198 protein-coding genes, 3 tRNA genes and 5 pseudogenes (1 of these 206 cut by a window edge) are annotated in these 225,739 nt (G+C 71.0%); 102 read left to right on the forward strand and 104 right to left on the reverse strand.

The features are described 5' to 3' along the window. The coding region (locus ACZ69M_RS01660) for a HAMP domain-containing protein (protein ID WP_470046346.1) at positions 1-1,259 on the reverse strand (1,259 nt) is incomplete at its 3' end. A 205-nt stretch (positions 1,260-1,464) separates the two neighbouring features. On the opposite strand from ACZ69M_RS01660, the gene ACZ69M_RS01665 reads away from it, so the two are divergent. Beyond that, complete coding sequence (locus ACZ69M_RS01665) at positions 1,465-3,795, forward strand: SpoIIE family protein phosphatase (RefSeq protein ID WP_470045938.1); 2,331 nt, start codon at positions 1,465-1,467, stop codon at positions 3,793-3,795. Positions 3,796-3,821: 26 nt separating this feature from the next. Here the strand turns inward: ACZ69M_RS01665 and hemW are convergent, their stop codons facing one another. The 3 genes from hemW to ACZ69M_RS01680 form a co-directional block, all read right to left on the reverse strand. Further along, a complete protein-coding gene (gene hemW, locus ACZ69M_RS01670; RefSeq protein WP_470045939.1) occupies positions 3,822-5,054 on the reverse strand; it encodes a radical SAM family heme chaperone HemW in 1,233 nt (410 codons plus the stop codon). A 117-nt stretch (positions 5,055-5,171) separates the two neighbouring features. Beyond that, a complete protein-coding gene (locus tag ACZ69M_RS01675) occupies positions 5,172-5,975 on the reverse strand; it encodes a DUF3097 domain-containing protein (RefSeq protein ID WP_470045940.1) in 804 nt (267 codons plus the stop codon). 31 nt (positions 5,976-6,006) lie between these two features. After that, positions 6,007-6,807, reverse strand: a complete 801-nt coding sequence (locus tag ACZ69M_RS01680; RefSeq protein WP_470045941.1) for an MBL fold metallo-hydrolase — start codon at positions 6,805-6,807, stop codon at positions 6,007-6,009. Between the two features lie 226 nt (positions 6,808-7,033). Here ACZ69M_RS01680 and hrcA point away from each other — a divergent pair, with 226 nt between their 5' ends. From hrcA to ACZ69M_RS01730, 10 genes are all read left to right on the forward strand, one after another. Further along, complete coding sequence (gene hrcA / locus ACZ69M_RS01685; protein WP_075032705.1) at positions 7,034-8,056, forward strand: heat-inducible transcriptional repressor HrcA; 1,023 nt, start codon at positions 7,034-7,036, stop codon at positions 8,054-8,056. Beyond that, a complete protein-coding gene (gene dnaJ / locus ACZ69M_RS01690; RefSeq protein ID WP_101405225.1) occupies positions 8,057-9,193 on the forward strand; it encodes a molecular chaperone DnaJ in 1,137 nt (378 codons plus the stop codon). 111 nt (positions 9,194-9,304) lie between these two features. Beyond that, positions 9,305-10,393, forward strand: a complete 1,089-nt coding sequence (locus tag ACZ69M_RS01695; protein WP_470045942.1) for a nitronate monooxygenase — start codon at positions 9,305-9,307, stop codon at positions 10,391-10,393. Then, the gene (locus tag ACZ69M_RS01700; protein ID WP_470045943.1) at positions 10,390-11,139 is read left to right on the forward strand and encodes a 16S rRNA (uracil(1498)-N(3))-methyltransferase; all 750 of its coding nucleotides are present in this window, start codon (positions 10,390-10,392) and stop codon (positions 11,137-11,139) included. Before ACZ69M_RS01695 ends, ACZ69M_RS01700 begins: the two co-directional genes overlap by 4 nt. A 24-nt stretch (positions 11,140-11,163) precedes the next feature. Next, positions 11,164-11,556, forward strand: a complete 393-nt coding sequence (locus tag ACZ69M_RS01705; RefSeq protein ID WP_403688231.1) for a VOC family protein — start codon at positions 11,164-11,166, stop codon at positions 11,554-11,556. 111 nt (positions 11,557-11,667) lie between these two features. Next, positions 11,668-12,267, forward strand: coding sequence for a hypothetical protein (locus ACZ69M_RS01710; RefSeq protein ID WP_470045944.1), 600 nt, complete (start codon positions 11,668-11,670; stop codon positions 12,265-12,267). Positions 12,268-12,312: 45 nt separating this feature from the next. Next, positions 12,313-15,558, forward strand: a complete 3,246-nt coding sequence (locus tag ACZ69M_RS01715; RefSeq protein ID WP_470045945.1) for a S41 family peptidase — start codon at positions 12,313-12,315, stop codon at positions 15,556-15,558. A 77-nt stretch (positions 15,559-15,635) separates the two neighbouring features. Further along, complete coding sequence (locus tag ACZ69M_RS01720) at positions 15,636-16,001, forward strand: histidine triad nucleotide-binding protein (RefSeq protein ID WP_470045946.1); 366 nt, start codon at positions 15,636-15,638, stop codon at positions 15,999-16,001. Between the two features lie 6 nt (positions 16,002-16,007). After that, positions 16,008-16,916, forward strand: coding sequence for a ribonuclease Z (locus ACZ69M_RS01725; protein WP_470045947.1), 909 nt, complete (start codon positions 16,008-16,010; stop codon positions 16,914-16,916). A gap of 69 nt (positions 16,917-16,985) precedes the next feature. Then, positions 16,986-17,978 carry an adenosine deaminase gene (locus ACZ69M_RS01730; protein WP_470045948.1) on the forward strand — a complete coding sequence of 331 codons (993 nt, stop codon included), beginning with the start codon at positions 16,986-16,988 and terminating at the stop codon, positions 17,976-17,978. Positions 17,979-17,989: 11 nt separating this feature from the next. Here ACZ69M_RS01730 and ACZ69M_RS01735 read toward each other — a convergent pair whose 3' ends face one another. Continuing rightward, positions 17,990-19,270 (reverse strand): MFS transporter, encoded by a 1,281-nt coding sequence (locus tag ACZ69M_RS01735; RefSeq protein WP_470045949.1) that lies wholly within the window; start codon positions 19,268-19,270, stop codon positions 17,990-17,992. 277 nt (positions 19,271-19,547) lie between these two features. On the opposite strand from ACZ69M_RS01735, the gene ACZ69M_RS01740 reads away from it, so the two are divergent. The 5 genes from ACZ69M_RS01740 to ACZ69M_RS01760 all read left to right on the forward strand — a co-directional run bounded on the left by ACZ69M_RS01740 (position 19,548) and on the right by ACZ69M_RS01760 (position 24,046). Continuing rightward, positions 19,548-20,657, forward strand: a complete 1,110-nt coding sequence (locus ACZ69M_RS01740; protein ID WP_470045950.1) for a carbohydrate kinase family protein — start codon at positions 19,548-19,550, stop codon at positions 20,655-20,657. Between the two features lie 141 nt (positions 20,658-20,798). After that, positions 20,799-21,866, forward strand: coding sequence for a PhoH family protein (locus ACZ69M_RS01745; protein ID WP_060896461.1), 1,068 nt, complete (start codon positions 20,799-20,801; stop codon positions 21,864-21,866). Positions 21,867-21,879: 13 nt separating this feature from the next. Continuing rightward, a complete protein-coding gene (ybeY, locus tag ACZ69M_RS01750) occupies positions 21,880-22,377 on the forward strand; it encodes an rRNA maturation RNase YbeY (protein WP_054235448.1) in 498 nt (165 codons plus the stop codon). Next, on the forward strand, positions 22,374-23,690 hold the full coding sequence (locus ACZ69M_RS01755; RefSeq protein ID WP_470045951.1) for a hemolysin family protein: 1,317 nt from the start codon (positions 22,374-22,376) through the stop codon (positions 23,688-23,690). The genes ybeY and ACZ69M_RS01755 overlap by 4 nt, the downstream gene beginning before the upstream one ends. Then, entirely contained in the window at positions 23,687-24,046 is a 360-nt protein-coding gene (locus ACZ69M_RS01760; protein ID WP_352046165.1) for an MmcQ/YjbR family DNA-binding protein, read from the forward strand. The genes ACZ69M_RS01755 and ACZ69M_RS01760 overlap by 4 nt, the downstream gene beginning before the upstream one ends. Here ACZ69M_RS01760 and ACZ69M_RS01765 read toward each other — a convergent pair. Further along, entirely contained in the window at positions 24,008-25,459 is a 1,452-nt protein-coding gene (locus tag ACZ69M_RS01765) for an MFS transporter (RefSeq protein ID WP_470045952.1), read from the reverse strand. The genes ACZ69M_RS01760 and ACZ69M_RS01765 overlap by 39 nt on opposite strands. Positions 25,460-25,603: 144 nt before the next feature. Between ACZ69M_RS01765 and ACZ69M_RS01770 the strand changes: the two genes are divergently transcribed. Together ACZ69M_RS01770 and ACZ69M_RS01775 are read left to right on the forward strand one after the other, a co-directional pair. After that, entirely contained in the window at positions 25,604-26,425 is an 822-nt protein-coding gene (locus tag ACZ69M_RS01770) for a helix-turn-helix transcriptional regulator (RefSeq protein ID WP_470046348.1), read from the forward strand. Between the two features lie 101 nt (positions 26,426-26,526). Beyond that, positions 26,527-26,880: a cytidine deaminase gene (locus ACZ69M_RS01775; RefSeq protein WP_470045953.1), complete on the forward strand. Its 354-nt coding sequence runs from the start codon at positions 26,527-26,529 to the stop codon at positions 26,878-26,880. Positions 26,881-26,964: 84 nt separating this feature from the next. Here ACZ69M_RS01775 and era read toward each other — a convergent pair whose 3' ends face one another. Beyond that, on the reverse strand, positions 26,965-27,933 hold the full coding sequence (era, locus tag ACZ69M_RS01780; protein WP_470045954.1) for a GTPase Era: 969 nt from the start codon (positions 27,931-27,933) through the stop codon (positions 26,965-26,967). Then, positions 27,921-29,264 carry an IS200/IS605 family accessory protein TnpB-related protein gene (locus tag ACZ69M_RS01785; protein WP_470045955.1) on the reverse strand — a complete coding sequence of 448 codons (1,344 nt, stop codon included), beginning with the start codon at positions 29,262-29,264 and terminating at the stop codon, positions 27,921-27,923. Before ACZ69M_RS01785 ends, era begins: the two co-directional genes overlap by 13 nt. Here ACZ69M_RS01785 and ACZ69M_RS01790 point away from each other — a divergent pair. Next, entirely contained in the window at positions 29,263-29,928 is a 666-nt protein-coding gene (locus ACZ69M_RS01790) for a recombinase family protein (protein WP_470045956.1), read from the forward strand. The two genes, ACZ69M_RS01785 and ACZ69M_RS01790, sit on opposite strands and share 2 nt — an antisense overlap. A gap of 53 nt (positions 29,929-29,981) precedes the next feature. On the opposite strand, the gene ACZ69M_RS01795 is transcribed toward ACZ69M_RS01790, so the two are convergent. Together ACZ69M_RS01795 and ACZ69M_RS01800 are read right to left on the reverse strand one after the other, a co-directional pair. Beyond that, complete coding sequence (locus ACZ69M_RS01795) at positions 29,982-30,683, reverse strand: class I SAM-dependent methyltransferase (RefSeq protein ID WP_470045957.1); 702 nt, start codon at positions 30,681-30,683, stop codon at positions 29,982-29,984. A gap of 53 nt (positions 30,684-30,736) precedes the next feature. Beyond that, entirely contained in the window at positions 30,737-31,252 is a 516-nt protein-coding gene (locus ACZ69M_RS01800) for a hypothetical protein (protein ID WP_470045958.1), read from the reverse strand. A 135-nt stretch (positions 31,253-31,387) separates the two neighbouring features. Here ACZ69M_RS01800 and ACZ69M_RS01805 point away from each other — a divergent pair, with 135 nt between their 5' ends. Together ACZ69M_RS01805 and ACZ69M_RS01810 are read left to right on the forward strand one after the other, a co-directional pair. Beyond that, positions 31,388-32,659, forward strand: a complete 1,272-nt coding sequence (locus ACZ69M_RS01805) for a sensor histidine kinase (protein WP_470045959.1) — start codon at positions 31,388-31,390, stop codon at positions 32,657-32,659. After that, entirely contained in the window at positions 32,647-33,297 is a 651-nt protein-coding gene (locus tag ACZ69M_RS01810; protein WP_391745361.1) for a response regulator transcription factor, read from the forward strand. Before ACZ69M_RS01805 ends, ACZ69M_RS01810 begins: the two co-directional genes overlap by 13 nt. A gap of 636 nt (positions 33,298-33,933) precedes the next feature. Here ACZ69M_RS01810 and ACZ69M_RS01815 read toward each other — a convergent pair. Further along, positions 33,934-34,839, reverse strand: coding sequence for a LysR family transcriptional regulator (locus ACZ69M_RS01815; protein WP_470045960.1), 906 nt, complete (start codon positions 34,837-34,839; stop codon positions 33,934-33,936). A 134-nt stretch (positions 34,840-34,973) separates the two neighbouring features. Here ACZ69M_RS01815 and rarD point away from each other — a divergent pair, with 134 nt between their 5' ends. Continuing rightward, on the forward strand, positions 34,974-35,909 hold the full coding sequence (rarD, locus tag ACZ69M_RS01820; RefSeq protein ID WP_470045961.1) for an EamA family transporter RarD: 936 nt from the start codon (positions 34,974-34,976) through the stop codon (positions 35,907-35,909). A 10-nt stretch (positions 35,910-35,919) separates the two neighbouring features. On the opposite strand, the pseudogene ACZ69M_RS01825 reads toward rarD, so the two are convergent. Then, a pseudogene (locus tag ACZ69M_RS01825) lies at positions 35,920-37,095 on the reverse strand (DUF4158 domain-containing protein); the annotation flags it as partial. Positions 37,096-37,352: 257 nt separating this feature from the next. Here ACZ69M_RS01825 and ACZ69M_RS01830 point away from each other — a divergent pair. After that, positions 37,353-38,615: an ammonium transporter gene (locus tag ACZ69M_RS01830; RefSeq protein ID WP_470046350.1), complete on the forward strand. Its 1,263-nt coding sequence runs from the start codon at positions 37,353-37,355 to the stop codon at positions 38,613-38,615. After that, a complete protein-coding gene (locus ACZ69M_RS01835) occupies positions 38,612-38,950 on the forward strand; it encodes a P-II family nitrogen regulator (RefSeq protein WP_067369901.1) in 339 nt (112 codons plus the stop codon). The genes ACZ69M_RS01830 and ACZ69M_RS01835 overlap by 4 nt, the downstream gene beginning before the upstream one ends. On the opposite strand, the gene ACZ69M_RS01840 is transcribed toward ACZ69M_RS01835, so the two are convergent. The 8 genes from ACZ69M_RS01840 to ACZ69M_RS01875 all read right to left on the reverse strand — a co-directional run bounded on the left by ACZ69M_RS01840 (position 38,844) and on the right by ACZ69M_RS01875 (position 47,313). Then, positions 38,844-39,929 carry a DUF916 domain-containing protein gene (locus ACZ69M_RS01840; protein ID WP_470045962.1) on the reverse strand — a complete coding sequence of 362 codons (1,086 nt, stop codon included), beginning with the start codon at positions 39,927-39,929 and terminating at the stop codon, positions 38,844-38,846. The genes ACZ69M_RS01835 and ACZ69M_RS01840 overlap by 107 nt on opposite strands. 86 nt (positions 39,930-40,015) lie before the next feature. After that, positions 40,016-41,365, reverse strand: coding sequence for a beta-xylosidase (locus tag ACZ69M_RS01845; protein ID WP_470045963.1), 1,350 nt, complete (start codon positions 41,363-41,365; stop codon positions 40,016-40,018). A gap of 239 nt (positions 41,366-41,604) precedes the next feature. Beyond that, entirely contained in the window at positions 41,605-42,081 is a 477-nt protein-coding gene (locus ACZ69M_RS01850) for a hypothetical protein (protein ID WP_352046159.1), read from the reverse strand. Between the two features lie 308 nt (positions 42,082-42,389). Further along, positions 42,390-43,199 carry a GNAT family N-acetyltransferase gene (locus ACZ69M_RS01855; protein WP_470045964.1) on the reverse strand — a complete coding sequence of 270 codons (810 nt, stop codon included), beginning with the start codon at positions 43,197-43,199 and terminating at the stop codon, positions 42,390-42,392. A 42-nt stretch (positions 43,200-43,241) separates the two neighbouring features. Beyond that, positions 43,242-44,504, reverse strand: coding sequence for an MFS transporter (locus tag ACZ69M_RS01860; protein WP_470045965.1), 1,263 nt, complete (start codon positions 44,502-44,504; stop codon positions 43,242-43,244). Continuing rightward, positions 44,501-45,829: a GH1 family beta-glucosidase gene (locus ACZ69M_RS01865; protein ID WP_470045966.1), complete on the reverse strand. Its 1,329-nt coding sequence runs from the start codon at positions 45,827-45,829 to the stop codon at positions 44,501-44,503. Before ACZ69M_RS01865 ends, ACZ69M_RS01860 begins: the two co-directional genes overlap by 4 nt. A gap of 111 nt (positions 45,830-45,940) precedes the next feature. Then, entirely contained in the window at positions 45,941-46,207 is a 267-nt protein-coding gene (locus ACZ69M_RS01870; protein ID WP_470045967.1) for a protealysin inhibitor emfourin, read from the reverse strand. Between the two features lie 32 nt (positions 46,208-46,239). Continuing rightward, a complete protein-coding gene (locus ACZ69M_RS01875; protein WP_470045968.1) occupies positions 46,240-47,313 on the reverse strand; it encodes a M4 family metallopeptidase in 1,074 nt (357 codons plus the stop codon). 353 nt (positions 47,314-47,666) lie between these two features. Here ACZ69M_RS01875 and leuA point away from each other — a divergent pair, with 353 nt between their 5' ends. From leuA to ACZ69M_RS01890, 3 genes are all read left to right on the forward strand, one after another. After that, on the forward strand, positions 47,667-49,388 hold the full coding sequence (leuA, locus tag ACZ69M_RS01880; protein ID WP_470045969.1) for a 2-isopropylmalate synthase: 1,722 nt from the start codon (positions 47,667-47,669) through the stop codon (positions 49,386-49,388). Between the two features lie 186 nt (positions 49,389-49,574). Next, entirely contained in the window at positions 49,575-50,270 is a 696-nt protein-coding gene (locus ACZ69M_RS01885; protein WP_403688176.1) for a tellurite resistance TerB family protein, read from the forward strand. Positions 50,271-50,367: 97 nt separating this feature from the next. Next, entirely contained in the window at positions 50,368-51,555 is a 1,188-nt protein-coding gene (locus ACZ69M_RS01890; protein WP_470046352.1) for a sialidase family protein, read from the forward strand. Between the two features lie 83 nt (positions 51,556-51,638). On the opposite strand, the gene ACZ69M_RS01895 is transcribed toward ACZ69M_RS01890, so the two are convergent. From ACZ69M_RS01895 to ACZ69M_RS01915, 5 genes are read right to left on the reverse strand one after another with little or no spacing between them, the layout of a single operon-like run. Further along, complete coding sequence (locus ACZ69M_RS01895; protein WP_470045970.1) at positions 51,639-52,574, reverse strand: dihydrodipicolinate synthase family protein; 936 nt, start codon at positions 52,572-52,574, stop codon at positions 51,639-51,641. A 19-nt stretch (positions 52,575-52,593) separates the two neighbouring features. Then, positions 52,594-53,643, reverse strand: coding sequence for an oligopeptide/dipeptide ABC transporter ATP-binding protein (locus ACZ69M_RS01900; protein WP_470045971.1), 1,050 nt, complete (start codon positions 53,641-53,643; stop codon positions 52,594-52,596). After that, complete coding sequence (locus tag ACZ69M_RS01905; RefSeq protein WP_470045972.1) at positions 53,640-55,619, reverse strand: dipeptide/oligopeptide/nickel ABC transporter permease/ATP-binding protein; 1,980 nt, start codon at positions 55,617-55,619, stop codon at positions 53,640-53,642. Before ACZ69M_RS01905 ends, ACZ69M_RS01900 begins: the two co-directional genes overlap by 4 nt. Then, positions 55,616-56,575, reverse strand: coding sequence for an ABC transporter permease (locus tag ACZ69M_RS01910; RefSeq protein WP_470045973.1), 960 nt, complete (start codon positions 56,573-56,575; stop codon positions 55,616-55,618). Before ACZ69M_RS01910 ends, ACZ69M_RS01905 begins: the two co-directional genes overlap by 4 nt. 5 nt (positions 56,576-56,580) lie before the next feature. Further along, a complete protein-coding gene (locus ACZ69M_RS01915; protein WP_470045974.1) occupies positions 56,581-58,209 on the reverse strand; it encodes an ABC transporter substrate-binding protein in 1,629 nt (542 codons plus the stop codon). A 210-nt stretch (positions 58,210-58,419) separates the two neighbouring features. Here ACZ69M_RS01915 and ACZ69M_RS01920 point away from each other — a divergent pair, with 210 nt between their 5' ends. Next, positions 58,420-59,169, forward strand: coding sequence for a FadR/GntR family transcriptional regulator (locus ACZ69M_RS01920; protein WP_470045975.1), 750 nt, complete (start codon positions 58,420-58,422; stop codon positions 59,167-59,169). A gap of 26 nt (positions 59,170-59,195) precedes the next feature. Here ACZ69M_RS01920 and ACZ69M_RS01925 read toward each other — a convergent pair whose 3' ends face one another. The 3 genes from ACZ69M_RS01925 to ACZ69M_RS01935 form a co-directional block, all read right to left on the reverse strand. Beyond that, complete coding sequence (locus ACZ69M_RS01925) at positions 59,196-60,299, reverse strand: hypothetical protein (protein ID WP_470045976.1); 1,104 nt, start codon at positions 60,297-60,299, stop codon at positions 59,196-59,198. A 101-nt stretch (positions 60,300-60,400) separates the two neighbouring features. Further along, complete coding sequence (locus ACZ69M_RS01930; RefSeq protein WP_470045977.1) at positions 60,401-61,249, reverse strand: ABC transporter permease; 849 nt, start codon at positions 61,247-61,249, stop codon at positions 60,401-60,403. Next, a complete protein-coding gene (locus ACZ69M_RS01935; protein ID WP_470045978.1) occupies positions 61,246-62,160 on the reverse strand; it encodes an ABC transporter ATP-binding protein in 915 nt (304 codons plus the stop codon). Before ACZ69M_RS01935 ends, ACZ69M_RS01930 begins: the two co-directional genes overlap by 4 nt. A gap of 133 nt (positions 62,161-62,293) precedes the next feature. Here ACZ69M_RS01935 and ACZ69M_RS01940 point away from each other — a divergent pair, with 133 nt between their 5' ends. Both ACZ69M_RS01940 and ACZ69M_RS01945 read left to right on the forward strand, forming a co-directional pair. Continuing rightward, a complete protein-coding gene (locus ACZ69M_RS01940; protein ID WP_470045979.1) occupies positions 62,294-63,538 on the forward strand; it encodes a sensor histidine kinase in 1,245 nt (414 codons plus the stop codon). Then, the gene (locus tag ACZ69M_RS01945; RefSeq protein ID WP_470046354.1) at positions 63,538-64,200 is read left to right on the forward strand and encodes a response regulator; all 663 of its coding nucleotides are present in this window, start codon (positions 63,538-63,540) and stop codon (positions 64,198-64,200) included. Before ACZ69M_RS01940 ends, ACZ69M_RS01945 begins: the two co-directional genes overlap by 1 nt. 30 nt (positions 64,201-64,230) lie before the next feature. Here ACZ69M_RS01945 and ACZ69M_RS01950 read toward each other — a convergent pair whose 3' ends face one another. Further along, positions 64,231-64,722 (reverse strand): GNAT family N-acetyltransferase, encoded by a 492-nt coding sequence (locus ACZ69M_RS01950; RefSeq protein ID WP_470045980.1) that lies wholly within the window; start codon positions 64,720-64,722, stop codon positions 64,231-64,233. Positions 64,723-64,874: 152 nt separating this feature from the next. On the opposite strand from ACZ69M_RS01950, the gene ACZ69M_RS01955 reads away from it, so the two are divergent. From ACZ69M_RS01955 to ACZ69M_RS01980, 6 genes are all read left to right on the forward strand, one after another. Continuing rightward, positions 64,875-65,684: an SCO2525 family SAM-dependent methyltransferase gene (locus tag ACZ69M_RS01955; protein ID WP_470045981.1), complete on the forward strand. Its 810-nt coding sequence runs from the start codon at positions 64,875-64,877 to the stop codon at positions 65,682-65,684. Positions 65,685-65,696: 12 nt separating this feature from the next. Then, the gene (locus tag ACZ69M_RS01960; protein ID WP_470045982.1) at positions 65,697-67,538 is read left to right on the forward strand and encodes an SCO2524 family protein; all 1,842 of its coding nucleotides are present in this window, start codon (positions 65,697-65,699) and stop codon (positions 67,536-67,538) included. Between the two features lie 3 nt (positions 67,539-67,541). Beyond that, complete coding sequence (locus ACZ69M_RS01965; protein WP_054235472.1) at positions 67,542-68,459, forward strand: SCO2523 family variant P-loop protein; 918 nt, start codon at positions 67,542-67,544, stop codon at positions 68,457-68,459. Then, positions 68,456-69,421 carry an SCO2522 family protein gene (locus ACZ69M_RS01970; RefSeq protein WP_470045983.1) on the forward strand — a complete coding sequence of 322 codons (966 nt, stop codon included), beginning with the start codon at positions 68,456-68,458 and terminating at the stop codon, positions 69,419-69,421. The genes ACZ69M_RS01965 and ACZ69M_RS01970 overlap by 4 nt, the downstream gene beginning before the upstream one ends. Next, a complete protein-coding gene (locus ACZ69M_RS01975) occupies positions 69,421-70,389 on the forward strand; it encodes an SCO2521 family protein (protein WP_470045984.1) in 969 nt (322 codons plus the stop codon). Before ACZ69M_RS01970 ends, ACZ69M_RS01975 begins: the two co-directional genes overlap by 1 nt. 105 nt (positions 70,390-70,494) lie before the next feature. Next, positions 70,495-71,433, forward strand: coding sequence for a DUF6879 family protein (locus tag ACZ69M_RS01980; protein WP_470045985.1), 939 nt, complete (start codon positions 70,495-70,497; stop codon positions 71,431-71,433). Between the two features lie 9 nt (positions 71,434-71,442). Here ACZ69M_RS01980 and ACZ69M_RS01985 read toward each other — a convergent pair whose 3' ends face one another. From ACZ69M_RS01985 to ACZ69M_RS01995, 3 genes are all read right to left on the reverse strand, one after another. Then, the gene (locus ACZ69M_RS01985) at positions 71,443-73,680 is read right to left on the reverse strand and encodes a protein kinase domain-containing protein (protein WP_470045986.1); all 2,238 of its coding nucleotides are present in this window, start codon (positions 73,678-73,680) and stop codon (positions 71,443-71,445) included. 90 nt (positions 73,681-73,770) lie between these two features. Continuing rightward, positions 73,771-73,965: a DUF397 domain-containing protein gene (locus ACZ69M_RS01990; protein ID WP_470045987.1), complete on the reverse strand. Its 195-nt coding sequence runs from the start codon at positions 73,963-73,965 to the stop codon at positions 73,771-73,773. Beyond that, complete coding sequence (locus ACZ69M_RS01995) at positions 73,947-74,780, reverse strand: helix-turn-helix domain-containing protein (RefSeq protein ID WP_470045988.1); 834 nt, start codon at positions 74,778-74,780, stop codon at positions 73,947-73,949. Before ACZ69M_RS01995 ends, ACZ69M_RS01990 begins: the two co-directional genes overlap by 19 nt. 115 nt (positions 74,781-74,895) lie before the next feature. Here ACZ69M_RS01995 and ACZ69M_RS02000 point away from each other — a divergent pair, with 115 nt between their 5' ends. The 4 genes from ACZ69M_RS02000 to ACZ69M_RS02015 all read left to right on the forward strand — a co-directional run bounded on the left by ACZ69M_RS02000 (position 74,896) and on the right by ACZ69M_RS02015 (position 77,010). Further along, the gene (locus ACZ69M_RS02000) at positions 74,896-75,102 is read left to right on the forward strand and encodes a hypothetical protein (RefSeq protein ID WP_470045989.1); all 207 of its coding nucleotides are present in this window, start codon (positions 74,896-74,898) and stop codon (positions 75,100-75,102) included. An 8-nt stretch (positions 75,103-75,110) separates the two neighbouring features. Then, complete coding sequence (locus ACZ69M_RS02005) at positions 75,111-75,326, forward strand: hypothetical protein (protein ID WP_101405265.1); 216 nt, start codon at positions 75,111-75,113, stop codon at positions 75,324-75,326. Positions 75,327-75,394: 68 nt separating this feature from the next. Beyond that, positions 75,395-76,141 (forward strand): DNA repair protein RecO, encoded by a 747-nt coding sequence (gene recO, locus ACZ69M_RS02010; RefSeq protein ID WP_470045990.1) that lies wholly within the window; start codon positions 75,395-75,397, stop codon positions 76,139-76,141. 23 nt (positions 76,142-76,164) lie between these two features. Continuing rightward, the gene (locus tag ACZ69M_RS02015; protein WP_470045991.1) at positions 76,165-77,010 is read left to right on the forward strand and encodes an isoprenyl transferase; all 846 of its coding nucleotides are present in this window, start codon (positions 76,165-76,167) and stop codon (positions 77,008-77,010) included. Between the two features lie 105 nt (positions 77,011-77,115). On the opposite strand, the gene ACZ69M_RS02020 is transcribed toward ACZ69M_RS02015, so the two are convergent. The 4 genes from ACZ69M_RS02020 to ACZ69M_RS02035 are packed head-to-tail and all read right to left on the reverse strand — an operon-like array spanning position 77,116 to position 80,267. Further along, positions 77,116-77,532, reverse strand: a complete 417-nt coding sequence (locus tag ACZ69M_RS02020; protein ID WP_352046129.1) for a Fur family transcriptional regulator — start codon at positions 77,530-77,532, stop codon at positions 77,116-77,118. A gap of 58 nt (positions 77,533-77,590) precedes the next feature. After that, the gene (locus tag ACZ69M_RS02025; RefSeq protein ID WP_470045992.1) at positions 77,591-78,493 is read right to left on the reverse strand and encodes a metal ABC transporter permease; all 903 of its coding nucleotides are present in this window, start codon (positions 78,491-78,493) and stop codon (positions 77,591-77,593) included. Next, positions 78,493-79,260, reverse strand: coding sequence for a metal ABC transporter ATP-binding protein (locus ACZ69M_RS02030; protein ID WP_470045993.1), 768 nt, complete (start codon positions 79,258-79,260; stop codon positions 78,493-78,495). The genes ACZ69M_RS02025 and ACZ69M_RS02030 overlap by 1 nt, the downstream gene beginning before the upstream one ends. 26 nt (positions 79,261-79,286) lie before the next feature. Further along, positions 79,287-80,267, reverse strand: a complete 981-nt coding sequence (locus ACZ69M_RS02035; RefSeq protein ID WP_470045994.1) for a metal ABC transporter solute-binding protein, Zn/Mn family — start codon at positions 80,265-80,267, stop codon at positions 79,287-79,289. Positions 80,268-80,458: 191 nt separating this feature from the next. On the opposite strand from ACZ69M_RS02035, the gene ACZ69M_RS02040 reads away from it, so the two are divergent. Then, positions 80,459-81,841: a glycine--tRNA ligase gene (locus tag ACZ69M_RS02040; protein WP_470045995.1), complete on the forward strand. Its 1,383-nt coding sequence runs from the start codon at positions 80,459-80,461 to the stop codon at positions 81,839-81,841. Between the two features lie 287 nt (positions 81,842-82,128). Here the strand turns inward: ACZ69M_RS02040 and ACZ69M_RS02045 are convergent, their stop codons facing one another. Further along, the gene (locus ACZ69M_RS02045; RefSeq protein WP_470045996.1) at positions 82,129-83,181 is read right to left on the reverse strand and encodes a chitinase; all 1,053 of its coding nucleotides are present in this window, start codon (positions 83,179-83,181) and stop codon (positions 82,129-82,131) included. 226 nt (positions 83,182-83,407) lie between these two features. On the opposite strand from ACZ69M_RS02045, the gene ACZ69M_RS02050 reads away from it, so the two are divergent. Next, entirely contained in the window at positions 83,408-84,412 is a 1,005-nt protein-coding gene (locus ACZ69M_RS02050; protein WP_470045997.1) for an aldo/keto reductase, read from the forward strand. Between the two features lie 26 nt (positions 84,413-84,438). Next, complete coding sequence (locus ACZ69M_RS02055; protein ID WP_470045998.1) at positions 84,439-85,059, forward strand: TetR/AcrR family transcriptional regulator; 621 nt, start codon at positions 84,439-84,441, stop codon at positions 85,057-85,059. Here ACZ69M_RS02055 and ACZ69M_RS02060 read toward each other — a convergent pair. Together ACZ69M_RS02060 and ACZ69M_RS02065 are read right to left on the reverse strand one after the other, a co-directional pair. Continuing rightward, entirely contained in the window at positions 85,056-86,294 is a 1,239-nt protein-coding gene (locus ACZ69M_RS02060; protein WP_470045999.1) for an RNA-guided endonuclease InsQ/TnpB family protein, read from the reverse strand. The genes ACZ69M_RS02055 and ACZ69M_RS02060 overlap by 4 nt on opposite strands. Before the next feature lie 219 nt (positions 86,295-86,513). Next, positions 86,514-86,720: a hypothetical protein gene (locus ACZ69M_RS02065; RefSeq protein ID WP_054235491.1), complete on the reverse strand. Its 207-nt coding sequence runs from the start codon at positions 86,718-86,720 to the stop codon at positions 86,514-86,516. Positions 86,721-86,922: 202 nt separating this feature from the next. On the opposite strand from ACZ69M_RS02065, the gene ACZ69M_RS02070 reads away from it, so the two are divergent. The 3 genes from ACZ69M_RS02070 to ACZ69M_RS02080 are packed head-to-tail and all read left to right on the forward strand — an operon-like array spanning position 86,923 to position 88,314. Beyond that, positions 86,923-87,657: a transporter substrate-binding domain-containing protein gene (locus ACZ69M_RS02070; RefSeq protein ID WP_470046000.1), complete on the forward strand. Its 735-nt coding sequence runs from the start codon at positions 86,923-86,925 to the stop codon at positions 87,655-87,657. Between the two features lie 14 nt (positions 87,658-87,671). Next, complete coding sequence (locus tag ACZ69M_RS02075; RefSeq protein WP_470046001.1) at positions 87,672-88,052, forward strand: VOC family protein; 381 nt, start codon at positions 87,672-87,674, stop codon at positions 88,050-88,052. Positions 88,053-88,074: 22 nt separating this feature from the next. Further along, positions 88,075-88,314 (forward strand): hypothetical protein, encoded by a 240-nt coding sequence (locus ACZ69M_RS02080; RefSeq protein WP_470046002.1) that lies wholly within the window; start codon positions 88,075-88,077, stop codon positions 88,312-88,314. Here ACZ69M_RS02080 and ACZ69M_RS02085 read toward each other — a convergent pair. Further along, positions 88,307-89,737 (reverse strand): MFS transporter, encoded by a 1,431-nt coding sequence (locus tag ACZ69M_RS02085; RefSeq protein WP_470046003.1) that lies wholly within the window; start codon positions 89,735-89,737, stop codon positions 88,307-88,309. The two genes, ACZ69M_RS02080 and ACZ69M_RS02085, sit on opposite strands and share 8 nt — an antisense overlap. A gap of 101 nt (positions 89,738-89,838) precedes the next feature. On the opposite strand from ACZ69M_RS02085, the gene ACZ69M_RS02090 reads away from it, so the two are divergent. Further along, positions 89,839-90,822 (forward strand): helix-turn-helix transcriptional regulator, encoded by a 984-nt coding sequence (locus ACZ69M_RS02090; RefSeq protein ID WP_470046004.1) that lies wholly within the window; start codon positions 89,839-89,841, stop codon positions 90,820-90,822. A gap of 17 nt (positions 90,823-90,839) precedes the next feature. Here the strand turns inward: ACZ69M_RS02090 and ACZ69M_RS02095 are convergent, their stop codons facing one another. Continuing rightward, positions 90,840-92,285 (reverse strand): MFS transporter, encoded by a 1,446-nt coding sequence (locus ACZ69M_RS02095; protein WP_470046005.1) that lies wholly within the window; start codon positions 92,283-92,285, stop codon positions 90,840-90,842. 134 nt (positions 92,286-92,419) lie between these two features. Here ACZ69M_RS02095 and dusB point away from each other — a divergent pair, with 134 nt between their 5' ends. Further along, positions 92,420-93,586 carry a tRNA dihydrouridine synthase DusB gene (dusB, locus tag ACZ69M_RS02100; RefSeq protein ID WP_470046006.1) on the forward strand — a complete coding sequence of 389 codons (1,167 nt, stop codon included), beginning with the start codon at positions 92,420-92,422 and terminating at the stop codon, positions 93,584-93,586. Between the two features lie 58 nt (positions 93,587-93,644). Here the strand turns inward: dusB and ACZ69M_RS02105 are convergent, their stop codons facing one another. After that, the gene (locus ACZ69M_RS02105) at positions 93,645-95,582 is read right to left on the reverse strand and encodes an amylo-alpha-1,6-glucosidase (protein ID WP_470046007.1); all 1,938 of its coding nucleotides are present in this window, start codon (positions 95,580-95,582) and stop codon (positions 93,645-93,647) included. Further along, a complete protein-coding gene (locus ACZ69M_RS02110; protein ID WP_470046008.1) occupies positions 95,579-97,510 on the reverse strand; it encodes an MGH1-like glycoside hydrolase domain-containing protein in 1,932 nt (643 codons plus the stop codon). Before ACZ69M_RS02110 ends, ACZ69M_RS02105 begins: the two co-directional genes overlap by 4 nt. 128 nt (positions 97,511-97,638) lie before the next feature. On the opposite strand from ACZ69M_RS02110, the gene ACZ69M_RS02115 reads away from it, so the two are divergent. The 3 genes from ACZ69M_RS02115 (at position 97,639) to ACZ69M_RS02125 (ending at position 103,344) form a co-directional block, all read left to right on the forward strand. Further along, complete coding sequence (locus tag ACZ69M_RS02115) at positions 97,639-98,931, forward strand: ROK family transcriptional regulator (protein WP_470046356.1); 1,293 nt, start codon at positions 97,639-97,641, stop codon at positions 98,929-98,931. Positions 98,932-99,383: 452 nt separating this feature from the next. Next, positions 99,384-102,134: a pyruvate, phosphate dikinase gene (ppdK, locus tag ACZ69M_RS02120; protein WP_470046009.1), complete on the forward strand. Its 2,751-nt coding sequence runs from the start codon at positions 99,384-99,386 to the stop codon at positions 102,132-102,134. A 601-nt stretch (positions 102,135-102,735) separates the two neighbouring features. Further along, positions 102,736-103,344: a CAP domain-containing protein gene (locus tag ACZ69M_RS02125; protein WP_470046010.1), complete on the forward strand. Its 609-nt coding sequence runs from the start codon at positions 102,736-102,738 to the stop codon at positions 103,342-103,344. Positions 103,345-103,667: 323 nt separating this feature from the next. On the opposite strand, the gene ACZ69M_RS02130 is transcribed toward ACZ69M_RS02125, so the two are convergent. After that, positions 103,668-103,829, reverse strand: a complete 162-nt coding sequence (locus tag ACZ69M_RS02130; RefSeq protein WP_470046011.1) for a hypothetical protein — start codon at positions 103,827-103,829, stop codon at positions 103,668-103,670. Between the two features lie 502 nt (positions 103,830-104,331). On the opposite strand from ACZ69M_RS02130, the gene ACZ69M_RS02135 reads away from it, so the two are divergent. The 4 genes from ACZ69M_RS02135 to ACZ69M_RS02150 all read left to right on the forward strand — a co-directional run bounded on the left by ACZ69M_RS02135 (position 104,332) and on the right by ACZ69M_RS02150 (position 108,757). Beyond that, positions 104,332-104,742 carry a hypothetical protein gene (locus ACZ69M_RS02135; protein WP_470046012.1) on the forward strand — a complete coding sequence of 137 codons (411 nt, stop codon included), beginning with the start codon at positions 104,332-104,334 and terminating at the stop codon, positions 104,740-104,742. A gap of 104 nt (positions 104,743-104,846) precedes the next feature. After that, the gene (locus tag ACZ69M_RS02140; protein WP_470046358.1) at positions 104,847-105,497 is read left to right on the forward strand and encodes an ABC transporter ATP-binding protein; all 651 of its coding nucleotides are present in this window, start codon (positions 104,847-104,849) and stop codon (positions 105,495-105,497) included. Further along, complete coding sequence (locus tag ACZ69M_RS02145; RefSeq protein ID WP_470046013.1) at positions 105,494-107,779, forward strand: ABC transporter permease; 2,286 nt, start codon at positions 105,494-105,496, stop codon at positions 107,777-107,779. Before ACZ69M_RS02140 ends, ACZ69M_RS02145 begins: the two co-directional genes overlap by 4 nt. Positions 107,780-107,821: 42 nt before the next feature. Continuing rightward, positions 107,822-108,757 (forward strand): oxidoreductase, encoded by a 936-nt coding sequence (locus tag ACZ69M_RS02150; protein WP_470046014.1) that lies wholly within the window; start codon positions 107,822-107,824, stop codon positions 108,755-108,757. A gap of 27 nt (positions 108,758-108,784) precedes the next feature. Here ACZ69M_RS02150 and ACZ69M_RS02155 read toward each other — a convergent pair whose 3' ends face one another. The 4 genes from ACZ69M_RS02155 to nirB form a co-directional block, all read right to left on the reverse strand. Beyond that, the gene (locus tag ACZ69M_RS02155) at positions 108,785-109,555 is read right to left on the reverse strand and encodes an SDR family NAD(P)-dependent oxidoreductase (RefSeq protein ID WP_470046015.1); all 771 of its coding nucleotides are present in this window, start codon (positions 109,553-109,555) and stop codon (positions 108,785-108,787) included. 66 nt (positions 109,556-109,621) lie between these two features. After that, positions 109,622-110,206, reverse strand: coding sequence for a TetR/AcrR family transcriptional regulator (locus tag ACZ69M_RS02160; RefSeq protein ID WP_470046016.1), 585 nt, complete (start codon positions 110,204-110,206; stop codon positions 109,622-109,624). 87 nt (positions 110,207-110,293) lie between these two features. Further along, positions 110,294-110,644 (reverse strand): nitrite reductase small subunit NirD, encoded by a 351-nt coding sequence (nirD, locus tag ACZ69M_RS02165; protein ID WP_470046017.1) that lies wholly within the window; start codon positions 110,642-110,644, stop codon positions 110,294-110,296. After that, positions 110,641-113,274, reverse strand: a complete 2,634-nt coding sequence (gene nirB / locus ACZ69M_RS02170) for a nitrite reductase large subunit NirB (protein WP_470046018.1) — start codon at positions 113,272-113,274, stop codon at positions 110,641-110,643. The genes nirD and nirB overlap by 4 nt, the downstream gene beginning before the upstream one ends. 370 nt (positions 113,275-113,644) lie before the next feature. Between nirB and ACZ69M_RS02175 the strand changes: the two genes are divergently transcribed. From ACZ69M_RS02175 to ACZ69M_RS02190, 4 genes are read left to right on the forward strand one after another with little or no spacing between them, the layout of a single operon-like run. Beyond that, a complete protein-coding gene (locus ACZ69M_RS02175; protein WP_470046019.1) occupies positions 113,645-114,220 on the forward strand; it encodes a hypothetical protein in 576 nt (191 codons plus the stop codon). A 9-nt stretch (positions 114,221-114,229) separates the two neighbouring features. After that, positions 114,230-115,519, forward strand: coding sequence for a sensor histidine kinase (locus ACZ69M_RS02180; protein ID WP_470046020.1), 1,290 nt, complete (start codon positions 114,230-114,232; stop codon positions 115,517-115,519). A gap of 50 nt (positions 115,520-115,569) precedes the next feature. Then, positions 115,570-116,223: a response regulator transcription factor gene (locus tag ACZ69M_RS02185; protein WP_470046021.1), complete on the forward strand. Its 654-nt coding sequence runs from the start codon at positions 115,570-115,572 to the stop codon at positions 116,221-116,223. Positions 116,224-116,233: 10 nt separating this feature from the next. Continuing rightward, positions 116,234-117,016, forward strand: coding sequence for a sulfite exporter TauE/SafE family protein (locus ACZ69M_RS02190; RefSeq protein WP_470046022.1), 783 nt, complete (start codon positions 116,234-116,236; stop codon positions 117,014-117,016). Positions 117,017-117,039: 23 nt separating this feature from the next. On the opposite strand, the gene ACZ69M_RS02195 is transcribed toward ACZ69M_RS02190, so the two are convergent. The 3 genes from ACZ69M_RS02195 to ACZ69M_RS02205 all read right to left on the reverse strand — a co-directional run bounded on the left by ACZ69M_RS02195 (position 117,040) and on the right by ACZ69M_RS02205 (position 120,561). Next, entirely contained in the window at positions 117,040-117,657 is a 618-nt protein-coding gene (locus ACZ69M_RS02195; protein WP_190168765.1) for a class F sortase, read from the reverse strand. 138 nt (positions 117,658-117,795) lie between these two features. Further along, complete coding sequence (locus tag ACZ69M_RS02200; RefSeq protein ID WP_470046023.1) at positions 117,796-118,317, reverse strand: hypothetical protein; 522 nt, start codon at positions 118,315-118,317, stop codon at positions 117,796-117,798. Between the two features lie 573 nt (positions 118,318-118,890). Then, a complete protein-coding gene (locus ACZ69M_RS02205) occupies positions 118,891-120,561 on the reverse strand; it encodes a M4 family metallopeptidase (RefSeq protein ID WP_470046024.1) in 1,671 nt (556 codons plus the stop codon). A gap of 157 nt (positions 120,562-120,718) precedes the next feature. On the opposite strand from ACZ69M_RS02205, the gene cutA reads away from it, so the two are divergent. The 3 genes from cutA (at position 120,719) to ACZ69M_RS02220 (ending at position 121,834) form a co-directional block, all read left to right on the forward strand. Beyond that, positions 120,719-121,081: a divalent-cation tolerance protein CutA gene (gene cutA / locus ACZ69M_RS02210; RefSeq protein ID WP_470046360.1), complete on the forward strand. Its 363-nt coding sequence runs from the start codon at positions 120,719-120,721 to the stop codon at positions 121,079-121,081. Beyond that, a complete protein-coding gene (locus tag ACZ69M_RS02215) occupies positions 121,078-121,488 on the forward strand; it encodes a gamma-glutamylcyclotransferase family protein (RefSeq protein ID WP_470046025.1) in 411 nt (136 codons plus the stop codon). Before cutA ends, ACZ69M_RS02215 begins: the two co-directional genes overlap by 4 nt. Positions 121,489-121,681: 193 nt before the next feature. After that, a complete protein-coding gene (locus tag ACZ69M_RS02220) occupies positions 121,682-121,834 on the forward strand; it encodes a hypothetical protein (protein WP_470046026.1) in 153 nt (50 codons plus the stop codon). On the opposite strand, the gene ACZ69M_RS02225 is transcribed toward ACZ69M_RS02220, so the two are convergent. The 3 genes from ACZ69M_RS02225 to ACZ69M_RS02235 all read right to left on the reverse strand — a co-directional run bounded on the left by ACZ69M_RS02225 (position 121,824) and on the right by ACZ69M_RS02235 (position 126,334). Continuing rightward, entirely contained in the window at positions 121,824-123,938 is a 2,115-nt protein-coding gene (locus ACZ69M_RS02225) for a glycoside hydrolase family 36 protein (protein ID WP_470046027.1), read from the reverse strand. The two genes, ACZ69M_RS02220 and ACZ69M_RS02225, sit on opposite strands and share 11 nt — an antisense overlap. A 141-nt stretch (positions 123,939-124,079) precedes the next feature. Beyond that, positions 124,080-125,630 (reverse strand): membrane-associated oxidoreductase, encoded by a 1,551-nt coding sequence (locus ACZ69M_RS02230; RefSeq protein ID WP_470046028.1) that lies wholly within the window; start codon positions 125,628-125,630, stop codon positions 124,080-124,082. Further along, positions 125,627-126,334, reverse strand: a complete 708-nt coding sequence (locus ACZ69M_RS02235) for a SanA/YdcF family protein (protein ID WP_470046029.1) — start codon at positions 126,332-126,334, stop codon at positions 125,627-125,629. Before ACZ69M_RS02235 ends, ACZ69M_RS02230 begins: the two co-directional genes overlap by 4 nt. Before the next feature lie 355 nt (positions 126,335-126,689). Between ACZ69M_RS02235 and ACZ69M_RS02240 the strand changes: the two genes are divergently transcribed. The 5 genes from ACZ69M_RS02240 to ACZ69M_RS02260 all read left to right on the forward strand — a co-directional run bounded on the left by ACZ69M_RS02240 (position 126,690) and on the right by ACZ69M_RS02260 (position 133,754). Further along, a complete protein-coding gene (locus ACZ69M_RS02240; protein WP_470046030.1) occupies positions 126,690-127,514 on the forward strand; it encodes a sirohydrochlorin chelatase in 825 nt (274 codons plus the stop codon). Positions 127,515-127,576: 62 nt separating this feature from the next. Continuing rightward, positions 127,577-128,926: a deoxyguanosinetriphosphate triphosphohydrolase gene (locus tag ACZ69M_RS02245; protein ID WP_470046031.1), complete on the forward strand. Its 1,350-nt coding sequence runs from the start codon at positions 127,577-127,579 to the stop codon at positions 128,924-128,926. 91 nt (positions 128,927-129,017) lie between these two features. Next, a complete protein-coding gene (locus tag ACZ69M_RS02250) occupies positions 129,018-130,283 on the forward strand; it encodes an NAD(P)/FAD-dependent oxidoreductase (protein WP_470046032.1) in 1,266 nt (421 codons plus the stop codon). A 54-nt stretch (positions 130,284-130,337) separates the two neighbouring features. Then, positions 130,338-132,242 (forward strand): DNA primase, encoded by a 1,905-nt coding sequence (gene dnaG / locus ACZ69M_RS02255; RefSeq protein WP_470046033.1) that lies wholly within the window; start codon positions 130,338-130,340, stop codon positions 132,240-132,242. A gap of 201 nt (positions 132,243-132,443) precedes the next feature. Next, positions 132,444-133,754 (forward strand): RNA polymerase sigma factor, encoded by a 1,311-nt coding sequence (locus ACZ69M_RS02260; RefSeq protein WP_470046034.1) that lies wholly within the window; start codon positions 132,444-132,446, stop codon positions 133,752-133,754. A gap of 163 nt (positions 133,755-133,917) precedes the next feature. On the opposite strand, the gene ACZ69M_RS02265 is transcribed toward ACZ69M_RS02260, so the two are convergent. From ACZ69M_RS02265 to ACZ69M_RS02280, 4 genes are all read right to left on the reverse strand, one after another. Continuing rightward, a complete protein-coding gene (locus tag ACZ69M_RS02265) occupies positions 133,918-135,846 on the reverse strand; it encodes an ABC transporter ATP-binding protein (protein ID WP_099941217.1) in 1,929 nt (642 codons plus the stop codon). Beyond that, positions 135,846-137,579 carry an ABC transporter ATP-binding protein gene (locus ACZ69M_RS02270; protein ID WP_470046035.1) on the reverse strand — a complete coding sequence of 578 codons (1,734 nt, stop codon included), beginning with the start codon at positions 137,577-137,579 and terminating at the stop codon, positions 135,846-135,848. The genes ACZ69M_RS02265 and ACZ69M_RS02270 overlap by 1 nt, the downstream gene beginning before the upstream one ends. 204 nt (positions 137,580-137,783) lie before the next feature. Continuing rightward, a complete protein-coding gene (locus tag ACZ69M_RS02275) occupies positions 137,784-139,238 on the reverse strand; it encodes an FGGY family carbohydrate kinase (RefSeq protein ID WP_095854814.1) in 1,455 nt (484 codons plus the stop codon). A gap of 202 nt (positions 139,239-139,440) precedes the next feature. Beyond that, positions 139,441-139,746, reverse strand: coding sequence for a hypothetical protein (locus tag ACZ69M_RS02280; RefSeq protein WP_054233549.1), 306 nt, complete (start codon positions 139,744-139,746; stop codon positions 139,441-139,443). A 145-nt stretch (positions 139,747-139,891) separates the two neighbouring features. On the opposite strand from ACZ69M_RS02280, the gene ACZ69M_RS02285 reads away from it, so the two are divergent. The 3 genes from ACZ69M_RS02285 to ACZ69M_RS02295 all read left to right on the forward strand — a co-directional run bounded on the left by ACZ69M_RS02285 (position 139,892) and on the right by ACZ69M_RS02295 (position 140,281). After that, positions 139,892-139,964: transfer RNA gene (locus ACZ69M_RS02285), tRNA-Asn, on the forward strand. A gap of 5 nt (positions 139,965-139,969) precedes the next feature. After that, positions 139,970-140,042 (forward strand) — tRNA-Asn (locus ACZ69M_RS02290). 165 nt (positions 140,043-140,207) lie between these two features. Then, a tRNA-Ile gene (locus ACZ69M_RS02295) sits at positions 140,208-140,281 on the forward strand. Positions 140,282-140,506: 225 nt separating this feature from the next. Here the strand turns inward: ACZ69M_RS02295 and ACZ69M_RS02300 are convergent. Continuing rightward, on the reverse strand, positions 140,507-141,583 hold the full coding sequence (locus ACZ69M_RS02300; protein ID WP_470046036.1) for a glycoside hydrolase family 5 protein: 1,077 nt from the start codon (positions 141,581-141,583) through the stop codon (positions 140,507-140,509). A gap of 600 nt (positions 141,584-142,183) precedes the next feature. Beyond that, positions 142,184-143,032: an NAD(P)-dependent oxidoreductase gene (locus ACZ69M_RS02305; protein ID WP_470046037.1), complete on the reverse strand. Its 849-nt coding sequence runs from the start codon at positions 143,030-143,032 to the stop codon at positions 142,184-142,186. A gap of 413 nt (positions 143,033-143,445) precedes the next feature. On the opposite strand from ACZ69M_RS02305, the gene ACZ69M_RS02310 reads away from it, so the two are divergent. Both ACZ69M_RS02310 and ACZ69M_RS02315 read left to right on the forward strand, forming a co-directional pair. Next, positions 143,446-144,363, forward strand: coding sequence for a class I SAM-dependent methyltransferase (locus ACZ69M_RS02310; RefSeq protein ID WP_352046048.1), 918 nt, complete (start codon positions 143,446-143,448; stop codon positions 144,361-144,363). A 90-nt stretch (positions 144,364-144,453) separates the two neighbouring features. Further along, the gene (locus tag ACZ69M_RS02315; RefSeq protein WP_470046038.1) at positions 144,454-145,209 is read left to right on the forward strand and encodes an SDR family oxidoreductase; all 756 of its coding nucleotides are present in this window, start codon (positions 144,454-144,456) and stop codon (positions 145,207-145,209) included. A gap of 14 nt (positions 145,210-145,223) precedes the next feature. On the opposite strand, the gene ACZ69M_RS02320 is transcribed toward ACZ69M_RS02315, so the two are convergent. The 3 genes from ACZ69M_RS02320 to ACZ69M_RS02330 form a co-directional block, all read right to left on the reverse strand. Further along, positions 145,224-145,973 carry an SDR family NAD(P)-dependent oxidoreductase gene (locus tag ACZ69M_RS02320; RefSeq protein WP_470046039.1) on the reverse strand — a complete coding sequence of 250 codons (750 nt, stop codon included), beginning with the start codon at positions 145,971-145,973 and terminating at the stop codon, positions 145,224-145,226. A 99-nt stretch (positions 145,974-146,072) separates the two neighbouring features. Then, positions 146,073-147,503: a GAF domain-containing protein gene (locus ACZ69M_RS02325; protein WP_470046040.1), complete on the reverse strand. Its 1,431-nt coding sequence runs from the start codon at positions 147,501-147,503 to the stop codon at positions 146,073-146,075. Positions 147,504-147,531: 28 nt separating this feature from the next. Beyond that, a complete protein-coding gene (locus ACZ69M_RS02330; RefSeq protein ID WP_470046041.1) occupies positions 147,532-148,569 on the reverse strand; it encodes a rod shape-determining protein in 1,038 nt (345 codons plus the stop codon). A gap of 297 nt (positions 148,570-148,866) precedes the next feature. Here ACZ69M_RS02330 and ACZ69M_RS02335 point away from each other — a divergent pair. Beyond that, positions 148,867-152,486 (forward strand): annotated as a pseudogene (locus ACZ69M_RS02335) (S8 family serine peptidase). A gap of 88 nt (positions 152,487-152,574) precedes the next feature. On the opposite strand, the pseudogene ACZ69M_RS02340 reads toward ACZ69M_RS02335, so the two are convergent. The 4 genes and pseudogenes from ACZ69M_RS02340 to ACZ69M_RS02355 all read right to left on the reverse strand — a co-directional run. After that, positions 152,575-153,234 (reverse strand): annotated as a pseudogene (locus tag ACZ69M_RS02340) (carboxyl transferase domain-containing protein); the annotation flags it as partial. Between the two features lie 621 nt (positions 153,235-153,855). Then, positions 153,856-154,533, reverse strand: a pseudogene (locus tag ACZ69M_RS02345) (carboxyl transferase domain-containing protein); the annotation flags it as partial. Further along, positions 154,526-156,061 (reverse strand): acyl-CoA synthetase, encoded by a 1,536-nt coding sequence (locus tag ACZ69M_RS02350; RefSeq protein ID WP_470046042.1) that lies wholly within the window; start codon positions 156,059-156,061, stop codon positions 154,526-154,528. The pseudogene ACZ69M_RS02345 and the gene ACZ69M_RS02350, both read right to left, overlap by 8 nt. 98 nt (positions 156,062-156,159) lie before the next feature. Next, positions 156,160-156,408, reverse strand: coding sequence for a hypothetical protein (locus tag ACZ69M_RS02355; protein WP_470046043.1), 249 nt, complete (start codon positions 156,406-156,408; stop codon positions 156,160-156,162). 160 nt (positions 156,409-156,568) lie between these two features. Between ACZ69M_RS02355 and ACZ69M_RS02360 the strand changes: the two genes are divergently transcribed. From ACZ69M_RS02360 to ACZ69M_RS02375, 4 genes are all read left to right on the forward strand, one after another. Continuing rightward, positions 156,569-157,183: a transcriptional regulator gene (locus tag ACZ69M_RS02360; RefSeq protein WP_470046044.1), complete on the forward strand. Its 615-nt coding sequence runs from the start codon at positions 156,569-156,571 to the stop codon at positions 157,181-157,183. Positions 157,184-157,197: 14 nt separating this feature from the next. Further along, positions 157,198-157,803, forward strand: a complete 606-nt coding sequence (locus ACZ69M_RS02365) for a toxin-antitoxin system, toxin component family protein (RefSeq protein ID WP_470046362.1) — start codon at positions 157,198-157,200, stop codon at positions 157,801-157,803. 6 nt (positions 157,804-157,809) lie between these two features. Continuing rightward, complete coding sequence (locus ACZ69M_RS02370; RefSeq protein ID WP_470046045.1) at positions 157,810-159,051, forward strand: MAB_1171c family putative transporter; 1,242 nt, start codon at positions 157,810-157,812, stop codon at positions 159,049-159,051. A 100-nt stretch (positions 159,052-159,151) separates the two neighbouring features. Next, on the forward strand, positions 159,152-160,066 hold the full coding sequence (locus tag ACZ69M_RS02375) for an ATP-grasp domain-containing protein (RefSeq protein ID WP_470046364.1): 915 nt from the start codon (positions 159,152-159,154) through the stop codon (positions 160,064-160,066). Here ACZ69M_RS02375 and ACZ69M_RS02380 read toward each other — a convergent pair. The 10 genes from ACZ69M_RS02380 to pgfA form a co-directional block, all read right to left on the reverse strand. After that, on the reverse strand, positions 160,047-160,652 hold the full coding sequence (locus ACZ69M_RS02380) for a hypothetical protein (protein ID WP_470046046.1): 606 nt from the start codon (positions 160,650-160,652) through the stop codon (positions 160,047-160,049). The genes ACZ69M_RS02375 and ACZ69M_RS02380 overlap by 20 nt on opposite strands. Next, a complete protein-coding gene (locus ACZ69M_RS02385; protein ID WP_470046047.1) occupies positions 160,621-161,448 on the reverse strand; it encodes an FkbM family methyltransferase in 828 nt (275 codons plus the stop codon). The genes ACZ69M_RS02380 and ACZ69M_RS02385 overlap by 32 nt, the downstream gene beginning before the upstream one ends. Beyond that, positions 161,445-161,696, reverse strand: coding sequence for a Trm112 family protein (locus ACZ69M_RS02390; RefSeq protein WP_470046048.1), 252 nt, complete (start codon positions 161,694-161,696; stop codon positions 161,445-161,447). The genes ACZ69M_RS02385 and ACZ69M_RS02390 overlap by 4 nt, the downstream gene beginning before the upstream one ends. After that, positions 161,693-162,598 carry a hypothetical protein gene (locus ACZ69M_RS02395; protein ID WP_054233622.1) on the reverse strand — a complete coding sequence of 302 codons (906 nt, stop codon included), beginning with the start codon at positions 162,596-162,598 and terminating at the stop codon, positions 161,693-161,695. The genes ACZ69M_RS02390 and ACZ69M_RS02395 overlap by 4 nt, the downstream gene beginning before the upstream one ends. Before the next feature lie 15 nt (positions 162,599-162,613). Next, positions 162,614-163,384, reverse strand: coding sequence for a class I SAM-dependent methyltransferase (locus tag ACZ69M_RS02400; RefSeq protein ID WP_470046049.1), 771 nt, complete (start codon positions 163,382-163,384; stop codon positions 162,614-162,616). Beyond that, a complete protein-coding gene (locus tag ACZ69M_RS02405; RefSeq protein ID WP_470046050.1) occupies positions 163,381-164,784 on the reverse strand; it encodes a condensation protein in 1,404 nt (467 codons plus the stop codon). The genes ACZ69M_RS02400 and ACZ69M_RS02405 overlap by 4 nt, the downstream gene beginning before the upstream one ends. Then, complete coding sequence (locus ACZ69M_RS02410; protein WP_470046366.1) at positions 164,781-169,247, reverse strand: alpha-(1->3)-arabinofuranosyltransferase; 4,467 nt, start codon at positions 169,245-169,247, stop codon at positions 164,781-164,783. Before ACZ69M_RS02410 ends, ACZ69M_RS02405 begins: the two co-directional genes overlap by 4 nt. Continuing rightward, positions 169,244-170,023: a class I SAM-dependent methyltransferase gene (locus ACZ69M_RS02415; protein ID WP_403687953.1), complete on the reverse strand. Its 780-nt coding sequence runs from the start codon at positions 170,021-170,023 to the stop codon at positions 169,244-169,246. Before ACZ69M_RS02415 ends, ACZ69M_RS02410 begins: the two co-directional genes overlap by 4 nt. A gap of 5 nt (positions 170,024-170,028) precedes the next feature. Continuing rightward, complete coding sequence (locus ACZ69M_RS02420) at positions 170,029-171,180, reverse strand: glycosyltransferase family 4 protein (RefSeq protein ID WP_470046051.1); 1,152 nt, start codon at positions 171,178-171,180, stop codon at positions 170,029-170,031. A gap of 229 nt (positions 171,181-171,409) precedes the next feature. Beyond that, positions 171,410-172,387 carry a cell envelope lipid trafficking protein PgfA gene (gene pgfA, locus ACZ69M_RS02425; RefSeq protein WP_470046052.1) on the reverse strand — a complete coding sequence of 326 codons (978 nt, stop codon included), beginning with the start codon at positions 172,385-172,387 and terminating at the stop codon, positions 171,410-171,412. 296 nt (positions 172,388-172,683) lie between these two features. Between pgfA and ACZ69M_RS02430 the strand changes: the two genes are divergently transcribed. The 9 genes from ACZ69M_RS02430 to arfA all read left to right on the forward strand — a co-directional run bounded on the left by ACZ69M_RS02430 (position 172,684) and on the right by arfA (position 181,841). Further along, a complete protein-coding gene (locus ACZ69M_RS02430) occupies positions 172,684-172,836 on the forward strand; it encodes a hypothetical protein (protein ID WP_167552120.1) in 153 nt (50 codons plus the stop codon). Between the two features lie 35 nt (positions 172,837-172,871). Next, positions 172,872-174,116, forward strand: coding sequence for a PucR-like N-terminal domain-containing protein (locus ACZ69M_RS02435; RefSeq protein ID WP_067370541.1), 1,245 nt, complete (start codon positions 172,872-172,874; stop codon positions 174,114-174,116). Between the two features lie 161 nt (positions 174,117-174,277). Next, on the forward strand, positions 174,278-175,054 hold the full coding sequence (locus tag ACZ69M_RS02440) for an IclR family transcriptional regulator (protein WP_352045775.1): 777 nt from the start codon (positions 174,278-174,280) through the stop codon (positions 175,052-175,054). Next, on the forward strand, positions 175,051-175,944 hold the full coding sequence (locus ACZ69M_RS02445; RefSeq protein WP_470046053.1) for an SMP-30/gluconolactonase/LRE family protein: 894 nt from the start codon (positions 175,051-175,053) through the stop codon (positions 175,942-175,944). Before ACZ69M_RS02440 ends, ACZ69M_RS02445 begins: the two co-directional genes overlap by 4 nt. Before the next feature lie 173 nt (positions 175,945-176,117). Further along, positions 176,118-177,476, forward strand: a complete 1,359-nt coding sequence (locus tag ACZ69M_RS02450) for an extracellular solute-binding protein (RefSeq protein WP_470046054.1) — start codon at positions 176,118-176,120, stop codon at positions 177,474-177,476. Beyond that, positions 177,473-178,423 carry a carbohydrate ABC transporter permease gene (locus tag ACZ69M_RS02455; RefSeq protein WP_470046055.1) on the forward strand — a complete coding sequence of 317 codons (951 nt, stop codon included), beginning with the start codon at positions 177,473-177,475 and terminating at the stop codon, positions 178,421-178,423. Before ACZ69M_RS02450 ends, ACZ69M_RS02455 begins: the two co-directional genes overlap by 4 nt. Next, complete coding sequence (locus ACZ69M_RS02460) at positions 178,420-179,277, forward strand: carbohydrate ABC transporter permease (RefSeq protein ID WP_054233582.1); 858 nt, start codon at positions 178,420-178,422, stop codon at positions 179,275-179,277. Before ACZ69M_RS02455 ends, ACZ69M_RS02460 begins: the two co-directional genes overlap by 4 nt. 21 nt (positions 179,278-179,298) lie before the next feature. Next, positions 179,299-180,267 carry an arabinan endo-1,5-alpha-L-arabinosidase gene (locus ACZ69M_RS02465; protein ID WP_470046056.1) on the forward strand — a complete coding sequence of 323 codons (969 nt, stop codon included), beginning with the start codon at positions 179,299-179,301 and terminating at the stop codon, positions 180,265-180,267. Between the two features lie 68 nt (positions 180,268-180,335). Beyond that, positions 180,336-181,841 carry an arabinosylfuranosidase ArfA gene (arfA, locus tag ACZ69M_RS02470; RefSeq protein WP_470046057.1) on the forward strand — a complete coding sequence of 502 codons (1,506 nt, stop codon included), beginning with the start codon at positions 180,336-180,338 and terminating at the stop codon, positions 181,839-181,841. Here the strand turns inward: arfA and ACZ69M_RS02475 are convergent. Further along, a complete protein-coding gene (locus ACZ69M_RS02475) occupies positions 181,838-184,822 on the reverse strand; it encodes a beta-galactosidase (protein WP_470046369.1) in 2,985 nt (994 codons plus the stop codon). The two genes, arfA and ACZ69M_RS02475, sit on opposite strands and share 4 nt — an antisense overlap. Positions 184,823-185,069: 247 nt before the next feature. Between ACZ69M_RS02475 and ACZ69M_RS02480 the strand changes: the two genes are divergently transcribed. Then, on the forward strand, positions 185,070-185,978 hold the full coding sequence (locus ACZ69M_RS02480) for a sulfite exporter TauE/SafE family protein (RefSeq protein ID WP_470046058.1): 909 nt from the start codon (positions 185,070-185,072) through the stop codon (positions 185,976-185,978). A gap of 21 nt (positions 185,979-185,999) precedes the next feature. On the opposite strand, the gene ACZ69M_RS02485 is transcribed toward ACZ69M_RS02480, so the two are convergent. Continuing rightward, positions 186,000-186,680 (reverse strand): DUF4232 domain-containing protein, encoded by a 681-nt coding sequence (locus tag ACZ69M_RS02485; protein ID WP_470046059.1) that lies wholly within the window; start codon positions 186,678-186,680, stop codon positions 186,000-186,002. Between the two features lie 171 nt (positions 186,681-186,851). Then, positions 186,852-187,916, reverse strand: coding sequence for an alpha-hydroxy acid oxidase (locus ACZ69M_RS02490; RefSeq protein WP_470046060.1), 1,065 nt, complete (start codon positions 187,914-187,916; stop codon positions 186,852-186,854). A 109-nt stretch (positions 187,917-188,025) separates the two neighbouring features. Between ACZ69M_RS02490 and ACZ69M_RS02495 the strand changes: the two genes are divergently transcribed. Then, on the forward strand, positions 188,026-188,538 hold the full coding sequence (locus ACZ69M_RS02495; protein WP_470046061.1) for a DinB family protein: 513 nt from the start codon (positions 188,026-188,028) through the stop codon (positions 188,536-188,538). A 4-nt stretch (positions 188,539-188,542) separates the two neighbouring features. Continuing rightward, positions 188,543-188,935 (forward strand): VOC family protein, encoded by a 393-nt coding sequence (locus ACZ69M_RS02500; protein ID WP_470046062.1) that lies wholly within the window; start codon positions 188,543-188,545, stop codon positions 188,933-188,935. Between the two features lie 13 nt (positions 188,936-188,948). On the opposite strand, the gene ACZ69M_RS02505 is transcribed toward ACZ69M_RS02500, so the two are convergent. From ACZ69M_RS02505 to ACZ69M_RS02535, 7 genes are all read right to left on the reverse strand, one after another. Then, positions 188,949-189,365 (reverse strand): nuclear transport factor 2 family protein, encoded by a 417-nt coding sequence (locus ACZ69M_RS02505; RefSeq protein WP_470046063.1) that lies wholly within the window; start codon positions 189,363-189,365, stop codon positions 188,949-188,951. Between the two features lie 229 nt (positions 189,366-189,594). Beyond that, entirely contained in the window at positions 189,595-190,335 is a 741-nt protein-coding gene (locus ACZ69M_RS02510; RefSeq protein ID WP_470046064.1) for a DUF2637 domain-containing protein, read from the reverse strand. 27 nt (positions 190,336-190,362) lie between these two features. Next, entirely contained in the window at positions 190,363-190,575 is a 213-nt protein-coding gene (locus ACZ69M_RS02515; protein ID WP_470046065.1) for a hypothetical protein, read from the reverse strand. 116 nt (positions 190,576-190,691) lie between these two features. Beyond that, the gene (locus tag ACZ69M_RS02520; protein ID WP_470046066.1) at positions 190,692-191,468 is read right to left on the reverse strand and encodes an intradiol ring-cleavage dioxygenase; all 777 of its coding nucleotides are present in this window, start codon (positions 191,466-191,468) and stop codon (positions 190,692-190,694) included. Positions 191,469-191,566: 98 nt separating this feature from the next. Then, entirely contained in the window at positions 191,567-191,995 is a 429-nt protein-coding gene (locus ACZ69M_RS02525; protein WP_470046067.1) for an organic hydroperoxide resistance protein, read from the reverse strand. A gap of 122 nt (positions 191,996-192,117) precedes the next feature. After that, positions 192,118-193,035 carry a helix-turn-helix domain-containing protein gene (locus ACZ69M_RS02530; RefSeq protein ID WP_470046068.1) on the reverse strand — a complete coding sequence of 306 codons (918 nt, stop codon included), beginning with the start codon at positions 193,033-193,035 and terminating at the stop codon, positions 192,118-192,120. A gap of 63 nt (positions 193,036-193,098) precedes the next feature. Next, entirely contained in the window at positions 193,099-193,290 is a 192-nt protein-coding gene (locus tag ACZ69M_RS02535; protein WP_470046371.1) for a DUF397 domain-containing protein, read from the reverse strand. Between the two features lie 14 nt (positions 193,291-193,304). Here ACZ69M_RS02535 and ACZ69M_RS02540 point away from each other — a divergent pair. Then, positions 193,305-193,520 (forward strand): annotated as a pseudogene (locus ACZ69M_RS02540) (hypothetical protein); the annotation flags it as partial. Here ACZ69M_RS02540 and ACZ69M_RS02545 read toward each other — a convergent pair. Continuing rightward, complete coding sequence (locus ACZ69M_RS02545; RefSeq protein WP_470046069.1) at positions 193,429-194,697, reverse strand: extracellular solute-binding protein; 1,269 nt, start codon at positions 194,695-194,697, stop codon at positions 193,429-193,431. The pseudogene ACZ69M_RS02540 and the gene ACZ69M_RS02545 overlap by 92 nt on opposite strands. A 213-nt stretch (positions 194,698-194,910) precedes the next feature. Between ACZ69M_RS02545 and ACZ69M_RS02550 the strand changes: the two genes are divergently transcribed. Then, entirely contained in the window at positions 194,911-195,816 is a 906-nt protein-coding gene (locus ACZ69M_RS02550) for an NmrA family NAD(P)-binding protein (RefSeq protein ID WP_470046070.1), read from the forward strand. A gap of 30 nt (positions 195,817-195,846) precedes the next feature. Here the strand turns inward: ACZ69M_RS02550 and ACZ69M_RS02555 are convergent, their stop codons facing one another. The 8 genes from ACZ69M_RS02555 to ACZ69M_RS02590 form a co-directional block, all read right to left on the reverse strand. Continuing rightward, entirely contained in the window at positions 195,847-197,703 is a 1,857-nt protein-coding gene (locus ACZ69M_RS02555) for a pyridoxal phosphate-dependent aminotransferase (RefSeq protein WP_470046071.1), read from the reverse strand. A gap of 181 nt (positions 197,704-197,884) precedes the next feature. Further along, positions 197,885-199,033 (reverse strand): aldose epimerase family protein, encoded by a 1,149-nt coding sequence (locus ACZ69M_RS02560; protein WP_352045751.1) that lies wholly within the window; start codon positions 199,031-199,033, stop codon positions 197,885-197,887. Positions 199,034-199,090: 57 nt separating this feature from the next. Then, the gene (gene mmsB / locus ACZ69M_RS02565) at positions 199,091-200,335 is read right to left on the reverse strand and encodes a multiple monosaccharide ABC transporter permease (protein ID WP_470046072.1); all 1,245 of its coding nucleotides are present in this window, start codon (positions 200,333-200,335) and stop codon (positions 199,091-199,093) included. Continuing rightward, the gene (gene mmsA / locus ACZ69M_RS02570) at positions 200,332-201,882 is read right to left on the reverse strand and encodes a multiple monosaccharide ABC transporter ATP-binding protein (RefSeq protein WP_470046073.1); all 1,551 of its coding nucleotides are present in this window, start codon (positions 201,880-201,882) and stop codon (positions 200,332-200,334) included. The genes mmsB and mmsA overlap by 4 nt, the downstream gene beginning before the upstream one ends. A 32-nt stretch (positions 201,883-201,914) precedes the next feature. Further along, positions 201,915-203,033, reverse strand: coding sequence for a multiple monosaccharide ABC transporter substrate-binding protein (gene chvE / locus ACZ69M_RS02575; protein WP_403688608.1), 1,119 nt, complete (start codon positions 203,031-203,033; stop codon positions 201,915-201,917). 135 nt (positions 203,034-203,168) lie between these two features. Beyond that, on the reverse strand, positions 203,169-204,137 hold the full coding sequence (locus tag ACZ69M_RS02580; RefSeq protein WP_470046074.1) for a hypothetical protein: 969 nt from the start codon (positions 204,135-204,137) through the stop codon (positions 203,169-203,171). 144 nt (positions 204,138-204,281) lie between these two features. Further along, a complete protein-coding gene (locus ACZ69M_RS02585; protein WP_470046075.1) occupies positions 204,282-205,286 on the reverse strand; it encodes a zinc-dependent alcohol dehydrogenase in 1,005 nt (334 codons plus the stop codon). Next, a complete protein-coding gene (locus ACZ69M_RS02590) occupies positions 205,283-206,440 on the reverse strand; it encodes a mandelate racemase/muconate lactonizing enzyme family protein (RefSeq protein WP_470046076.1) in 1,158 nt (385 codons plus the stop codon). Before ACZ69M_RS02590 ends, ACZ69M_RS02585 begins: the two co-directional genes overlap by 4 nt. Positions 206,441-206,705: 265 nt before the next feature. Between ACZ69M_RS02590 and ACZ69M_RS02595 the strand changes: the two genes are divergently transcribed. Then, complete coding sequence (locus ACZ69M_RS02595) at positions 206,706-207,518, forward strand: SCO2400 family protein (protein ID WP_470046077.1); 813 nt, start codon at positions 206,706-206,708, stop codon at positions 207,516-207,518. A gap of 140 nt (positions 207,519-207,658) precedes the next feature. Here the strand turns inward: ACZ69M_RS02595 and ACZ69M_RS02600 are convergent, their stop codons facing one another. Then, complete coding sequence (locus tag ACZ69M_RS02600) at positions 207,659-208,093, reverse strand: MarR family winged helix-turn-helix transcriptional regulator (RefSeq protein WP_470046078.1); 435 nt, start codon at positions 208,091-208,093, stop codon at positions 207,659-207,661. Between the two features lie 124 nt (positions 208,094-208,217). Between ACZ69M_RS02600 and ACZ69M_RS02605 the strand changes: the two genes are divergently transcribed. Continuing rightward, the gene (locus tag ACZ69M_RS02605; RefSeq protein WP_352045743.1) at positions 208,218-209,237 is read left to right on the forward strand and encodes an NADP-dependent oxidoreductase; all 1,020 of its coding nucleotides are present in this window, start codon (positions 208,218-208,220) and stop codon (positions 209,235-209,237) included. 139 nt (positions 209,238-209,376) lie between these two features. Continuing rightward, positions 209,377-209,796, forward strand: coding sequence for an organic hydroperoxide resistance protein (locus tag ACZ69M_RS02610; protein WP_470046079.1), 420 nt, complete (start codon positions 209,377-209,379; stop codon positions 209,794-209,796). An 85-nt stretch (positions 209,797-209,881) separates the two neighbouring features. Here ACZ69M_RS02610 and ACZ69M_RS02615 read toward each other — a convergent pair whose 3' ends face one another. Then, on the reverse strand, positions 209,882-212,455 hold the full coding sequence (locus ACZ69M_RS02615; protein ID WP_470046080.1) for a M14 family zinc carboxypeptidase: 2,574 nt from the start codon (positions 212,453-212,455) through the stop codon (positions 209,882-209,884). 255 nt (positions 212,456-212,710) lie between these two features. Here ACZ69M_RS02615 and ACZ69M_RS02620 point away from each other — a divergent pair, with 255 nt between their 5' ends. Both ACZ69M_RS02620 and ACZ69M_RS02625 read left to right on the forward strand, forming a co-directional pair. Further along, a complete protein-coding gene (locus ACZ69M_RS02620) occupies positions 212,711-213,583 on the forward strand; it encodes a hypothetical protein (protein WP_470046081.1) in 873 nt (290 codons plus the stop codon). 158 nt (positions 213,584-213,741) lie between these two features. After that, positions 213,742-214,584 (forward strand): EI24 domain-containing protein, encoded by an 843-nt coding sequence (locus ACZ69M_RS02625; protein ID WP_470046082.1) that lies wholly within the window; start codon positions 213,742-213,744, stop codon positions 214,582-214,584. On the opposite strand, the gene ACZ69M_RS02630 is transcribed toward ACZ69M_RS02625, so the two are convergent. Continuing rightward, positions 214,529-215,782, reverse strand: coding sequence for a pyroglutamyl-peptidase I (locus ACZ69M_RS02630; RefSeq protein ID WP_470046083.1), 1,254 nt, complete (start codon positions 215,780-215,782; stop codon positions 214,529-214,531). The genes ACZ69M_RS02625 and ACZ69M_RS02630 overlap by 56 nt on opposite strands. A gap of 87 nt (positions 215,783-215,869) precedes the next feature. Continuing rightward, complete coding sequence (locus ACZ69M_RS02635; protein WP_470046084.1) at positions 215,870-216,802, reverse strand: LysR family transcriptional regulator; 933 nt, start codon at positions 216,800-216,802, stop codon at positions 215,870-215,872. Positions 216,803-216,851: 49 nt separating this feature from the next. Here ACZ69M_RS02635 and ACZ69M_RS02640 point away from each other — a divergent pair, with 49 nt between their 5' ends. Genes ACZ69M_RS02640 through ACZ69M_RS02650 form a run of 3 tightly spaced genes read left to right on the forward strand, consistent with a single transcriptional unit; the run spans position 216,852 to position 218,438 of the window. After that, positions 216,852-217,664, forward strand: coding sequence for an NAD(P)-dependent oxidoreductase (locus ACZ69M_RS02640; RefSeq protein WP_470046085.1), 813 nt, complete (start codon positions 216,852-216,854; stop codon positions 217,662-217,664). Between the two features lie 11 nt (positions 217,665-217,675). Further along, entirely contained in the window at positions 217,676-218,083 is a 408-nt protein-coding gene (locus ACZ69M_RS02645; RefSeq protein ID WP_470046086.1) for a RidA family protein, read from the forward strand. A gap of 25 nt (positions 218,084-218,108) precedes the next feature. Next, positions 218,109-218,438 carry a YrdB family protein gene (locus ACZ69M_RS02650; RefSeq protein ID WP_470046087.1) on the forward strand — a complete coding sequence of 110 codons (330 nt, stop codon included), beginning with the start codon at positions 218,109-218,111 and terminating at the stop codon, positions 218,436-218,438. Between the two features lie 45 nt (positions 218,439-218,483). Here ACZ69M_RS02650 and ACZ69M_RS02655 read toward each other — a convergent pair whose 3' ends face one another. Continuing rightward, a complete protein-coding gene (locus ACZ69M_RS02655; protein ID WP_095854879.1) occupies positions 218,484-219,059 on the reverse strand; it encodes a TetR/AcrR family transcriptional regulator in 576 nt (191 codons plus the stop codon). A 134-nt stretch (positions 219,060-219,193) separates the two neighbouring features. Between ACZ69M_RS02655 and ACZ69M_RS02660 the strand changes: the two genes are divergently transcribed. Together ACZ69M_RS02660 and ACZ69M_RS02665 are read left to right on the forward strand one after the other, a co-directional pair. Continuing rightward, positions 219,194-221,680, forward strand: a complete 2,487-nt coding sequence (locus tag ACZ69M_RS02660) for a glycoside hydrolase family 3 protein (RefSeq protein WP_470046088.1) — start codon at positions 219,194-219,196, stop codon at positions 221,678-221,680. A gap of 126 nt (positions 221,681-221,806) precedes the next feature. Next, the gene (locus ACZ69M_RS02665) at positions 221,807-222,643 is read left to right on the forward strand and encodes a hypothetical protein (protein WP_470046089.1); all 837 of its coding nucleotides are present in this window, start codon (positions 221,807-221,809) and stop codon (positions 222,641-222,643) included. 21 nt (positions 222,644-222,664) lie between these two features. Here the strand turns inward: ACZ69M_RS02665 and ACZ69M_RS02670 are convergent, their stop codons facing one another. Beyond that, positions 222,665-223,645 carry an aldose epimerase family protein gene (locus ACZ69M_RS02670; protein WP_470046090.1) on the reverse strand — a complete coding sequence of 327 codons (981 nt, stop codon included), beginning with the start codon at positions 223,643-223,645 and terminating at the stop codon, positions 222,665-222,667. Between the two features lie 37 nt (positions 223,646-223,682). After that, complete coding sequence (locus ACZ69M_RS02675; protein ID WP_470046091.1) at positions 223,683-224,585, reverse strand: SGNH/GDSL hydrolase family protein; 903 nt, start codon at positions 224,583-224,585, stop codon at positions 223,683-223,685. Positions 224,586-224,828: 243 nt separating this feature from the next. Here ACZ69M_RS02675 and ACZ69M_RS02680 point away from each other — a divergent pair, with 243 nt between their 5' ends. Then, on the forward strand, positions 224,829-225,323 hold the full coding sequence (locus tag ACZ69M_RS02680; protein ID WP_054231012.1) for a DUF3145 domain-containing protein: 495 nt from the start codon (positions 224,829-224,831) through the stop codon (positions 225,321-225,323). A 161-nt stretch (positions 225,324-225,484) separates the two neighbouring features. Here the strand turns inward: ACZ69M_RS02680 and fabF are convergent, their stop codons facing one another. Then, positions 225,485-225,739: the 3' portion of a beta-ketoacyl-ACP synthase II gene (gene fabF, locus ACZ69M_RS02685; protein WP_054231011.1), read on the reverse strand. The gene runs 1,017 nt beyond the window's last position; only the last 255 of its 1,272 coding nucleotides appear in the window; its start codon lies off the right edge, out of view — the gene reads right to left on this strand; its stop codon occupies positions 225,485-225,487.

A 225,739-nucleotide genomic window follows, 5' to 3' on the forward strand; every position in this document is an offset into this window, starting at 1 on the left:
TCGCGGGCGACGCGTGTGACCTCGTCGGCGAAGGCGGAGAGCTGGTCGACCATGGTGTTGATGGTCGACTTGAGTTCGAGGATCTCGCCCTTCGCCTCGACCGTGATCTTCTTGCCGAGGTCGCCCTGCGCGACGGCCGTGGACACGAGGGCGATGTTGCGGACCTGCGAGGTCAGGTTGTCCGCCATGAAGTTGACGTTGTCGGTGAGGTCCTTCCAGACGCCGGAGACGCCTCTGACCTGGGCCTGGCCGCCGAGGTTGCCTTCGGTGCCGACCTCGCGGGCGACGCGTGTGACCTCGTCGGCGAAGGCGGAGAGCTGGTCGACCATGGTGTTGATGGTCGACTTGAGTTCGAGGATCTCGCCCTTCGCGTCCACCGTGATCTTCTGGCTGAGGTCGCCGTTGGCCACGGCCGTGGTGACCTGGGCGATGTTGCGGACCTGGGAGGTCAGGTTCGAGGCCATGAAGTTGACGTTGTCGGTGAGGTCCTTCCAGACCCCCGAGACGCCTCTGACCTGGGCGCGGCCACCCAGTTGCCCTTCGGTGCCGACCTCGCGGGCCACCCGCGTGACCTCGTCGGCGAAGGCGGACAGCTGGTCGACCATCGTGTTGACGGTGAGCTTCAGTTCGAGCAGCTCACCGGTCGCCTCGACCGTCACCGTACGGGTCAGGTCGCCGCGTGCCACCGCCGTGGTCACCAGGGCGATGTCACGGACCTGGGCCGTCAGCCGGGACGCCATCGTGTTGACCGCCTCGGTCACATCGCGCCAACTGCCCGACAGACCCTGCACCTTGGCGCGCCCGCCGAGACGGCCCTCGGTGCCGACCTCGCGCGCGACCCGGGTCACCTCGCCCGTGAAGAGGGAGAGCTGATCGACCATCTTGTTGACGGCGCGCCCCAACCGTCGCAGATCTCCCCTGAGCTGACGGTTGCCGTCGTGCAGGTCGACCCGCTGGGTGAGGTCACCGCCGGCCACCGCGTCCAGGACGCGCGTCGCGTTCGCGGCGGGTGCCACCAGGGCGTCGAGCAACTGGTTCACGTCATTGACGCGGGTCGTCCAACTGCCCTGGCCCGGGCTCGCCGACAGCCGTTCGTCGAGCCGTCCGTGCCGGACCAGCTCCCTTCGTACCCGCTGCACTTCCGTGTTGAAGTGGGTGCTGCGGTCGATGATCTGGTTGAACGCCGCGCTCAGGTCGGCCACCAGGCCGTGCCCCGTCTCCGGCACCTTGGTGAAGTCACCGTCCCGTGCGGCGGTCATCGCGGCGAGCAGCGGACGCAGATCGGACGCCGGGATCCGGCCGTCGTCGATTGCCCGAATCTGTCCGTCTTCGAGCACACGCGTAGCACTGTTCTCACTCATGGCGGCCCACTTCGGTAACTCGGCGCTTATGGGCGTGGCCAGTCTGTCACTCTGTCCGTGTCGCCTGAGGCGTATTCGTCCGAACTGCTCAGGGAGCCGCACAGTGGGGGCCATTCCGACGCAACGGGAGTCGCAACCGGACTCCATGGCGCTCGCCCCTGGTACGCCCGCGCACTACCGCGTGGGTCAGGAAGCCATGGCGCGCGCCGCGCTGCCGGGCACTCCGCTCGCGCCCGGCGCCGCCCGCCGCATGGTGCGCGAGACGCTCGCCGACTGGGGGGAACTGGCCCTGCCCGGTGCCGAGATCGTCCGTGAGCGCCTTGCCGAGGACGCCGTCCTGGTCGTCAGCGAACTCGTCACCAACGCCGTCGTGCACGCGGGCACCGACGTCGAGCTGCTGTGCCGGCTGGAGATCACCGACGGCGGTGCGGTGGGCGCGGTGGTCGTCGAGGTCTCCGACCACCATCCCTCGCGGGCGGTACGCGAGGAGTCGGCCGAACGGGCTTACGGCACACCGGAGTACGGGCGGGGGCTGCGGTTGGTCGCCTCCCTGTCGGAGGCGTGGGGGATCACGTATCGGACCGGGGTCAAGACCGTGTGGGCGCGGCTGCCTGTGGACGGGGGGCTGAGCGTCGAGGAGGGGCTGGGTGTTCAGGGCGGGTTGGGTGTCGAGGGTGAGTTGGGTGTTGAAGGCGGACTGAGTGTTGACGATGGGCTGGGTGTTGGTGGTGGGTTGGGTGTTGAGCGTGGGCTGAGTGTGGGTGGTGGGTTCGGTGCCGATGGAGGGCTGGGTGCCGGGCCGGGGATGACGGACGCCCTGGGACTGTCCGCCGGTTCGGGGTCGGCCGACGGAATCGGACCGCCGGGCGGAGTCGGACTGCCGGGCGGCATCGGACTGGCGGGCGGGACGGGACTGGCTGGAGAAACGGGACCGGCTGGAGAGATGGGAGTGGTCGGGGAGACCGGGCCGGTCGGCGGGACGTTCGGTGCCGGGCAGCGGCAACGGCCGCGGCAGGACGGCGACTGGCTCAACCGCGGCGCTCTCTCCTTCCTCGCCGAGGCCTCCGACCTGCTCGCCGGGCAGCTCGACGAGGACCTCGTCGCCGCGCTCGCCGGGCAGCTCCTCGTGCCGCGGCTCGCCGACTGGTGTGCCGTATGGCTGGAGGACGAGGCCACCGACCGGGCAGGTGGGCTGGGGCTGGCCCTGGGACCCCGGCTCGCCCGCGTCTGGCACGGCAGTGAGAACCGGATCGAGGAGCTGCGGCGGGCCCTGGAGAAGGATCCGCCACGGTTGCCGGACTCGGTGCGGTCCCGGGCGGTCCCGGTGCCCTGGCCGGGGGAGGCGTTAGGGCCCGGGGAGACGTTGGCAACGGGGCAGGGGCACGGACACGGGCACGGGCACGGGCAAGGGAACGGGAACGGGAACGGGAACGGGAACGGGCAAGGTGGTGCGGGCGGGGTGAGCGGGGCGGCGCTCGCGTACCGGCTGATCGCCGGCGGCCGGCCGCTCGGCACCCTCGTCATCGGCCGGGCCGGACTGACCGCCTTCCCCGACGAGATCACCGGGCTCGTCGAGGACCTCAGCCGGCGGATCGCCCTCGCCATCGGCGCGGCCCGCCAGTACGCGCGCCAGGCCACCATCAGCCGGGTCCTCCAGCGCGGCCTGCTGCCCGGCGCGGTCGCCGAGATCCCCGGGGTGCGCAGCGCCCTCGTGTACGAGCCGCTCGACAAGGGCGGGCCCAGCGGCGACTTCTACGACCTGTTCCCCGCCGGCGACGGACGCTGGTGCTTCGTCCTCGGGGACGTCCAGGGCAAGGGGCCCGAGGCCGCCGTCGTGATCGGCCTCGCCCGGCCCTGGGTGCGACTGCTGGCCCGCGAGGGCTACCACGTCGCGGACGTCCTCGACCGCCTCAACCAGCTCCTCCTCGACGACGCGACGGAGGCGGCGGACGCGGCGGCCCGTGCGCTGGTGGCGGCGGGCGGGCCGGGTCTCGGCCCCGACGAGGGTCCGCAGACCCGTTTCCTCTCCATGCTGTACGGCGAGCTGGTGCCCTTCGAGGGCGGCGTACGTTGCACCCTCGCCTCCGCCGGGCACCCGCTGCCGCTGATCCTCGGCCCGGACGGGGACGTACGGGAAGTGGCCGAGCCGCAGACCCTGCTCGGGGTCTTCGAGGACGCGACCTACGTCTCCGAGACCTTCGACCTGTACCCCGGTGACACCGTCCTGTGCGTCACCGACGGGGTGACGGAGCGCCGCAGCGGGCCCCGCCAGTTCGATGACGACGAGGGCCTCGCGAAGGCCCTCGCGGGCTGTACGGGGCTGAGCGCCGAACTCGTCGCGGAACGGATCCGGCGGCTCGTGCACGAGTTCGGCAGCAAGCCGCCGGAGGACGACCTGGCGTTGCTGGTGCTGCAGGCGGAGTGGACGGAGTAGGTCGGGGGAGCAGGGGGCGCGCCCCCTCAGTCCACCAGGTCTCGTACGACCGCGTCCGCCAGCAACCGCCCCCGCAACGTAAGCACCGCCCGCCCCTCGCCGAACGGCCCGGATTCGAGCAACCCCTCCGACCGCGCGCGCCGCGCCGCGGCAAGCCCCTCCGCCCGTAGCAGCGACAACGGACACCCCTCCCGAAGCCGCAGCTCCAGCAGGATCCGCTCCACCCGCCGGTCCTCCTCCGAGAGCAGCTCACGCCCCGCCCCCGGAGACCGCCCCGCGGCCAACGCCCCCGCATACGCCCCGGGATGCTTCACGTTCCACCACCGCACCCCGCCCACATGGCTGTGGGCCCCGGGCCCGGCCCCCCACCAGTCGGCACCCCGCCAGTACAGCTCGTTGTGAAGGCACCGTCCGGCGGCGGAAGTGGCCCAGTTGGACACCTCGTACCAGTCGAACCCCGCCCCGGAGAGCACCTCGTCGGCGATCAGATACCGGTCGGCATGCACATCGTCGTCCGTCATCGGCACCTCGCCCCGCCGGATACGACGGGCGAGCTGCGTCCCCTCCTCGACGATCAGCGCGTACGCCGAGACATGGTCGGGCCCGGCACCGAGCGCGGCGTCGAGCGAGGCCCGCCAGTCGTCGTCGGACTCACCGGGCGTGCCGTAGATCAGGTCGAGGTTCACATGCTCGAACCCGACCGCTCGCGCCTCCGCGACACACGCCTCGGGCCGGCCGGGGGTGTGCGTACGGTCGAGCACCTTGAGGACGTGCTGCCGGGCACTTTGCATGCCGAAGGAGATCCGGTTGAACCCTCCGGTCCTGAGCGTCTCCAGATACCGCGGATCAACCGACTCCGGGTTCGCCTCCGTCGTGATCTCCGCGTCGTCCGCGAGCCCGAACTCGTCCCGGATCGCCCCCAGCATCCGTACGAGGTCGTCGGCGGCCAGCAACGTGGGCGTACCGCCGCCGACGAACACCGTACGAAGGGGGCGCGGGTCGTCGCCGAGGACCTTGCGGGCGAGCCGGACCTCGTCGATCAGCGTGTCCGCGTAGTTGTCGCGGGAGGCGAGCACGCCTCCGGTGCCCCGCAGCTCGGTCGCCGTGTAGGTGTTGAAGTCGCAGTAGCCGCAGCGGGTCGCGCAGTACGGCACGTGGAGGTAGAAACCGAGGGGTCGCTCGGCGGCTCCGGCCAGGGCGTGCGCGGGCAGCGCCCCGTCGTCGGGGACGGGCTCACCGTCGGGGAGTGCGGAAGGCATGCCTTCCATTGTCCCGTACCCGGCCGCGTACCCCTTTCCGGCCACTCACCTGCACTTTCTCTCTCCCTCGTCGGCGGAGCCCCAGGGATGGGGCGGCGGGGGCGAGGGAACGTGTTGTCAGTGCGGGGCTGTGACGAAGTCGATGAGTTCTTCCACTCGGCCCAGGAGTTCCGGCTGCAGGTCCTTGTAGGAGTGGACGCGGGACAGGATGTGCTGCCAGGCGGCGCCGGTGTTGTCGGGCCAGCCGAGGGCGCGGCAGACGCCGGTTTTCCAGTCCTGGCCGTGGGGGACCCGGGGCCAGGACCGGATGCCCACGGAGGACGGCTTCACGGCTTCCCAGATGTCGATGTAGGGGTGGCCGAGGACCAGGGCGTGATCGCTCGTGACCGATGCCGCGATGCGGGACTCCTTGCTGCCGGGCACCAGGTGGTCGACGAGGACGCCGAGGCGGGCGTCGGGGCCGGGTGAGAAGTCCGCCACGATCGCGGGCAGGTCGTCGACGCCCTCCAGGTACTCGACCACGACGCCCTCGATGCGCAGATCGTCGCCCCAGACCCGTTCGACCAGCTCGGCGTCGTGGCGGCCCTCCACGTAGATCCGGCCGGCACGGGCGACCCGGGCCCGCGCGCCGGGGACGGCCACCGAACCGGAGGCCGTGCGGGTGGGACGGGTGGTGGTGGAGGAGGGGCGGGTGAGAGTGACCACCTGGCCCTCCAGGAGGAAGCCGCGCGGTTCCAGGGGGAACACGCGGTGCTTGCCGAAGCGGTCCTCCAGCGTCACCGTGCCCGCCTCGCAGCGGATCACCGCACCGCAGAAACCGGTACCCGGCTCCTCGACCACCAGGCCCGGCTCCGCCGGAACCTCCGGCACGGGCTTGGGCTTCTTCCACGGCGGAGTCAGGTCCGGAGAGTACTGGCGCATTCGGATGACGATAGGAGAAGCCCGGCGGCGCTCAACGCGACACGCCGGAATCCGACACGCTGGAATCCGACACGTCGAGACCCGGCGTGGCGAGACCCGGCACGCCGTAACCCGGCACACCGAAACGCTCGGCCAGCGCGTCCCGCTGGGACCGTACGAACCCGGCGTCCACGACCGCTCCGTGCCCCGGCACGTACAGCGCGTCCTCCCCGCCGAGGTCGAGCAACCTGTCGAGGGCCCCGGGCCAGCGCGACGGTACGGCGTCGGGGCCCGCCTGGGGCTCGCCGGACTCCTCGACCAGGTCGCCGCAGAACACCACCGTCGGGTCGCCCGGCACCACGACCACGAGGTCGTGGGCGGTGTGGCCCTCGCCCGTCCGCACCAGCAGGACCTCGACGCCGCCGGCCAGCTCGAGCTGCCAGGTGCCCCACACGTAGTGCCGGGGACGCACCAGGGTGTCCGCCGCGTCCTCCGCCGCCCGCGCGTCCAGCCCGCCCCGTACCGCGTCCGCGAACAGCTCCTCGCGCCCGTGCTCGTACACCTCGGCCAGGCCGCCCGCGGCGAGGACCTCCGCGCCCGCGAACGCCGCCGCGCCCAGGACATGGTCGAAGTGGGGGTGGGTGAGCGCGAGGAAGGTCACACGGCAGCCGGCGAGCGCTTGCGCCTCCCCGCGCAACCGTGCGCCCTCCGCGAGGCTCGACCCCGAGTCGATGATCAGCGCCCCGCCCTCGCCCACGACCAGTCCGACCGTGCAGTCCCAGACCGGAAGCCGCCGCCGCCCCACCCGCGGTGTCAGCTGTTCCCACCCCGCCTCTTCCCAAGTCACCTTCATACGCCGACGCTAGCGGTGAGGGCGTGGACGGTACGACATCGCGGGCAGGGACGGTGTGACATCACGGGACACGTCGGTGTACGTCGGTGCACCTTGCACAAGATCGCGGGGCCGCCCTTGCCGGGGCCGTACCCACCGGCCGTACACTGGGCCGGGGAATGCTGGCACTCGCACGCGCTGAGTGCCAGGCGAGGCGCCGAGGGGCCGAGAACTGGAGGTGTGCGCGATGCTCAGTGAACGCAGGCTCGAAGTGCTGCGCGCCATCGTCCAGGACTATGTCGGCACCGACGAGCCCGTCGCGGTCGGTTCCAAGGCGCTGACCGAGCGGCACCGGCTGGGAGTGTCCCCGGCCACCGTCCGCAACGACATGGCGGCCCTGGAGGACGAGGGATACATCGCCCAGCCGCACACCAGCGCCGGGCGGATCCCCACCGACAAGGGCTACCGGCTCTTCGTCGACAAGCTCGCCGGCGTCAAGCCGATGACCGCGCCCGAGCGGCGGGCCATTCAGAACTTCCTGGACGGCGCGGTCGACCTGGACGACGTCGTCGGGCGGACGGTGCGGCTGCTCGCGCAGCTGACCCGGCAGGTCGCCGTCGTGCAGTATCCGTCGCTGACGAGATCGACCGTGCGGCACGTGGAGCTGCTCTCCCTCGCCCCTGCCCGTGTGATGCTCGTGCTGATCACGGACACCGGGCGGGTCGAGCAGCGCATGATCGACTGCCCGGCCCCGTTCGGAGAAACGTCTCTCGCGGATCTGCGGGCCCGGCTCAACAGCAGGGTCGCGGGCCGGCGCTTCGCGGACGTCCCGCAGCTCGTGCAGGACCTCCCGGACGCGTTCGAGGCGGAGGACCGAGGTACGGTCGCGACGGTGCTCTCCACTCTTCTGGAGACGCTCGTCGAGGAGACCGAGGAGCGGCTCATGATCGGCGGGACCGCCAATCTGACGCGTTTCGGACATGACTTCCCTCTCACCATCCGGCCGGTGCTCGAAGCGCTGGAGGAGCAGGTCGTGCTTCTCAAGTTGCTTGGTGAGGCCGGGGATTCGAGCATGACCGTGCGAATCGGTCACGAGAACGCGTATGAGGGACTCAACTCCACGTCCGTGGTCTCGGTCGGCTACGGTTCGGGCGGCGAGGCAGTAGCCAAACTCGGCGTGGTCGGCCCGACCCGCATGGATTACCCGGGAACGATGGGAGCGGTACGCGCAGTGGCACGGTACGTCGGACAGATCCTGGCGGAGTCGTAAGTGGCCACGGACTACTACGCCGTACTCGGCGTGCGCCGCGACGCGTCCCAGGACGAGATCAAGAAGGCCTTCCGGCGGCTCGCACGCGAGCTGCACCCGGACGTCAATCCCGATCCGAAGACGCAGGAGCGGTTCAAGGAGATCAACGCCGCGTACGAGGTGTTGTCGGACCCGCAGAAGAAGCAGGTCTACGACCTCGGCGGCGACCCGCTGTCCCAGTCGGGCGGCGGCGGTGCGGGCGGCTTCGGCGCCGGCGGGTTCGGGAACTTCTCGGACATCATGGACGCCTTCTTCGGTACGGCGTCGCAGCGCGGTCCGCGCTCGCGTACGCGGCGTGGCCAGGACGCCATGATCCGGCTCGAGATCGAGCTGGACGAGGCGGCCTTCGGCACGACGAAGGACATCCAGGTCGACACGGCCGTCGTCTGCGCCACCTGCAACGGTGAGGGCGCGGCGCCGGGTACCTCGGCCCAGACCTGTGACATGTGTCGCGGGCGGGGTGAGGTGTCCCAGGTCACGCGGTCCTTCCTCGGGCAGGTCATGACCTCCCGGCCGTGTCCGCAGTGTCAGGGCTTCGGGACCGTCGTCCCGACTCCCTGCCCCGAGTGCGCCGGTGACGGGCGGGTCCGGTCGCGTCGCACGCTGACCGTCAAGATCCCCGCCGGCGTCGACAACGGCACGCGGATCCAGCTCGCGGGCGAGGGCGAGGTCGGGCCTGGTGGCGGTCCCGCCGGTGACCTCTACGTCGAGATCCACGAGCTGCCGCACTCCACGTTCCAGCGGCGCGGGGACGATCTGCACTGCACGGTGACCATTCCGATGACCGCGGCCTCGCTCGGCACCAAGGTGCCGCTGGAGACCCTCGACGGTCTCGAGGAGGTCGACATCCGTCCGGGCACGCAGTCCGGGCAGTCGATTCCGCTGCACGGGCGGGGTGTCACACATCTGCGGGGCGGTGGCCGCGGTGACCTCATCGTGCACGTCGAGGTGACCACGCCCACGAAGCTCGATCCCGAGCAGGAGCGGTTGCTGCGGGAGCTGGCGCAGCTGCGGGGGGAGGAGCGGCCCACGGGGCAGTTCCAGCCCGGGCAGCAGGGCTTGTTCTCGCGTCTGAAGGACGCGTTCAACGGTCGCTGACGGGTGTTCCTGGGGGCTCCGCCCCCAGGCGCTCGAGCGACCGTCCCGGTGGCCTATGCCAGGCGGAAGGCCCGATTCGGACTTGTTCGGAGGACGTGACAACATGCCGTCATGTCCACCGCACTGACCGATCTCTTCCCCCATCCGATCGTGCAGGCCCCCATGGCGGGCGGCGTCTCCGTCCCGGATCTCGCGGCCGCCGTGTCCGAGGCCGGCGGGCTCGGGTTCCTTGCGGCCGGGTACAAGACCGCCGACGGCATGTACCAGGAGATCAAGCAGTTGCGCGGGCTCACGGGCTGCCCCTTCGGGGTCAATCTGTTCATGCCGCAGCCCGAGTACGCCGACCCCGCCGCGGTCGAGGTCTACGCCCACCAGCTCGCGGGCGAGTCCTCCTGGTACGAGACCGAACTCGGTGAACCGGACAGCGGCCGTGACGACGGCTACGACGCCAAGCTCGCCGTCCTCCTGGACAACCCGGTGCCGGTGGTCTCGTTCCACTTCGGCATCCCGAGCACCGACGTCCTGGACTCCCTGCGCCGCGCCGGCACCCTCACCGTGATCACCGCGACCACCGCCGAGGAGGCGCTCGCCGTCCAGCGGGCCGGCGCCGACGCGGTCATCGTGCAGGGCGTGGAGGCGGGCGGCCACCAGGGCACCCACCGCGACAACCCGGAGACGGACGGCACGGGTATCGGGCTGCTGTCGCTGATCGCGCAGGTGCGCGAGACCGTGGACATCCCGGTCATCGCCGCCGGCGGCATCATGCGCGGCAGCCAGATCGCCGCGGTGCTCGCCGCGGGCGCGAACGCGGCGCAGCTCGGCACCGCGTTCCTCGCCACCCCGGAGTCCGGCGCCAACGCCGTGCACAAGCAGGCGCTGACCAACCCGCTGTTCGTACGGACGGAGCTGACGCGCGCGTTCTCCGGGCGGCCGGCGCGCGGCCTGGTGAACCGTTTCCTGCGCGAGCACGGCCCGTACGCGCCCGCCGCGTACCCCGAGGTCCACCACCTCACCTCCCCGCTGCGCAAGGCGGCCGCCAAGGCGGGCGACGCGCAGGGCATGGCGCTGTGGGCGGGGCAGGGGCACCGTATGGCGCGCGAGCTGCCCGCCGGGCAGCTGGTGGAGGTGCTGAGCGCGGAGCTCGAGGCGGCCAGGACAGCGTTGTCGGCCGCCGGGGAAGCGGGGGGTGAGGTCCGATGACGGCACCGGTGTTCGTGGTCGAGCACTTCGAGGCGGGCAGCGGCGGACGGTACGTGCTCGACGGCCCGGAGGGGCGCCACGCCGTCTCCGTGAAGCGGCTGCGGACCGGCGAGGACGTCGTCCTCACCGACGGGGCCGGGCGTTGGGCGGACTGCGTGGTGCTGGGCACCGAGGGCAAGGACCGGCTGATCGTCCAGATGGACTCCTACGGCGAGGAGCCCGCGGAGGAGCCCCGCATCACCGTCGTCCAGGCGCTCCCCAAGGGCGACCGGGGCGAGGTGGCCGTGGAGACGATGACCGAGACCGGCGTCGACGCGATCGTCCCCTGGGCCGCGTCCCGCTGCATCACGCAGTGGAAGGGCGACCGGGGTCTGAAGGCGCTCGCCAAGTGGCGGGCCACGGCCCGGGAGGCCGGCAAGCAGTCGCGCCGGGTGCGCTTCCCGGAGGTCGCGGACGCGGCGACGACCAAACAGGTTGCCGCACTTCTGGCCAGTGCCGACTTCGCGGCGGTGCTGCACGAGGACACGGAGGCCGGCACCGATCCGTTCGTGACGGCCGAACTCCCCACCTCGGGCGAGATCGTGCTGGTGGTCGGCCCGGAGGGCGGGATCTCCCCCGAGGAGATCGAGTTGTTCACCGGGGCGGGCGCGAAGACGTGCCACCTGGGGCGTACCGTGCTGCGTACATCGACCGCCGGGACGGTGGCGACCGCGCTGCTGATGGCGCGCACCGGCCGCTGGTCCTGACCTCGCGCACGCACGGGGGACGCTTTGGAACTCGCCCAAGTACGGCTGCTCGTCTCGGACTTCCCGGTCTGCTACCACTTCTACGCCGAGGTCCTCGGCCTCAAGCCCCAGTCGGGCGCGACCGAGGGACCGTACGAGAAGTTCAGTCCCACCGCCGGTTCGGCGGGCATCGCGCTCCAGGACCGCGCGATGATGGCCCGGATACTCGGTGAACTGGGCGACTCGGCGAGCGGCCACCGCTCGCTGGTGGTCCTGCGCGTCGACGACCTCGACTCCTACTGCGAGGCCATCACCTCGCGCGGCGCGGTCCTCGTGCACGGCCCGGACTTCATGACGGACCGGATGCGGGTCGCCCACCTCAAGGACCCCGAGGGCAATCTGGTGGAACTTCAGGAGTGGCTCCTCCTGCGGACCTGACAGAGTTTCACGCATATGCGTTCGACGGGGGCGCACGCGGGTGTGTAGTGGCCGTATGGGGTCTACCGCGACGCCCGGGACAGTGGCACTCTGCCGTCTATGGGGGCATTGATGCGTATTCGACGACAGGTGAGGCGACTGGTGACGGGCCGTCGGGGACCGATGGTCGCCGGGCTCGCCGTGGTGAGCGCCTTCGGGGTGGCCGCGTGCGAACCGGTCGGCGGGCTGAGCGCCTCCGCGGTGGCGTACACGACCGACCGGGCCGGGACCGCGGAGCTGCAGCGGCAGCACGTCGACGTGCAGTACCTGAGCTGCACCGGGTCCTACGGCGGCGGGACCGGCGGGACCGGCGGGAACAAGGCCTACACCCCGGGACACACACCGTCGGCCTCCACCTCCACGCCCTCCGTGGTGGAGGTGGACTGCCGGGGGCGGACCAAGGACCGGCGGGCGATCACCATCACCGGGAAGGTCACCCGCGAGGTCGAGGGCGCGTGCGTCCGCGGGGACCTGACGGCCAAGGTCGGCGGCAAGCAGTGGTTCCACGTGAACGTACTGGGCAACTGCAACGCCCCGAGCACGCCCTCGTACACGCCTCCCACCTACGGCGCGCCCACCTACCACCGTCCGGGCCCCACCACCACCGTCACGGTGACGAAGACCATGTGGTGCAAGGGCGATCCCACCTGCTGGCCCTCCCAGGGCAAGTGATCCAAACCCCTGTCGGGCCGAGCTGTCCCTGCATAGGGTGATCGGGTGACTCAGTCTGCATCGTCCGCGTCGTCGGTATCGCCCGCGTATCTCCGGTTTCCGCATCTGCACGGCGAGCTGGTCGCCTTCACCGCCGAGGACGACGTCTGGGTCGCCCCCCTCGACGGCGGCGGTCGCGCCTGGCGGGTCAGCGCCGACAACATGCCGGTGAACCATCCCCGCATCTCCCCGGACGGTACGACCGTCGCCTGGACGTCGACCCGCGACGGAGCGCCCGAGGTGCACGCCGCGCCTCTGGAGGGCGGACCGTCCACGCGGCTGACGTACTGGGGCAGTTCGAGGACCCAGGTGCGCGGCTGGACCCCGGACGGACGGGTGCTCGCGCTCAGCACCCAGGGCCAGGCCAGCCTGCGCCGCAGCTGGGCCCGGGCCGTCCCGCTCGACGGGGGCCCCGCGACCACCCTCCCGTACGGGCCGGTCGGCGATGTGGTCCACGGCGATCAGGGCGTGCTGCTGCTGTCCGCTCCCATGGGGCGCGAGGCCGCCTGGTGGAAGCGGTACCGGGGCGGCACGGCGGGCAAGTTGTGGATCGACCGGGCCGGCGGCGACGGGGAAGGTACCGGCGAGTTCGTACGGCTGCACGAGGACCTGGACGGGAACCTCGAATACCCCCTGTGGGTGGGGGAGCGTGTCGCCTTCCTGTCCGACCACGAGGGTGTCGGAGCGCTCTACTCCTCCCTCGCCGACGGATCCGACCTGCGCCGCCACACGCCGATCGACGGCTTCTACGCCCGGCACGCGGCGACCGACGGCGCCCGGGTCGTGTACGCGTCCGCCGGTGAACTGTGGCTCCTCGACGACCTGGACGGCGCCGAGCCGCGCCGGCTCGACGTGCGGCTCGGCGGACAGCGCGTCGACCAGCAGCCGCACCTCGTGAGCGCCTCCCGCTGGTTCTCGGCCGCCGCCCCCGACCACACCGGACGCGGCAGCGCGGTCTCCGTGCGCGGTGCCGTCCACTGGGTCACCCACCGCTCCGGACCGGCCCGCGCGCTCGCCGCCCGGCCCGGTGTGCGCGCCCGGCTGCCCCGCGCCTTCCGGGTGGAGGGCGAGGAGTACGTGGTGTGGGTGACGGACGCGGCGGGTGACGACGCGCTGGAGTTCGCCCCGGCGACCGGTCTCGCGCCCGGAGCGACCCCGCGCCGGCTCGCCGCCGGACAGCTGGGGCGGGTCCTCGGGCTCGCCATGGCACCCGACGGCAGCCGCGCCGCCGTCGCCTCGCACGACGGACGGGTGCTGCTCGTCGAGCGGGAGACCGGAGAGGTACGGGAGGTCGACCGGAGCGAGGACGGCGAGGTCTCCGGGCTGGTCTTCTCGCCGGACTCCGCCTGGCTCGCCTGGTCGCACCCCGGCCCGCGTCCGCTGCGCCAGCTCAGGCTGGCCAACACCGCCGACCTGTCGGTGACCGAGGCGACCCCGCTGCGCTTCCGCGACTACGCACCCGCGTTCACCCTCGACGGCAAGCACCTCGCCTTCCTCTCGGCCCGCTCCTTCGACCCCGTCTACGACGAACACGTCTTCGACCTCGCGTTCGTCGGGGGCTCCCGGCCGCACCTGATCACCCTGGCCGCGACCACCCCGTCCCCCTTCGGACCGCAGCGCCACGGCCGCCCCTTCGAGGCACCCGACAAGGACGAGACACCCGACAGCGAGGGCACCCCCACCACCCGTATCGACCTCGACGGACTCGCCGACCGGATCGTCCCGTTCCCCGTCGAGGCGGCCCGCTACTCGACCCTGAGCGCCGCCAAGGACGGGCTGCTGTGGCTGCGCCACCCGGTCGTCGGAGTCCTCGGCGCCTCCCGCGCCACCCCGGACGACCCGGACCCGAAGACCGAACTGGAGCGGTACGACCTCGCCCAGCAGCGCGTCGAGCATCTCGCCGCGGACGCCGACCACTTCGCCGTCAGCGGCGACGGCAAACGCGTCCTGCTGTGGACCGACGGCAAGCTCAAGGTCGTCCCCAGCGACCGCCGCGCCTCGAACGACGACGAGAGCGACACGAACATCACCGTCGACCTCTCCCGGGTCCGCCAGACCGTCGACCCGGCCGCCGAGTGGCGGCAGATGTACGACGAGACCGGCCGCCTCATGCGCGACAACTTCTGGCGGCCCGACCTGGGCGGGGTCGACTGGGAGGGCGTACTGGACCGCTACCGGCCGGTGCTCGAACGGGTCGCCACCCACGACGACCTCGTCGACCTGCTGTGGGAGGTGCAGGGCGAGCTCGGCACCTCGCACGCGTATGTGACCCCGCGCGGCGGCTGGGGCGGCGGCGACCGGGCGCAGGGACTGCTCGGGGCGGACATCTCCCGTCACGAGGACGGCAGTTGGCGCATCGACCGGATCCTCCCCTCGGAGACGTCCGACCCGGACGCGCGGGCGCCGCTCGCCGCGCCCGGCGTCGCGGTGCGCGCCGGGGACGCGATCGTCGCGGTCGCCGGGCAGCCGGTGGATCCGGTGGCCGGACCCGGGCCGCTGCTCGTCGGCACCGCGGGCAAGCCGGTCGAGCTGACCGTCTCCCCGTCGGGCGGCGGCGATCCGCGGCACGCCGTCGTCGTCCCGCTCGCCGACGAGGAGCCGCTGCGCTACCACGCCTGGGTCGCCGACCGGCGCGCCTACGTCCACGAGAAGTCCGGCGGACGGCTCGGCTATCTCCATGTGCCCGACATGCAGGCGCCCGGCTGGGCCCAGATCCACCGCGACCTGCGGATCGAGGTGGCCAGGGAGGGGCTGGTCGTGGACGTACGGGAGAACCGCGGCGGCCACACCTCCCAGTTGGTCGTGGAGAAGCTCGCGCGGCGGATCGTGGGCTGGGACCTGCCGCGCGGCATGCGGCCGTACAGCTATCCGGAGGACGCGCCGCGCGGACCGGTCGTCGCCGTCGCCAACGAGTTCTCCGGCTCGGACGGCGACATCGTCAACGCGGCGATCAAGGCGCTGGGCATCGGGCCGGTCGTCGGGACACGGACGTGGGGCGGGGTCGTCGGCATCGACAGCCGGTACCGGCTCGTCGACGGCACCCTCGTCACCCAGCCCAAGTACGCGTTCTGGCTGGACGGTTACGGGTGGGGCGTGGAGAACCACGGTGTCGATCCGGACGTCGAGGTCGTCCAGGCGCCGCAGGACTACGCGGCCGGGCGCGACGCGCAGCTCGACGAGGCGATCCGGATCGCGCTGGCCGCGCTCGCGGAGAACCCCGCCAAGGCGGCACCGACGCTGCCGGAGCTCTGAACCGGGCACGCGCCCGCGCTCACCGGGGCCGATACGATGCACGACGTAATGATCAGACGGCGTGAGGAGGCACACGCATGTCGCGAGAAGAAGACGGCGCACCGCGGGACGACTGTCTGTTCTGCAAGATCGTCGCGGGGCACGTTCCCGCGAACGTCGTCCGGGAGACCGACACGACCGTCGCCTTCCGCGACATAAACCCCCAGGCGCCCACGCACATCCTGGTCATCCCCAAGGTGCACCACCCGGACGCGGCCTCCCTCGCCGCCGCCGAGCCCGCCATCGCCGCGGACCTGCTGCGCGAGGCCGGCGAGGTGGCGTCCGAGGAGAAGCTGGAGAGCTACCGCATCGTGTTCAACACGGGCGGCGGCGCGGGCCAGACCGTCTTCCACGCGCACGCCCACCTCCTGGGCGGCCGTGGCATGCAGTGGCCGCCGGGGTAACCGGCCTTGTCCGTACGTGAACTGGTGGTCCTCGGCACCGCCAGCCAGGTCCCCACCCGGCACCGCAACCACAACGGCTATCTGCTGCGCTGGGACGGGGAGGGCCTGCTCTTCGACCCCGGTGAGGGCACTCAGCGGCAGATGCTGCGGGCCGGGGTCGCCGCGCACGACCTGCACCGGATCTGCGTCACCCACTTCCACGGCGACCACTCCCTCGGACTCGCCGGGGTGATCCAGCGCATCAACCTCGACCGTGTCCCGCACGAGGTGACCGCGCACTACCCGCGCTCCGGGCAGCGCTTCTTCGACCGGCTGCGGTACGCGACGGCCTACCGCGAGACCGTCGAGCTGACCGAGGCACCGGTCGAGGCGGACGGGGTGCTCGCGACCACCCCCTCGTACACCCTGGAGGCCCGCAGGCTCTCCCACCCCGTGGAGTCCTTCGGCTACCGGCTGGTCGAGTCGGACGGCCGGCGGATGCTGCCCGAGCTGCTCGCGGAGCACGGGATCAAGGGGCCGGACGTGGGGCGGATCCAGCGCGAGGGCGCGCTCGGCGGGGTCTCGCTCGACGACGTGAGCGAGGTGCGGCGCGGACAGCGGTTCGCGTTCGTCATGGACACACGGCTGTGCGAGGGCGTGGACGCCCTCGCCGAGGGCTGCGACCTCCTCGTCATCGAGTCGACGTTCCTGGACGGTGATCACCAACTCGCCGTCGACCACGGTCACCTGACGGCAGGTCAGGCCGGACGGGTGGCCCGGGACGCGGGCGTACGGCATCTCGTGCTCACGCACTTCAGCCAGCGTTACTCCGAGCCTGAGGGAGAGTTCGAGCGGCAGGCCCGGGCCGCCGGGTTCGAGGGGGAGCTGACCGTGGCGCACGATCTGGTGAGGGTGCCGGTGCCGAAGCGGCGATGAGCCGTCGTCGTACGAGTCGACGAGGCGTCATCGCACGAGATCGTCGGTACACACCCGTACGATATTTCGATGCCCCTCCCCAAAGCAGAACTGCACCTCCACATCGAAGGCACCCTCGAACCCGAGCTGGCCTTCGAGCTCGCCGCGCGCAACGGCGTCACGCTCCCCTACGCGGACACCGAGGAGCTGCGCAAGGCGTATCTCTTCGACGACCTCCAGTCGTTCCTGAACCTGTACTACGAGCTCATGGCCGTCCTGCGGACCGAGCAGGACTTCGCCGACCTCGCCGACGCCTACCTGGCGCGGGCCGCCGCGCAGGGTGTGCGGCACGCGGAGATCTTCTTCGATCCGCAGGCCCACATCGCCCGGGGCATCGGCATGGGGACGGTCGTCGAGGGGCTGCACCGCGCGCTCTCGCGCAGCGAGGAGACGCACGGCGTCTCCACCCAGCTGATCATGTGCTTCCTGCGCGACGAGTCCGCCGAGTCGGCGCTCGCGACCCTGGAGGCCGCGCAGCCCTACCTCGACCGGATCGTCGGCATCGGCCTCGACTCCGCCGAGGTCGGGCACCCGCCGGTCAAGTTCCGCGAGGTCTACGAGGCCGCCGCCGCGCTCGGCCTGCGACGCGTCGCCCACGCGGGCGAGGAGGGGCCGCCGGAGTACATCACCGAGGCGCTGGACGTGCTCGGCGTCGAGCGCATCGACCACGGGCTGCGCTGCATGGAGGACCCCGAGCTGGTCGAGCGGCTCGTACGGGACCGGGTGCCGCTGACGCTCTGCCCGCTGTCGAACGTACGGCTGCGCGCCGTGGACGTCCTGGAGGACCACCCGCTGCCCGCGATGCTGGACGCCGGGCTGCTGTGCACGGTCAACTCCGACGATCCCGCGTACTTCGGCGGGTACATCGGTGACACCTTCCACGCCGTGCACGAGACGCTGGGGCTGGACCGGGAGCGGATGCGGGAGCTGGCGCGCAACTCGTTCGTGGCGTCCTTCCTCGAACACGACGAGGAGCGGCGGGCGCGCTACCTCGCCGAGGTCGAGGCGTACGAGTTCGGGTAGGCGCGGCGGGACTACCTGCTTGCGGGCCCCGGTCCGGTCGCCGCACCCGCGGTCGCCTGCCGGGGTCCTGCCGTGTCGTACGCCGTCCGGGGCGCCGGGACGGCGTCCAGCGGGATCTCCACGACCGGGTGCTCCTGCGGGAGCGGCGCGGGGCGCCGGGTGCGCAGGGCCACGGCCGTCATCGGGCCGGTGATCAGGAGCAGGCCGAGGGCCAGGATCACGCCCATCGCCGGGTATCCGACCCGCGCGGACAGGAGACTGCCCGCGAGCGGACCGCATGCCGTGCCGAGCGAGGAGGCGGAGCCGACGAGGACCGCCCACCGGCCGCGCTGGTCCAGGGACGCGGCGAGGCCGATGACGTAGGAGAGCACGACCGGGTAGACCGTGTTCCAGGCGATCTCGCCCGCCGCGAACGACGTCAGGTCGGTGGCCGCCGCGCTGAGCGCGATGCATCCGGCGATCAGGGCCGTGCCCGCGCCGATGGGCAGGGCCCGGCCCAGGCGCTGGCCGAGTGCGCCCGCGCCGATCACCCCGAGCAGCCCCGCGCCGAGTGCCACCGCGAAGACCGCGCCGACGGTCACCTCCGTCAGCCCCGCCTGCTGCAGACCGATCCGGCCGCTGACACCCCAGAGTGAATTCTGGGCGAGGGACCAGCAGAGCATCGCGGCGGCGAGGACGAGTCCGGCACGGCGGTGGGGGAGCGGAGTGGTGGCGCGCAGGGCGCGGCCGGCGGTGGTGTGGGGGGTCTCGGGGGCCCCGGCGGCGGGGAGACGGCGGGTCACGGGCAGTGCGAGCAGCGCGGTGACGGCGATTGCGGCGAGGGGGTGGCCGTGGCCCGGGCCCAGGTGGGGGATCGTCAGATACAGCGCGCCCGCGAGGGCGGAGACGCCCAGCAGCCCCAGGGTGGTGGTGCGGTGGGGGTCGCGCTGGCCGGCGATCCCGGTGGCGGCGACGCTGGTGATCGTGCCGGAACCGAGGCCGCCGACGATCGCGCCGAGGACGACCAGGGGGATGGTCGTCGTGAGGGCGGCGGTGCCGTAGCCGGCGGCGGCCAGGAGCAGACCGGCGCGGGCGAGCCCACGAGGGCCGAATCGGTCCACCCGGGACGCGAGCAGGAAGCCCGCCGTCGCCGAACTCAGCAGCAGGGCGCTGCCGATGGAACCGGCCTCGGTGGCGGAGAGGGGCAGCCCCGCGCTCAGCCGGCCGACGGTGGTCGGGAGCAGGTACGGGGCGAGGTACCCGGCCGTGAAAAGGGCGACGAGGGGCCAGGGCGTGGTGGTGCGGGCGGACACGGGCGTTCCCAGGGCATGCGAAAGAGCGGCTCGGTAAGGGGGGTTGAGCGGCTGTCGACGGACAGGAACGCGCGGGCAATTTGTATCAAGCGGGTAGGGGTACGACGTAGGCGGGGAGGTGTGATCTGGGTCACGTTCTGTTTGCAGGGGGAGGGGCGGGGTAAGCGCGGGGTTTTCATCCGGCCGTTCACCGGTCCGCTCCGGCCCCGACCGGCGCCGTGCCGTGTGCTGTTTGGTGCACACTGGCCTGAATCCGCACCACCTCAGGGAGCGCACCGTGATCGAGACCAACGGAGAGCGACCGTACTGTCACGCTCACGTCGACCCGCTCGCCGGTCTGCGCACCCCTCAGGACCCGCCCTGGGACGTCTACCTCACCGGCACCGTCTTCCTCGACATCATCTTCACCGGGCTCGACACCGCACCGGTGCGCGGCACCGAGTCCTGGGCGCGCGGGATGGGGTCGAGCCCCGGCGGCGTGGCCAACATGGCGACCGCGCTCGCCCGCCTCGGCCTCAAGACCTCCCTGGCGGCGGCCTTCGGGGACGACCACTACGGGGAGTACTGCTGGGACGCCCTGGAACAGGGCGAGGGCATCGACCTCACCCCGTCGCGCACCGTGCCCGACTGGCACTCGCCGGTCACCGTGTCGATGGCGTACGAGGGCGAGCGGACGATGGTCAGCCACGGGCACGAGCCGCCGCCGGAGGAGCCGGCGCCGGAACACGCCCCCCGCGCGCGTGCCGCCGTCGCCTCGCTGACGCCCGGCACCCGCGCGCACTGGATCGCCGAGTCCGCGCGTGCGGGCACCCGGATCTTCGCGGACGTCGGCTGGGACGACACCGGGCGCTGGGACCTGGCCGGGCTCGCGGACCTGGAGCACTGCGAGGCGTTCCTGCCGAACGCGGACGAGGCGATGCGGTACACGGGGGCGGACTGTCCGCGGGCCGCCGCGCACGCGCTGACCGAGTACGTGCCGCTGGCCGTCGTCACCCTCGGCGCCGAGGGCGCGTACGCCGTGGACGGCCGTACCGGGGAGACCGCCGAGGTCCCCGCGATCGCCGTGGAGGCCCTCGATCCCACCGGTGCCGGTGACGTCTTCGTCGCCGGATTCGTGATGGGCACCCTCGCCGACTGGCCGCTCGCCGACCGGCTCGCCTTCGCCGGGCTGACCGCCGCGCTCTCCGTCCAGGAGTTCGGCGGCTCCCTCTCGGCGCCCGGCTGGGCCGAGATCGCGGCGTGGTGGCGCCGGGTCCAGTCCGTCGACGACCAGGAACCGGCCGCGCTGCGCCGGTACGCGTTCCTGGAGAGCCTCCTCCCGGAGGTGACCCGCCCGTGGCCGCTTCGGCGGGCGGTCCCGACCATCGGCTTCCGCCGGTCGGCCTGACGCTCCCCGCCCCGGCCCCCGAACCCGCGCCGAAAAGCCCTACGGCACTGTCACCCCACCGTCGTACCCTTGGAACCGCAAGGCTGCCCCCGTGGCAAGCGTGCCGATCAAGGAGGAAAAGCAGGCCTACAGAGCCGGCCCATGACTCAGACACCCACAGCTCACAGCCCCGCTTCGGGGCAGGCACGAGCGCATTTCACCGTCCCGGCCAAGCACCCCATGGTGACCGTGCTGGGTTCCGGAGACGCGCTGCTTCGCGTGATCGAGAAGGCCTTCCCGGCGGCCGACATCCACGTCCGGGGCAATGAGATCAGTGCGGTCGGCGACGCCGGTGAAGTCGCTCTCGTCCAGCGCCTGTTCGACGAGATGATGCTGGTGCTCCGCACGGGGCAGCCGATGACGGAGGACGCAGTGGAACGCTCGATCGCCATGCTCAGGGCGAGCGAGAACGGGGAGGGCGACGGTCAGGAAACCCCTGCCGAAGTGCTCACGCAGAACATCCTGTCCTCGCGCGGCCGCACCATCCGACCCAAGACGCTCAACCAGAAGCGGTACGTCGACGCCATCGACAAGCACACCATCGTCTTCGGCATCGGCCCCGCCGGCACCGGCAAGACGTACCTCGCCATGGCGAAGGCCGTACAGGCGCTCCAGTCCAAGCAGGTCAACCGGATCATCCTCACCCGCCCCGCGGTGGAGGCGGGCGAGCGGCTCGGCTTCCTGCCCGGCACGCTCTACGAGAAGATCGACCCCTACCTGCGGCCCCTCTACGACGCGCTGCACGACATGCTCGACCCCGATTCCATCCCGCGGCTCATGGCGGCGGGGACCATCGAGGTCGCGCCGCTCGCCTACATGCGCGGCCGCACGCTGAACGACGCCTTCATCATCCTGGACGAGGCGCAGAACACGAGCGCCGAGCAGATGAAGATGTTCCTCACCCGTCTCGGCTTCGAGTCGAAGATCGTGGTCACGGGCGACGTGACACAGGTCGACCTCCCGAACGGGACGAAGTCGGGCCTGCGCCAGGTCCAGGACATCCTGGAGGGCCTCGACGACGTCCACTTCTCGCGGCTCACGTCCCACGATGTCGTACGGCACAAGCTGGTCGGCCGTATCGTCGACGCGTACGAGAAGTACGACAGCGAGAACGGCACCGAGAACGGCTCCCACAAGAGCCGCGGCAAAGCCGGCCACAAGGGGAAGTAGACAAGCGAGCACCATGTCGATCGACGTCAACAACGAGTCCGGAACCGAGGTCGACGAGCAGGCGATCCTCGACATCGCCCGCTACGCACTCGCGCGGATGCGCATCCACCCGCTCTCCGAACTCTCGGTGATCGTCGTGGACGCCGACGCCATGGAGCAGCTCCACATCCAGTGGATGGACCTTCCGGGGCCCACCGACGTGATGTCGTTCCCCATGGACGAGCTGCGGCCGCCGTCCAAGGACGACGACGAGCCCCCGCAGGGACTCCTCGGTGACATCGTCCTGTGCCCGGAGGTCGCCGAGCGGCAGGGCAAGGAAGCTCCCACACAGCACTCCATGGACGAGGAACTGCACCTCCTCACCGTCCATGGAGTGCTGCACCTGCTCGGCTACGACCACGAGGAGGCGGACGAGAAGGCCGAGATGTTCGGTCTGCAGGCCGCCATCGTGGACGGCTGGCGCGCGGAGAAGGGTATGACGGGCCCCTCGCCGGCCCCGACCGTTTCATGAGTCCTCAGCTCGTCCTCGGAGCCATCGCGCTGGTCGTCGTCGCCTGGCTCGCCGCCTGCGCGGAGGCGGGCCTCGCGCGCGTCTCCAGCTTCCGCGCGGAGGAGGCCGTACGGTCCGGGCGGCGCGGCAGCGCCAAGCTCGCCCAGGTCGCCGCCGACCCGACCCGCTATCTGAACGTGGCCCTGCTGGTGCGCGTGGCCTGCGAGATGGCCGCCGCCGCGCTGGTCACGTACGCCTGCCTGAAGGAGTTCGACGAGACCTGGGAGGCGCTCGTCGTCGCCATCGGGGTCATGGTCCTCGTCTCGTACGTCGCCGTGGGCGTCTCGCCCCGCACCATCGGCCGCCAGCACCCGCTGAACACGGCGACGGCGGCCTCCTACGTCCTGCTGCCGCTGGCCAGGATCATGGGCCCGATCCCGTCCCTCCTCATCCTCATCGGCAACGCGCTGACGCCCGGCAAGGGCTTCAGACGCGGTCCGTTCGCCTCCGAGGCCGAGCTGCGCGCGCTGGTCGACCTCGCCGAGAAGGAGTCCCTGATCGAGGACGAGGAGCGCCGCATGGTGCACTCCGTCTTCGAGCTGGGCGACACCCTCGTACGCGAGGTGATGGTGCCCAGGACCGACCTCGTCGTCATCGAGCGGTACAAGACCATCCGCCAGGCCCTCACCCTGGCGTTGAGGTCCGGCTTCTCGCGCATCCCCGTCACGGGGGAGAGCGAGGACGACGTCGTCGGGATCGTGTACCTGAAGGACCTGGCCCGCAAGACGCACATCAGCCGCGAGGCCGAGTCCGAGCTCGTGTCCACGGCCATGCGGCCCGCGACCTTCGTGCCCGACACCAAGAACGCGGGCGACCTGCTGCGCGAGATGCAGCAGGAGCGCAACCACGTCGCCGTCGTCATCGACGAGTACGGCGGCACGGCCGGCATCGTCACCATCGAGGACATCCTCGAGGAGATCGTCGGGGAGATCACCGACGAGTACGACCGTGAGCTGCCGCCCGTGCAGGAGCTCGGCGACGACAGCTACCGGGTGACCGCCCGTCTCGACATCGGCGACCTCGGCGAGCTGTACGGTTTCGAGGCGTACGACGACGAGGACGTAGAGACGGTCGGCGGACTGCTGGCGAAGGCACTCGGGCGGGTTCCGATCGCCGGTGCCTCCTCGGTGGTCGAGCTGCCCGACGGGCGCGAGCTGCGGCTGACGGCGGAGACCGCGGCCGGACGCCGGAACAAGATCGTCACGGTGCTCGTCGAGCCGGTCGGCCCGGCGGACCCGGAGCCGTCCGAGTCCGAGGAGAAGAAGCCGGAGTGAATCCGCAGCAGCTGCGTGCGTTCTGTCTGTCCTTCAACGCGACCGTCGAGGACTTCCCCTTCGCCCCGGACATCTCCGTCTTCAAGGTGCTGGGCAAGCTCTTCGCGCTGACACGACTGGACGCGCGCCCGCTCACGGTCAACCTCAAGTGCGACCCGGAGGACGCGGTCCGGCTGCGCGGCGAGCACCCGGGGCTGATCGTCCCGGGCTATCACATGAACAAGCGGCACTGGAACACGGTGACGGTCGACGGCGAACTCCCGGACCGTCTGGTCCGGGAGCTCGTCGAGGACTCCTACGATCTCGTCGTCGCCGGTCTACCGAAGGCCGAGCGCCTCCGCCTCGACCGGGCGTGAGCGGTCGCGGCCCAGCCCGGCCGCGACCAGCACCGCCGCCGCCAGCACGATCACCGCGTCCAGGGCGAGGACCGTGTGGACACCGGCCAGCAGGTCGCTCGACGTCGTCGCCAGGACACCCAGCAGCGGGATGCCGATCGTGATGCCGACCTGCTGGGTCGAGGTCACCAGACCCGTGGCCAGCCCCTGCTCCTCGTCGGGAACGCCCGAGGTCACCGTCAGGCCGTACGAGATGATCGCGCCCAGGTGGCACATGCTGGCCAGCGAGATCGCGGCCGTGGCGACCCAGACCGACCAGGTGTGGGCGTTCAGCAGCACCAGCCCCGCCACGAACACGCCCTGACCGGCGAGCGAGCCGACCAGCGTACGGCGGGCGCCGAAGCGGCCGATGACCTTCGGGGCGTACACCCCGGCGACGGCGGACATGACGCCCTGGACCCCGAAGACCAGCCCCGTCTCGAACGCGGACAGGCCGAGGGTCTCCTGTAGGTACAGCGTCAGCACGAAGACGACCGTCGACATCATCGAGAAGGTGACCAGACCGCCCAGGTTGCCCCACGCCACCGTGCGGCGGCGCAGCATGGGGAGGCTGACGAGCGGAGCGTGGGCGCGGGACTCGATGTACACGAAGGCGGCGAGCAGGAGCACACCCGCGGCGAGGGTCACGATGACGTCCGCGCCGCCGAAACCGCGCTCGGCGGCCGTCGACAGGGCGTAGATCAGGGCCAGCAGACCGCCGGTGACGGTGACCGCGCCGGGGATGTCCAGGCGCGGGCGGTCGGGGGTGCGGGACTCGGGCAGCAGGCCCGGGGCCAGCGGCAGCACGATCAGTGCGAAGACCGACAGCAGGCCCATCGTCGAGCGCCAGCTCAGTACGTCGGTCAGGACGCCGCCGGCCACCATGCCGACCGTGAAGCCGAGGGAGAGGAGCGTGCCGGAGATGCCGAGCGCACGGTCGCGCGCCGGGCCTTCGGGGAACGTCGTCGTCAGCAGCGACATGCCCGTCGGCACGATCGCCGCCGCGCCGAGGCCCTGCAACGCCCGGCCCGCCAGGAACGACGCCGGGTCCCAGGCGAAGGTCGCCAGCAGCGAGGCCGTACCGAAGAGGGCGAGGCCGGTCAGAAAGAGCCTGCGGCGGCCGTACAGGTCACCGATGCGGCCGAAGAGGAGCAGGAAGCCGCCGGACGGCAGTGCGAAGGCGGTGACCGCCCACTGCAGCGCGGACTGGCTCATGCCCAGGTCCTTGCCGAGCACGGGCAGCGCCACGTTCAGTACGGAGAAGTCGAGCGCGACCATGAACTGCGCGGCGCACAGCACGAAGAGGACGAGTTTGTCGCGGGTCGACAGCCGGGTGCCGAGCGGGGAGTGGGCAGTTGGGGAAGCGGATGTGGTTTCGGTGGTGTCGATCGCCATGGCAAGAGCGTGCGGCCGCCGGAATATCCGTGGGGAGCGGGAACTTATGCTGGTGGTCGCACCACCAGTCACCAACAGGGGGATTCACACGTGACGGAGGACGCGCTCAGGACTCACCGACGGCGTGAGCTGCGGGACTTCCTGATGAGCCGCCGGGCGAGGGTGTCACCGACGCAGGCCGGTCTGCCGGACGGCGGGGCCCGCCGCCGCACGCCCGGGCTGCGCCGCGAGGAGGTGGCCGTGCTCGCGGGTGTCGGCGCGTCCTGGTACCAGTGGCTGGAGCAGGGGCGGGACATCTCCGTCTCGCCCCAGGTACTCGACGCGGTCGCCCGCGTCCTGCGGCTCAGCAACGCCGAACGACGCCATCTGTACATGCTCGCGGGGCTGAACCCGCCCGCGCCGGAGGTCGCGCCCGAGGTCCGGGACATGTGCGACGGGCTGCGGCGGCTGATCGACACGTGGATGCCGTATCCGGCGCACATCATGGACCCCTACTACAACTGCGTCATGTACAACGACGCCGCCGGGATGGTCCTCGGGATGCGGCCCGACAACACGCAGAACTGCATCGTCGACTTCTTCACCGACTCGCTGTACCGGGGGCAGTCCCGGACCTGGGAGAAGAACGCGCGCACGGTCGTCGCCCAGTTCCGCGCGTCGTGCGCGGCGGCGCCGGACGACGAGGGGTACCGAGAGGTACTGGACCAACTCCTGGCCGCCTCACCGGAGTTCGCGGCACTGTGGGAGGAGCGGGACATCGAGGACGCCGGGCAGATCCGCAAGGAGCTCGACCACCCGCTCGTCGGGCTGCTGGCCGTCGAGTCCACCGCGATGAAGGTGCCGGCGCGGCCCGATCTCACGATCGTGCTGCACACGCCGCTGCCGGAGGCGAACACGGCGGCGAAGCTGGAGTGGCTGGCCTCGCCGGAGGGCCGACGGGGCTCGATGTATCCCGTGGCCGGTTAGGCCTGCGGTGCCTGGTCTGTGCGGGCGGGCGGGTGCGGGGAGGTGGGTGCGTGCCGGGAGGTGTGTGCGTGCGTCTCCCGATCCCTTCGTATGCTCTGAACATGACCGACAGCAGCGCGCTTGACCCCGAGGACCGCAAGATCGTCACCCTGGCCCGTTCCGCGCGGGCGCGCAACGGGGTGCCGGAGGGGGCGGCCGTACGTGATGAGACAGGCCGTACGTATGTCGCGGGGACGGTGGATCTCCCCTCCCTGCGGTTGAGCGCGTTGCGCACCGCGGTGGCGATGGCGGTGGCGTCCGGGGCGAAGTCCCTCGAGGCGGCGGCGGTGGTGTCCGAGGCGGCGGAGGTCTCCCCGGAGGACCGGGCGGCGGTCCGTGACCTCGGCGGGCCGGCGACGCCGGTACTGCTGGCGGGCCCCGACGGCGCCGTCCACCTGACGACGCCGGCAGGCTGAGCCCGCGCCCTTGAGGGGCGCGGGGAACTGCGCGATCATCCCCCACTCACCGGCAGTCGAAGGACACACCCCCGGGGGGAACCGTCAGAAGCCGAGCTTGCGGAGTTGGCGCGGGTCCCGTTGCCAGTCCTTCGCGACCTTCACATGGAGGTCGAGGAAGACCGGCGTGCCCAGCAGCGCCTCGATCTGCTTGCGGGACTTGATGCCGACCTCCTTCAGGCGCTTGCCCTTGGGGCCGATGATGATGCCCTTCTGGCTGGGGCGCTCGATGTAGACGAAGGCGTGGATGTCGAGGAGGGGCTTGTCGGCGGGGCGGTCCTCGCGGGGAAGCATCTCCTCGACGACGACGGCGATCGAGTGGGGGAGCTCGTCGCGCACACCCTCCAGCGCCGCCTCGCGGATCAGCTCCGCGATCATGACCTGCTCGGGCTCGTCGGTGAGGTCACCCTCCGGGTAGAGCGCCGGGCCCTCGGGAAGGAGCGGGACGATCAGGTCGGCCAGCAGGTCCACCTGCTTGTCCCCGACCGCCGACACCGGCACGATCTCCGCCCACTCGAAGCCCAGCTCCCGCCCGAGCTGATCGATCGCGATGAGCTGCTCGGCGAGCGTCTTGCTGTCGACGAGGTCGGTCTTCGTGACGATCGCGATCTTCGGCGTCTTCTTGATGGACGCCAGTTCCTTCGCGATGAAACGGTCACCCGGACCGAGCTTCTCGTTCGCGGGCAGACAGAAGCCGATGACGTCGACCTCTGCCCACGTCGTGCGCACGATGTCGTTCAGGCGCTCACCCAGCAGCGTGCGCGGCTTGTGCAGACCGGGGGTGTCGACCAGGATCAGCTGGGCGTCGGGCCGGTGCACGATGCCCCGTACCGTGTGCCGCGTGGTCTGCGGCTGGTTCGCGGTGATCGCCACCTTCTGGCCGACCAGAGCATTCGTGAGGGTGGACTTGCCCGCGTTGGGGCGGCCCACGAAGCAGGCGAAGCCGGCGCGATGGGGAGCCCCTGAGGATTCCGGCGGCTCGGATGACTGGGTACGAACGCTCATGGCGCCCATTGTCCCTGATCCACAGGCCCGCGCCGTACGCCATATGCCTTTGACCGCTCCCGCGCGGTCCCGTGAGGTTTCGGAAACCGTTCCTGGAGACTGAGTGGGAGTGAGTCCTGTTGCCAGGACTGTTGCTCAGTCGCGTGTCCCGAACGGTGTTGGGCACGCTGGTCGCCCGCTTTCGTGCCACTGCCGGGCGGCGCGCATCTGGTGCGTGGTCCGGGTAGGTGGGGGCGGGTTTCCTCACGCCGTCGGGTTTCCGGTCGGGCCTGGACACTCCGATGCCCCGCACGATCACTCTGGTCGTGCGGGGGCGGTGGTGTCCGTCGCCGGATCGGATGCCCGAGGGTGCGTCGTCCGATCGCCACGGCGGCAGCATCGTGGCGGGTGGTGGTACGGGTGGGGGCGGTGAGGGGCTGTTGCCGGTGCTGGGCGCCCCATCGGGAGGTGTAGGCCGGGTCCACCGCGACGACGGCGAGGTCCTGCTCGGCGGCCATGGACACCAGCCGGGCCTTCAGCCGGGCGGTGGGGAAGCGGGAGATCAGGCGTCGCAAGCGCTTGTTGCGGCCGTGCTTCTCCCTGGACGTGCCGTCGGTGAAGTCCAGGTCCTCGACAGCGATCGCGGCGGCCCCGCTGCGGCGGGTGTGGTGCAGCAGCCGTGTCAGCGCGTGCCGAATCTGCGCGTCCCGGTGCGCGGCGCCACCCGACAGATCGTAGAAGAAGCGCCAGGGTTCGCCGACCGGGTTGCCATGCGTATCCAGGTGCCGGGCGGCGAGGTGGTCGTCGTTCATGTCCACCGCGACCACGCCCTTCGCGAGGGCCACCTGAAGCGGCAGGACCGGCACGGTGGCGCGCTGCCAGGACGCCGTCACATACCAGCGGTCCCGCAGCGGGTCGTGGTGGAGGCGATAGGCCACCGCCCGGTTCGCGGTGATCCGGTCGAGCCACTCCTGGCCCCGGTGCTGGAACGCCACGGTCGCGTCAAGGACGTAGCGGCCGTGCGGGGCGTCGGCCAGATGAGTCAACGCGGCGGGGAGGCGGAGGGAGATCTGCCCGCTGATGGTGACGCGGATGGTCTCGTTGCCGCAGGGTTTGCCGGACTCGCCGTCGGCGGCCAGGAACATCCGCGCCGCCTGCCACCGCTCCCGCCACACCGGCTCCTCCAGCCCGGCCTCGCCCAGGTGGTGGCGCAGGTGCGCGAGCCGCTTCCCGCCGCGCACGACGTGCACCCGGCCCGCCGCCCAGTCCGCCTCCACCGCCGCCAGCCGGCCTTTCAGCGTGTGCAGGCGGCGGGACTTGGCATGCCACTCGACGGCCGCCTTCGAGGAGGCGCTCACCATGGCCCGCACCGACCCGCCCACCGCGCGGCAGCTTCTCGCCCTGCTGACCATCGGATGCCGCACCCTCGGTCACTTCGAAAAGGAGCGCGCCTCCCTGCACGAGGAAGGCGTCCCCGCCGAGTTCCTGCCCAGCGCCAACGAGCTGGGGCGTCTCGACCTCATCCGACGCCGTTCCACATCCTTGGAAGTGGAACAGAACATCAGGCACCCCGTCAGGATGTGTGCATCCTGGGCCGATCACGCCAACTGCCGTTCCGCAAGTCGTTCCACAACAAACGTTCCGGAAGGCCCGTACGGAGCCGACTTCCGGGACGGTTCGGCCATGGCAGACGACCACCAGCACCCCGCTCGGGGGCTCGAACTCGCGTACGCCCGGGTCTCGACCACCAATCAGAGCCTGGAACGGCAGCTCGACGCTCTCGCTTCCGCAGGCATCCCGAACGAACGGATCTACGTCGACAAGAAGAGCGGCGCCGGCATCGAGCGCCCCGGCCTGACCGAACTACTGGCCTACGCGCGACCCGGCGACGTGATCGTGGTCCACACCCTCGACCGCCTCGGAAGGAACCTGCGTGAAGTCCTCAACCTCGTCCATCCCAAGACTTCCCTGCACCGCTACCTCGCAGTGCCGGGTCCCAGCGACACACCGGAGCGAACCCGCTGATGGCAGCCGACGTGGACTCGCAGCAGGCAGAGAAGGACTGCGTCGTGCGGTATTCACTCTTCCCCAGCGTCGTGGACGAGGCGCTCACCCTGGCGAATGGGCTCGTCGGCGCCACAGGGGCGGAAGCGGGCGAGGTACGCCAGGCTTGACCCGCGGCGTACGGTCAGGTGGAGGCCGGCGGCGTCGGCGAGTCGGTGCAGTCGGCCGAACGAGATCCAGTGCCGGTCGAAGAACTCGCCGATGACCAGCCGCCCACCCGGTGCCAGGACCCGTGCTGCCTCACGCAGCACCCGCTCCGGCTCGGGGATCTCGCCGAGCGCGGTGACGGCGTACACGGCGTTGAACGTCTTGTCCTCGTAGGGCAGTGCACGCGCGTCGGAGCGGACCGGTGTGATGTTGGCCAGGCCACCGTGCACGGCGCGGCGCATCACGTGGTCGAGCATCTCCTGCTGGATGTCGAGCACATCGAGCCGCCCGGCCGGACCGAGCTGCGGGGCGACGTGCAGCGACTGCAGTCCGGTCCCCGGGCCGATCTCCAGCATCCGCTCTCCCGGTCGCGGCCGCAGTACGGCGTCCATCCGGTCGGCGGTCAGGAACGGCAACGGCACGTCGAGCAGGCCGCGTTGGGCGTACGGATAGGGCGCTGTGTCGCCCAGCCACCAGGCGGCGGCCAACGCGGCGCCCGCGCCGGCGGCGACCGCCCAGCGGGTCCGGGCCGGGATCGGGGCGACGGGGGCGGTGGTGATGCGGTGCATGGTGTTCTCCGGTGGATCGATTCGGTCCGTGGCATGTGGCTGGGCGGTCGGCGTCACGCGGGTCGGTTCAGTGCCCGCAGCGCCAGCCGGCCGCACAGCGCGGCGAGCGGCAGCTCGGCGCCGAGCGCCATGGCGACCGCGGTGGCGAAGTCGCCGCCCGGGGCCGCGGTCGTGGTGTCGAACCAGGCGTCCACCACAAGCAGCGTCGCGGTCGCGGCGGCTGCCAGGGCGTGCCGCCGGTCGCCGCGGGCGGCCAGGAGGCCGGTGGCGGTCAGGCCGAGCGCCTCCAGCGCGTCGAGCCCGACCCAGGCGACCGGCCAGTGCGCCGCGGTCGTGGTGGCCGGCAGCCCGGTGGCCAGCACATACAGCCACGGCAGCAGGGCGAGCCCGCAGGCGACCAGCAGCCACCCGGCCCGCCGCATGCCCCGCGCCGGGCGCGGCTCCTCCGCCTCTTCGTGGAGCGGGATGACCTCGGCGCGGTCGAAGCCCTCGGCACCGGCCACTTCCTCATCGCACAAGGCCAGTTGACGCATCGTCTTCCCCCGCTCCCCGCCGGCTCTCCCCTTCACGTGCTCCACCCTCCGCCGCACACCAGGGCGCCGTCAGTCACGCAGGGTTCCGACCCGGGGTGGAGAAAAGTGCACCCCCGAACCGGGCGGGAGCGTCATGGCACGGGGATGGCCTGCGGCTTTACCGTATGAGGCATGCAACTCACGACGTGGCTGCTGGTGTTGGGCCGGCCGTTCCGCAGGGCGGGACACCGGACCGCGCTCGTCGCCGCCGGCCTGCCGCTCCACCTCGCCGTGGTGCCACTGTGGCTCTGGCTGCTCGGCACGATGGCGGCGTTGGTGGGCGCGCCCGGCGCCTTGGCCGTGACTCCGCTGCCCGTGCTGCTCACGCTCGCGGTGACACCCCTGCTGACCCGCGGGCAGCGGCGGCGCTACCGGGCGCTCGTCGGCAAGGACCTCCCGCGCCCCGCCGTACCCGGGCCGGGACGCAACTGGAAGTCGGCGGTGCGCCGGCTGACCACGCGGGCCTTGTGGCGGCAGGTCTGCTACCACGCCGTGGCGGGTCCGCTGCTCGCCGTCCTGGACCTCGCCGTCCTCGCCGTCTGGGCCGTCGCTCTCGTGGCCGCCTCCATCTACGTGTGGATCTGGGCGCTGCCCCCGCAGTGGCGGGTCACCGACCTCGGGTACACCACGCAGGCCGCGTACATCACCGCCGGCGGCCTCGCCCTGCTGTTCCTCGGGCCCCGGCTGACCGGCGCTCTGGTGCGGCTGGAGACGCGGGCGGCCGAGGTCCTGCTCGGCCCCAGCCGCACGGAGAAGCTGGCCCGCCGGGTAGCCGACCTCGCCGAGAGCCGGGCCGGTGTGCTCGACGCCGCCGACGCCGAACGGCGGCGGATCGAGCGCGACCTGCACGACGGGGCACAGCAGCGCCTCGTCTCACTCGCCGTCAACCTGGGCCTGGCCAGGTCCACCCTCGGCGACCTGCCGGAGGACGCCCGCAAGGTGATCGACGAGGCGCACCGCGAGGCGAAGGAGGCGATCGCCGAGCTGAACAACCTGGTGCGCGGCCTGCATCCGGCCGTCCTTGAGGACCGCGGCCTCGACGCCGCGCTGTCCGGGGTCGCCGCCCGGCTCCCGATCCCGGTGCGCGTGGCGGTGGACCTGCCGCAGCGCCCCTCACCCACGGTCGAGGCCGTCGCGTACTTCGTGGTCTCCGAAGCCCTGACGAACGTGGTCAAACACGCCCAGGCGACCCGGGCGGACGTGACCGTGGAGCGGATCGGGGAGACACTGCTGGTGGTCGTCGCGGACGACGGCGAGGGCGGCGCGGATCTCGCGGCGGCCGGCGGTGGCACCGGGCTGGCGGGGCTCGCCAAGCGCGTCGCGTCCGTCGACGGCACGTTCTCCTGCCGCAGCCCCGCCGGGGGCCCGACCGTCATCACCGTGGAGCTGCCGTGCGCGCCGTGATCGCCGAGGATTCCCTCCTGCTGCGGATCGGGGTGGTCAAGGTGCTGGAGGCGGCCGGCTTCGAGGTATGTGCCGAAGTGGCCGACGCGGAAGGGCTGCTGGCGGCCGTCGAGGAGCACCGGCCGGACATCGCCGTGGTCGACGTGCGCATGCCTCCCGGCTTCACCGACGAGGGTGTGCGCGCCGCGCTGGTGATCCGCCGGCAGTATCCACCAACCGCCGTGCTGCTGCTGTCGCAGTACGTGGAGGAGCGGTACGCGGCCGATCTGCTCGCCGCCAACACCTCAGGCGTCGGCTACCTGCTCAAGCAGCGAGTAGCCGACATCGAGGAGTTCACGGAAGCAGCACGCCGGGTGGCGGCCGGCGGCACCGCACTCGACCCGCAGGTCGTCGCGCAACTGCTCGTGCGTCGGCACAGCGATCCACTCGACCGGCTCACTCCGCGCGAACGTGAGGTACTGGAGCTGATGGCTGGAGGCCGGTCCAACTCCGGCATCGCCGCCGAGCTGGTGGTGAGCGAGAGCGCCGTCGCCAAGCACATCAACAGCATCTTCACCAAGCTCGACCTGCCCAAGGCAGACGCCGACCACCGCCGCGTCCTGGCGGTCCTGCGCTTCCTGGGCGTTGCGAACGCATAAGCGCTGAGTCGGGAGAAAACTGGGCGATCACATCCGTATTCCTGGTCAGTGATGGCGCGGCAGATATCAGCACGTAACGTCAGCTACTTGTCTCTGGCTGACGGCCCCGAGCCGCCCAGCATGCAAGGACGGCAACGACGCCAGACCGAGACGACCACGCCATGGGCTCACTGCCATGCGCAGGAGACTTCGGACATCAGTGCAGCCGACCCCGGAAGCTGACACGAGCCGCCGTTAAGCCCCGGAATCACTGGTTTCATCGGACGGGCGGGCGGCCTGTCATCAAAGGATCGTTTGCCGACGGGCGGGAACCCTTCGGGTGTCAGCCCGAATCCGGTTCTCCTGTGCGGTCTGCGGGAAGGGCACCGTCAGTGCCCGTTGCGATGCTCTGCGCACACGATTCAGGTGAGGTGAGAGGAGCCTGGCGTGGCTGTCGAACACGCGGCGCAATGTCCGTGACTACGAAGCTCGCCCCGAACACTCCGAGGCGATGCTCGGCCGTCACGCTGATGACCCGCCGCCTCACCCGGCAGCCCGTCGACCCCACCCGCATCGGCATCTCGGCCGGTGGCAGCCGTTCAAGCCGTATGACCCGCGGAGATCACTCCAGCGACCGAAGTTCAGGCGCAGGCAGGATCAGCTCTGCTGGTGCAGGGCTTCAAGGTAGGCGTTGAGCGCTGGTGAGGTTTGGGACTGTTGGCGGATCACGGCATAGAGCCGTCGAGTCAGGCTGGTACCGGCGATGTCGCGGATGGCCAGGCACGGGTCTGCGGCTGGCAGGGACAGATCGGGCAGCAGGGACACTGCGCCTGCGCTGCGGACGAGTTCGAGCTGGACGTCGGCATCGTTGGACCGGTGCCGGAGGTCGGGGTCGAATCCTCCGTGCGCCCGGCAGGTCCCGATGATCATCGCGTGGTGGCCGGTACCGCTGCTTGAGGAAGCCCATACCTCGTGGCGCAGCGAGGAAAGAGCAACGGGCCCGGGGCGGGCGGCGAGTGGATGCCCTGCCGGCAGAACCAGGCGTGTCCCTTCGCGCAGGAGCAGGTGATGGTCCACGCCGTCGGGACGCGGGCGGGGATAGCCCTCGTACTCGTCGCTGATGACAAGGTCGACGGTGCCCAGGCGCAGCTCGGGCAGGGCCACTTCAAGTTCGAGTTCGGTGATCTCGACCTCGACGAGTGGGTGCGAGCGTGCCACTTCCACCAGCGCGGGGATGAGTAGACGGCGGGCTGCCGATTGCAGACCCACGGCTCGGATCCTGCCGCGGACTTCCTGGGTCAGGTTCGCCAGTTCGGTTTCGGCGGTTTCGGCGACGTTCAGCAGGACGGTGGCGTGACGGGCGAGCACCTTTCCGGCGTCGGTGAGCCGGACTCCCCGTCCGGCCGGCTCGACCAAGCGGGCACCGGCCTCCCGCTCCAGTACTGCCAGCTGCTGGGAGACCGCCGAAGGGCTGTAGCCGATCGCGGCGGCCACGGCGGCGAGGGTCCCACGCTCGGCGAGTTCGCGAAGCATCCTCAGGCGGCGGAGATCAGACAAGACCATCCACAAACCCTAATGAATCAGCTCCACCATTCATCGCTGGTCCTTACCGGCGAGGTGGGGGACGCTGGAGGTCGCCGCTGGTCGGTCCCAGGGCACCTCACGCTCCCCGCCTCCCGGAAAGCACTTACGCTCACATGAACGCGCGCACCCCCTCCGTCCCTGCGTCCGGGATTTTGTCCTCGGTAGGAGCGTCGGTCATCTTCGGGACCATTTTCATGATCCCCCCGCACCTTCTGCCGCTGGATACCGAGCAGATCCTGGGATACCGCATCATCGCGATGGTCGCCTTCCTGGCTGCCTTCTTCTGCATGGCGCGGATGGGGCACCAGGCCGCGGCGCTGGCCGGCCGTCTGCGCGCAACACCGCATCTGGCCGGCGTCCTGGTCACGGACGCCGCTCTCCTGGGGCTGCAACTGTGGCTGTTCGGATGGGCGCCCCAGAGCGGACACGGCCTCGATCTCTCTCTGGGCTATCTCATCCTGCCGCTGGTCATGGTGGTGGTCAGCGTCGTGGTCTACCGCGAAAAGCTCTCCCGTTGGCGGATCGCGGCCGTGCTGTGCGCCGCTGCGGGAGTCACGGCGGCCGTAGTCGTCGCCGGCGGGCTACAGTGGCCCACCCTGCTCGTTGCACTGGGGCTTCCGCTCTACTTCATCAGCCGACGCGCCTTCGCCCTGGACTCCGCCGCGGCCCAGCTCTTCGAGCTCAGCGCGATGCTCCCCTTCTCAGTCTTCGTCCTGGCGGCCAAGCCGTCGCTCGGCACGGTCATCCACCGCCCACAGCTGATCGCCGGACTTGTCCTGCTTGGGCTTCTCAGTGCCGCCGGGTTCGCGCTGTACCTGACCGCCAGCCGTGTCCTGCCGTTCTCCCTGTTCGGGGTGCTCAGCTACGTCGAGCCGGTGCTGCTGGTGCTGGTTTCCCTGACGTTCCTGGGCGAGCCGTGGCAGTCGGCTGACACCTTCGTCTACATCCCGATCTGCGCCGGGCTCGTTCTTCTCGCGCTCGAATCGGCAGCAAAAGAACCCGCCGCGCCGCAGCAGCCCGCCCCTCAGGTCGACAGCGCACGCCCGTGACACAGCGGCTGTCGCGGTTGTTCAGGGCCCGGTGCAGCTGCTCCAGTACGCACACCACGTACGCGTCCCGGTCCACCGCGCCCTGCGGCAGGTCGGGGTTGGCGTACACCGCCTTGCGCCACCCAGGCGGTACGAGCTTGTCGTCCACCTCGCGCGGCAGCAGCGGCTTGACGCCCACCTTCCGCCGCGCCGGCGCCGGCAGCCCGCGCACCCCGGCCAGGACCCGCTTCCCGGCGCTCGCCGCGTCCAGCGCCTTCGGCTCGCCCAGCAGCGCGAGGAACGGGCGCACCGTGGCGTACCGGGCCGCCGGCGCGGCCCGCATCGTCACGTCGGCCATGTTCTCGTCCTCGGGCACCAGCGTCACCACGGTGGCCGCGGCGCTCATCACGGCGGCGCGCGGGGCGACCTCCTCTACCGCCGCCCACAGCGCGGCCACGTCCAGGTCCGCGCCGCGCTCCTCGACCAGCTCCTCGAACAGCACCTTCGCCGCCCGCGCGAGCGTGCGCGACGCCTTCTCCAGCTGCGGCAGCGTCGACAGCCACTCCTTCTCCGACTTCCGCTTCGCCGTGCGCTTCGATTCCGACGCCCGCTCCAGCAACGGCGCCTTCGACCCCAGCGCGTACCGAGCCGGCGCCGCCATCCGGTTGGGCGGAATCTGCGACAGCCTCAGCCGCCCCAGCCGGTACGCGCCGATCTCGTCCACCCGCTCCAGCGCGCGGGCGAACGCCGTCCCGGTCGTCCGCGTCGGCGGCTGGCGCAGCCGCTCCAGCTCCGAGAACCGCGAGCCCTCCGGAGTCTTGAGCGTCGCCACCAACTCTCCGGGCTGCGCCGGGTCGGCGCGGCGGGCGGCTCCTGCGACCGTGGCGTGCAGCCGCTTCTCCGCGACCTTCCGGGCCTCCGACACCTGCCGGGCCAGCACCGACACCCCGGGCAGCAGCACCCGGTGACGGCGCAGCCGGCCCACCGCCTGGTTGAACAGCGCCACCGGCCCCTCAGCGTGCGTCCAGGCCCGCCCGTGCAGGAAGGTGCGGAACCGCCGCGATCACTCCGCATCCTCGTACTCGTAGGCGTCCCGGATCTCCCACGCGTGCTCGTACGCCGTGTGCTCCAGCTCCGGACGGGTCGGCTCCTCATTGAACTTGCCGTACGACGCCGCCTGTTCGTCGGTCAGGAACTCCACTGGCATGAGCGCGAAGCCAGCGGCGCCCGGAGCCGATCAGGACGCAAACACAGCCCAGAGGGAGGAGTTCACCACGCAATACGAAACACGCCGGAAACGCACACGTGCACAACCGGAAACGCGAGCCCGTGACTCTCTGACGACGCCCCCGCACCCAGGAGAACCGAGGAGAGCCGTCCGTGGAGTTCGTGCAGACCGTGGAGACCCCGGACACCGTCGGCCTGGCCGCCGCACCCCACCTCGACACCGGTGACACCGCCTGGATGCTCGCCGCCACCGCCCTCGTTCTCCTGATGACACCGGGCCTGGCCCTCTTCTACGGCGGCATGGTCCGCACGAAGAGCGTCCTCAACATGCTGATGATGAGTTTTGTGTCGATCGCCCTGGTCACGGTGGTGTGGCTGGCGGGCGGGTACTCGCTGGCCTTCGGGGACGACGCCTTCGGGGGGCTCGTCGGCGGCCTGAAGCACACGGGGATGAGCGGTATCGGGCCGGACAGCGTGCACGGGACCGTGCCCACCCTGCTCTTCGCCACCTTCCAGCTCACCTTCGCGATCATCACCGCCGCGCTGATCAGCGGGGCGATCGCCGACCGCGCGAAGTTCGCGGCGTGGCTGGTGTTCGTGCCGGTCTGGGCGCTGCTCGTATACGTTCCCGTCGCGCACTGGGTATGGGGTCCGGGAGGCTGGATCGTGGCGAAGCTGGGGGCGCTGGACTTCGCGGGCGGGCTGCCGGTCGAGATCACCTCCGGCGCCTCCGGCCTGGCTCTCTGTCTTGTCCTCGGCCCCCGTCTCGGCTTCAAGAAGGACGCCATGCGGCCGCACAACCTGCCGATGGTGATGCTGGGCGCGGGGTTGTTGTGGTTCGGCTGGTTCGGCTTCAACGCCGGGTCCGCGCTGGGCGCCAACGGGCTCGCCGCCGCCGCGTTCCTCAACACCCTCGCCGCCGGCTGCACCGGTCTGCTCGGCTGGCTCTTCGTCGAGCAGAAGCGCGACGGCCACCCGACCACCCTCGGCGTCGCCTCCGGCGCGGTCGCGGGCCTGGTGGCCATCACCCCGTCCTGCGGGTCCGTGTCGCTGCTGGGCGCGCTGGTCGTCGGTCTCGCCGCGGGTGTCGTCTGCTCGTACGCCGTGGGCTGGAAGTTCAGGCTGAACTACGACGACTCGCTGGACGTCGTCGGCGTTCACCTGGTCGGCGGCATCATCGGCACGGTCCTCATCGGTGTCTTCGCCGACGCGACGATGACCGGTGGCGCCGAGGGGCTGCTGTACGGCGGTGGGTTCGGACAGCTCGGCAGGCAGCTGGTGGCGGTCGTGGCCGTGGGGGCGTACGCCTTCACCGTCACGTACGGCATCGGGAAGGTGCTCGACAAGGTCGTGGGGCTGCGGGCGGACGAGGAGCACGAGCACACCGGCCTGGACCTTACAGTGCACGCAGAGACCGCCTACGATCACGGGGTCCTGGGCCACGGCGCCCCGGTCTCGTCGTCCCTCCCCACCGCTCAGAAGGCCAAGGCCCAGGCATGAAGCTCATCACCGCCATCGTCAAGCCGTACCGCCTCGACGAGGTCAAGACCGCTCTCCAGGAGCTCGGCGTGCACGGGCTCACCGTCACCGAGGCCAGCGGGTACGGGCGCCAGCGCGGCCACACGGAGGTCTACCGCGGCGCCGAGTACCAGGTCGACCTGGTCCCCAAGGTCCGGATCGAGGTCGTCGTCGAGGACGCGGACGCGGAGGCCGCGATCGACGCGATCGTCAAGGCCGCGCAGACGGGGAAGATCGGCGACGGGAAGGTGTGGTCCGTACCGGTCGAGACGGTCGTACGGGTACGGACGGGCGAGCGCGGCCCCGACGCGCTCTGAGCCACCACCGGCGGCTACGGCTCCCGCGCGCACCGAGCGGCCACGGTCGGGTACCGCCCCTGCGCGCCCTGATCACCACCACGGCGGCGGCGATCCCCGCGCCCGCCACCACCGCCATCAGCCAGGGGAGCGCGAAGAACGACGTGCTCGCCGACTCCCGGGTGCCGGGCGCGCTGGCCGTCAACGTCACGTGGCCCCAGTCGAGTTGGGGCGCCCCGCGCCACGGCTCGGTCAGCCGGACCCGTTGCCCCGGCAGCAGCTCCGAGGGGATCTTCGTGAGCCCCCGGGACAGCAACGTACGCCCGAAGAGGCCTTTGGCCCGCAGCCGCACCTTCGGGTTCAGGGTCACGTTCCCGGTGTTGTGAAGGGTGTACGAGACGGTGGCGCCGCTCGCGCCGAGGCCGGGGACCAGGGGCTGGTGGTGGCTGATGCGGACCTTCTCGACGGCGAGGGCGGGGACGGTGGGTCCGCCGACCCGGAGGTAGATCCGGGCGCCGACCGCCCGTTGCACCGCCACCGAGGAGGTCGCCGCGTCCCCGGACTCGAGGCGCTCGTCGAGTGCGACCAGCGCGCCCGGATGGTCGCCGGGTTCGGCCTTCTCGGGCACCCGGAGGGTGAACGGCACGGTCACCGAACCGTGCGCGGGCACCGTCACCCGGGAGCGGGCGGGGTGCGCCCACGCGCCGACCCCGAGCTGCTTCTCCTTGACCGTCCGCACCGCGAACCCGCCGTCGCGCGCGGTGTTGTAGGCGTCGGCGGCGTACAGCCGGAAGGTCAGCGGGGCGCCGGTCTTGTTGGCGACGGTGACCTTGTCCCGGAGGGTCTGGCCGGGGTCGGCGGAGAGGTAGAAGTACGGGCGGGCCGCGATCTGTGTGGAGACGGGGTAGACGGACCAGCTGCCGTTGTCGGCGGCGTACGAGGCGGGCGTGGTGAGCGCGAGAAGGAACACGGACAGGATGAGGACGTACAGCTTGCGCATGGGTGCGGACCCCCGCGGATGTGGGTGGACTGGCGCTGGGTGGACGGGCGGGTGCGCGCCCGGCCACCGGGGTGCGGAGGGGTGGATCAGGTGAGCGTCAGCGTGAGCACGCCGGAGTAGGAACCCGGCGGGGTGAACGCCGGTACGTCCAGTGACAGCCCGGCGTCGACGGTGAACTCACCACCGGTGAGCGCCCCGTTGGGGGTGGACGCCAGCGTCGCTCCCGCACCGCCCACCGCGCCGGACGAACCGGCCTGGCAGGTGCTCGGGCTGCCCGCCTTGGTCGCGCAGGCGGGGGTCCAGCTCAGCTTCCCGGCATCGATCTTGGCACCGGGACCGGTGAAGTCGGTGACCTTGCCGGTCAGGGACCAGCCCGCGGGTCCGCCGCGGAAGTCCTTGACCGTCACCGTCTGCAGGGCACCGGTGGAGGCCCCGCCCTTGCCGAAGTCCACCGCCGACAGCTGGACGGCGTCCCCGGCCTGGGACATCGACAGGGTTCCCGCCTTCACCGTGGTGGTGAGTTTCTGGGAGCCCGCGGGGATCGGGGTGTCGTCGACGACCACGTACGCCGCCGGCCCCGCGCCCTTGGTGTCGCTCCAGCTCGCGCCCTCGTACGCCACCACACCGGTCGTCGTCTTGTCGTTGACGGCCAGCGTGCCGCTGATCGAGCCCTGTGCGTCGGCGGTCGTGGTGGCGGTGTCGGCGGTCTGGGTGGCCCCCGACCGTCCGGCGAGGGTCACGCTCGCGCCCGGGGTGAAGTTGCTGCCGGTGACGGTCACGCTGTCACCGGGCTTCCCGGAGGCCGAACCGAGCGAGATGGCACGGTTGTTGGTCTGGGTCCCGTCCGTCGCGGTGATCGTCCCGGAGACCGGGGCGGGCGGGTTGGTGACCGTGCAGGGGGTGTCCAGCTCCAGGATGTAGCTGGTGTGGATGTTGTAGTCGCCGGGCGCGAGGGTGATGGCACCCGGGCTGGTGACGGTGAAGGTGCCCGTCATGCTGAACCCGGGGAAGGGCGCGTTGCCCGCCACCGGGTCGTTCTTCCTGGGGCCCGCGACCGTGACGTCTCCCGTCTGCGCGCCGCCGAGGGCGACCTTGCCGGTGGGCGTCATGATGTCGGCGGGCAGGGCGAGGGCGGTCGGGTTGTTCGCGGCGGGCGTGACCACCTTGTACGTCACGGTGACGGTGTCACCGACCTTGGGACTGGGGTTGTCCACCGTGATGATCGCGGTGGTGGTGCCGTCGATCGGCGGGATGCCCGCGACCGCCGGCGGGATGCAGTGCGTGGCGAAGTCCACGTTGTGGGAGTCCGCGGCCGCGGCGCCCGCCGGGGCCGCCAGCGCGCCTCCCGCGGTGACCGCCAGCGCGGTCACCCCGAGCAGTGCCGCCCAGCGGCGTCTTCGGGCGTGCGAACCCCTGGTTCCCCTGTGCGTTGCCATGTGCCCCCTCCTGAGGGATGCGGGCGCAGCGGCTCGTCTGCGCCGACAGAGGGCCATTGATGTGCGGGTTGTGTGAGAAGTCAATGGAGAGCCCGGACGGTAACTGATGGGCCATCAGGTTGTGTCAACATCGCCAACTGGGCACCCCTGTAGGCCAGTTGGCTGTGATCAGGCAGTACGAGGACCGGTGCCGCTGCGCGCCGGCGACACCGGTCTTCACGTATGTGCTGTGGCAGGGCTCAGCTGAAGACGAACGGGCCCGGTGCCTGCGCCGCACTCGCGGTGCATGTGATGGTGATGCCGAAGACGACCATCTTCAGCGAGCCCCCGTACGCGTCGAGGCTGTCGCCGGAGGCGACGGTGCCGCTGAGCGGGCCCACCGTGACCCCGCCGCCCAGCGGAATGGCGGGGTTCTTCGTGCCGGTGAACGCGACGGTGCCGCCGCCGGACTTCGCCATGGTCAGGGTGGAGGCGATGGAGTCCTTCGCCAGCGCGATCGGCGCGGTGATCGAGGTGGAGCTGAGGGTGATCGTCGCGGCCGTGCCGGTCTGGGTGGCGGTGAGGGTGGCCGCGCCACCGCCGCCGATCGTGCAGGTCGCGTTGATGGTCGCGGTGAGCGGGGTGACGGCCGCGGCGGTCGGCGCGAGGGCCAGACCGGTCGCGGCGAGGGTGCCGGCGGCTAACGCCGCTGCGATACCGAGTTGCTTGCGTCTCATCGGGTTCCCTTCCCTTGTACGGGAATTGCCATGTGGGGATGGAGGGACGGAACCGTCTGCTCAGAGGCCGGGGCCGGGCCGGGCACACGGACGCGTCACCGGTGAACGCCGGTGCGGGTGCGGAGAGATGTGTACAGGGACCGTCCGCGAGCGGGGTGCGGGACGCCAGCGGAGGCGTTTCTGACGGTCCGTCGGAACTAGCGGTTCCATTGATGCGCGAGCGGCTTGGGATTGCAAGGCATGCCGGGCGGTTTCTTCAGGGGTTGTCGAAAGTGGCCGAAGTTCGTCCCTGCCCCCTGACCGGCCCGCTACTCGGCGAGTTCCGCGATCAGCGCCGTCGCCACCGTCCGGAACCCCAGGCGGCCGTACATCCGCGCCACGTCCTGGTCCCCGGCCGACAGGAACACCGTGTCCACGCCCCGTTCACGCGCGTCGGCCACGAGGGCGGCCGTGACGCCGTACGCCAGCCCGCGGCGCCGTTCGGCGGGCAGCGTGCCGACGCCCGTGATCTCGCTCACGCGGTCCACGGGCAGGTGCGTCCCGGAACAGACCACGACGCCGTTCTCGACCGCCGCGGCCAGTACGGTGTGGCCCACACGGATGCGGTCCGCGGCGGCGGGTACCTCGGCGGCGCGGGCGGTGATCTCGGTGGCCAGTTCGCCGGTCTTGGCCTCCCCCACCGCTGTGCCCGGCGCCGCGAAGGCCACATGCGGCACCGCCAGCGCGCCCGCCAGGAAGGGGTCTTCGGCGTCCAGGACGCGGACCAGGGGATGCGGGTCGGGCAGCGGCGCGTCCTCGTCGCGGACCATCAGGGGATGCGCGTGCACCCGTAGCCCCGTCGCCTCGACCGCCTCCCGCAGGTCCGGCGTCACCTCCGCCACCCACTCGAAGGCCTCCGGCACGCACAGCTCCCGCTGCCGCGCCCGCACCCGTTCGACGTCCTCGGCGGTGGCCGCCGGGCCCGTCCAGTCCAAGGCGGGGCGCGCGTAGTAGGGCCAGCCCGTGGCCTCCCGTACGAAGAGGGTCAGCGGGCCGAAGTCCTCGGCCCGCGCGGCGGCGCGCGGTACCGAGTCGTAGTAGCGCTCAAGACGGTCGAGGGATGCGTTCACAGTCGTCATGACGCCATCCAAGAGGAACACGGATGCCGGTGGCACCCGAATTCAGTCGACTCCCCTGATCCGCCCCACCAGCAGCGCCCCCACCAGTCCGATCACCGCCGCCACCAGGTACAGCACCCGGTAGCCGCCCAGATACGTCACGATCGGGGCCGCCAGGGCGGGGGCGGCGACCTGGGGGAGGGCGTTGGCGACGTTGATGACGCCGAGGTCCTTGCCGCGGTCCAGGGCCTTGGGCAGGACGTCCGTCATCAGCGCGAAGTCGACGGACGTGAAGACGCCGAAGCCGATGCCGAGGACCGCCGCCGCGACGATCGCGCCCGGCCAGGTCTGCCACCCGGAGAGGACCGCCGTCGCCACCGCCATGAGGACGCCCGACCAGATCACGAACGGCTTGCGGCGGCCCATCCGGTCCGACCACACCCCGCCGACCACGACCGTGGCGAGGAGGGTGACGCCGTTGACCGCGGTGAGGATCAGTACACCGTTCTCGGGGTCGTCGTAGTGGAGCCGGTCGCGGAGGTAGTACAGGAGGTAGAGCAGGACCAGGGCGTTGCTCAGGTTGATCAGGAAGCGGGTCAGCCAGGCCCAGGCCAGGTCCGGGTGGCGGCGCGGGCTCAGCCAGAAGGAGGCCGCGAACGTGCGCCAGGACCAGGCGGGGCGGGCCGAGGCCGGCAGCCGCAGGTCCTGGTAGCGCAGTACGTACGGCCCCACGCCCACCAGCGTGAACACCGCACACGCCGCGTAGCCGCCGCCCACACCCCCCGCCGCCGTCGCGAGGCCCGTTCCGCCCACCACGCCCAGGATCTGTGCCGCGCCCAGCCAGCCGCCCACGGAACCCCGCTGGAGCCGTGGCACCCGGTCGGGGACCGCCGCGGTGATCGCGGCGAAGGCGGCGTTCAGGGTGAGCTGGACCAGGCACCAGCCGGCCGCCATCGTCCAGACCCCGCCCGCTCCCGCAAGCAGCAGCAGGGAGAGGGCGCCGCCTGCCGAACCCGCCACGATCCACGGCGTACGGCGGCCCCAGCGCGCCGTCGTCCGGTCGGACAGCGCGCCGAAGAGCGGGTTGGCGACCAGCGACACCAGCGCGCCCGCGCCCGTGACCCACGCCAGCATCGTCTCCTTCGACATGCCGGTACCGGGCGCGAAGTCCTCCGCCTGGGAGGCCAGCAGGATCTGCAGCGGGCCGTACCAGCCCACCCAGATCGCCCCGTTGGCGAGCGAGAGCGCCGAGGTCCAGCCCCGGCCGACCCGCCGGGCGGGCTCGGCGAGCGCCCCCACGGACGCGACAGGGCCGGCCGCCGTCATCCCCGCGCCCGCAGCGCGTCGCGCAGCCAGGTGTACGACGCCTTCGGGGTCCGCTTCAGCGTCTCGTAGTCGACGTGGACCAGGCCGAAGCGCCGTGCGTACCCCTCGGCCCACTCGAAGTTGTCCAGCAACGACCACACGAAATACCCGCGAACGTCCACACCCTGTTCCAACGCCCGGTGCAGCGCACGGACATGGCCGTCGAGGAAGGTGATCCGCTCCTGGTCGTCGATGCCCTCGTAACTGCAGCCGTTCTCGGTGATGACGACCGGCGGGAGGCGGTCCCCGTAGCGCTCGCGGAAGCCCACCAGCAGCTCGGTCAGCGCCTCGGGAACCACCGGCCAGCCGAAGTCGGTGACCGGGTAGCCCTCCAGTTCCCGCACGGAGAAGGGGAGTTCGGCGGGCAGGGTCAGTCCGCTGAACTCGATCTCCGCGCCCTCGGGGGCGCCCACCTTGGTCGGCTGGTAGTAGTTGATCCCGTACCAGTCGATCGGCTCCGCGATGACCTTCAGGTCCGCCTCGATGTCACCCGGCATCAACTCCCCGATGCCGTCCGGATACCGGCCCAGCAGCAGCGGGTCCGCGAACAGGCGGTTGAGGAGGAGGTCGTAGAAGTCGGCGGCCTCCACGTCCTCGGGCTGCTCGGAGGCCGCCCAGGTCGGGCCGTGCGAGTTGGCGATGCCGATGTCCGTGACGCCGGCCGCGCGCAGGGACCGGACGGCGAGGCCGTGGGCGAGGAGTTGGTGGTGGGCGATCGGCAGCGAGTCGAACAGGAGCCGTTTGCCCGGGGCGTGGGCGCCGAGCGCGTGGCCGAGCAGGGTGTGCTCGGCGGGCTCGTTGAGGGTGATCCACTTCTTGACGCGGTCGCCGAGGCGGGCGGCGACGACACCGGCGTACTCGGCGAAGCGCTCCGCGGTGTCCCGGTTCAGCCAGCCCCCCGTCTCCTCCAGCTTCAGCGGGAGGTCCCAGTGGAAGAGGGTGGGTACGGGGCGGATGCCCGCCGCGACCAGGGCGTCCACGAGGCGGTCGTAGAAGTCGAGGCCGCCGGGTGAGTTCACGCGGGGCCAGGAGATCGAGAAGCGGTACGCGTCCACGCCGAGGTCGGCGAGGAGGGCCACGTCCTCGGGATAGCGGTGGTAGTGGTCGCAGGCCACGTCCGCCGTCGAGCCGTCCTTGATGCGGCCGGGCTCGGCCGTGAACGCGTCCCATACCGACGGGTCGCGTTCGCTCGCGGCTCCCTCGATCTGGTGGGCCGAGGTGGACACGCCCCAGAGGAAGCCGGGCGGGAACTGCGGTAGGGGGTTCGTCGCCATGCGCGCGATCATCCTTACCGGCAGTAAGGGAAGTCAACGGGTTGGTGTGAACCGGGAGTTACAGCTTTGGGGCGCCCACGCGGCTCAGCCGCACATGTCACCGCCCCGCGCCCCTGAAGCGCGCTACGCGCCCTCCTTCAGGACCCGCACGATCAGTTGGCGCTGTTCCTCCGTCAGTCTCGGATCGGCGGCGTAGACCGTCTTCCCGTCCACCGTGATCTCGTAGCTGAAGCCGTCGGGGACCCCGGTGGGGCGCGTGCCCTGGCCGGAGGCGATCGCCTGCTCGGCCAGGGCCTGCCACTCGGGGGCGTCGGAGCGCCCCGAGGTGTCCACCTCGGCACGGCGCTCGATGCCCGCGAATCCGCCCGTGCGCCTAACCTGAATACGCATGGGTCCTGTCTAGTACGAGTCGGGCGCCGAAGCTACGACGTCGGCACCCCGACCTGTTCCCAGGCCTTCGTGACGGACTGGAGCTCCTCGCCCTCGCCGTACCGGCTCCTGGCCTGGGCGACCGTCAGCTTGGCGAAGTCGGAGAAGCTCGCCTGGGACTGGAGTTCGCCGCCGGTGAGGACGTCGTACCAGATCTGTCCTGCGCGCTCCCAGGCGTGCCCGCCGAGGGACTGGGCGACCAGGTAGAAGGCGTGGTTGGGGATGCCGGAGTTGATGTGGACACCGCCGTTGTCGCGGCCGGTCTTCACATAGCCGTCCATCGTCGCGGGCTGCGGGTCCTTGCCGAGCACGTCGTCGTCGTACGCCGTGCCGGGCTCCTTCATGGAGCGCAGCGCCTTGCCGGTGACGCGGGGGGCGAGCAGGCCCGCGCCGATCAGCCAGTCGGCGTCGGCGGCGGTCTGGCCGAGCGTGTACTGCTTGATCAGCGAGCCGAAGACGTCCGACATGGACTCGTTCAGGGCGCCCGGCTGGCCGAAGTAGGTGAGGTTCGCCGTGTACTGGGTGACGCCATGGGTCAGCTCGTGGCCGATGACGTCGACCGGGATGGTGAAGTCGAGGAAGATCTCGCCGTCGCCGTCGCCGAACACCATCTGCTCGCCGTTCCAGAAGGCGTTGTTGTAGTCGACGTCGTAGTGGACGCTCGCGGTGAGGGGCAGGCCCTCGCCGTTGATCGAGTTGCGGGCGTAGGCGTTCAGGTAGAGGTCGAAGGTGGCGCCGAGTCCGGCGTAGGCGCGGTTGACCGTGGCGTCCTTGCCGGGCTTGTCGGCCTCGCCGCGGACCTTCTTGCCCGGCAGGTCCTGGTGGTGCCTGGCGTCGTAGACGGTGCGCTGCGGCTTGTCCGTGGGCGCGCCCTGGGGCGGGGCCACGGTGGGCGCGCCGATGACCGTGGTCAGCCGGCGGTGGGTGCGCTCGAAGGCGTCGCGCTCCAGGGTGCGGCGCGCGGGCCCGGCGAGCGCGGGGTCCTCGTGCTGGGCCAGCGTGTCGAGGACGTGGGGCGGCACGATGGTGCAGAAGACAGGCTCGAAGCCTGCCGGGTTCGCGGTCATGCTCGGCACAATTGCACTGAGTTACTCCGCTGTCACTACCGGCAACCAAGATTGTGTGAAATGCGGCGATAAGGAGCCCATCGGTCCGCTCTTCAGTGGTAAAAGGGCTCACTCTGAGTGCTACGCCACACTTTTTGTCCCTTTTCTTCCTTATGTGACCACGATCCCGCATACTGATACAGCCCTCCGGAGAGAGTGAGGCTCGGCTAGGCTGCGGAGCATCATGCGTATCGGGCTGCTTCTCCTTAGCTGCCGCGGCGAGGGCCTGTAGTCGAGGCCGACCCCCTCCCCGCGGAGTTCGGCGTTGCGCCGTCGGCCGTCCTTCCGGACACCCTCTGAGGAGCCCACGCATCATGCCGAACTTCCAGCAGTCCACCTCCATGCCGGTCCACAAGTACGGCAAGTACGAGCAGGTGGACATTCCTGACCGCACCTGGCCGGACAAGCGTGTCACCGTCGCCCCCCGCTGGCTGTCGACGGACCTGCGGGACGGCAACCAGGCGCTGATCGACCCGATGTCCCCGGCTCGCAAGCGCGAGATGTTCGACCTGCTCGTGACGATGGGCTACAAGGAGATCGAGGTCGGATTCCCGGCCTCCGGGCAGACCGACTTCGACTTCGTCCGTTCGATCATCGAGGACGAGACCGCGATCCCGGACGACGTCACGATCTCCGTACTGACCCAGGCCCGCGAGGACCTGATCGAGCGCACGGTGGAGTCCCTGGTCGGCGCCAAGCGCGCCACGGTCCACCTGTACAACGCGACGGCCCCGGTCTTCCGCCGGGTCGTCTTCCGCGGCTCCAAGGACCAGATCAAGCAGATCGCCGTCGACGGCACGCGGCTGGTCATGGAGTACGCCGAGAAGCTGCTCGACGAGCGGACGGCGTTCGGCTACCAGTACAGCCCCGAGATCTTCACCGACACCGAGCTGGACTTCGCCCTGGAGGTCTGCGAGGCCGTCATGGACGTCTGGCAGCCCGGCCCCGGCCGCGAGATCATCCTCAACCTGCCCGCCACGGTGGAGCGTTCGACGCCGTCCACGCACGCGGACCGCTTCGAGTGGATGTCGCGCAACCTGTCCCGCCGCGAGTTCGTCTGCCTGTCCGTGCACCCGCACAACGACCGGGGCACGGCCGTCGCCGCCGCCGAGCTGGCCCTGATGGCCGGCGCCGACCGCATCGAGGGCTGTCTGTTCGGCCAGGGCGAGCGCACCGGCAACGTCGACCTGGTCACCCTGGGCATGAACCTGTTCTCGCAGGGCGTCGACCCGCAGATCGACTTCTCGAACATCGACGAGGTCCGCCGCACCGCCGAGTACTGCAACCAGATGGAGGTCCACGCCCGTCACCCGTACGTCGGCGACCTCGTCTACACCTCCTTCTCCGGCTCCCACCAGGACGCCATCAAGAAGGGCTTCGACGCCATGGAGGCGGACGCCGCCGCGAAGGGCGTCACCGTCGACGACATCGAGTGGGCCGTCCCGTACCTGCCGATCGACCCGAAGGACGTCGGCCGTTCGTACGAGGCCGTGATCCGCGTCAACTCGCAGTCCGGCAAGGGCGGCATCGCCTACGTCCTGAAGAACGACCACAAGCTGGACCTGCCGCGCCGGATGCAGATCGAGTTCTCGAAGATCATCCAGGCGAAGACGGACGCCGAGGGCGGCGAGGTCACCCCGAGGGACATCTGGGCGATCTTCCAGGACGAGTACCTGCCGAACCCCGACAACGCGTGGGGCCGTATCCAGGTCAAGGCCGGCCAGACCACGACCGACCGCGACGGCATCGACTCGCTGACGGTCGAGGCCTCGGTGGACGGCACCGACACGGTCCTGACCGGTACCGGCAACGGTCCGATCTCCGCGTTCTTCGACGCCCTGCAGTCCGTCGGCATCGACGCGCGCCTCCTGGACTACCAGGAGCACACGATGAGCGAGGGCGCCTCCGCGCAGGCCGCCTCGTACATCGAGTGCGCGATCGGCGACAAGGTCCTGTGGGGAATCGGCATCGACGCGAATACGACACGCGCGTCGCTGAAGGCCGTGGTCTCCGCGGTCAACCGCGCGGCCCGCTGAGGACTTTGACCGGCACTTTCGGGGCCCTGTCCGCCTTTTGAGGCGGACAGGGCCCCGTCGTATACCGGCCAATCGCCGTGGAGATCACGGAAAGGTCTCGTCCAAGGTACTGACTCCGCCTCGACAATGTGGCTAACATCACGCCAGCGCGGCGATGTTGCCGCGGCCTGACGGAGGTGTGCGAGCGTGCTGCCAGGATGGGGACGAAACGGTCGTGCAGTGCAGATTTCCCGCATCCTAGGCACCCGTACCGCGTGGACCACCATGGGGGACGGCGAGTTCTTCTGCCCGGGCTGCGGGGGTGACCGCAACTACCAGCGGCTCACCGGCCGGCGCCGCTTCACCCTCCTAGGTGTCCCGGTCCTGCCGCGCGGTGACACGGGGCCCGTCGTCGAGTGCGCCGCCTGCGGCCGCCACTACGGCGCGGACGTCCTCGACCACCCGACCACCACCCGCTTCTCGGCGATGCTCCGCGACGCCGTCCACACCGTCGCGCTCGCCGTGCTCGCCGCCGGCGGCACCTGCTCCCGTACGTCCCTGGAGACCGCGGCGACCGCGGTGCGCTCGGCCGGCTTCGACGACTGTACGGAGGACCAGCTCGGCGCCCTCGTCGAGGCGCTCGCCGCGGACACCGGCCGGATCTTCGGGGAGCCGTGCGGGGCGGGCCTCGCCATAGAGCTGCACGAGGCCCTGGATCCGCTGGCGCCGCACCTCGCCGCGACGGGACGCGAATCGATCCTGCTCCAGGGCGCCCGGATCGCCCTGGCGGACGGCCCGTACACCCCCGCCGAACGGGACGTCCTCGCCACCGTGGGCGCGGCGCTGACGATCTGCGCCGACGACGTGACGCGACTGCTGGCGGCGGCGCGCACGCCCTCGTAGCGAGGGAGCGGGAGTGACAATCGGTGACTCGGGGTACGGTGTGGGTGACATACCGTAACCGGACCCTCGTGTTGCGCGGGGGAGAGCGGGGACCGCCCTGAGCCGCAGCCTCGTCGCCGTCCTGGCCGTCGGCCTCCTCGCCTCCGGCGCCGGCGTCGCATCCGCCACCGCCCCCGGCCCCCGTACCGACTGCGTCTCCTCCGTGCCGTACACCGCGGGCGAGGGCGGCTACGACACCTACCGCATCCCGGCGGTCGTCACCACCCGCGCGGGCACGGTGCTCGCCTTCGCCGAGGGGCGGCACGACGGCGCGGGCGACAGCGGTCACATCGACGTCGTCCTCAGGCGCTCCTTCGACGGCGGCTGTACGTGGGGTTCGCCGCGGGTCGTCACGGCGGGGGCCGGGGACACCCGGGGCAACCCGGCGCCCGTCGTGGACCCGCGCACCGGCCGGATCGTCCTGGTCACCTCCTACAACAGCGGCGCGGTGACCGAGGCGCGGATCATGCGGGGCGAGGTCACGGCGCGCCAGGGCCGCCGCGTCTTCGTCCAGACGAGCGGCGACGACGGCGTGCGCTTCTCCGCTCCCCGGGACATCACGGCGGAGGTGAAGCCGCCGGGCTGGCGCTGGTACGCGACGGGTCCCGGCCATGCGATCGCCCTGCGCCACGGCCCGCACGCCGGTCGTCTGGTCGTCCCCGCCAACCACTCCGTCGCCCCGCCCGCGGGCTCGACCGACACCGGCCGGGAGGCCAAGTACTACGGGGCGCACGCGATCTACTCCGACGACGGCGGCCGTACCTGGCACCTGGGCTTCACCGACCGTACCTACGACGGCCGGGTCGACGCCAACGAGAGCAGCGCGGCCGAACTCCCCGACGGACGCCTGTACTTCAGCGCCCGCGACGAGGGCGGCACCACCCCCGGCAACCGCCTGGACACCTACTCCAGCGACGGCGGCGAGACCCTGGACCGCCCCTACGCGATCCAGCCCACTCTGGACGACGTCCCCGTCGTCCAGGGCAGCGTCCTCCAGCTCCAGGGCGCCCGCGCCCCCTTGCTCTTCTCGGCCCCCTCCGTACCCACCGCCCGCCGCGCGATGACCCTCTGGCGCAGCACGGACGACGGCGCCACGTTCACCAGGGCGACGACCCTCTCCTCCGCCCCGGCCGCCTACTCGGACCTGGTGGACCTCGGGCACGACCGGATCGGCATCCTGTACGAGACGGGCTCGACACGGCCGTACGACAGGATCGAGTTCCGGCGTCTGCGCCGGACGCCCTAGGCCCTGTCGTCGAATTCCCGTCCGCCCCGCGACGCCCTGCACGCGCCCCCTCCGGGCGGACGACGGGAATGTGACGACAGGACCTAGAGCAGGCCCGCCCCCGCCAGGTACTTCCCCACCCGTTCGACCTCCGCCTCCGACAGCGGCACCTGCGGCTCCGCCGTGGCCGGGCAGGCGATGACGCCCCGCAGGTGCAGTGCCGCCTTGAACGCCCCGAGCGCCGACGAACCCCCGCCCATCCGGGCCGGGTCCCCCACCCCGACCATCCCGAACAGGCCGCACAGCCGCTCCTGTTCGGCCCGCGCCCGCTCCCAGTCACCCCTTCGGCAGAACCGGTCGAGCCGTACGTACCCGTGCGGGTCGACGTTGGCGAGACCCGGCACGGCCCCGTCCGCCCCGAGGGCGAGCGCGGAGTCGACGACGAGTTCGGACCCGGTGAGCGTGGTGAAGCCGGTGATGTCGGGGTGGGTGCGGGCGCCCGTGACGACGGCGCGGAAGGCGGCGAGGTCGCCGCTGGAGTCCTTGAGCCCGCTCAGCACGCCCTCCGCGGCGAGGGACAGGACCAGCTCCGCGCCCAGCTTGGTGTGGACGGACACCGGGATGTCGTAGGCGAAGACGGGCACGGACGAACGGGCGGCGACCAGGCGGAAGTGGCGCGCGATCTCCGCCGGGTGGGTGCGGGCGTAGAAGGGTGCGGTCGCCACGATCGCGTCCGCGCCCCCCGCCGTCACATACGCCACATGGTCCAGCACCCTCGGCGTGGTCATGTCGATCACCCCGGCCAGCACGGGGAGCCGGCCGGCCGCACGGGCGACCACCGTCTCCACGACCAGCCGCCGCTGGGCGTCCGTCAGGAACGCCGCCTCCGAGGACGAACCAAGGACGAACAGGCCGTGGACGCCCCCGTCCACGAGGTGGTCCACGAGCCTGATGAGCGAGGGGACGTCCACCTCGCGGTCCGGTGTCAGGGGCGTGCAGACGGGCGGAACGACACCGGTCAGCGGGGCGGGGATCGGCATGAAGGCTCCCTCGGGACGATCAAGGCTGCTGCTGGGCGGGAATGTCGGCCACGGCGGGCGCCGCGGACACGGCCTGGGCCACCAGGTCGCGCGTCGACTGGTCCTCCTCCACAGGATGGTGGCACCGGAAGCGGTGGTCCGGCGTCGACGCGGCCGTGAAGTCCGGCATCACGCTCACGCACTCCTCGTCGGCCTTCCAGCAGCGGGTGCGGAACGGGCAGCCGGTCGGCGGGTGTGTGGCCGAGGGCACCGGGCCCACCAGCGGGATCGGGTCGAGCGGGTCCAGGAGGCCGGGCGTGGCGGAGAAGAGGGCCCGGGTGTACGGGTGCCGGGCGCGGTCGGTGACCCGGGTGGCCGGGGACTCCTCCACGATCCGGCCGAGGTACATCGTGATCACCCGGTCGCTCATCCTCCGTACCGTCTGGATGTCGTGCGAGACGAAGACGAGGGCCAGGTCCAGGCGCTCCTTCAGGTCCAGCAGGAGGTTGAGGATCTGGGCGCGGACCGAGACGTCCAGCGCGCTCGTCGGTTCGTCCGCCACCACCAGGTCCGGGTCGAGGGCCAGGGCGCGCGCGATGGCCACCCGCTGACGCTGGCCGCCGGACAGCTGGCCGGGCAGGGCGCCCGCCAGGGCGCGGGGGAGGCCCACCAGGGACATCAGCTCCCGCACCCGGTCGTCCCGTTCCCGTGCCGTGCCGCGCCGGTGCACGTCGAGGGGGTCCCGCAGGATCCGGCGTACGGGCAGGCGGCGGTTCAGGGCCGTCGACGGGTCCTGGAAGACCATGCCCGTGCCGGCGCCGACGGACGCTCGTCGTTCGGCGGGCCGCATCGACCACAGGTCACGGTCACGGAAGCGCACGGTGCCGGACGTCGGCCGCTGGACGCCCACCAGCACCTTCGCCAGCGTCGACTTCCCGCACCCGGACTCGCCGACGACGCCGACCGTCTCGCCGGGCGCGATGGTGAGGTCGGCGCCGGTCAGTGCGTACACCCGGTCGCGGGTGAACAGGCTGCCGGAGCGGGCCTTGTGGACGACATGGGCGTCGGAGAGGGTGATGAGCGCGTTCACTGGACGGCCTCGCTCTGCGTGGTGATCAGATCGACCGCGGGGTGATGGCACGCGGCCGTGTGGGTCCGGGTGCCCAGCAGGTCGGGCGCCGTCGTCCGGCACACCTCGCTCGCCAGCGGACAGCGGCCGGCGAACCGGCAGCCCGCCGGGAAGTCGGCGGGTGCGGGCACGACCCCCTTGATCTGCGTCATCCGTTCGGCCGCCGATTCCAGGGACAGGACGCTGCCGAGCAGGCCGCGCGTGTAGTGGTGGGCCGGTGCCTCCACCAGGTCCGCCGTCACGCCCGTCTCCACGATCTGCCCGCCGTACATCACCACCACCCGGTCCGTGACGTCCGCGACGAGGGCCAGGTCGTGCGAGACGAGGATCAGCGCGAAGCCCAGCTCTTCCCGCAGTTTCAGCAGCAGGGTGATGATCTGTGCCTGGACCGTCACGTCCAGGGCCGTGGTCGGCTCGTCCGCCACGATCAGTTTCGGGCCCCGGGACAGGGCCATCGCGATCAGGACGCGCTGGCGCTGGCCGCCGGAGAGCTCGTGGGGGTAGCTGCGCAGGGTGCGTTCGGGGTCGAGACCGACCAGCGCGAGCAGCTCCGCGGGGGTCTGTCCGCCGCCGCGGCGCACCAGCTGCTTCAGCTGTGCCCCGATCGTCATCGCCGGGTTCAGGGACGACAGCGCGTCCTGGTAGACCATCGCCATCTCGTGGCCCAGCAGACGGCGTCGTACGCGCATCGGCCGGCCCACCAACTGACGCTGATCGAAGCGGACATGGCCCCGGACCCGGGCCCCCTTCGGTTCCAGGCCCATCACCGCGAGCGCCGTCAGTGACTTTCCGCAGCCCGACTCGCCGACCAGGCCCAGGACTTCACCGGGGTGCACGTCGAAGCCGATGCCGTCGACGATGTCCACCCCGCCGTGCCGGGCGTCGAACCCGATGGCGAGGTTCTCCACGGAGAGGACGGGACGGCCGGTGGGCAGGGGGCGGGCCCGGGAGCGCAGGCGGGCAGCGGCCTCCGGCAGACCGGGCAGTTCGAGGACCGCTCCGCTGCCGGGCTCGGGCGTCTCCAGCCGGTCACCGGCGGTCGCCGTCGCCGCCACCTCACGAGCCACGGGCGCCGCCCACGCGTCCGAGACGCCCTCGGAGAGGATGTTCAGCGACAGTACGGTGATCAGCATCAGCAGACCCGGGAAGACCGTCGCCCACCAACCGCCGGTCAGCACCATGTTCTTGCCGTCCGCGATGACGCTGCCCCAGGACGGGTCGGGCGGCCGGACGCCCGCGCCGATGAAGGAGAGCGAGGCCTCGAAGACGATGGCCTCGGCGACCTGGACCGTGCAGAACACCAGCACGGGGGCGGCGCAGTTGACGGCCACGTGGCGCAGCACGATGTGCGGGGTGCGGGCGCCGATCACCCGTTCCGCCGTCACATAGTCCTCGCCGTACTGGTCGAGGACGTTCGCGCGGACGACCCTGGCCACCGACGGGGTGAACAGGAAGGCGATCGCGCAGATCAGCACCGTGATGCCGCCGCCGAAGACGGCGACCAGGACGGCGGCCAGCGCGATGCCGGGGAACGCCATCACGACGTCCAGGCAGCGCATCAGCGTCTCGTCGACGGCTCCCCGCGAGGTCGCGGCGATCGCGCCGAGGAGCGCGCCGACGACGAGGGCGAGCGCGGTGGCGCCCAGGCCGATCGCGAGGGACCAGCGGGCGCCGTACATCAGCCGGCTCAGGATGTCCCGGCCGAGGCTGTCCTGTCCCATCCAGTGACTGCCGGATGGGGCGCCGGTGCCGTCGACCTGCGGTTGCTGGTCGAGCGGGTCGTGCGGGGAGAGCAGGGGTGCGAACACGGCCAGCAGGACCGCGAGGGTGAGGAAGCCGAGGGCGATCCGGGAGAGGACGGGCAGGCGTCGCAGTCGGATGCCGGGCCGGGCGAGGCCCTCGGTGAGACGTCGGCGGGAGAGCGGGGGGATCGTCACGTGGCATCCCTCAGTCGCGGGTTGACCAGCAGATACAGGATGTCGATGGCGAGGTTCACGACCACGAACCCGGTGGCCGTGGTCAGGACGACGCCCTGGACGACCGCCGGGTCGCCGTTCTTCACGGCGTCGATCATCAGCTTGCCCATGCCGGGGAGCGAGAAGATCGTCTCGATGACGACCGCGCCGCCGAGCAGATAGCCGACGCGCAGGCCGAGCACGGTCAGCGGGTTGATCAGCGCGTTGCGGAGCACATTGCGGCCGACCACGACCACCGGCGGCAGTCCGCTGCCGATCGCCGTCCGGACGTAGTCCTTGTCCAGTTCCTCGACCACGGCCGTGCGCACGATCCGGGTGAGCTGGGCGGCGACCGGGAGGGAGAGCGCGAAGGCGGGGAGCGTCATCGTCTTCAGCCAGCCGATCGGCGAGTCACCGGGGTTGATGTATCCGCCGGTCGGGAACCAGCCCCGGTCCACGGCCAGGTACTGGATCATCAGCAGCGCCAGCCAGAAGCCGGGCGCCGCGACCCCGGTCAGCGACACGACCCGGATGACCTGGTCGGGCAGTCGGCCGCGGTGGATCGCGGCGGTGACCCCGCCGAGCAGCGCGAGCACCACCGCGATGGCGAGGCCGAGGAAGGTGAGCTGGAGGGTGAGCGGCAGCGCGGTGGTGACCTGGTCGACGACCGGCGCCCGGGTCAGCGCGCTGGTGCCCAGGTCGCCGTGGAGCAGATCGCCGATGAAGTGGACGTAACGCACCGGGAGAGGGTCGAGCAGGCCGTTCTGCTGCCGGAAGTCGTGCAGTTGCTGTGGAGTGGGGTTGGCGCCCTGGAAGAACGCGGACGCCGGGTCGACGTCCGAGAACCGCATCACCAGGAACACGAAGAGCACGATGCCGAGCATCAGCGGCACGAGCAGGGCGACACGGCGGGCCAGGATGCGGACGATGGCCGTCATCTACGTCAGGCCCACTTGGCCTGGAGGAGGTTGACGCCCGGATAGGGCTGGGCCCTGATCCCCGTGAGTTTTCTGGGGTCCCAGGCCGTCATCAGTTCGTTGTGCACGACCGGGTAGAGCACGGCCTGTTCGGCGACGACGTCGATGTAGTCCTGGATCATCGTCTTCTTCTTGTCGGCGTCCGGCTCCCGCGTCGCCCGGTCCATGTCCTTGAAGAGCTGCTTCGCGACCGGGTCGCCCGCCCACCGGGCGTACTGCATCCACAGGTTCTCGGGGCCGTAGTTGTAGTGCATGATCAGATCGGCGTCCAGGCCGAACTGGTTGGGGTTCGAGGCGGCGGCCACCACCTGGTAGTCCTGCTTCTGGTCCATCTTCGTGAAGACGGCCGTCGTCTCCTGCGGCGAGAGCGTGGTCTCGACGCCGATCGCGTCCCAGGACGCCTTGATGGTCGGCAGGCAGTCGACGATCCAGCTGACGTTCACGGACAGGATCTCGATCTTCAGCCCGGAGACCCCGGCGGCCTTCAGGAGCTGCTTGGCCTTCTGCGGGTCGTAGCCGTACACGGTCTTCGCCGGCCGGTAGACCGGGTTCCCCTCGTTGAGGAACGAGCTCGACGGCTTGCCGTGTCCGTGGAGGGCGACCTCGACCATCTTGCCGGTGTCGATGGCGTAGTGCAGGGCCTGGCGCACGCGGACGTCGTCGAAGGGCTTGTGCCGGGTGTTGAACATCAGGAAGAGGTTGTTCATCCCCGCGCCGCCCTCGACGGTCATGCCGCCCTTCCTCAGCTGCTCGATGTTGGCGTACGGGATGTTGTCGGCGATCTGGGCCCCGGCGCTCGCGCCCGAGATCTTCGCGACGCGCGGCGCCGCGTCCACGATCGTCAGCCAGTTCATCTTCTTGAAGGCCGGCTTGCGCGGGCCGTTGTAGGCGGCGAACGCCTCGAAGGTGGTGTTCGACTTGGGGTGGTGGGCGGTCTGCCGGTACGGCCCCGAGCCCACCGCCTTCCCCTTGATCGCGTCGTCCCAGGCGCCGGGCCGGGAGAAGACGTGCTTGGGCATGATCTTGGCGAGGGTGAGCCGCGCGATGCCTTCCGGGAAGGGGAACTTCAGCACCAGTTCGACGTTCGACGCGTCGGTCTTCCGGACCTCCTTCAGCCAGCTCGCGAAGAAGCCCTTGCCGAGGGTCTGCGTCTTCGGGTCGAGGATCCGGTCGAAGACGAAGACCACGTCGTCGGCGGTGACGGGCTTCCCGTCGTGGAAGGTGGCCCCGGCCCGCAGTGTGAACTTCCAGGACGTGCCGCTGAGATCGCCCGGCACCTGGGTCGCGAGCGCCGCGTACGGCTCGCGCGAGATCGGGTCCGTGTCCAGCAGCCCCTCGTAGATGTGGTTGTTGGCCGCCATGGCGAAGGCGGACGCCGTCTGCGTCGGGTCCCAGCTGCCGTCGTTCCCGTAGCCGATGACGGCGGTGAGCGTCGCGTCCTTGCCGCCCTTCCCGCCGCCGGTGTCATTGGTGGACTGCGGCCCGGACGAACAGGCCGCCAGCGAGGAGGAGAGGGCGGCAGCCGCGCCGAGGGCGCCGGAGTACTTCAGGAAACGTCGGCGGTGCAGCGCCGAGTGGTCGGTCACGTCGCGCACGGTTCCTCCAGGGAGAGGCGGGAGATACGACGTCCTACGTCATGGTGGGCAGCGTGACCATAAGAGGGCCCGTGAGGGCGGTCAAGGGATCGCACACGAATGGCGTATCTTCCAGAGGTGCGACCAATGAAGCCCTGAAACCTGGGTAGTTGGTGCTGAATCCACCCGGAGGTGGGACGTCGGATGTCCAGTGAGCGTACGATGCGGCGCATGTCTGAGGAGACCGGGAACCGGCGCGGGCCCGAGCGCAGGTCCGAGCGCCGGGTGAGCAGTCAGATCCAGCGCGAGGTCATGCAGCTGATCCTCGACCGCAGGCTCCAGGCGGGCGCGCCGCTGCCCACCGAGACCGAGCTGATGCAGGACCTCGGCGTCAGCCGCAACTCCGTCCGCGAGGCACTCAAGGCCCTGCAGGCCCTCGACATAGTCGACATCCGGCACGGCTACGGCACCTACGTGGGCGAGGCCTCCCTGACCCCCTTCGTGGACGGCCTCACCTTCCGCACGCTCGCCCAGCCCGACGACAAGAACGAGACCGGGGCGCTGGCGGAGATCCTCCAGGTACGGGAGGTGCTGGAGGAGGGGCTGATACGCCGGGTCGCGGCCGTGCTCACCGAGCCGGAGCTCGACCGCCTCGAAGCCGTCGTGGCCGAGATGGAGGAGACGGGCCGCTCGGGGCGCCCCTTCCCGGAACTCGACCGCGAGTTCCACGAGTTGCTGTACGCCTCGCTCGGCAACGCGCTCGTGCCGCAGCTCCTGGGCGCCTTCTGGACCGTCTACAGCCGGGTCGCCGGCATACGCGGCTGGACCGACGACCCGTCCCCCGAAATGACCGTCCGCCGCCACCGCGACATCGTCACCGCCCTGCGCGCCCGCGACGTGGAGGCCGCCCAACGCGCGATGGCCGACCACTTCCGCGGCATCGAGGCGAGGGCGGCCCAGGAGTCCAGGGGAGTGGGCTGAACCCCACCCCCGCAACCGGACCGGCCCTAGACGCCGCCCAGGAGCCACACCTGGAGTTCCTTCGTGTCCTCGGCGACCGTGTACCAGCTGCCGTCGCCCAGTGTGTTGGGAACGCCGGATATCGGGAACGGGTAGGCGACCTCGCCGAGCAGCCGCATGTCCCGCACGTCGACCAGCCAGTGCCGTCCCTCCCCGTACTCCTCGTCGGCCTCGGTGGTGCCCGCGATGACGGTGTGTTCGTCGAGGAAGCCGCCGTAGTAGTCCCAGCGCACCTCGGGCTCGTCGTTGTCCGGGTGCAGGGCGGGGTGATCGGGGACGACCTCCTCCGCGTCCAGCTCCGACACCACCGAGCCGTCCTCGGCCCGGTGCAGGGACAGGAGCTCCTGGTAGTGGGTCACGGTCAGGAAGTGCTCACCCGACGGGCTCACGGCGAGCAGACACCGGTCGTCGTCGATCCGTTCGACGGAGAGCCGCTCGCCGTCCCAGCGGCCCCACAGCAGCGGCGCCCCGTCCTGCCCCTCGCCGACGCTCAGCCCCATCTGCCCGGGGTCCGGGTGCGAGACGTGCCCCGAACCGGCGGCCACGGTCTCGGTGTCCGCCTGTCCGAGGACCGTCCCGTCCGTGGCGTCCAGTACCAGCCACTCCTCGATCACCTCCGGGTCCTCGCCCCCCGCCGCGAGCGGCCCGCGGACATGGGCCCACACGAGCTTGCCGTCCGCGGAGAAGACCGCCGAGCCGCTGTCGGCGTACAAGTGGTCCCGGCTGTTCGCGTACTCGTCGAACGAGGCGTGCATCTCCTGGCAGCTCCCCTCCCAGCAGCCGTGCCGCACCTCCCACAGAGTGGCGCCCCGCCGGTCCACCGCCCGCACCGCGTGCACGCCCGCGAAGACGGCGACGTCCAGCCCCGGCGACACGGTGCACGTCCCGAAGCGGCGCGGCCACGGCAACGGGAAGCGGGCCACCGACGCCTCACCCGCGAGCGCCGCGGCCAGGTCGTACGCGGCCAGCTGGGTGTCGTCGCTCTGGAGGATCAGCGTCCGGCCGGGCAGGCACCGCTCTCCTGGGAAGCCGGCCGTGGCCGACTCCAGCGGGCCTGCGAGCGTGGTGACGAGACGGGCGCTCGCGGACATGGTTCCTCCAGTGCGCGTGATGCCGTACGGCGTTGTGTGCGTTGGGTGCACAGTACGGCCGCCCACTGACAACTCCGTACGCGCCCGTCCCCTGCGACCTCTCACACGTCCCGGCGGTCCACCGCCACCACGACGATCACCGCCGACACCACCGCCCACGCCCCCAGCACCACCCAACTGCCGGTCACCGTCGCCCCGTAGCGCGGAAGCCGGGTGAAGGGATCGTGGCCGTAGGCGACGTCGGTCAGCCGCGTCCAGGCGTTGACGGGCATGGCGTGCCGCACGGCGGCCGTCCAGCGGTAGCGGTCGGTGATGAAGCTGGGGACGAGGAGCAGGACGGCGGTGACGGCGACCATCGTGCTCGCGCTGTGCCGGATCAGGGCTCCCAGGGCCATGCCCGCCAGCGCGCAGACCGGGGCGAGCAGCGCGGAGGCGACGACCACGCGCAGGGCACCGACGTGGGTGATCGACACGGCGGCGTCACGGGTGGTGAGGATCGCCTGCGTCGAGGCGAAGGAGGCACTCGCGACGAACGCGCCGTACAGCGTCATGACCGCCGTCACCATCACGACCTTCGCCGCCATCAGGGCACGCCGGTCCGGGACGGCCGCGAGGGTCGTACGGATCAGGCCCGTCGAGTACTCCCCGACGACCGTGATCGCGCCGATGCTCGCCGCCGCGAGGATCAGGATCAGCGCCGACCCGTCGGTGAAGGCGTCACGCAAGGCCAACTCCCAGGCGAGGGAGCGCATGTGGGGGTTGTAGTTCGGATAGTCGTGCGCGTGCACCCGTGCCGCGTTGGCGTTGAAGCCGATGACGGCGAGGGCGCCCGCGCCGAGCGCCCAGTAGGTCGAGCGCAGGGAACGGAGTTTGATCCACTCGGCGGCGAGGAGATCGGTGAACCGCGCGGCGGGGTGCGGGGGAGCGGGGGTGAGGGCGAGAGTGGTCATCGGGCGTCTCCGGCGAGGAACTCGGTGCTGTCGGCGGTCAGTTCCATGAAGGCGGCCTCCAGGGACGCGGCCTGCGGGGTCAGTTCCTCGAGCAGGATCCGTCGGTGGAAGGCGAGTTCACCGATGCGGGCCGCGCTCAGGCCCGTCACCTTGAGGGTCCGCTCGTCGTACGGCGCCACCGCCGCGCCCTCCTCGGACAGCGTGGCCGTGAGCTTCGCGAGGTCCGGCGTCCGCACGGTCACCGTCGGCCGGGTGCCGCGCGCCGCGAACGCGCTCACGCTCTCCGCGGCGATCAGCTCACCCCGGCCGATGACGATCAGTTCGTCCGCGGTGTGCTCCATCTCGGACATCAGATGGCTGGAGACGAAGACGGTACGGCCCTCGGCCGCGAGCCTGCGAAAAAGCTCCCGCACCCACAGCACACCTTCCGGATCGAGCCCGTTGAGGGGCTCGTCGAAGAGCAGCACCGGAGGTTCGCCGAGCAGCGCGGTGGCGATGCCGAGCCGCTGCCGCATGCCCAGCGAGAACCCGTCGACCCTGCGCCGCGCCGCCGCCCCCGCGAGCCCCACTTCCTCCAGCACCTCGTCCACCCGGCTCCGGGGGATGCGATTGCTCCGCGCCAGCGCCTCCAGATGGGCCCGCGCGCTGCGCCCGCCGTGCACATCGCCCGCGTCGAGCAGCGCGCCCACGTGCCGCAGCCCGCGCGGATGACGGCGGAACGGCTGTCCGTCGACCGTCGCGCTCCCGCCGGTCGGCCCGATCAGCCCGAGCAGCATGCGCAGCGTCGTCGTCTTGCCCGCGCCGTTCGGGCCGAGGAAACCGGTGACGTGCCCCGGGCGCACCTGGAACGTCAGATTCCGTACGGCGGTGGTGTCGCCGTACCGTTTGGTCAGTTCGTTGACTTCGATCACACCGACCACCGTCCCCTCGGCGCCCCGCGCGCGGTATCGCCCCGTGGCCGACACTCTCCCCGGCCGGTGTCGACCAGGGGTGTACGTCCCCGGACCGATGCCCGTCCACGGCCCCCGTGCCTACGATCGCCGCATGCATGCCATGCCGCTCCCGCCCCGCCTCAAGCTCGTGCCGCCCGGTGCCTGGGTGGCCCTGGCCTGGTGCGCGAGCACGGCGTTCACCGTCCTCGCCCGCGTACGGCTCCCCGGTGAGGAGACGGCCAACGAGTTCACCGCCGCCCAGTTCTACCGCTGGGACGGCCTGCTGATCCTGACCATCGCCTGCGCACTGGCGCTGCTCGGCAGCATGTGGGTGCGCCGACGGCCGCTGAGGGCCCTCGCCCTGCTCCTGACGGCCGCCGCCTTCCTCACCACCAACCTGGCCGTGGGAGCGATCCAGCTGGCCCAGTTCCTCGCCGTCGATCTCGCCCTCTACTTCATCGCGGCCGGCCGGCCGCGCCGCACCGGAGTCACCGCCCTGTGCATGGCGCTCGCCGTCCTGGTGGTCTGGGAGACCGTACGGCTGCTGCGCGGATGGGGCATCGGCACGCTGGAGGAGCTGACCGTGGCGCTGACGGCCGTCGTCGCCTGGCTCCTCGGCGACGCCTCCCACCGCACCCGCGAGTACGGCGAGAGGCTCCGCGCCCAGGCCGCCACCCAGGCGGTCACCGACGAACGCCTTCGCATCGCCCGTGAGATGCACGACATGGTCGCCCACAGCATCGGCATCATCGCCCTCCAGGCCGGGGCGGCGGCCCGCGTCGTCCACACCCAGCCGGGTGCCGCGCGCGAGGCGATGACGGCGGTGGAGACGGCCGGACGGGAGACCCTGGCGGGGCTGCGCCGGATGCTGGTCGCCCTGCGCCAGGCGGATCAGGACCAGGACCAGGACCAGGACCGGGCCCGGGCCGCCGCCGGGGGCGACCGGTTGCACCCGGCCGAGGGCCTTGCCGACCTCGACCGCCTGGCCGCCGCGACAACGGCGGCGGGCGTCCAGGTCGACGTCCGCTGGAAGGGCGCGCGCCGCCAACTCCCCCCGGACATCGACCTCTCCGTCTTCCGGATCGTCCAGGAGTCGATCACGAACGTCGTACGCCACGCGGCGACGACCGCCTGCCGGGTGACGGTCGACTACCTGGAGGAGCACGTGGCCGTCGAGGTCACCGACGACGGCCGGGGCCGGGGCAGCACCACCGACACCGGCTTCGGCCTGGTGGGGATGCGCGAGCGCGTGGCCCTGCTGCACGGCGAGTTCACGGCGGGCCCCCGTCCCGAGGGCGGCTTCCGGGTGACGGCCCGCCTGCCGGTCCCGGCGACCACGGCGACGGTGGCCGCGTGATGCCGATCCGTGTCGTCCTCGCCGACGACCAGCAACTGATCCGCACGGCCCTGCGGATGGTCATCGCCGACATCGAGGACGTGGAGGTGGTGGGGGAGGCCGCGGACGGCGAGGAAGCGGTGACCCGCACCGGGGAACTCCGGCCCGACGTCGTGGTGATGGACATCCGTATGCCGGGCGTGGACGGCATAGAGGCGACCCGCCGGATCACGACGGGTCCGGGCGAGTCGAGGATCGTCGTCCTGACCACCTTCGACGACGACGACTACGTGTACGGGGCGCTGCGCGCGGGCGCGTCGGGGTTCCTGGTCAAGGACATGGCCCTGGACGACATCATCGGCGCCATACGGGTCGTGGCGGCCGGCGACGCCCTCATCGCCCCCAGCGTCACCCGCCGCCTGATCCAGGACTTCACCTCCGCGCGCTTCTCCGAGCCGGCGCGTCCACGCCGCGACCTGACCGCGATCACGGACCGCGAGCGCGAGGTCCTCACCCTGGTCGGCACGGGCCTGTCCAACGCCGAGATAGCCGAACGGCTCTTCATCAGCGTCGCCACGGCGAAGACGTACCTGACCCGTCTGCTGTCCAAGCTGGACGCACGGGACCGGGTCCAGCTGGTCATCATCGCGTACGAGGCGGGACTGGTGTCCGTGACCCGGTGAGCGGGCCCCGCGCCCGCCGGCTTGTCGGGGTCAGTGGCGCAACGTCAGCAGAAGGCGGTCGTGGCCGGGCCCGAAATAGTCCTTCCGGGCGCCCTGTTGGGTGAAGCCCAGGGAGTGGTAGAGGGTGATCGCGGCGGTGTTGGCGGGCTCCACGGTGAGCCACACCTCGTGCACTCCGTCGGCGGGCAGCCTTCGAAGCGTCTCCTGCATGAGTCGTCGGGCCAGCCCCCGTCCACGCAGTCGCTCGGCGACACCCAGGCCCAGGATCCAGCTCGTGCGGCCGTCCGCGGCGAGTGCGCTCAGCGCGTAGCCGTGGAGGGAGGAGCCGTCGTCGAGCACGAGGAGACGGTCTTGGTACAGGTCGAGGAACTGGCGCAGTACGAAGTACGGGTACGCGAAGTCCGGGAACAGCTCGGTGTCCAGGCGGACGAGCGCGGGCAGGTCGTCCTCTGATGCCGGTCGTATGTGAAAGGGCCCAATTTCGGAGGGTGGCGAGAGCGGGACCAAAGGATGAGCGGACATCCGGTCAGCATCGCGTGGCGCGACACAATCCTTCAAGAGGTGAATCGAAGATCGCTTCACCGATTGCTGCAATGCGCCCCCCTTGCCTCCGCCCGTGCGCCGGATCAGGTTGAAGGAGAGCCGATGGCCTGGTCGTGTTGATACCTTGGGGCATGGATTCGAGATCACCGGGGCACGTCGACCAGCTGAACGCGGACGCACCCTGGGACTACTTCGACCCCAATGACTACATTGATCACAACTACCGCTCCATGGCCGACGAGGACGAAGAGATCATCTCCGTCGTGCGAAGCCATTTCAGTGATCATTTCCGCAGGAACCCCGCTGAACGGATTCAGGGCATCGACGTGGGCGCCGGAGCCAATCTCTACCCCGCCCTCGCGATGCTGCCCTGGTGCGAAAAGATCACGCTGCTCGACCGCTCGGCCGCGAATGTGTCCTATTTGAAAGCCCAGGTGCACCAGTACGACCCGAACTGGGACCAGTTCTGGGACGCCCTGTGCCAGAGCGGGCCGTACGCGGCGCTCGGCGGTGACCCCCGGACGAGGTTCCGCCGGGCCGTCCGGATCGAGAAGGGCAATCTCTTCGATCTGGTCCGCCGAGAGGGGAAGTGGTCCATGGGGACCATGTTTTTTGTGGCCGAGTCCATGACGACCTCTCACGTGGAGTTTTCTTACGCGCTGGAATGCTTCATGCGCGCCCTCGCGCCGGGAGCCCCCTTCGCGGCCGCGTTCATGGAGCACTCCAAGGGTTATGTGGTGGGCGAGAATTATTTTCCCGCATGTGACGTGAGTGAATCCCAGGTGCGCGACAGTCTTGTGGGTTTCGCGGGAAATGTGGAGACGTGCCGGATGGGACTGCCGAACGTTCTCCGCGAGGGATACACGGGAATGATTCTGGCCTGCGGACTGCGTGATCCTGATACCGTCGAAAGCAGGCCGTTTGGGCGACATCACCTGTGAGGGGGCATGGGGATGCGGATCGAGCCGCGTCAGCACCTGTTGGACATATGGCGGGCGATGGCCAGAAATTCGATCGACGACGGCGTCTGGTCCTGGGGGAAATGGGGCGGGCTCAGCAGCGTGGCGGATGCCGAGCGGCTGCTCTGTCTGATGTACCCGGCCACCGAGATCGCCGGATTTCGCCTCGACGACCCGGACCTCACCCAGTACGACGTGGAGAAGGCACTGGGACGGCCCGGCGGGCGGACGGAGATCCCCGGGCTCCTCCTGACGGCCGTCGGCGACTTCATGCGCAGGCACACCGGTGACGACGAGAGGCCGACCTTCGCGGGCGGCCACTACTTCGCGCCCCAGGAGGACGGCCAGGAACTCACCGGGAAACAGCGGGAGATGGAGGTCGTCGACTCCTACTCGATGTCGGTCACCCTCTGCCTCGCCACCCTCGGCTTCCTCAGGACGTACGAGTCCAGAACCGGCCGCCGCGACATGCTGCACCTGATCCAGGAACTCAAGACTGCCTGCAGCAACCGGCTCACCGCCGCCATGGTGAGCCTGCTCCGCTCGTTCACCGTCAACGTCTTCGACGCCGACTCCCCCCAGGGCCGTACGCTCTGCGAACTCCTCGGCCAGGGACGGCTGCCCCCACGGCTCGTCCTGCAGACCTTCCAGCGCCGCTTCCGGTCGCTGCGCGCGACCCTCACGGAGAGCGTCGCCCTCGGTGTCGAAGTCGCAGAAGCCCTCCGGGACGAGAGCGGGCTCTTCGAATGCGGCTGGACCTGGAGTCTGGTGAAGGATGCGCCCGAAGTGGAGACCGCCGAACCGATCGGACCGCAGCCGAACGGCGTCGCCGACCCCGTGCCGTACCTCTACTTCACCGTCGTCGCCCTGGACGGCATCCAGGACCTCTTCTCGGAGCGCACCCTCACCCTCGGCCTGCTCAACCCCGAACAGCAGAAGCTCGCCGAAGCACTCCGACTGCGCTGGGAGATCACCCAGCAGTACTGGTCGGGCATCGCCCGCTTCGACGCCGAGCGCTGGCCGCTGGAGGACATCCCCTGGCGGACCACGGGCCAGCAGCTGGAGTCCCCGTACTTCTCGCTCTCCGTCGCCGCCATCCTCGTCCACGACCTGGTACGCCGCCGTGCCACCGACGACGACCTCACCCGCACCGTCGACGTCATGGAGCGCCTCGCTGTACACGGCCGGATCACCAGCCGGATGGCCCGTGACGACGCGAGCGCCCTGCTCCTGCACCGGCCCGGTGTCGCACTGCCGCTGCAGGGCAGCGAGGCCCTGGGCCCACCCATGCAGTGGACCATCGCCGACTTCTCGGCGCAGCTGCTCAAACGGACCGTGCAGCTCTGCACGCTGTCCCGCAACCCTGACTCCCACGACCGGCTCCTGCGGCTCGCGGAACAGGTCTTCGGGCATCTGTGGCAGCGCCGCATCGAGGAGGGCGAGGGAACCGGTCTGTGGGACGACGTCCACGCCGTCTATCCGTCGCCGCCGCGCAGCGAGGAACCCCCGTCCTGGAGCGTCACCGAGCGCGTCACCGAGTGCATGGTCGCCGCCCACGACCTCTACTCCCAGCGACCCATACGCAGCACCGAACTCACCACCCTCGCACGGGCCCTGCTCAGCGAATCGACCCACCTCCTGGGCCAGGAACAACTGGAGGTGCCGGCCATCCCGGGCAGTGGGCAGGGGAGGGCGCTGAAGAGCCTGGAGATCAGGCTCCGCCGCGCACGCAGGATCGTCGACGAACGGCCCGGTTCGGCCTGCGCGTTGGCCCTGTCGGTGCTCGGTGAACTCGAAACCCTGGCCCAGGCCAGGGACGACGCTCAGGGGGCCTGAACCGTGTTCGTCTTCGCCGCCTCCGACAAGGGAGGCACGGGCCGCTCCGTCACCAGCGCGAATCTCGCCTATCAGCGGGCGCTCGCCGGGGACGACGTGTGCTACGTGGACTTCGACTTCGGCTCACCCACCGCCGTGGCCGTCTTCGACATACCGACAGCCCCGCGCGGTACCGAGGGCAGCGGCCTGCACTCCTATCTGGAGGGCACGATCGGCGAGCCGGCCCGCTTCGACATCTGGAAGCTCACCGAGCACCCCGTCCTGCGGAACAAGCCCAACGGCGCGGGCCGACTCGTCCTGCTGCCCGGCGACCCCAGCGGCGGCGAGTTCGCCACGAACCAGGGGACCCTCCGCCGTTGCGCGGACCTGATGCTCCGTCTGAACGGAGAGTTCGACCTGATCATCGTGGACCTGAGCGCCGGCCGCAGCTACGCGGTGGAGATGGCGCTGGAGGTGACCGCACAGCCCGAGATGCGCGGCGTCGAGACCCGCTGGCTGGTCTTCCACCGCTGGACCCGGCAGCACGTGATCGCCGTGCACGGGCTGGTGTTCGAGAAACACGGCATCCTGGAAGCCGGAGAGGCCAGGGGACACGACAAGCGCGTACTCCGGGACGCCATCCGCTTCGTCCGCGCGGCTGTACCCGACCCCGAATCCCCGCTGTGGTCCCATGTGTCACCCGCGCAGATCGCCTGGATGCACAAGTGCGAAGAGGAACTGCGCGTGCTGGCCTCGGAACACGGCATCGGTGACAGCCGGGTGCTGGGAAGCGTCCCCCTCGAACCCGTCCTGCAGTGGCGCGAGCAGCTCATCACCGAAGAGGACGTCCTCTCCACCCAGATCGCCAACAAGCAGACCCTGGAGGCGCTGGAGAACCTCGCCCGAAGGCTGACCGACGACATGTACTGGGGGCAGCCGTGACAGAAGCCGTATTCCGGGAGACCACCGCGGAGCCCAGCACCCGATCCGTACCGCTCTCCCATCTCTCCCTGGAACTGGGCCACTTGTACATGGAGGACTTCGAAGAGGGCCCCGACCGACTGCGCCGGCACTTCGCACAGGTACGGCCCTGGGCGGACGCGGCCCGCGCGGAGGCCGCCGTCCGGGCCGCGGGCAAGCGGCCCCGCATCAGCACCTGCTTCCTGATCGACGACTACTTCACCCGCTTCTCCTCGCCCGCCGACCTCGTCCCGCTGCTGCTCGCCGAGGCCGAGCGGGCCGGGCTGGTCATCGACTACCTGGCCAGGGAATCCGGCTGCGCCGTCGCGGACAAGGTGCCCCTCGCCGAGTCCGTCTCCCACCGCCTGGTCGAATCACCCCCGCCCGGCACCTACGGCCTGCGTCCGCCCGTCGGCGTGACCGGCTGGCTCGCCAACGGCGAACGCACCCCGTCCGCCGGCACCACGCGGGCGATGACGACGGCCACCGCCTGGCGGCCGCCCCACGAGACCGCGGCACGCCGCCACTCCGTCTTCCTTGACATCGAACTGTGGGACGACGACAAGGAGGGACACCGTACCTGGTCCTGCCCCTTCCTCGCCGCGGTCTGGCAACTGGCCCGCCTCGGCCTCCTGCGCAACGAGGGCGAGCCCGTCCTCGCATCGCGCCCCTGGAGCTCCGGCGACTTCCCACGCGACTGGGACGAACTCCCGCCGCTGCTCCAGCTCACCACCTCCGCGGCACCCTTCAGCGCCTACCGCACCTGTTCCGTGCTCCCCAACCGGTTCGTGCCCGTCGAACACGCGGTGCGCGTCATCCTCGACCAGACCGACGTGGACTCCGGAGCGCTGCGGCAGGTCACCGAACGCGCCGTCCGCGAGGGCACGCCCGTGCCGGACGCCGTCGCGGACCGTGTCGCGTACGTCTTCTGCGCGGGCCTGTGATGCGAAGCCCCATGGACACGACCCACGCGGTGCTCGCCTGCGGCGAAGTACGCACCTGCCTGCTGCCGTCCTTCCAGCCGCTGGACACCCGGGCCGCCGCCCACTTCCTGCAACTGCGCGCCGACGAACGCGTCCTCGTCTCCGAACGGCCCCAGGTGTACGCGCTCTCGCCGGACACGCTCACCGGGGTGGACTGCCGGCTGCCGGCCGCAGGCGGGGCGAAGGTGCGCGCGGTCGGCACGGTCGTCGCCCGCGCCGCGCTCACCGAAGGCCGTGTCCTCCAGGCCACCGCGTACTTCCGGGCCCCGGCCGCGGGACCGGACCGACGGCAGCCGTGGGGCCACTACCTGGTGCGTCCCGGAGTGCTGGAGCCGTTCGGCAGGCTGCCCGAACAGGCCCTGGCCCAGGGAATCCTGCGAGATCCCCAGAAGGGCGAGCTGCATCTCGGACTGATCGCCGAGGGCCTGCTCGCGCAACTGCGCAGACATCCCCTCCTCGACCGGAAGGCCCCCTTCAAGTCCCGCGCCACCCGGCTGCGCTGGGTGGCCCTGCGGGCCCGGGACGGCGAAGGCGCCTCGATCGAACGCTTCACCCTCGCCGAGGACGAACTGCGCACCGTGGAACTGCGCGTCCCGGCGGCGGCGGAGGCCTCCGCCGTCGCGGGCCTGTGCGAGGACCTCGCCCTCCACGACTGGCTCTTGACGACGGTCGTACGGATGCTGGACACCAGTCGGCTCGGAGCGGCCGGCGGGGCCGCCACCGTCCTGGCACTGCGCCCGGCCGTCGACCATCTGCTGCACCTGTGGATGCCGAGGGCCCACGTGGACCCGGCGCTGGGCCCGCTCTGGGAGGTACTCGAACGAGAACCAGGATTCAGCCGGCAGTGGCAGATCCTGGTTCAGCGCATCCGGGACCAACTGGCCCTCCAGGCCATACCGTTGCTGCGTGAGGCACTGGCATCACGCTGATCGGAACATCCCAGGATCGATCCCGCGGGGGGAGAGGCAGGAATGGACGGATCGTCAGGGGCACCGGCACCGGCACCGATACCGGCTCCGGGGGCGGCGGAGGGCTTGCGCATACCGCCGGTTCTGCTGAAGACACTGGTCACCGTGGTCGTGGCCACCATCGCGTATGTGACGACCAACCTGATCAACCAGGACCAGAACAAGCTGTGGCAACTCGCGGTTTCCATCGTCATCGGCGGTGCGACGCTCATCGTCCAGTACATGGTCGACTTCGAACGACGGCTGGCCTCGGTGGAGACCGGTCAGCAGGCGTACGCGCGGGAAGTCGCCGACCGTCTGACCGGCCACCACCGTGAGATGCGGACCCTGGTCGACCGGAGGTTCACGGACATCAGCGAGGCGACCGAACTCTTCGACACCCTCGACCACTCCACGCTCCGTCTGGACGGGGTGACGCGACTGGCCCGCAGCGCCACGCGGGTGAGTTCCCTGGGCCCCGGCCTCGTGAGCGCCTTCGCCCGCGAGGAGATCGATCGCCTCGCGTCGGTCATGGAGAACCTCACCACCATGAGTGCCGACTGCCCCGGCGAGAACCACGACTGGCTGATGGCCCTCACCAAGTGCACCACCGGGACCATGGACGCCACCAGCAGCTTCGTGGAGCGGAACTACTGGGACAGCGAGCCCGCCCTCCGCTACCTCCAGGCACAGGCGGAGGCCATCGCACAACGGGGAGTGAAGGTGCGGCGCCTGTTCATCGTGCAGAAGCCGGAGGGCGCCGACCCGGCCCTGCTCCAACTCTGCCAGGACCAGAAGAACATGGGCATCGACACGCGCGTCGTGGCCCTGTCCGAGCTCCCGCTGAACGTCCGTCGCGGCACGACGAACGACTTCGTCATCTTCGACGAGACACTCTGCTACGAAGTCGAGCCGGACCTGTTGCACGAGAACGCCAAGACCACGCTCAACGCCCGCGAGGACCATCTCAGGCAGCGGGTCAAGCGGTTCCGGGAGCTCTGGGACGTGGGCCTCAGCGATACGTGACACGTCACGTCAGTGGGTGGCCGCGGCCGGTTTCGGTGTGGCCTTGGGGCGGTCCGGGCGTACGGAGAAGGCCGTGTCGCCCGCGACGGCCACGATCGCGTCCTTCACCATCAGCAGGCTCGGGACCGTGGTCTCCGGCGAGTTCCCCGGGTTGTCCAGCTTGTCCGTGTTCCACCGCGCGGCGCCGGTCGCGCGGTCCAGCGCGAGCAGCCGGCCGTAGCGGTTGGCGAAGAAGAGGTCGTCGTACGTCGTCGACAGCACCGGCTTCGACAGATTCTCGATCTGCGTCTCACGCTGCCAGAGCCGGGTGCCGTCGGTCGCCCTGACCGCGGTGACGGTCCCGTCGGGCCGGACGAAGTACACGACACCGTCGAGGAGGGTGACCGAGCCGCGCGGCGGGCCCGCCAGGGGGATCCGGCCGAGGGCGCCGCTGGTCGGGTTCACCCTCAGCAGGCCTGAGTACGGTGTGTCCGCATCGTCGGTGGACTCGTCCTGCGCCGCGTTCCGTGGCACCGCGAACAGTGGCTGCCCGCCGACGGTGCCGAGCGGTACCACCCCGCGGGGGAGTGTGGCGAGGTCGTGCGCCGTGCCGTCGGCCGGGTCGAGGCGCACCAGGCCGGTCGAGCCCGTGTCGGTGTTCTGCGGCGTGCACAGGCCGTAGGGGACGCCGTCCAGGGCCAGTGGGGTGCAGGAGTTGCCCGCCGACGACTTCGCCGGTGTCCGCCACAGGTCCTTGCCCGTCCTGGCGTCGAAGGCGACGAACTCCGTCCCGTCGTCCCCGTCGTCCGACTTCGCCAGCGCGCCGCCGTCGAACAGGACGGCGGGCCGGACTTCGTTGATCGGGCGGTACCAGAGCCGCTTTCCGGTGCCGGCGTCGAGGGCGACCAGCCGCCAGGTCTCGCGCACGTTCAGGCCCGGCTTCTCGTAGGTGTACACGACCCCGTCCCGGACACCGATCGGCAGCGTGGTCTGCGGGGTGTGGCCGGCCCGCCACTCGACGCGGCCGGAGGCGGCGTCGAGCTTGGCGACCGTGAAGCCGGACCCCGCGCAGTACAGGGCGGAGCCGCCGGACACGCAGCCGGATTCCGAGCCGCTGATGGTGATGTCCGCGTACGCCTTGTCCGGGGTCTGGGTGAGGTTCGCGCGCCAGGGCTTCCAACCGGTGGGGAGCGCCGCGGCGGGAGAAGCGGCGGCGCGGGACGCGGCCGTCCGCCCGCCGGGCGTGCCCTCGGTCGCCTTCGGGCTCGACACCATGTAGTACACCGACGCGGACACCGCCGTGACGGCCAGGGCGGCGCCGAGGGCGACGAGGAGGCGCACCCGGCGGCCGCGGCGGCCGGAGCCGGTCGAGGCCGTCGTGTCACTGTGCCTGCGGGCGGCCTTCCGGCCTTCCACGACGGTCGGCGGTCCGGATCCGGTCGTTGTGGCCGCCAGGTCCGGCAGGTCCCTGAACAGCCGGTGCAGCTCGCCGAGGTCGGGCCGGGCGGTCGCGTCCTTGTCCAGACAGCGCTCCGCGATGCTCCTGAGGGGCTCCGGTACGCCGTCCAGGACCGGCTGCTCGTGCACCACCTGGTAGCCCGTCATGTACGGGCTGCCGCCGTCGAAGGGACGGTTGCCGGTGGCCGCGTACACCAGCAGCGAGCCCAGCGAGAACACGTCCGAGGCGGCGGTGACGTCCCGGGGCGAGGCGAACTGCTCCGGGGACATGAAGGGCGGGGTGCCGATCAGCCGTCCCGTCACGGTGAGGGCCTGGTTGTCGGCGGCGCGCGAGATCCCGAAGTCGATGACGCGCGGACCGTCCTCGGCCACCAGGACGTTGCTCGGCTTCAGGTCCCGGTGCACCACGCCCGCCTGGTGGATGTCCCGCAGCGCCTCGACGAGCCCCAGCGCCAGCGTGCGCAGCGCGGGCCCGACCACCGGGCCTTCCTCCGCCACGATCTCGGCCAGCGTCCGGCCCGGCACGTACAACGTTGCCATCCACGGCACTTCGGCGTCCGGATCGGCGTCCACCACGGGAGCGGTGAACGCTCCGCTCACCCGGCGGGCCGCCGAGATCTCCTGCCGGAAGCGGACGCGGAACTCCTCGTCCTGCGCGTACTGCGCGTGGACGACCTTGACCGCGACCTGCCGTCCCGAGGCGGAACGTCCCAGGTAGACGACGCCCATGCCACCGCTGCCGAGCCGGTCGACGAGCGTGTAGCCGCCTATCGACCCGACGGACTCCGATTCCCCGGTGCTCAGCGGCATGGCCGGTTACCTTTCCCAAAACCCCTGTGTCGCACGTCTGTTCTGGGGCAACAGACTAGTGCCTACGTCACGCGGGGCCGCGCCGCACGCCTACCTTGCGACGACGCCGAGGAACGCCGTCCAGGCGCGGGAGCCGATGAGGAGGACGGGGCCGTCCGCGACCTTGCTGTCACGGACGGGGACGACACCGGGGACTCCGTCGGTGACTTCGAGGCAGTTCCCGCCGTCGCCGTTGCTGTATGTGCTCTTACGCCAGCGAGCGGTGCTCAGGTCGTACTCGCGCATCGTCTGAAGTCCTCGGCCGCCGATTCGATCAGGACGAGGGACGCCTCCGGCGACAACGCGGCGGCCCTGAGCAGATCGTAGGCGTGCTGCGCCTGCTTCACCACCGCTGGGTTGTCCAGCAGATCTCCCGAAAGCGAGGTTTCTGTATAGGCAGTTGGTGGAGCATCCGGGAACTCCATGAGCCGCAGTGAGCCATTCATGTAGGCGTGCGCGCCCGCCTGGAAGGGCAGGACCTGGACCAACGCCGTGCGCTCGCGCGCCAGCGCGGTGATGTGGTCCAGCTGTCGCACCATCGCCGCAGGTCCGCCCACAGACGTGCGCAGGGCGGCCTCATGCAGGATCGCCCAATACTCGGGGCTTGTAGCGCCCTTCAGGACACGCGACCGCTCAAGGCGAGCGGCAACCCTTTCCTCGATGAACTCGTCGGGCGCGAACGGATGCGTCGCGAGGGTGAGCGCCCTCGCATAGCCTGCCGTCTGCATGAGTCCTGGAGCGACCGCCGGCTCGAAGTCACAGATCCTCGTCGCCGTCCTCTCAAGCTCCACCACCTCCGCGAAGTAATCCGCGTACCGCTTGTCGTCAATCAGTTTTTGCCACGTGCGCTCGAAAAAGCCGTCGGTTTGTAGGAGCTCATCGATCCGTTGGGCCACATCCAACTGTGGTTTCCGAATGGCCTGTTCGAACTGGCCGATGTAACCCCCGGAGACGAATACCCGCGCCCCCAGCTCCACCTGGGTGAAACCGGCATCCTCCCGTCGTCTTTTCAGCTCCGCCCCGAAGAACTCCCACGCCGCCTGCCGCGAACCGTTGGCCATGGCCAAACCCCTTACGCTGCGCCGAACTTGTAGAGGACAGACTCCTGCCGAGTGTAGATGCGGAGTGTCACTCTGGAGATGTGAAGAGTGAAACTCGGAAAGTCGGGGGAGCAGGGTGAAGGCACAGCACTCGGCGCTCTGCGTCGAAGAGGCGGAGGTAACGGTGAAGGAATTGCGGGCGGCGCTGAAGAGGGCCGGAATTACGTTGCCGTCGCTCCGGATCGACCCGGCGAGTTTGGCGCGTGAGGCACCTTGTCCGCGCGTCGAATTGGGTGGCTGCTCCATCGAGGTCGCGGCCCGGCTCGTGGCGGCGCTGCGGTGAGGCCGCCGATGAAGCCGCCGATCGGCTCGTACGTCGTCGATACACGCACAGAGAAGGTGGGCATGGTGATGGGACACGAGGGACCGTACGTACAGCTGAGACCGCTGGGCGGGGGCAAGGAGTGGGACGTCGCCCCGGACGCGGTCCGGCGGGCCACCGCGGCGGAGCGGCTCAGCGCGGCCACGGCGTATGCCAACGCACGCAGCCGTGGTGAGGTGCCCTAGGACAGCGTCTGCCCGTGGTGTCCCGGGTACGGCGACGCACCGCTCCCGGCGTACGCGAGAATGGCCCCATGAGTCTGTTCCGCGACGACGGCATCGTGCTGCGCACCCAGAAGCTGGGTGAGGCGGACCGGATCATCACGTTGCTCACACGCGGTCACGGACGCGTACGGGCCGTGGCGCGGGGTGTGCGGCGGACCAAGTCGAAGTTCGGGGCGCGGCTGGAGCCCTTCTCGCATGTGGACGTGCAGTTCTTCGCGCGGGGGAGCGAGCTGGTCGGACGCGGGCTGCCGCTGTGTACACAGAGTGAGACGATCGCTCCGTACGGCGGCGGAATCGTGACCGATTACGCGCGGTACACCGCCGGGACGGCCATGCTGGAGACGGCGGAGCGGTTCACGGATCATGAGGGGGAGCCCGCCGTGCAGCAGTATCTGCTGCTCGTCGGCGGGCTCCGCACCCTCGCCCGCGGCGAGCACGAGCCGCACCTCGTCCTCGACGCCTTCCTGCTGCGCTCCCTCGCCGTGAACGGCTACGCGCCCAGCTTCAGCGCCTGCGCGAAGTGCGGGATGCCGGGACCGAATCGGTTCTTCTCGGTCGCGGCGGGAGGTTCCGTCTGCGTCGACTGCCGGGTGCCCGGCAGCGTCGTACCCTCGGCGGGGGCCCTCGAACTGCTCGGCGCGCTGCTGACGGGAGACTGGGAGACCGCGGACGCGTGCGAGCCGCGGTATGTCCGGGAGGGCAGCGGGCTGGTGTCGGCCTATCTGCACTGGCATCTGGAGCGCGGGCTGCGCTCGCTCCGGTACGTGGAAAAGTAAGACTTGAGGGAGACGAGAAGCACATGGTCGTACGCGGGATCCTGGGACGCCAGCGCCGCGAGTACAGGACGCCGGAACCGCACCCCTCCGGCGCTGTCGCGCCCAAGCTCCCCGGTGAGCTGATCCCGAACCACGTGGCGATCGTCATGGACGGGAACGGCCGCTGGGCGAAGGAGCGCGGGCTGCCGCGTACCGAGGGGCACAAGGTCGGCGCCGAGCGCGTCCTCGACGTGCTGCAGGGCGCGATCGAGATGGGGGTCGGCGCCATCTCGTTGTACGCCTTCTCCACCGAGAACTGGAAGCGCTCGCCCGACGAGGTGCGCTTCCTGATGAACTTCAACCGCGACTTCATCCGCAAGACCCGAGACCAGCTCGACGAACTCGGCATCCGGGTCCGCTGGGTGGGCCGGATGCCCAAGCTGTGGAAGTCGGTGGCCAAGGAGCTCCAGGTCGCCCAGGAGCAGACCAAGGACAACGACCGCCTGACGCTGTACTTCTGCATGAACTACGGCGGTCGCGCCGAGATCACCGACGCCGCGCAGGCCTTGGCGGAGGACATCAAGGCCGGCCGGCTCGACCCGTCGAAGGTCACCGAGAAGACCTTCGCGAAGTACCTCTACTACCCGGACATGCCCGACGTGGACCTGTTCCTGCGGCCGAGCGGCGAGCAGCGCACCTCCAACTACCTGCTCTGGCAGAGCGCCTACGCCGAGATGGTCTTCCAGAACGTGCTGTGGCCGGACTTCGACCGGCGTGACCTGTGGCGGGCGTGCGTCGAGTTCGCCCAGCGCGACCGCCGGTTCGGCGGCGCCGTCCCGAACGAGCAACTGCTCGCGATGGAGCAGGGCATGCGGGGCCGCGAGGAATAGGGCCCGATGCGTGAGGGGGGCGCTCCGTCAGGAGGCGCCCCTTTCAGGGGCGCGAGGAACTGCGCGCCCGGCCCCCACCGGCCCGCAGCAGAAAACGAGCCCCTGTCACCCCTTGGCGGATGCGCACTCCGCACAGGTGCCGAAGATCTCCACCGTGTGCGCGACGTTCACGTAGCCGTGCTCCACCGCGATCGCCTCCGCCCACTTCTCGACGGCCGGGCCCTCGACCTCGACCGCCTTGCCGCAGACGCGGCAGACGAGGTGGTGGTGGTGCTCGCCGGTGGAGCAGCGGCGGTAGACGGACTCGCCGTCGGAGGTACGCAGTACGTCGACCTCGCCGGCGTCGGCGAGGGACTGCAGCGTGCGGTACACGGTGGTGAGTCCGACGGAGTCACCCTTGTGCTTGAGCATGTCGTGGAGCTCCTGCGCACTGCGGAACTCGTCCACCTCGTCGAGCGCCGCCGCCACGGCGGCACGCTGCCGGGTGGAACGGCCCCGAACGGGCGATCCAGCGGTTGTCACCGTTGCCTCCTCACGTCTGCCCTTGCCCGGCCATTGTGCCAGCCCGGACTGTGCGTGGTCAGACGCCGACCTTGCGTTCCGGGCCACGGGTGGCCGGAATCGCGCACTCCGCGGGATCTCCGGCCCCCTGCGCGGCGGCCAGGGCCCGGGCACGGCGCCGGGCCAGCGGGGTCGCCAGCACGGTGAGCACGATGAACGCGCCGATGGTCAGCAACACGATCGTCGCACCGGGCGGCACGTCCTGGTAGTACGACGTCACGGTGCCGCCGATGGTCACGCTCACCCCGATGGCCACCGCGATCGCGAAGGTGGCGGCGAAGCTGCGGCTGAGCTGCTGGGCCGCGGCCACCGGGACCACCATCAGCGCGCTGACCAGAAGCAGGCCGACCACCCGCATCGCGACCGTCACCGTGACGGCGGCGGTGACGGCGGTGAGCAGGTTCAGGGCGCGCACCGGCAGGCCCGTCACCCGCGCGAACTCCTCGTCCTGGCTGACCGCGAACAGCTGCCGGCGCAGGCCGAGAGTGACCAGGACGACGAAGGCGGCGAGCCAGCAGATCGCCGTCACGTCGGACTCGCTCACCGTGGAGAGCGAGCCGAAGAGGTACGAGGTCAGGTTGGCGTTCGAGCCCGTCGGCGCGAGGTTGATGAACATCACGCCGCCCGCCATACCGCCGTAGAAGAGCATGGCGAGCGCGATGTCGCCGCGCGTCTTGCCGTACCAGCGGATCAGCTCCATGACCACGGCGCCGAGGACCGAGACGGCCGTCGCCATCCACACCGGGTTGGTGGAGAGCAGGAAGCCGAGGCCGACACCGGTCATCGCCACATGGCCGATGCCGTCACCCATCAGGGCCTGGCGGCGCTGGACGAGATAGATGCCGACGGCGGGCGCGGTGATGCCCACCAGGACGGCGGCGAGCAGCGCCCGCTGCATGAAGTCGTAGTTCAGGATGTCCATCAGCTCAGCAGTCCCGTCCGGATCGGTTCGGCGTCGTGAGCCGCGTGCGGGTGTACGTGGTCGTGGCCGGGCAGGGCGTGCTGGCCGACCGCCCGCGGGGGCGGGCCGTCGTGCAGGACGCAGCCGTCGCGCAGGACGACCGCGCGGTCGATCAGTGGCTCCAGGGGGCCCAGCTCGTGCAGGACGAGCAGGACGGTGGTGCCCGCCGCGACCTGCTCGCGCAGGGTCCGGGCCAGCACCTCCTGGCTCACCAGGTCGACGCCCGCCATCGGCTCGTCCATGATCAGCAGCTCGGGTTCGGAGGCGAGGGCGCGGGCGATCAGGACGCGCTGGTGCTGGCCGCCCGACAGGGCGTTCACCGAGTCCTTGGCGCGGTCAGCCATGCCGACGAGCTCCAGGGCGTGCCGTACGGCCTCGTGGTCGGCCTTGCGCAGCACGCCGAAGCGGGCACGGGAGAGCCGGCCGGAGGCGACGATCTCGGTCACCGTGGCGGGCACGCCGCCCGCGGCGGTCGTGCGCTGCGGCACGTACCCCACCCGCTTCCAGTCGCGGAAGCGGCGCCGCGGGGTGCCGAAGATCTCTATCTCGCCGCCGCTGACCGGGACCTGGCCGATGACGCTGCGGATGGCCGTCGACTTGCCGGAGCCGTTGGCGCCGAGCAGCGCGACGACCTCACCCCGGTGCACGGTGAGGTCGATGCCGCGCAGGACGGGGCGCGAACCCAGCTCGGCGGTCACGCCGCGCAGGGATATGACGGGCTCGCTCACGCTGTCCTCCTGGAATTCGGACGGTGTCACTTGGCGCCCAACGCCGTTCGCAGCGCCTTCAGGTTCGACTCCATGACCTGGAAGTAGTCGCTGCCCCTGGACTTGTCGGTGATGCCCTCGATCGGGTCGAGGACGTCCGTCTTCAGGTTCGCGTCGCCCGCGATGGTCTTGGCGGTCTTGTCGCTGACGAGCGTCTCGTAGAAGACCGTCGAGACGCCGTCGGCCTTCGCCATCTTCTCAAGGTCCTTCACGCGGTTCGCGCTGGGCTCCGACTCCGGGTCCAGGCCGTTGATGGCCTCCTCGGTGAGGCCGTAGCGCTCGGCGAGGTAGCCGAAGGCGGCGTGCGTGGTGATGAAGACCTTGGTCCTGGTGTTCGCCAGCCCGGTCTTGTACCGGGTGTCGAGATCGGCGAACTTCTTCCGCAGCGCCGCCATGTTCTTGTCGTAGTCCGCGGCGTGCTTCGGGTCGGCCTTCTTGAGGGCCTTGGCGACCCCTTCGGCGACCTCGCCGTACTTCACCGGGTCGAGCCAGATGTGCGGGTCGGCGGCGCCGGACTCCTCGCCCTTGGAGCTGTCGTGCGAGGCCGCGTGCCCGCCGACCTCGTTGCCGTGCTTCTCCAGCGTGGTCAGCGACGCGGCGTCGATCTTGGTCTTGACCTCGGACTGCGCCACGGCGTCGTCGACGGCCGGCTGCAGGTTCTTGAGGTAGACGACGGCGTCCGCCGACTGGAGCCGCGCGGTCTGCCGGGCGCTGATCTCCAGGTCGTGCGGCTCCTGACCGGGCTGGGTCAGGCTCGTGACGTGCACGTGCGTCCCGCCGATCTGCTCGGCGAGGTACTGCATGGGGTAGAACGACGCCACGATGTCGAGCTTCCCGTCGCTCCTGCCGTCGGCCGCCGTGGAAGCCGAGCAGCCGGTGAGGGCGCCGAGGCCGACGGCGGTGGCTGCCAGGGCCGCGGACCCGGCGGTGCTTATTCGAGAAGCGGCGAGGCGCCGACGTACGTTCATGACAGTCATTTTCAACAAACCTGGAAACGATTGTCAACAAGCCCTGGGTATGCCCTCGGTAAACGAGGTGGCGAATGAGCCGGTAAGGGGCACGATGAGGCGAGGTGTCCCCGAACCGATTTGATACGAGGGTGGGCGGCGCCGGTAACCTGAATCATTCGCTGCCGTCCGTTCGTAATGAAGAGAGCACCGTGGCCGCCGACAAGATCGACACCATCGTCAGCCTGAGCAAGCGCCGTGGCTTCGTTTTCCCCAGTAGTGAGATCTACGGCGGACAGCGTGCCGCCTGGGACTACGGCCCGCTCGGCGTCGAGCTCAAGGAGAACATCAAGCGCCAGTGGTGGCGCTACATGGTCACCTCCCGCGAGGACGTCGTCGGTATCGACTCGTCGGTGATCCTGGCGACCGAGGTCTGGGTCGCGTCGGGGCATGTCGCCACCTTCACCGACCCGCTCACCGAGTGCACCTCCTGCCACAAGCGCTACCGCGCCGACCACCTGGAGGAGGCCTACGAGGCGAAGCACGGCCGCCTCCCGGAGAACGGCCTCGCCGACCTCAACTGCCCCAACTGCGGCAACAAGGGCACGTTCACCGAGCCCAAGCAGTTCTCGGGCCTGCTCACCACCCACCTCGGCCCCACGCAGGACAGCGGCTCCGTCGCCTACCTGCGTCCCGAGACGGCCCAGGGCATCTTCACCAACTTCGCCCAGGTGCAGACCACCTCGCGCAAGAAGCCGCCGTTCGGCATCGCGCAGATGGGCAAGTCCTTCCGCAACGAGATCACGCCCGGCAACTTCATCTTCCGCACCCGCGAGTTCGAGCAGATGGAGATGGAGTTCTTCGTCAAGCCGGGCGAGGACGAGAAGTGGCAGGAGTACTGGATGCAGGAGCGCTGGAACTGGTACACCGGCCTCGGTCTGCGCGAAGAGAACATGCGCTGGTTCGAGCACCCCAAGGAGAAGCTCTCCCACTACTCCAAGCGCACGGCCGACATCGAGTACCGCTTCAGCTTCGGCGGCAACGAGTGGGGTGAGCTGGAGGGCGTCGCCAACCGCACCGACTACGACCTCGGCGCGCACTCCAAGGCCTCCGGCCAGGACCTCTCCTACTTCGACCAGGAGGCCGGCGAGCGCTGGACTCCGTACGTCATCGAGCCCGCCGCCGGTGTCGGCCGCGCGATGCTGGCGTTCCTGCTGGACGCCTACGTCGAGGACGAGGCCCCCAACGCCAAGGGCAAGATGGAGAAGCGCACGGTGCTGCGCCTCGACCCGCGCCTCTCGCCGGTCAAGGTCGCCGTCCTCCCGCTCTCGCGCAACCCCGAGCTGTCCCCGAAGGCCAAGGGTCTCGCCACCGCCCTGCGCCAGCACTGGAACATCGACTTCGACGACGCGGGCGCCATCGGCCGCCGCTACCGTCGCCAGGACGAGATCGGCACCCCGTTCTGCGTCACGGTCGACTTCGACACCCTCGACGACAACGCCGTCACGGTGCGCGAGCGCGACTCGATGAAGCAGGAGCGCGTCTCCCTCGACCAGATCGAGGGCTACCTGGCCGCACGTCTGATCGGCTGCTGACCGGGCCTGTCCGTGAAGAGCCCCCGGTTCCCGCGATGCGGGAACCGGGGGCTTTTCGGCTCACCGGACACTTCCTGGCGGCGGATCCTCGACGCGGCGCGGTGAAGGCCGCCGCGCAGGGAGTCGGCGCCTCGTACGCGCCCGAGAACGACACCCGTGCGGCTGCCGCGCCGACCGGGCTCATCACCGCCGACCGGGCGGACGGTGACCTCCACCCGGACGTCACCGTCGCCGACTTCCACCTCCTGCCGGCCGCCGCTGGACTTCTCCGCGAGCCGTCCTGGTTCTCAGCGGCTCTGCAACGCCTTGACGTTGTCGCCGAAGGTCCAGTTCTTCGAGCCGTCCCAGTTGATCGACCAGGTCATCAGGCCCTTGAGGCCGGTGCCGTAGTGCCGCCACGCCTGGGAGACCAGGCTCGGTGACATATAGCCGCCGCCCGCGCCCGACTGGGCGGGCAGACCCGGGACCTGCTTGTCGTAGGGCACCTTGATGGTGGTGCCCTGCACGACCAGCCCCTTGTTCAGGCAGTCGGTCTGCGCGGTGAAGCCCTGGACGGTGCCCGCCGAGTAGGAGTCGCCGGAGCATCCGTACATGCTGCCGTTGTAGTACTGCATGTTCAGCCACCACAGGCGCCCGTTGTCCGCGTACTTCTTGACGATCGGCAGATACGCGCCCCAGATCGAGCCGTACGTGATGCTGCCGCCCGTGACGTACGCGGTCTCCGGCGCCATGGTCAGCCCGAAGTTGGCCGGCATCTGCGACAGCACGCCGTCGATGATCCGGATCAGGTTGGCCTGGGACGTGGACAGCTGACCGATGCTGCCACTGCCGACCAGGCCCGTCTCGATGTCGATGTCGATACCGTCGAAGTTGTACTTCTTCAGGATCGGCACGATCGTCGCGACGAACCTGTCGGCGACGGCGGAGGAACTGAGGTCGATGCCCGCCGCCGCCCCGCCGATCGACAGCAGGATCGTCTGCCCGGACGCCTTGGCCGCGCACATCTCCGCCGGCGTCGCGACCTTCACACCGGTGTCCATCCCGTCCTCCCACAGCGCCGTGCCGTCGGAGCGGATGACCGGGAACGCCGCGTTGATCACGTTGTAGCCGTGCGCGGCGATACGGGAGTCGGTGATCGGCGTCCATCCGAACGGCGGGTGCACTCCGTTGGCAGAGCCGTCCCAGTTCTCCCAGTAGCCCTGGAGGACCTTCCCGGACGGGCGGGACTTCACGGCGCAGGTGTCGGCGGCGGATGCGGTGGGGGCGGTGGCGACCGACAGTGGGGCGAGGACGGCTGCGGTGAGTGCGAGGGCGAACAGGCGCAGCTTGCGACGGATCATGCGAGGCCTCCCGGTGGGGGGTGCGGTGAGGTGTCGTAGGCATGACAGTGCCTGCGGTCCAGACCTGTCGTCAATAGGTCTGGACCAAGGTGGTCGGGGTGGCGGGCAGCGGAAGGCAGGTGACAGATAACAGATGACAGATAACAGATGACAGATATTGAAATCTGTCATCTGTCATGCCATCGTGAAAGGACACCAACCCTCCAAGAGACACCAGGGAGTCCTCATGCAAACCCGCCCCCTCGGAACCACCGGCCCCCAGGTCTCCGCCCTCGGCCTCGGCTGCATGGGCATGTCCGCGCTGTACGGCGAGGCGGACCGGGCCGAGTCCATCGCGACCATCCACGCCGCCCTCGAGGCGGGCGTGACGCTCCTCGACACCGGTGACTTCTACGCCATGGGCCACAACGAGATGCTGATCGGCGAGGCCCTGCGCACGGCTCCGGCGGCCCTGCGCGAGCAGGCGCTGACCAGCGTCAAGTTCGGCGCCCTGCGCGACCCGGACGGCGGCTGGTCCGGATACGACGGCCGCCCCGCCGCGGTGCGGAACTTCGCCGCGTACTCGCTGCAGCGCCTCGGCGTCGATCACATCGACGTGTACCGGATCGCGCGGCTCGGCCCGAACGTCCCGATCGAGGAGACGGTCGGCGCGATCGCCGAGCTCGTGGAGAAGGGGCACGTCAGGCACATCGGCCTGAGCGAGGTCGGCGCCGAAACCATCCGCCGGGCCGCCGCCACCGCTCCCATCTCCGACCTCCAGATCGAGTACTCGCTGATCTCGCGCGGCATCGAGGACGAGGTCCTGCCGACCACGCGTGAGCTGGGCATCGGGATCACCGCGTACGGCGTGCTGTCCCGCGGGCTGATCTCCGGCCACTTCACGGCCGACCGGCAGCTGGCCCCGACCGACTTCCGTTCCATGAGCCCCCGCTTCCAGGGGGAGAACCTCCAGCACAACCTCTCCCTCGTCGAGGCGCTGCGGAAGATCGCGGAGCAGAAGGGCGTCAGCGTGGCGCAGATCGCGATCGCGTGGGTGTTGTCGAGGGGCGAGGACATCGTGCCGCTGGTCGGTGCGCGGACCCGGGAGCGGCTGACGGAGGCGCTCGGCGCGCTGGACGTCACGCTCGACGACGCCGACCTCGCCGCGATCGAGCAGGCCGTGCCGGCGGACGCCGCCGCGGGCGACCGCTACCCGGCGGCGCAGATGTCGCATCTCGGCACCGACCGCTGACAGTGCCGCCAGGTACGGTTTTCGACATGGCACCGACCACCGAAGCACTGACCGCCGAGCGCATCCTCGAGGCGACCGAGGAGGCGCTGCGCCGCCACGGCCCCGCGAAGGCCACCGTGGTGGACGTGGCCCGCGCGCTCGGCGTCAGCCACGGCAGCGTCTACCGTCACTTCCGTACGAAGGCGGCGCTGCGGGAGGCGGTCACGAAGCGCTGGCTGGACCGTACGTCGCAGATACTCGCGGAGATCGCCAGGCCGTCGTCCGCGCCACCCCCGGAGGCGCTCGAGCACTGGCTGGCGACGCTGTTCACCGCCAAGCGGCACAAGGCGGGCGACGATCCGGAGTTGTTCGCCACGTACTCGGTGCTGCTCGGCGAGGCGAGCGCGGTGGTCGAGGAGCACGTCGCCGAGCTGGTCGACCAGCTCTCGGACATCATTCATCGCGGCGTGATGGAGGGCGACTTCATGACCGTGGACGGCGACTCCGTCGCGACGGCCCGCGCCGTCTTCCACGCCACGAACCGTTTCCACGACCCCGCCTACGCCCACGAGTGGGAACAGCCGGGCATCGAGGCCGAGTTCTCGACGGTCGTCACCCTCGTCCTGCGCGGACTGCGCCGCCGAATCGAGCCAACTACCGGTCGCTAAAGCGACGGGCCTGCACAACGTGCATCATTGGGTGTGATGCTGCGTTTGCGTCCAGCCCCGCTCCGAGGTGTTCGGGATGGGGCGGGGGCCGTTGACGGGGCCCCGCGTCGCCGCAAATCCCGTGCTCTGGCACGGATGTTGTGGGAGCTGTTCCGGTCCGCGTGATCAACGAATCCGCAGTTCCGGCACGCGAACCAGGCCTGGGAGACCCGGTTCGCTTTGCCTACGTGGCCGCACTCGGCGCAGGTGCGGGAGGTGTACGCCGGATCGACGTGCACCACCGGCACGCCTGCCCGGCGGGCCTTGTATGCGATGAATGCCCCCAGCTGGGCGAAGGCCCAGGAGGAGTGGGTGGCCCGTTGGGGCTTGCGAAGCCGTACCCGCTCGCGGATGCCCGTCAGGTCTTCCAGGGCGATCCCGCGACCGGTGCGTTCAGCCTCGGCCACCACATGCTTTGCGATCTTGTGGTTGATGTCCCGTGCCCGCCGCGCCTCCTTGCGCCGCCGCTTCTTCAGGCGGCGCATGGCGGACGGGGTGTTCTTGCGTTGCAGCTTGGTGCGCAGGCCGCACTCGCGCAGGCGGGTGCGGTTCAGCTCGCGTCCGGCCATGATCTCGCCGTCCGAGGTGGTGGCGATGTTCACGATCCCCAGGTCGATCCCGAGGAAGTCCACCGGGTCCGAGTTCAAGGGCGTTTCGGGCACGTCACAGGTGGCGTTCAAAAACCACATGCCGTCCCGTTCCAGCAGGTCGGACTCACCCTTGCGGCACAGCGCCAGCGTGGCCAACTGCTCGGGTGAGGCGGTGAACGCCATGTTCTTGACCCGGCCGATGGTTGTCCAGATGGACACCGTCCGGTCCGGGATCTGCCAGGACAGCATCCGGTCGTCGTAGGGCTGCGCGCCCCGGGGGCGGAAGGTGATCGGCTTCTCGGAGGCTTTGCGGTATCGGCGTGAGCCGGGCCTGCCGAGGTTCCCGGCCCTCAGGTTTGCCTTCAGCGTGGCGTACGCGTCACACGTCTTTTTGATGACGTGCTGGGCGGCCTGCGCACCCAGGTCCCAGCGGGATTTGACCGCATCGTAGGTGTGCTTGCGCAGGGCGAAGTTCTTGAACTCCCCGTGCTCGAAAGCGATCCCACTCACCCAGGTGGCGGCCTCGTTACAGGCATGCAGGGTCGCCTCGAGTGCCGCCGCCTGTTTTGGTGTCGGCTCCAGCTTGACCTGCACGACCAGCTTCACGATCACCGATCGTAGGCACCCGTACGAGACCCCACCACACGTTCGGGGCCGTTCATCACACCGAGCGACCCACCCGGCCGTGTGTTCGCACCACCCGGCTCCGCCGGAGAAGGTACTCGGCCGCGCTTCCTCCCGAGCGTAAACGCCCGGGGTTCCTCGCAAGCATTCGCTGCATTCACGGCCCTGGTGGCCCGACGGACCGGTGGCCCCGGCGGAGGGCTATCCCTCCGTCGGGTCCACCGTCGCCTGATGCGCCTCGGCGAGGTGCTCCTCCGCCTTCAGCCACGGCAGGAACTGCGCGCCCTTGCGCCAGCCGCAGGTGTCGCATCTGATCGTGCGCTGTACACCGGCGCGCTGGACGTGGACGACGTGCTCGCGGCCGTGCTGGTCCCAGCGGCTGACCTTGCTCGTGTTGATCTGCAGCATGACACCTCCAGGTGTTACCGCTCCGCTCACGCGGCAAGGCGTTGGCGGCAAGGCGGCTTTCGCAGCAAGGAGTGTGCAGCATCGGGAAGATCAACGGGGGTTCTTCGGCCGCGAGTTCACCGCGTGGCCGTGCGCGATCACGAGCCGTCGCCGCCCGTCCACCCTCCGCACTCCCGCGCCATCCCGATCTACACTCCGCTGCATGACGACCGGAACTCCCGCCATCGCCAAGGACCTCGCGCCCCACGGCTCCCTGCGGGCCTCGATCAACCTGGGCAATCCCGTGCTGGCCCAGGGCACGCCGACGGCCCCGGCCGGCATCACCGTGGACCTCGCGCGGGAGATCGCCGCCCGCCTGGACGTTCCCGTGGAACTCCTCTGTTTCGACGCGGCCCGCAAGTCGTACGAGGCGATGGCGGAGGGCCGTGCCGACCTGTGCTTCCTGGCCGTCGAGCCCGCGCGGGAGGCCGAGGTCGCGTTCACGGCGCCGTACGTCGTGATCGAGGGCGTGTACGCCGTGCCCCGCGACTCGGACCTGACGACCGTCGCCGAGGTCGACCGTCCCGGCGTACGGATCGGTGTGAAGCGCGGTTCCGCCTACGACCTCTTCCTCTCCCGCACGCTTCGGCACGCGAGCGTGGTGCGCGGGGAGGACGGGGTCGAGGCGTTCCGGGCCGAGGGGCTGGAGGTCGCGGCCGGGATCAGGCAGCCGATGACCGAGTTCGTCGCGGCGCACCCCGGACTCCGCCTGATCGAGGACCGGTTCATGCAGATCCAACAGGCGGTCGGCACGACGAAGGTCCGCCGACCCGAGACCGTCCGCTTCCTCCACGACCTCGTCGAGGAACTGAAGGCGAACGGCTTCGTCGCGAACTCCCTACGCCGCGCCCGGCAGTCGGACACCCTGGTCGCCCCACTCGCCCGCCCTCGCGGCTGACCCAGGAGCGGCTCGTGATCGCCGAACTGCAGTGCGTGGTGCTGGACTGCCCCGAACCGCTCCGACTCGCCGAGTTCTACGAGGCCTTGCTCGGCGGGAGTGTCAACCGGCCGGACCGACGCTGGGCGCTCGGCGAGGCCTGGTCGACGCTGCACACGCCGTCCGGTCTCGTGCTCGCCTTCCAGCGAGTCCCGGCCATGGAGTACCGCCCTCCGCAGTGGCCCGATCCCGCCCGCCCCCAGCAGTTCCACCTGGACTTCGGCGTCCCCGACCTGGACCGGGCAGGGGAGCGGGTCCTGGCTCTGGGTGCGACGCCGCTGGACGTCTCCGACGGGCGGTGCTGGCGCATCTACGCCGATCCGGCGGGGCATCCCTTCTGTCTGGTCCGTCACTGAGAAGTAGTCGTATTCCCCGGACGTGGAGGTCAGATACCGGGCCGCGGAGGACCCGCGGCTGACGGCGGCATCGGCGGTACGGCTGCTGGACGACCCGCACGGCCACATACGCCAAGCGGCCTTCTGGCACGCGCAGTTTCCCGCTCGGGTCGTCGTCCGGCTGTTGCGCGACCCCCACACCGCGGAGTCCGCCGCCCGGCACCCGGCCCTGCCCGCCCCCGTCATGAAACGGATGCTCCAGTTGCTCCCACAGCTCAGCTGATCGTGCGCGGCAGTCGCAGACTCAGGGCCGTCGTCAGGACCACGCCCGCCAGTTGGACCAGGAGGGTGGTGACGAGGGCGTCCCGCATGCCGTTGCTCGAGGTGAGGGACAGGAAGAGGGTGCCCAGGGTGGCGACGCCTACGGCGAGGGCCGACTGCTGGGTGGTGGCCATGACGCCACTGCCGACGCCGGCCCGCGCGGACGGCACCTCGGAGAGGATGATCCGGATGAGGACGGGGAGCTGGAGCGCCTGGCCCGCGCCCGCGACCGCCGCGCCCGGCAGCAGTTGCCATACGCCCAGGTCGGGCCAGGACCGCCAGGCGGCCAGCGCGATGAGGGCCACGCCCACCGCCTGGATCAGCCCGCCCGCGGTGACGATCCGGGTGCCGTAGCGGGCGATCAGCCGGGGGCCGCAGAGGGAGACGACGAAGAAGACCGCGGCCATCGGCGCCAGAGCCAGGCCCGCCGGGACGGGGCCGAGGCCCGCACCCCGCTGCAGCGCCACCGCGATCACGAACATGAAGCCGCTGAAGCCGATCGAGAACGGCACGATCATGATCAGGCCCCGGCGGAGCGAGGTCAGCGCGAGCAGGCTCGGCGGCACCAGGGGCGTACGGCCCTCTCGGTCCTCGCGGCGCTCGACGAAGTAGAACGCCGCGGCGGCGAGGGGGAACAGTGCCAGCGACAGCCAGGTCCACAGGGGCCAGCCCGCCGCCCTGCCCTCGGTGAGCGGGGCGAGGAGCGCGAGAAGGGACACGGCGAGCAGCACCGTGCCGGGGGTGTCGATCGGCTCCGGGTGCTGCGAGCGCGTCTCGGGGACGGCGCGCATGGCCAGGATCAGGCCGAGGATCACGACGGGCACGTTCACGAGGAACACCGCGCGCCAGCCGGTGCCCGCGATGTCCGCCGCGACGAGGAGGCCGCCGAGTATCTGCCCGGCCACCATGGACAGACCGGCCGTGGCCCCGTACAGGCCCATGGCCTTGGCGCGGCGCGGGCCCGCCGTCGCCGCCTGGATGGTGGCGAGCACCTGCGGCAGCATCGCCGCGGATGCCGCGCCCTGTGCGACGCGTGCCGCCACCAGCGTCCAGGCGCTGGGCGCGAGCCCGCACGCGAGGGAGGTGATGCCGAAGGCCGCCATGCCGCCGAGGAAGAACTGGCGTCGCCCGAAGAGGTCGCCGAGGCGGCCGCCCAGGACGAGCAGGACGGCGTACGCGACTCCGTACCCGGCGACGACGAGTTCGAGGACGGCTTCGCTCGCGTTCAGGTCCCGGCCGATGGTCGGGAGGGCTACGTTGACGATGAAGAAGTCGATGAGGGGCAGTGCCGCTCCGAGCAGCACGGTGAAGAGGCCGAGGCCGCTGAGTACGGGTGCCGTGGAGGGCGAGCGGACTGGAGTCCTGAGGGTTTCGGTTTCGGTCACGTCCTCCAGACTTCTCCTGACCTCAGACTGGTACCAGAGTGTCCTTATCCTGGTAGAAGCACTACCTGGCAACAGGATCCGGCGAACGGCAGGCTGGAGGCATGACGACGATGACGCAGGAGAGCACCGCTCCCCGGCCGGTGGAGGCCATCGACCCTGCTCAGCGGGCGGTGTCCGTGACTTCTCCGCGGCCGGTGGACCCCGAGCCGCACGCCTCCGCCGCCCCCCGCGGCAGCGAGATCCGGCGGCACGAGCTCGCCACCTTCCTGCGCAACCGCCGCGAGCGCATCACGCCGGAGCAGGTCGGACTGCCCCGCGGCCGCCGCCGGCGCACGCCGGGCCTGCGCCGCGAGGAGGTCGCGCAGCTCTCCGCCGTCGGCGTCACCTGGTACACCTGGCTCGAACAGGCCCGTGACATCCAGGTCTCCGAACAGGTACTCGACGCCCTGGCCCGCACCCTGCTGCTCGACACCAGCGAGCGCGCCCACCTCTTCCGGCTGGCCGGAGCCGTCGACCCCACACCCGCCGCGCGGTGCCCGACCCTCACCCCGGCCCTGCTCGAGGTGCTGTCCCAGCTGGAGCCGGTCCCGGCCTGCATCCAGAACAGCCGCTACGACATCCTGGCGTACAACCGCACGTACGCCCGGCTGATGATGCGCGACCTCAACTCCGTACCGCCGGAGGACCGCAACCTCATGATCCTCGCCTACACCCACCCGGAGTGGCGCGCGTCGATCGTGCTCCTCGACGAGACCATGCGCGTGATGGCCGCCAAGCTGCGCGGCTCGATGGCCGGCCACCTCGGCGAGCCCGCCTGGAAGCTGCTGGTCAAACGACTGCGGGCGGAGTCGGCGGAGTTCCGTGAGATCTGGGAGCGGTACGAGGTGTACGGCGGCTCGCGCAGCAAGACCAAGCAGTTCCTGAACCCGTACGTCGGGCTGCTCACCGTCGACCACACCGACCTGTGGCTCGCCCCCGACACGGGCGCCCGCATGGTGACGTACGCCCCCGTGGACGAGCAGAACCGCGAGCGTCTGAGGAAGCTGCACGAGATCGCGCTGATGGCGGAGACGGAAGCGGCCTAGGCCGACACCGACAGGACCTAGGCGCGGACGCCCACCGAGTCCCTGACCTCCGGCGCCTCCAGCTGCCGTGCCGTGCGCTCGGCCGTCCCGCGTGCCCAGCGTCCGCTGGTCAGCGCGCCCAGGACGAGCACGGCGAGACCGCAGCCGGCCAGGATCCACCAGCCGGGGCGGGCGGCCGACACGAACGTCTCGCGGTACGCCGAGGCCTGGATGCCGGAGGCCAGGACCGCGCCGACCACGGCGACACCGAGGGTGCCGCCGATCTGGCGGCTGGTGGAGGCGACGGCGGCAGCGACGCCGGCCTGGGTGCGGGGCATGCCGGAGACGGCGGTGTTGGTGATGGGGGCGTTCACGAAGCCGAAGCCGAGGCCGAAGAGGACGTACCCGATGACGAGCGTGACGTTCGAGGTCTCGCCTTCGAACGCGGCGAAGAGAATCCCGCTCGCGGTCATCGAGACCCCCGCGATCAGCAGGGGCAGCCGCGGCCCCCGGTTGCCGACCAGCCGCCCCGACAACGGCGCGCACACGAAGCACATGACCGCCATGGGCAGCATCCACAGGCCCGCGTGCAGCGCGTCCAGGCCGCGCACGTTCTGCAGATAGAGCGTCGAGAGGAACAGGAACCCGCTGAGCGCGGCGAACGCGCTGATGGCGACGACCGTGGCCCCGCTGAACGGCGCCGAACGGAAGAAGCGCAGGTCGATGAGGGGTTCGGCGCGCCGGGGCTCGTACCACAGCAGGCCGAGCAGCGCGGCGAGGGCGATCGCGCCGAAGGCGAGGGTCTTGGGGGCGCCGGAGCTGGGTGCCTCGATGATCGCGTACGTCAGGGAGCCGAGCAGCGCGATGACGAGGAGCTGCCCGACGGGGTCGGGGCGGCGGGCCTTGGGGGCGCGGGACTCGGGGACGTAACGCCAGGTGAGCAGGAGCGCGACGAGGCCGACCGGGAGGTTGATCCAGAAGATCGACCGCCAGCCGACCGAGTCCACGAGCAGGCCGCCGACGATCGGGCCCGCGGCCATCGATATGCCGACCACGCCACCCCAGACGCCGATCGCGCGGGCGCGCTCGCGCGGGTCCGTGAAGGTGTTGGTGATGATCGACATCGCGACCGGGTTCAGCATCGAGCCGCCGACCGCCTGCACCATGCGGAAGGCGACGAGCGAGTCCAGGTTCGGAGCGACGGAGCACAGGACCGAACCGAGGGTGAAGATCACCAGGCCCGCCTTGAAGACCCGGCGGCGGCCGATGCGGTCGGCGGTCGAGCCCGCGAGCATCAGCAGCGACGCCAGGACCAGCGTGTACGCGTCGATGGTCCACTGGAGGCCCGCCACGCTCGCGTGCAGTTCCTTCTGCATCGAGGGGAGGGCGACGTTCAGGACCGTGTTGTCGAGGCTCACGATCAGCAGGCTCATGCAGCAGATCGCGAGGACGAGAAGACGGTGGCGGGGACTGAGCTCGGGCATTCCTCCAGCCTACGCCCGTGTCGATAGTGCGTCTAACTAATGACCCTTCCCTGACTCTCCTTTGTTGCGCACCGCACTCATTCATGACAGTCGCCACAGTCATCGCACCCGTCCGCGTACGCGACAATGGGGGAATGTCCACGACCGCCCTCGCTCCCGCCGCCCTCGCCGCTTCCCCGCTGTCGATCGGCCCCCACACGGTCCAGCCGCCCGTCGTCCTCGCCCCCATGGCCGGGATCACGAACGCGCCGTTCCGCACGCTGTGCCGCGAGTTCAGCGGCGGCAAGGGCCTGTTCGTCAGCGAGATGATCACCACGCGGGCGCTGGTCGAGCGCAACGAGAAGACCATGCAGCTGATCCACTTCGACGCGACCGAGAAGCCGCGCTCGATCCAGCTGTACGGCGTGGACCCGGCGACCGTCGGCAAGGCCGTCCGCATGATCGCGGAGGAGGGCCTCGCCGACCACATCGACCTGAACTTCGGCTGCCCGGTCCCGAAGGTCACCCGCAAGGGCGGCGGCTCCGCCCTCCCGTACAAGCGCAACCTCCTGCGGGCGATCCTGCGCGAGGCCGTCAGCGGGGCGGGCGACCTCCCGGTGACGATGAAGATGCGCAAGGGCATCGACGACGACCACATGACGTTCCTCGACGCCGGACGGATCGCCGTCGAGGAGGGCGTCACCGCCATCGCCCTGCACGGCCGCACCGCCGCCCAGCACTACGGCGGCACGGCCGACTGGGACGCCATCGCGCGCCTCAAGGAGCATGTGCCGGAGATCCCCGTCCTCGGCAACGGCGACATCTGGTCGGCGGAGGACGCGCTGCGGATGGTGCGCGAGACCGGCTGCGACGGGGTCGTGGTCGGGCGCGGCTGCCTCGGCAGGCCGTGGCTGTTCGGCGACCTGGTGGCCGCCTTCGAGGGGCGCCAGGACGCCTACGCCCGCCCGGCCCTGCGCGAGGTCGCGGCCGTCATGGTCCGCCACGCCACCCTGCTCGGCGAGTGGATCGGCGACGAGGCGCGCGGCGTCATCGACTTCCGCAAGCACGTGGCCTGGTACCTGAAGGGCTTCGCGGTCGGCTCCGAAATGCGCAAGCGGCTCGCGATCACGTCGTCCCTCGCCGAACTCTCCGACGGCCTCGCCGAGTTGGACCTCGACCAGCCCTGGCCCACGGGCGCGGACGGGCCCCGCGGCCGTACGTCCGGCAACAACAGGGTCGTCCTGCCGGACGGCTGGCTCAAGGACCCGTACGACTGCGCGGGCATCGGCGAGGACGCCGAACTGGACACGTCCGGGGGCTGACACTCCTGCCGGGGCCGGGGCCGGGGCCGGGGCCGGGGCCGGGGGCCCGGGGGCTCCCTCAAGCGCCCCCGACCGCCGTGAGCAGCGCCAGCGGCGCCGCCGCCGAACGCGACTCCCGTACGCACGCGTGCGGATAGGGCACCGGCTCCCCGTGTGTCTCGCGGCCGTACCCCGCGAGGACCTCCGGCAGACGGTGGCCGGCGACCGTGGCCGCGTCGACGAGCGCGTGGGCGACCGTCCGGGCCTCGTCGTGCAGGCCGTAGCGGGCCAGTCCCAGCGTGATCAGCGCGTTGTCGTGCGGCCAGACCGAACCACGGTGGTACGACAACGGGTGGTACGCCGGCTGGCCGGCGGCCAGGGTGCGCACTCCCCAGCCGGAGAAGAAGTCCGGCTCCAGCAGGCGATGGCCGACCAGTTCGCCGTACTCCTTGTCGAGCAGTCCCGACCACAGCAGATGCCCGGCGTCCGAGGCGAGGGCGTCGACGTGACGGCCGTCACCGTCCAACGCCAGCGCGGGGAAGGCGTGTTCACTCATCCAGAAGTCCCGCTGGAAACGGTCACGGAGGTCGCCCGCCGCCTGTTCGAGCAGAGCGGCGTAGACCTCGTCGCCCCACACCGTACGGGCCAGGTGGGCGGTGCGGCGCAGCGCGTCGTACGCGTATCCCTGCGCGCCCGCGGCCATCACCGGTCCACTGGGACGGCTCCCGTCGGCGGAGCAGATCGCGCCGGGGGAGTCCTTCCAGTTCTGGTTGGCGAGGCCGCCGCCGTCCGCGCGGTAGACGAGATAGCCGACGGAGGTCAGACCGCCGTGGTCCAGCATCCAGCCGATCGCCGCCCGGGCGTTGGCCTCCAGCCGCCGGGCCAGGGCCGGGTCACCCGTCTGCTCGGTGTACGCGCCGAGCAGCACCAGGAACAGCGGTGTCGCGTCCACCGATCCGTAGTACCGCCCGAACGGGACCTGCCCGAAGTGCGCCAGCTCACCGTGCCGCACCTCGTGCACGATCTTGCCGGGCTGGGCCACCGCACCCGCTCCCATCTCGACCGCCTGCGTCGCCGCGAGCGCGGGCAGCGTGGCGGCGGCCAGCTCGGGGCGGTAGGGGAGCGCGAACAGCGAGGTCAGCAGGGCGTCGCGGCCCAGGAGCGTGAGGAACCACGGCACTCCGGCCGCCGGCACCCGCAGCTCCTCGCCGTCCGGGCCCGTCGCCGGGACCTGGAGCACCGCGAGATCGGACAGCCCGCGCGCACAGGCCGCAGCGAGCTCCGGCCAGCCGGTCGGGAAGGGTACGCCGTCCGCGAACTCACCTTCCAGCGCCAGGAGTTGCTCATTCGCCGCGGAGGGTGAGGCGGGCACCTCCGGGTCCTTCAGCGCCCCGTGCGGGCGGGCCGCCACGCGCAGCGCAAGCTCCGCCGAGACGTGCGGTTCGAGGTCCAGGGTCCACACGAGGCGACGGGCGCCGGTGCCGGTCTCCTCGACCCCGTCCGGCGGCGGCTCGGAGGTGACCGTCGTGCGCGACCGCCACTCCCCGCGCTGGTAGGTGAACTCCACCCCGTCATCGAGGACCTGACGCCCTCGTACGGCGCCGATCTTCGCGTAGGTACGGTGGTCGGAGCGCAGCTCGAACTGGTCCGTGAAGTCGGCGTCCACGGTGAGCGCGATGCGCACGGTCGTGGGCGAGGGGCGGTTGCTGGTGACGCGCAGCGCCTCCACGAACGCGCCGTCGGTGACGGCCTGTTCACGGAAGAGCGTGTACGCGGGCGGTTCGTTGCGCCCGCCGCGCGGGACGAGCACACAGCGTGCCGTGTCGCCGTCCGCGACCGGTGTCAGCGCCTCGGGCACCGCGCCGTCGACGGTCAGCTGCCAGCGGCTGAGGTGCCGGGCGTCCCGTACGAATAACCCGTCCGGGGAGCTGCCGCCGCGCACCCCGCTGATGTCACCGCCGTCGCCCACGGCGGCGAACGTTCCACCGTGCACGAGCAGATGATGCCGGTCCGTCATCCCCGGTCCCCTCCCTTGGCGCCCGTCTCGAATGAACTGTGTGTCGTGTGTGGCGCGTGTGGCGTGTGTGATGCATGCGATGTGTGTGGCGGCGTGCCCTGTGCCTTGTCGAACGCGCGGCGCCCCGGATGGGACACGACTTGCGTCGACCGATCCGCCTGGTCGGCTCGCGCGGGCTCGTGCAGCAGGTCCAGCGTCAGCGCTGCGGTCCAGCTGAAGCCGAGCGCGCCGCAGGCCTCGCCGGTGTACGGATCCACGTACTCCGCGAACCCGGACGCGTCCGCCGTCTCCAGCAGTGCCGTCCGCAACTCCTCCGCGCGCCCGTGCTCCCCGTGCAGCCGCAGCCCGCGCTCCAGCAGCCAGTTCGTGTTGAACCACGCCGGGCCGCGCCAGTAGCGGTGCGGGTCGAAGGCGTGCCCGGTCAGGTCGTAACTCGGCGCCAGCCGGGCGACCCCGCCGAGCCCGAAGTGCGGCCCGCCCGCCGTGCGGACCAGGGTGGCGGCGATGTCGCGGGGGAGTGCGGGGAGGATGAGCGGGAGCAGCCCGGCCACGCTGCGCTCGGGGATGAGCGCCCCGGCACGAGAGCGCTGCTCCGAAGCGAGAGCGCCGCTCTGGCGAGAGTACTGCTCCGGCCCGTGAGCTCCGCTTTGGCGAGAGCGCTGCTCCGAAGCGTGAGCATTGCTCTCGGCGGAGCGCTGCTCCGGTGCGAGAGCACCGCTCCGAGAGCCCCGCTCCGACCCGCGAGCACCGCTCTCGGAAGAGCGCCGCTCCAAGGCGAGAGCACTGCTCTCAAGAGAGCGCCGCTCCGAGGCAAACGCACCGCCCTCAGGAGAGCGCCGCTCCGAACCGAGAGCACCGCTCTCGCCCCCTTCCCCGCCGTACGACTCCCCACCGCCCCCGTCCCCGCCGTACACGTCCCGGCAGAAGAACATCCCCTCCGTCGGGTCCCACAAGCGCTCCACCAATGCCGCCGTCAGCCGCTCCGCGCGGGCGTGCCGCGCCGTCCCCGCCGCGCCCAGTTCCTGCGCGATCGCGGCGAGCGCGTGCTCGGAGGCGATCAGCAGCGCGTTGAACGCCGGGTCCTCCACGGCGAACTCGCCGACGCCGTCGGCGTACCCGCCGTCCCGGTAGTCCGTCGCGAGTCGTACGTACCGGCCGTAGTCGAGGTCCGTCGGCCGGTCCTCCGCGGACCCGTGGTCGAGGTCGGCGCGGCGGAAGGAGCGCGGCGCGGCCGGGGTGACACGGCTGAGCGGGGCGTCCCAGCACGGGCTGTTGTCCATGCCCTGCTCCCACGGGTGGACCACGGAGGCGAGCCCGCCGCCGCCCAGGTCCCGCCGGTGCAGCAGATAGCGGTGCCAGGCGGCCAGCCGGGGATACATCCGGGAGAGAAAGGAACGCGACCGGGACAGCCCCGGGTCGGCCTGGTGCACCAGCCAGGCGGCGAGCGCGTGCACCGGTGGCTGCACGATGCCCGACGTCTGTACGGTGCGCGGGGCGCCCGCAGCGCGCCCCGCGGTCGAGGAGCGCCAGAAGTCGGGGCTCGGGAAGTAGGCGTCGAGCGGGACGGAGGGGTTGAACACGATGTGCGGGATCCGGCCGTCACCCCACTGGGCGCCGAGCAGCGTCTCCAGTTCCGTCTGTGCCCTCAAGGGGGACAGATGGCGCAGGCCGATCGCGATGAAGGCGGAGTCCCAGGACCACTGGTGCGGATACAGGCCGTGCGAGGGAACCGTGGACGTTCCCGTCCAGTTGTCCTCGAGTACCCGGGCGGCCCTGAGGTGCAGCGATCCGGCGGGCCGGTCGGGATCGTATACGTGCGCGCCGGAGTGGGTGATCTCGTGCGAGCCGGGCGGAGCGGGGGAACCCGAGGTGCGCGCGGGGGTGGTGGTCCCCGTGCGGCGGATGGTGAGTTGGGTTGTGCTGTCCACTCAGGTCTCCCCGAAGACGTCCGGCCGATCGGTTCGGCACTAGCTACCGTAGGGTTACGTCTATTTAACACGCAAAACTCAATATGTAATGCAGAGTTGGTGAACGCAAGGGGTTGGGCATGACAGGCATGGCGGGGACGGCGGGAAGGGCGGCGAAAACCATGAGGGCCGGGCATCAGGCAAGCGCAGGGGAACTGCTCGAACTGGTGCGCAGCGGGCGTGCCACGACGCGCGGCGCGCTGCAGCAGGCCACCGGTCTGTCGCGGGCCACCGTCGGCCAGCGCCTCGACCGGCTCTTCCGCGCGGGCTGGCTGCGCGAGGGCGCGGGCGGCCCGGTGGACTCCCCCCAGGGCGGCCGGCCCTCGATCACCCTCGAGTTCGACGACGAACACGCCGTCGTCCTGGCCGCCGACCTCGACACACGCCACGGCCGGGCCGCCGTCCTCTCGCTGAGCGGCGAGATCCAGGCCGAGCACCACGGAAGCCTGCGCATCGAGGACGGCCCGGACGCCGTGCTGGGCGAACTCGGCCGCTGGTTCGCCGAGCTGCTGGAGAAGGCCGGGCAGCGCGCCGAGGCGGTGTGCGGGATCGGGATCGCGGTGCCGGGCCCGGTCGACACCGACACCGGCAGGGTGGTGCAGCCGCCGATCATGCCCGGCTGGGACGGCTACGACATACGCGGGCGTCTGGGACGTGCCTTCGCCGAGCACGCAGGCATAAGGAGTGCCGGTGGTGCCGGTAGCGCCGGTGGTGCCACGGGCGCCGGGGTCACCAGGAGCGGCGCCCTGATCCCCGTACTCGTCGACAACGACGCCAACCTCATGGCGTACGGGGAACAGCGCACCGGTTATCCGGACTGTTCGGCGTTCGCCCTGGTCAAGGTCTCCACCGGTATCGGTGCGGGCATGGTCGTCGGCGGCTCCATCTACCGGGGCGTGGACGGGGGCGCCGGGGACATCGGGCACATCCGGGTGGGCGCGGACGCGCTGTGCCGGTGCGGTTCGTACGGCTGTCTGGCCGCGGTCGCGAGCGGTGGCGCGGTGGCGCGCAGACTCGCCGAGTCCGGCGTCCCGGCCACCTCCGGATCGGATGTGCGCGACCTGCTGACGGCCGGGCACCCGGAGGCGATGGCGCTCGCGCGGGAGGCGGGGCGCCAGGTCGGGGACGTACTCGCGACGGTGGTGACCCTGCTGAATCCCGGCGTTCTGATGATCGCCGGGGATCTGGCCGGAACCCCGTTCCTCACGGGTGTGCGCGAGCTGCTGTACCAGCGGGCGCTGCCGCGTTCGACCGCTCATCTGGACGTGGTGACCTCGCGGCTCGGGGAACGGGCGGGGCTGGTGGGGGCCGGTGCGCTGGTCGTGGAGTACCTGTACGCGCCGGAGCGGGCGGAGGAACGGCTGGCGGCGCTGGGTGTGTGACGCCTGCGTGGCGCACAGGGTGGCGGGGCGTGTGACATCCGTGTGTCGCGTTCGCGTCGCGTCCACACCGTGGTCCGCATGATGAAATTCCGGCCGTCTTCACTGCGTGATTCTCGCCACCCTTGATAGGGGTGGCGCTCAGATGAGCGGATCTTGGGCGACTGCACTTCCCTAAGGGGTGGCACTCAGTGCCACCCCTTGATCGTTCATCGATTAAACTCAGGCGTGTCGGCAGCCGCTCATCTGAGCGTATACTTCTACCTGAGGGGGTTGATTCGTTCAAGAAGTGAAAACATCTCCCCGTGACCGCTTGCCAAGGCTTGACTTTCAATCGAGTGGCGGACGGGTGGTTACAGGCGCATGACGTGCAAGTAGACGTACCCAGGCGCCTTCGATCTGGGTATGTTCCTCGCCGTCAGGGCAGCCACCGCGACGTCGAGGAGTCGAGACTCGTGTCGGAAAACAAAGATCCCCATGTAGCCGAGAGCGGCGACAACGGCGTTGAGGGGACGAAGTTCGTTTACGACTTCACCGAAGGCAACAGGGATCTCAAGGACCTCCTCGGTGGCAAGGGTGCGAACCTCGCCGAGATGACCAACCTGGGCCTTCCCGTCCCTCCGGGCTTCACCATCACCACTGAGGCGTGCAAGACCTACCTCGGCAGCGGCGAGGAGCCTGCGGCACTGCGTGACGAGGTGAGCGCGCACCTCGAAGCCCTCGAAGCGGCGATGGGCAAGAAGCTCGGCCAGGCCGACGATCCCCTCCTCGTATCCGTCCGTTCCGGGGCGAAGTTCTCCATGCCGGGCATGATGGACACCGTGCTGAACATCGGCCTCTCCGACAAGTCGGTCCAGGGCCTCGCCAAGCAGGCCGGCGACGACCGCTTCGCGTGGGACTCGTACCGCCGCCTCATCCAGATGTTCGGCAAGACGGTCCTCGGCGTCGACGGCGAGCTCTTCGAGGACGCGCTGGACGCGGCGAAGGCGGCCAAGAAGGTCACGGTCGACACGGAGCTGGAGGCCGCGGACCTCAAGAAGCTGGTCACCAAGTTCAAGAGGATCGTCAAGACCGAGGCCGGCCGGGACTTCCCGCAGGACCCGCGCGAGCAGATGGACCTCGCGATCCACGCGGTCTTCGACTCCTGGAACACCGACCGCGCCAAGCTCTACCGCCGCCAGGAGCGCATCCCGCACGACCTCGGCACCGCGGTCAACGTCTGTTCGATGGTCTTCGGCAACCTCGGCCCGGACTCGGGCACGGGTGTGGCGTTCACGCGTGACCCCGCATCCGGCCACCAGGGCGTGTACGGCGACTACCTCCAGAACGCCCAGGGCGAGGACGTGGTCGCGGGCATCCGCAACACGGTCCCGCTCGCGGAGCTGGAGTCGATCGACAAGAAGTCGTACGACCAGCTGATGCAGATCATGGAGACCCTGGAGAACCACTACAAGGATCTCTGCGACATCGAGTTCACCATCGAGCGCGGCCAGCTGTGGATGCTCCAGACCCGCGTCGGCAAGCGCACGGCCGGTGCGGCCTTCCGTATCGCCACGCAGCTGGTGGACCAGGGCCTGATCGACGAGGCGGAGGCCCTCCAGCGTGTGACGGGCGCCCAGCTCGCGCAGCTGATGTTCCCGCGCTTCGACGACCAGGCGAAGGTCGACCAGATCGGCCGGGGCATCGCCGCGTCGCCGGGCGCGGCGGTCGGCAAGGCGGTCTTCGACTCGTACACCGCGATCAAGTGGTCGCGTTCGGGCGAGAAGGTCATCCTGATCCGCCGTGAGACCAACCCCGACGACCTGGACGGCATGATCGCGGCCGAGGGCATCCTGACCTCGCGCGGCGGCAAGACCTCGCACGCCGCCGTCGTGGCGCGCGGCATGGGCAAGACGTGCGTGTGCGGCGCCGAGGAGCTCGAGGTCGACACCAAGCGGCGCCGTATGACGGCCCCGGGCGGAGTGGTCATCGAGGAGGGTGACGTCGTCTCGATCGACGGCTCGACGGGCAAGGTCTACCTGGGCGAGGTCCCGGTCGTGCCCTCCCCGGTCGTCGAGTACTTCGAGGGCCGGATGCACGCGGGCGCCGACGACGCGGACGAGCTGGTCGCGGCCGTCCACCGGATCATGGCGTACGCGGACCGGGTCCGCCGCCTGCGCGTCCGCGCCAACGCGGACAACGCGGAGGACGCCCTCCGTGCCCGCCGCTTCGGCGCGCAGGGCATCGGCCTGTGCCGCACCGAGCACATGTTCCTCGGCGACCGGCGCGAACTGGTCGAGCGCCTGATCCTGGCCGACACGGAGGCGGAGCGCGAGGACTCCCTCAAGGAGCTCCTGCCCCTCCAGAAGCGGGACTTCGTCGAACTCTTCGAGGCGATGGACGGCCTCCCGGTGACGATCCGTCTCCTGGACCCGCCGCTGCACGAGTTCCTGCCGGACGTGACCGAACTGTCCGTACGCGTGGCACTGGCCGAGTCGCGCGGCGACGCCAACGAGAACGACCTGCGCCTGCTCCAGGCCGTGCACCGCCTGCACGAGCAGAACCCGATGCTGGGTCTGCGCGGCGTACGTCTCGGCCTGGTCATCCCCGGCCTGTTCACCATGCAGGTACGGGCGATCGCGGAGGCGGCGGCCGAGCGCAAGAACGCCAAGGGCGACCCGCGGGCCGAGATCATGATCCCCCTCGTCGGTACGGTCCAGGAGCTGGAGATCGTCCGCGAGGAGGCCGACCAGGTCATCGCGGAGGTGCAGGCGGCCGCAGGCACGAACCTCAGGCTCGCCATCGGCACGATGATCGAACTCCCGCGGGCCGCCCTGACCGCCGGTCAGATCGCCGAGGCCGCCGAGTTCTTCTCCTTCGGTACGAACGACCTCACGCAGACCGTCTGGGGCTTCTCCCGGGACGACGTGGAGGCGAGCTTCTTCACCGCGTACCTGGAGAAGGGGATCTTCGGCGTCTCCCCCTTCGAGACCATCGACAAGGACGGCGTGGGTTCCCTGGTGAAGTCGGCCGTGCAGGCCGGCCGCGCCACCCGCCCCGACCTGAAGCTCGGCGTCTGCGGCGAACACGGAGGCGACCCCGAGTCCGTCCACTTCTTCCACGAGGTGGGACTGGACTACGTGTCCTGCTCCCCCTTCCGGATCCCGGTGGCACGCCTGGAGGCGGGCCGCGCGGCGTCGACGGCGAAGGGCAGCGACCACCGCTAGCCTGCCGGAACTCCGGAGCCGCCGACGGTCGACCCTGACCCTCACCGACGGCCGACGGCTCCGGCGTGCGAAAGAAACGGGGCGGCACCTTGTGCGGAGGTGCCGCTCCGTCGTGCGTCATCTGCGGAGACGGTCAAGCTACGTCGCTGACCAGGTGTGATGGCGTTTGCCCGCGTTGGCTGCGGACCGGCAACGGGACTCCTTGGGCGGAGAGTTGGTCGACAACCTCGCAGCACCGGGCCGTGGACTTCCGGGACTTCCTCGACATGAGGCTCCCCTCCTGCTGTGGAGACTGTGACCGGCGGGACAGTTGGGGTCACGGCATCCAGGAAGCGCATCTACGACGCCGAGTTCCGTGAGGGGCGCAACGGGTCGCCGTCGGCGGACCCGGCCGGTGGCAGAGACCTGGCCGGGCGGTCGTCTGCGGGAGAGCGAGCGAGCGCGCGGAGCTGGAGCGGCTGCGGGCCGAGGCGAGGGAGAAGGACAAGCGCATCCGCGAGTGGTACGCCCGCCCCCCCCCGCGGCCCCGGATGGCGACCGGTCAGGGCCGGTGGCAGCCTGGATGACGACACCGTTCGTGTTCGCAGGAGGTGGAGTATCCGTGCGAAGCCGCATGTCGCGTACCGGAAAACTGCTGAGCACTGCCGCGGCGGCCGCCCTGTCGGCCACGCTCTTCCCCGTCGTGGCGGCCCCGTCCGCGGCGGCTGCGACCTGCGACCCGGTCGCCGCCAACCGGGCCCCGACTGCCGCGACGGTCACCCAGGCGAGGGCTGCCGTGATGTGCCTGATCAACGCGCAGCGCACACAGCGCGGGCTGCCTTCCCTCACCATTAGCCAGGCCCTGACGAACGCGGCCCAGCAGCATGCTGTCGCGGCCGTCCAGCTGAAGTGGTGGGGACCGGGCAAGGACCCGCACCGCAACCCCCAAACCGGCTCGACACCGCAGAGCCGCATCCAGGCGGCCGGATACTGTCCCAACCCCCGCTCGTGGGAGTTCAACGAGATCACGTACACCGGGTGGGGCGGATCGGGAACTCCGCAGGCCGCCGTCAACTGGTGGATGAGCAGCCCCGGCCACCGCGCCATCATCCTCAAGCCGACGCTGCGCGAGATAGGCCCGTGGGCCCAGCCCGGCTCGGCGGACCGGGCGGGGGCCTCGTCGCCCAGCGCCGGCACCTACGTCGTGACGTTCGGACGCTGCCAGCGGTGAATCCCCCATCGAGGTCTCTCGCATGTGCAGAACCGCGCGGGTGCAGGTTTGGCCGCCGTGCTGGGGCCAAGGTCCGTGTCCCGAGGACATGACGCTTCACGACCTGCGGCACGCTGAACGTCTACACGCACCTGTGAGAGGTGGAGGGGGACCGGACCGCCGACATGATGGAGGCCGCGCTGCGCGATGTGCCCCATGAGGGGCGGCAGATGCTGAGTTCCCAGTTCAGGGTGTTGGTCATACACCCTGTGCCGAGGTGCCGCCCCGTCGTGCGACCGGGCACAGCCGTACGAAGCCGTCGAGCCCTCCGTACGGCGCCGCACTCAACTCGGCCTCGCCGCCACCGGCGCGGGCCGGCCGCTGCACCAGATCTCGACCGGGCCCGTACCGCCCCTGGGTGCGTCGGGGGCGCGCAGAGCCGGTCGCAGCGCGTTCGACAGCAGGTTGTCGAGGATCTGCTCGACGGCCCCGTGCACCGCAAGCACCGGCCCCGCACCGTTACCGCCGTACCGCTCCAATAGGGGGCCAGGCCCCGTGCCGTTCGACGCTGACCGAGTCCAGGTCGAGGAGTTCACTGCGCAGCGGCGGGGACGCGGGTGCAGGTGCTGATGCCGGGGAACGCGTCGACGGCGGACATGGCCGGGACCAGGACGGCCTCGGAGCCCTTCGCCCGTGAGGATCCCCGCACCGCACCACCACCCCGTCGCCCTGTTTCCCCCGCCTCCGTGGCCCATGCCGAAGCGTCGTCGACTCCGTTGCCGGGCCACACCGCCGAATGGTCCTACCCCGAGACCCAGCCCTTCTCGAACGACTACGCAACGCCCTGACACCGGCCGACGAGGTCCGCGCCCGCTCGCGCTTCTCGTGCTTCCGGATCACCTGATGGGATGGCGATTCGTAGGCCAAAGGATTCAGCACGTTACTGATCCATTACCTTCTGTAACTCCTGGGGGCCGGTGGGGTCTTTGGGAGGTAGAGGGGTGACTGATGAAGACGGCGATGGTTGGCGTGGTGGCGGCCGGGGTGTTTCTCGTTGGGGCGGGGACGTCGATGGCGGGGGCTTGGCACAAGCTGCCCCGGTTGACGCCGACAGGCGTGCAATTCGCCCAGGGGCAGTACAGGTTCAACGACGCAGCCCAGAACCATGGCTCCTTCGAATGGAGCGGGCAGCTCAAGGATGCATTGCCTGGTGACAACAACAACGTCTACATGCTCGTTCGCGTTGAAGGGCACAACTGGGTTCGCTACAACGGCAAGCAGCGGCAGACAGTGTTCTTGCACCACTCCAACTGGGATGGAGCTCAGCAGTACACGGACGACGCGGATCTGCGTGCCTGTCGCGATCGAGGCACGCTTCGGCCAGACAATTGCTCTCCGGCGCGCCACTTCAGGCCGTAGGCGGACTGTCCGCCGCCCAGGACCCGGGCGCAGCCCCGGGTCCTTTCCTTTCCGCTCTCCTGGAGGCTCGCATCACAACGTCAGAAGTCCTGTCGGCCAGAGGAATCGACCTCTTTTATGGGCAGTCGCACGCCGTCAGGGGCGCGGCCATTGCAATCAGCCAGGGCGAGGTCGTGGCCATCACGGGACAGAGCGGTTCGGGCAAGTCGTCCCTCCTGTATTGCCTGGCCGGAGTATTGCCCGTCGCAGGCGGCGAAGTCCGCTTCGAAGGACTCCAGCTGGGTGCACTCGACGACGACGAACTCAGCGCCCTGCGCCGTGACCGCTTCGGATTCGTCTTCCAGCACGGCGAGTTGCTGCCCGAACTGACTGTGGAGGAGAACACCGCTCTGCCGCTGAGACTAGCCGGGCAGCGCAAGGCCACGGCGCTCGCTGCCGCTGGGGAGTTACTGGGACGGCTTGGACTCGCCGAACTGCGGGAGCGGCGCCCCTCGCAAGTGTCGGGCGGTCAGAACCAGCGGGTTGCTGTAGCGCGCGCCCTCGTGCATCGGCCAACTGTGGTCTTCGCCGACGAGCCGACCGGATCACTCGACAGAGCCAACGCCGCCACCGTGCTGGAGGAATTCCTCGCCCTTGCGAGATCGCAAGGCACGGCGGTCGTCCTCGTTACCCACGACCAGAACGTCGCGGCCCGCGCGGACAGCCGGTACACGATGTCCGACGGGGTGCTCGCCAGAGAACAGGACGTGGCGTGAAGGAACTCCTTCTGGGGCTTCGCCTGTTGCTCGGCAGCGGGCGTGGCAACCGTGCGCGATTCGTGCTCATGGCAGTGGGTGGCTCGCTCGGTGTGTGCTGCCTGGCCATCGTGCTTGCCATTCCCGGAATCCTAGCGGCGCAGGACGGGCGCATCGCGGCCCGGCAGCCGGTCGTCCCGCTGGATCAGTCCGGCCAGAGGATCAACAGCGGCTTTCCGCTGAGTCTCAGCCGCACTGACCCGTATGGCTCGGCCCCTCTCACCCGGATTTTCGTCGCACGAGGGACGAAGTCAATCGCACCGCCGCCCGGTCTGAAGTCGCTCCCACGGGATGACCAGGTGTTCGTTTCTCCGCGTCTGCATCGCCTACTGCGAGACCAACCGGACTTGGCTCAGCGTTTTCCGGGCAATGAAGCAGGGCTGATCGGAGCCCAAGGGCTGGCTCGTCCGGATGAACTCGTCGCGTACGTGGGCATGAGCCGTGCCGAACTGTCCGGCGGGTATCCCGTGAAGCAATGGGGCAAGGACTACGCTCCGGATCCCACAGTGGAGCCCTCCACGCTCGATATCGTCCGCTTCACGATGGCCGGAGTCGTGCTGCTCCCCCTCGCAGTCTTCCTCTCCGTGTGCGCACGGCTCTCCGCCGCAGAACGGACACGCCGATTGGCTGCCCTCCGTCTGTTGGGGCTGAGCAGGAAGGGCACTCAACGTGTGAACGCCGCAGAGACGGTCGCGGCGGCTGGCGTGGGTGCTGTTCTGGGTCTTGCCGAGTACGACATCGTGAATCAACTTGTCTCGCGAATCGGCCTGCCGGGGTTCAAGTGGTACCCGGGTGATGGAGCCTTGTCTGTTACAACCCTTCTGGTGTGCCTCGTGGGCTGCCCAGCGCTCGCCTGGTTTGTAGGCCGTGCCAGCGCACGCAAGGCGGCAGCAAACCCGCTGGCTGTCCGGCGTGGCGCGGTGGAGAAGTCGCCGTCAAGGTGGGGATTCCTGCCGCTGACCGCAGGCATGGGCATTCTGACGGGGTACTGCATCGCCGGAGCCGCCGGGCATGCTCCCACGAGCACAGCACTGTCTTCGGTGCTCGTGCCATCAGCGGTCGTTCTGGTCGGCGTAGGGCTCGCGCTGTCGCTGCCCTCGCTGTCCAGGTTCCTGGCTCGACGGACGGCCCGCTCCACGCAGTCGCTCTCCTTCAGTCTTGCGATGCGCCGGAACGAAGCCGAGCCGGGTGGCGTGCTTCGGGTGGCGACGGGGCTCGTTCTGCTGGTCTTCGTGGCTTCTCTCGCGCAAGGGGTGCTCATTGAGTTGGAGCAGGTCACCAAGAGCAACTCTCCCGTTCAGGTCTACGACATCCTGCTTGAGGAGATCAATGCGTCTCAGCAGCACGCTCTCGAAGAGCTGCCAGGTCTGCAGGCACACCTCGTTGCTTTGCAGCCGAAAGCTGGTGGCAGTGCGTCGACGAAACCGGGCGTCGACGCAGTGGTGGCCACATGCGACCAGCTGCGCAAGGCGGTGCCGTCGGTTGAAGGGTGTGTAGACGGGCAGCCTCTGTGGCTGTGGGATTCCGCGCAGGTCCAGGCCAACATCCAGGCGGGTGACACTGTCCACTTCGCCGTTCGCGGCGGGCGGCACACCCGCGACCTGAAGCTCACAGTGCCGTATCAGAAGGTCCGGTTCCACAACCCCGTGGACGCCCAGGTGGTCGATAGCGGGTCGATCCTCCTGCCACCCTCCATGGTGCCCCAGCACACTCGCTCGGAGGATGCCACTCTCAGCCTGATCAGTGGCTCCGGCCCAGAAACCGTACGCCGTGTCCTCGACGCCATCGGTGGGGCAGCCCCCACCGCGCAGGTCGAGCCTCAAGGCCTTGCGGTCGAGGCACTCCAACAGATCACCATCGTAAAAACCCTCCTCGCCGTAGGCATGATCCTCGGCCTCATCATCGGCGTAGCCGCCTACCTCGTCGCCGTCACCGACCGGGCCGTGGAGCGGCGGCCGCAGGTTACTGCGTTGGCCTTGTTGGGGGCGCGGGCGCGGACGTTGCGGGCTGTGCAGGTGGTGCAGGTGGTGTTGCCGTTGGCTGTGGGGTTGGTGTTGGCCGTGGTGGTGGGGAAGATGGCCGAGTCGAGCTATCTGGTCACCGGGGGCGGGGCCGTCTTCTGGGACGGGGGCGGGGTTCCGTTGCTGCTCGCGTGTGCTCTCGGGGTGCTGGTCGTCGCCGCCGTGGGCGCGTTGCCGCTGGTGGGGCGGAGGATTGATCCCGAGTTGATCCGGCGAGACTGAGCGTACGGTGAGTGACGAGCAGTGGTGGAGAGGGGTCTGGGCATGGCCGGGTGGAATGTGAGTGACATCCCTGATCAGCGCGGCCGTACGGCCGTCGTCACCGGGGCCAACAGCGGGATCGGGTTCGTCACGGCACGTGAGCTGGCGCGGCGTGGGGCGCGGGTCGTGCTCGCCTGTCGCAGCGAGGCGCGGGGGAGCGAGGCGGGGGACCGGATCACCTCCGAAGTGCCCGGCGCGGACGTGGAGTTCGTACGGCTGGACCTCGGGGATCTCGACTCCGTGGCGGAGTTCGCGGCGATGTTCGACCTTGTGTACGGCGAGCGGCTTGATCTTCTCGTCAACAACGCCGGGGTCATGGCTCTGCCGTTCGCGCGTACGTCCGATGGGTTCGAGACTCAGTTCGGGGTCAATCACTTGGGACACTTCGCGCTCACCGGGCTGCTGCTTCCCGCGCTGCTCGCCACCCCGGGCGCCCGCGTCGTGACCGTGTCGAGCATGTTCCACGTGCTCGCCAACATCGACATCCACGACCTCGACAGCGAGCGCGGCGGGTATCGGCGCTGGGTCGCCTACGGGCGGTCCAAGAGCGCCAATCTTCTGTTCACCCACGAACTGGCGCGGCGGCTGGCCGGCGCCGGGTCCGATGTCGTCGCTGCCGCCGCTCACCCCGGGTACGCCTCCACCAACCTCCAGACCGCCGGGCCGAAGCTCGCGGGGCGCAAGGGCGCCGAGCGGGTCATGGAGATCGGGAACCGGCTCCTCGCGCAGAGCCCGGACGCCGGGGCCCTGCCCACGCTGTACGCCGCCACCGCGCCCGGTGTACGGCCCGACTCCTTCACCGGACCCTCGTTCGCGATGTGGCGCGGCGCGCCCGCGAGCTCCTGGCGGGCCGGGTGGACGCGCGACGACGCCGTCGGCGAGCGCCTCTGGAGCGCCTCCGAGCAGCTCACCGGCGTGACCTACGACGCTCTGAAGTGACCTGACTCGCCGGCTCCCCGGTCCGCGTCAGAGGGCGCCTCCGCTGTCCACCACCAGGTCCGTGCCCACGACCGACGCCGCGTCGTCCGACGCCAGGTAGAGGACGGCCGCCGCCACCTCCTCGGTCTTCGACACGCGGCCCAGAGGCAGTTCGTGACGTGCCCGCTCCACGCGCTCGGCCTCCGACTCGCGCGGCCGCAGTGACATCGTGGTGGCGGAGGCGCCGGGGCTGACGACGTTGATCCTGACTCCGTCGGCGATGTGGTCGAGGGCCGCGGCACGGGACAGCGCGGTGACGGCGGCCTTGGCGGCGGCGTAGGCGGCGACGCCCGGGCGGCGGGTGTGCAGGCCGATCGTGGAGGCGAGACTGACGATCGCGCCGCCGGACGGCTGCGTCCGCATCTGCCGGATCTCCGCCTGAAGGGCGAGGAACACGCCGGTGACGTTGATGTCCAGTTCGGCGTGCCAGTCGGCCTCCGGAAGGTCGGCCAGCGGTGTTCCGCCGTGGAAGACGGCCGCGTTGTTCACCGCCACGTCCAGGGAGCCGAAACGGTCGACGGCCGCCTCGACGAGGGCGCGCACCTCGTCCGAGCGTGACACGTCCGCGGTCACTGCCAGCGCCTTTCCGCCCTCGGCCTCGATCAGCGCGACCGTCTCGTCGAGCGATGCGGCTGTCCGGCCGGCGACGACCACCTGGGCGCCTTCCGCGGCGAACGCCAGGGCGGTGGTCCGGCCTATGCCGGATCCGGCGCCCGTGACGAGGGCCGTCTTTCCCGAGAAGCGTGAGCGTGTGGTCATTCCGGATCCCCTTATTTGACCGATCGGTTCAGTATGAAGGCGTGCGTGGGCCTTGGGATGTGGTCTTCAGTCGAGCAGCGTCAGCGCCTGTTCCGCCGCGTCCTGGACCCGGGCCGGGTCCGCGGACGCCTTGCCCACCACCCGTAGGCCCTGCATCAGGACCAGCAGCATGCGGGCGAGGGCGAGCGGATTGCGGTCGGCGGGCAGTTCGCCCTGGGCCTGCGCGCGGACCAGGGCCGAGTGCAGCAGGGTCTCGAGGTGGTCCCAGTTGTGCTCGACGCGGCGGGCCGCGGCCGTGTCGTGGGGTGCCAGTTCGGCGGCCGTGTTGGTGACGAAACAGCCGCTCAGGCGTCCTCCCTCGGTCGCCGCCTCGGTCGCGAAGCGGCGTACCACCGCTCGTACGGCGGGCAGTGCGGGACCCGGCTGGGAGAGCTCCCGCAGGAGCTGCGGATTACGCGCCTGCTGGTAGCGGTCCAGTGCCTTCAGGTACAGCTCGTGCTTGTTGCCGAAGGTCGCGTAGAGGCTGGCGCGGCCGACGCCGAGGTGCTCGACGAGGTCCGTCATGGATGTCGCCTCGTAGCCGCGCCGCCAGAACAGCTCCAGGGCCGACTGCAGCGCGGCGTCCGGGTCGAATTCCTTGGTCCTGACCATGGGATGACCGTAGGTCAATCGAGAATGATCGGTCAAGTAAGACCGGGGTGACCGGCGGGCGCGAGGAGATCCCGGTCACCCCGGCCGTCAGGAAATCCGGACCTCGTACGTCGTCACCCCTACCGTCTCGTCGTCCAGGCACCGGCCCGACTCCAGGTCGAACCGCTGCTTCAGCAGGGGCGAGGCCACGAACGGGCGGCCCTGGTGGGAGCCGATCAGACCGCGGGAGAGGACCGCCGCGCCGCTGAACGGATCGCGGTTGTCGATGGCGTACATCCGGCCCGCGCGGTCGAGGAAGACGGCCGCCTGGCCGCCGTCCGGGAGCAGGGCGGCGACTCCGCGGCCCGGCGTCAGCGCGGACAGGTCGCAGAGGGCCAGCCAGGAGTCCGTCAGGCGGAGTTGGACGGTGAGGGTGGTCGTTTCGGGTGCCAGGGTCATCGCTGGGCGCTTCCTTCCAGGGCTTCCGAGGGGCGGCGGCCGATGCTCAGCAGCGGCAGGTCCGGCTTGATCTGGTCGCGCTCGGGGACGAAGCCGACGACCGGGTCGGGGGTGTCCGGGGCGTTCACGAAGGACACGAACCGGGCCAGTTTCTCGGGGTCGTTGATGGTCTCGGCCCATTCGTCGCGGTAGGCGGCGACATGCGCGGCCATCAGCGACTCCAGTTCCTCGCAGATGCCGAGCGAGTCCTCCACGACCACCTCGCGTATGTGGTCCAGGCCGCCCGGAATCCGCTCCAGCCAGGTCGACGTGCGCTCCAGGCGGTCCGCCGTGCGGATGTAGAACATCAGGAACCGGTCGATCAGGCAGACGAGTTCGGCGTCGGAGAGGTCCTGTGCGAGCAGGTCCGCGTGGCGCGGGGTGGCGCCGCCGTTGCCGCCGACGTACAGGTTCCATCCGCCCGCGGTGGCGATCACGCCGAAGTCCTTGGACTGGGCCTCGGCGCACTCGCGGGCGCATCCGGAGACCGCCGACTTGAGCTTGTGCGGGGAGCGCAGGCCCCGGTAGCGCAGCTCCAGGTCGATCGCCATGCGGACGGAGTCCTGGACGCCGTAGCGGCACCAGGTCTGCCCGACGCAGGATTTGACCGTGCGCAGGGCCTTTCCGTACGCGTGCCCGGACTCGAAGCCCGCGTCCACCAGCCTCGCCCAGATGAGGGGGAGTTGCTCGACCCGCGCCCCGAACAGGTCGATGCGCTGGCCGCCCGTGATCTTCGTGTAGAGGCCGAAGTCCCGGGCCACCTCGCCGATCACGATCAGCTTCTCCGGGGTGATCTCGCCGCCGGGGACGCGCGGCACGATCGAATACGAGCCGTTCTTCTGGAGGTTGGCGAGGAAGTGGTCGTTGGTGTCCTGGAGGGCCGCCTGCTCGCCGTCCAGGACATAGCCGCTGGCGCCGATGGCCGGGGCGAGGGAGGCGATGATCGAGGCGACGGCCGGCTTGCAGACCTCGCAGCCCTCGCCGCCCCGGGCGCCCTCGCGGCCGTAGCGGTCCAGCAGGACCTGGAAAGAGGGGACGCGCAGCGCGAGGGCGATCTCGTACAGCTCCTCGCGGGTCTGGGAGAAGCAGCCGCACAGGCCGTGGTCGACCTCGACGCCGCTCGCCTCCAGCTCCTCGTTGACGAGCTGGCCGAGGACCTTGACACAACTCCCGCAGCCGGTACCGGCCTTGGTGCACTTCTTGACCTCGGGCACGGTGGTGCAGGAGTGCTCGGTGACCGCGCCGCGGATCGTGCCCTTGGTGACGTTGTGGCAGGAACAGATGACCGCGGAGTCGGGGAGCGCGGAGGGGCCGAGCGCGACCGGGGCGCCCGCGCCCGCCGGGAGCACCAGCTGCTCGGGGGCGATCGGCGGCACGGAGCCGGTGAAGGCCCGCAGGGTGCCGTACGCGTCCGCGTCGCCGACCAGGATGCCGCCGAGCAGTTCGCCGCCGCGGCCGATGACCAGCTTCTTGTACGTGCCCGAGCGCGAGTCGGAGTAGACGACGTCGAGGCAGTCGGAGGTGGCGCCGTGCGCGTCGCCGAAGGACGCGACGTCGACGCCGAGCAACTTCAGCTTCGTGGACAGGTCGGCGCCCGTGAAGCTGGCCTCGTCCGCGGCGATCGTCGCGGCGGCCGTCTCGGCCATCTCGTAGCCGGGCGCGACCAGGCCGTACACCCGGCCGTCCGAGGCGAGGGCGCACTCGCCGATCGCGAACACGTGCGGGTCCGACGTGCGGCACTGGTCGTCGACCGTGATGCCGCCGCGCTCGCCGACCGTGAGACCGGTGTCGCGGGCGAGCTGGTCGCGCGGACGGACGCCGGCCGAGAACACCACGAGATCCGTGGGGAGTTCGGAGCCGTCGGAGAGCTTCATCCCGGTCACGGCGCCGTCGTCGCCGGTGACGATCTCCTGGGTGCCCGTGCCCGTGTGCACGCTCAGGCCCATGTCCTGGATGGTGCGCAGGAGCGCCGCGCCGCCGCCCTCGTCGACCTGTACGGGCATCAGGCGCGGCGCGAACTCCACGATGTGCGTGGTCAGTCCGAGCCCCTTCAGCGCGCCCGCGGCCTCGAGTCCGAGCAGGCCGCCGCCGACCACCGCACCGGTCGTCGCCCGCGCCTTCGCGTACTCCTCGATGGCGAGCAGGTCCTCGATGGTGCGGTACACGAAGCAGCCCTCGGCGTCCTTACCGGGCACCGGCGGGACGAAGGGGTACGAGCCGGTGGCGAGGACCAGGGTGTCGTACGTGATGACCAGACCCGAGCGCGCGGTGACCTGCCTGGCCTCCCGGTCGATCGTCTCGGCCGGGTCGCCGAGGTGCAGTTCGATGCCGTGCGCGGTGATGAACTCGGTGTCGGTGAGGGAGAGTTCCTCCGCGGTGCGGCCCGAGAAGTACGAGGTGAGCTGGACGCGGTCGTACGCCGGGCGCGGCTCCTCGCACAGCACGACCACACGGTGCGTGGCGGTCAGGCCGCGTTCGGCGAGCGCTTCGAGGAAGCGCTGGCCGACCATGCCATGGCCGACGAGCACGATGGTGTGCGCGCTGCCGTCGGTGGCGTTCGCCGCCGTCGTCATCGTCGTGTCCGTGGACATTCAGGAGCCTCCGTCGTTGGTGAGCAGGTGGAGCAGCGGGGCGCTGTCCGCGGGGGAGCGGTGCGATTCCCTCCCGGGCCCTTCCGGTCTCTTCCGGTCTCTCCCGGGCCGGGGGCGAGGGTGAACCGGGTCAGGGAGCGGGCGCATTCGAGGTCATGCACCGCAGCCTGCGACGCCGGTGTTACCCGGTCGCATCACGGCTGTTTCCCGGGAGGAACGCTGCCCTCAGCGGGAGCGGCACCCGGTTGTGAGGGTTCGGTGGGGTCAACCGAACCCCCGGTCCTCGTGCGGGCACGATCGATCGCGGCGCCCCGGCACGGAAGCCTTGAGGCATCGGGATCCACCCGCTGACGAACAGGGGGACAGAAGCATGGCCATCTCCGAGAAGCCGCAGCAGAAGCCGCAGCAGAAGCCGCAGCAGAAGCCGGAGCAAAGGTCTCAGCAGAAGCAGAAGTCGCAGCCTCCGCCGCCCCGCGACGACTCCGCCGTACGGGCCTGGCTGTTCGTCCGCGAAGCGTTCACCGCGGGCACCTGGCGCCGGGTCGCGTACGCGCTGCTGGCGTTCCCCGTGGGGGTGCTCTGCGTCCCGCTGGCGCTGCTGGGCGCCCCGACGGGGCGGTGGCAGCGGGGGCTCGTCCGCCGTTTCCTGGGCCGGGAGCTGTCCGGGTCCTCGCGGGGACTGGCCCACGCCGCGGCCGCCGTACCCCTCAATCTCCTGGTGCTGGCCGTCACCGTCTACGGCTGGTCCCTGGTGCCGATGAACCTGGGCTGGCCGCTGCGCGCCGCCGGTTCCGACTACTCCGACGCGTGGGGCGGGCCGACCTTCGCGGGGGCCTGGGCGTTCCACGCGATCGTCGGCGGGTTCGGCTTCCTGCTGCTCATGCCGTGGCTCGGCCGGGCCCTGGCGGCCGTCCAGCTCCGCCTCGCCGCGGCGCTCCTCTCCTAGGTTGACTCCATGCACCCCCTCCGCAACCGCCTCCGCGCACCCGTGGCCTTCCCCTTCGGGCGGAAGGCCCTCGCGGCGCTTCTCTACGGGGTGATCGCCTTCCCGCTCGCCCTGGTCGGATTCGTCCTCACCTTCGTGGGGCTGTTGGTCGGGGGCGTGCTCTCCGTGACCACGCTGGGACTGTGGCTGGTCGCCGTGACCGTGCGCGGGGCGCTGGCGCTCGGCAGGCTCCAACGCGCCCTCGCGCGAGCCCTGCTGGGGCTGGAGATCGAGGAGCCGGAACGCCGCGAAGGTACCGGGATCCTGGGCTGGCGGCGGGCGCTGCTCGGTGACCGGAGCGGGTGGCGCGCCGTCGCCTGCGCGCTGGCCACCCCCTTCACCGCCGTCTTCGGGTACACCGCCGTCGTCATCGGTTACGTCTACGGCGTCCTGCTCACCCTCCACCCCCTCCTCAAGCGGTGGAACTACGACACCCGGCGGGCGAGCGACGGTACGACGCGCCGGGTGTCGCTGGAGTTCTTCGGATTCCAGGTCGACTCCTGGCCACGGTGGCTGATCCCGGCGGCCCTCGGGCTGCTGCTCCTCGCCACCGCGTCCTGGCTGCTGCGCCAGGCCCTCGTCCCGCACCGGGCGCTGCTCGGCGCGCTGCTCGGCCCCGACCCCGCCGAGCGCCGCATCCGCACCCTGGAGGAGACCCGCGCCCAGGCCGTGGACGACGCGGCGGCGACCCTGCGCCGGATCGAACGCGACCTGCACGACGGGACGCAGGCCCGGCTCGTCGGCCTCGCGATGCACCTCACGATGATCAGGGAGCTGATCGGCGCGGGGGCTTCCCCCGAACGGCTCCTCGCCGTCGTCGACACCGCGCGGGGCAACGCGACCCAGGCCATCGCCGACCTGCGCCATCTGGTGAAGGGCATCCACCCTCCCGTACTGGACCAGGGCCTGGACACCGCCCTGGCCACCCTTGCCGCCGACAGCGCCCTGCCCGTCGAGGTCGCCGCCGACATCACGGACCGCCCGAGCCCGGCCGTCGAGTCGATCGCGTACTTCTGCGCCGCCGAACTCCTTGCCAACGCCACCAAGCACAGCGGGGCGAGCGGTGCGGCGGTGAGCGTGAGTGCCCGGGACGGACTGCTGCGGCTGAGCGTGCGCGACGACGGACGCGGGGGAGCGGTGATCGGCGCGGGCTCGGGCCTGACCGGGCTGCTGGCCCGCGCCCGGACCGTCGACGGCACACTCACCTGCGAGAGCCCGCCGGGAGGCCCTACGGTGGTCACGGTCGAGCTGCCCTGCTGACCGAGCCGCCGTCCTGTCCGAGCCGCCCTCCTGACGATCACGGGGATCACATGCGCGTCGTCATCGCCGAGGACTCCGCCCTCCTGCGAGATGGGCTGGTCCAGCTGCTGCGGCTGCGGGACGTGGAGGTCGCGGCGGCCGTCGGGGACGCCGAGACGCTGCTCGCCGCCGTGGCCGAGCACCGTCCGGACGTGGCCGTCGTCGACATCAGGCTGCCGCCCACGCAGACCGACGAGGGTGTACGGGCGGCCGTACGGCTGCGTAGGGACCACCCCGGCACCGGGGTGCTGATCCTCTCGCAGTACGTGGAGACGACGTACGCCCGGCAGTTGCTCGCCGACCCGGCCGGGATCGGCTATCTGCTGAAGGAACGGGTCGTCGACATCGGCGAGTTCGTGGACGCCATGGAGCGGGTCGCCGCAGGCGGCACCGCCCTCGACCCCGAGGTCGTCGCGCAGCTCTTCGGCGCGAGCCGGCGCGCCACCGCCCTCGACAGGCTCACACCGCGCGAGCGCGAGGTGCTCGCCCTGATGGCCGAGGGCCGGACGAACCAGTCGATCGCCGGCGCCTTCACCGTCTCGGAACGCGCCGTCGAGAAACACATCGCCAACATCTTCACCAAGCTCGACCTGCCGCCGTCGGGCACCGGGCACCGACGGGTGCTGGCGGTCCTGCGCTACCTGGACTCGGTGACCGTCACATAAGGTCGCGATCATGCCCGACATATCGCTGACCGTCGTCGTTGTGCTCTGCCTCGCCTCCCTCGCGGCGGGCTGGATCGACGCCGTGGTGGGCGGTGGCGGGCTGCTTCTGCTCCCCGCGATGCTGCTCGGACTGCCGGGCGGTACACCGGCGGCGTACGCGCTCGGGACGAACAAGGCGGTCGCGATCGTCGGGACGACCGGTGCGGCGGTGACGTACGCGCGCAAGGCGCCGGTGGATGTGCGGCTGGCCGTGCGGATCGGGCTCGCGGCGCTGGCGGGCTCCACGGCCGGTGCCTTCGTGGCCGCCGGGCTGAGTACGGACGTGCTGAAGCCGGTGGTCATGGTGGTGCTGCTCGGCGTCGGGACCTTCGTCATGCTGCGGCCCGCCTTCGGTACGGCGCCCTCCACCGAGCCGGTGTCCGCGCGGCGCGTGCTGGCCGCGATCGGGCTCGCGGGCCTCGGGATCGGCTTCTACGACGGGCTCATCGGACCCGGCACGGGTACGTTCCTCGTCCTGGCGCTGACCGCGCTGCTCCACTTCGACCTGGTGACCGCCTCCGCCACCGCGAAGATCGTCAACTGCTGCACCAACGCGGGCGCCCTCGCGACCTTCGCCTGGAAGGGCACGGTGTACTGGCAACTGGCCGCGCTGATGGCCGTGTTCAACCTGGTGGGCGGCATGGTGGGGGCGCACACGGCGCTCAAGAAGGGCAGCGGGTTCGTCCGGGTGGTGCTGCTGACGGTGGTGTTCGCGCTGGTGGCGAATCTGGCGTACCAGCAGTGGATCGCGTAGGCGCCAGGCGCCACAGGTGCAGGTCAGCGGCTGCCGGTGAGGTGAGCGAAGACGACCACGTTCCCCTGGTACCCGGTGGCCTTCGAGTAGTCGCCGCCGCAGGTGATGACGCGCAGTTCGGGGCGGGACGCGGCGCCGTACACCTTCTCGTCCGGGAAGTCGCGGGCCGCGTAGACCTCGACGGCGTCGACGGTGAACAGCGCGGTGCCGCCGTCGCGGCGGGCCACCTCGATGGCGCTGCCCTTCTTGAGGGCGCCGAGGTTGTAGAAGACGGCGGGGCCGTTGGCGTTGTCGACGTGGCCCGCGACGATCGCGGTGCCTCGCTCGCCGGGGGTGGTGCCGGCCTGGTACCAGCCCGCGAGGTTCTTCTGCCCGGCGGGCGGGACGTCGAGGCTGCCCTGCGGGGTGAGGCCGAGACCCATCAGCGGGGCGTTCACGCCGATGGAGGGGATGCGGATGCGCTCGGGCGGGGAGTGGCGGAGCGCGGGAGCGCCCTGCCGGAGGGCGTCGCCGGTGCCGGCCTGGGCGGCGGAGGGCTGGGGCGGCGGGTGGACCTGGGTGCCGTTGTGGAGCAGCCAGGTCCCTGAGCAGAGGGCGACCACGGTGACGGAAGCTATCGCGGTGTTGCTGACCCGGCGCATATGAGCCTCCTCTCGGGGTCAGGGGTTGTGCGGTTGTGGTCGTGGTGGGTCCCCTTCCCCCTCCGGGCCGCGAGGGGCGTCGGGCCACGGAGGGGGAGGGGACGGCGGTACCGGCGGACGGACAGCGGAGGGTGTCCGTCAGATCCCGTCGCCTCTCGCCCGGCGATGCAGGAGCCAGGTACCGCCCGCGGCGGCGACGGCCAGGGCCGCCACTCCCGCCGCGGTCTGCACGGGGTCGGGGCCGAGTGCGCCGCCGACCCCCGTGTTCACATGCCCACGCGGCAGATGGATCTGTTCGCGTGTGGCGGTCAGGTTCACGATCAGGTCGCCGGTGACCTGCCGTCCGTGGGAGCACTTCGCGACGATCTCGTACGTCCCCGGCTGGGCGCTCGGCGGCACCTTGAACTGGCCGATCGCGTCCTGTTCGTGGGCGCTGGCGGCGAGTATGAAGATGCCCGCGCCGACCGCGCTGGCGTCACCCGTGGCGGTGCCGTCCGCCCCGCACGCCGCCGTGTTGACGGTGACGTCGGCCCCCGGGACGACGGAGGAGGGGAACACCTCCAGACTCTCCGTGGACCCGCCGTACGCGGGCGCGGTGGCGAGGCCCACCGCGGCGACGGCGAGCGCGGTACCGGTCAGCAGACGGGCTGTGCGTCGCATGGCTGTGCTCCTCCGAGGGGGCGCGGCCGGCGGCACCCCCAAGTGCCGCTGTGTCGGTCGTGCCCCTGCCCTTCCGAGGTAAGTGGCAGTCGGCCGGATTCGCTCCTTGACGGAGCGTCACACATGCGGGGAAAGAGTGCCGGACGAGGGTGTCCGATGGGCCGGAACGATGGCGTTCCAGCAGGTCACCGGCGTACGGCTGAGGTGTCGCGGCAAAGAACCCGAAGAGCGCGGGGCGGGGGTGCGAACGGGTGACGGGGCGGGCGGGAGGCGCAGTGACCTCAAGGATGGTTGAGGTGGCGGCCCGTGCGTCATGAAGGCGATCACGAGGGCCGTTTCGGTCCCGTCGTCGCCGACCGGTCGCCGTGGGCACCGCACCCGGCGTCCCGGACCGCGCCGACACGCCCACCCGGACGGCCCGGGGCGCCGCGAGCCGACCGCTGTGACTGCTGTGACCGCTGTGACCGCTCTGACGGCTTCGACGGCTTCGGCTGCTCCGGCCGGCCCCGGCACGTGCGAGTGCCGCACGTCCCTGGGCCGGCCGGTCGAGAAGCCCTGCCGGGCGCCCGACGTTCAGCTCACGGACACCGCGGACCAGGCCGCCGCCACCGCGTTGTACTCCGTGCTTGTGGCCCCGTACAGGTCCTTCGCCGCGCTCAGCGTCGCCGTCCGCGCGCCCGCGTAGTTGGTCGAGGACGTCATGTAGACCGTCAGCGCCCGGTACCAGATCGCGCCGAGCTTGTCCCGGCCGATGCCGGTGACCGTGGAGTTGTTGCAGGTGGGGGAGTTGTAGCTGACCCCGTTGATGGTCTTCGCGCCGCTGCCCTCGGCGAGCAGGTACGCGAAGTGGTTCGCGACGCCGGACGAGTAGTGGACGTCGAGATTGCCGACCGAGGAGCTCCAGCAGTCCGCGGAGTTGCCGTCCTTGGAGGGCTGGTCCATGAACCGCAGGGCCGCCTTGCCGAATCCGGAGCGGACGATCTTCTCGCCGATCAGGTAGTCCCCGGGGTCGGTGGAGTTGTTCGCGTAGAACTCCACCAGCGTGCCGAAGATGTCGGAGGTCGCCTCGTTCAGGCCGCCGGACTCGCCCGAGTAGGTCAGCGCCGCCGTCTTCGACGTGACACCGTGGGACATCTCGTGTCCGGCCACGTCGAGCCCGACCAGCGGCCCGAGCGTCGTCCCGTCACCGTCCCCGTACGTCATGCAGAAGCAACTGTCGTCCCAGAACGCGTTGTTGTAGTTGTTGCCGTAGTGCACGCGGTTGTATGAGCCCTTGCCGTCGCCCGCGATGCCGGTGCGGCCGTGGACGTATCTGTAGTAGTCCCAGGTCTCGTTCGTGCCGTACTGGGCGTCGACCGCGGCCGAGGAGCGGTCCGAAGCCGCCCCGGTTCCCCAGTGGTTGTCGGCGTCCGTGAAGAGGGTCGCCGGAGCGCGGCTGATGCAGATCCCGAAGATGCACAGGTCCGTCTTGTTCGCCGCGTCGCCCGTGTACGTGTTCCCGCGCGTCGGGTCCTTGAGCTGGTACGTCGATCCGGAGAGCGTGGTCTCCAGCGGGACCGTGCCGCTGTAGAGGGACCGGCCGTCACCCGTCGCCGTCTCGATGCTGTCCCACGCGTCGATCTGCCGGCCGCTGCGGGCGTCGGTCAGCACGGTGCGGGCGACCGGGTTGCCCAGCGAGTCCTGGCCCACCACGTTGGTGCGCCAGGCCAGCCGGGGTGCGCCGTGCAGGGCGTCCACGACGAGCTGGGGCCTGGCCGTCAGCTTCTTCAGCGTCTCGCCGAGGTGCGCGGCGCGCAGCGCGGCGGTGGCCAGGTCGGCGGCCTCGGGGGCGGCGAGCGCGGGCGTGGTGGTGGGGACGGAGAGGTCGCGGGAGGTGGCCCGGTTCGCGCCGCGGTAGGAGCCGTCGCGGGCGAGATGGACGACGAAGTCGCCGCCCAGGACCGGCAGTTTCCGGTACGTGCGGTCGTAGCGGACATGCTGGCCGCCGTCCGCGTCGACGATCACGTCACGGACGCTGGTGCCCTCGGCGGAGGTCAGGCCCAGCCGGGCGGCCTCCTTCACCAGGGCCGCGGCGGCGTTGTCGATCGCGGTGGCGCGGTCGGGCCGGCCGGCGGCGCCCGCGGTGGGGGTCAGCGCGGCCGCCAGCAGGGCGGTGGCGGCCGCGGCCACACCGGCCGCGGCCAGGCGGGAGCCTCGGGTGTGTGGTCGGGTACCTCGGGTCTGCCGTATCCGGATCCGACTCATCGGTCTCCTCGGGGAGGGGCGCTCAGACGCGTGGGGGCGCTGATGTCGAGTCAGAGTTAAAGGTCCATGACATGTCATGTCCATAGCCCATGCGTGATTCCGCGAGGTGTGGAGAGAATCGTTTCCGCACCCTCACGAATGAGAGACGATCATGGAGATGGCCGCCGGAACGGTTTCCTGGCTGACCGTGCTGACCACGACCGACGCCCCCGAGAAGGCGGAGGCGCTCGCGCGCGGCGCGGTCGAGGCGCGGGTCGCGGCCTGCGCGCAGATCGCCGGGCCGGTGACCTCCGTCTACCGGTGGAAGGGGGCGGTGGAGACCGCGAGGGAGTGGAAGGTGTTGTTCAAGACCACGGGTGCGCGGTACGACGCGCTGGAGACGTATCTCCTCGCGGCGCACGACTACGACACCCCCGAGATCATCGCGACGCCCGTCGTCCGGGGGAGCGCGGACTATCTGCGCTGGGTCGAGGAGGAGACCGTGGGGGAGGAGAGCGTGGAGTCGGAGACCGGCGAGTGACCGTCCCCTTCTTCGTCTACGGCACCCTGCGTCCCGGCGGGCACAACCACGACCTGTTCCTCCGTGGCCGTACGGAGTCGGAGGAGCCCGGCCGGATGCGGGGAGCCGTGCTGTACGAAGGGCCCGGATATCCGTATGCCGTCGAGGAGCCCGGAGGTGTCGTGCGCGGGGAGTTGGTCACCGCGCTCCCGGAGGCGTACGGGCAGGTGCTCGGCGCGCTGGACCGGCTGGAGGAGTACGTGCCGGGCGACCCCCGCAACCTGTACGAGCGGGTGGCGCGGGAGGTGACCCGCGCGGACGGCACGGCCGTACGGGCCTGGGTGTACGTGGCCGCCCCCGCCGTCGCCGCGCGGCTGCGGGCCGGCGGCACGCTCGTCGAGGGCGGGGACTGGCACGTGGGCCGTTGAGGGCACGGGCGCGCCCGTCGTCGAGGAGCCCACTCGTGCGGGTGGCGGGTCCGCGTGACTCCGCGCGCCCCCACGGTCGCGCCCCGGGCCGCCCCTAGGTTCCCGCCATGACCGACAGCGACATCACCCGGCGCCGTCTCCTCGCGCTGGGCGGCGCGGGTGCGGGGGCCGCTCTGGGGCTCGGGATCAACTCGTGCTCGTCGAGTCGCCCGAGTACCTCGAAACCCCCGAGCACCTCGAATCCCCCGAACCCTTCATCCCCGGTGACCCCCGACTCCTCGTCCGCTTCGCACGCGCCTCCGGAGACAGGGGCGGCGTCCTCGCCCAGGTGACCGCTACACGGTGAGCCGCGTCAGCAGCACCGACGGAGCCTCCGGCAGCGTCACCCGCAGCGCCGACCCGTCCCAGACCACCGGCCCCGCCGACCCGTGCAGTACGTCGGCCCGCACCTCCCGCCCCGCCAAGTGCGCCACGGGCAGGGCGACTTCGGGGTCATCGTCCGCCCTGCGCCACACCAGCACATACGTGGTGTCGAGGAACGGCACCCGCATCCCCAGCGCCACCCACGTGTCCCGCCACCCGGGCAGCCCGAGCGGCCAGAACGGCACCGACCGGCCGAGATCGCCCCGGACGGCCTTGTACGTCACCAACGCCTCCCGCACGAGCCCGAGTTGGTGCGGTGTCATGCGGTCCAGATGCCCGGAGAGATGAACCCGCCCCAGCAGGGCCGAGCCGAGGGTGAAGGCGATCTCCTCGTCCGTGAACTCCGGTTGCGGGTACGCCCACACGGCCCCCTGCTCGGGCGGCACCGCGGTCGGCGCGGCGGCCGCGATGGGTGGGTAGCGCAGGGGGTCCTGCTGGTCGGAGGTGGACTGGAGCTGGGCCACGGCCAGCGACGCGCCGTCCATGCGCAGCCCGCCCGAACCGCAGTTCTCGACGACCAGACCCGGGTGGCGGTCCAAGGCGGCCGACAGCCAGGACAGCCAGGCGCGGGTGTGGTCGAGGAGACCGGGCGCGGAGGTGGTGATGTTGTAGTCGAGCTTGAGATAGCCCACGCCCCACTCGCCGACGAGCCGGTCGACCGTCCGGTCGAGGTGCGCGCGGGCGGCCGGATGCGTCAGGTCCAGCTGGTGGCGGCCCTGTTCGGTGACGCGCACGCCGCCGTCGTGGCGCAGGAAGGCCTCGTCCGGCAGCTCGGTGGCGAGCGGACTGCGGACGCCGACCACCTCCGGTTCCAGCCACAGCCCCGGCACCATCCCGCGCTCCCGGATCCGGCCGAGCACGGCGTGGAGGCCGTCAGGGCCGGGGAAGCGCCGCGGCGACGGCAGCCAGGCGCCGACACTGTCCCACCAGCCCCCGCCGCCGTCCCCGCCCACGCCCCCATCCGCATCCCCGTCTCCGTCCCCGCCCTCGTCGTCGTACCACCCGGCGTCGACGCAGAAGTACTCCGCGCCCGCCTCGGCCGCCGCGTCGATCAGCGGCAGCAGCTTCTCGGTGGTCGGGTCGCCCATGAGAGTGTTCATGTAGTCGTTGAAGACGACGGGGAGTTGGTCGTGGTCGGGGTGCGGACGGCGGATCCGGCGCCGGTAGTCGGTCAGCGCGGTGAGCGCCCCGTCGAAGCCGTCGCCGAGCGCGAGAGCCGCGTACTCGGAGACGAACTCCGCCCCCGGGGACAGGACCTGACGCCATGAGTGGTCGTCCGCGGTCGGACCGCTCAGCGAGAGGTACGTGTGGTGGTCCGCCTCGCCCGCCTCCCACAGCCAGCTCGCGGCGGACTCGATCTGCCAGAGCCAGCAGCGCCCGTCGGTGCGGTCGGTGAGCGCGCCCATCGCCAGATGCCCGTCGGTGGGCCAGCTCCCGCGCCCGGCGAGCCGCACCCCGGCCCGCCCGTCGTGCCCGTGGAACGCCCGGCCGACGTCGGGCACGGACTCCCGCAACTCCTCGGCGTACCAACGGCATTCGGCGAGCCAGTCGTTGCGTGCCCGGTGCACGTCGAGTACGTCGGGCGAGGGCAGCGCGCCCAGCAGCAGACTGCTCACGGAGCGCACGGTGACGGGTGTGCCCCCGTCGTTGCGGATCCGGACGCGGGTGCGCAGCACCGGTACCGCGTCCGGTGAGGAGTACTCGACGAAGACGGTCAGACCGCCCCGCCTGTCCTGGAGCTGGACGGTGAGGTGGTGCCAGCCGTCGCCGTACGCCGCGTGGTGGGCGCGGTGGGTCAGGCGCTGCCCGAGCGCCGTACCGGTGAAGCGCGGCCCGGACCAGCCGGTGCCCTGTCCGAGGAGGGTCACGTCGACGAGCGGCAGCGCGGCCCCGGCGGCCTCGGCGGCGTTCTTGGGCTCCGGTTCACCGGGCACGGTCAGCCGGACCAGGCGGGGTGTGCGGCCGTCCAGGTCGAAATCGGCGGTGAGTGCGGAATGGCCCCAGCGGTAGCTGAACTCCTGCGTCACGCGATCCCCCGCCGCCGAGTCGATCCCGCGCCGGTCCGGAGCCCGGGCGCGGTGGTTGGCAGGGGTTCATGCTAGTGCCGGGGGCACCGTCAACGGGCCTATTCACGGGAGCCGTTCACCTCACGGAGGGCGGGCCGGAGGCTACTGGCGGTTCAGGGAGCGTGTGACGCCCGCGGCGATCGTCGTGGCCAGGATCCAGCCGACGGCGATCAGCAGATACGAGAGCCACTGGTACCAGCCGCGCGGCGCGAAGGCCGTCTCCTGACCGAAGTCCACGAGGGGCAGCAGAAGGTCGAGGGTGTAGAAGACCGGGTTGAAGCCGGGCGCCTCGGCGGGCTTCAGGGCGGGCGGATGGTGCAGTGCGAAGGCGGTGGCGCCGGTGCACAGCAGCAACAGCAGCCAGCCCGCCGCGCGCATCGGCCGGTAGCCGTAGCCGACGGCCACGTCCTGGAGCCGGCCCCAGAACCTGGCGTAGCGGGGGAGGGTGCGGCGGTGCCGGCGGAGTTTGGCCAGCTGGACCGTGCGCGCGGCGGCGTCGTCGCCCGCCGTGCGGTACGCGGCGGCCAACTGCTCGTAGGCGTGAGGAAGATAGCCGCCCTCCTCGCGTTCCAGCAGCGGCAGCCGCTGCTCGGCGGGCAGATGCGGGGCGAGGGTGCGGTAGCCGAGGCCGTCGATCCGGACGCGGTCGGGCCACACCCCCGGAGGCACGTGCAGAAGGTCCAGCTGGGAGCGGCGCAGGTTCACGGTGCCCACGATCGGCGCGGCCTCGCGCAGCCACAGCTCGCCGATGACGCAGCTGCTGGCACGCAGGGCCGGACCTCCGGGGTTGGCCAGCTGGGCGTAGGCCAGATTGAGCTGGTGGGGAATCCTCGACCCGCTCAGGTTGACCCGGCCCCGCGCGCGCAGCCGCATGGCCCGCAGGTCGGTGCCGACCGACAGGGTCTCGGCGTGCAGGGCGGTCTCGCCCGCCGGTACGTGCAGCTCGGCGTCGTCGAGGTTGACCTGACCGCCGACCGTGGCCCCGTTCAGCCGTACCTGGCCGTGCGCGAGGAGGCCGACGGCCCACAGGTCGGTGCCGATGGCCGCGTGGTTGAGCTGGAGAACCGGTTCCGCGGTCCCTTCCGGGTCCGGGGCGTCCGGGGAGTCCGGTGCCGCCGGGTCGCCCAGCCGCGCCCCGTTGACGAACACGGCGCCGGAGATCTTCGCGCCCTGGAGCCGTATCGGCCCGGTGACCCGGCAGCAGCTGAGCCGCAGCACCCCGTCGACCCGCAGGTTGCCGGCCTTGAGCCCGGGGAGCACCGAGTCGCTCAGCACCAGGGCCCGCAGCTGCGCCCCGTACAGCTTCAGAGGCTGCTCGAAGTGGCAGAACCGCAGCTGCACGGCCTGTTCGACCGTCCCGTAGACGAGATCCAGCTGTCCGGTGATGCGCGCGCCGGTGAGCTTCAGGCCGGCTATCTCGCCGTCGTGCGCCGGTCCGTCGATCAGCAGCGCCCGCAGCACCTCGGCGCGCACGGTCCGCTCGGGGCCCCAGGAGGCGCCGGTCGCGGGGTCGTCGGCGGGGTTCCCACCGGAGTCGGCGGAGGAGGCGGAGGCGGGTTCCTCGCGGAAGTCGACGCCCTCGCCGAGCGGAAAGGCCTCCCAGACGCGGCGTTCCGCGGGCGTCAGAGCGGCGGGATCGATGACCGTCCTCACTTCCGCGCCGCCGCGAGGGCCCGCGCCACCCCCGGCTCCTTCGGCCCCAGGAACTGCGGATCGGGTTTGAACACCGCGTCCAGCAGGGCCTTGCCCGCCGCGAACACCTCGCGGGTGCCCCCGTAGTACCAGGTGACGTCGTGGGTGGCGTCGACCCCGACGCCGTACGACCGCACGCCCGCCGCCCGGCACAGCGCGACGGCCCGCCGGATGTGGAAGTTCTGGCTGATCAGCACGGCCTCGTGGACGCCGAAGATCTTCCGGGCCCGCACGCAGGAGTCCCAGGTGTCGAATCCGGCGTAGTCGCTGACGATCCGCCGGTCCGGCACCCCATGCTTCGTCAGATAGGTCCGCATCGCGTCCGGTTCGTCGTAGTCCTTGCGGCTGTTGTCCCCGGTGACGAGCACGGCCTCGATCCGCCCGGACCGGTACAGCTTCGCCGCCGCGTCCAGCCGGTGCGCGAGGTACGGGGACGGCTCGCCGTTCCACAGTCCGGCCCCGAACACCACCGCGACCTCGGTGCGTGGTGCGTCGGACGTCGTACGCAGTCCGTCGGCCGTGCTCACGTACAGCCATGTCACCGGAAGCAGCGCCAGCACGCACAGCAGCATGACCGTCTGCACGGCCCGCCGCTGCCCGGCGCGGGTGCGCGGCAGGCGGGGCAGCCGCGGTCTGAGGATCCTCGGGTGCGGCAGGCGCGGCATGGTGGTTCGTCCCCCCGGTGGCGTCCGATCACGTCGGTATTCGACAGATGGGGACGCAGCGTATGCCCGTTCGGTTCGCCCGGGTATCGTGACCGGGCTCACTCGGCGCCGCGGAAGCGCAGGTGGGAGGTGCTCACACCGCCGCCGCACCGGGCCGTGAAGCCCCGGAAAACACCTGACACGCCCGTGCAACCGCGCCGCAACCTCGTGCCGTCACCATCGGTCCATGACGGCGTCGAACCCCTCTCACGACGAGTCCAGGACCCTTCCCCACGCTCGGTTCCGTCCGAGCGGGGGGACCCCCACCGGCGGGCAGCCGCTCGGTGGCGCCCACCTCGACAGTACGGCGCAACTCATGAACGCGATCACCAGCCAGCTCGGCAGTCAGCTCAGCCTCGTGTCGCTGAACGGGGCCCGCCGCCCCGCGCCGCCGCCGCTCGTCCTCGTCGCGCACGGCAGCCGCGACCCGCGCGCACTGAGCACCGTACGCACCCTGATCGAGCGCGTCCGCGAGCTGCGCCCGCACCTGTCCGTGCACCTCGGACACATCGAGCTCAACGAACCGCTGCTGGCCGACACGCTCGCCTCCCTCGACGCCGAGGACGCCGCCGACGGTGCCGTTCTCGTGCCGCTGCTGCTCAGCCGCGGCTACCACGTCAAGCGGGACATCCCCGAGGCCGCGGCCGCCGTACCGGGACTGCGGGCCCGTGTCGCCGCCCCGCTCGGCCCGCACCCGCTGCTCGTCGAGACGCTGTACGCGCGGCTCGTCGAGGCCGGCTGGCGGACCGGGATGAGCGACGCGGCCCGGCGCGCCGGCGGGGTCGTGCTGGCCGCCGCGGGCTCGCGCGACCCGGAGTCGATCACCGACACCCGCCGCACCGCCCAGCTGCTGGCCGAACGCCTCGGCGTGCCCGTCGTCCCCGCCTACGCCTCCGCCGCCGCGCCCACCGTCGCCGCCGCCGTGCGCGCCCTGGCCGCGCGGGGCCGCCACCGCATCGCCGTCGCCTCCTACTTCACCGCGCCCGGCCGCTTCGCCACCGAGTGCGCCGCGGCCGCCCCCTGGATCGCCGCCGCCCCGCTGGGCACCCACGCCGCGATGGCCCGCCTGGTCCTGCACCGCTACGACCAGGCCGTGGCGACCCCCGAACCGGCCCCGGAACGCGAGCTGGCCTCGGCCTGATCCACGCCTCCCGGCGGTAGGCCACGCCCCGTTTGTCACCGCCTGCGTTTACTGTCGGGTACATGGACGGCACTGCGAAGGCACCGACGGCATACGACGACCCCGCCACGCCGGGCGCGTACGACACGTACGACGAGTCGTCCGTCGAGCGCTGGGCCGCCGAGCCCGACAAACGTCCCGGCCGCACCGCCTTCCAGCGCGACCGCGCACGCGTGCTGCACTCCTCCGCGCTGCGCCGCCTCGCGGGCAAGACCCAGGTCGTCACCCCCGGCACGCGCAGTCAGGCCTGGGACGCCAGCGCCCGCACCCGTCTCACCCACTCCCTGGAGTGCGCCCAGGTCGGCCGCGAGCTCGGCGCCGCCCTCGGCTGCGACCCCGACCTCGTCGAGGCGGCCTGCCTCTCCCACGACCTCGGCCACCCGCCCTTCGGACACAACGGCGAACAGGCGCTGAACGAGTTCGCGGAGGACTGCGGCGGCTTCGAGGGCAACGCGCAGTCGCTGCGCCTGCTGACCAGGATCGAGCCCAAGCGCTTCGTCCACGCGCAGGAGACGGGCGAACTCGTCAGCGTGGGACTGAACCTCACCCGCGCCGCCCTCGACGCCGCCACCAAGTACCCCTGGCCGCGCGGCGCCCACCCCACCGACCCCGCCTCGCCGAAGTTCGGGGCCTACGAGGACGACCGGCCGGTCTTCGACTGGGTCCGCAAGGGCGCCCCCGGCACCCGTACGTGCTTCGAGGCCCAGGTCATGGACTGGTCCGACGACGTGGCGTACTCGGTGCACGACGTCGAGGACGGTCTGCACGCCGGCCACATCGACCCCAACTGCCTGCACGCCGAGCCGGAACGCGAGGAGATCTTCAAGGTCGCCATCGGCCGGTACGTGCCGAAGGACACCGACCCGGCGGAGCTCTCCGCGGCCCTCGACCGGCTGCTGGAACAGGGATGGTGGCCGCACGGGTACGACGGATCGGCCGTCGCGCAGGCCCGGTTGAAGGACGCCACCAGTCAGCTCATCGGCCGCTTCTGCCTGGCCGCCGAGGGCGCCACCCGCGCGCGGTACGGTACCGGCCGGCTCACCCGGTACGCGGCGGAGCTGGTCGTCCCGCGCGCCGCCCGCCACGAGTGCGCCGTCCTCAAGGCCGTCGCCGACCGGTACGTCATGCAGCGCGCCGAGCAGGAGCGGCTGCGCGCCGATCAGCGGATCGTCGTCGCCGAGCTGGCCGAGGCGCTGACCGCCCGCGCCCCGGACGGTCTCGACCCGCAGTTCCGGGCGCTGTTCGACGAGGCCGGGGACGATCGAGCGCGCAAGCGGGTGATCGTCGACCAGATTGCCTCGCTCACCGACGCCTCGGCACGTTCACTGCACCTCAGGCTCACCACCCGCCCCACAGGCGGCGGCGGAGTGTGACCCTGAGTGGCCTGATCGGGCCACTCCCTCTTCCCGCATCACGCTGCGTGCGGGACGCTCGCCTGGCGACAACGTTACGAGGAGGCATCAAGTGGTCGACGCGGATCAGACATTCGTCATCGTCGGAGGAGGCCTGGCCGGCGCCAAGGCGGCCGAGACGCTCCGAGCGGAGGGTTTCACCGGCCGCGTGATACTGATCTGCGACGAACGTGACCACCCTTACGAGCGCCCGCCGCTCTCCAAGGGCTATCTGCTCGGCAAGGAGGAGCGGGACAGCGTCTTCGTGCACGAACCCGCCTGGTACGCGCAGAACGACGTGGAGCTGCACCTCGGCCAGACCGTCGACGCCATCGACCGTACGGCGAAGACCGTCCGCTTCGGCGACGACGGCACCCTCGTCCACTACGACAAGCTGCTCCTCGCGACCGGCGCCGAGCCGCGCCGCCTCGACATCCCCGGGACGGATCTCGCGGGCGTCCACCACCTGCGTCGCCTCGCCCACGCCGAACGCCTCAAGGGCGTCCTGGCCGCGCTCGGCCGTGACAACGGCCACATCGTGATCGCGGGCGGGGGCTGGATCGGCCTGGAGGTCGCGGCGGCGGCCCGCGAGTACGGCGCCGAGGTCACCGTCGTCGAGCCCCATCCGACCCCGCTGCACGCGGTCCTCGGCCCCGAGCTGGGCAACCTCTTCGCCGAGCTGCACCGCGAGCACGGCGTCCGCTTCCACTTCGGGGCCCGGCTCACCGAGATCGTCGGCCAGGACGGCATGGTGCTCGCCGCCCGCACGGATGACGGCGAGGAGCACCCGGCCCACGACGTCCTGGCGGCCATCGGGGCGGCGCCGCGCATCGGGCTCGCGGAGGCCGCGGGCCTGGAGATCGCCGACCGTGCGTACGGCGGCGGCGTCGCGGTCGACGACCGCCTGCGCACCTCCGACCCCGACATCTACGCCGCCGGTGACGTCGCCTCCTTCCCGCACGCCCTCTTCGACACCCGGGTGCGCGTCGAGCACTGGGCCAACGCCCTCAATGGCGGACCGGCGGCGGCCCGCTCGATGCTGGACCGCGGCGCGGTGTACGACCGCGTGCCCTATTTCTTCTCCGACCAGTACGACGTGGGGCTCGAGTACTCGGGCTGGGCTCCCCCGGGGACGTACGACGAAGTGGTGATCCGGGGCGACGCGGGCAAGCGCCAGTTCATCGCCTTCTGGATGAAGGACGGGCGGGTGCTGGCCGGGATGAACGTGAATGTGTGGGACGTCACGGAACCCATTCAGCGGCTGATCCGGTCCCGGGCCCAGGTGGACACCGAGGCGCTGGCGAACCCGCACGTACCGCTGGAGAGCCTTGTCCTCTGACGGAGGCGTTCGCCTCGCCCCAGGAGTGTCAGTCCGGCCCCGTAGAATCACCTCGTGGCTGGAAGGATCAACGACGAGGACGTGAAGGCGGTTCGGGACGCGGTCCCGATCGACGCCGTCGTGTCCGAGTACCTCCAGCTGCGCAACGCGGGCGGCGGAAACCTCAAGGGTCTGTGCCCCTTCCACGACGAGAAGTCCCCGTCCTTCCAGGTCAGCCCGAGCAAGGGTCTCTTCCACTGCTTCGGCTGCCAGGAAGGCGGCGACACCATCACGTTCGTGATGAAGGTCGACCACCTCACCTTCTCCGAGGCCGTCGAGCGCCTCGCCGGGCAGGCCGGCATCACCCTGCGCTACGAGGAGGGCGGGTACAACCCCTCCCACCAGCGCGGCGAGCGGATCCGCCTGGTCGAGGCGCACAAGATCGCCGCTCAGTTCTACGTGGAGCAGCTCGACACCAGCCCCGAGGCCGACGCGGGCCGCAAGTTCCTCGCCGAGCGCGGTTTCGACCAGGCCGCCGCCGCGCACTTCGGCGTCGGCTACAGCCCCCAGGGCTGGGACCACCTCACCCGCCACCTGCGCGGCAAGGGCTTCACCGACAAGGAGCTGCTCCTCTCCGGCCTCTCCCAGGAGGGCCGCCGGGGCCCCATCGACCGCTTCCGCGGGCGCCTGATGTGGCCGATCCGCGACATCGGCGGCGAGGTCGTCGGCTTCGGCGCGCGCAAGCTGTACGAGGCGGACAACGGCCCGAAGTATCTGAACACGCCCGACACCGCGATCTACCGGAAGTCCCAGGTCCTCTACGGCATCGACCTCGCCAAGAAGGACATCGCCAAGGCCAGCCGCGCGGTCGTCGTCGAGGGCTACACCGACGTCATGGCCTGCCACCTGGCCGGCATCACCACCGCGATCGCGACCTGCGGCACGGCGTTCGGCAGCGATCACATCAAGATCCTCAGACGCCTCCTGATGGACAACGGCTCGGCCCGTGTGATCTTCACCTTCGACGGCGACTCGGCGGGCCAGAAGGCCGCCCTGCGTGCCTTCGAGGACGACCAGAAGTTCGCCGCCGAGACGTACATCGCCATCGCGCCGGACGGCATGGACCCCTGCGACCTGCGCCTCGCCAAGGGCGACGAGGCGGTCGCCGACCTCGTCGAACCCCGCACGCCCCTCTTCGAGTTCGCCCTGCGCCAGATCATCCTGCGCTACGACCTGGAGACCCCGGCGGGGCGCGCGGCGGCCCTGGACGAGGCGGCGCCCATCGTCGCCCGCATCAAGAACAGCGGCGCCCAGCACGAGGTCGCCGTGCAGCTCGCCGGGATGCTCGGCATCCTGGACACCCAGTTCGTGGTCAAGCGGGTGGCCCAGCTGGCCCGTTGGGCCCGCGACCGCGGCGGCAAGGGCCCGGCCCCCGCGGGCGGCCAGCGTCCCCAGGAGGCGTACGCCGCCGTCCGGACGCCCGCGGGCGGCCCGGCGCTCAACCTCCGCAACCCCGTCTACGCCACCGAGCGCGAGCTGCTCAAGCTCGCCCTCCAGCGGCCCGAGCTGGTCTCCCCGGCCTTCGACGCCTACGGGATCGACGAGTTCACCGCCGCGCCCTACGCCGCCGTACGCCTGGCGATCATGGAGTCGGGCGGCGCCGAGTACGGCACGCAGGACCCCCAGGAGTATCTGGTCCGGGTCCGCGAGGCCGCCCCGGACGACGTGGTCCGCTCCATGGTCACCGAGCTGGCCGTCGAGGCGATCATGCGCAAGACCGTCGACGAGACCTACGCGGGCGACCAGCTCGTCATGGTCCGCCGCCGCGCCGTCGAGCGCCGCATCGTGGACGTCCAGGGCGCCCTGTCCCGCGCGAGCGCCCACGGCGACCCGGCCCAGCTGGCGGCCGTGCAGAACGAGTTGTGGGTGCTCCAGCAGTACGGACAGGCGCTGCGCGAGCGGGGCGCGGAGGCGCTCTGAGGCCGCCCCTGCCCGGTCCGGGGCCCGGGCTGCCCGGATGGGCCCGGCGCACATGCCAATCCCGTACGCCGTTCAATCGGTTTCGCGCGGGCTGAGCTGCGCACTCGGAGGGCACGGTAACCACCGGGTCACGGACCGGACGCAAAAAGTCACCGCACGCCCCTCGTGGCGGCGATGTGTCGTACTCCACACTGGGTTCCGGTGCCTGAGTCCTCGGAGCGCGGCCGACCCGCACGCGACGGGTTTCCGATTCCCGCGGTTCCGCCAAACGACTACGGGATGGACAGCGGCGAGGCCGTCGACCCCATCCCCGACGTACCGCTGCCGCACGCCTCAGCAGCGACATTCCTGGAGGTCGCCCCCGTGCAGACCCAGACCCTCACACAGACCGACAACCTCACGGACGCGGATACGGACGCCGAGCCCGACGTCGTCACGGCGATGCCCCCGCAGCGGGGTGCCGCGCACCACCCCGAGACGGAGCCGGACGCTCCGGCGGCGGACGCCGTCGAGGCCGAGGCCGAGCCCGTGGAGGTCGAAACCGAGACCGAGGCCCCGGAGCCCGTCGAACTGCCCCGGGGACGCGGTACGGACACCGGAGGCCCCTCCTCGGACCTGTTCCGCCAGTACCTGCGCGAGATCGGCCGCATTCCGCTGCTCACCGCGGCGGAGGAGGTCGAACTCGCCCGTCGCGTCGAGGCCGGACTCTTCGCCGAGGAGAAGCTCCGCCTCGCCCCCGACCTGGACAGTCAGCTCGCCCTCGACCTCGACAAGCTCGTCGTCATGGGCCGCATGGCCAAGCGCCGCCTCATCGAGGCGAACCTGCGCCTGGTCGTCTCGGTCGCGAAACGCTATGTGGGCCGCGGGCTCACCATGCTCGACCTGGTCCAGGAGGGGAACCTCGGTCTGATCAGGGCGGTGGAGAAGTTCGACTACGCCCGTGGGTACAAGTTCTCGACGTACGCGACCTGGTGGATCCGGCAGGCCATGTCGCGGGCGCTGGCCGATCAGGCCCGTACGATCCGGGTCCCCGTCCACGTGGTCGAGTTGATCAACCGGGTCGTGCGGGTCCAGCGTCGGATGCTGCAGGAGCGCGGCTACGAACCGACGCCGGACGAGGTCGCCGCGCACCTCGACCTTCCCGGTGAGCGGGTGAGTGAGGTGCTGCGTCTTGCCCAGGAGCCGGTGTCGTTGCACGCGCCGGTGGGGGAGGAGGACGACGTGGCGCTCGGCGACCTGATCGAGGACGGTGACGCGACGTCGCCGGTGGAGTCCGCCGCGTTCCTGCTCCTGCGGGAACACCTGGAAGCGGTGCTCTCCACGCTCGGCGAGCGTGAACGCAAGGTCGTCCAGCTCCGGTACGGGCTCGCCGACGGCCGCCCCCGCACGCTCGAGGAAATAGGCCGCATCTTCGGTGTCACCCGCGAACGCATCCGCCAGATCGAGTCCAAAACCCTCAACAAACTGAGGGACCACGCCTTCGCGGACCAACTCCGCGGCTACCTGGACTGACCCGGGCCGTGGGGTGGTGTTGGCCTTCGGCCCGTCCGGCGTTCGAGGGCGAGGCCGTTCAGGCCGATAGGGGGGTCTGGGGGCGTGGCTCCAGGGATGGGACGGGTAGGGGCGGCGGGGGCGAGGAAACACCTCCCCGCACCCGCCTACCCACCCACACCCGCTAGTCGACCTCGGCCACCGCCTGGGCGAACTGGGCCTTGTACAGGCGCGCGTACGCCCCGTTCGCCGCCAACAGCTCCGCATGCGCGCCCTGCTCGACGATCGACCCGTTCTCCATCACGAGGATGGTGTCCGCGTCCCGGATCGTGGAGAGCCGGTGGGCGATCACGAACGACGTCCGCCCGTGCGCGAGCTTCGCCATCGCCTTCTGGATCAGCACCTCGGTACGGGTGTCGACGGAACTGGTCGCCTCGTCGAGGACGAGGATCACCGGGTCGGACAGGAACGCCCGCGCGATGGTGATCAGCTGCTTCTCGCCCGCGCTGACCCCCGTCCCCTCGTCGTCGATGACGGTGTCGTAGCCCTCGGGGAGCGTACGGATGAAACGGTCCGCGTGCGCGGCCCGCGCCGCCTCCTCGATCTCCCCGCGTGTGACCTCACGCGAGGCCCCGTACGCGATGTTCTCCGCGATCGTGCCGCCGAACAGCCAGGTGTCCTGGAGCACCATCCCGATCCCGGCCCGGAGTTCGTCCCGGGACATGGACGCGATGTCGACCCCGTCGAGGGTGATCCGGCCGCCGGTGACGTCGTAGAACCGCATCAGGAGGTTCACCAGCGTGGTCTTGCCGGCCCCGGTCGGGCCGACGATCGCCACCGTGTGGCCCGGCTCCACCTTCAGCGACAGGTCCTCGATGAGCGGCTTCTCGGGGTCGTAGCGGAAGGACACGTTCTCCAGCGCCACCCGCCCGCGCAGCTCGTCGGGGCGCGCCGCAGGCACCGGGTCGGCCTCCTGCTCCTCCGCGTCGAGGAGTTCGAAGATGCGCTCCGCCGACGCGACACCGGACTGCACGAGATTCGCCATCGAGGCGACCTGCGTCAGCGGCATCGAGAACTGGCGGGAGTACTGGATGAAGGCCTGGACGTCGCCGATCGACAGCGAGCCGGACGCGACGCGCAGACCGCCGACCACCGCCACCAGCACATAGTTCAGGTTCGACACGAACATCATCAGCGGCTGCATGACCCCGCTGTTGAACTGCGCCTTGAATCCGGCCTCGTACAACTTCTCGTTCTGCTCGGCGAACTGCGCCGCCGACTCCTCCTGCCGCCCGAACACCTTCACCAGCGTGTGCCCGGTGTACATCTCCTCGATGTGGGCGTTGAGCTTGCCGGTGGTGCGCCACTGCTGCACGAAGTGCGGCTGCGAGCGCTTGCCGATGCGCGTGGCGACGAAGAAGGAGAGCGGGACCGTGACGAGCGCGACCAGCGCGAGCAGCCACGACACCCAGAACATCATCGCGAGCACGCCGATGATGGTCAGCAGGGAGTTCACCAGCTGGCCCATCGACTGCTGCAGGGTCTGCTGGATGTTGTCGATGTCGTTCGTGGCGCGGCTGAGCACCTCACCGCGCTGGCGCTTGTCGAAGTACGACAGCGGCAGCCGCGAGAGCTTCGCCTGGAGGTCCTCGCGCATGTGGTAGACGGTCTTGTTGACGGCCCGGTTCACCAGGCGCGTCGCCACCGCCATCAGCAGGCCGGCCAGCAGGAACGTACAGAGCGCGAGCAGCAGTACGTTTCCGACGGCATCGAAGTCGATGCCCTTGCCGGGAGTGAAGTCCGTCCCGGCGAGCATGTCGGCCATGCCGCCCTCACCGCGCCGCCGCATGGAGGCGAGGACCTCGGCCTTGGTGGCGCCGGCCGGCATCTGCCGCCCGATGATGCCCGCGAAGACCAGGTCGGTGGCCTTGCCGAGGATCTTCGGTCCGACCACCGAGAGACCCACGCTCAGGACGACGGCGACCAGCATCCCGTACATGGTGACGCGTTCGGGTTTGAACTGGGCCAGGAGCCTCTTCCCGGACACCTTGAAATCCATCGAGCGCTGATCGGGGCCGCCCCCGGCCATCATGCGTCCCATGGGCCCGGCCATCAGGCGGCCTCCGCTTCCGTCAGCTGGGAGAGAACGATCTCCCGATAGGTCTCGTTGTCGGCCATGAGCTCGTGATGACGCCCCGTGCCCACCACCCGGCCCTCGTCGAGGACCACGATCCGGTCCGCGTCCCGAATGGTCGACACCCGCTGGGCGACGATCACCACGGTCGCCTCGGCGGTCTCCTGGGAGAGCGCCGCGCGCAGCGCCGCGTCGGTCGCGTAGTCGAGCGCGGAGAAGGAGTCGTCGAAGAGATAGATCTCGGGGCGCTGGACGAGGGTGCGGGCGATGGCGAGACGCTGGCGCTGACCGCCGGAGACGTTGGTGCCGCCCTGTGCGATCGGCGAGTCCAGGCCGTTCTCCAGCCGCTCCACGAAGCCCTTGGCCTGCGCCACCTCCAGCGCGTGCCACAGCTCCTCGTCGGTCGCGTCCGGATTGCCGTACCGGAGGTTGGTGGCGACCGTCCCCGCGAAGAGGTACGGCTTCTGGGGGACGAGCCCGACCGTCCTGGCGAGCAGCGTCGGCTCGACGGTCGACACGTCCACGCCGTCGACGAGGACTTCTCCGTCGGTGGCGTCGAAGAGCCGGGGCACGAGCCCGAGCAGCGTCGACTTGCCGCTGCCCGTCGACCCGATCACGGCGGTCGTCTCACCCGGCCGCGCCACCAGTTCGATGGACTTCAGGACGGGCTCCTCGGCGCCCGGGTAGCGGAACCCGGCGCCGCGGATCTCCAGGTGGCCGTGGCGCCGCAGCTCCACGACGGGCGAGCTCGGCGGTACGACGCTCGACGAGGTGTCCAGGACCTCTTCGATGCGCTCGGCACAGACCTCCGCGCGCGGCACCATCATGAACATGAAGGTGGCCATCATCACGGACATCACGATCTGCATGAGGTAGGCGAGGAACGCGGTCAGGTCGCCGATCTGCATGCCGCCGCTGGCGATGCGGTGGGCGCCGAACCAGACCACGGCGATCGACGAGAGGTTCACGACGGTCATGACCATCGGGAACATCAGGGCGAGCATCCGGCCGGTACCGAGGGACACCTCGGTCAGCTGGGCGTTCGCGGACTCGAAGCGGTCCTTCTCGTAGTCGTCGCGGACGAAGGCGCGGATGACGCGGTTGCCGGTGATCTGCTCGCGCAGCACCCGGTTCACGGTGTCCAGGCGCACCTGCATGGTCCTGAACAGCGGGCGCAGCCGGCGCACGATCAGGGTCACTCCGATGCCGAGCACCGGCACCACGGCGACCAGGACCGCGGAGAGCGGCACGTCCAGGCCGAGGGCCAGCACGATGCCGCCCACACACATGATCGGCGCCGACACCAGCAGGGTGAACGTCATCAGGGTGAGCATCTGCACCTGCTGGACGTCATTGGTGGTGCGGGTGATCAGGGAGGGGGCCCCGAAGTGGCCCACCTCGCGTGCGGAGAAGGACTGCACCCGGTCGAAGACGGCGGCCCGGATGTCCCGGCCGACGGAGGACGCCGTACGGGCGCCGTAGTAGACGGCGCCGATGTTGCAGAAGACCTGGACCAGCGAGATCCCGATCATCAGGGCACCGAAGGACAGGATGTAACCCGTGTCCCCCTTGACGACACCGTTGTCGATGATGTGTGCGTTCAGGGTCGGCAGGTACAGGGTCGCGCAGGTCTGCAGGAACTGCAGCAGCACGAGGAGAGCGATGGGTTTCTTGTACGGACTGAGGTAGGTCCGAAGCAGTCGTATGAGCACGCGGCTTCTCTCGGAGTCGTCGACGGCAGTGCGGTCGGTGGTGCACCACCCCCTATCGTCGAACACTCCACCCGTGTTACCTCAACCGATTAATCCAAGAGCGGACCAAGAGCGGACCGGAACCGGACCTTGAGACGTACGTCATAGGGTCCATGTCGGCCTCTGCGCCCACCGGAACACCCGTCCGCACCTCCTCCGCGCCCCCTATGCCCGGAACGCCCCCGGATGCGTCTGTTCCCGTACGGACACGTACTGCTGGCGTACGGCCTGACCCACGGCCAGTTCCTCACCGGGCTCCAGAATCTGGGCGACCGCACCCTGCCAGACGGGTGGCAGCTGGGGATCGAGCGTGCCCTGCGAGACGCCGAGGGCCCAGGCCGCCTGACGGGCCGCGCCCAGCGCCGCGTAGTCCGCCGGCTGGGGGACGACGACCTGCGCGCCGAACAGCGCGGGCGCCGCGGCCTGCACGGCCGGCAGCTCGGCGGCGGCCCCGAGCAGGAACACCCGCCGTACGTCCACGCCGCGCCCGCGCAGCACGTCGAGCGCGTCCGCGAGCCCGCACAGCATGCCCTCGAAGGCGGCCCGCGCCAGGTGTTCGGGCCGCATCGACTCGCGCCGCAGTCCCGCGAGCGTCCCGGCGGTGTGCGGCAGGTTCGGGGTCCGCTCGCCCTCCAGGTACGGCAGCAGCACCAGCCCGTGGGAGCCCGGCGTGGACTTCATGGCCAGCTCGGACAGGCTCTCCAGGTCGGGCAGGCCGAGCAGTTCGACGGCGCCGCGCAGGGTCCGTACGGCGTTGAGGGTGGTCACCACCGGCAGATGCATGCCCGTCGCGTCCGCCAGTGAGGTGATCATGCCGGAGGAGTCGACCAGCGCCTCGGGGTGTACGGCCATCACGGACCCGGAGGCGCCGAGGGACACGACCGCGTCCCCGAGCCCGATACCGAGCCCGAAGGCCGCGGCCATGGTCTCTCCGGTGCCCGCGGAGATCAGCAGCCCCTCGGGTGTCGTCCCCGCCGCCTCGGACGGGCCCAGCACGTCGGGCAGCGTGGCCTGGTGGCCGAGCGCGAGCTCGACGAGATCCGGCCGGTAGCCGCCGGTCGCCGCCGACCAGTAGCCGGTCCCGGAGGCCCCGCCCCGGTCGGTGGTCCGCCGCATCGGCCGCCCGAGCAACTGCCACACCAGCCAGTCGTGCGCCTGCAGCAGCACGGCGGTGCGCAACGCGGCGTCGGGCTCGGTCTTGTTCAGCCAGCGCAGCTTGGTCACCGGCTGGGCGGCCTGCGGCACGTGGCCCACGGCCTGCGCCCATGCCTCGCGCCCGCCGAGCGCGTCGACGAGATCGGCGGCGGCGACCTGTGCGCGCTTGTCACCGCCGACCATGGCCGGCCGCACCGTGTTGCCCTGCGTGTCCAGCGGAACGAGCGCGTTCTGCTGCGCGGAGACGCCGATGGCCTGCACGCCTTCGAGGAGCCCGCCGCCGGCGGCCTCGCCCAGGGACAGCAGCCAGGCCTGCGGATCGACATCGGAAGGACGGCCGCCGCCCTCGGTGGTTTCCACCGGATGCGGGGCATATCCCTGCCTGAGCACGGCTCCCGTGTCCGTGTCGCAGACGACGATACGAGTGAAATCGGGCGAACTGTCCAACCCGGCGACTATCCCCATGGCGGAAATTCTGCCGTACGGCGGGGGATGGGCGCGCCGGGCCGGGCGGTAGGGACCGGCTCAAGGGGTGCCCGCCGGGCCGGGGCGCAGGTCGGACGGGGTGGCGCGTTCGCCGACCCCGTCAGGGATCCCCTCGCCCTGCCTGCCGTGGCCGTTCGGCTTTCGGCCGGTGAGGGCCGATCGGGTGGTTCCCCGCGCCGCCCTAGGTGTTGCTGGTGCCCCAGTCGTCCTCGCGGGTGCCGTTGGTGTTGCGTTCGCGCAGCGAGCGGACGCGGGCGGTGACGGAGTCGGGGACGTGGTCGCCCACCTTCTCGCCGACCGTGTGGAACGCCTTGCCCGCGATCTCGCGCCCCTGCTGGGCGGCGGTCTCGGCGGTGTTGCGCACCGCGGGGTTCTGCGCGACCTGGCGCGCGGACTTCTTCAGCTGCTCGTAGCGCTCGCGCCCGGCGCGCGTGCCGAGCACGTAACCCAGAGCCAGTCCGGCGACGAATGTGAGCCGGTAGCGCATGGCGGCCACCCTTCCCTTGCGTCGGCATCGGTGCGGGGGGAACCGATTGGCGGAGCACCCCCCTGCTTGCGCTAATGTATGTGTCGCAGCGAGCACACGCCCCCTGGCGAATACCCGGGTAGGTGCGTTCGATGCAACGAGGCAATCCTCCGTAGCTCAATTGGCAGAGCAGCCGGCTGTTAACCGGCAGGTTACTGGTTCGAGTCCAGTCGGGGGAGCTCGATCTCCTGTAGCTCAATTGGCAGAGCAGCCGGCTGTTAACCGGCAGGTTACTGGTTCGAGTCCAGTCGGGAGAGCAACGGAAGAGGACCCCTCAGGGGTCCTTTTTCATGTCCGGCGGAACCGCGCAGGCCATGCCGAAGTCCTCATGGTCATGCGTTGCCGACCATCCGAAGCAGGAGATCGTATGAGCGGCTATGCTGCGGCAGACGGCGCGCACAAATGTGCGCGACGCGCCGTAAGGGGCGGTAGCTCAGCCGGTTAGAGCAGCGGACTCATAATCCGTCGGCCGTGGGTTCGAGTCCCACCCGCCCCACTCCGCGCTACGCGTGAAGAAACGATGCCGCCTGCGCACTCGTGGTTTGCCAGCAACAAGGTTGCGGCCCCCGGAGCTGATCCGGGGGCCGCAGTCGTGCGTTTCGCGTTCTTTGCACTCGTCCGGGGGAACGGCTGGGGAATCGCCGTTCCCTGGTGTGACGTCAGTTCGAGCCCGGAGCGGCCCGATCGGGCCCGCGAGGGACGCGCGGGCCCGGGGGCCGGGTCAGGGCTGGACGGGCTTCCCGCGGCCCCAGGCCCAGGCGAGGCGGTCGGCGCCGGACTGGTTGGTGGTGGCGAGCCACGGGCGGGCGGGGTCACCCGTCAGGGTCTGCAGGGAGTACGTGTCGTCGGTGCGCAGGCCGGGCCAGTAGACGGAGCCCATCTTCAGCTGGCGGAAGGTGTCGGTGACGGCCTGGACGTAGTTGACGTAGTTGTTGGAGGCGTCCGGCTTGTTGTAGTCGAGGCCGGTGGTCATCGGGGCGCCGAACTCGTCGGCGACGGTACGACCCGCGCAGTCACCGATGCGCTCCTTGAGGTCGGACACCCACTGGTCGTAGGTGGCGTAGTCCTTCCAGAAGCCGTAGTGGTGCAGGGAGAGGTAGGTGCCCTTCAGGCGCGGGTCGGCGCAGACGGAGGTGACGTGGTCGTTGTAGCCGGCGCCGCTGACGAACACCCGGTCGCGCGGGACGGAGGGATAGGTGGCCAGCCACTTCGCCGCGATGTCGGCCCACTCGGTGTCGGTGTAGCCGTGGGGCTCGTTCATCGGCTCGAAGTAGACCTGCTTGTCGTTCTTGTAGGTCTTGACCACCGTGTTCCACATGGGCCAGAAGGTGGCGGGGTCGTCGATGAAGCCGTCCTTGCGGGCGCCCGTGCCCTCCCAGTAGGAGACGATGACCTTGAAGCCCTTGTCCGACGCGGCGTCGATGACCCCGCGGTAGGACTTCCAGTACGAGCCGTTGACCGTGTACGGGTTGATGGGCAGCCGGACGGTGTTGGCGCCGAGGTTCGCGCGGAACGCCGAGATGATCCGGCTCGCCTTGGCGTAGGTCCGGGCGTAGCTGTCGGAGGTCGACAGGCCGGACAGTACGACCGGGTCGTCGGCGAAGTTGTCACGCGGGTCGGCCCAGTTCACGCCCTTGAACTGGGTCGTGTCCTTGCCCGGCGCGGCGTGGGCTGGGCCGGCGACGGCCGTGCCGCCGGTCGCGGCGACGGCGGTGCCGCTGGTGCCGGCGATCAGGAGCGCCACGAAGGCGGCGCGCAGGCGGGGCGAGAGGCGGGTTCTGGCGGGGGTAGTGCGCATCGACTTGCCCTTTCAGGTGACTGCGGCTCAGCGCCCGGCGGAGCCTGCGCGGGGCTGGGCGGCCGTCGGAAGGTTCGCCGGGCCGGACGGGACGCGTGGTGCGTCGGCTCGCCGTCATGGGCCCGGTGACGACCGGTGCTGTATCGGTGGTGCGGTGGTGCGGTGGTGCTTCACCAGTGGTGCTGCACCGGTGTGGGGGGAGGGTGCGGGGCGGTCCTGTCGCCCGCGCGGGTGGGCCTCGGCGTACTCAAGGCAGGTGCGAGGCGCGGTTCTTGCGCCGTCTCGACCCCGACGGTCTCCGGGCGCCGTGCACCCTCGCCCGCGGCGCTGAGCCCATCCGTCCGCTCCTCCCTGATCCACCGACCGGAACGCTATGTTTACGTAAACATCGGCCGGCGCGGCGAGGCCCGAACTCATGGCCGGGGCTGGGTCGGTGGCGATGTTTACGTAAACATGGCGGCGCCGGAATCGTGGCACCCGGGAGAGTGATCGTCAAGGTTTCCCGCAGGTAACGTCGTTGGGCTCCTGTGGTGGATTCCCGGCACCGGGGCGAGCGGGGTGAGAGAGGGCTGAGAGGTGCTGAAGTGACGGAACGGGACGTCAGTCCTGGTCATCCGGCGTGTGGAGGTGGGTGAGGACCTTCTCCAGAGGGAGGTCGAAGCGGTCCTTGTCGGCGGTCCAGTGGCGCAGAACCGTGGCGCTGGCCTCGGCCAGGTCGGGCGGGAGGCCGGTGGAGCGGAGGGTGGCGGCGATCTCCTCCATCTCGGGGGCCCAACGCCAGGCGCGGGCCGCGACGCTGGGCAGGTACTCCACTTCGGCGAGAATCCTGGAGGTGATCGACTCGGCCTCCATGGTCAGTTCGGCATCCACGCCGTGACGCGTGGCGAGCGCGTGCGAGACGGCGGCCAGGGCGCGGGCGGACTTCTGGAAGGAGGCGAAGGCCATCTTCAGCGCCGACGCGGCGCCGACCCCGGCGTCGAGTGGTCTGGCGAGCACCGCGGTGCCCTCGAACACCGCGGCCACCCGGCCGACAGCCTCCTGCTCGCCGCTCAGGTAGAGCCGCGGGGTGCTGTCCGCACCGGGGGGAGCGCCGATGATCGAGCCGTCGGCCATGACGACGCCGCGTGCGCGGCAGGCTGCGCCGATACGGAGGGCCCGGTCGGGGCTGATGGCGTTCGCCTCCACGTAGACGCCGGTGAAGGCGTGCTCGAGGACCTCGCGTGCGACGTCCTCCGCCGCGTGCGGTGGGCAGATCGACAGGACCAGGTCGCTGACGGCCAGGGCGGACCCGAGTGACTCGGCCGCCTCCAGGCCGGCCTTCCGGGCCCGCTCGACGCTGGCGGGACCACGGCCGGTGGGGACGTGGAGCACCCGGGTCCCGGCGCGGTGTGCCTGGGCGCCGACCTCCGCGCCCATGGCGCCGGGGTGCAGGAGTGTCACGGTCGTCATGAACGGTCCTCGTGGAGTCGGGGGAGAGGGATGAGGGGGAGACAAGTGACGGGGGAGATGGATGAGACGGCGGTGGGCAACGGGAGAGAGCTCCACGGTACGAGGAAGATCCATCGGGCGCGGGGTGTCGCGGCCCGACCCCGCTCCGTGACCCCCGCTCCCTCCTGACCCGTCATTCAGCTGGTGGTGCGTCACATATCGGCGCGCGTAACCCTCCCGTGGCCCAAGCATCATTCACACGTTCCCTTTTGGGGGGCCGGTGTTCGCTGTGATTTATCTGTGGGACGTTTACGCTTTACCGTCCTTTGGGCGTTGGGTCCCCACTGCGCAGCCCGGTCGTCATCAGGGTGTACGCACCTTCTGTCCCCCCGTGTACGCAGCACTTCTCCTATACCTGCGAGGGTCAAAGAGCCATGCGAGCGTTCCTCACCACCAAGGCCGCCAGGCGTGCCCTGCGTCCGATCGCCGACCTCATCGATCAGCGCATCGAACGCCAGATCCGCCGCTCCATCGGGGACGGATCCGAAGGCGGGCTCCAGCGCGAGCTGGCGACACTGCGCAATCGTCAGCGTCCCCTCGAACTGCTGATCGACGGGACGGGGCGCGGCGTGTCGCGCATGCCGGCCCAGATCCATCTCGACCGCGCCATCGAGGAGTTGGCGCAGGTGAGCGGAGACAAGAGCGGGGCGGAGCGGAACATCTCCCAGGCGTTCCGGCTGCTCATCGCTCTGGAGGCGCTCGGGGTCGGCCGGATCGCCGGCGGCACCATGAACATCTGCGGCAAGCTCTCCGCCGTCCCGCTGCTCGACCCGCCGAACGACGAGATCCTCGAGATCGGCACCCTGTACGGGATGTTCGGCGCGGCCCTGATCCGGATGATGGAGCGCGCGGGACGCGACCCGCGTCTGACGATCGTGGACCCGCTCGCGGGCCTCCAGTTGCAGCCCGGCACCACTGAGGGGGCCGACCCGACGGGCACTCCCGTGCGCGGCGCCGCGGTGCGCGCCAATCTGGCCCTGGTCGGCGCCGCCGGCGCCGCGGCCCGCGTCCAGCAGGGCTTCTCCGAGGACCCCGAGGTGCGCGCCCTGGTCTCCGACCGTTCCTACGGGGTGATCATCGTCGACGGTGACCACTCCGCCTCCGGTGTCGCCGCGGACCTGGAGTGGGCCGAGCAGATCGTCGCGCCCGGCGGGATCGTCGTACTCGACGACTTCGGGCACCCCAAGTGGCCCGGTATCAAGGAGGCCTTCGACAAGCACATGGCGACCGACACCCGGCTGACGTTCCTCGGGCAGGTGGCGAACTCGGGGTATCTGCGCGCGAGCGCGTAGAGCGGCGTTGCAGGGGGTCTGCCCATCGGCCTCGACTCGTGATAGAAGCGGCGGAAGGGGATTGTCGGATACTGAGAATGAGGTTCTGGCATGAAGGCTGTCGTGGTCGGGGCGTCGAGTGGACTGGGCCGCTGCATCGGGGTCGATCTCGGGCGCCGCGGCGACCGGGTCGCCCTGCTGGCACGCCGGCGCGACCGGCTGGTCGACGCGGCGAAGGAGGCGGGCCCGGACGCGCTCGCCGTCGCCTGTGACGTGACCGACGAGTCGTCCTGCCGGGCGGCGGTCGAGGAGGCCGCCGCCGGGATGGGCGGCATCGACGCGCTCGTCTACGCCACCGGCATCGGCCCCCTCGCCCCGGTCGAGAAGCTCGACGCCGACGCCTGGCGCCGCGCCATGGACACCAATGTGATCGGCGCGGCGCTGGTCACGAGCGCCGCGCTCCCGCATCTGACGAAGTCGGGCGGGGTCGCCGCCTACCTGTCCTCCATCGGCGGCTCGCTCACGCCGTCCTGGCCGGGGTTCGCGGCCTATCACGTGAGCAAGGCGGCCCTGGAGAAGCTCGTCGAGGCCTTCCGCGTCGAGCACCCGAGCGTGGGCTTCACCCGGTTCGTGGTCGGGGACTGCGCGGGCGGGGAAGGGGACTCCAGGACCGGGTTCAGCGACGGCTGGGACCGGGAGTACGCGGCCCAGGTCTACCCGGTCTGGCGGCAGCGCGGCTATCTGACGGGTTCCCTGCTCGACGTGGAGGAGTTCCTCCGTGTCCTCGACGTCGTCCTGCGCTGCGGCGGCACCGTCCCGGAGGTGACCGTGACGCCGCGCCCGCCCGTCCAGGCGTCCCCGGCCTGATCCGAAGGCAGGCTCTAACGGCCCAGTGCCGCGCCCCCGTTGATGTGCAGCAACTGCCCCGTCAGGTACGCCGCCTCCGGTGACGCGACGTACCGGACGGCGGCGGCGATCTCGGCAGGGTGACCCGGCTTGCCGGTCAGGGTCTGGCCGACCCGGGAGGCGATGAACTCCGGTGTCGCGCGGGCGCCGAAGAACTCCGTGTCGCCGACGAATCCGGGGGCGACCGCGTTCACGGTGATGCCCTCGGGGCCGACGCGCTGTGCGAGGGCGTAGGTGTACGTGTTGACCCAGGCCTTGGAGCCGCCGTACGAGCCGGGCCCGCGCAGCGAGGCGATGGAGGAGAGCTGCACGATACGGCCGCCGGGGCGGCGCATGTGGGGGAGCAGGGCCTCGGTGAGCAGGACCGCGGTCAGCACATTGGCGTCGAAGTTGTCGCGGTAGCTGTCCGCGAGGGAGGCGAGCGTGCCGTCGGGCTCACGGGCCACGTTGCCGCCCGCGTTGGCCACCAGCACGTCCACCGGGGTCTCGTCCGCCGCGATGAAATCCCTTGCCCGGCCCACCTGTTCGGGGTCGGCGAGGTCCGCCGCGCACCAGCTCGCCGTCGACTCGCCGTACTGGCCGTTCAAGGTGTCGGCAGCCTTGCGCAACACGTCCTCGCGGCGGCCGAGGAGCACCACCCGGTCCCCGTCCGCGGCGAACGCCTCCGCCGTCGCCAGGCCGATCCCGGTACCGCCGCCGGACACCACCACACGTCGCTGAGTCATGGCCATCCCGTCCTCGGATGTGAATATTGGTCATGTGGGCGTACGGGCTGCGACGCTACGGAGGCCCTGAGGGGACGTCAAGTGAGTGGTGGACGCGGCTCACGGGGGCGACTGCCAGGTGACCGTCGTACCCGCGCCGCCGTCGTCGAAGACCGTCAGGCGGACCCCGGGGCGTCCGTCGGGGAGGGGCGCCGTCACGTCGACCGTGATCTCGACGCGGGAGACACCGGCGCGGCGGGAGGCGGCGGCCAGGGCGCGGCGCAGTGCGGTGAGCAGCCGGCCGGCGACGGGCTCCGCGAGACGGTTGTCCACCGCGCCGGTGAACCGGGTGGACGGCTGGAACCCCAGCACCGCGCCCGCGCCCGCCGCCTCGCGCAGGACCTTGCCGCGGAAGGTGGTGGGGGCGTCGGCCGGCGGCTGCTGGAGCGCGAAGATCGCCGTGCGGACCTCCTGGACGGTGGAGTGGAGTTCGTCGACGGCACGGCCGAGGATCGCGTGCACATCCCTGTCCGTATCGCCCGTTCCGGCGCTCCTGCGCTGTGTGGACTCCAGCATCATGCCGGTCGCGAACAGCCGTTGGACGACAAGGTCGTGCAGGTCGCGGGCGATCCGGTCGCGGTCCTCGTAGACCGCGAGCCGCTCCCTGCTGTGCTGGGCCGCGGCGTGCACCAGCGCCAGCGCGGCCTGTGAGGCGAACTGGGTGGCGAGCAGCCGCTCCACCGCGGTGTAGGGACGGCCACCGCGCCGGCGGGGGAGGGCGAGCGTGCCGAGGAGACGGCCGCCCGCCTGGAGCGGCAGCATCATGCTCGGCCCGAACCGGTGCCGTACGTGCGTGGTCATCCGGGGGTCGGTCGCCGAGTCGTCGATGAACACCGGTTCACCGCCGAGGAGTTGTTCGAGGACGGGGCTGCCCGGCTCGATCACGGTGCCGACGATGTCACCGGGGTCGTCGAGGGTGGAGGCGGTGACGATCTCCATGCCGCCGCTCTCGGTGGGCTGGAGGATGACACCGGCCGAGGCCTCGGCCAGGCGCCGGGCCCGTTCGGCGACCGTCATCAGCGCGTCGGCGGCGCTCTCGCCGCTGAGCAGCGCGGTGGTGACGGCCGCCGCGCCCTCGATCCAGCGCTCACGCTGCCGCGCCGTCTCGTACAGCCGGGCGTTGCCGATCGCGATGCCGGCCTGGGTCGCCAGGACCCGTACGAGTTGCTCGTCCTCGTCCGTGAACGGGCCGTCGCACTTCCCGGCGAGGCGCAGGTCGCCGAAGACCTCGTCGCCGACGTGGATCGGCACGACCAGTTCCGGCGGCTCCGGTGGCTCCGTCGATTCCGGCGGTTCGGGCCGTTCCGCCGTACGGATCCCCCTGAGCCCGTCCCGTCCCGGATCGGCCATCTCCAGCGCCGCGTACCGGGCCTCCGTGAGCTCGGCTGCGGCGTCCACGATGTGCTGGAGCGTGGCCCGCAGTTCGAGGTCGGTGCCGACGCTGAGGACGGCTTCCAGGAGCGACGGGAGGCGGGGGACCAGGTCGTGCATACCGGGGACTTGTTCCGGGGCCCGGGCGTCAGAGCGCCAGCGGGTCCAGCGTCAGCGGCTCGATCTTGCCTTCCAGCATGTAGCCCAGGCCCTGCACCGCGCACACGTCGGGACGCTCGGCGATGTGCACCGGCATGCCCGTCGCCTGCCGCAGCATCTGGTCGAGGCCCGGCAGCAGCGCGCTGCCGCCGACCATCATGATGCCGCGGTCGGCGAGGTCGGCCACCAGGTCGGGCGGGCAGGCCCGCAGCACCTTCCCGATCCCGTCCAGTACGGCGGTCAGCGGGGTCTGGATGGCATCGCGTACGGCGGCGGTGTCGACCTGTACGGACCGCGCGAGGCCGGTCGCCACGTCCCGCCCGTGGATCTCGGTGGACGCCGGGCCGTGCGGGGTGAGCCCGTTGCCGGAGAGGGCGAGCTGCAGGGGCCGTACCGACTGCGAAGGAAGCATCAGCTCGTGCTGGTGGCGCAGGTGCTGCACGATCGCGCGGTCGACGGCCTCGCCGCCCACCGGAATACGGTCGGCGGTCACGATGGAGCCCAGGGACAGCACGGCGACCTGGGTGGCGGCCGCCCCGCACACCATGATCATGGTGGCTTCCGGCTGTTCGACGGGCAGCCCGCACCCGACGGCGGCGGCGATCAGCGTGTCGACCAGCTCGACCCGCCGTGCCCCGAGCCCGACCAGCGTCTCGATCGCGGCGCGCTGCGCCAGCGGGTCCGCGTCGTGCGGGGTGCAGGCCGCGGCGCGCAGCCGGGGCTTGCGGCGCAGGGCGCGGCGGACCTTGTCGCCGAGCAACTGGCGCAGCATGCGCTGGGCCATCTCGATGTCGACGACCGTGCCGCCGGACACCGGCCGCATGACGCGGATGTAGTCGGGGGTACGGCCCGTCATCTTCTCCGCGAACTCGCCGACCGCGATCAGGGCGCCGTTCTTGGTGTTGATCGCGGCGACACTCGGCTGATCGACGACCAGCCCCGCGCCCTTCACATACACCCGGGTCCGGGCCGCGCCCAGGTCGACGGCGAAGTGGCAGCGGCGCAAGCGCTCGAGACTGGCGGTCATGGCAGCTCCTCCCGAGAGCAGACCGTGGGGGCTCCGCCGAGTGGCGGTCCTTCCTCGCATCGTGGACGGGCGCCGGACCAGGCGCCTTCTGTGGGGGGCCGGGCGGGGTGCCGCTGGACGGGTGGTCTTGGCCGGATGCCGGATGGGCGGTCTTGTCCGGATGAGTGATCCCGGTGCCCTGGCGGAAACCCGCCAGGGCAGTTTCTCGCCAGGTTCCGTCAACTCCCGCGCACCACCGGCCCCCCGAAACTCTTCGCAGCACCGGAGCCACCACGTGCCGACGAGGAGAGGTCATCCATGACCAGAGGACCAGTCAGACGGGGGGCGGCTCTGCTGTCCGCCGGGCTCGTGCTCGCCGTACTGCCCACGGGGCGGGCGGGCGCGGCCGAAGCAGCCGCCCCGGCCCCGACGCGCACCGCCTCCGTCACCCAGACCGTCACGCTCGTCACCGGCGACAAGGTGACCGTCACCGACCTCGGCGCCGGCAAGAAGACGGTCGCGGTCGAGCGGCCACGGGGGCCACGGGGGCGGTCCGCACCCAGGTGACGAACGGCGTGGTGACCGTCGTACCGGACGAGGCGCTGCCCTATCTGCGGGCGGGCACCCTCGACCGGCGGCTGTTCGACGTGAGCGAGCTGATACGTCAGGGGCTCACCGACCGGAAGACGGCCGAGCTGCCGCTGATCGTGACGTACGGGAAGGGGCGCGCGGCCACCTTGCGCGGGGCCGAGCAGAAGCGCGCGCTGCCCAGCATCCGGGGCGCCGCCGTAGCCGCCGACAAGGGGCGCGCCTTCTGGCAGTCCCTCACCCGGCAGGGCGGGACGGTCGGCAAGGTCTGGCTCGACGGGCGCGTGCACGCCGACCTGGCCGAGAGCAACGCCCAGATCGGTACGCCACAGGCCTGGGAGGCGGGGCTCACCGGGAAGGGCGTCACGGTCGCCGTGCTCGACACGGGGGTGGACGCCGACCATCCCGACCTGGCCGGACGGGTGGCCGTCAGCAAGAGCTTCATCGACGGGCAGGAGGTCGCCGACCGCAACGGGCACGGTACGCACACGACGTCCACGGTCGGCGGCAGCGGTGCCGCCTCCGACGGCAAGGAGCGGGGTGTCGCGCCCGACGCGACGCTCGCCGTCGGCAAGGTACTCAGCGACCAGGGCTCGGGCAGCGACTCGCAGATCATCGCGGGCATGGAGTGGGCCGCGCGGGACGTGCACGCCAAGGTGATCTCCATGAGCCTCGGCTCGACCGAGGCGAGTGACGGCACGGATCCCATGGCGCAGGCGGTGAACACGCTGTCCAAGGAGACCGGCGCCCTCTTCGTCGTCGCCGCGGGCAACACCGGCGCCCCCTCCTCCATCGGCTCGCCCGGCGCCGCCGACGCCGCGCTGACCGTCGGCGCGGTGGACTCCGCCGACCAGGCCGCCTACTTCACCAGCGCGGGACCGCGCTACGGCGACAACGCCCTCAAGCCCGACCTGTCCGCACCCGGCGTCGACATCCTGGCGGCCCGCTCCCAGCTCGTCGCCGGCAGTGGCTACTACACCTCCATGAGCGGTACGTCGATGGCGACGCCGCATGTCGCCGGTGTGGCCGCCCTGCTCGCCGAGAAGCACCCCGACTGGACCGGCGCCCAGCTCAAGGACGCCCTGATGTCGACGTCGAAGCAGCTCGACGCGTCCGCCTATGTGCTGGGCTCGGGCCGGGTGAGTGTGCCGGACGCGATCGACGCGAAGGTCACTGCCACCGGCAGCGCCGATCTCGGCTTCTACAGCTGGCCGTACGAGGCGAACCACCCCGTCACGAAGACCGTGACCTACACCAACTCCTCCGACTCCTCCGTCGAGTTGAGCCTCGCCGTGCGGGGCGCCGCCGACGGGGTGGCCACCCTCGCCGACTCCGCGCTCACCGTGCCCGCGCACGGCAGCGCGTCGACGACCGTGACGGGCGACGGCTCGAAGGCGCCCGTGGGTGACACCTCCGGGCAGATCGTCGCGTCCGCCGGCGGCACGCCCGTCGCGCACACCGTGCTCGGGCTGGTGAAGGAGGAGGAGCGGTACACGCTCACCGTCCACGTCAAGGACCGCGCGGGCGAGCCCACCGCCGCCTACCTCGCGGTGCAGCAACTCACGGCAGGCGTGGACCCGTTCCCGGCCTCGGTCGACGACTCCGGCACCCTGAAACTCCGGCTCAGGCCGGGGACGTACAGCCTCAGCTCCTTCCTCGACGTGCACGGCAGTCACGGCGCCGACTCGCTCGGGCTCGGCTTCCTCGCCGCGCCCGAGATCACCCTCGACCAGGACCGCGAGGTCACCCTCGACGGACGGCAGCTGAGGGAGATCCGGGCCGAGGTGAAGCGGCGGACCGAGACCCGGCAGCTGCTCATGGAGTACGACCGGAACGCGGGCGGCTCCGACCAGTTCGGCGCCGTCCAGGTGCCCGTGAAGTACGACAGCATCTTCGCCGCGCCGACCTCGAAGGTCACCCAGGGCACCTTCGAGTACCGGACCGTGTGGCGGCTGGGGAAGCCGTCGCTGGAGGTGAAGGGCGTCGGTGAGGCCGTCGCCCAGCCGGGCGGGACCCTGATCGAGGGCCGGAGCAGGCTGCCGCTGGTGGACGTCGGGACCGGACCGTTCACCGGGGTCAGCGGCAAGGCCGTGCTCGCGACACTCGCCGACGGTGTCGAGCCCGCCGCCCTCGCCCAGGCGGCCCAGGACGCGGGCGCCAAGGCGCTGTTCGTCACCGACGGCGCGGCCGGACGGCTCAACGCCTGGTTCGGCACGGACGACGGCGCGGACCGGCCGCTGCAGATCGCCACGGTGAACGCGGCGGACGCGGCACGGCTGCGGGCCGCCGGACATCTCGACATGACCGGGACGCGCAACACGCCGTACGTCTACGACCTCTCGGAAGGGCACGAGGGGGCCATTCCGCGCGGCGACCTGACGTACGAACCGGGCGCGCGTGACCTCGCCGTGCTGGACACCAGGTTCCACGCGGTCAAGCCCGTCCCCGGCAGCGAGTTCCGCTACTCGGTCACCGACGCCTTCCCCATCGGGATCGGCTTCCAGGAGCGGATCGACTACCCCGCCGAGCGGACCGACTACGTCTCCACCGCCACCGGACAGACGTGGATGGAGTCCGTGAACCTCGGGGCGGGCCTGCTGGAGGAGCGCAGTGGGCTCGTGCACTACCGCGGGGGCTCGCACACGACGCTGAACTGGTTCAAGCCGGTCTGGCACGCGTGGCTCGGCACCGGGCTCGGCTGGGGACAGCAGCGCGCGGGCAACCAGATCCAGTTCAACACGCCCGGCTGGGGCGACTCAGGGCCCGACCACACGGGCTTCGGCGACGTGTGGAGCGACGACACCGGGATGACCCAGTTCACGTCCGTGTACCAGGACGGCACCCTGGTCGACCGGCGCAAGAGCTCCGGCGCGTATGTGTGGGACGCGCCCGCCGACGAACACACCTACAAGGTCGTCACGGACACCACGCTCGACCCCGACCGCTGGACGCTGTCCACCCAGGGGCACTCCGAGTGGACCCTCCGCTCGGCGGCCACGCCCGCGGACCGCTGGACGTTCCTTCCGCTCATCAACCTCGGCTACGACATCGACACCGGCCTCGCGGGCGCGGTGCGCGGCGGCGGCCGGGTGCCGGTGGGGATCCACGCCGAGTACGTGAAGGGCGCGTCCGGCACCGGAACCATCGGGGGCGGGAAGCTGGAGGTGTCCTACGACGACGGGAAGTCGTGGCGGGCGGTCCCGCTGTCGGGCGGTGGCGGCGCGGCGTCCTGGAAGGGGACGTTGAGCGTGCCGCGCGGCGCGCAGTTCATCTCCCTGCGGGCCTCCGCACGGGACGACCGGGGCGGCTCGGTGAGCCAGGAGGTCATCCGGGCGGTGGGGGTGCGATAGCCCGCGGTCCCCTCTGAACGGGCGGCGCCGGTTCCCCTTGGGAGGGGGGAGCCGGCGCCGCCGCGGCGTCACTGCCCGGGTGGCACGCTCAGCGCCCCGCGTGCTCCACGATGCCCCGGATCACACCCAGCTCCACCAGGTCCTGCGGCCGGATACGGAGTTGGTCCGCCGTGTCGCGCACCTCGCTCGCCGGGCGCTTGAGGATCGCGGCCGCGAGCTCCGGCGCGATGACGGAGAAGTAACTGTCCGGCGTGGCCCAGGTGTTGCCGGGCGCGGCCAGCGCGAGCGCGCCGCCCGAGCCGCCCTCTCCGATCACCAGGGTGGTGACGGGCGTACGGGCGGTGGCCACCGCGGCGAACAGGTCCGCGATCGCCGAGCCCGCGCCCTGCCGCTCGGCGTCCGCGTCGTTGGCGGCGCCCGGGGTGTCCACCAGCGTCAGTACGGGGATGCCGAGCCGGCCGGCGAGCCGGATCAGCCGGGCGGCGGTGCGGTATCCGGCGGGGCGGGTCGCGGTCCCGCACTGGGCGGCGTACGCCACGGTCCGCTCCGCGGGTCCGGAACCGAACCCGCACAGCATGCCGTCGTCGCTGCCGCCGCAACGGTCGCCGCTGATCGCGGCGCGGCGCGAGAAGTAGGCGTCCAGGTAGGCGGCGGCCCGGGGGCGTTCGGGCGACCGGGCGTGCCGGACGGCGTCCCAGCCGGTGCCGGGGAGGCCGGGGGCGCCGAGAGCAGCCGGGGGAGCAACGGGCTCGACCTCGACCTCGCCTCCGGCCTCGGCCTCGGCCACACCTCCGGTCTCGGCCACCCCTCGGCGCTCGGTCCCGGGCTTGGCCACGCCTCGGGGCTCGGTCTCGGGCTCGGCCGCGCCTGCGGTCTCGGTCCCGGCCGCGCCTCGGGGCTCGGTCCCGGCCACACCTCCGGTCTCGGTCTCGGGCTTGGCCGCGCCCGCGGTCTCGGTCCCGGCCGCGCCTCGGGGCTCGGTCCCGGCCACACCTCCGGTCTCGGTCTCGGGCTTGGCCGCGCCCGCGGTCTCGGTCCCGGCCGCGCCTCGGGGCTCGGTCTCGGGCTCGGCCGCGCCTGCGGTCCCGGTTCCGGCCGCGCCTCGGCGCTCGGTCTCGGTTCCGGCCTCGCCTCGGCGCTCGGTCTCGGGCTTGGCCTCGCCTCGGGCCTTGGACTCGGCCGCGTCTGCGGTCTCGGTCTCGGCCACGCCTCGGGGCTCGGCCTCGGCCGCGTCTGCGGTCTCGGCCACCCCTCGGCGCTCGGTCTCGGGCTCGCCTCTGGACTCGGGCGTGGCCTTGCCCCCGTCCTCAGCCTCGCTCCCGTCCTCAGCCTCGCTCCCGTCCTCGGGCGTGGCCTCGACCCCGGCTTTGGTTGTGGGAGCCGTCAGCAGGGTCAGCCACAGGGACAGGGTCTCCCGTAGTTCCTCCTCCCGTACGACGGCGTCCACCGCGCCCGCTGTCACCTGGGCCTCGGCCGTGTACGCCGTCGGGTCGGCGTCGGGTGGGCGGACCCGGGAGCCGGCGAAGCCGACCTGGGCGCCGGGCAGCGCCAGGGTCACGTCGGCGCCCGCACCCAGCGTCGCCCAGCCGCCGCCCGTCGTCGGATCCCGCAGCACGGCGATCTGCGGCAGCCCCGCCTCCCGGGCGAGCGCCGACTGCCGTGCCACGCGCTGGAGTTGGGTGAGCGCGAGCATGCCCTCCTGCATCCGGCTGCCGCCCGTCGCGACGAGCGAGACGACGGGCAGGCGGTGCGCACGGGCGTGGGCGTAGGCCGCCTCGACGCGGTCGCCGGTGCGTTCGCCGAGGGAGCCGCCGAGGAAGCCGAACTCGAAGGCGATCAGTACGGCGCGGGTCGAGCCGATGACCGCGGTGCCGCAGACGACGGACTCGTCCTCGCCGGTACGGGCGAGGGCGCGGCGGCGCGAGTCGTCGTACCCCTGCCAGGACAAGGGACCGTCCGGCTTGAACTGCCGCATGGGGACGGGCAGTTCACGGAACTCGTCGCCGGCCAGGGCGATGGCCTCGCGGGCGGAGAAACGCTCAGTCATGCTCAGGGGCCTTTGTGACGGCATCGGGGAGGGCTCGCTTGAGAATCTTGCCCATGTCGTTGCGCGGGAGCGACGTGAGGAAGCGCACGGTGCGCGGGCGTTTGTGCGGGGCGAGGCGGCGGGCCACGTGGTCGGCCAACTCCTCCGCGGCGGGCGGGTCCCCGGGGTCGGCGGGGACGATCCAGGCCACGATCCGCTCACCCAGGTCCGCGTCGGGCTCACCGGTGACGGCGGCCTCGCGCACCGACGGATGCTCGAGCAGCGCGTTCTCGATCTCCCCGGCGCCGATCTTGAAGCCGCCGCTCTTGATCAGGTCGGTGGCCTTGCGGCCGACGATGCGTACCGAGCCGTCGGGGTCGACGACCGCCATGTCGCCGGTGCGGAACCAGCCGTCCTCGGTGAACGCGGCTTCGGTCGCGTCGGGCCGGTTCAGGTACTCCGTGAAGAGGTTCGGCCCCCGGACCTGGATCTCCCCGACGGTCTCGCCGTCGGGCGTACCGGTGGGAGTGCCGTCGGCGTCGTACGAGGCGATCGTCGTCCCGTCCTCCTCGACGAGCCGTACGTCGACGCCGGGCAGCGGCACTCCGACGGTGCCGGGCCGGGGTTCCCCGTCCACCCGCACGCTGGTGTTCATGAGGGTCTCGGTCATGCCGTACCGCTCGACGACCCGGCGTCCGGTCGCGGCCGTGATCCGCTCGTGGTCGTGCACCGGCAGCGCGGCGGAGCCGGACACGAGCAGCCGGGCCCCGCCGAGCGCCTTGGCCAGTTCGGTGTCCTCGGCGAGCGCCTCGGCGAGCCGGTGGTACATCGTCGGCACCCCGAACAGCATCGTCGCGCCCGCGCCCAGTTCGCGCGCCGCACCCTGTGCGCTGAACCTGCCCAGATGCCGCACCGCCGCGCCGCGCCGCAGCGGGCCGAGGATGCCCAGGATCAGCCCGTGCACGTGGAAGAGCGGCAGTCCGTGCACGAGCACGTCGTCGCCGGTCCACTGCCAGGCGTCGGCCAGCGCGTCCAGGGTCGAGGCGATGGCGCGCCGCGGGATGACGGCGCCCTTGGGCGGACCGGTGGTGCCGGAGGTGTAGACGATGAGGGCGGGGGCGGCGGGGTCGTCCGGTTCGGTGTCGGGGCGTGCGGGGGTGCCGGGTCCTGGGCGGGTGTCCTGACCGGCGGCTCCCACCTGGACGTCGAGGCGCTCCAAGTCGCTCACGGGCGAGGGGAGTTCGACGCCCGGCTCGACCAGTACCAGCGACGGCGCGCTGTCGCCCAGAATGTGCCCCAGTTCGCCCTCACCCGACTTGGGGTTGAGCGGCACGGCGGGCACCCCGGCGAGCAGCGCGGCGACGACCCCGACGGCGGTCTCCAGGGACGGCGTCGCCCACACGGCGGCCCTCTCCCGGCCGTCGAGCCGCGCGGCCAGCTCACCCGCCGAGGCGGCGAGCTCCGCGTACGTGAGTGACCGGTCGCCGAAACGCAGGGCGGGCCGCCGTGCGGTCGAACCGCTGACCAGGGCGGGAAAGAGGGAGGACACGCGGGGTACTCCTTGCCGTAGGGACCTGCTGGAGGACGTGCTGCCGATGACGGTCACCACCGTTCCTACACCAGCCCGGGGCAAACCCGCCGCCACGCTCACTCCGATGACGGGCTCGACCCCGCCGGGGCGAGTCGTCGCCGCGTGCCCACCAGCGTGGCGAGGTCCTCGGCGAGGCGGAGTTCGACCGTGTGCAGGGCGACATGCTGCAGCCAGTGCAGCCAGTGCAGCCAGTGCAGCCGGGCCCGGTCGCAGATCTCGGCCCTCACCGGGATGTCAGCCCCGCCGGAAGGCGGCACCTGGGAGCCACGGCCGCGGGAGAGATCGCGGGAACTGGGCCGCTTCACGCCCCGTTGGCCGGGGCGATTCCGGCTGTCCCGCTCCGCGGGAGCGATCGTTCTTGAACTGGGAACGATCGTTCGGAAAGCATGGCGCGGGCCCCGTCGGGGACCGTAGTCTCGGCCCACAGCGTGAGAACTTGACGGATCAACTGCCGGGAGTGCATGGGTGAGTGCGTCGCTGACTCCTCTTCGCGAGACACTCGCGCGTCTCGACGCGCACCTCGCCGACAAGGGCCTCGATCGCGTGGAGGTCCTCGACGTGGGGGAGTTGTCGAGAAGAACGGCTCTGGCCGAGGGAGAGGTCCGGGCGCTCCTCGACGGGGCCGGGGCCCTCGACGACAAGGTCGACGACCGCATCCGCGGACGCGTCCGCGCGCTGTACGAGGCGTATCTCGACGAGAGCGGGAAGCGGCCCGCCGATGTGTGCCGGGACGTCGCCGGGCGGCTCGGGATCAGTGACAAGTGGGCCCGCAGTCTGCTCAACGGCGACAAGATGCCGAACGTGCCCGACCTCACCCGGCTCGCGGAGTTCTTCCGCATCGAGGAGGGCACGAAGTTCTTCACCGATCCGGCTCCCGTCGTCCTGAACGGCGCACTTCAGCGCGTCGTCGGTGAGCTGGACGGCGGAGCCGGGGACGGACCGCTGCTCAGGTTCACGCTCAAGCACGGAGTCGTCACGCTCGCCCTGCGGGGCCGACGGCTGACCCCCCGCAAGCAGGAAGCGCTCACTCTCATGCTCGAGGGTCTGCTGAGCGGCGAGAGCGAGGAGGCGGAACAGTGAAGCCCTTCCCCAAGATGCGGCCGGTCCGTCGCGCGTGGAAGCGCGCCGCCGTGCTCCTCTCCCGCCGGGCCGACTCCGAGATGCGCGGCCTCGCCGTCGAGCTCACCCGCGCGCTGAAGAAACGACTCGACGCGCCCGTGGACGTACGGGAGTTGGCCGAGGCCCTCTGCCAGGAGATGAGCCGGCGCCGGGACGACCGCCCCATCCAGCTCCGCTTCGAGCGCTTCCCGGACGAGATCGAAGTCACCGGTCTGTGGATGGAGTTCCACGACTTCGACCTCGTCATCGTCGAGGAACGCGCCGAGACCGTGCAGCAACTCGTCATCCTCGGACACGAGTTGTGGCACATGATGGCGGGGCACTCCCACTCCCCCCACCACTACGCGGGTGCGGCCGCCGCCAGCGCGTTGTCGGACGACCCCGGCTGGCAGGAGATCGCGCTCACCGTCGCGGCCCGCAACGGCTCGCACGAGGCCGACGAGGCCGAGGCGGAGGACTTCGGCCTGCACCTCGCCAGCGTCTTCCGCTCCTGGGTGACCGGCCCGCGTACGAAGGGCCCCGTCGACCCGGTCGGACAGGCCATCCAGGCCTCCCTCGGCTACCGCGGACCCCAGGACTGACCGGCGATGAATCCTTCCCGCTTCTTCGCCGGGCTCTACATCTCCTTCTGGATCCCGACAGCGGTCCTCACCGCCGCGCTGGCGATCAAACTGCCCAGCATCGTCAAGCTGTGGAAGGACCCGCTGCTGCGTGCCGTCGGCGGCCTGCTCGTGCTCGCCTGCGGCGTCTTCGTCTTCGCGGCACCGTCGACCATCGCCTGGACCAACCGCGTCACCGGCGTACCGAACATCGCGGCCCCCCTGGTCTACAGCCTCATCACCGCGTTCGGCGGCGCCTGTCTGCTCCTGATCACCACATGGCGCAACGGCATCTCCGACCGCTCCGGCGTCACCCGCCGCACCACCCGCTGGGTGGTCACCGGCTACGCGAGCGTGATCATCGCGCTGTGGGTGCTGTTCGCGCTCGCCGACGTCCCCGTCGAGCGGCTACGGGACCTCGACACGTACTACGCCGACACCCCCTTCATGCGCGAAGAGATCGTGCTCTACCTGCTCGCGCACACCGTGGCCGCCCTGATCACGTCCAAGCTGATCTGGAACTGGATCCGCACCGGCGGACTCGACGTCTGGCTGCGCGGCGGTCTGAAGTTCCTCGGCGTCGGCTATGTGATGAACCTGCTCTACGACAGCTGCAAGTTCTCTGCCGTCGTCGCCCGCTGGACAGGCCACGACCTCGACTGGCTGAGCACCGGGCTCGCCCCGCCGGTCGCCTGCCTCTCCGCCATCCTCATCGCGGTCGGCTTCATCCTTCCGCACACCGGCCAGTATCTGCACCGCCGCGTTCGCACCCGGCTCGGCCACTGGCACCTGCGCCCCCTGTACCGCCTGATGGGGACCGTCACGGACGGCGGACGCGTCCCCTTCAGACTTCGTGCCACCCCCGAACTGCGCCTGACGCGCCGCGAGACGTTCATCCGGGACGCGCTGCTGAACCTGGCCAGGTTCATCGACGAGGACCTCCGGCGGAAGGCGTACGACGCCGCCCTCGGCCTCGGCTTCGAGGCCGGCCGGGCGGGGGCCCTCGCCCACGCCGTCACCATCCAGGACGCCATCGAAACCAGGAAGCGCACCCGCCAGGACGACGCCACCGCACCCCTCAACACCCCGGACACGGAGAACCTGCTCGCGGAGATCGACGCCGTGTCGCGGGCCCTGCGCCACCCCGCCGACATCAGGGCGGTAGGCGAGGCCGCGGCCGACGCGGCGGACAGCGTGCCCGACCCGACCCTGAGTCAGCCCAGCCGTTGATCCCCGTCGATCCCATGGCTTCACCGAAGGTGAAGGTCAAACGGGTTGCCGGAGTTCCCTCGGTGGTTGTTAGCCTCGCCGGGGATCAGCCGTTATGAGGATGGAGTCCGCCGTGGCCCGTACCGCCGCCCGCGCACGTATCGCGCTCGCCACCTACCGGCCCGAGGAGGGCGCGGAGAGCATGGACCGGGATCTGCCCGTGCTGAGGGCGGCTCTGGAGGACGCCGGGGCGGAGGCCGTCGTCGGGTACTGGGACGATCCGGACGTCGACTGGGCCGCCTTCGACCTCGTGGTGATCCGGTCCACCTGGGACTACAGCTGGCGGGTGGCGGAGTTCGTGGCGTGGGCCGAGCGGTGCGGGAAGCTGACGCGGCTCGCGAACCCGGCGCCGGTGGTGCGGTGGAACACCGACAAGCGGTACATCGGCGATCTCGCGGAGGCGGGGGTGCCCACCGTGCCGACCCGGTACCTCGCGCCGGGTGCGCCCGCGGAGTTCCCCGACGACCGCGAGTACGTCGTGAAGCCCACCTCCGGCGCGGGTGCGCGGCTCGCCGCCCGGTACCGGCCCGAGGAGCGGGAGACGGCCCTGCGACAGCTGGAGCGGATGCACGACCGGGGGCTGACCGCCATGGTCCAGCCCTATCTGACCAGCATCGACACCGCCGGTGAACGCGCGCTCCAGTTCTACGGCGGCCGCTTGCTGCACGCCAGCCGCAAGGGCGCCGTCCTTCGACCCGGCACGGCCTACGACGCGGACAAGGTCGCGCACCCCCGCCTGGAGCCCTGGCAGCCGACCCCGGCCGAACTCGCCGTCGCGGAGCGTGCGTTGGCGGCCGTGCCGGGCAGGACGGACGGTTCGGAGCTGCTCTACGCCCGTGTCGACCTCGTCGACGGCGATGACGGGAACCCGTGCGTCATGGAGCTGGAACTCGTCGAGCCGAACCTGTTTCTGTGGCTGCACCCGGAGTCGGTGCCCGTGGTCGCGGAGGCCGTGGTCAAGGCCGCTCTCCGCTGACGGCCAGGCGCTGCAGCAACCCCCACGTGAACTCCGCGGCGCACTCCCGCGGCACTCCGGACGCGTCCGGGGCCGTGAACGCCAGGCCCCAGCGGGTCGGGGCCGTGCCCTCCAGGGGGCGGGCGGGGGCGAAGGCGCGGGCGACCTCGTCGACCGTGCAGGACCAGGGGCGCAGGTCGTCCAGGGTGCGGGGTTCGGGACCTGCGGCACCCGGGGCGCGGACCAGCCACTCGTTCCAGGCGACGCCGTTCGGGGCGACGAGGACCTCGAAACGCAGGTCGGGCCAGAGGGGGACGGGCCAGAGCAGGGCCTCGCAGGACAGATCGCCGATCTGCCGAGGGGTGACGAACTCGGGGGCGCCGAGGATCGAGCGGTAGCGAGACGTCGCCGCCCGGGAGCGCGGGGCGTGCAGCATCGCCTGCCAGCGGCGGTTCGCCTCGCGCATGTCCGCGATGGAGACGCCCAGCTCGTGGCGGGCGTCCTCGACGAGGCCGGGGTTGTGGTCGGCCATGCGGCGCAGCAGGACCAGTTGGAAGTCGAGCGGGGTGAAGGGGCTAGCGGGTCGCTTGGCGGGCATGGGGTCCATGCTCGCGCATCGGGACGGAGCCCGGCCGGCGGCCGTCCGGGAGGAACAGGACCGAGTTGACGTAACGGGGGCCGCGCGGGGGCAGGACGCGGCGCAGCAGGCCCTGGGCGGCCACGTGGGAGGTGCGTGTCTGGTGGGCCTCCAGAGGGAAGGACGCCAGGGGCAGCCAGGTGGTCGCGGGCAGGACCCAGCCCGTGTAGCCGCGCTCGGCGAGATGGCCGACCACCGGCGCGATGGGCTGGATTCGGGACTCCAGTTCGATGAAGAGGACCGGGCGGTCACGGCTCAGGAGGGCCTCCGCGCCGCGCAGGACCGCGAGTTCGTTGCCGTCCACGTCGATCTTGACGAAGTCGACGTCGTGGAGGCCCAGGCTGTCGAGGGTCACACACGGGACCTCGACCGCGCGGGCGTGGATGTCCCGGCGTATCAACGACGACACGCCCCGGTCGCCCGCGTCGTCCGGCGGGAACCAGAGCCGCGCCGTGCCCGGACGGTCGGAGGCCGCGGCGCGGACCACGCGGACGTTGGAGGGGGCGGTGGCGCAGAGGAGTCCGGCCAGGTGGGGGACCGGTTCGACGGTCACCACACGGTGGGCCAGGCCCGAAAGGCGATGAGTCCAGGGGCCGTACCAGCCGCCCACGTCCACCGCCGTGCCGCAGCCGGGCGGGCAGAGGTCCCCGAGGCGGCCCAGTTCGGGTTCGAAGCGCGGGTAGACCAGCCGGGCGGTCGCCGCGACGAGCCGGGTGGGGAGGTGGCGGGCGAGCCGGGCGGCCAAGGTCCTCGTCGGCCTCGTCATGGGGCCATCCGCTTGAGGAGTTCCTCGTGCTCGTCCTCCGTGACCTGCTCCCCGGAGGACGGCAGCAGCTGCGGGATGCCGTCCACGATCGGGTAGCGGCGGTGCAGGCGCGGGTTGTACAGCGCCTCCCCGGCGCTCGGCTCCGCCCCGGAGTCCGGCGCCTCGCCGTCACTCAGGGGCAGCAGGTGCAGTGGGCCCTTGTCCAGCGGGCAGGCCAGGATCTTCAACAGCGGGTCGTCGGGGTTCATGGTGGCGTCAGCTCCTTGGCCACGATGGGGGGTTGGGGTGCCGCGTCGTGCTTGGGCATGACCAGCAGCACGGACACCGCGAGGGCGGTGCCCGCCAGGCGCAGCGTCAGCCGCACCGGGTCGTGCGGCAGCGCCTCGCCGAACGCGAGCGTGCCGAGCACCGCCGTGAACAGGCTGGTCACCGTCGTACAGACCGGCACGATCAGCGAGGCCCGGCAGCGCTGCAACGCCGCCTGGGACATGACCAGGCCGAACGCGCCGGTGAAGAGCAGGAGATAGGGGTACGGGGAGCGGAGCACGTCGATCACCGCCCCCGCCAGGTCACTGGTCGTCAGGTAGCTCGACACGCCCTTGATCGCCAGCGAGCTCACCCCGTACAGCAGGCCCACCGCCACGCCGTACTCGACGCCCGTCGTCGGCATCCGGTGCCGGTGCCGCGCGCGGCGCTCGGCGGCGCCGTACAGCCACAGGCCCGCCGCCAGCGAGGGCAGACAGACGGTCAGGATCAGCGGTGCGGGGGCACTGCGGCTGACCCGGTCCGAGCCCTCGCGCAGGGAGAGGACCACCATCAGCAGGGCCAGCAGGATCGCACCGAGCGCGTACCGCTCGCGGCCCGAGGTCTCCTCGCCGAGCAGCCGGGCGGAGAGCAGCACCAGCAGCACGAGCCCGGAGACGAAGATGCCCTGGGCGGCGGCGATCGGCAGGGTGCGGTAGACGGCGAGCTGGGCGCCGAAACCGGAGGCCAGCGCCAGCGAACCGCCGATCCACAGCGGGCTGCCGAGCACCAGCCGCAGCAGCCGGGCGGGGCGGCGGATGTCGACCTCGGGCAGTGCGGCGAGCGCGCGCTTCTCCAGGACGAATCCGGTGCTGTACAGGACGTTCGCCAGCAGGGCCGCGGCCACTCCCCACCACATGGGCTACGTCCTTCGGGCGTGCAGGAGCAGGATGGAGGAGAGGGCCGGCGCCACGCAGGCCAGTCGGTCCAGGGGGCGCAGCGGACGCGGTACGCCGTGGAAGGGCGCCCCGCTCAGCCCTACGACCTCGAAGCCCGCCGCGGTCACGAACTCCCGCAGCGCGCGAGCCGTGTAGAGCCGCAGATGGCCCACGACCTCCCGCCCCGGGCGGCCGTGGATCGCGCGCAGGCTCACCTCCGAGAAGACGGGCTGGACACCGGCGAGCAGCAGGGCGCGGTTGTACCAGGCGCCGAGGTTCGGGGTGGAGAGCATCAGGTGGCCGCCGGGGCGCAGGACCCTGCGGATCTCGTCCAGGGCGCTGTCCGGGTCCACGAGGTGCTCGATGACCTCGCTGAACAGGACTGCGTCGGCCGAGGCGTCGGCGAACGGCAGCCCGCTGTCGCTGAGTTCGCCGCGGATCGCGTACGGCAGCCGGGCGTGGGCGCGTCTGAGGGCGTCCTGTGACCAGTCGACGCCGATGAGACGGTGTCCGGTGAGCAGGGGTGCGGCGGTCGCGGCGGCGGTGCCGTCGCCGCAGCCGATGTCCAGCACGGTCCGCGCGCCGGCCGTGGCGGGGCCCAGGGCGGCGGCCAGTATCCGGGCCTGGCGGAGGCTGCGGGGGGTTCCGGAGGCGACGGGGACGCCCGGATCCTCGTAGAAGTCGCGAAGTCCCCGGCGGGCGGAGCCTGTTGCCGTCGCCGAGCCGGCGGTCGGGGTCGAGGTCGTGGGCGTCATAGGGGGCCGTCCTCCTCCGTCGCGTGCAGATAGTGCTCGAAGAGGTCGCGGAGGTGGGCGCCGTCGCCGTGGCTGAGCAGGGTGCGCGACCAGCGCAGGGCGACGTGCAGACGGCCCGCGGTGGACGCCGTGGTGACGGTCAGGCCGCGGGGCGTCCGGGCGGGCGCCGAGAACCACACCGCGTGCGCGCGGCCCGCCTCCGCGCCGAAGTCCAGCGCGTACGGGATGCGGCCGATGTTGCTCAGCAGCGTGGTCGACGTCCAGGGGCCGGCCGCGCGGCGCAGGCCCCGGGTGAGGGCGGCACGCCAGGCGACCGGGACCACGGGGGCGGTCAGGAGGGCCGCGCCGTGGCCGAGTTGGGGCCGGGGCAGCGACTTGAGCGCGCGGGTGCGTTCCGCCGTGCGGCGCAGCAGCTCGCCCATCCGCCCGGCGTCCAACTCCTCGACCTTGAAGGGGACTTCGACGAGTCGTGTCCCGTTGCCGATGGGCATGTCCGTGCCGCGGGGGCGGTCGTCGACCGGCATCGTGATGCGCAGGGGGCGCGGGCGGGCGCCGTGTTCCCTGTTCCAGTGCGTGATCATCAGGGCGGTGGCCGCCATGAGCTGGTCGTTCACGGTGTACGGGGAGCCCTTGGGGCGGTGCGGGACGCCGAGTTCGGTGACGAGGAGGCCGTTTCCGGGGGAGGGCTCCGGGGTGCCGTGGGCCACGCGGGCGGGCGGGGTCCAGGTGGACGGGGTGTCGACCTGTACGGCCTTCGCCGCCGCCTCGGGCGGTCGTACGGGGGGCGCGGTCGGGGAGTTGTCCTTGCCGCCGTACAGCTCCGCGGCGGTGGCGAGGACGCGGAGGCAGGCGGGGCCGTCGAGGGCGGTGTGGTTGACGGTGAGGAAGAGGACGGTGCCCTTGGGCCGGGGGCCGGTGTGGGTGCGCGGCGCGGCGCTTCGACGCGGCGCCGTGCCCACCGCGTCCGTCGCCTCGCTGCCGACGGGCGGGCCCGCGCCGTCGACCACCTCCAGGCGGACGGGCGGTGAGGCGGTCAGCGGCGGGGCGGTCAGCAGGGCGCGGGTCCGTGCGTGCTGGAGGGAGCCTGGGCCCGGGGGCGGGAAGGAGACGACCTCCACGTCCGGATCGGGCGTGAGTTCCCACTCGTAGCGGCGGCGGTACCAGGGGCCCGCGGCCTCGCGCATGAGGATGCGGGGGTGACGGTGCAGGGCCTCGGTGAACGCCGTGGTGAGGCGGGCGGGGTCCAGATGGCCGGGGAGGTGGACCTCGATGTGGACGGTCTCGGGTTCCTCCTCCTGGAGACAGTGCCGGGCGACCTCGTCCACGACGGGGAACGGCACGCGGGCGGGCCGGGACGGTCCGTCGGTACCGTCCCGTGCCGGGTGCTCCAGCGCGGTCATCGGGGTTCGCCCCTTCCCGTGTCGTCGTCCGCCGGGTTCCCCGCCTTGCGGAAGGCGATCCGCGCGGTGGGCGGATCGGCCTCACCCGCGCCCGCCGCGCCGACACCCGCCTCACCCGCGACCGCCTCACCCGCACCCGTGCCGCCCGCGCCCGCCTCGCGCGGGGCGGAACCCGGGCCGCGCGCGGAGATGGTCGGGCTGGAGGCACGGTCGGGCCCGGGGGCCGGTGTCGGGGACTCGGCTCCGGGGCCGCCGTTCTCGCCCCGGCGGCGTCGGGGGAGTGGTGCCGTCGGGGCCTGGGAGCCCGGGGGCGGGGGAACCGGGCGGGAGCCCCGGGGCGCCGCGCCGGGCGGCTCCTGGACGCTCACCAGCGCGGCGAACAGCCCGATCAGGGCCAGCAACTGCGCCGCGGGCCCGAACGCACCCTCGCTCGCGCCCGGCGGCGACCCGGCGCCCGTGGCGGCCGCGATCCCCGCCCCGGTGAGCGCGAGGAACGCGATCGGTACGAGAAGCGCGTGCCGTTTCCAGGCGAGCAGCGCCAGCGCGGGGACCAGCAGCGCGAAGGGTCCCGCGATGACCACGCCCACCAGGGTGAGCGCCACCGTGCCGAGCCAGAGCCCGGCGTCCGGCGCCGCCGGCTGCGGCTCGTCGGGGTTGTCCTCACGGCGGCGCCACAGCACGAGGCCCGCGAGAGCCGCCACGCCGACCCCGCCGCCGATCAGCCCGGCCTCGTACGTCGTCGAGGGCTCGTACGACAACTTGACCGTGCCGCCCGCGCCGGCCGGGATCCGCCAGCCCTGCTGCCAGCCGTCGAGCCGCACGGGCGTCAGTTTCTTCCCGCCCAGCGTGGCCTGCCAGCCGTCGTTGTAGTTCTCGTACGTCGTGAGGTACGAGGCGGCGCCGGAGCCGACCTTCACCTCGCGGCGGTCGCCCAGCCAGTCCACGATCCGCAGGGAGCGTCCGGCACCGGCGACGGCCTCGACCGTCCCACGGGTGAGGGTGACGTCCGTGACCGCGAGGGGCCCGGCGTCGCCCGCCTCGACCCGGTGCGAACCGGATCCGAAGGCCAACTCGGTGTTCGAGGACCCCTCTTGGCAGAGCGTCAGTTGGACCGGCCGCCGTTCGGTGAGATCCCCCACCGTCCCCTTCGCGCCCGTCGCGTACAGCTTCCCGTCGACCGCGAGCGTCGGGCCCTTGCCGCAGGGCAGCGAGAACTCCCGCGTGTCCAGGGCCTGTGTGGTGCGGTACTCGGCGAGGTCCGGGAGGTACACCTCCGTCAGCCCGACCGGCAGTTGCAGGTCGGCGCCCGCGACCGGGTTGTGGAGCGTCAGGGGCGCGGTCTCGGTGACGGTGATGTCGAGGTGGTTCGTGGTGATCGGGTCGAAGCGGGCCCAGCCGTTCTCGTCGACGCCTGCCACGGTGTCCCCGTCCGGGGAGCGGATCTCGATCTTCGTCGGGCGGGTGGAGAGGCCTCCGGCCGCGGCCAGGACCATGGACGAGACGGGCTTCTTGTCGGGCCAGCTCAGATGGATCGTCGGCCTGTCCCCGGCGATCCAGGCCGTGGTCAGGTTGCCGTCCGTGAGATTGCGCGCGTCGAGGCCGGGGCCGAGGTCCGTCGTGGAGTCGGCCGTCGCGACGATGCGGCTTTGCTGCGTGGGCGAGACGTCGTACAGCAGCTTGTCGAGCGCGTCGCCGGTGATCGCGACGGCGCTCGCCCGCACCTCGTACGATCCCGCCGTCGAGGTGGAGAAGGTGCGGTGCAGGCCCGCCTCCGTGCCCGTGGGGGCGAGGCCGGTGGGGTCGGTGGTGCGGTGCAGGGAGACGATCTCGGCGGCGGCGTCCGACCCTGCGGCGTCGGTCGGGAGCTTCAGCAGGCGGGTGACCTGGACGTCCGGGAGGGCGATCTCGGAGAAGCCCGCGCCGGTCAGGCCGGTGCGCTGCGCGGTGGAGCCGACGATCGTCAGTTTCATCCAACTCGTCGATCCGGCGGGCGCCTTGACGGACTGGGTCATGCCGTTGGGCTCGAGATAGCTGGTGGCGGAGCCCTTCTCCGTCTCCACCCGGACCCGGGTCGCCGCGGACCGCATGCCGTCCTGCGGCAGCGGGGTGACCTTGAAGGACTTCGGCAGGTCCAGGGACCCCTCGAAGCGGATCCGCAGCCACTGCCCGTTCGCGGAACCGGACGCGCCCTCCGCCCACGCGGTGTCGGGGTTGCCGTCGAAGGCGTTCACGGGGTCGTACTGGGGGAGATGGAACAGCCAGTTGCCGGTGGAGGAGGCGGTCACCGAGCGGGCGCCGCGCAGCTCGGCCACCGTCTGGTGCTGGATGCCCTTGGTCGGCAGGATCTGGTGCGGCTTCTTGCCGGCGTCCTGGGCGCTGTCGCTGTCGTTGCGCTGGTCGGGCGTGTACGTGTACGAGGTGTTGGAGTCGACCAGGCCGAAGCGGGTGTCGGCGCGCCGCAGCCCGTCGCCGACCACCTGGACCGCGGCGGTGCCGAGGCCGGGATGGTTGTCGCCGGTCAGGACGGCGGGGCGGCCGCGCATCGAGGGGTCGGCGGCCAGCGGCAGCAGCGCCTCGGGGCCGCCGGAGACGACGGCGGTGTCCGCGATGGCGCTCAGCCCGGCCTGCCCGGGCCGCGGCGCGCCGTTGCTCGCCGGTTCGTAGATCTCGACGGCGCGCTCGCGCGGGTAGAGGCCCTCGACCTGGAGCGGGGCGTGGTGGGCGATCCGGCCGCCGGTCACGACCGGTCCGAAGCCGGTGACCCGCTCGTAGCCCGACTGCTCCAGGGTCCGCTTCACGGTCTGGGTCGGGACGTAACCGACCTGGTCCGGATCGAGGTCGTTGCGGACGACGACGTAGTAGAGCCCGGCGCGGCTCAGGTAGTCCCCGAGGCCGGGCACGTCACTGCCGGTCATGAGCGCCTGCTCGACGGCGTCCATGGCGCGCCGGTTGCCCGGGGTGCCGAAGGGCACGTAGTCCCGCTCGGCCCAGCGGGAGCCGGCGAGCACGTCGAGGGGCTCGTCGATGGGGGAGCCCCAGGTGTAGAGGCCGTGCGCGGTGGCGGGGACGACGAGGGCACGGGAGTCGGGGGAGTACTTCTTCAGCCAGTCGGCGGTGGTCTGCCAGTACTTGGGGAGCTGCTGGAAGGAACCCGGGTTGAGGATCGACCCGTTGAGGTACGGCCAGGCGAGGCCGGGCAGGATCAGCACGGCCGCGACGAGGGGTGCGTGGCGGCGGCCGCGTACGGGACGGGCTCCGCGTGGCTCGGCGGCGACCCCGACGAGATGCGCGAGGCCGAACACCAGCGCCAGGGCGAGGCCCGTCTGGAACTTGTAGATGTTGCGGAAGGGGACCAGCCAGCCGTTCAGCCAGTCCTGGACGACGCCGTGGAAGGGCGCGCCGAACGCACCGCCGTACCCCGCGAGGGTGAGGAGCGCGACCGACAGCACGGTCAGGACCAGCCAGCGGCGCTCGGGCATGTCACGTCTGGCGAGCCCGGCGAGACCCAGACCCGCCGCGAGCGCCGAGCAGACGATCACGATCACCGAGGCGGCGACGGTCCAGCCGGCCGGCAGCCAGGCCTCGCCGAAGTGGAGGTACCCGACCCAGTTCCCGGCGCCGCGCAGGGACTCCGTGGCCGACATGGTGGCGGTCGTGGTCCCCGAGGTCTCCACGTACGGGAGGAAGTTCTCGCCGTAGACGCCGAGCATCAGCAGCGGGATCACCCACCAGGCCGTCGCCAGGATCACGCCCGGTACCCACCAGGTGATCAGTCTGCGCTGCCGGGGCCCCCGTGGACGGGACAGCAGATACAGCCCGACGGGGAGCAGCGAGGCGAGGGTCGCCGCGGCGTTCACACCGCCCATGAAGGGGACGACGAGCGCCGAGCGGAGGGCGGCGACGCGGGCGCTGTAGCGCTCGTCGGTGAGGGGGAGCAGGACCCAGGGGAGGAAGGCGCCGGGGAGCGCGGCGGCGGAGGTCGAGCCGACGACGATCGTGAAGACCGGCCAGAGCGCGTACGCGACGGCGGCGAGCAGCCGGGAGGAACCGTTGCCGATCCGCAGCCGTTCGGCCAGCCGCAGGGCGCCCCAGAAGGCGACGGACACGACGATCGACAGCCACAGCCGTTCCGCCAGCCACACCGGGAGGTGGATCAGCTTGCACAGGCCGTAGAACGGCAGCATCGGCCAGACGTACCCCACGTACTGGTCCTGGATGCCGCCGAAGCCGCCCCGGTCGTGCCACAGCCGGCCCAGGTCGGACAGGAACTGCCAGGGGTCGAGCGTGACGCCGAGCTTGGTGTCGAACGTCATGCGTCCGGGGTGCACGGCCAGGAACAGCACGAACACCACGGCCCAGAACCCCAGCAGCCAGCGCCTGGACCGTGGCCCGTGCGGGGGGCCCGACGTGGTCGAGACGGGGCGGACGGCCGCCGGGGGAGGAGCCTGGACCGTGGTCGTCATGGTGGACACCGCCGGAGGATGAGGAGGAGGTTCCAGGTGGCGAACTCCCGCAGCCCCGGCGCCCTGGTGACGGCGGAGGCGAGGATGGGCCAGTAGCGGGAGCGCGCCGAGACGACCGTGACGTCGTCGCGGGCGCGCACCTGCCGCAGGGTGGGGCCGATGTGCACGGCGAAGAGGTTCTCGCCGAGGGTGTGCTTGGCGGGCTTTCCGGTACGGCGGTGGTAGCGGGCCCGCGCCCGCTCCGCGCCGAGGTAGTGCCAGGGCGCCCACTCGTGACCGCCCCACGGGGAGAGCCAGTTGGTGAACGAGACGTAGATCAGCCCGTCGGGCCGGGTGACGCGCACCAGTTCGCTCAGGAACGTCTGTGGATCGGCCACGTGCTCGAGGACGTTGGAGGAGAAGGTGACGTCGGCGACCCCGTCCGCGAGCGGCAGCAGATACCCGTCCGCGACGACCGCCGAGCCGTCGGGCTTCGCCCCCAGCTCCCGTACGTCCGGCTCGAAGAGATACGCCTGTGCCCCGCGCCGCCGGAACTCCGCGGTGAAGTACCCGCCGCCGCCCCCGACGTCCACGACGGTGCGTCCCTCGACGCCGCCGTACGCCTCGACCTGGTCGGCGGCGTCACGGGCCAGCAACGAGTAGCAGCCCTCGGGATCGTCCTGCTCCCGCATGAAGGCCCGGAACAGCGCGAACGAACGCCGGAAGGAGGGGTCCTTCCAGGCGAGGGGTGCGCTCTCGGCGGGGGCGCGGCGGGGTATTTCGGGGTCGCCGTCCATGGGCGTCACCTCCGCCAGGAGGTGGCCGCCTCCGTGGCCACCGCCCTGAACTGGCGGACCGTGTTGTTCCAGCGGTACTGGGCCGCGCGGTCGCGGGCGGACTTGCCCATGAGGGTGCGGCGGTGGGTGGACAGGGCGAGGGTGCACCAGGCCGCCGCGAAGGAGGACTCACCGCGCGCCAGCACACCCGTCTCGCCGTCGGCCACGGAGTCGCGCAGTCCGGGCACGTCGAAGGCGATCGCCGGGGTCTCGCGCGCCGCCGCCTCCGTGACCACCAGGCCCCAGCCCTCCACGGCGGAGGGATGCAGCAGCAGCCACGCGGCGCACAGCAGCCGGTGCTTCTCGGCCTCCGAGACACGGCCGGTGAACTCCACCCCGGGGCCTGCCAGTTGGTGGAGTCTCTCCCGCTCGGGACCGTCGCCGACGATCACCAGCCGGCCGCCGGTGACCGGGCGGACCCGTTCCCACAGCCGCAGCAGCAGATCGATCCGCTTGTACTCGACCAGCCGTCCCATCGCCACGAACAGCGGCTCCGGCGAGCGTTCGGCGCGGGGCCCCGGCTCCTCGACCCCGTTGTGCACGACCCGGATGCGCTCCCGCTGCACCCCGATCGCGCGCAGCGCGTGGGCCGTCGACGGCGAGACGGCGACCAGCAGATTGCCGCGCTGCGCGCCCGCCAGTGCCCAGTGTTCGAGTCTTCGGCCGATCCGGGCGGCGGGCGCCAGCGGACCGCCGAACCGCATCCGCCACAGGTCCGTGTGGACGTGGTTGACCAGGCACAGGGTGGGGCCGTGGTGCCAGAGCGGCGCCAGGTACGGCATACCGTTGCAGACCTCGACCAGCAGGTCGCAGCCGCCGACCTGACGATGGAAGGCGGAGCGGGCGCGCAGGAAGTGGCCCAGGTCGCCGCCCGCCGAGACGACCCGGTAGTCGTGGTAGGCGGCGGGCCCGCCGCACACCAGGGTGACCTGGTGGCCGAGCGAGGTCAGTCCCTCGGCGAGCCGGTCGACGAGGATCTCGGATCCGCCCGCGGACCGGTTTCCCAGGTCCCGGTGGGCGAGGAAGACGATGCGGCGCGGCTGTGGGGGAAGCGCCGGGAGGGACTGCGCGTCGCGCGGGACCGCGGCGCGCAGCGGGGAGGGCACGTGCTGGGGCATGGGTGCTCCAACTCGTCTCAGGGTGCGGAACTCAGTGTGGGGGGTGGGGCGTAGGGCGGGTCGGTCTCTTCGAGGGTGAATCTGCCGATCTGTGGGGGATGCGGGTACCGGCTGTGACGGGAGTGTGGGCGGGCTGTGCTCGGGTGGGGGTGGATAGTTTTCGCCCGGCGCTGGGAAGCTGCTACTCACCGAGGTGACAAATTCCGGGCTTTGTGGAGCTGACAGTCCATCACATCGTGAGTGGCGAAGGGGAGTTACCGGACGAACCGGGATCCCGTCGCCCTCGTACCACCAAAACGACCCCAAAGGAGGCGAGGACGAACCCGAGCACACCGGCACCTATCGGCAACGTCTGCCCCAGCAGGCGCAGTTGACCGCTCTCCTTCTTCGCCTGCTTCACCTGGTCCTTCTGGGTGGCCGTGGTGAAGGCCAGCTTGTCGGCGTCCAGGAGCAGCGTCGAGTCGTAGGTGGAACCCGGGGCGCGCAGCGTCCTGCGCGGACCGACCTGGGCGTAGAGCACCCGGCCGGTGCGCTGGTCGACGACCAGCTCGATGCCGTGGTTGGAGTACCACTCCTCGGCCAGCACCTGGGGGCGGGCGGGCTGGTCGACGATGCTGCCGGGCACCAGCCGGGTGCCGATCTTCGTCGGGGGGACCGTGCCGGTGAAGCGGTAACCCGTGTAGCCCTGGATCTTCTTGGTGCCCCGGTAGGCCAGCGTGATGGGTGCGCCGAGGGAGTTGTCCCACCAGCGGTACGCGTGTTTCCGCACGTCGAAGGGGAACTTGAGGTAGGCGTCGCCCTCGAAGCGCGGGTTCTCCTGGCAGCAGTGCACCGGCTGGTTGGTCTTCCGGTCGGTGACCCAGCGGTTCGGGAAGAACTCCAGCGCGTCGTGCGGGTCGGCCGCGGGCAGCGACTTGTCCGTGTCGACCGTCGTCGTCACGTCCCAGACGGCGCGCCCGCTGTGCTCACTGTCGGCGACATCGCCTCTGACCTGCTGGGTGATGGTGATCCGCTGGTCGAACAGGGTCTGGATCTGCGCGGTGTCGAAATAGGCGCCCGTGCCGGTGTAGACGGCGGTCGTGTCGATGTCGACGGGGTTCACGGCGGCCCGCGGTTCCACGTACCACGCGAGCATCGGGGCCAGCACGAGCAGAAACGTGCCGAGGCCGAGCAGGACCAGTGCGAAGGGTGAGGGTTTCCGGCGCATCCGGGCACTCCAGGGGCGTGAGGAGGCTCGACGCACGAGTGATCACGGCTGATGACGGCTGATCACGGCCGGTCACGGGTGATGCGGGTGATACGGGTGGAGCGCGGTGATACGGGTGCGTCGACACCAGGAGGGAAAGTGCACGTGCGGTATGGGCCGGGAACCGTACGGGCACCCTTGACGGAGTGTCAATGCATTGTCGAGACTGAGGACGTGCCGGACGGGACCGGCGTGGCGGGCTGCGCGGATCACGGGAACGGGTGGGGACGACCTCCGACAGAGAGGCTCACCCTGCGATGTCCAGACTGCTCGCCGCCGTACTCACGGTCGCTGCCGCCGCCGCGCTCGCCGTGGGTGCCGCACTCGGCATCGTCGCGCTGCTCGACGCGACCCCCGATCAGCCGAACACCCCCCTGATCACGTACGAACATGCCGACCAGGAGCACTGACCGTGCCGCGGGGCGCGCCGGAGGCGGACCGGAAGGTGCAGGCCGGCCACGGGACCGTCGCCATACGCTCGGCCTGGCATGACGTTCCCCGTGCCCAGGTGCGGCAGTTCGCGGCGATCGCCCTGGCCGAGGCGCCGGATCTCGCCGAGGAGATCCTCCGGGAGATCCGCCGCGAGTACCCGAACCTGCCCCTCGTCCTCGACGACTCCGGCGAGCCGATGGCCCTCGTCGGTATCCGCCGGGCCATCGAGGTCTTCGTGCAGCACCTGGAGACGGCGGAGGGCAGACCTCGCGTCCACCCCGAGGTCTTCCAGGAGTTCGGCCGCGGCGAGGGACTGCACGGCCGCAGCCTCGACTCACTGCAGGCGATCTACCGGCTGGGCGTCCGCCTCGCCTGGCGCCGGTTCGCGGAGATCGGGCAGCGGGTCGAGATCCCGCCACCGGCGATGTACGAGCTCGTCGACGCGGGATACGAGTACCTGGACGGTCTGGTGGACCAGTCCGTACGGGGTTACGCCGAGGCCGCGGCCCGGCAGGCGGGCGAGCGTCTCCGCCTCCAGCGCCGTCTGATGGAATTGCTGCTCGCCGAGCACCACCACCGGGGCGACCCGGCCGAGGCGCTCGTCGAGCGGGCCGCGCGGATCGGCTGGCCTCTGCCGGACAAGGTCGCCGTCGGGGTGCTGCTGCGGCCGGCGCGGGAGGCCGTGGCGCCCGCCGTCGGGCAGGGGGTGCTGCTCGACATGGAGTACGAGCAGCCGCGGATGGTCGTGCCCGAGCCGGACGCCGCCGGGCGGCCGGAGCTGCTGCACCGGGCGCTGACCGGGTGGTCCGGGGCGATCGGGCCGCCGGTGCCGCTGGCCGACGCGGCGAAGTCGCTGCGCTGGGCGGACGCGGCGGTCCGGCTGATGGAGCGGCGGCTGCTGCCCGGCGGTGAGGTGCTGCACTGCACCGAGCACACCGAGGCCCTGGTGCTCCTCCAGCCCGAGGAGCTGATCGACGATCTCGCCCTGCGCTGCCTGGCGCCGCTCGCGCACTGCGGGCCGACGCACGGGCGGCGTCTCGCGGAGACGCTGCTGGCGTGGCTGGAGACGCGCGGAGGCGCGCCGGAGGTGGCCGCGCGGCTCGGTGTCCACCCCCAGACCGTCCGCTACCGCCTCCGCCAGATCAGGGAGCTGTGGGGTGACGAGATCGACGATCCGGACCGGCGGTTCGAGCTGGAGCTGGTCCTGCGCGCGCAGCGCCTCCGGGGTGAGCTGGGTGATCCCCACCCCCGCCGCTGACCTCCCGTCGCGCGCGGCCGGCTCCGCCCGCGCGTCAGTGCACTGTCACCCCTCGCACCTCACCGTTACCCACCCATTGCCCGTGCAAGAGCACTATGAGTAGCCTGTGTTCGTCATGCCGATCGGCTGTTGAAATTTCGAACATAGGGAGGGGGCCGGTTGTGGGACGCCTCGTACCTGCCGTGACCCGAGCTCTCGACATACTCGAGCTCTTCCTCGACGGGGACGGGACGCTCTCCGCCCCCGACATCGTGCGCAAGCTCCAGCTTCCCCGGACGACGGTGCACGAGCTGGTCACCACGCTCGCCGCCCGCTCGTACATCGTGCAGGTTCCCGGCCAGCCGGGACGCTACCGCCTCGGTGTGCGCCCGTACCAGCTCGGGAGCCGGTACGCCGAGCAGCTGGACCTCGCCGCGGAGGGCCAGCAGGTCGCCCGCTCCGTCGCCGAGACCTGCGACGAGACCGTCCACGTGGCGATCCTGGAGGGCACGGACGTCATCTACATCGCGAAGGTCGACTCCACGCACGCCGTGCGCATGGTGTCCGCGGCGGGCCGGCGCCTGCCCGCCCACTGCACCTCCGTCGGCAAGATGCTGCTCGCCTCGCTCCCCGACGTCGAGCTGACCTCCCGTATCCCGGACGACGCGGACCTGGTCGGGATGACGCCGAACAGCATCACCGAGCCGGGCGCCCTGCGCGAGGCCCTCGCCGAGATCCGCCGCCGCGGCGTCGCCGTGGAGAGCCGCGAGTCGAACCCGGACGTCAGCTGCGTCGCCGCCCCGGTGCGCGACCGTACGGGTCAGGTCGTCGCCGCGCTCTCCATCTCCGTACCGATGATCCGCTGGAGCGACGAGCGCCGCGTGGAACTGGAGCAGCTCGCCGCGAAGGGCGCCGTCGAGCTGTCCGAGCGGCTCGGCCACCGGAGCGTGGTGGGATGACCGGGGCGAGCGGGACGGCCGGTCGTGCGGGGAGCACGGCCTTCGACGTCGCGATCCGCGCCGAGGCGGCTCTCGGTGAGGGACCGACCTGGGATCCGGACGCGCAGCGCCTCATCTGGGTGGACATACTCGGTTCCCGGGTCCACACGTACGACCCCGTCTCCGGGCGGCGCACGGTCATGGTCACCGAGCAGCACGTGGGCGCCGCCAAGCCCCGCGCGGGCGGCGGCCTGGTCGTCAGTCTCCGGGACGGCGTGGCGACGTACGGCGGCGCCGAGGGCTTCCGGTGGCTGCACCACGACCCCGTCCCGGGCCGCCGCGCGAACGACGCCGCGGTCGCCCCTGACGGCTCGCTGCTCTTCGGCACCATGCGCTACGACGAGGCCCCGGGCGGTGGCACCCTGTCCCGGATCGCCGCCGACGGCACGGTCACCCCGCTCCTCGACGAGGTCGCCGTCAGCAACGGAACGGGCTGGAGCCCGGACGGCCGGCTGATGTACTACATCGACTCCCCGACCCGCCGCGTCGACGTCTTCGACGCAGGTGACGTGGGTGACGGCCGACCGCCCCTCAACAGGCGGCCGTTGGCCGTGATCGAAGAGGGCGCGGGGTGGCCCGACGGGCTCACCGTCGATGCCGAGGGCTGTGTGTGGGTGGCCCTCTGGGACGGTGGAGCGGTCCGCCGCTACACACCCGACGGCGAGCTCGACCGGGTCGTGGAACTTCCCGTTCCGCGCCCCACCGCCTGCGCCTTCGGTGGCGCGGACCTCACCGACCTGTACATCACCACGGCGCGTACGGGCCTGGAGGCGCCGCATCCGCTCTCCGGCTCGGTGCTCGTCGTCCCCGGCGCGGGGAAGGGCCTGCCGCAGCCGCTGTTCGCCGGCTGACGGTTTTCCCTCGTAGGTCCCCGTTCTCCCCTCGCAGGTCCCCGTCCGGTCGTCGACCACCCGACGGGGACCTTCGATTTTTGTGCAAACCATTGACGAGAAAGCGCTTCCTATCTACGGTCCCGTTCGAAGTTACGAGCACTAATCGAAATCTCGAACAGTGAAGGCAGGGCATGGGACGACCTGACCTGAACCGCAGGAACGTTTTGGCCGCGCTGGGCGGTCTGACCGTCGCGGGCAGCCTCGGCTTCGCCGCGCTCGGCACCGGCGCGGACGCGCTCGCCTCCAGCTCGCGCACCCGAGTCCGTTACTGGAACCTCTTCCAGGGCGGCGACGGCACCAACCAGGTCGCGATGGTGGACGCCTTCCGCAAGGAACATCCGGACATCGCGGTCAAGGACTCCACCCTGACCTGGGGCGGCCCCTACTACACCAAGCTCGCCATGGCCGCGGCCGGCAACCGCGCACCGGACCTCGCCGTCATGCACCAGGGCCGCGTCCCCGGGTTCGCGCCCGGCCGCCTCCTGGACCCCTGGGACATCGGCCTTCTGGCCAAGTACGGCGTACGGAAGGCCGACTTCAACCCCGTGCTGTGGAAGCGCGGCATCGTCGGCGGCAAGCTCTACGCCCTGCCCCTCGACATCCACGTCCAGCTCTGCTTCTACCGCAAGGACGTCTGCAAGAAGGCCGGGCTGCTCGACGCCGACGGCCGGCTGCCGGCCGCCGGCTCCACCGACGAGTGGTTCGGCATGCTCAAGGCGGCCAAGAAGCAGCTGAAGAACGGGCAGCAGACCCTCGGCCTGCACGCCAACGACCAGAACTTCGCCTGGTGGTTCTTCGTCGCCTTCTACCAGCAACTCGGCGGTGGCTACTTCAACGACGACCAGACCGACGTCACCTTCGACACCGACAAGGCCACCGAGGTCCTGGAGTTCTTCCGCAAGCACGTGACCGACGGCTATGTCACCGTCGGCGAGGCCGACGGCGAGGCGTTCCTCGCCGGGTCGCCGTTCACCTGGGAGGGCAACTGGTCGGTGCCGTACTTCAACGGCGAGAAGCTCGACTTCGGCGCCCAGCCGCTGCCCCCGGTGTTCGGGAAACCGGCCACCCACGCCGAGTCGCACTCCTTCATCCTGCCCCACCAGTCCGGCCGGGGCGGCGCCGCCGACGAGGGCGCCTACCGGCTCGCCGCCTACATGGTCACCCACGCCACCACCTGGGCCATCGGCGGCCATGTCCCCGCCTATCTGCCGACCTTCAAGGACCCCGCCTACCTCAAGCTCAGCCCGCAGAGCGAGTACTCCAGGCCCGCCATGGAGCACCCGGCCACCGAACCGCACATCTGGTTCGCCGGCTCCACCGGCGTCCTCGCGCAGCGCGTCGGCCCGGTCGTCGCCTCCTCCAACCTCGGCTCCGCGAAGCCGGCCGCGGCGGCCCGCCGCATGAAGTCCGTCCTGGAGCAACTGCTCGCCATGAAGAACCCCATGGACGGCAGGACGGCCGCCCAGGAGCTGAAGGGAGCAGGCGCATGAGCAGCGCCACGAGCACCGTCGCCGCCACCACCCTGCGTCCCCGCGCGACCGCCGCCGCCGACTCCGCCCGCGTGCGCTGGGGCCGCCGCTTCCAGCACGGCGGCTGGTTCGTCGCCCCGTTCTTCGTCCTGTACGGGCTCTTCGTGCTGCTGCCGGTCGTCCGCGGCCTCTACCTCAGTTTCACCGACGCCAACATCTCCGGCGACCACACCGGCTTCGTCGGCCTCGCCAACTACCGCGAGGCACTCAAGGACGACCTGGTCTGGAACTCGCTGTGGCACAGCGTCCAGTTCACCCTGTACGTCGTCCCGTGCATCGTCGTCGTGGCCCTGCTGATGGCGCTGATCGCCCACCACACCGTGCACTTCAAGTGGCTGTGGAGGCTGTGCTTCTTCGCGCCGTTCCTGCTGCCCTCGGCCGTCATCGGCAACCTGTGGTGGTGGCTGTTCCAGCCCACCAACGGCATGGTCAACCACGTCCTCGGCCTCACCACCCCCTGGCTCACCCAGAAGTCCACGGCCCTGCTCGCCGTCGTCGTCGCGACCCTGTGGTGGACGGTCGGGTTCTCCTTCCTGCTCTTCCTCGCCGCCCTCCAGAACATCCCCCACCACCTCTACGAGGCGGCCGAGCTGGACGGCGCGAACGCCTTCCAGCGCATGCTCCACATCACCGTGCCGAACCTGCGCAACATCACCGGCCTCGTCATCGCGCTGCAGATCCTGGCCTCGCTCCAGGTCTTCGACCAGGCGGTGGTCATGTACCAGTTCGGCCCGGGGCCGGAGGAATCGACCCGCACCTTCGTCCAGTACACCCTCGAACAGGGCTTCACCAGCTACCGCGTGGGCTACGCCTCCGCGATCTCCTTCGTCCTGTTCCTCATCATCGCGGCCGTCGCCCTCGGGCGGATGTGGCTGCTCCGCAGCCGAGAGGAGGGCATCTCCCGATGACCACGCCGTCTCCCACCCTCCGTAAACCCCGCAGCACCTGGACGCCCGCGCAGATCGCCCTGACGGTCGTCGCCCTCGCCCTGTCCGTGATCTGGATGGCGCCGCTGGCGTGGGCCCTGTCCACGTCGCTCAAGACCCCGGCGGAATCCGTGGCCTCGCCGCACTGGATCCCCAAGGACTTCACCCTCGACTCCTGGCGGAAGGTCTTCGAGGCCGGCAACATCCCCAACTGGTTCGTGAACTCGCTGGTCGTGTCGGTCTGCGTCACCTTCATCGTGCTGCTGGTCGCCTCCCTCGCCGGATACGGCTTCGCCCGCACCGAGTTCCGCGGCAAGTCCGTCCTGATGGCCGTGACGATGGCGGGCCTGATGTTCTCCCCGGCGATCCTCGGCGTCCCGCTCTTCACCACCGTGCAGTCGCTCGGCATGGTCGACACCTACTGGGGCATGATCCTGCCTCAGTGCGCCCCCGCCGCGATGGTCTACATCCTCTACAAGTTCTTCCAGTCGCTGCCCCGCGAGCTGGAGGAGGCGGCGTTCATCGACGGCGCGGGCCGCTGGCGGATCTTCTTCACCCTCGTCCTGCCGCTCTCGAAGCCCTCGCTGTCGGCCGTCGGGATCTTCACCTTCATCGCCTCGTGGAACAACTTCCTGTGGCCCTACATGGTGACCAACAACCCCGACCTGATGACCATGCCGAACGGCATCGCCACCGTGCAGAACGCCTTCGGCATCGTCTGGCCGCAGCTCATGGCGGGCGGCCTGATCGCGGGACTCCCGCTGATCGTCGTGTTCGTCTTCTTCCAGAGCCAGATCGTGCGGGGTGTGGCCCACACGGGTCTGGCCGGCCAGTAACAGCCCTGAGGAGAGTGTGAGTTGAAGCGCTTCAGACTCGCCGCGCTGCTCGCCGCGGCCACCATCGCCCTGCTTCCGGCCACCGCGTCGGCCGACGTCACCTACCCCGACCCCCTCCCGCTCACCGGCCAGCAGATCATCCACGACCCCACGGTCACCCACCTCAAGAACGGCCGCTACGTCGCCTACTCCACCGGCGGCGTCATCGGAGCCCGCCTCTCCACCGACCTTCACCACTGGGACGACGCGGGCAACGCCTTCACCACACCCCCGAGTTGGTGGTACGACTACAACTCCACCGCCGACCCCTGGGCCCCCGACCTCTCCTACCGGGACGGCCGCTACTGGCTCTACTACGCCGTCTCCTCCTGGGGCACCAACCACTCGGCGATCGGCGTGGCCACGTCGAAGACGGGCATGCCCGGCACCTGGACCGACCACGGTCCGGCCTTCACCTCGCAGACCACCGACGCCTGGAACGCCATCGACCCGGCGGTGATCCGGGCCGACGGCAAGCTCTGGATGGCGTTCGGCTCGTACTGGACGGGCATCCGCATGGTCGAACTGGACCCCAGCACCGGCAAGGCGATCGCGGACACACCCGTGGAGCACCTGGCCACCCGCCCGGACGCCCCGTACGCGGTCGAGGGCCCGTACATCGTCGAACACGGCCGCTACTACTACCTCTTCGCCTCCTACGACGCGTGCTGCGCGGGCGTGAACTCCACCTACAAGATCCGGGTAGGCAGGTCGACGACGGTGACCGGCCCCTACACGGACAGCACGGGCAAGCCGATGCTGGAGGGCGGCGGCGACCTGTTCCTGGCCGGACACGGCAGGTACGTCGGCACCGGAGGCGAGTCGGTCTTCCACGACCGAGGCCAGGACTGGCTGGCGTACCACTACTACGACGCGGACGACAACGGCACGCCCAAGCTGGGGCTGAACAGGCTCAGCTGGACGAAAGACGGCTGGCCGGACCTCCTTTAGGGGCGCGGGGAACTGCGCGACCAGCCACATCGAACCCGCAGACAGAACTGAACCTCCGGAAGGAAAATATGCGTACCGCTCGTTTCGCCCTGGACCCCGCTTTCACCGTCGGTGAGGTCAACCCCCGCCTCTTCGGCTCCTTCGTCGAACACCTCGGCCGCTGCGTCTACACCGGCATCTACGAACCCGGCCACCCCTCCGCCGACGCCGAAGGCCTCCGCACCGACGTACTGGACCTGGTCCGCGAACTGGGCGTCACCGCCATCCGCTACCCCGGCGGCAACTTCGTCTCCGCCTACAACTGGGAGGACGGTGTGGGCCCCGCGGAGGAACGGCCCCGCCGCCTCGACCTCGCCTGGCGCTCCACCGAGACCAACCGCTTCGGCCTGTCCGAGTACATCGCCTTCCTGAGGAAGATCGGCCCCCAGGCCGAGCCGATGATGGCGATCAACCTCGGCACGCGCGGGGTCGCCGAGGCCCTGGAGCTCCAGGAGTACGCCAACCACCCGGGCGGGACGGCCCGTTCGGACCTGCGGGTGGCGCACGGCGACAAGGAGCCGTTCGGCATCGGCCTGTGGTGTCTGGGCAACGAGATGGACGGGCCCTGGCAGACCGGCCACAAGACGGCGGAGGAGTACGGCCGTCTCGCCGCCGAGACCGCCCGCGCGATGCGCCAGATCGAGCCGGACCTCGAACTCGTCGCGTGCGGATCGTCGGGACAGAGCATGGAGACGTTCGCCGCGTGGGAGGCGACCGTGCTGGCCGAGACGTACGACCTCGTCGACTACATCTCCCTGCATGCCTACTACGAGGAGACCGACGGCGACCGCGACTCCTTCCTCGCCTCCGCCGTCGACACAGAGTCCTTCATCGAGAACGTGGTGGCGACCTGTGACCACGTCGGCGCCCGGCTGAAGTCGAAGAAGAAGATCAACCTCTCCTTCGACGAGTGGAACGTCTGGTACCAGAGCCGGCCGAACCCGCATCCGGTCGAGGACTGGCAGGAGGCCCCGCGCATCCTGGAGGACGTCTACAGCGTCACGGACGCGGTCGTCTTCGGCTCCCTGCTGATCGCGCTGCTGCGGCACGCGGACCGGGTGACCGTCGCCTGCCTCGCCCAGCTCGTCAACGTCATCGCGCCGATCATGACGGAGCCGGGCGGCGCGGCCTGGCGGCAGACGACGTTCTTCCCGTTCGCACAGGCGGCGACGTACGGGCGCGGGGAGGTCCTCGACGTCCGCGCGGTGTCGCCGACGTACGAGACGAAGAAGTACGGGGAGGTCGACCTGCTGCACGCCACCGCCGTGCGTGCCGAGGACGGCTCGGTCACCGTCTTCGCGGTCAACCGCAGCCAGACCGAGCCGCTGCCGCTCGAAGTCGCTCTGAACCGGCTGGGGTTGACGACGGTCGTCGAGCACAGCGCGGTCGCCGACGCGGACCCCGACGCCCGCAACACCCTTCAGGACCAGGAACGGGTCACCCCGCACCCCGTCGAGGGCGCCACCCTCCAGGACGACGGCACCCTGACCGCCGTCCTGGAGCCGCTGTCCTGGAACATGATCCGGCTCGGCTAACGGGCGTGCGCGCGGCCGGGGGAGTCCACCGGGGTCACCGGTACGCCTCCGGCCGCGCTGCCCATCAGGGTCAGCTTCACCTCGCCGGGACCGGCCGGGGTGGTGCCGTCGGACAGTACGGCGAGAGCCAGGGTGTTGGCGCCCCGGGTGCGCAGGACGCCGCCGGGGAGGACGAAGGTGTGCTGGGGGCCGACGTCGTTGACGTACTGGCCCATGTTCCAGCCGTTCAGGAAGATCTGGACGCGGTAGGCGCGGGCCGGGTCGTCGGTGAGGGTGAGCCCGATGGAGGCGTCCACGCCCGGGTCGATCGCGAGCCGGAACCCGGTGCGGTACCAGGCGACTCCCTGCCCGCGCGCCGCCCGCGGGAAGTCCACGGCCTTCCAGCCGCCGTCGGCGAACTCCGGCAGATGCCAGCCCTGCCGTTCCCCGTACAGCCCGCCGTGGTTGAGGGGTCCGCGCACCGGGTCGGGCGCCGCCTCGCCCTGGATCCGCCAGGTGACGGCCGGGCTCGCCCCGGCGAACGTCACCGCCGTGAGGCCTCGTGCGGCCTTGTGCGTGTCCTTCGCCGCGCCGTCCATGTCGTGCTGCATCCGGCGGACGAGGACGGAGAGGACGTGCGGTCCGCTCCCGTACCGCACGGGGAAGGTGGCCGTGGCGGACCACGTGCCCTGGCGCACCGTCGACTTGTCCGGCACCGGCATCCGGTGCGTGCCGAGCGGCTTCCCGTCCAGCCACGCCATCAGCAGCCCCTGCGTGCCCGTGACGTACGAGAGGGACACCGACTCGGCGGCGCCCGCGTCCGTGAAGCGCCCCCGGTACCAGACGTCTCCGTAGTGGAAGCCGTAGTCGTCGGCGAAGAGAACGGGCTGCCCGGCCGGTACGGGGGTGGTGCTGTACGAGGAGGTCCTGTCCGCGACCTTCCAGGCGGAGTCGTCGAACTCGGCGTCCGACTCGGGGTTCTCGGCCTGGAAGCGCCAGTCGCCCAGCGCGGGAAGGTGAACGGCCGCGACCCCGGGCAACCGCTGCTCGGCCCGCAGACTCCCGGAGGTGGTCGCCCGGACCTTCAACGTGCCCTGGTTCCAGACCACTTCACTCATCCCGCGCGGCCCCCACACCTCCAGGTCGGCCGCCTCGACGGTGTCCCCGGTGAGATGGACGGCCGTGTCGCGCAGGGCGGCGGTGCGCAGGAGCGCCGGGCCGTAGGCGAGCACGGGCCCCGACGGGGTGTCGTAGCGCCACAGCCGCACGGACGTCTCGTCGTCGGCGAGCAGCAGGAGAAGAGGGGCGTCCGTGCCGCCGCCCTCCACCAACACCCGGGTCAGACCGCCCAGTCGGGCGTCGACGCGGAGCGCTCCGGAGGTGTACGCGTGGCCGGCCTTCCCCTCCAGCACGGTGACCGTGGGCTCGCTCGCGCACTCGACGGCCGTCCGTGTCGCCTCCCCCTTGCGCCCCGTGAACACGGCGATGTCCTGCCGTCCGGCGGTGAGCCACAGCATCGGCTGGGCGCTGGAGTATCTCAACGTCCGCCGACCGAGCGGGAGACCGGTGGCGAGCAGCCGGGCGTCGAGGCCGGGGACCGGCACCGGTAGCGGATCGTTCACTCCGTCGAGGGGGACGGCGGCGACGACGTCGTCGGCCCGGTCGTTGCGCAGGATGTGGAAGTGCGCCTCGGTGTCCGGGTTGACCAGGTGGTACGCCGTGATCCCGGCGTCCGCCCCCGACGCGCCGTCACGCGCGCCGACCTGGATGTCGGCCGCCCGGTCCAGCTTGGCGAGGTCGGGCACGGAGTGCAGGAGCTGCCCGAGCTGGTGCATGGGGACCAGCTTGGGGGTGGGTCTGCGGGCCTCGTCGAGGGCGGCGCCGTAGTCGTACGAGGTGTAGACGACCGGCGCGGGCAGCCAGCCCCAGGAGGTTCCCCCGAACGTCATGTAGACGTTGTGGATCTTGATGCCGTTGGCGAGGTTGGTGAGGTAGAAACGCCGCTCGTACGCCGCGTCGCGCGTCCGCGCCGACTCCGCGTATCCCTTCCCGTCGAACTCCACCCCGCCCCAGGGGTCGAACCAGCCGCCGCCGAACTCGGCCAGCAGCCCCGGTGTTCGGGGACTCGCCGTCGAGCCGCCCTTCGTACCGCCGATGCCGTAGTAGCCCCAGTCGGGCGGCGGTGAGAGAGGCGAGGGGTAGCCGTCGAAGCCGTACAGATAGCGGCCCGTCTCGCCGCCCGTGTCGAACGTTCCCGGCGCCCAGTACCCGTTGCGCCCCTTGTCGTTGTGGAAGAGCGGCACGTCGATGCCGTCGGCGCGGACCTTGGCGTAGAGATGGGCCATGTAGTCGAGCCCGCGGGGGCTGGTGACGTTGTTCGCGTACTCGTTCTCCAGCTGGTAGAGGACGATCGTGCCGCCGCCATGGGTGTAGAGGTGCCGGACCGCGATCCGGTTCACGGCGGTCAGCCACTCGTCGGCGTACGACAGATAGGTCGGGTCGGAGGTGCGGGCGGTGCCCCGGGTGGCGGTCAGCCAGCCGGGAAAGCCGCCCGCGTCGACCTCGGCGTTGATGTACGGGCCGGGCCGCAGGATCACGTACAGGCCGGTCTCGGCGGCCGTGCGCAGGAACAGGTCGAGGTCGCGGACGCCGGTGAAGTCGTACTGCCCGGGCGCGGGGGAGTGGTAGTTCCAGGAGACGTAGACGCTGATGGTGTTGTAGCCGTGGGCGCGCAGCTTCTCCAGGACATCCCGCCAGAGGGAGGGGCTCGGCAGCCGGAAGGGGTGGACCTCGCCGGACCACAGGACGACCCGTCTGCCGTCGACCAGCATCGAGTACGAGTCGAAGCCCACGGTGTGGCGGGTGCCGTCGGCGCCGGGCGGCTCCGGTGCCGGGCCGGTGGGGGCGCTCGCGCGGGCGAAGGCGCCGTCGCTCCCGCTGAGCGTGAGGCCGAGCGCGGTGGTGCCGGCGAGTGCGCTGAAGGTACGTCTGCTCAACACCATGCGGGGCCTTTCGAGGACACGGAGGGTGCGGCCATTGTCCACAGCGGTGCGTCCCACGAGGGTTGTATGAGGATCTCGGCGCGGGCGGATCACGCGGATGACGCGGTACGGGCGGCACAGGGGGCCACCCGGCGGACATCGCGTTCCTCATCCCGCCCTCAGGCTCTCCTCAGCTTCGGCGCCTACCGTCACGTCCCGTTCATTCCTGCCGGACCGGTGGGAGAGCAGGGACGACGGAACGGACCCCATGCGCACGCTGATACTGCTCGCCCTCGCGGGCCTGGGCGCCCAGCTGGTCGACGGCAGCCTGGGCATGGCCTACGGCGTCACCTCGACCACGCTGCTGCTCGCCATGGGCACCAACCCGGCCGCGGCGTCGGCCACGGTCCACCTCTCCGAGATCGGCACCACGCTGATGTCCGGCGCCTCCCACTGGCGCTTCGGGAACGTGGACTGGAAGGTGGTCGCGAGGATCGGCGTGCCGGGCGCGGTCGGGTCCTTCCTCGGCGCGACGGCCCTGTCGAATCTCTCGACGGAGGTCGCGGAGCCGGTCATGTCCCTGATCCTGCTCGCCCTCGGCCTGTATGTGATGTCCCGCTTCACCTTCCGCGGCATGCCCAAGGGCCAACTGGGCAAGCCCCTGCGCAAGCGGTTCCTGGCCCCGCTGGGCCTGGTCGCCGGATTCCTCGACGCGACCGGCGGGGGCGGCTGGGGCCCGGTCGGCACGCCCGCTCTGCTGGCCAGCGGCCGGATGGAGCCGCGCAAGGTGATCGGCTCCATCGACACGAGCGAGTTCCTGGTGGCGATCGCCGCCAGCCTCGGGTTCCTCTTCTCCCTCGGCTCCCAGGGGCTGAACTGGACCTGGGTCCTCGCCTTCCTCCTCGGCGGCCTGGTCGCCGCGCCCGTCGCCGCCTGGCTGGTCCGCCTGGTGCCGCCGCGCGTGCTGGGCTCCGCGGTCGGCGGCGTCATCGTCGTCACCAACGTCCGTACGCTCCTGAAGAGCGACTGGGTCCACGCGTCGGGGACCGTCGGCGCCCTCGTCCACGCCCTCCTGTACGCGCTGTGGGCCGGGGCCCTGACGTACTCGATCCGCGCGTACCGGAGGGAGAGGACGGAGGAGACCGTGACGGAGGACCGGCAGCCGGTCGCGGTCTGAGGAACGGGCGGGGCGGGTGGGTCAGGAGGGCTTGGCCGCCGAGAGGGCGGTGACCGTCACCTTGTCGTCGCACTCGGCGATGACACCGTCCGTCAGCGCGACCTGGTGCGCCCCGGCCCCCGGGACACCCACCACCAGCGTCGGGTAGCTCGCGGGCGTGGCTCCGGACTTGCAGTAGCCGTCGGCCTCACCCTGGACCTGCACGAACGTCAGCTTCGCCCACGCCTTCCCGCCCGCCGCGATCTTCACCGTGGACACGCCCCCGGTCGTGGTCACCTTGAGCGGACGGTTCTTCTCGGGGGAACCGTTGCCCGCCCCCGCCACGGTCGGATACCCCTGGACGGTGCACGCCTTGCCGGACACGTTGGTGAACTCGACGATCGCCGCTCCGGTCCCGGTACCGTCCGGCCGCACCGCGGCCTGGTACATGGACGCCTTGAGACCCGACAGGCCACAGGCCTTCGCACCGGTGGACGGCGCCGCGGTGTGCGTCGGGGAGCCGGACGTGGCGGGTGTGGAGGGTGTGGAGGTGGAGGTGGAGGTGGAAGTGGAAGTGGACGCCGCCGGCTTGACCGGAGCGCCCGACGGCGAAGAGCCCGCCCCCGTCGGGCTGTCGCCCGGCTGACACGCGGTCATGAGCAGGGTGGCCGCCGACGCGGTCACCATCGCCGCCGCGACTCTGCGGATACCGATGCCGTACATGAAGTCCCCCGAAGTGGTTCAGGCGCCGGTCTCTCACCGACACTCGTCGCTTCAGAGCGCGTCATCGGCTTCCGGGGTTCACCTGCCGGGCTGTCTGTGACACGACGGTGACACAGCGGGTCGCACTGTGTATTTCGGGACAGCTCGACCGCCGGCGACCCGCATGTCCGGTCAATCGAGCGGCGGCCGTGGAGCCGCCCACAGGAGGTCGCGGGTCAGTTCGAGCACGCTCGGTGTGCCGGTCAGGCTCATCGCCTCGACGAGTTCGTCGGTGAGGTCGTCGATCAGGCGGGTCACACCGGCGGCGCCGCGGACGGTCAGCGCCCACAGGACGGGCCGCCCGATGAACACGGCACGGGCACCGAGGGCGAGGGCGGCGAGGATGTGGGTGCCGCGGCGCAGCCCGCCGTCGGCGTAGACCTCGGCACCGGTGCCCGCCACCGCGTCGACGACCTCGGGCAGCGCCCAGGCGGTGGGCACCAGCCCGTCCAGTTGCCGTCCGCCGTGGTTCGAGACGATGAGGCCGGACGCCCCCGCGGCCACCAGTTCCCGGGCGTCGTCGCCGCGCAGCACGCCCTTGACGACGATGGGGAGGCCGCGGGCCCGTTCGCGCAGCCAGCCGATGACGTCGAGGGTCAGATCGGGTGCGCGCTCGGCCGCCTCGGGCGAGGGAACCCCGGTGACGTTGCCGTACAGGTCCTCCGGTCCGATGAAGTCGTCGACCTGCGTGGCACGTTTGCCCCGCGACCCGTTGACCGGCGTGTCGGCGGTCAGTACGACCGCCCGCGCCCCGGCGGCGAGGGCCCGCTCCAGCGTCTCGATGGTCAGTACGGGGTCCCGGGCCACGTACACCTGCACCCACCACGGCGCGCGGCTCGGCACCAGGTCCGCGAACGGCACCGCGGTGTTCGAGGTCACCGCCAGCAGTGATCCCGCCGCCGCGACGCCCCGCGCGGTGGCGGCCTCCCCGTCCGGGTGGGCCTTGCGCTGCAGGGTGCTGGGCGCGACGAGTACGGGCGTACGAACGGGCGTGCCGAGTACGGTCGTAGAGGCGTCGCACGTCGAGACGTCCCGCAGCAGCCGTGCCCGGAAGCGGAACTGGTCCCAGGCCGAGGTCGCCTCCGCGACGCTCATGCCGCGACCGGTGCCGCGCCGGAAGTACGCGTAGACGTCCTCCGGCAGCACCTCGGCGGCCCGCTCCTGAAGACCGTCCATCCAGCGGCCGATGTCTGTCACCTGACATCCCTTCGTCGTACGGTACGACGAAGCAAGGGTGCCCCAGGCACCCGCCTCGGCGGTCTAATTCGCTCGACACCGAGGGGCGGGACCGTGATGCTGCACCCCTATGACGCGAACCGATACGCCCACCGCCTGGGACGAACGCACCCAGCTGGCCACCTTCCTCGACTACGCCCGTGCCACCGCCCGCGCCAAGTGCGAGGGGGTCTCACCGGAGGGCGCGCGGCAGGCCCCGCTCCCCGGATCCCCGCTGATGACGCTGTGCGGGCTGATCAGCCATCTGCGCTGGGTCGAGCACTACTGGTTCCACGTGATGTTCCTCGGCGAGGAGGACGACGGGCCGATCGCGGCCGCGACGGAGGAGGATCCCGATCCGGAGATGCGGATCGCCGTCGATGTGCCGTTGCCCCGACTGCTCGACGAGTACGAGGAGCAGAGCGCCCGGTACCGGCTTCTGGTCGCCGAGCACGACCTGGACACCAGGGCCAAGCGTCCGTTCCGCGATGGCCGGTACATGGACCTCCGCTGGATCGTGCTCCACCTGATCGAGGAGACCGCTCGGCACAACGGCCATCTGGACATCGTCAGGGAACTGGTCGACGGCGAGAAGGGAGCCTGAAGCCATGGACGAGTCGGCGGGGCTGAACCCGACCATCCGGACCCTCACCTTCGACTGCACCGGGGATCCGTACGATCTCGGCCTGTTCTGGAGCGAGTTGCTCGGCCGCCCGCTGGACGAGGGCGACAAACCGGGCGACCCGGAGGCGCTGCTGCGCGACCCGTCCGGCGGCCCGACGCTGCTCTTCGTGCGCGTCCCCGAGGGCAAGTCGGCCAAGAACCGCATCCACTTCGACCTTCAGCCACAGGGCCGCACCCGCGCCCAGGAGGTCGCCCGCGCCCTCTCCCTCGGCGCCCGCCGGATCGCCGACCACACCCGCCCGGACGGCGGGGGCTGGGTCACCCTCGCCGACCCCGAGGGCAACGAATTCTGCGTGGAGCGCGGCGAGTTGGGCTGAGCGTGCGCAGGCGCTACGCGCGCGTCACCCCGTTCAACGGCACCCGTCGCGCCTCCACCGTCCGGCGCGCGATGCGCCACGCCCCCTCACGCCGCACCACGACGTCCTCGTACGACACCGATCCGCACCGGCCGTCGGCCATCACCCCCAGCCCCTTGGACCGCACCCGCGCGCGGCCGTCTCCGAGGTCGTCGGTGATGACGATGTTGGTGACGTGATGGGCGACGGCGTTCCCGGCGCCGAGGGCGAGGGCCGCGTCCCGGATCGCCTCGATCCCCGCCAACTCGCCCTGTCCGAAGGCGGACACGTCGTAGACGACGTCCTCGGTGAACAGTTCCGTCAGTTCGTCGAGGCGTCCGTCGTCGAAGAGATGGCCGTGCAGGGAGATCAACTCGGCGATGGCCAGGCGGTCTTCGGTGGCGAGTGGCATGGCGGGGCCTTCCGTGTGTGTGCGGTCGCGTGCGCTTCGCAACAGCACATCTCCGTAGCCGTCCATTCCATTCCACCGCGCAACTTTCACCCCGTCGGCGCCCCCAAGCCCTGTCCGTCGACTCTCTACGGGCCCCTGTTCCGCCGGCACGGAAAAGTTCAACGACTGCGGGTGGTCTTCCCCGAACCTCCGCGGTGAGCGCTGTTCCGGCGGGGGGCGGCTGTGACGATCAAGGTCTTGGCTGCTTGGGCCGCTTCGCGGTCTGACAGGCGTGCCGCGGTCCGTGCTGGGGTGAGATCTGGCCGACGAGTTCCCGGAAGCAGATCAGGGCGGTGATGGGCGGGATTCCGACGACGACCATCGCCAGCAGGGAACGCGGGGACTGGCCGACGCAGAGGGCGACCGCCGTGCCGGAGGCGATCAGCATCACGGTCCAGGACCGTCTGGCGCTCCGGTGCTGAACGGATGCCCGAAGAATGGACAGACCCGCCACGAGCCACGGTCCATACACCGTCAGCGGCCACCATCGTGCCAACTTCGCTGACACGACCAGTAAAGAAATGCCACGCAGCTGGTTGTATGAATAAGAGACGGACCATCCCAACATCATCACTGCGGAGACAATGATCATTACCACCAGGAATACGACCGTGATGATCCTGTGTTTCGCGGCAATGGCCTGAAAGCCCGGCCGGGGCCTGCGCCGGCTGATCGGGCGGCGCGGCTGGGCGTGGCTGTGCGGCGGGGCCGGAGCGGGGGGCGTCACGCTCGACGTCGTGTACAGCATCTGCGCCAGCTCTTCGTCCGGATCCCACGTGTCCGGTGCGATCGCGGGCTCGGGGACGTGCCAGAGGTGTTGCGTCCCGAGCGGATCGGTGCCGGTGAACTGTGGGTTCAACGGATCATAGGCGGTGGCTCGCGGATCGAGCTGAATGTCGCGGAGGGTGGGATCATCCTGCGTCCAGTCCATCTGTGTGCGGCTCCTTCGTGCCCTGGCTCAGAGGGATCCATCTGCGGTGTGTCCGTCCCATGTGGCCCGCAGGTATTCGCTTTCCATGCGGGTCATGGCCTTGAGGAACTCCTCGAGCAGGTCCGCGCAGTGCTCCAGGCGTGCCCTCCCTTCGGCGATATCAAGCCAGTCGTTTCCGTGCATATCTTTCGTCGTCACGGCTGAATAACGAGCGCCATAGGGCGTAAGGCATTCGGGCATTCAGGGGAATGTGCGTCCATAGATCCATAGATCCATAGAGATGATCGTGGTGTTATCGAGGGGAGGGCCCCGCCGGTTTCCGGCGGGGCCCTCCCGGGGGATCCGCGGGGCGGACGTCAGCTCGTTTCGACGCCGACCGTCAGCGTGCCCGTGTAGCCCGACGCGGCCGTGCTGCCCAGGGCCGTCAGGGTGAGGAGGCCGGACGCGGCGCCCCCGTCGTCGTAGATCGAGTCCTGGGCGAGGGTGGTGCGGGTGACCGTGTTCGTGGAGTACGGGGAGATCCTGGCCACCGCCGTGGTGATCGTTTCGTCGAAGAAGAGCTGGCCGGTGTGGAGTTCCCGGCCGCCGGTGAAGCTGCCGTCCGAGGTGAGCGTGACTCCCGTGTGCACCTTGAGGTGGATGTGGATGCAGCGGCCCCGGTACCAGCCGGGGTAGATCGTGGTGAGGTTCGCGACGCCACTGGAGTTGGTGAGGACGCCGCCCCGCAGGAACGAACCGTCGTCCGGTTCGCTGTGGCCGTTGTTGCCGACGAAGCCGGAGTACTCGCCCAGCGCGTCGCAGTGCCAGATCTCCACGAGGGCGCCGGAGAGCGGGGCGCAGGTGTCGTCGTCGACGACGGTGAGCGCGAGCTTGAGCGGGACGCCCGGCTTGCTCTCGGTGATGTCGGCGCGGACCAGGGCGCCGTCCAGGTAGTAGGGGCCTTCGGTCATCTCCTTGGTGAGGGTGCAGACGGCCGCCGCGGCGACGGGGGCCGAATCCACCGTCTTGGCCGTGTCGGTTGTGGGGGCTTCCGGTGCGGCGGCGCCCACGGCCAGGGTGGCGGCCGTGGCGCCGGTGGCGATCAGCACCGTACGGCGCCCGATCGGGTGGGCTGCTCCTGAAGTGTCTGTCATGAACACGGCAGATTAGGGACGGATGCTGTTGGCCAGCTGTCAGTAAGGCAAAGTGATGAGCCGTCAAGTTCCTTGTGAGACAGGTGAACCGGGTCGGTTCAGATGGTCGCTTCGAGGATCACGTCGATGTTCCCCCGGGTGGCGTTGGAGTAGGGGCAGACCTGGTGGGTGGTCTCCACGAGCCGGTCGGCGGTCGCCTGCTCCACGCCGGGCAGGTGGACCGACAGCTTCACGGCCAGGGTGAAGCCCCCGTCCTCCTTGCTGAGCAGGCTCACGGTCGACGTGACGGTGGAGCCGGGCACCTTCACATCCTGCTGGGCCGCGATCAGCCGCAGTCCGTTGTGGAAGCAGGCCGCGTAGCCCGCGGCGAAGAGCTGCTCGGGGTTGGTCCTGTCGCCGCCGGGGCCGCCCATCTCCTTCGGCACGGCGAGGACCTCGTCGAGGACTCCGTCGAGGCTGCGGACCTCCCCGTTGCGGCCGTCGCCGGTCGAGAGGGCCTCGGTGGTGTAGAGCGTGGTGGTGGACATGGTGTCTCCTTCTTGCTGGGCCACGGGGTCGTGGCCGGACTTGGGCAGGTTTGAGCAGGCATGCGTGGGCGCGGGTGGGCGCGCCTCGGCATGTCGAACGGAGGCGGGGTGGACCGGCCCTGCTACGGGAGGGAAACGGAACCCGTGCCGGCGGTGGCCCGCGTGCGCGAGGCGGCATCGGCCGGCGCGGTGACCTGGGCGAGCAGGGTCAGCGCGGCCTGCGAGGAGGACCCCGCCGCCGCGGTGACCGCGACGATGCGCTGCCCGGGTTCGTTCGGGACCGGCATCGCCTGCTGGGCGACGTCCATCGGGCCGACCAGTGGATGCCGCATCCGGTGTTCCGCGATGTCCCAGGCGCGAACGCGGTGTTCGGACCAGAGCGATGTGAACTCGCGGCTCTTCATGGTCAGTTGACCGATCAGCTCGGCCAGCTCCGGATCGTCGGGGTGTTCGCCGACCGCGAGCCGGAGCTTGCCCACCGCGTCCCTGGCCTTGCGCGGCCAGTCCTCGTACAGATCACGGGTGTGCGGATCCAGGAAGACGAGCCGTGCGGTGTTGGGGCGCCGGGCCGGCTGCTCGGGGCTGTCCGGATCGAGATGCCCGGCGAACAGCGCGTGCCCGGTGCGGTTCCATGCCAGGACGTCGCTCCGGCGGCCGAGCACGATCACCGGGGTGTCCCCGAAGGCGGCGATCAGCTGCCTCGTCGCCTCCGAGACACGCTCGGGTGCGGGGCGGCGGGGCCGACTCCTGCCGCTCTTGCGCACCACCCCGGCGAGGTCGTGCAGGTGGCGGTGTTCGGTCTCGTCCAGGCGGAGCGCCCGGGCGATCGCGTCCAGTACCTCAACGGAGGCGTTGAGGGACAGTCCCTGCTCCAGCCGCGTGTAGTAGGACTGGCTCACCCCCGCCAGCTGGGCCAGCTCGTCGCGCCGCAGCCCGGGCACGCGTCGGCGCTCCCCGAACGTCGAGAGCCCGACGTCGGAGGGCCGCAGCTGCGCGCGACGCGTACGGAGGAATCGACCGAGCTGGTCCTTGCTGTTCATGGACTTGAGTATGGGCGGGTCCGGCGCGGGGAGCCTGCCCCTCCCAGTGACACGCTGTGGCAGTCAGTGGCGCGTGGTCGAGGCGTAGTTGAGGAAGTCGGCCCAGGTGGTGGGGGAGAGGGTGAGGTGGGGGCCGTCCGTGTTCTTGGAGTCGCGGACGTGGATGGTGGAGGGGCGGGTGGCTATTTCGACGCAGTCGTCGCCGTCCCCGCCGCTGCAACTGCTCTTGAACCAGGCCAGTTCGGTGTCTTTCAGGTCGGGGATGAGCCGACGAAGGCGGTCGGGGCCTCGTACTCGTCGAGGCGCGCGCCGACCGGTGGGAGGTGCTGGACCGGGATCCGCCCGGCAAGACCGTCCGCGCCGGGATCGACCTGCCGGGGTGGCTGACCCTGGTCAGGAGGTCGAGCGTGTCGCCTTCCCGATCGACGACAGCACCGCCTCCGGATCCCCGCCCGGAGCCACCGACTCGCCGATCCGTGCCCTGATCGACGCCGCCACCTGGGACCAGTTGGTCTCGGAGAGGGGGTAGAGCTCCATGTTGTCCAGGGCGTCCAGGCCGTTCCAGAGCTTGCTGTACCGCTTGTCGTCGCGCATGGCGGCGCTCGCCGCGGTGGTGACCGGCAGGAGCTGGTACTCGGCGGCCTGCTGGGTGACGTACTTGTCGCCGTAGAGGAAGTCGAGGAACTCGCCCGTCTCCTCGCGGTGGCCGGCCTCGCGGAAGGCGATCGTCCAGTCGGCCGTGCCCATGGTCGGCACGGTCCGGCCGGTACGGCTCGGGAGCGCGACGGTGCCGTAGGGGACGTTCAGGGTCGAGTCCTCGATCTGGCGCATCAGGGAGAGCGGGGCGTTGACCATGGCCGCCTTGCCGTCCATGAAGGCCTGGAGGGCGGCGCCGCGGTCGAGTTTGCCGGGGAGGGCCGGGCCCGTGAGACCTTCCGCGACGAGGGAGGAGCGCAGCCACTTCAGCGTGGAGACGTTCTCCTTGGAGGTGAGGGCGTAGCTGCCGCTGCTGTCGGTGTAGCCGCCGCCCCCGGCCAGCAGCCAGGTCAGGGTCTCGGCCTCCGCCTCCTCCGGGCCGAGGGGCAGCGCGATCGGGTACGTCACGCCCTGGGCCTTCAACACACGGGCGTCCACGAGCAGTTGCTGCCAGGTGGTGGGGGGCTCCAGGCCCGCCCGGGAGAAGAGGTCCTTGTTGTAGTAGAGGAGGCGGGTGCTCGCCGTGAACGGCAGGCCGTACTGGACGCGGCGCACCTGCCCGGCCTCCGCGAGGCTCGGTACGAAGCTGCCCTGGGTGGAGATCGACAGCAGCTCGTCCGCGCGGTAGAGCATGCCCTTGGCCGCGTACTCGGCGTAGCTGTCGCTCTGCACGACGTCCGGCGCCCTGCCCTGCTTGACGAGTGCGGCGACCTTCGCGTCGACCTCGTCGGCCGGGTAGACCTTCGTCTCCACCCGGATGTCGGGATGGGCGGCCTGGAAGGCGAGGCCCACGCGGTCCCAGAAGCCGATGGAGTTCTTGTGGACGCTGTCGCCGTAGTTCGTGGCGACGACGGTGAGGGTCGTGGTCTTCGCCTCCGACCCGGAGTCCGTGCCGCAGCCGCTCACGCCCACCGTGAGGCCCAGCGCGGCCGTCATCGTCATCATGATCCGGGCTCTGTGACGCACGGCTTCCACTCCTCCTGGACGAAGAGCGTTGATCGTAGGCCGGGAGGGGCCGTGGCCACAGGGCTGGCGCCGTTGCGTTTTGGTTCCGGTGGTGTGACGGAACAGGTGATCTCATGGGCGCCGTCAACGACTCACGCCGGCGGCGACTCACGCCGTCGACGACTCACGCCGTCGACGACTCACGCCGTCGACGACTCACAAGGAGATCGGCCGTTGGTTGCCAGCAATCTTGTTCTCATCTCCAACGCGGGTGACGTGGGCCGCACGGTCCTCGACCAGCTGCGCGCGCGGGACGTGCCCGCGCGGGTGATGGTCCGCCGCGACGACGCGCGTGCGGCCGAGTTGCGTGTGCTCGGCGCGGAGGTCGTCATCGGAGACCTGACCCGGCCCGAGACCGTCGCCGCCGCGCTGGAGGGTGTCGGGCGGATGTACTTCGCGATGCCCGTGTCGCCGGACCAGCTGCTGGCGGCGACCGTGGTGGCCAGCGTGGCGCGCGAGTACGGTGAGCTGGACGGCCTGGTCGATCTGTCGCAGATGACGGTGTCGCAGATGACCGCCACCAGCACCGGGGAGTCGGACCAGCAGCGGCTGCACTGGCTGTCTGAGCAGGTGTTCGACTGGTCGGGCCTGCCGGTGGTGCACGTCCGGCCGACGACGTTCCTGGACAATCCGCTGTTCACCACACTGGCGGCGCGATCGATCCGGGAGAACGGCACGATCGCGCTGCCGTTCGGCACCGGACGCACCTCGCCGATCGCCGTGGACGACGTCGCCCGCGTCGTCGCCACCGTGCTCCGCGACCCGGCCCCGCACATCGGGCACGTCTACGAGCTGACCGGGCCGCGCACCGTCGACATGACCGGGATGGCCGAGGAGTTCGCACGGGCGCTGGGGCGTCCGGTCTCCTATGTCGACGTGCCGCTGGACCGGTGGCGAAGCGAGGTGCTCGCCGAGGTGGGCCTGCCGCCGCACACCGAACAGCACATCGCCACCATGGCCCGACTGCACCGGGAGAACCGCTACGACCGCATGTCCGACGACGTCGAACGCGTCACGGGCGTGCCTGCCCGGACGATCGAGGCGTTCGTGGCCGCGCGCCGGGACTTCTACCTGGGCTGAACCCCGCGCGCACGTCGCATCGGACAGGACCTAGCTGACCTGGTTGTACATCGCGCCGGCCGCCGGCCAGCCCGTGGGCTGGGGTGCGGGTGCCGGTTCCGGCTCGGTGCGGCCCCGTACCTGGGCGGCGGTCAGGCCCCGGTTGCGCAGGCCCGGCATGCCGGTCTGGCCCAGCCCGGCGGCCGGGGCGGGGGCCATGGTGGGCATCGCCGGTGGCTGCTGCGGCGGCTGCATCGACCGTGCCTGCGCCTGGGCCGCAGGTGACGGGGCCTGGGCGACGGCGGGGATCGGCGCCTGCTGTCGTTGTGCCTGAGCCTGTGCCTGTGCGGTCTGGGCCATCTGCGCCATCTGAGCGACCGCGGACATCGGCGGCGCCTGCGGCATCATCTGGGCGGCCGGTTGCATCTGAGGGGCGGGCTGCATCTGGGCCACCCCGGGCATCTGCGCGACCCCTGGCATCTGTGCGACACCGGGCATCTGTGCGACCGCGGGCATGGGCTGCTGCTGCGGGGCGGGCATGCGTGCCGCGGGCTGCTGCGGCGGCGTCATCTGGGCGGCCGGAGCCGGGGCGGGGACCAGGCCCGGCATTCCGGTGGGGGCCTGCGCCGGGGCCGGGCCCGGCCAGGTCTGGGCGGGCGGCAGGCTCGGCATCGCGGCGGCCTGCGCGGCCAGCGGCATGCCGACCCCGTTCGTCTCGCTGATCAGACGGTCCACCGCCGCCGTACCCGAGCTGTAGCTGGTCCCTGTGCCCAGCTCGGGTACGGCGGCTCCCCTCCTGGCCCCGTAGAGCACCTGTTCCATGCCGGACACCAGGCGACGCACGTCCGTCTCGGGGCGCACTACGAGTCTCAGGAAGCGACTGGACGAGCCGATCTTGTTGCCGCACTCACGGACCAGGATCCGGTGCTCGCTCAGCAGCCGGTCGCGCACGACGGTGCCCTCGGCGCCCACGGGAAGCCGTACGAAGAGGAAGTTGCCCTGCGAGGGGTAGACCGTCAGGCCGGGGAGCGCCGAGAGCTGGCGGGCCATGTCGAGGCGGTCGCGACGCACCAGGTGCAGGCTCTCCATGTACTCCTGTCCGTGCTCCTTGAGCATGAACACCACGGTCTCCGCGAAGGAGTTGAGGTTCCACTTGGGCAGCATGGAGCGGATCTTGCCCGCGAGCGCGGGGTTGGCCACGAGGTAGCCGAAGCGGATGCCGTGCAGGCCGAAGTTCTTGCCGAGGCTGCGCAGGACGATGACGTTGGGCCGCAGGACGGCCTCTTCCACGACGCTCGGGTCGTTCTCGGCGTCGGCGAACTCCAGGAACGACTCGTCGATGACGATGAGGTCCAGGTCCTGGAGCTGGTCCATGAAGTTGACGACCGCACGGCGGCTGAGGAAGCCGCCGTCGGGGTTGTTCGGGTTGCAGATGACGGCGACACGGGTGCCGCGGGCGCGGATGAACTCGATGTACTGGGCCGGGTCCAGAGCGAAGCCGTTGGACTCCATGAGCGGGAACATGTCGACCCGCTTGCCGGTCTCCATGGGCTGGTCGGTCCAGCGGCCGAAGGTGGGGACGGGGATGGCGAGGGACTCGCGCACGAGCAGGTGGTCGATCCAGGTGATCAGTTCCGTGGAACCGTTGCCCATCGCGACGCAGCTCGGCGGGAGCTGGAGCAGCGCGCACAGCTCGGCCGTGATCGTGTCGGCGCTGCTCGGGTAGTACGTGATGATCTCGCGCAACCGCCCGGCCAGTTCGTCGAACATGCCGGGGGTGGGGAAGTACGGGTTGCACGGGATGCAGAAGTCGATCGGGCCGACTCCATCGCTCTCGCGAGCCAGCGCAGCCATCGAGGGGCTGTGCGCCGCAGTACCGCGGAACAGCGAGGCGACGTTGTCGGCCATGGAACCTCCGGTCTCTGGGTGGCCCGTGCGGGGGAGCACGGGCCGCCCCTTCATACGGATGCGGAGGGGGCGCCGTTCAACTCGTGGGGATTGAGTAAGGGTTGACTTCGCCAGGCAACCGAAAGGGCCCCGGTGGCGTCACCCACCGAGGCCCTGATGTCACGCGGATGTCAGACGGACGTCACGCGCTGAACGAGTGGACCGTCGTCGTGCGGTACGTCTGCCCAGGTCGCAGCACCGTCGAGGGGAACGACGGGTGGTTCGGCGAGTCCGGGAAGTGCTGGGTCTCCAGGCACATGCCGTCGCCCTGCCGGTAGGTGTGACCGGAGGGGCCGACCAGGGTGCCGTCCAGGAAGTTGCCCGAGTAGAACTGCACGCCCGGCTGGTCCGTCGCGATCTTCAGGGTGCGGCCGGACTTCGGGTCGCGCAGGGTCGCGATGTGCTCGGGCCTGGCGGTGACGCCCTTGTCGAGGACCCAGTTGTGGTCGAATCCCTTGGCGGTGACCAGCTGCGGGTGCCCGACGCGGATGTCCCGGCCGATCGGCTTGGCCTTGCGGAAGTCGAAGGGGGTGCCCGCGACCTTGGCCAGCTCACCGGTGGGGATCAGTCCCGAGTCGGTGGGCGTGAAGCGGCCCGCGGCCAGGTGCAGCTCGTGGTCGTAGATGCCGCCGCTGCCCTCACCGGCGAGGTTGTAGTACGTGTGGTTGGTGAGGTTGACGACCGTGGCCTTGTCGGTGGTGGCCCGGTAGTCGATGCGCCAGTCGCCGTGCCTGGTGAGGGTGTACGTCACCTGCACCTTCAGCGTGCCCGGGTAGCCCATCTCGCCGTCGACGCTGGTGTAGTGCAGGTGCAGGCCGACGTCGGAGCCCGAGGTGAAGCCCTCGATGTCCCACACCTTGGTGTTGAAGCCCTTGGCGCCGCCGTGCAGGCTGTTCACGCCGTCGTTGACGGAGAGCTGGTAGGCCTTGCCGTCCAGGGTGAACTGTCCCTTGGCGATGCGGTTGCCGTAGCGGCCGATCGTCGCCCCGAAGAACGTCGTCCCCGCGACGTACGAGGCGAGGTTGTCGTAGCCGAGGGAGACGTTGGCGTAGCGGCCGTGCCGGTCGGGGATCTCCAGGGACTGGACGATGCCGCCGTAGGAGATGACCTTCAGGCGCGTGCCGCCGTTCTCCAGCGACCAGCGGTAGACCTTGGTGCCGTCGGCGAGCTTGCCGAAGAGCTCCTTCACCGGCTTCCTGCCTCCTGTGCTGGCGTGGGCGGTGCCGACCGTGCCGGCGGCGAGTCCCGCGGCCGCGGCCGCGGCGATGACCGTACGTCTGCTCGTTTCCATTGCGGCTCCTGCTGTGGAAGAGAAAGGCCCCCACCGGGGTGGGGGCCTTGACGAGACTTACGAACCGACCTTGCGCTTGTTCCACACGTCGAACCCGACCGCGGCCAGCAGCACCAGTCCCTTGATGACCTGCTGCCAGTCGGAGCCGATGCCGACGAGGTTCATACCGTTGTTCAGCACGCCCAGGACGAGACCACCGATGATCGCGCCGAGGACCGTGCCCACGCCGCCGCTCATCGACGCACCGCCGATGAACGAGGCCGCGATCGCCTCCAGTTCGAAGTTCAGACCGGCCTTGGGCGAGGCCGCGTTGAAGCGGGCGGCGAAGACCAGACCCGCCAGGGCCGCGAGCATGCCCATGTTCAGGAAGAGCAGGAAGACGACCTTCTTGTCCTTCACGCCCGACAGCTTGGCCGCCGGGAGGTTGCCGCCGATCGCGTAGACGTGCCGGCCGATGACCGAGTTGCGCATCAGGTAGCCGAAGCCGACGACCAGGACGCCGAGGATCAGCAGGACCACCGGAGCGCCCTTGTAGCTGGCGAGCAGCATGGTGACGGTGAGTACGGCGGCGACCAGCGCGACGATCTTGAGGTAGAAGAGGTTCGTCGGCAGCACGTCGAGCGAGAACTCCTGCTGCCGCTTGCGGTCGCGGACCTCCTGGAACACCACGAACACGATCAGACCGATGCCGAGCAGCAGGGTGAGGTTGTGGTAGTTGGTGTTGGGTCCGACCTCGGGCAGGAAGCCGTTGGCGACCTTCTGCAGACCGTCCGGGAACGGGCCGATCGTCTGGCCCTTGAGGAAGATCTCGGTCAGACCGCGGAAGGTCAGCATGCCCGCCAGGGTCACGATGAACGACGGCATGCCGAGATACGCGATGAAGAACCCCTGCGCGGCGCCCGCGGCCGCGCCTATCGCCAGGCACAACACCAGGGCGAGTGGCCAGGAGATGTTGTGGTTGACCATCAGCACGGCGCCCATCGCGCCCACGAACGCCGTCAGTGAGCCGACCGACAGGTCGATGTGGCCCGCGATGATGACGAGCATCATGCCGATCGCGAGGATCAGGATGTAGCTGTTCTGCAGCACCAGGTTGGACACGTTGCGCGGCAGCAGCAGGTCGCCGTTGGTCCACACGGCGAACAGCACCACGATCAGACCGAGGGCGAACAGCATGCCGTACTGCCGCATGTTGCGGCGCATGCCGTCCAGCATCAGCTGAAGCAGGCTCTCGCCCGTGGCCGAGCCGCTCTTGCCGGGCGGCGCCGGGGCCGGCGTCTTGGCGGTCACATCCGTGCTCATCGGGTTACCTCTTTGTCCTTCGTCATCTGGCGCATCAGCGTTTCCTGCGAGGCCTCCGCCCGCGAGAACTCACCCGTCAGCCGTCCTGCGGCCATCGTGTAGATGCGGTCGCACATTCCGAGCAGTTCCGGGAGCTCGGAGGAGATGAAGACGACCGCCTTGCCCTCGGCCGCCAGCTTGTCGATGACCGTGTAGATCTCGAACTTGGCGCCCACGTCGATCCCGCGGGTCGGCTCGTCGAGGATCAGCACCTCGGGGCCCGCGAAGATCCACTTGCTGAGGACGACCTTCTGCTGGTTGCCGCCCGACAGCTTGCCCACCGGCTCGAAAACGGTCGGCGCCTTGATGTTCATGGACTTGCGGTAGCCCTCGGAGACCTGCCGCTCCTCGTGCTCGTCGACGATCCCGCGCTTCGACACCTTGCCCAGGGCACTGAGCGTGATGTTGCGGTTGATGGTGTCGATGAGGTTGAGGCCGTAGTGCTTGCGGTCCTCGGTGACGTACGCGATGCCGTGTCCGACCGCTTCGGACACGGTCTTCGTACGGATCTCCTTGCCGTCCCGGAGCACCGTGCCGCCCGCGTACCGGCCGTAGGTGCGTCCGAAGACGTTCATCGCCAGTTCGGTGCGTCCGGCGCCCATGAGCCCCGCGATGCCGACGATCTCGCCGCGGCGTACGGAGATCGACACGTCGTCGACCACCTTGCGCTGCTGGTCGATCGGGTGGAACACGGTCCAGTCGCGGATCTCCAGGGCGGGCGCGGCGCCCTCCTCCGGCTGGTGCGGCGTCCGCTCCGGGAAGCGGTGTTCGAGGTCGCGGCCCACCATGCCGCTGATGATCCGGTCCTCGGTGGTCTCCGCGGCCTTCACGTCGAGCGTCTCGATGGTCCGCCCGTCGCGCAGGATGGTCACCGAGTCCGCGACCCGCTCGATCTCGTTCAGCTTGTGGGAAATGATGATCGAGGTGATGCCCTGGTTCTTCAACTCCAGGATGAGATCGAGGAGTTTGCCGCTGTCCTCGTCGTTCAGGGCCGCCGTCGGCTCATCCAGGATGAGCAGCTTCACCTGCTTCGACAGCGCCTTCGCGATCTCCACGAGCTGCTGCTTGCCCACGCCGATGTCGGCGACGCGGGTCTGCGGGTTCTCGTCGAGCCCGACCCGCCGCAGCAGCTCGGAGGCGTGCCGCAGCGTCTCGGTCCAGCTGATGAGCCCGCGGGTGGCGTGCTCGTTGCCGAGGAAGATGTTCTCCGCGATGGAGAGGTAGGGCACCAGGGCCAGTTCCTGGTGGATGATCACGATGCCGCGGTGCTCACTGGCCCGGATGTCCTTGAACGAGCAGACCTCCCCCTCGAAGAGGATGTCGCCCTCGTAACTCCCGTGCGGGTGGACGCCGGAGAGGACCTTCATCAAGGTCGACTTCCCGGCGCCGTTCTCCCCGCAGATGGCATGGACCTCGCCCTGCTGGACGGTCAGAGTGACGTCCGACAGCGCCTTGACGCCGGGAAAGGTCTTGACGATCGAGCGCATTTCCAGGACGGGTCCCGCCATGGTCGTGCCTTCCAATCACTAGGGGGTGGCGGTTACTTGAGGTCGCTGTCCTTGTAGTAGCCGGTGGCGACGAGTTCCTTCTCGTAGTTGGTCTTGTCGACGCTGACCGGCTGCAGCAGGTAGGCGGGGACGACCTTGGTGCCGTTGTCGTACGTCTTGTCGTCGTTGATCTCGGGCTTCTTCTTGTTGAGAGCCGCGTCGACCATGTCCGTGGCCACCTTGGCCAGCTTGCGGATGTCCTTGTAGACGGTCTGCGTCTGCTCACCCGAGATGATCGACTTCACCGAGGCCAGCTCGGCGTCCTGACCGGTGACGACCGGCAGCGGCTTGTTCTTGGAGCCGTAGTCGTCCGACTTCAGCGAGGAGAGGATGCCGATGGAGATGCCGTCGTAGGGCGAGAGCACCGCGTCGACCTTGGCGCTCTTGTACGACGAGGTCAGGATGTCGTCCATGCGCTTCTGGGCGGTGCCGCCGTCCCAGCGCAGGGTGGTGACCTGGTTCAGCGCGGTCTGGCCGGACTTGACGACGAGCTGCTTCTTGTCGATGTACGGCTGGAGGGCCTTCATCGCGCCGCCGAAGAAGTACTTCGTGTTGTTGTCGTCGTTCGAGCCGGCGAAGAGCTCGATGTTGAACGGGCCCTTCTTGGAGCCGTCCGCGAGGCCGAGCTTCTGCAGGATGTAGTTGCCCTGGAGCGTGCCGACCTTCTCGTTGTCGAAGGACGCGTAGTAGTCGACGTTCTTGGAGCCGAGGATGAGTCGGTCGTAGGAGATGACCGGGATGTTGGCGTCGGCGGCCTGCTGGAGCACGTTGTTCATCGACTTGTTGTCGATGGCCGCGATGATCAGGGCCTTCACACCCTGCGTGATCATGTTCTCGATCTGCGAGACCTGCGTGTCCGGGTCGTCCTCGCCGTAGGCCAGCTTGGTCTTGTAGCCCTTCGCCTCAAGGTCCGTGACCACGTTCTTGCCGTCGGCGATCCAGCGCTCGGAGGACTTGGTCGGCATCGAGATACCGATCGTGCCGCCCTTGGTGTCCTTGCTGTCGGTCTTGCTGCCGCCGTCGCTGTTCTGACCGCAGGCGGTCAGGGTGAGGGCGAGGGAGGCCGCTCCGGCGATGGCGGTGAGGGCGGCTCTGCGGTTACGCATGATCATCATCCTTGATGTCTTGGACCGGCTCGGTCTCGCGTTACGGGGATGCTCCGAGAGCGTTGCGAGGGAAGACCGAGTAGAGGTGTGTGGGATTGTGCGCGGCTGTGTCGGCTTGTGTGAAGGGGGTTTGTGCGAACGTTATGAGGTGGTGTTGAAGCGCGTGAGAGTTCCGGGCAGCCGGGATCCGAGCGGCGCCATGTCGCCGTCCGCTCCGTGCCGCGCGAGCAGGTCCAGGGCGAGTCGGCCGCGACGCACCCGTTCCTTGGCGGTGTTCAGGGTCAGATCCCTCAAGTGGTGCCCGTACGGGTAGATTCCGGGGGCTTTGGACAGGCCGAACTTGAGGTACAGCGGTGCGCCGCGCCGGATCAGCTCGGCGACCTCGTACATCCGCACATAGCCGCCGAGGTCGTCGGGGGCCTCGATGTACATGTCCATGGGAGCGGCCGAAACTCGCCGTATCTCGGTGAGATGATCGAGCGTCAGATCGCTCGGCACGTTGATGGAGTCCGCGCCGAGGTTCTCGTACACCGCGTACGAGGCCGGGTTGACCGGACCCACCAGTGCCGAGAGCTTGAGGGTCGTGTCGGCCGGGATGATCCCCGCCTCACGCGCCCGGTGCAGGGTCCACAAGACGCCCTCGTCGGCGACGAGAAGGCACTTGACCCCCAACTCCGTTGCCCGGAGGGCATCTTCGACGCAGCCGGCCACCGCGTCGTGGCCACGGGCCCGCAGGCCGCCGCCGCGCGAGTCCGAGCGCACCGAACCGCCGATGTCCCAGGTGCCGCGCGGCCCGGTGAACAGGCAGAGCTCGATGTCCCGTTCACCGGTGGCCTCGACCATCTCGGTGATCTCGGCGTCGGTCAGCATCCAGACACCGCTGCCCTGGCTGATCCGGTGGATCGGTACGTCGAGCCGCGAGGACTCCTTGAGGACCACGGCCAGGGCCTCGGGACCCTCCACGGAGGGAACCTCGGTGCGCCAGCGGCCGCCCCCCGGGAAGGTGTGCGGCGAGGCGTCGGCGGGAGAGAGGGCGGGTGCGCCCAGGCCGAGCGCGGCGAGCGCCTGCTCACCGGGTCGACGGGCTGCCGTAGGGGCGGCGTCGGTCACTGGCTGTCCTTCGTGTTCGAGGGGTGCGTGTACACATATGTTCGATATTTCGAACGAAGTTCGCGGCCTTGGGTGTGCGGGGCCTGGGTGGTACGCCGGTACGGAGCCGTCAGGTAACTCCGTACCGGCGTACGGCTCGGGGGACTACGGCTTCAGCAGGACCTTGCCGACCTTGGGGTCGCCGGACCCCGCCAACTCGATGGCCTGCGGGAACTCCGCGAGCGGCAACTCGTGCGTGACCAGCGGCAACGGGCTGAGCAACCCGGCCCCGAAGACCCGCACGGTGTGCGCCCAGGCCGCCGGCGGCGCACCGAACACGGTGTGCACCTCCAGCTGCCGTACGACGAGATCGGTGGGATCGAGCCCCTCGGCGCCCGGCGCCGGGATCCCCGTGAGGACCAGGCGTCCGCCGCGCCTCAGCAGGGAGGCGGCGGTGCGCGCGGCTGACGCGGACCCGGCGGTCTCGATGACGACGTCGAAGTCGTCGGGGAGTTCCTGGTCCTTGGTACGGAAGTCGGTGGCGCCGAAGTCCTTGGACAGCGCCGCCCGGTCCGGCCGGGTCCCGACCACGAGCAGCTCCGCCGGAGAGTTCGCCTTCAGGAACTGGATCGCGAACATCCCGAGCGTGCCGGTCCCGACCACCGCGACCCGTTCGCCGGGCAGGGCGTTCGCCTTCAGCGCGGCGGCCGCGATGCAGGCGGCGGGCTCCAGGAGGGCCGCCGCCGTCAGGTCGGCGTCGTCCGGCAGCACGTGCAGCAGCCGCGCCGGGAGGGTCAGCGTGGTCGCCATCGCACCCGGCTGGGTGAACCCGGTCTCCTCGTACCCCGCCGTGCACAACGTTGTCTCGCCCGCGTGGCAGCGGTCGCAGACCTGGCAGTTGCGGAAGCCCTCGCCGACGACCTTGCGCCCGACGATCGACTCCGGGACACCGGCCCCGACCGCCTCGACGGTCCCCGACCACTCGTGGCCGGGCGTGAGCGGATAACGGACGTACCCGTCCGGACGGTTGCCCTGGTAGACCTCGCGGTCGCTGCCGCAAATACCCACGGCGTGCACCCGCACCAGGGCCTCACCGGCGCCCGGCCGCACCGGCTCGTGCTCGATCAGCCGGTGCTCGCCCGGCGCCTCGATGACGACCGCGGTGCTCACTGCGACCCCTTGGGCTTGCGCTGCTCCCAGCCGTCGGCCCACAGGTCGAAACGGGCCTGCTGCTGCGGGAACTCCGCCGCCGCGTCGACGTCCAGCTCGACGCCGAGACCGGGCTCGTGGGACAGCTCGAAGTAGCCGTCGACGACCTGCGGGGCGCCCTTCACGACCTTCTTGATCTCCGCGTCCGCGAAGTCGTTGAAGTGTTCGAGGATCTTGAAGTTGGGGGAGGTGAAGCCGACTTGGAGGGAGGCGGCGGTGAGGACGGGGCCACCGACGTTGTGGGGCGCGACGAGGACGTAGTGCGCCTCGGCGGTGGCGGCCAGCTTCCGCGTCTCCCAGATGCCGCCGATGTGACCGACGTCGGGCTGGATGATGTCCACGGCCTGGCTCTCGAAGAGCTCGCGGAACTCGATGCGGTCGTGGATGCGCTCACCGGTCGCGACCGGGATGTCCACCTTGGCGGCGACCTTCTCCAGGGCCTTCAGGTTCTCCGGCGGGACCGGCTCCTCCAGCCACGCGGGCTTGAAGGGCGCGAGCTCGCGGGCGAGCCGGACGGCGGTGGAAGGGGAGAACCGGCCGTGCATCTCCAGCATCAGCTCGGCCTCGGGGCCGATCGCGTCGCGCACGGCCTCGATCAGCGAGACGGAGTAGAGCGTCGCCTCGTGGTCGAGCTCGAAGTGCCCGGTCCCGAAGGGGTCGATCTTCAGCGCCTTGTACCCGCGCGCCATGACCTCCTGGGCGGCCTTGTGATAGGCCTCCGGAGTCCGCTCGGTCGTGTACCACCCATTGGCGTAGGCCTTGACCCTGTCGGTGACCTTGCCGCCGAGCAGCTGCCACACGGGGACGCCGAGCGCCTTGCCCTTGATGTCCCAGCAGGCCATCTCGATGACCGCGATGCCGGACATCACGATCTCGCCGGCGCGCCCGTAGTCGCCGTACTTCATCCGTCGGACGAGGTCCTCGACAGCGAACGGGTCGGAGCCGAGAATGTGATTGGCCTCCGCCTCCCGCAGATAGCCGATCAGTGCGTCGGTGTGGCCCAGCATGCGGGTCTCGCCGACTCCGGTCAGGCCCTCGTCGGTGTGCACCTGGACGTAGGTCAGGTTGCGCCAGGGCGTCCCGACCACGTGTGTGCTGATTCCCGTGATGCGCACGGCAGTTGCCCCCTGTGCTCTTGCGGCTCTGTTCGAAATTTCGTCACACGTTCGAAATGCTGGCGTGACAGTAAGGACGTGGCCCCGGAGGTGTCAATGGGTCGAACGGAACGGTCGGCGACGGATTTTGCCGGTATGCCTCGGCTCGTCGCGCGCGCGATGGTGCGAACGCGGTGCGGGGCGCGCCGGAACAGGCGGTTCCCTACATAACTTTCACAGCTGTGACTATGAACGTTACCTGTGAGGAACTTAGTCTTCCGGCGTCATGGACTACTGCGACCCGTGCCGACGGCACCTCAACGGCGCCCTTGCCTGCCCGGGGTGCGGCACCTCAGCCGAACAGCTCCGCACGCATGCGGACCAGACCGGCATGCGTGCAGGAACGGGCGCGGCGGCGGTCGACGCCGGTGTCGACTCGTTGTACGAGGGCGACAACGACGACGATGAAGACCCCGACGCCGACGAGGGCGACGACGGCGGGGGAGAGCGGTCAGGACGGGCCGACGCCCGGCGGCGCAACCGCGGGCGCGGGCGAGGCAGGGGCCCGGACTCGGAGGGGCCCGGCGGTGCGAGCCGGCGGGACCGGAAGGCCGCGGCGCATCGTCGTCGGCGGCGTCGGGTGCTGCTCGTCGCCGCGGGGTTCGTGCTGGCGGCGGGTGGACTGAGCCTCGCCGAACTCGGCATAGACGGGCCGGGGCTGTTGCCGAAGCCGGCCGCGGCCGGGGGCGAGTCGCCGGACGGGTCGGCCTCCTCGGACGCCGGGACGGCGCAGCCGATCACCGACGCGGGGGGTTCTTCCGGGGGCACGTCCACCGCGACGGCCTCTCCGGACGCGTCGGCTTCCCCCTCCGCCTCCAAGTCCGCCAAGGACGACAAGTCCAAGGACGACAAGAAGAAGGACACGCAGGAACAGTCGGCGACGACCGGTACGGGGGTGGTGCCGTCCGCGACGTCCGGCCACGGGTCCTCGACGCCGCCGAAGTCGTCCCCCACGCCGACGGCCGCGCCGACCTCGGCCGCGCCGTCGCCATCGCCTTCACCTTCGCGATGCAACCGTTTCCTGTGGTGGTGCACGTAGCGGGTTCCGTGGTTTCGCCGGCTGCGGGCCGGTGGGGGTTGCTGCGCAGTTCCCCGCGCCCCTGAAAGCTCGGGGCGAAGCCCCGTCCTGAGGGGCGCGGGGAACTGCGCAGCCGGCCCCCACCGGCCCGCAGCCGAAAACTACGGCGTGAGCATTCTCTGCAGGAGGTCCCGGAGGGACAGTCGCTCCTCGGTGGACAGGCCCGCCAGGGGCTCGCGGGCGAAGTTGAGGGCGTCGCGGAGGGAGCGCGCGACACGCCGGCCCTCCTCCGTCGCCACGGCCAGCTTCACGCGGCGGTCGGACGGGTCCGGGCGCCGCTCGACCAGGCCCCGCGCCTCCAGCCGGTCCACGATCCCGGTCACGTTCGACGGCTCGCACTTCAGCTTCTGGGCGAGTCGCCGCATGGGCAGGGGTTCGAGTGAGAGCAGGCTCAGGAGTCGCGCCTGGGCCCCGGTCAGCGCATGCTCGGCGGCAGCGTCCTCGTACTCCTCGTGATAGCGGGCCACGACCGTGCCGATGAGTTCCACGACCTCGAGGGTCAGCGGGTCGATACGGGTTGTTCTTTGCGTGGCCATGGGCTCCAGGTTACCGCGTTACTTGACATCATGAAATATTGAGGAGCATGGTTGTTTCAGGTACTGAAGTATTAGAGCCGTAGTCGCACGTACCCGTGCATGCACGTAGGAAAGGCACCCCCTCATGACCGAGACCCAGCTTCCCGCCGTCAATCGCGAATGGCACCTGGTCAGCCGCCCGGTCGGCTGGCCGAAGCCCGAGGACTTCGCCCTGGTCGAGGCCGAGGTCCCGCAGCCGGGGGAGGGCCAGGTCCTCGTACGGAACGCGTACGTGTCCGTCGACCCGTACATGCGCGGCCGCATGAGCGCCGCCAAGTCCTACGTCGCCCCCTTCGAGCTGGGCAAGGTCATGCAGGGCGGCGCGGTCGGTGAGGTCATCGCCTCCAACGCCGAGGGCATCGCGGTCGGCGACCACGTCCTGCACTTCTTCGGCTGGCGCGAATTCGCCGTCGTGGACGCCAAGCAGGCCGTCAAGGTGGACCCGCAGGCCGCGCCGCTGTCGACGTACCTCGGCGCTCTCGGCATGACCGGCCTCACCGCCTACGCGGGCCTCCTGCGCACCGCCTCCTTCAAGGAGGGCGACTCCGTGTTCGTCTCCGGCGCCGCCGGCGCGGTCGGCAGCCAGGTCGGGCAGATCGCCAAGCTCAAGGGTGCCTCGCGCGTCATCGGCTCCGCCGGCTCCGACGAGAAGGTCAAGCTGCTCGTCGAGGAGTACGGCTTCGACGCCGCCTTCAACTACAAGAACGGCCCGGTCAGCGAGCAGCTGCGCGCCGCCGCCCCCGACGGTGTCGACGTCTACTTCGACAACGTGGGCGGCGACCACCTGGAGGCGGCCATCGGCTCCCTCAACCGGGACGGCCGCATCGCCGTCTGCGGCATGATCTCCGTCTACAACAGCACCGAGCCCGTCCCCGGCCCGAAGAACCTCGCCCGCCTCATCCAGACCCGCGGCCGCATCGAGGGCTTCCTGGTCGGCGACCACTACGACCTGCAGGCGCAGTTCGTGCAGGAGGTCGGCGCCTGGGTCCGCTCGGGCGAGCTCAAGTACAGCGAGACGGTCGTCGAGGGCATCGAGAACAACGTGGAGGCGTTCTTCGGCGTCCTGCGCGGCGACAACGTCGGCAAGATGATCGTCAAGCTCTGACCCTCCCCGGTCCTCCGGTCCCCAGCTCCTCCGGCTCTCCGGAGAGGCTGTCGCCGGACTTTCGGTATGCGGTAACTTCTTTCCGAAACCGTCGCGATCGTGGGCGCGAGTCGCGGTGGACCAAGGAGGAACGCACCGTATGTCCATCCAGCAGACCGATGTCCTCTACACCGCCGTCGCCACCGCAGAGAACGGTCGCGACGGCCGGGTCGCCACCGACGACGGCAGGCTCGACGTCGTCGTGAACCCGCCCAAGGAGATGGGCGGTAGCGGCGCCGGGACCAATCCGGAGCAGCTCTTCGCCGCCGGGTACAGCGCCTGCTTCCAGGGCGCCCTCGGCGTCGTCGCCCGCCAGGAGAACGCCGACGTCTCCGGCTCGACCGTCACCGCGAAGGTCGGCATCGGCAAGAACGGGGACGGGTTCGGGATCATCGTGGAGATCTCCGCGACGATCCCGAACGTCGACGGGGCCACCGCACGGGACCTCCTCGAAAAGGCGCACCAGGTCTGCCCCTACTCGAAGGCGACCCGCGGCAACATCACCGTGACGCTCGTCTGACGGCGCTCGTTGTACACGGCGGAGGCCGCACCCTAGGACGTGGGGTGCGGCCTCCGCCCTGTCGCGTCAGACGGCCGGCAGTGTCCTACGAGACGGTCAGCAGCGCCCTTCCCACCTGCGCGAACTCCCCCTTCGGATGATCACGGAAGAGCGGCTCCGTACCGAAGAGCACGGCATGCGGACCGCTGACGACAGCGGCCTGGCCGCCGGCCGCCGTAGGCCCTCCCGTCCCGTCGGCCAGCGGGCGCCAGTGCCCGGAGACAAGCGGATCGCCCGGCGCGTACGCCTGCTCGACACGCACCCCGGGGCCGAGATCGGTGAACCAGACGGGCGCGTAGACGAAGCCGTGGCCGGGCGCGTTCGCGGTGAGCGGTCCGCCCGCATTCACCACCCGCACGACACCGTTGGCGTCACCGTTGCCCTCCACCGGCCGCACCGCCAGCAGCCCGGCCGCCGCGTTGAGCGCGGCTCCGACGGCTCCGCGGCCGACGAGACCGTGGGTGTGCAGGAAGGCGTCCAGCGCCGCCTGCGCGCTCGCGTTCAACCGGGCGTGGTCGAGCCCCGACGACACGAACAGCACGTCCACCGCGGACCAGTCGAAGCCCGCGTTCAGGACGTCCGTCGACACCGGCACCACGTCGAAGTTCATCTCCCGCAGCGCGAAGAGCTCACCCGGCGTGACGGCCGCGGCGACGCGGACGCGGCGCAGGGGTGTTCCCTGGCTGCCTCCGGTTGTCCTGGTCCGTCCGGTCGCGTCGAAGGCCACGTCGTACGTACGGGCGAGAGCGGCGGCCCGCGCCCGCGCCGACCCCGGCACGACGGCACTGCCGTCCGTGAGCTGCCGTACCGAAACCCCCTGTTCGAGAAGGGAGTTGAGGGCGGCGATCTCCTGCGGGGTGTCGAGACGCAGCCGCAGATCGCCACGCGGGGCGACGTACCCGACCCGTGCGGCGGCTTCGACCCGGCGGGCGGCCACGGCCGACAGCCCCCCGCTCCGTACGGGCACGATCGTCGCACCCCACAACCGGCCCAGACTCCAGCCCGAGATGTCGTACATCACCGACACCTTGTCACTGATGTCCCGCCCGTCGGCCAGCATCACATTGGCCAGACCGCGTTTGGGCTGGTGCAGATCGACGACGTACGAGCCCTTCGCGTACGACCGTCCGGCCAGCCGGAAGTCGCGGGTCGCGCGCGTGACGCGGACGTCATTGGCGAGGAGATGGCCGACGAGGCGGGCGGCTGCCGTCGCCGAACGCTGGGTGTCGCCCGCCGGGATCACGTAGGCACGCGGGAAGTCCGTCGTGTAGACGTCCTCGGGACCGATGCCCGGCACCCCCGGCACCGTTTCCGCCGAGACCGGCACCTGGGCCGCGCCCGTCGCGCCACGCCGGAAGACCTCGATCTGGTCGGCGATGATCGAGGCGCGGTGGGTCCGGGCGTAGGCGAGGGTCGCGCGCATGGCCGCGCCGGCCACGTCCACGTTGATGGCGGACCTGCGCCGGAGTTCGGCCACGGGCAGGGTGTCGTACTCCGAGTTGTTCACCGTCAGCGGGATCTCCACGGTGTGCGCGGCGACCGCGCCGTGGAACGCCTGGTACTGGGGCGTGAAGATCGGCGGCCAGTCGTCCCAGCCCTCCTGCTGGTCGCGGAAGGGGATCTGAGCGGGCTCGACACCGTCCTTCGCGGGGGTGTGGCCGAGGCCGTTGACGGCGGCCTCCATGCCGAGGGCGTTGGCGTAGGTGTTCTTGAGGAAGAGGTCGTACTCGTAGTTCTCGCCGTGCGGCGGGGTCGTCGGCTCGATCAGGGTGCCGTTGACGTACCCGTGCAGGTCGAGCATCACGGCCGGCTGCTTGCCGATGGCGATCTGGCGGATCGCGCGCGTCTCGGGCTGCGAGGCGGTGATGAAGTCCCGGTTCAGATCGAAGCCGTTGGCGTTGGCGCGGGTGCCCGCGATCCGGCCGTCCGGGTTCGCCGTGATGTTGAAGTAGAGGCGGCTGTGGGCGAGGAGGTCGGCCGTCTGCGCGTCCTTCGCGCTCGCGAGCCGCTCGATGAGCGCGAGGGAGGCGTCGGTGCCCTCCCACTCGTTGCCGTGGATGTTGTTGTCGAAGAAGACCGGCGTCTTGTACGACGCCTTGAGGGCCGGGTCCTTCGCCGCCGCCTGTGGCGCGTTCTCGATCAGCTCGCGCATCCGCTCCTGGCCGAGGGACTCGGAGGCGGACTCCGGGGCGGTGACGGTGACCAGATAGAGCCGGTGACCGCCGGCCGAGCGGCCCGCGACCTCCACGCTGACACGGTCGCCGAGCCGTTGGAGGGCGTTCAGTTTCGGGGCGATGGCGTGGTACGGGGTGAGGCCCAGCTTGATGGACTTGTCCGCCGGGTTCTCCGGGTCGGGGGAGAGGACCTGCTCACGCGGATAGCCACGGCGGGGGGCGGCGAGGCCGGCGTCGGACAGGTCGGTGACAGGGCTGGTGAGGGCGTTGCGGGCGGCGTTCGCCGGGGCTCTGGCGGCACCCGTGGGCTGGTCCGTCCCTTCACGGCCCGCCCCTTCACGGACAGGGGGTTCGCGGTCCGCGGTCGCGCTGTGCGGGGCGAGGAGAAGCGATCCGGTCGCGGCGGTGAGGACAGTGGCGATCAGGACGGGTCTCGGTAGGCGCACGCGTCGTACCTCCGGTGGGGGGCCTGAGATCTCGGTACGGGTCGGTAGGGCACGGGTCGGTAGGGCGAGGTGTACCTGTTCGACTCTTCCTCAACAAGAGGGCCTGGGCGCCACGGTGGCCCCCCTGCACGCCGTGGATGCCACGGATGGGGCATCGCCGACGGGCCGAAGGGGGCATGCTGAGGCCATAAGACGCCGTAGGGGGCCAGCGGACGGGTCCATGTGGCGAGGTGCCGTGCGTGGCGAGGAGGGCTCATGTCCCCGATTCCGTCGCTCCCCAGCATCCCCAGCAGGGATGACGTGCTGCGCATGGCGCGCAGCACGACCGACATCACCGGCCAACTCCTCGACACGGCCGGGAACATCACCAGAATCGCCCTCAACACCTTCGACCCCCGGGACGGGTCGGGGGCGGAGGCGCTGCGTGTGCTCCGGGAGACGACGGCGGAGCTGGCGGAGGCGAGTGCGTCTCCGCAGGCGCAGGAGGCGTTCTACCGGATCGTGGACACGCTGACGCGGCTCGGGACGACCGGGGCGCCGCTCGCGGTGCATCCCGTGAGCCGGCCCGCGCAGGCGTTGCTGGCCGCGCTGGGGGACAGTCTGCTGCCGATCCTCGACGCGGTGGAGCCCGCGGTGCAGGAGGCGGCGGACGCGCTGGGGGACCTGCTGGAGGCGGGGTCGCCGTTGGTGCCCGCGGTGGCCGGGGTGGCGGCGGGGGCGTTGCTCGCCTTGACGCCGGTGATACGGGCGGCGGCGGATGTGCTGCGTGACTCGTCGCCCGAACTCCGGCGTATCGCCGACGCGTTGACTTCGGCGCTGGCTCCGTTGCTGCCGCTTCAGGTGGCGCTGGCCGAGCGGGCGGCCGCGGCAGGGGTGGGGGTGGTCCGGGCCGTGCTGCCGCCGCTCGCCGACCTCACGGAGGCGGCGGCGGCCACGACGGACGCGGTCCGGCCGGTGCTGATCGCCGGCGAGGAGTTCCTCGTCTCCGGCCTCGAACACCTACAGCCCCTGCTCCTGGCGTCGGCGTCACGGACGGGGCGGGTGGCTCGGGCGGTGGCGGTACGGGTGTCCGCGGCGGTGTCGCCTGCGGCGGAGCGGGGGCTCGTGGTGGCGGTGACTCCGCCCTAGCCATGTCTCCGCATTCCCCGGGGCTACGGCCCGTATTCCCCGGCTGACCGGATTCGTTCGGCTGCGGGTGGGCGGGGGCTGCTCGCGCAGTTCCCCGTGCCCCTGAAGACCTCGGGGTGTCCGGCGTCCGAGGCCGACGCCCCGGTAAAGTTCTGGTCATGCGTGATCTCGGGGCGGGGTTCGGTTACCTCATACAGGGCCAGCGATGGGTGGCACGGCACGGAAAGCAGTACGGGTTCGGACTGCTGCCGGGCCTGATCACCCTCGTGCTGTACGCGGCAGCGCTCGTCACCCTCGCCCTGTACGGCGAGGACTTCGTCACCTGGTCCACCCCCTTCGCCGATGACTGGTCCAGCCCCTGGCTGGGCCTCTTCCGCGGCTTCCTCACCGCCGTACTCTTCGCCCTCGCCCTCCTCCTCGCCGTCCTCACCTTCACCGCCGTCACCCTCCTCGTCGGCCAGCCCTTCTACGAGTCCCTCTCGGAGAAGGTCGACAGGGACGTCTCCCCGGACGGCACGGCCCCGGAGTCCGGCCTCCCGCTCTGGCGCGAGCTGTGGATCTCCGCGCGGGACAGCCTCCGCATCCTCGTGCGGGCCGCCGTCTGGGGCGTCCTCCTCTTCGCCCTCGGCTTCGTCCCGTTCGTCGGCCAGACCGTCGTCCCCGTGATCGGCTTCTTCGTCACCGGCTTCTTCCTCACGGAGGAGCTGACCGCGGTCGCCCTCCAGCGCCGGGGCGTCGACCTCCGCGACCGCCTCACCCTGCTCCGCTCCCGCAAGACGCTGGTCTGGGGCTTCGGCACCCCGCTGGGCCTCGCCTTCCTGGTCCCGTTCGTCGCCGTCTTCCTGATGCCGGGCGCGGTCGCGGGCGCCACCCTGATGGCGCGCGACCTGCTGGACGAGGAAACGGGCGAGCCGGACGACGACCACGACAACACGGCCCTCGCCGCTAGCGCCCCGACCCCCCGACAGCCACCGTCACGATCGCCCGCACCTCGGCGATGATGTCCAGCCGGTTCTGAACGAACTCGGGGTCCGTGACCGCCCCCGTCGCCGGGTCCGTGTTGCCCGTCCCGAACTGCAGTACGGGCGTGTGGACATGCCCGCCGGGCAGCCTGTCGTGCAGGCCGAGGCGGTCGCGCAGCAGCGTCGCGCGGTAGGCGATCTCGTTGGAGAGGTAGTCCCCGCCGCCCCCGGCGCGCGCCGTCGAACCCGGGGTCGGCCCGTCGGGGCGTACGACCGGATCGGTGCCGCCCGCCGGGATCTCGGTCACCGAGGTGTGGTCGTACACGGGGAAGCGTCCCGTGACCGCGGCCACGATCCGCGCGTACGGGAGCGTCGTCGACGTCCACTGCGGCTGCGAGGCCGGGTCGGTGACGGGGATCGTCTCGGTGCGGGAGACGTTCTCGTTGTCCGGGAAGCCGCCCCGCCAGGCCCCGTTGGTCCGCTCCACGTCGAAACGGCCGACGCGGCCCTGGCTCACCGTGGTGAACAGATCCACGCGCGGGAGCTGGCGGCGCAGCGTCCGCTCCACCGTGCCCTGGGCGAAGTCCTGCCAGCGGACCGGGAACACGGCGGTCTCGATGCGCGCCGGGCCGTCCGCGGTCTGGATCGTCGTGCCGTCCAGGGCGAGGGCGGTGGCCCCGGACGGGTTGGAGATCCGGACGTCACGGTCCAGCGTGAAGGGGTCGAACCCGGTGAGCAGGATCCGCTTCACGCCCTTGGCGCGCGGATAGCGGATGGCGTTCTCACCACGTGAGTTCTCCTCCAACTCGGCCAGCAGACTGGCGCGTTGCGCGTCCGTGAGGCCGAACTCCGGCTCCCACTGCCGCACTTCGCGCGTCATGCCCAGCCGCGCCCAGTACAGCGGCCGGTCGTCGTCCCGGCTCAGGTCGCCGCCCGCCGGGCCCCGCCCCTGCGCCCGGTCGACGGCCCGCTGCCACAGCCGAGCCCCCTGCCGTACGACGACACGCTCTGCCTGCCCGAACGAGGCCGCCCGCTCCAGCGCCCGCGCGAACCCGGGGGCCACCGTGTCGAATCCGGAGCGCCGCAGGATCTCCTGAGGGGCGGCCTGGCCGAGGCGCTGTTCCTCGACGGTGACGGGGGCCGGTGCTGCCGCCGACGCGGTGGGAGCCGCGGCCAGGCCGCCCACCAGGGCCAGTCCGAGTACGCCTGCACCGAGCCGAACGCGTATGTAGGTCAAGGGAGTTCATGCCTTCCGTCGCCGTGGGGTGCTGCCGGACGGCCGCAGTATCGCGTGACGGAGGGGATGTACGCCATGAGGTGTGGCTCAGGTGGGCAGGTGGGTCGCGGCCTCCCGCAGTGCCCCCAGGAACGCCCGCGCCGCCGCTCCCGGTGACCGGCCCCGCACCGTCGCCGCGTACACCGCCCGTGCGGGCGCCTCCTCGTCGCGCACCGCGAGCAGCGCGATGTCCGGGCGTACGGACTCGGCGGCGAGCGCCGGGACCAGGGCCACCCCGAGCCCGGCGGCGACGTACCCCTGCTTGGCCGTCCACTCGGCCACGACATGCGCGACGCGCGGCCGGAAGCCGTGCCGCAGGGCCGCGTCCAGCAGGGTGCCCTCGGGGCGGGCGGAGCCGGATATCCAGTCGGCGTCGGCGAGTTGGGGAAGGCGGACGGAGGACTCGGCGGCGAGCGGATGGTCGGCGGGGACGGCGACGTACAGGGACTCGTCGAGGAGGTGGTGCAGGGTGTACGGGTCCAGCGGGGCGCGGCCCGTCGTGGAGACGATCGCCAGGTCGAGGCCGCCCGCGGAGAGCCGCTCCAGGAGTACGGGCGTCAGGCCCTCCTCGCGGGTGAGCCGCACCCCTGGATGGCGCACGCGGAACGCGGCGATGGCGCGCGGTACCAGCGCGGCGTCGGCCGTGGCGAACGCGCCGAAGCGCAGCCTGCCGCCCGCGGCCCGCCGCAGCGCGGCCAGTTCGCGGTTCGCGCCGTGCAGCCGCTCGACCACCGCCTCGGCGTACGGCACGAGGACCCGCCCGGCCTCCGTCAGCCGTACACCCCGGGGCAGCCGGTCGAAGAGCGGGGCTCCGCCGAGCGCCGACTCCAGCGAGGCGATCTGCCGGGACACCGCGGACTGCGTCCAGCCGAGGGTCCGCGCGGCCACCGTGAACGAACCGTGCCGGGCGACCTCCAGGAAGACCCGCAGCCAGGTGCTGGAGAGGTCGGGTACGGCATGCGGGTTGAGCATGAGAGCCATGCTAGACATTCGCTTGTCGCATCACGTGGGCCCGCCTAGCGTCGAAGGCATGGAAAAGATCGCATTCCTCGGGCTCGGGCACATGGGCGCCGCGATGGCGCGCCGGCTTGTCGCCGCGGGATTCCCGACGACCGTCTGGAACCGCACCGCAGACAAGGCCGAGCCGCTGGTCACCGAGGGCGCCACCCTCGCCGCGTCCCCGGCCGAGGCCGTGCGGCACGCGGACGTGGTGATCACCATGCTCGCCAACCCGGCCGCGCTCGACGCGGTCGCGGACGCCATCGTGCCGGAGCTGCGCCCGGGTACCACCTGGGTGGAGATGTCGACCGTCGGGCCCGACGTGGTCGAGGAACTCGCCGCCCGGCTCGGCGAAGGCGTGACGTTCGTCGACGCGCCCGTGGCGGGCAGCACCGACAAAGCGGCCGCCGGGCAGCTCGGCATCCTCGCGGGCGGCGAGCTGACGGGCGTCGGGCATGTGCTCGTCCATCTCGGCACCGTCACCCGGACCGGCCCGCTGGGCTCCGGCGCCGCGCTCAAACTCGTCGTCAACACGGCCGTGCTCGGCGGGGTCGCCCTCGTCGCCGAGGCCATGGCTCTCGCGGACAAGCTCGGCATCGACGAGAAGGCGGCGCGCGCCGCGCTCGCGAACGGCCCGCTCGGCGGCGCCGTCGGCCGCGCCTTCGCCGAGGACGTGCACTTCGCCACCGCGCTCGCCGCCAAGGACATCGCCCTCGCCACGAAGGTCGCCGAACTCCCTGTACTCGAAGCGGTGTTGGAGCAGTACAAGCGCGCCGCTGCCGATTCCGCCGTCGCCGGCGCGGACATCGCGAAGGCCGTCGAACACATCCGCCGCTCCGCCTGAAAGGGCCTCCCATGCAGATCACGCTCGACAACCCGCCCTCGGCGCCGGGGCCCGCCAACGGCTACTACTCCCAGGTCGCCCGGGTCGAACTGCCGGGCGCGGGAGCCCTGTTGTACCTCTCCGGACAGGTCGCGGACGGCGCCGACCTCACCGAACAGAGCCGCGGGGTCTTCGAGACCATCGACGCGCTGCTGGGGGCGCACGGGGCGGGCCTGTCGGACATCATCAACATCCGGACGTATCTGACGGACATCACCCAACTCCCCGCCTACGGTGCCGTACGCGCCCAGTACCTCACCGGTGCCCCGCCCACCAGCATGACCTTCGAGGTCTCCCGCCTCTTCAAGCCGGAGGCCCTGATAGAGATCGAGGTCGTGGCCGCCGTACCGGCCCCGCGTGACGGACCCGGGCCGGAGTGATCCCTTCCGGGTGATACTGCCGCCCATGAAGGCAGCGAACCTGGGCGTCCTCTTCCTCGTCGAACTCGGCGCCCTCGCGGCCGTCGGGTACTGGGGGTTCACCCGCGCCGCGGCGACGCCGTTGACCTGGCTCCTCGGCCTGGGCGCCCCGGCCGTACTCATCACGCTGTGGGCGCTGTTCGGCTCGCAGAAGGCTTCGTACAAGACGCGCGGCGCGGTCCGCGTCGGTTTCGAACTGCTCTGGTTCGGGGCCGGCGTGGCCGCGCTGGCCGTCGCCGGGGCCTACGGGTGGGCGATCGCGTTCGCCGCCGTGTGCGCGGTGAGCAAGACGCTGGCCGTGATCTGGCACCAATAGCGCGGCCAGGGGCGCAGGCGGTGGCGGGGGCGGTGGTGGTCGGGTTCAGTCCTCGCCGAGCAGCGCGAGGAAGTCCCGGAACGCGCCCGGCATGTCCACCGACTCCGGGTCCAGAAGCCACTGGAACTGGAGGCCGTCCATCACCGCCACCAGCAGCGGAGCGGTGCGCTCGGGCGTGAGCCCGTTCGGCAGCCGCTCCCCGTACTCGGCGCGCAGCACCGCCGCCATGCTCGCGCGCACCCGCGCGTACCGCTCGGTGAAGTACTCGCGCGCCGGGTGTCCCTCGGTGACGCTCTCGCCGAGCAGCGCCGAGAACGTCTGGATGATCCCGGGCCGCATGGCGTTGTACTCGACCAGTGAGGCGAGCAGGTCGACCCGCCACTGGGTGTCGGGCACGGCGTCCCACTGGTCCCGCTCCTTGAGCACCGCGACGAGCAGCGCGTCCTTCGTCGGGAAGTAGTGCAGCAGCCCCTGCTGGGTCAGCCCCACGCGTTCCGCGACCGACGCCATGCTCGCGCCCCGGTAGCCGCGCTCGGCGATCACCTCCAGGGCCGCCCGGACGATCTCGGCGCGCCGCTCCTCGCTTCTGGCCCTGGTGCTCATGGCGTCACCGTACGGCATGCCCGAGCATGAGATATAACGAAGAGGTCACGAAACCTACTGCTCTACAGGTGCCGGATGCAGGATGGACACGCAGAGCGGATTCACGGGCTCACGGATGCACGGATTCACGGACTCAATGAGGAGGCACCGCGATGGCGGGAACGCGCACACCGGCCGACGAGGCCCGCGAGGCGGTCGTCGAGGAGGCCCTCGGCAAGCTGGACCTGGACGCGAAGACGAGGCTGCTCGCCGGGCAGGACATGTGGTCGCTGCCCGCACTGCCCGAGATCGGCCTCAAGTCCCTCGTCATGTCCGACGGCCCGATCGGCGTACGCGGTGTCCACTGGACCGCCGACGACCCGTCGATCGCGCTCCCCTCGCCGACCGCGCTCGCCGCCACCTGGGACCCGGCCCTCGCCCGCCGGGCGGGCACCCTGCTCGCCCAGGAGGCCCGCCGCAAGCACGTCCACGTCCTCCTCGCGCCCACCGTCAACCTGCACCGCTCCCCGCTCGGCGGCCGCCACTTCGAGGCGTACAGCGAGGACCCGTACCTGACCGGCGAGATCGGCTCCGGCTATGTCCAGGGCGTCCAGTCGGGCGGCGTCGGCACCACCGTCAAGCACTTCGTCGCCAACGACGCCGAGACCGACCGCTTCACGGTGAACAACCTGCTCTCCGAACGCGCCCTGCGCGAGCTGTACCTGGCCCCGTTCGAGGCCATCGTCGCCAACGCCCACCCCTGGGGCATCATGACCGCCTACAACACGGTCAACGGCACCACGATGACCGAGCACCACCACCTCGTGAACGAGATCCTGCGCGACGAGTGGGGCTTCGACGGCTTCAACGTCTCCGACTGGACCGCCGCCCGCGCCACGGTCGGCGCCATCGAGGGCGGTCTCGACGTCGCCATGCCCGGCCCCCGGACCGTGTACGGGGAGGCGCTCTCCGCCGCCGTCCGCGCGGGCGAGGTGAAGGAGGCCAAGGTCGACGCGGCCGTCCGCAACGTCCTGAGGCTCGCCGCCCGCGTCGGCATCCTGGAGGGCGCCGAGCCGGTCGTCACCGAACCGCCCGCGACGGTGGACGGCGAGGCCCTGGCCCGCGAGATCGCCCGCCGCTCCTTCGTCCTCGTGCGCAACCAAGGGGCTCTTCCGCTCGGGGGAGGGCGCGGCGAAGGGCAGAAGGTCGCCCTGATCGGCGCCGCCGCCCGCGACGCCCGCGTCCTCGGCGGCGGCTCCGCCACCGTCTTCCCCTCCCGGGTCGTCTCGCCCCTCGACGGCCTCACCGCCGCCCTCCCCGAGGACAGCCTCACGTACGCCGTCGGCGCCGACCCGAACGAGGAACTCGCCTTCGCCGACAGGGGGTTCACCCTGCGGGCCGTCTGCCGCGACCGGGACGGCGCGGTCATCGGCACCGGCTCGGCCCCGGGCGGCCAGATCCAGTGGATGGGTGACGACCTCCCCGAGGGCGTCACCCACGCCACCCTCCACAGCGTCGAACTGACCGGCACCTTCACCCCGCGCGAGAGCGGCACCCACACCTTCGGCATCAAGGGCCTCGGCGCGTTCACGCTCACCGTCGACGGCACGGTCCACTTCGACGACATCCAGCGCAGCACGAAGGACGACCCCTTCGAGGCGTTCTTCGGCGCCCCCGTCGAGCGAGCCCAGGTGGATCTCGTCGCCGGTGAGACGTACGAGGTGGCGCTGTGGCACGTCATCGTCGTCCCCGAGGGCGCGCCGCTGAGGATGGTCGGCTTCGCGCTCGCCCACCTGGACCCGCGCCGCGACCCCGACGAACTCATCGCCGAGGCCGTCGCAGCCGCCCGCGCCGCCGACACCGCCGTCGTCGTGGTCGCCACCACCGACCGCGTCGAGTCGGAGGGCTTCGACCGTAAGGACCTCCGGCTGCCCGGCCGACAGGACGAGTTGGTGCACGCCGTCGCCGCCGCCAACCCGAACACCGTCGTGGTCGTCAACGCCGGCTCCCCGGTCGAGCTGCCGTGGCGCGAGGAGGTCGCGGCCGTGCTGCTCAGCTGGTTCCCCGGCCAGGAGGGCGGCGCCGCCCTCGCCGACGTCCTCACGGGCGCCCACGAGCCCGGCGGCCGGCTGCCCACCACCTGGGGCTCCCGCACGGCCGCCCCGGTCACCCAGGTGGTCCCGGCCGACGGTGAACTCCCTTACACCGAGGGCGTGTTCATCGGCTACCGCGCCTGGGAGAAGGAGGGCAGGACCCCCTCGTACGCCTTCGGACACGGCCTCGGCTACACCGACTGGACGTACGAGTCGATCGAGCTCGGCGGTGAAGGCGGTGCCGGTTCGGGTGCCGGTGCCGGTTCGGGTACGACGGTCACGGTCCGCGTCCGCAACTCCGGTGCGCGGGCCGGGCGCGAGGTCGTCCAGGTCTATCTGGCGCCCGTCGAGGCCGACGCCGAGCGTCCGGCCCGGTGGCTCGCCGCCTTCGCGGGCGTCGAGGCGGGCCCCGGCGAGAGCGTGGACGTCGTCCTCGTACTCCCGCGCCGGGCCTTCGAGGTCTGGGACGAGAGCACCGGAGCCTGGGCGTTTGTGAAGGGTTCGTACGAGGTTGCTGCGGGTCGCTCCATCGTCGACCGTCGGGTCGCGGCGACGATTAACGTCTGACGCGGGACGCGTCCACCCCGAGCAGCCCCGGTCCGGAACCTGACATCCGGATCGGGGCTCGTCGGTTCTCGGCCATCTGTGGCAGACTCGCGGGCCGGAACACGCCGGTTCGGGGGAGAACAACGCATGTACCCAGGTCAGCAGCCAGGCCCGTACCCACCGCAGGGGCCGTATCAGGGGCAGCAGCCTTACTACCCGCCTCCGCAGCAGGTCCCGTACCCGCCTCAGTACCAGCAGCGGCCCCAGGTCCCCCAACAGCACCTGGGCGAGGGCGAGATGCGGCTGGACCCCCACCTCACCCCCGACCAGCGACAGCTGGTGGTGCGCATCCAGCAGCAGGCGAAGACGTACGCGTACGGCTTCGTCCTCGGCATCCCGCTGACCTTCGGAGGCGCCCACTACGGCATCACGCGGACACCGATCGGCTTCGCGGCCACGGCCGTCGGACTCGCCGCCGTGGCCGTCGGCCTCTTCGCCATGACACGGATGCGGGCCCTCAAGCAGCAGCTGCGCCTGATCACCCCGGACGCCTGGCGCTCCCCGGCCGCGCATCTGCCGGGCGCCCGCAAGGCCGCCACCCTCGCCGCGTACCTCAACGGCGTACTCGCCCTGCTGTCCCTCGGCGCCGCGGGCTATCTGCTCTACAAGGGCGCCGGATGGGGCGCGTACGGCAACTCCTTCGGCTTCGGGGCCCTGGTGCTCGGCGCGTTCATCCCGCTCGGCATGGGCATCGCCGCCGCCACGACGATCCCGCAGCTGCTGCGGGTGATCCCGGCCGGTGCCAAGGTAGGCCGGAGCCTGTACTCGATCATCATGGTGCTGGCCACCACCGTGCTCGTGGAGGGGATCAAGGGCAAGTCCCCGCTCCCCGCGCTGATCGGCGCCGTGGTGGTCGCGGTCTGCCTCGGCGCGATGACCCTGCTGGGCAGGGCCACCAAGCGGATGCGCGGCGAGAGCGTCTGACGGCCGGTCGCCGGTCGTCGGCTACTGGCCGCGGACGCCGAACCCGTACACGGTCTGCGACCGGTACACCCCGCCCGGCCGCAGCTCCGTGCTCGGGAACTCGGGACGGTTGGGGGAGTCGGGGAAGTGCTGGGTCTCCAGCGCGACGCCGTCCCCGGGGGCGAAGGGGTCGCTCAGGTGCTCCGCGGTGTACAGCTGGAGCCCGGGCTCGGTGGTCGCGACCGTCAGCGTCCGCCCGGAGGACGGGTCGTGCAGCTCGGCGACCTCGACGGCGGTCTCCGTGAGCCCCTTGTCGAGGACGAGGTTGTGGTCGTAGCCGGCGCCGACCTTCCGCGCCGTACGGAAGTCGAACCGCGTCCCGTCGACGGCGTCCAGCGCCCCGGTCGGGATCAGACCGGCGTCCACCGGAGTCAACCGCGAGGCGTCCAGCCAAAGTTCGTGGCCGCCGGCGTTGCCCGAACCGGCCAGGTTCCAGTACGTGTGGTTCGTCAGGTTCACCACGGTCGGCGCGTCCGTGACCGCCTCGTACGCGATCCCCAGCGCGCCCGCCTCGTCCAGCGTGTACGTCGCCGAGACCTCCAGACGGCCCGGGAAGCCCTCCTCGCCGTGCGGGGAGACCCGGGTCAGGCGCAGCCCGTGATCGACCGGCTCCGCGTCCCACACCCGCTTGTCGAAGCCGCGCTCCCCGCCGTGCAGGGAGTTGGGCGGGTTGTTCGGCGCCAGGTGATAGGTGAGGCCGTCGAGGAGGAAGCGGCCCCCGGCGATCCGGTTCGCGTACCGCCCGACCAGCGCCCCGAAGTACGGCCCCGTGTGCGTCAGATAGCCGTCGAGGTCGGAGAACCCCAGCACCACGTCCGCGCGCGCCCCGTCCCGGTCCGGGACCTCGACAGACTGGACGATCCCGCCGTACGTCAGGATCCGCACCCGCACCCCGGCGCGCTCCAGCGTCCAGCGGTGGACCGGGGTGCCGTCGGGAAGGGGGCCGAAGAATTCGCTGTGCATGATCGAAAGCCTAGGCCAAGGATCTGAACGACAGGCCCTAGCTCACCGGCTTCGTCGCCGTCACCACCCGATAGGCCATCTCCGCGAGCCGCGCCTGCCCGTCCCTGCTCGGGTGGAACCAGTCCCAGTGGCTCAGCTGGTCCGTGCCGAAGCGGTAGTCGAAGACCGCGCCCCCGTCGAAGCGGCAGTGCTGGTCCTTGGCGCACACTTCCTTCAGGACCTGGTTGTACGCCTCCACCCGGTCCTGCACCGTCGTGCGCCGCCGCATCGACGCCGTGGTCAGGGAGTCCGCGTCGCTCAGCATCGAGGGGCAGATACCCAGCTTCCAGATCTGCTTGCCGAGCGGGTTGCTCCGCCCCTCGGACCACAGCCGCTTCAGATCCGGCACGCTCGACACATACACCTGGGTCTTGGGCAGCGCCTCGCGCAGGGTGTCCAGGGCGTCCTCGAACTCGGAGCGGAACTCGGCGACGGGGGTCATCGCCGACACCGACGAACGGCAGGCGTCGTTGGCGCCCGCCATCACGGTCACCAGCTCCGGCTTCTTCGTGACGGCCTGTGCCATCTGGTCGGGGAGATCCTCCATCCGGGCACCGGTCACCGCGTAGTTCCAGCTGCGCTCGGCGGCCCCGGCCTGCCCGAGCAGCCGTACGGCGAGGCTCTTGACCTTCGTGTCGCTGCCGGTCGCCCAGGACACCTCCGGACAGTCGGACAGCACGGTGCACGCGTCGAAGCCGCGGGTGATGGAGTCCCCGACGGCGGCCATCGACGTCGGGCTGCGGTCCCAGGTGGGGGTCGGCTTCGGGAATGCCTTGGCCGTCGTGCCCCCGGGCGCCGGGGAGTTGTCACCGACGGCGTCGCAGCCGGCGACGGCGACGCCCAGGAGAGCCGCCGACGCGAGGGCGAGGGCGGCCCGAGAACGGTGACTCCTGTGACGCATCCCCTGGTCCCCTCGTTCGTCAAGCACGATTGCTCAGCACCCATCCGACACGGTTGGCCGACACCCCGCAGTACACGACCGGTCGCACCGCGTCCCCTTGGGTGAAACCTCAATGTTTCTGGGCGCTGGGACCGACGGTACGTCACACTCCTTGCGCCGCCGCACGGTAGCCTCGCCACGTGGCCGCCCTGCCACTGCCTTTCCGCTAAGTTACAAGATGTCTCGCTCTGTCCGGAGGCCCCAGTGACGACACGTGGAGTTCTCTACGTGCACTCCGCGCCCCGCGCGCTGTGCCCGCACGTCGAGTGGGCGGTCGCGGGCGTGCTCGGTACCCGCGTCAACCTCGACTGGATCCGGCAGCCCGCCTCGCCGGGCACCTGGAGATCCGAGTTCTCCTGGAAGGGCGAGGTGGGCACCGCCTCCAAGCTGGCCTCCGCGCTGCGCGGCTGGCAGATGCTGCGCTTCGAGGTCACCGCGGAGCCCTGCCCCACGGCCGAGGGCGAGCGCTACAGCTGCACCCCCGAACTGGGCATCTTCCACGCCGTCACCGGAATCCACGGCGACATCCTGATCCCCGAGGACCGCCTGCGCGCCGCCCTCCTGCGCTCCCAGCGCGGCGAGAGCGACCTGGAGTCCGACCTCGCCAAACTCCTGGGCAAGCCCTGGGACGACGAGCTGGAACCCTTCCGCTACGCGGGAGAGGGCGCCCCGGTCCGCTGGCTGCACCAGGTGGTATAGACAGGCGCCCACGGGAGCGCCCTTCAGGGGCGCGGGGAACTGCGCGACCAGCCCGGAACAACCCGCAGTCGGCAGCCAACAGACAACAAACGGCGTGTGGCCCGGACTCCCTCAAGAAGGGGCCCGGGCCACACGCCGGTTCAGTACACCTACGGCCGAATTCAGATCGTACGGAACGCCAGCACCACGTTGTGCCCACCGAACCCGAACGAGTCGTTCAGGGCGGCGATGCGGCCCTCGACAGGCAGCTTGCGAGCCTCCCCGCGCACGATGTCGGCGTTCGCCTCGGCCTCGGGGTCGAGGTTCTCGACGTTGATGGTCGGCGGAGCGATCCGGTTGTACAGCGCCAGCACCGACGCCACCGACTCCACGCCCCCCGCGCCACCGAGGAGATGACCGGTCATCGACTTGGTGGC

This window comes from Streptomyces sp. NPDC107454 (genome assembly GCF_055582885.1).

Bases quoted from the DNA above. Each gene is read 5' to 3' on its own strand.
- hrcA (WP_075032705.1), top strand. From the start codon at position 7,034: ATGCTCAGTGAACGCAGGCTCGAAGTGCTGCGCGCCATCGTCCAGGAC.
- ACZ69M_RS01675 (WP_470045940.1), bottom strand. From the start codon at position 5,975: ATGCGCCAGTACTCTCCGGACCTGACTCCGCCGTGGAAGAAGCCCAAG.
- ACZ69M_RS02520 (WP_470046066.1), bottom strand. From the start codon at position 191,468: ATGACAGACACTTCAGGAGCAGCCCACCCGATCGGGCGCCGTACGGTG.
- ACZ69M_RS02380 (WP_470046046.1), bottom strand. From the start codon at position 160,652: ATGGACCCCATGCCCGCCAAGCGACCCGCTAGCCCCTTCACCCCGCTC.
- ACZ69M_RS02005 (WP_101405265.1), top strand. From the start codon at position 75,111: ATGAAGCCGCCGATCGGCTCGTACGTCGTCGATACACGCACAGAGAAG.
- ACZ69M_RS02055 (WP_470045998.1), top strand. From the start codon at position 84,439: ATGGCACCGACCACCGAAGCACTGACCGCCGAGCGCATCCTCGAGGCG.
- ACZ69M_RS02375 (WP_470046364.1), top strand. From the start codon at position 159,152: ATGGAGTCCGCCGTGGCCCGTACCGCCGCCCGCGCACGTATCGCGCTC.
- ACZ69M_RS02420 (WP_470046051.1), bottom strand. From the start codon at position 171,180: ATGCCCCAGCACGTGCCCTCCCCGCTGCGCGCCGCGGTCCCGCGCGAC.
- ACZ69M_RS01865 (WP_470045966.1), bottom strand. From the start codon at position 45,829: ATGATCGCGCGCATGGCGACGAACCCCCTACCGCAGTTCCCGCCCGGC.
- ACZ69M_RS01695 (WP_470045942.1), top strand. From the start codon at position 9,305: ATGTCCACCGCACTGACCGATCTCTTCCCCCATCCGATCGTGCAGGCC.
- ACZ69M_RS02045 (WP_470045996.1), bottom strand. From the start codon at position 83,181: ATGATCCGTCGCAAGCTGCGCCTGTTCGCCCTCGCACTCACCGCAGCC.
- ACZ69M_RS01770 (WP_470046348.1), top strand. From the start codon at position 25,604: ATGAGCCGCCGGGCGAGGGTGTCACCGACGCAGGCCGGTCTGCCGGAC.
- pgfA (WP_470046052.1), bottom strand. From the start codon at position 172,387: ATGCGCCGGAAACCCTCACCCTTCGCACTGGTCCTGCTCGGCCTCGGC.
- ACZ69M_RS02620 (WP_470046081.1), top strand. From the start codon at position 212,711: ATGTCCCCGATTCCGTCGCTCCCCAGCATCCCCAGCAGGGATGACGTG.
- ACZ69M_RS02665 (WP_470046089.1), top strand. From the start codon at position 221,807: ATGTACCCAGGTCAGCAGCCAGGCCCGTACCCACCGCAGGGGCCGTAT.
- ACZ69M_RS01775 (WP_470045953.1), top strand. From the start codon at position 26,527: ATGACCGACAGCAGCGCGCTTGACCCCGAGGACCGCAAGATCGTCACC.
- ACZ69M_RS01840 (WP_470045962.1), bottom strand. From the start codon at position 39,929: ATGCGCAAGCTGTACGTCCTCATCCTGTCCGTGTTCCTTCTCGCGCTC.
- ACZ69M_RS02555 (WP_470046071.1), bottom strand. From the start codon at position 197,703: ATGGCCGACAACGTCGCCTCGCTGTTCCGCGGTACTGCGGCGCACAGC.
- ACZ69M_RS01860 (WP_470045965.1), bottom strand. From the start codon at position 44,504: ATGACGGCGGCCGGCCCTGTCGCGTCCGTGGGGGCGCTCGCCGAGCCC.
- ACZ69M_RS01940 (WP_470045979.1), top strand. From the start codon at position 62,294: ATGCATGCCATGCCGCTCCCGCCCCGCCTCAAGCTCGTGCCGCCCGGT.
- ACZ69M_RS02415 (WP_403687953.1), bottom strand. From the start codon at position 170,023: ATGGACGGCGACCCCGAAATACCCCGCCGCGCCCCCGCCGAGAGCGCA.
- ACZ69M_RS02070 (WP_470046000.1), top strand. From the start codon at position 86,923: ATGACGACCGGAACTCCCGCCATCGCCAAGGACCTCGCGCCCCACGGC.
- ACZ69M_RS01830 (WP_470046350.1), top strand. From the start codon at position 37,353: ATGCTCGCCGCCACCGCCCTCGTTCTCCTGATGACACCGGGCCTGGCC.
- ACZ69M_RS02245 (WP_470046031.1), top strand. From the start codon at position 127,577: ATGGACGGCACTGCGAAGGCACCGACGGCATACGACGACCCCGCCACG.
- ACZ69M_RS02370 (WP_470046045.1), top strand. From the start codon at position 157,810: ATGAATCCTTCCCGCTTCTTCGCCGGGCTCTACATCTCCTTCTGGATC.
- ACZ69M_RS01720 (WP_470045946.1), top strand. From the start codon at position 15,636: ATGTCGCGAGAAGAAGACGGCGCACCGCGGGACGACTGTCTGTTCTGC.
- ACZ69M_RS02315 (WP_470046038.1), top strand. From the start codon at position 144,454: ATGAAGGCTGTCGTGGTCGGGGCGTCGAGTGGACTGGGCCGCTGCATC.
- ACZ69M_RS02530 (WP_470046068.1), bottom strand. From the start codon at position 193,035: ATGAACAGCAAGGACCAGCTCGGTCGATTCCTCCGTACGCGTCGCGCG.
- ACZ69M_RS02475 (WP_470046369.1), bottom strand. From the start codon at position 184,822: ATGGTGTTGAGCAGACGTACCTTCAGCGCACTCGCCGGCACCACCGCG.
- ACZ69M_RS02175 (WP_470046019.1), top strand. From the start codon at position 113,645: ATGGCCATCTCCGAGAAGCCGCAGCAGAAGCCGCAGCAGAAGCCGCAG.
- ACZ69M_RS02310 (WP_352046048.1), top strand. From the start codon at position 143,446: ATGCGAGCGTTCCTCACCACCAAGGCCGCCAGGCGTGCCCTGCGTCCG.
- ACZ69M_RS02640 (WP_470046085.1), top strand. From the start codon at position 216,852: ATGGAAAAGATCGCATTCCTCGGGCTCGGGCACATGGGCGCCGCGATG.
- ACZ69M_RS02645 (WP_470046086.1), top strand. From the start codon at position 217,676: ATGCAGATCACGCTCGACAACCCGCCCTCGGCGCCGGGGCCCGCCAAC.
- ACZ69M_RS02265 (WP_099941217.1), bottom strand. From the start codon at position 135,846: ATGGCCGGGCCCATGGGACGCATGATGGCCGGGGGCGGCCCCGATCAG.
- ACZ69M_RS02365 (WP_470046362.1), top strand. From the start codon at position 157,198: ATGCGGCCGGTCCGTCGCGCGTGGAAGCGCGCCGCCGTGCTCCTCTCC.
- nirD (WP_470046017.1), bottom strand. From the start codon at position 110,644: ATGACCCTGGCACCCGAAACGACCACCCTCACCGTCCAACTCCGCCTG.
- era (WP_470045954.1), bottom strand. From the start codon at position 27,933: ATGGGCGCCATGAGCGTTCGTACCCAGTCATCCGAGCCGCCGGAATCC.
- recO (WP_470045990.1), top strand. From the start codon at position 75,395: ATGAGTCTGTTCCGCGACGACGGCATCGTGCTGCGCACCCAGAAGCTG.
- ACZ69M_RS02485 (WP_470046059.1), bottom strand. From the start codon at position 186,680: ATGTACGGCATCGGTATCCGCAGAGTCGCGGCGGCGATGGTGACCGCG.
- ACZ69M_RS02635 (WP_470046084.1), bottom strand. From the start codon at position 216,802: ATGGCTCTCATGCTCAACCCGCATGCCGTACCCGACCTCTCCAGCACC.
- ACZ69M_RS02205 (WP_470046024.1), bottom strand. From the start codon at position 120,561: ATGAGTCGGATCCGGATACGGCAGACCCGAGGTACCCGACCACACACC.
- ACZ69M_RS01745 (WP_060896461.1), top strand. From the start codon at position 20,799: ATGACTCAGACACCCACAGCTCACAGCCCCGCTTCGGGGCAGGCACGA.
- ACZ69M_RS02610 (WP_470046079.1), top strand. From the start codon at position 209,377: ATGTCCATCCAGCAGACCGATGTCCTCTACACCGCCGTCGCCACCGCA.
- ACZ69M_RS02455 (WP_470046055.1), top strand. From the start codon at position 177,473: ATGAGCAGCGCCACGAGCACCGTCGCCGCCACCACCCTGCGTCCCCGC.
- chvE (WP_403688608.1), bottom strand. From the start codon at position 203,033: ATGATCATGCGTAACCGCAGAGCCGCCCTCACCGCCATCGCCGGAGCG.
- ACZ69M_RS02660 (WP_470046088.1), top strand. From the start codon at position 219,194: ATGGCGGGAACGCGCACACCGGCCGACGAGGCCCGCGAGGCGGTCGTC.
- ACZ69M_RS01805 (WP_470045959.1), top strand. From the start codon at position 31,388: ATGCAACTCACGACGTGGCTGCTGGTGTTGGGCCGGCCGTTCCGCAGG.
- ACZ69M_RS02410 (WP_470046366.1), bottom strand. From the start codon at position 169,247: ATGACGACCACGGTCCAGGCTCCTCCCCCGGCGGCCGTCCGCCCCGTC.
- ACZ69M_RS02595 (WP_470046077.1), top strand. From the start codon at position 206,706: ATGGACTACTGCGACCCGTGCCGACGGCACCTCAACGGCGCCCTTGCC.
- ACZ69M_RS01790 (WP_470045956.1), top strand. From the start codon at position 29,263: ATGGCCCGCACCGACCCGCCCACCGCGCGGCAGCTTCTCGCCCTGCTG.
- ACZ69M_RS01985 (WP_470045986.1), bottom strand. From the start codon at position 73,680: ATGCCGCTGAGCACCGGGGAATCGGAGTCCGTCGGGTCGATAGGCGGC.
- ACZ69M_RS02405 (WP_470046050.1), bottom strand. From the start codon at position 164,784: ATGACCGCGCTGGAGCACCCGGCACGGGACGGTACCGACGGACCGTCC.
- ACZ69M_RS01895 (WP_470045970.1), bottom strand. From the start codon at position 52,574: ATGCCGATCCCCGCCCCGCTGACCGGTGTCGTTCCGCCCGTCTGCACG.
- ACZ69M_RS01930 (WP_470045977.1), bottom strand. From the start codon at position 61,249: ATGACCACTCTCGCCCTCACCCCCGCTCCCCCGCACCCCGCCGCGCGG.
- ACZ69M_RS02155 (WP_470046015.1), bottom strand. From the start codon at position 109,555: ATGACCACACGCTCACGCTTCTCGGGAAAGACGGCCCTCGTCACGGGC.
- ACZ69M_RS02505 (WP_470046063.1), bottom strand. From the start codon at position 189,365: ATGCCACTCGCCACCGAAGACCGCCTGGCCATCGCCGAGTTGATCTCC.
- ACZ69M_RS02330 (WP_470046041.1), bottom strand. From the start codon at position 148,569: ATGACCGCCAGTCTCGAGCGCTTGCGCCGCTGCCACTTCGCCGTCGAC.
- ACZ69M_RS02460 (WP_054233582.1), top strand. From the start codon at position 178,420: ATGACCACGCCGTCTCCCACCCTCCGTAAACCCCGCAGCACCTGGACG.
- ACZ69M_RS02150 (WP_470046014.1), top strand. From the start codon at position 107,822: ATGGCCGGGTGGAATGTGAGTGACATCCCTGATCAGCGCGGCCGTACG.
- ACZ69M_RS02135 (WP_470046012.1), top strand. From the start codon at position 104,332: ATGAAGACGGCGATGGTTGGCGTGGTGGCGGCCGGGGTGTTTCTCGTT.
- ACZ69M_RS02450 (WP_470046054.1), top strand. From the start codon at position 176,118: ATGGGACGACCTGACCTGAACCGCAGGAACGTTTTGGCCGCGCTGGGC.
- ACZ69M_RS02200 (WP_470046023.1), bottom strand. From the start codon at position 118,317: ATGCGACGCACAGCCCGTCTGCTGACCGGTACCGCGCTCGCCGTCGCC.
- arfA (WP_470046057.1), top strand. From the start codon at position 180,336: ATGCGTACCGCTCGTTTCGCCCTGGACCCCGCTTTCACCGTCGGTGAG.
- ACZ69M_RS01910 (WP_470045973.1), bottom strand. From the start codon at position 56,575: ATGACGGCCATCGTCCGCATCCTGGCCCGCCGTGTCGCCCTGCTCGTG.
- ACZ69M_RS02445 (WP_470046053.1), top strand. From the start codon at position 175,051: ATGACCGGGGCGAGCGGGACGGCCGGTCGTGCGGGGAGCACGGCCTTC.
- ACZ69M_RS02280 (WP_054233549.1), bottom strand. From the start codon at position 139,746: ATGCGCTACCGGCTCACATTCGTCGCCGGACTGGCTCTGGGTTACGTG.
- ACZ69M_RS01920 (WP_470045975.1), top strand. From the start codon at position 58,420: ATGTCTGAGGAGACCGGGAACCGGCGCGGGCCCGAGCGCAGGTCCGAG.
- ACZ69M_RS01955 (WP_470045981.1), top strand. From the start codon at position 64,875: ATGGATTCGAGATCACCGGGGCACGTCGACCAGCTGAACGCGGACGCA.
- ACZ69M_RS02090 (WP_470046004.1), top strand. From the start codon at position 89,839: ATGACGACGATGACGCAGGAGAGCACCGCTCCCCGGCCGGTGGAGGCC.
- mmsA (WP_470046073.1), bottom strand. From the start codon at position 201,882: ATGGCGGGACCCGTCCTGGAAATGCGCTCGATCGTCAAGACCTTTCCC.
- ACZ69M_RS02320 (WP_470046039.1), bottom strand. From the start codon at position 145,973: ATGACTCAGCGACGTGTGGTGGTGTCCGGCGGCGGTACCGGGATCGGC.
- ACZ69M_RS02500 (WP_470046062.1), top strand. From the start codon at position 188,543: ATGGACGAGTCGGCGGGGCTGAACCCGACCATCCGGACCCTCACCTTC.
- ACZ69M_RS01785 (WP_470045955.1), bottom strand. From the start codon at position 29,264: ATGGTGAGCGCCTCCTCGAAGGCGGCCGTCGAGTGGCATGCCAAGTCC.
- ACZ69M_RS02510 (WP_470046064.1), bottom strand. From the start codon at position 190,335: ATGGACTGGACGCAGGATGATCCCACCCTCCGCGACATTCAGCTCGAT.
- ACZ69M_RS02065 (WP_054235491.1), bottom strand. From the start codon at position 86,720: ATGCTGCAGATCAACACGAGCAAGGTCAGCCGCTGGGACCAGCACGGC.
- ACZ69M_RS01795 (WP_470045957.1), bottom strand. From the start codon at position 30,683: ATGCACCGCATCACCACCGCCCCCGTCGCCCCGATCCCGGCCCGGACC.
- ACZ69M_RS02275 (WP_095854814.1), bottom strand. From the start codon at position 139,238: ATGGGGATAGTCGCCGGGTTGGACAGTTCGCCCGATTTCACTCGTATC.
- ACZ69M_RS01845 (WP_470045963.1), bottom strand. From the start codon at position 41,365: ATGGCAACGCACAGGGGAACCAGGGGTTCGCACGCCCGAAGACGCCGC.
- ACZ69M_RS02655 (WP_095854879.1), bottom strand. From the start codon at position 219,059: ATGCCGTACGGTGACGCCATGAGCACCAGGGCCAGAAGCGAGGAGCGG.
- ACZ69M_RS01945 (WP_470046354.1), top strand. From the start codon at position 63,538: ATGCCGATCCGTGTCGTCCTCGCCGACGACCAGCAACTGATCCGCACG.
- ACZ69M_RS01950 (WP_470045980.1), bottom strand. From the start codon at position 64,722: ATGTCCGCTCATCCTTTGGTCCCGCTCTCGCCACCCTCCGAAATTGGG.
- nirB (WP_470046018.1), bottom strand. From the start codon at position 113,274: ATGTCCACGGACACGACGATGACGACGGCGGCGAACGCCACCGACGGC.
- ACZ69M_RS02650 (WP_470046087.1), top strand. From the start codon at position 218,109: ATGAAGGCAGCGAACCTGGGCGTCCTCTTCCTCGTCGAACTCGGCGCC.
- ACZ69M_RS02025 (WP_470045992.1), bottom strand. From the start codon at position 78,493: ATGGACATCCTGAACTACGACTTCATGCAGCGGGCGCTGCTCGCCGCC.
- ACZ69M_RS02515 (WP_470046065.1), bottom strand. From the start codon at position 190,575: ATGCCCGAATGCCTTACGCCCTATGGCGCTCGTTATTCAGCCGTGACG.
- ACZ69M_RS01960 (WP_470045982.1), top strand. From the start codon at position 65,697: ATGCGGATCGAGCCGCGTCAGCACCTGTTGGACATATGGCGGGCGATG.
- ACZ69M_RS02525 (WP_470046067.1), bottom strand. From the start codon at position 191,995: ATGTCCACCACCACGCTCTACACCACCGAGGCCCTCTCGACCGGCGAC.
- ACZ69M_RS01875 (WP_470045968.1), bottom strand. From the start codon at position 47,313: ATGACCGCGAACCCGGCAGGCTTCGAGCCTGTCTTCTGCACCATCGTG.
- ACZ69M_RS02495 (WP_470046061.1), top strand. From the start codon at position 188,026: ATGACGCGAACCGATACGCCCACCGCCTGGGACGAACGCACCCAGCTG.
- ACZ69M_RS02035 (WP_470045994.1), bottom strand. From the start codon at position 80,267: ATGAACGTACGTCGGCGCCTCGCCGCTTCTCGAATAAGCACCGCCGGG.
- ACZ69M_RS01835 (WP_067369901.1), top strand. From the start codon at position 38,612: ATGAAGCTCATCACCGCCATCGTCAAGCCGTACCGCCTCGACGAGGTC.
- ACZ69M_RS02670 (WP_470046090.1), bottom strand. From the start codon at position 223,645: ATGCACAGCGAATTCTTCGGCCCCCTTCCCGACGGCACCCCGGTCCAC.
- ACZ69M_RS02015 (WP_470045991.1), top strand. From the start codon at position 76,165: ATGGTCGTACGCGGGATCCTGGGACGCCAGCGCCGCGAGTACAGGACG.
- ACZ69M_RS02160 (WP_470046016.1), bottom strand. From the start codon at position 110,206: ATGGTCAGGACCAAGGAATTCGACCCGGACGCCGCGCTGCAGTCGGCC.
- ACZ69M_RS02185 (WP_470046021.1), top strand. From the start codon at position 115,570: ATGCGCGTCGTCATCGCCGAGGACTCCGCCCTCCTGCGAGATGGGCTG.
- dusB (WP_470046006.1), top strand. From the start codon at position 92,420: ATGTCCACGACCGCCCTCGCTCCCGCCGCCCTCGCCGCTTCCCCGCTG.
- ACZ69M_RS02105 (WP_470046007.1), bottom strand. From the start codon at position 95,582: ATGACGGACCGGCATCATCTGCTCGTGCACGGTGGAACGTTCGCCGCC.
- ACZ69M_RS02095 (WP_470046005.1), bottom strand. From the start codon at position 92,285: ATGCCCGAGCTCAGTCCCCGCCACCGTCTTCTCGTCCTCGCGATCTGC.
- mmsB (WP_470046072.1), bottom strand. From the start codon at position 200,335: ATGAGCACGGATGTGACCGCCAAGACGCCGGCCCCGGCGCCGCCCGGC.
- cutA (WP_470046360.1), top strand. From the start codon at position 120,719: ATGGCCGCCGGAACGGTTTCCTGGCTGACCGTGCTGACCACGACCGAC.
- ACZ69M_RS02115 (WP_470046356.1), top strand. From the start codon at position 97,639: ATGGCGGGGACGGCGGGAAGGGCGGCGAAAACCATGAGGGCCGGGCAT.
- ACZ69M_RS02480 (WP_470046058.1), top strand. From the start codon at position 185,070: ATGCGCACGCTGATACTGCTCGCCCTCGCGGGCCTGGGCGCCCAGCTG.
- ACZ69M_RS01990 (WP_470045987.1), bottom strand. From the start codon at position 73,965: ATGCGCGAGTACGACCTGAGCACCGCTCGCTGGCGTAAGAGCACATAC.
- ACZ69M_RS01730 (WP_470045948.1), top strand. From the start codon at position 16,986: ATGCCCCTCCCCAAAGCAGAACTGCACCTCCACATCGAAGGCACCCTC.
- ACZ69M_RS01925 (WP_470045976.1), bottom strand. From the start codon at position 60,299: ATGTCCGCGAGCGCCCGTCTCGTCACCACGCTCGCAGGCCCGCTGGAG.
- ACZ69M_RS01815 (WP_470045960.1), bottom strand. From the start codon at position 34,839: ATGGTCTTGTCTGATCTCCGCCGCCTGAGGATGCTTCGCGAACTCGCC.
- ACZ69M_RS02190 (WP_470046022.1), top strand. From the start codon at position 116,234: ATGCCCGACATATCGCTGACCGTCGTCGTTGTGCTCTGCCTCGCCTCC.
- ACZ69M_RS02305 (WP_470046037.1), bottom strand. From the start codon at position 143,032: ATGACGACCGTGACACTCCTGCACCCCGGCGCCATGGGCGCGGAGGTC.
- ACZ69M_RS02560 (WP_352045751.1), bottom strand. From the start codon at position 199,033: ATGGAAACGAGCAGACGTACGGTCATCGCCGCGGCCGCGGCCGCGGGA.
- ACZ69M_RS01700 (WP_470045943.1), top strand. From the start codon at position 10,390: ATGACGGCACCGGTGTTCGTGGTCGAGCACTTCGAGGCGGGCAGCGGC.
- ACZ69M_RS02385 (WP_470046047.1), bottom strand. From the start codon at position 161,448: ATGACGAGGCCGACGAGGACCTTGGCCGCCCGGCTCGCCCGCCACCTC.
- ACZ69M_RS02430 (WP_167552120.1), top strand. From the start codon at position 172,684: ATGTCCAGACTGCTCGCCGCCGTACTCACGGTCGCTGCCGCCGCCGCG.
- ACZ69M_RS01850 (WP_352046159.1), bottom strand. From the start codon at position 42,081: ATGAGACGCAAGCAACTCGGTATCGCAGCGGCGTTAGCCGCCGGCACC.
- ACZ69M_RS01870 (WP_470045967.1), bottom strand. From the start codon at position 46,207: ATGCGTATTCAGGTTAGGCGCACGGGCGGATTCGCGGGCATCGAGCGC.
- leuA (WP_470045969.1), top strand. From the start codon at position 47,667: ATGCCGAACTTCCAGCAGTCCACCTCCATGCCGGTCCACAAGTACGGC.
- ACZ69M_RS01855 (WP_470045964.1), bottom strand. From the start codon at position 43,199: ATGACGACTGTGAACGCATCCCTCGACCGTCTTGAGCGCTACTACGAC.
- ACZ69M_RS02675 (WP_470046091.1), bottom strand. From the start codon at position 224,585: ATGCGTCACAGGAGTCACCGTTCTCGGGCCGCCCTCGCCCTCGCGTCG.
- ACZ69M_RS02605 (WP_352045743.1), top strand. From the start codon at position 208,218: ATGACCGAGACCCAGCTTCCCGCCGTCAATCGCGAATGGCACCTGGTC.
- ACZ69M_RS02390 (WP_470046048.1), bottom strand. From the start codon at position 161,696: ATGAACCCCGACGACCCGCTGTTGAAGATCCTGGCCTGCCCGCTGGAC.
- ACZ69M_RS02240 (WP_470046030.1), top strand. From the start codon at position 126,690: ATGAACGCGATCACCAGCCAGCTCGGCAGTCAGCTCAGCCTCGTGTCG.
- ACZ69M_RS01995 (WP_470045988.1), bottom strand. From the start codon at position 74,780: ATGGCCAACGGTTCGCGGCAGGCGGCGTGGGAGTTCTTCGGGGCGGAG.
- ACZ69M_RS02600 (WP_470046078.1), bottom strand. From the start codon at position 208,093: ATGGCCACGCAAAGAACAACCCGTATCGACCCGCTGACCCTCGAGGTC.
- ACZ69M_RS02050 (WP_470045997.1), top strand. From the start codon at position 83,408: ATGCAAACCCGCCCCCTCGGAACCACCGGCCCCCAGGTCTCCGCCCTC.
- ACZ69M_RS02195 (WP_190168765.1), bottom strand. From the start codon at position 117,657: ATGCGCCGGGTCAGCAACACCGCGATAGCTTCCGTCACCGTGGTCGCC.
- ACZ69M_RS01710 (WP_470045944.1), top strand. From the start codon at position 11,668: ATGCGTATTCGACGACAGGTGAGGCGACTGGTGACGGGCCGTCGGGGA.
- ACZ69M_RS02180 (WP_470046020.1), top strand. From the start codon at position 114,230: ATGCACCCCCTCCGCAACCGCCTCCGCGCACCCGTGGCCTTCCCCTTC.
- ACZ69M_RS01680 (WP_470045941.1), bottom strand. From the start codon at position 6,807: ATGAAGGTGACTTGGGAAGAGGCGGGGTGGGAACAGCTGACACCGCGG.
- ACZ69M_RS02625 (WP_470046082.1), top strand. From the start codon at position 213,742: ATGCGTGATCTCGGGGCGGGGTTCGGTTACCTCATACAGGGCCAGCGA.
- ACZ69M_RS02325 (WP_470046040.1), bottom strand. From the start codon at position 147,503: ATGCACGACCTGGTCCCCCGCCTCCCGTCGCTCCTGGAAGCCGTCCTC.
- rarD (WP_470045961.1), top strand. From the start codon at position 34,974: ATGAACGCGCGCACCCCCTCCGTCCCTGCGTCCGGGATTTTGTCCTCG.
- ACZ69M_RS01755 (WP_470045951.1), top strand. From the start codon at position 22,374: ATGAGTCCTCAGCTCGTCCTCGGAGCCATCGCGCTGGTCGTCGTCGCC.
- ybeY (WP_054235448.1), top strand. From the start codon at position 21,880: ATGTCGATCGACGTCAACAACGAGTCCGGAACCGAGGTCGACGAGCAG.
- ACZ69M_RS01765 (WP_470045952.1), bottom strand. From the start codon at position 25,459: ATGGCGATCGACACCACCGAAACCACATCCGCTTCCCCAACTGCCCAC.
- ACZ69M_RS02300 (WP_470046036.1), bottom strand. From the start codon at position 141,583: ATGCGCACTACCCCCGCCAGAACCCGCCTCTCGCCCCGCCTGCGCGCC.
- hemW (WP_470045939.1), bottom strand. From the start codon at position 5,054: ATGCCTTCCGCACTCCCCGACGGTGAGCCCGTCCCCGACGACGGGGCG.
- ACZ69M_RS01975 (WP_470045984.1), top strand. From the start codon at position 69,421: ATGCGAAGCCCCATGGACACGACCCACGCGGTGCTCGCCTGCGGCGAA.
- ACZ69M_RS02400 (WP_470046049.1), bottom strand. From the start codon at position 163,384: ATGACGCCCACGACCTCGACCCCGACCGCCGGCTCGGCGACGGCAACA.
- ACZ69M_RS02235 (WP_470046029.1), bottom strand. From the start codon at position 126,334: ATGCCGCGCCTGCCGCACCCGAGGATCCTCAGACCGCGGCTGCCCCGC.